This window comes from Prodigiosinella confusarubida, assembly GCF_002847015.1.
Taxonomy (GTDB): Bacteria; Pseudomonadota; Gammaproteobacteria; order Enterobacterales; family Enterobacteriaceae; genus Prodigiosinella; species Prodigiosinella aquatilis.
Genome location: NZ_CP025085.1, coordinates 1,900,411 through 2,131,096 on the forward strand (window position 1 = coordinate 1,900,411; position 230,686 = coordinate 2,131,096).

General features: G+C 48.4%; 196 protein-coding genes, 1 tRNA gene, 7 pseudogenes and 1 riboswitch (2 of these 205 running past the window's edge). Of the genes and pseudogenes, 124 read left to right on the forward strand and 80 right to left on the reverse strand.

What is annotated here, in order from left to right; translation table 11 throughout:
• The 8 genes from rseC to acpS form a co-directional block, all read left to right on the forward strand.
• Nucleotides 1-100: the end of a SoxR-reducing system protein RseC gene (gene rseC, locus CWC46_RS08860; protein ID WP_021016949.1), read on the forward strand. It extends 368 nt beyond the left edge of the window; only the last 100 of its 468 coding nucleotides appear in the window; its start codon lies off the left edge, out of view; it ends in the stop codon at nt 98-100.
• A 269-nt stretch (nt 101-369) separates the two neighbouring features.
• Complete coding sequence (lepA, locus tag CWC46_RS08865) at nt 370-2,169, forward strand: translation elongation factor 4 (protein ID WP_021016948.1); 1,800 nt, start codon at nt 370-372, stop codon at nt 2,167-2,169.
• A 16-nt stretch (nt 2,170-2,185) separates the two neighbouring features.
• Nucleotides 2,186-3,154, forward strand: coding sequence for a signal peptidase I (gene lepB / locus CWC46_RS08870; protein WP_021016947.1), 969 nt, complete (start codon nt 2,186-2,188; stop codon nt 3,152-3,154).
• Nucleotides 3,155-3,335: 181 nt separating this feature from the next.
• Nucleotides 3,336-4,016 (forward strand): ribonuclease III, encoded by a 681-nt coding sequence (rnc, locus tag CWC46_RS08875; protein WP_021016946.1) that lies wholly within the window; start codon nt 3,336-3,338, stop codon nt 4,014-4,016.
• Nucleotides 4,013-4,918: a GTPase Era gene (gene era / locus CWC46_RS08880; RefSeq protein ID WP_021016945.1), complete on the forward strand. Its 906-nt coding sequence runs from the start codon at nt 4,013-4,015 to the stop codon at nt 4,916-4,918. The genes rnc and era overlap by 4 nt, the downstream gene beginning before the upstream one ends.
• A gap of 11 nt (nt 4,919-4,929) precedes the next feature.
• Nucleotides 4,930-5,670 (forward strand): DNA repair protein RecO, encoded by a 741-nt coding sequence (gene recO, locus CWC46_RS08885; RefSeq protein WP_021016944.1) that lies wholly within the window; start codon nt 4,930-4,932, stop codon nt 5,668-5,670.
• Between the two features lie 78 nt (nt 5,671-5,748).
• Nucleotides 5,749-6,480: a pyridoxine 5'-phosphate synthase gene (pdxJ, locus tag CWC46_RS08890; protein WP_021016943.1), complete on the forward strand. Its 732-nt coding sequence runs from the start codon at nt 5,749-5,751 to the stop codon at nt 6,478-6,480.
• The gene (gene acpS, locus CWC46_RS08895; protein ID WP_021016942.1) at nt 6,480-6,860 is read left to right on the forward strand and encodes a holo-ACP synthase; all 381 of its coding nucleotides are present in this window, start codon (nt 6,480-6,482) and stop codon (nt 6,858-6,860) included. Before pdxJ ends, acpS begins: the two co-directional genes overlap by 1 nt.
• A 16-nt stretch (nt 6,861-6,876) precedes the next feature.
• Here acpS and CWC46_RS08900 read toward each other — a convergent pair whose 3' ends face one another.
• A complete protein-coding gene (locus tag CWC46_RS08900) occupies nt 6,877-7,137 on the reverse strand; it encodes a YfhL family 4Fe-4S dicluster ferredoxin (RefSeq protein ID WP_021016941.1) in 261 nt (86 codons plus the stop codon).
• A 354-nt stretch (nt 7,138-7,491) separates the two neighbouring features.
• Here CWC46_RS08900 and pdeH point away from each other — a divergent pair, with 354 nt between their 5' ends.
• Both pdeH and CWC46_RS08910 read left to right on the forward strand, forming a co-directional pair.
• Complete coding sequence (gene pdeH, locus CWC46_RS08905; RefSeq protein WP_071790890.1) at nt 7,492-8,283, forward strand: cyclic-guanylate-specific phosphodiesterase; 792 nt, start codon at nt 7,492-7,494, stop codon at nt 8,281-8,283.
• 773 nt (nt 8,284-9,056) lie between these two features.
• Complete coding sequence (locus tag CWC46_RS08910; RefSeq protein WP_021016939.1) at nt 9,057-10,574, forward strand: sensor domain-containing protein; 1,518 nt, start codon at nt 9,057-9,059, stop codon at nt 10,572-10,574.
• Between the two features lie 51 nt (nt 10,575-10,625).
• On the opposite strand, the gene CWC46_RS08915 is transcribed toward CWC46_RS08910, so the two are convergent.
• From CWC46_RS08915 to CWC46_RS08925, 3 genes are all read right to left on the reverse strand, one after another.
• Nucleotides 10,626-11,987, reverse strand: coding sequence for an HlyD family type I secretion periplasmic adaptor subunit (locus CWC46_RS08915; RefSeq protein WP_021016938.1), 1,362 nt, complete (start codon nt 11,985-11,987; stop codon nt 10,626-10,628).
• Entirely contained in the window at nt 11,974-14,160 is a 2,187-nt protein-coding gene (locus CWC46_RS08920) for a type I secretion system permease/ATPase (protein ID WP_021016937.1), read from the reverse strand. Before CWC46_RS08920 ends, CWC46_RS08915 begins: the two co-directional genes overlap by 14 nt.
• 62 nt (nt 14,161-14,222) lie before the next feature.
• Nucleotides 14,223-15,572 carry a TolC family outer membrane protein gene (locus CWC46_RS08925; RefSeq protein ID WP_021016936.1) on the reverse strand — a complete coding sequence of 450 codons (1,350 nt, stop codon included), beginning with the start codon at nt 15,570-15,572 and terminating at the stop codon, nt 14,223-14,225.
• 352 nt (nt 15,573-15,924) lie between these two features.
• Between CWC46_RS08925 and CWC46_RS08930 the strand changes: the two genes are divergently transcribed.
• Nucleotides 15,925-31,116, forward strand: a complete 15,192-nt coding sequence (locus CWC46_RS08930) for an Ig-like domain-containing protein (RefSeq protein WP_101377485.1) — start codon at nt 15,925-15,927, stop codon at nt 31,114-31,116.
• A 72-nt stretch (nt 31,117-31,188) separates the two neighbouring features.
• Complete coding sequence (locus CWC46_RS08935) at nt 31,189-31,530, forward strand: hypothetical protein (protein ID WP_021016934.1); 342 nt, start codon at nt 31,189-31,191, stop codon at nt 31,528-31,530.
• Between the two features lie 67 nt (nt 31,531-31,597).
• Here the strand turns inward: CWC46_RS08935 and lapD are convergent, their stop codons facing one another.
• Nucleotides 31,598-33,538: a cyclic di-GMP receptor LapD gene (gene lapD, locus CWC46_RS08940; RefSeq protein WP_021016933.1), complete on the reverse strand. Its 1,941-nt coding sequence runs from the start codon at nt 33,536-33,538 to the stop codon at nt 31,598-31,600.
• A 9-nt stretch (nt 33,539-33,547) separates the two neighbouring features.
• Nucleotides 33,548-34,201 carry a cysteine protease LapG gene (gene lapG / locus CWC46_RS08945; RefSeq protein ID WP_037381952.1) on the reverse strand — a complete coding sequence of 218 codons (654 nt, stop codon included), beginning with the start codon at nt 34,199-34,201 and terminating at the stop codon, nt 33,548-33,550.
• A 234-nt stretch (nt 34,202-34,435) separates the two neighbouring features.
• Here lapG and murQ point away from each other — a divergent pair, with 234 nt between their 5' ends.
• Entirely contained in the window at nt 34,436-35,329 is an 894-nt protein-coding gene (gene murQ / locus CWC46_RS08950) for an N-acetylmuramic acid 6-phosphate etherase (RefSeq protein ID WP_021016931.1), read from the forward strand.
• 104 nt (nt 35,330-35,433) lie between these two features.
• Nucleotides 35,434-35,940 (forward strand): tRNA adenosine(34) deaminase TadA, encoded by a 507-nt coding sequence (tadA, locus tag CWC46_RS08955; RefSeq protein WP_021016930.1) that lies wholly within the window; start codon nt 35,434-35,436, stop codon nt 35,938-35,940.
• An 18-nt stretch (nt 35,941-35,958) separates the two neighbouring features.
• On the opposite strand, the gene mltF is transcribed toward tadA, so the two are convergent.
• The gene (gene mltF / locus CWC46_RS08960) at nt 35,959-37,404 is read right to left on the reverse strand and encodes a membrane-bound lytic murein transglycosylase MltF (protein ID WP_037381949.1); all 1,446 of its coding nucleotides are present in this window, start codon (nt 37,402-37,404) and stop codon (nt 35,959-35,961) included.
• Between the two features lie 275 nt (nt 37,405-37,679).
• Between mltF and purL the strand changes: the two genes are divergently transcribed.
• The 5 genes from purL (at nt 37,680) to glnB (ending at nt 46,237) form a co-directional block, all read left to right on the forward strand.
• Complete coding sequence (purL, locus tag CWC46_RS08965) at nt 37,680-41,564, forward strand: phosphoribosylformylglycinamidine synthase (protein ID WP_021016928.1); 3,885 nt, start codon at nt 37,680-37,682, stop codon at nt 41,562-41,564.
• Between the two features lie 689 nt (nt 41,565-42,253).
• On the forward strand, nt 42,254-43,687 hold the full coding sequence (locus CWC46_RS08970) for a sensor histidine kinase (RefSeq protein WP_021016927.1): 1,434 nt from the start codon (nt 42,254-42,256) through the stop codon (nt 43,685-43,687).
• Nucleotides 43,688-43,776: 89 nt separating this feature from the next.
• Nucleotides 43,777-44,460, forward strand: coding sequence for a two-component system QseEF-associated lipoprotein QseG (gene qseG / locus CWC46_RS08975; RefSeq protein WP_051391531.1), 684 nt, complete (start codon nt 43,777-43,779; stop codon nt 44,458-44,460).
• Nucleotides 44,457-45,794, forward strand: a complete 1,338-nt coding sequence (glrR, locus tag CWC46_RS08980; protein ID WP_021016925.1) for a two-component system response regulator GlrR — start codon at nt 44,457-44,459, stop codon at nt 45,792-45,794. The genes qseG and glrR overlap by 4 nt, the downstream gene beginning before the upstream one ends.
• 104 nt (nt 45,795-45,898) lie before the next feature.
• On the forward strand, nt 45,899-46,237 hold the full coding sequence (gene glnB / locus CWC46_RS08985) for a nitrogen regulatory protein P-II (RefSeq protein WP_021016924.1): 339 nt from the start codon (nt 45,899-45,901) through the stop codon (nt 46,235-46,237).
• Nucleotides 46,238-46,314: 77 nt separating this feature from the next.
• Here glnB and pemA read toward each other — a convergent pair whose 3' ends face one another.
• The 3 genes from pemA to CWC46_RS09000 form a co-directional block, all read right to left on the reverse strand.
• On the reverse strand, nt 46,315-47,415 hold the full coding sequence (gene pemA / locus CWC46_RS08990) for a pectinesterase PemA (RefSeq protein ID WP_021016923.1): 1,101 nt from the start codon (nt 47,413-47,415) through the stop codon (nt 46,315-46,317).
• 79 nt (nt 47,416-47,494) lie between these two features.
• Nucleotides 47,495-49,171 carry a GDSL-type esterase/lipase family protein gene (locus tag CWC46_RS08995; RefSeq protein WP_051391530.1) on the reverse strand — a complete coding sequence of 559 codons (1,677 nt, stop codon included), beginning with the start codon at nt 49,169-49,171 and terminating at the stop codon, nt 47,495-47,497.
• Between the two features lie 73 nt (nt 49,172-49,244).
• Complete coding sequence (locus tag CWC46_RS09000) at nt 49,245-50,453, reverse strand: polysaccharide lyase (protein WP_021016921.1); 1,209 nt, start codon at nt 50,451-50,453, stop codon at nt 49,245-49,247.
• An 874-nt stretch (nt 50,454-51,327) separates the two neighbouring features.
• Between CWC46_RS09000 and glyA the strand changes: the two genes are divergently transcribed.
• The 4 genes from glyA (at nt 51,328) to CWC46_RS09020 (ending at nt 55,648) form a co-directional block, all read left to right on the forward strand.
• Nucleotides 51,328-52,581 (forward strand): serine hydroxymethyltransferase, encoded by a 1,254-nt coding sequence (glyA, locus tag CWC46_RS09005; RefSeq protein WP_021016920.1) that lies wholly within the window; start codon nt 51,328-51,330, stop codon nt 52,579-52,581.
• Between the two features lie 146 nt (nt 52,582-52,727).
• A complete protein-coding gene (locus tag CWC46_RS09010) occupies nt 52,728-53,876 on the forward strand; it encodes a 3-phenylpropionate MFS transporter (protein WP_021016919.1) in 1,149 nt (382 codons plus the stop codon).
• A gap of 42 nt (nt 53,877-53,918) precedes the next feature.
• Nucleotides 53,919-54,584: a DUF1007 family protein gene (locus CWC46_RS09015; protein ID WP_021016918.1), complete on the forward strand. Its 666-nt coding sequence runs from the start codon at nt 53,919-53,921 to the stop codon at nt 54,582-54,584.
• 2 nt (nt 54,585-54,586) lie between these two features.
• Nucleotides 54,587-55,648, forward strand: a complete 1,062-nt coding sequence (locus CWC46_RS09020) for a nickel/cobalt transporter (protein ID WP_416354398.1) — start codon at nt 54,587-54,589, stop codon at nt 55,646-55,648.
• A gap of 46 nt (nt 55,649-55,694) precedes the next feature.
• Here the strand turns inward: CWC46_RS09020 and CWC46_RS09025 are convergent, their stop codons facing one another.
• From CWC46_RS09025 to suhB, 4 genes are all read right to left on the reverse strand, one after another.
• Nucleotides 55,695-56,492 (reverse strand): ABC transporter ATP-binding protein, encoded by a 798-nt coding sequence (locus tag CWC46_RS09025; protein WP_021016916.1) that lies wholly within the window; start codon nt 56,490-56,492, stop codon nt 55,695-55,697.
• Nucleotides 56,489-57,568, reverse strand: a complete 1,080-nt coding sequence (locus CWC46_RS09030; RefSeq protein WP_021016915.1) for a FecCD family ABC transporter permease — start codon at nt 57,566-57,568, stop codon at nt 56,489-56,491. Before CWC46_RS09030 ends, CWC46_RS09025 begins: the two co-directional genes overlap by 4 nt.
• A 6-nt stretch (nt 57,569-57,574) precedes the next feature.
• Nucleotides 57,575-58,699 (reverse strand): ABC transporter substrate-binding protein, encoded by a 1,125-nt coding sequence (locus tag CWC46_RS09035; RefSeq protein ID WP_021016914.1) that lies wholly within the window; start codon nt 58,697-58,699, stop codon nt 57,575-57,577.
• Between the two features lie 149 nt (nt 58,700-58,848).
• A complete protein-coding gene (suhB, locus tag CWC46_RS09040; RefSeq protein ID WP_021016913.1) occupies nt 58,849-59,652 on the reverse strand; it encodes an inositol-1-monophosphatase in 804 nt (267 codons plus the stop codon).
• Between the two features lie 123 nt (nt 59,653-59,775).
• Here suhB and trmJ point away from each other — a divergent pair, with 123 nt between their 5' ends.
• The 11 genes from trmJ (at nt 59,776) to sseB (ending at nt 68,595) form a co-directional block, all read left to right on the forward strand.
• Nucleotides 59,776-60,504 (forward strand): tRNA (cytosine(32)/uridine(32)-2'-O)-methyltransferase TrmJ, encoded by a 729-nt coding sequence (gene trmJ, locus CWC46_RS09045; RefSeq protein ID WP_021016912.1) that lies wholly within the window; start codon nt 59,776-59,778, stop codon nt 60,502-60,504.
• A 115-nt stretch (nt 60,505-60,619) separates the two neighbouring features.
• Entirely contained in the window at nt 60,620-61,114 is a 495-nt protein-coding gene (gene iscR / locus CWC46_RS09050) for a Fe-S cluster assembly transcriptional regulator IscR (RefSeq protein WP_021016911.1), read from the forward strand.
• A 53-nt stretch (nt 61,115-61,167) separates the two neighbouring features.
• Nucleotides 61,168-62,382, forward strand: a complete 1,215-nt coding sequence (locus tag CWC46_RS09055) for an IscS subfamily cysteine desulfurase (protein WP_021016910.1) — start codon at nt 61,168-61,170, stop codon at nt 62,380-62,382.
• A 23-nt stretch (nt 62,383-62,405) separates the two neighbouring features.
• Nucleotides 62,406-62,792: a Fe-S cluster assembly scaffold IscU gene (iscU, locus tag CWC46_RS09060; protein WP_021016909.1), complete on the forward strand. Its 387-nt coding sequence runs from the start codon at nt 62,406-62,408 to the stop codon at nt 62,790-62,792.
• Nucleotides 62,793-62,825: 33 nt separating this feature from the next.
• Nucleotides 62,826-63,149 (forward strand): iron-sulfur cluster assembly protein IscA, encoded by a 324-nt coding sequence (gene iscA / locus CWC46_RS09065; protein ID WP_021016908.1) that lies wholly within the window; start codon nt 62,826-62,828, stop codon nt 63,147-63,149.
• A gap of 93 nt (nt 63,150-63,242) precedes the next feature.
• Nucleotides 63,243-63,761: a co-chaperone HscB gene (hscB, locus tag CWC46_RS09070; protein WP_021016907.1), complete on the forward strand. Its 519-nt coding sequence runs from the start codon at nt 63,243-63,245 to the stop codon at nt 63,759-63,761.
• Nucleotides 63,762-63,838: 77 nt separating this feature from the next.
• Entirely contained in the window at nt 63,839-65,689 is a 1,851-nt protein-coding gene (gene hscA, locus CWC46_RS09075; RefSeq protein ID WP_021016906.1) for a Fe-S protein assembly chaperone HscA, read from the forward strand.
• A 2-nt stretch (nt 65,690-65,691) separates the two neighbouring features.
• The gene (gene fdx / locus CWC46_RS09080; RefSeq protein ID WP_021016905.1) at nt 65,692-66,027 is read left to right on the forward strand and encodes an ISC system 2Fe-2S type ferredoxin; all 336 of its coding nucleotides are present in this window, start codon (nt 65,692-65,694) and stop codon (nt 66,025-66,027) included.
• 12 nt (nt 66,028-66,039) lie between these two features.
• Nucleotides 66,040-66,240, forward strand: a complete 201-nt coding sequence (iscX, locus tag CWC46_RS09085; protein ID WP_021016904.1) for a Fe-S cluster assembly protein IscX — start codon at nt 66,040-66,042, stop codon at nt 66,238-66,240.
• A gap of 96 nt (nt 66,241-66,336) precedes the next feature.
• Nucleotides 66,337-67,632 (forward strand): aminopeptidase PepB, encoded by a 1,296-nt coding sequence (pepB, locus tag CWC46_RS09090; RefSeq protein WP_021016903.1) that lies wholly within the window; start codon nt 66,337-66,339, stop codon nt 67,630-67,632.
• 168 nt (nt 67,633-67,800) lie between these two features.
• On the forward strand, nt 67,801-68,595 hold the full coding sequence (sseB, locus tag CWC46_RS09095) for an enhanced serine sensitivity protein SseB (protein WP_021016902.1): 795 nt from the start codon (nt 67,801-67,803) through the stop codon (nt 68,593-68,595).
• Nucleotides 68,596-68,683: 88 nt separating this feature from the next.
• Here sseB and sseA read toward each other — a convergent pair whose 3' ends face one another.
• Entirely contained in the window at nt 68,684-69,538 is an 855-nt protein-coding gene (gene sseA, locus CWC46_RS09100) for a 3-mercaptopyruvate sulfurtransferase (protein ID WP_021016901.1), read from the reverse strand.
• Nucleotides 69,539-69,864: 326 nt separating this feature from the next.
• On the opposite strand from sseA, the gene ndk reads away from it, so the two are divergent.
• The 10 genes from ndk to CWC46_RS09150 all read left to right on the forward strand — a co-directional run bounded on the left by ndk (nt 69,865) and on the right by CWC46_RS09150 (nt 79,907).
• Nucleotides 69,865-70,296, forward strand: coding sequence for a nucleoside-diphosphate kinase (gene ndk / locus CWC46_RS09105; RefSeq protein WP_021016900.1), 432 nt, complete (start codon nt 69,865-69,867; stop codon nt 70,294-70,296).
• Nucleotides 70,297-70,465: 169 nt separating this feature from the next.
• The gene (gene rlmN / locus CWC46_RS09110; RefSeq protein WP_021016899.1) at nt 70,466-71,638 is read left to right on the forward strand and encodes a dual-specificity RNA methyltransferase RlmN; all 1,173 of its coding nucleotides are present in this window, start codon (nt 70,466-70,468) and stop codon (nt 71,636-71,638) included.
• A 133-nt stretch (nt 71,639-71,771) separates the two neighbouring features.
• Nucleotides 71,772-72,533 (forward strand): type IV pilus biogenesis/stability protein PilW, encoded by a 762-nt coding sequence (gene pilW / locus CWC46_RS09115; protein ID WP_021016898.1) that lies wholly within the window; start codon nt 71,772-71,774, stop codon nt 72,531-72,533.
• Nucleotides 72,523-73,554 (forward strand): cytoskeleton protein RodZ, encoded by a 1,032-nt coding sequence (gene rodZ / locus CWC46_RS09120; RefSeq protein WP_021016897.1) that lies wholly within the window; start codon nt 72,523-72,525, stop codon nt 73,552-73,554. Before pilW ends, rodZ begins: the two co-directional genes overlap by 11 nt.
• 39 nt (nt 73,555-73,593) lie before the next feature.
• Entirely contained in the window at nt 73,594-74,715 is a 1,122-nt protein-coding gene (ispG, locus tag CWC46_RS09125; RefSeq protein WP_021016896.1) for a flavodoxin-dependent (E)-4-hydroxy-3-methylbut-2-enyl-diphosphate synthase, read from the forward strand.
• Nucleotides 74,716-74,852: 137 nt separating this feature from the next.
• Entirely contained in the window at nt 74,853-76,130 is a 1,278-nt protein-coding gene (hisS, locus tag CWC46_RS09130) for a histidine--tRNA ligase (protein WP_021016895.1), read from the forward strand.
• Between the two features lie 13 nt (nt 76,131-76,143).
• Nucleotides 76,144-76,764, forward strand: a complete 621-nt coding sequence (locus CWC46_RS09135) for a YfgM family protein (RefSeq protein ID WP_021016894.1) — start codon at nt 76,144-76,146, stop codon at nt 76,762-76,764.
• 10 nt (nt 76,765-76,774) lie between these two features.
• Complete coding sequence (gene bamB, locus CWC46_RS09140; RefSeq protein ID WP_021016893.1) at nt 76,775-77,956, forward strand: outer membrane protein assembly factor BamB; 1,182 nt, start codon at nt 76,775-76,777, stop codon at nt 77,954-77,956.
• A 147-nt stretch (nt 77,957-78,103) separates the two neighbouring features.
• On the forward strand, nt 78,104-79,594 hold the full coding sequence (der, locus tag CWC46_RS09145) for a ribosome biogenesis GTPase Der (protein WP_021016892.1): 1,491 nt from the start codon (nt 78,104-78,106) through the stop codon (nt 79,592-79,594).
• 88 nt (nt 79,595-79,682) lie between these two features.
• Nucleotides 79,683-79,907: a zinc ribbon domain-containing protein gene (locus CWC46_RS09150; RefSeq protein WP_021016891.1), complete on the forward strand. Its 225-nt coding sequence runs from the start codon at nt 79,683-79,685 to the stop codon at nt 79,905-79,907.
• A 7-nt stretch (nt 79,908-79,914) separates the two neighbouring features.
• Here CWC46_RS09150 and CWC46_RS09155 read toward each other — a convergent pair whose 3' ends face one another.
• The 3 genes from CWC46_RS09155 to xseA all read right to left on the reverse strand — a co-directional run bounded on the left by CWC46_RS09155 (nt 79,915) and on the right by xseA (nt 82,770).
• The gene (locus CWC46_RS09155; protein ID WP_021016890.1) at nt 79,915-80,259 is read right to left on the reverse strand and encodes a protealysin inhibitor emfourin; all 345 of its coding nucleotides are present in this window, start codon (nt 80,257-80,259) and stop codon (nt 79,915-79,917) included.
• The gene (locus CWC46_RS09160) at nt 80,234-81,289 is read right to left on the reverse strand and encodes a M4 family metallopeptidase (protein WP_021016889.1); all 1,056 of its coding nucleotides are present in this window, start codon (nt 81,287-81,289) and stop codon (nt 80,234-80,236) included. Before CWC46_RS09160 ends, CWC46_RS09155 begins: the two co-directional genes overlap by 26 nt.
• A 95-nt stretch (nt 81,290-81,384) precedes the next feature.
• Nucleotides 81,385-82,770, reverse strand: a complete 1,386-nt coding sequence (gene xseA, locus CWC46_RS09165) for an exodeoxyribonuclease VII large subunit (RefSeq protein WP_021016888.1) — start codon at nt 82,768-82,770, stop codon at nt 81,385-81,387.
• Nucleotides 82,771-82,942: 172 nt separating this feature from the next.
• Here xseA and guaB point away from each other — a divergent pair, with 172 nt between their 5' ends.
• The 9 genes and pseudogenes from guaB to CWC46_RS23230 form a co-directional block, all read left to right on the forward strand.
• A complete protein-coding gene (gene guaB, locus CWC46_RS09170) occupies nt 82,943-84,409 on the forward strand; it encodes an IMP dehydrogenase (protein WP_021016887.1) in 1,467 nt (488 codons plus the stop codon).
• 91 nt (nt 84,410-84,500) lie between these two features.
• Nucleotides 84,501-86,078, forward strand: a complete 1,578-nt coding sequence (guaA, locus tag CWC46_RS09175; protein ID WP_021016886.1) for a glutamine-hydrolyzing GMP synthase — start codon at nt 84,501-84,503, stop codon at nt 86,076-86,078.
• A gap of 307 nt (nt 86,079-86,385) precedes the next feature.
• Entirely contained in the window at nt 86,386-87,573 is a 1,188-nt protein-coding gene (locus tag CWC46_RS09180) for a tyrosine-type recombinase/integrase (RefSeq protein ID WP_021016885.1), read from the forward strand.
• Between the two features lie 344 nt (nt 87,574-87,917).
• Nucleotides 87,918-88,682, forward strand: a complete 765-nt coding sequence (locus CWC46_RS09185) for an SDR family NAD(P)-dependent oxidoreductase (protein ID WP_021016884.1) — start codon at nt 87,918-87,920, stop codon at nt 88,680-88,682.
• Nucleotides 88,679-89,680 (forward strand): AraC family transcriptional regulator, encoded by a 1,002-nt coding sequence (locus CWC46_RS09190; protein ID WP_084297654.1) that lies wholly within the window; start codon nt 88,679-88,681, stop codon nt 89,678-89,680. The genes CWC46_RS09185 and CWC46_RS09190 overlap by 4 nt, the downstream gene beginning before the upstream one ends.
• Nucleotides 89,681-89,710: 30 nt before the next feature.
• Complete coding sequence (locus CWC46_RS09195; RefSeq protein WP_021016882.1) at nt 89,711-90,379, forward strand: Rossmann-fold NAD(P)-binding domain-containing protein; 669 nt, start codon at nt 89,711-89,713, stop codon at nt 90,377-90,379.
• Between the two features lie 253 nt (nt 90,380-90,632).
• The gene (locus CWC46_RS09200; protein ID WP_021016881.1) at nt 90,633-91,487 is read left to right on the forward strand and encodes an aldehyde dehydrogenase family protein; all 855 of its coding nucleotides are present in this window, start codon (nt 90,633-90,635) and stop codon (nt 91,485-91,487) included.
• Nucleotides 91,488-91,515: 28 nt separating this feature from the next.
• A protein-coding gene (locus CWC46_RS09205; protein ID WP_101377486.1) for an IS3 family transposase occupies nt 91,516-93,041 on the forward strand; the annotation gives its coding sequence in 2 pieces (ribosomal slippage) (nt 91,516-91,960 and nt 91,960-93,041; 1,527 coding nt in all).
• Nucleotides 93,042-93,078: 37 nt separating this feature from the next.
• A pseudogene (locus CWC46_RS23230) lies at nt 93,079-93,306 on the forward strand (LysR family transcriptional regulator); the annotation flags it as partial.
• 627 nt (nt 93,307-93,933) lie between these two features.
• Here the strand turns inward: CWC46_RS23230 and CWC46_RS09210 are convergent.
• Together CWC46_RS09210 and CWC46_RS09215 are read right to left on the reverse strand one after the other, a co-directional pair.
• Nucleotides 93,934-94,680 (reverse strand): SDR family NAD(P)-dependent oxidoreductase, encoded by a 747-nt coding sequence (locus CWC46_RS09210; protein ID WP_021016878.1) that lies wholly within the window; start codon nt 94,678-94,680, stop codon nt 93,934-93,936.
• Between the two features lie 65 nt (nt 94,681-94,745).
• Nucleotides 94,746-95,165, reverse strand: a complete 420-nt coding sequence (locus tag CWC46_RS09215) for an Rrf2 family transcriptional regulator (RefSeq protein WP_021016877.1) — start codon at nt 95,163-95,165, stop codon at nt 94,746-94,748.
• 456 nt (nt 95,166-95,621) lie between these two features.
• Between CWC46_RS09215 and CWC46_RS09220 the strand changes: the two genes are divergently transcribed.
• Together CWC46_RS09220 and CWC46_RS09225 are read left to right on the forward strand one after the other, a co-directional pair.
• On the forward strand, nt 95,622-96,815 hold the full coding sequence (locus tag CWC46_RS09220) for an IS256 family transposase (RefSeq protein ID WP_021016876.1): 1,194 nt from the start codon (nt 95,622-95,624) through the stop codon (nt 96,813-96,815).
• A 36-nt stretch (nt 96,816-96,851) separates the two neighbouring features.
• A pseudogene (locus CWC46_RS09225) lies at nt 96,852-96,962 on the forward strand (GMP synthase (glutamine-hydrolyzing)); the annotation flags it as partial.
• Nucleotides 96,963-97,137: 175 nt separating this feature from the next.
• On the opposite strand, the gene CWC46_RS23620 reads toward CWC46_RS09225, so the two are convergent.
• Together CWC46_RS23620 and CWC46_RS23625 are read right to left on the reverse strand one after the other, a co-directional pair.
• On the reverse strand, nt 97,138-97,419 hold the full coding sequence (locus CWC46_RS23620; RefSeq protein WP_201797192.1) for a MerR family DNA-binding protein: 282 nt from the start codon (nt 97,417-97,419) through the stop codon (nt 97,138-97,140).
• Between the two features lie 30 nt (nt 97,420-97,449).
• Nucleotides 97,450-97,587, reverse strand: coding sequence for a MerR family DNA-binding transcriptional regulator (locus tag CWC46_RS23625; RefSeq protein ID WP_201797193.1), 138 nt, complete (start codon nt 97,585-97,587; stop codon nt 97,450-97,452).
• Nucleotides 97,588-97,720: 133 nt separating this feature from the next.
• Here CWC46_RS23625 and CWC46_RS09235 point away from each other — a divergent pair, with 133 nt between their 5' ends.
• Nucleotides 97,721-97,918, forward strand: a complete 198-nt coding sequence (locus CWC46_RS09235; protein WP_021016875.1) for a major facilitator transporter — start codon at nt 97,721-97,723, stop codon at nt 97,916-97,918.
• Nucleotides 97,912-98,196, forward strand: a complete 285-nt coding sequence (locus CWC46_RS09240; RefSeq protein ID WP_084297653.1) for an MFS transporter — start codon at nt 97,912-97,914, stop codon at nt 98,194-98,196. The genes CWC46_RS09235 and CWC46_RS09240 overlap by 7 nt, the downstream gene beginning before the upstream one ends.
• A gap of 137 nt (nt 98,197-98,333) precedes the next feature.
• Here the strand turns inward: CWC46_RS09240 and CWC46_RS09245 are convergent.
• Nucleotides 98,334-98,530, reverse strand: a pseudogene (locus CWC46_RS09245) (IS3 family transposase); the annotation flags it as partial.
• A gap of 124 nt (nt 98,531-98,654) precedes the next feature.
• On the opposite strand from CWC46_RS09245, the gene CWC46_RS09250 reads away from it, so the two are divergent.
• The 3 genes from CWC46_RS09250 to CWC46_RS09260 are packed head-to-tail and all read left to right on the forward strand — an operon-like array spanning nt 98,655 to nt 99,473.
• Complete coding sequence (locus CWC46_RS09250) at nt 98,655-99,050, forward strand: helix-turn-helix domain-containing protein (protein WP_037381941.1); 396 nt, start codon at nt 98,655-98,657, stop codon at nt 99,048-99,050.
• Nucleotides 99,001-99,303 (forward strand): JAB domain-containing protein, encoded by a 303-nt coding sequence (locus CWC46_RS09255; protein WP_021016873.1) that lies wholly within the window; start codon nt 99,001-99,003, stop codon nt 99,301-99,303. The genes CWC46_RS09250 and CWC46_RS09255 overlap by 50 nt, the downstream gene beginning before the upstream one ends.
• Complete coding sequence (locus CWC46_RS09260; RefSeq protein ID WP_021016872.1) at nt 99,303-99,473, forward strand: DUF3363 domain-containing protein; 171 nt, start codon at nt 99,303-99,305, stop codon at nt 99,471-99,473. Before CWC46_RS09255 ends, CWC46_RS09260 begins: the two co-directional genes overlap by 1 nt.
• Nucleotides 99,474-99,522: 49 nt before the next feature.
• Here CWC46_RS09260 and CWC46_RS09265 read toward each other — a convergent pair.
• Together CWC46_RS09265 and CWC46_RS09270 are read right to left on the reverse strand one after the other, a co-directional pair.
• Nucleotides 99,523-99,812: pseudogene (locus CWC46_RS09265) on the reverse strand (helix-turn-helix domain-containing protein).
• Between the two features lie 201 nt (nt 99,813-100,013).
• Nucleotides 100,014-101,012, reverse strand: coding sequence for a LysR substrate-binding domain-containing protein (locus tag CWC46_RS09270; protein ID WP_021016870.1), 999 nt, complete (start codon nt 101,010-101,012; stop codon nt 100,014-100,016).
• Between the two features lie 146 nt (nt 101,013-101,158).
• Between CWC46_RS09270 and CWC46_RS09275 the strand changes: the two genes are divergently transcribed.
• Genes CWC46_RS09275 through CWC46_RS09325 form a run of 11 tightly spaced genes read left to right on the forward strand, consistent with a single transcriptional unit; the run spans nt 101,159 to nt 111,748 of the window.
• Nucleotides 101,159-101,701 (forward strand): flavodoxin family protein, encoded by a 543-nt coding sequence (locus CWC46_RS09275; RefSeq protein WP_021016869.1) that lies wholly within the window; start codon nt 101,159-101,161, stop codon nt 101,699-101,701.
• Nucleotides 101,702-101,722: 21 nt separating this feature from the next.
• The gene (locus CWC46_RS09280) at nt 101,723-101,896 is read left to right on the forward strand and encodes an alpha-aminoadipate/glutamate carrier protein LysW (RefSeq protein ID WP_021016868.1); all 174 of its coding nucleotides are present in this window, start codon (nt 101,723-101,725) and stop codon (nt 101,894-101,896) included.
• Complete coding sequence (locus CWC46_RS09285) at nt 101,897-102,769, forward strand: ATP-grasp domain-containing protein (RefSeq protein ID WP_021016867.1); 873 nt, start codon at nt 101,897-101,899, stop codon at nt 102,767-102,769. It begins immediately after the preceding gene.
• Nucleotides 102,766-103,401: a hypothetical protein gene (locus CWC46_RS09290; protein WP_021016866.1), complete on the forward strand. Its 636-nt coding sequence runs from the start codon at nt 102,766-102,768 to the stop codon at nt 103,399-103,401. Before CWC46_RS09285 ends, CWC46_RS09290 begins: the two co-directional genes overlap by 4 nt.
• Nucleotides 103,398-104,711: a DegT/DnrJ/EryC1/StrS aminotransferase family protein gene (locus tag CWC46_RS09295; RefSeq protein WP_021016865.1), complete on the forward strand. Its 1,314-nt coding sequence runs from the start codon at nt 103,398-103,400 to the stop codon at nt 104,709-104,711. Before CWC46_RS09290 ends, CWC46_RS09295 begins: the two co-directional genes overlap by 4 nt.
• A complete protein-coding gene (gene argC, locus CWC46_RS09300) occupies nt 104,708-105,745 on the forward strand; it encodes an N-acetyl-gamma-glutamyl-phosphate reductase (RefSeq protein WP_021016864.1) in 1,038 nt (345 codons plus the stop codon). The genes CWC46_RS09295 and argC overlap by 4 nt, the downstream gene beginning before the upstream one ends.
• The gene (locus tag CWC46_RS09305) at nt 105,745-107,604 is read left to right on the forward strand and encodes a M20/M25/M40 family metallo-hydrolase (protein WP_021016863.1); all 1,860 of its coding nucleotides are present in this window, start codon (nt 105,745-105,747) and stop codon (nt 107,602-107,604) included. The genes argC and CWC46_RS09305 overlap by 1 nt, the downstream gene beginning before the upstream one ends.
• Complete coding sequence (locus CWC46_RS09310) at nt 107,588-108,376, forward strand: 1-deoxy-D-xylulose-5-phosphate synthase N-terminal domain-containing protein (protein WP_021016862.1); 789 nt, start codon at nt 107,588-107,590, stop codon at nt 108,374-108,376. Before CWC46_RS09305 ends, CWC46_RS09310 begins: the two co-directional genes overlap by 17 nt.
• Entirely contained in the window at nt 108,363-109,286 is a 924-nt protein-coding gene (locus tag CWC46_RS09315) for a transketolase family protein (RefSeq protein WP_021016861.1), read from the forward strand. Before CWC46_RS09310 ends, CWC46_RS09315 begins: the two co-directional genes overlap by 14 nt.
• On the forward strand, nt 109,283-110,509 hold the full coding sequence (locus CWC46_RS09320; RefSeq protein ID WP_021016860.1) for an MFS transporter: 1,227 nt from the start codon (nt 109,283-109,285) through the stop codon (nt 110,507-110,509). Before CWC46_RS09315 ends, CWC46_RS09320 begins: the two co-directional genes overlap by 4 nt.
• Before the next feature lie 3 nt (nt 110,510-110,512).
• Complete coding sequence (locus CWC46_RS09325; RefSeq protein ID WP_021016859.1) at nt 110,513-111,748, forward strand: ATP-grasp domain-containing protein; 1,236 nt, start codon at nt 110,513-110,515, stop codon at nt 111,746-111,748.
• Between the two features lie 82 nt (nt 111,749-111,830).
• On the opposite strand, the pseudogene CWC46_RS09330 reads toward CWC46_RS09325, so the two are convergent.
• Nucleotides 111,831-112,046: pseudogene (locus CWC46_RS09330) on the reverse strand (IS3 family transposase); the annotation flags it as partial.
• 188 nt (nt 112,047-112,234) lie between these two features.
• Between CWC46_RS09330 and tnpA the strand changes: the two are divergent.
• Both tnpA and tnpB read left to right on the forward strand, forming a co-directional pair.
• Nucleotides 112,235-112,363: an IS66 family insertion sequence element accessory protein TnpA gene (gene tnpA, locus CWC46_RS23475; protein WP_021016858.1), complete on the forward strand. Its 129-nt coding sequence runs from the start codon at nt 112,235-112,237 to the stop codon at nt 112,361-112,363.
• A gap of 179 nt (nt 112,364-112,542) precedes the next feature.
• Entirely contained in the window at nt 112,543-112,911 is a 369-nt protein-coding gene (tnpB, locus tag CWC46_RS09345) for an IS66 family insertion sequence element accessory protein TnpB (RefSeq protein ID WP_021016857.1), read from the forward strand.
• Here the strand turns inward: tnpB and CWC46_RS09350 are convergent.
• Entirely contained in the window at nt 112,908-113,207 is a 300-nt protein-coding gene (locus CWC46_RS09350) for a hypothetical protein (protein ID WP_021016856.1), read from the reverse strand. The genes tnpB and CWC46_RS09350 overlap by 4 nt on opposite strands.
• A gap of 156 nt (nt 113,208-113,363) precedes the next feature.
• On the opposite strand from CWC46_RS09350, the pseudogene CWC46_RS09355 reads away from it, so the two are divergent.
• A pseudogene (locus CWC46_RS09355) lies at nt 113,364-113,543 on the forward strand (transposase); the annotation flags it as partial.
• A gap of 306 nt (nt 113,544-113,849) precedes the next feature.
• Here the strand turns inward: CWC46_RS09355 and CWC46_RS09360 are convergent.
• Entirely contained in the window at nt 113,850-114,764 is a 915-nt protein-coding gene (locus CWC46_RS09360; protein ID WP_021016854.1) for a LysR family transcriptional regulator, read from the reverse strand.
• A 118-nt stretch (nt 114,765-114,882) separates the two neighbouring features.
• Between CWC46_RS09360 and CWC46_RS09365 the strand changes: the two genes are divergently transcribed.
• Nucleotides 114,883-115,845 (forward strand): NmrA family NAD(P)-binding protein, encoded by a 963-nt coding sequence (locus tag CWC46_RS09365; protein ID WP_021016853.1) that lies wholly within the window; start codon nt 114,883-114,885, stop codon nt 115,843-115,845.
• 149 nt (nt 115,846-115,994) lie between these two features.
• Here the strand turns inward: CWC46_RS09365 and CWC46_RS09370 are convergent, their stop codons facing one another.
• The 4 genes from CWC46_RS09370 to CWC46_RS09385 form a co-directional block, all read right to left on the reverse strand.
• Nucleotides 115,995-118,280 carry an ATP-binding cassette domain-containing protein gene (locus CWC46_RS09370; protein WP_021016852.1) on the reverse strand — a complete coding sequence of 762 codons (2,286 nt, stop codon included), beginning with the start codon at nt 118,278-118,280 and terminating at the stop codon, nt 115,995-115,997.
• A complete protein-coding gene (locus CWC46_RS09375; RefSeq protein WP_021016851.1) occupies nt 118,273-118,707 on the reverse strand; it encodes a MarR family winged helix-turn-helix transcriptional regulator in 435 nt (144 codons plus the stop codon). Before CWC46_RS09375 ends, CWC46_RS09370 begins: the two co-directional genes overlap by 8 nt.
• A 179-nt stretch (nt 118,708-118,886) precedes the next feature.
• Entirely contained in the window at nt 118,887-120,512 is a 1,626-nt protein-coding gene (locus CWC46_RS09380) for an ABC transporter substrate-binding protein (RefSeq protein ID WP_021016850.1), read from the reverse strand.
• A gap of 697 nt (nt 120,513-121,209) precedes the next feature.
• Nucleotides 121,210-121,827 carry a LysE family translocator gene (locus CWC46_RS09385; RefSeq protein WP_021016849.1) on the reverse strand — a complete coding sequence of 206 codons (618 nt, stop codon included), beginning with the start codon at nt 121,825-121,827 and terminating at the stop codon, nt 121,210-121,212.
• A 483-nt stretch (nt 121,828-122,310) separates the two neighbouring features.
• Between CWC46_RS09385 and CWC46_RS09390 the strand changes: the two genes are divergently transcribed.
• Nucleotides 122,311-123,204: a LysR substrate-binding domain-containing protein gene (locus CWC46_RS09390; protein ID WP_021016847.1), complete on the forward strand. Its 894-nt coding sequence runs from the start codon at nt 122,311-122,313 to the stop codon at nt 123,202-123,204.
• Nucleotides 123,205-123,293: 89 nt separating this feature from the next.
• Here the strand turns inward: CWC46_RS09390 and CWC46_RS09395 are convergent, their stop codons facing one another.
• From CWC46_RS09395 to CWC46_RS09415, 5 genes are all read right to left on the reverse strand, one after another.
• On the reverse strand, nt 123,294-124,307 hold the full coding sequence (locus CWC46_RS09395) for a LacI family DNA-binding transcriptional regulator (RefSeq protein WP_021016846.1): 1,014 nt from the start codon (nt 124,305-124,307) through the stop codon (nt 123,294-123,296).
• A gap of 27 nt (nt 124,308-124,334) precedes the next feature.
• Nucleotides 124,335-125,798, reverse strand: a complete 1,464-nt coding sequence (locus CWC46_RS09400; protein ID WP_021016845.1) for an inositol monophosphatase family protein — start codon at nt 125,796-125,798, stop codon at nt 124,335-124,337.
• Between the two features lie 63 nt (nt 125,799-125,861).
• Nucleotides 125,862-126,974 carry an ABC transporter substrate-binding protein gene (locus tag CWC46_RS09405; protein ID WP_021016844.1) on the reverse strand — a complete coding sequence of 371 codons (1,113 nt, stop codon included), beginning with the start codon at nt 126,972-126,974 and terminating at the stop codon, nt 125,862-125,864.
• An 86-nt stretch (nt 126,975-127,060) separates the two neighbouring features.
• Entirely contained in the window at nt 127,061-128,140 is a 1,080-nt protein-coding gene (locus CWC46_RS09410; RefSeq protein ID WP_021016843.1) for an ABC transporter ATP-binding protein, read from the reverse strand.
• A gap of 1 nt (nt 128,141) precedes the next feature.
• On the reverse strand, nt 128,142-129,908 hold the full coding sequence (locus tag CWC46_RS09415; RefSeq protein WP_084297652.1) for an ABC transporter permease: 1,767 nt from the start codon (nt 129,906-129,908) through the stop codon (nt 128,142-128,144).
• A 393-nt stretch (nt 129,909-130,301) separates the two neighbouring features.
• Between CWC46_RS09415 and CWC46_RS09420 the strand changes: the two genes are divergently transcribed.
• From CWC46_RS09420 to psiE, 4 genes are all read left to right on the forward strand, one after another.
• Nucleotides 130,302-130,748, forward strand: a complete 447-nt coding sequence (locus CWC46_RS09420) for a VOC family protein (RefSeq protein WP_021016841.1) — start codon at nt 130,302-130,304, stop codon at nt 130,746-130,748.
• A gap of 134 nt (nt 130,749-130,882) precedes the next feature.
• Nucleotides 130,883-130,985, forward strand: a riboswitch (TPP riboswitch).
• 36 nt (nt 130,986-131,021) lie between these two features.
• On the forward strand, nt 131,022-131,816 hold the full coding sequence (gene thiM / locus CWC46_RS09425) for a hydroxyethylthiazole kinase (RefSeq protein ID WP_021016840.1): 795 nt from the start codon (nt 131,022-131,024) through the stop codon (nt 131,814-131,816).
• Entirely contained in the window at nt 131,813-132,616 is an 804-nt protein-coding gene (gene thiD, locus CWC46_RS09430) for a bifunctional hydroxymethylpyrimidine kinase/phosphomethylpyrimidine kinase (RefSeq protein ID WP_021016839.1), read from the forward strand. Before thiM ends, thiD begins: the two co-directional genes overlap by 4 nt.
• A gap of 190 nt (nt 132,617-132,806) precedes the next feature.
• Nucleotides 132,807-133,214 carry a phosphate-starvation-inducible protein PsiE gene (psiE, locus tag CWC46_RS09435; RefSeq protein WP_021016838.1) on the forward strand — a complete coding sequence of 136 codons (408 nt, stop codon included), beginning with the start codon at nt 132,807-132,809 and terminating at the stop codon, nt 133,212-133,214.
• A gap of 288 nt (nt 133,215-133,502) precedes the next feature.
• Here psiE and trhP read toward each other — a convergent pair whose 3' ends face one another.
• The 9 genes from trhP to CWC46_RS09480 form a co-directional block, all read right to left on the reverse strand.
• Entirely contained in the window at nt 133,503-134,864 is a 1,362-nt protein-coding gene (gene trhP, locus CWC46_RS09440) for a prephenate-dependent tRNA uridine(34) hydroxylase TrhP (protein ID WP_021016837.1), read from the reverse strand.
• Nucleotides 134,865-135,028: 164 nt separating this feature from the next.
• Complete coding sequence (locus tag CWC46_RS09445; protein WP_021016836.1) at nt 135,029-135,970, reverse strand: glutathione S-transferase family protein; 942 nt, start codon at nt 135,968-135,970, stop codon at nt 135,029-135,031.
• A 135-nt stretch (nt 135,971-136,105) separates the two neighbouring features.
• Nucleotides 136,106-136,831, reverse strand: a complete 726-nt coding sequence (gene baeR, locus CWC46_RS09450) for an envelope stress response regulator BaeR (protein WP_021016835.1) — start codon at nt 136,829-136,831, stop codon at nt 136,106-136,108.
• Between the two features lie 7 nt (nt 136,832-136,838).
• Complete coding sequence (baeS, locus tag CWC46_RS09455) at nt 136,839-138,200, reverse strand: envelope stress sensor histidine kinase BaeS (protein WP_021016834.1); 1,362 nt, start codon at nt 138,198-138,200, stop codon at nt 136,839-136,841.
• A gap of 10 nt (nt 138,201-138,210) precedes the next feature.
• Nucleotides 138,211-139,611 carry an MFS transporter gene (gene mdtD / locus CWC46_RS09460; protein ID WP_021016833.1) on the reverse strand — a complete coding sequence of 467 codons (1,401 nt, stop codon included), beginning with the start codon at nt 139,609-139,611 and terminating at the stop codon, nt 138,211-138,213.
• Between the two features lie 46 nt (nt 139,612-139,657).
• The gene (gene mdtC / locus CWC46_RS09465; RefSeq protein ID WP_021016832.1) at nt 139,658-142,738 is read right to left on the reverse strand and encodes a multidrug efflux RND transporter permease subunit MdtC; all 3,081 of its coding nucleotides are present in this window, start codon (nt 142,736-142,738) and stop codon (nt 139,658-139,660) included.
• Nucleotides 142,735-145,854, reverse strand: a complete 3,120-nt coding sequence (locus CWC46_RS09470) for an MdtB/MuxB family multidrug efflux RND transporter permease subunit (protein WP_021016831.1) — start codon at nt 145,852-145,854, stop codon at nt 142,735-142,737. Before CWC46_RS09470 ends, mdtC begins: the two co-directional genes overlap by 4 nt.
• Nucleotides 145,854-147,116 (reverse strand): MdtA/MuxA family multidrug efflux RND transporter periplasmic adaptor subunit, encoded by a 1,263-nt coding sequence (locus CWC46_RS09475; RefSeq protein ID WP_037381935.1) that lies wholly within the window; start codon nt 147,114-147,116, stop codon nt 145,854-145,856. Before CWC46_RS09475 ends, CWC46_RS09470 begins: the two co-directional genes overlap by 1 nt.
• Before the next feature lie 203 nt (nt 147,117-147,319).
• Nucleotides 147,320-148,504 carry a NupC/NupG family nucleoside CNT transporter gene (locus tag CWC46_RS09480; protein ID WP_021016829.1) on the reverse strand — a complete coding sequence of 395 codons (1,185 nt, stop codon included), beginning with the start codon at nt 148,502-148,504 and terminating at the stop codon, nt 147,320-147,322.
• Between the two features lie 266 nt (nt 148,505-148,770).
• Between CWC46_RS09480 and CWC46_RS09485 the strand changes: the two genes are divergently transcribed.
• On the forward strand, nt 148,771-149,739 hold the full coding sequence (locus CWC46_RS09485; protein ID WP_021016828.1) for an aldo/keto reductase: 969 nt from the start codon (nt 148,771-148,773) through the stop codon (nt 149,737-149,739).
• 195 nt (nt 149,740-149,934) lie between these two features.
• On the opposite strand, the gene ompA is transcribed toward CWC46_RS09485, so the two are convergent.
• Entirely contained in the window at nt 149,935-150,996 is a 1,062-nt protein-coding gene (ompA, locus tag CWC46_RS09490; RefSeq protein ID WP_021016827.1) for a porin OmpA, read from the reverse strand.
• 385 nt (nt 150,997-151,381) lie between these two features.
• Nucleotides 151,382-151,876 carry an SOS-induced cell division inhibitor SulA gene (gene sulA / locus CWC46_RS09495; RefSeq protein ID WP_021016826.1) on the reverse strand — a complete coding sequence of 165 codons (495 nt, stop codon included), beginning with the start codon at nt 151,874-151,876 and terminating at the stop codon, nt 151,382-151,384.
• Between the two features lie 222 nt (nt 151,877-152,098).
• Between sulA and CWC46_RS09500 the strand changes: the two genes are divergently transcribed.
• A complete protein-coding gene (locus CWC46_RS09500) occupies nt 152,099-152,725 on the forward strand; it encodes a TfoX/Sxy family DNA transformation protein (protein WP_021016825.1) in 627 nt (208 codons plus the stop codon).
• Nucleotides 152,726-152,923: 198 nt separating this feature from the next.
• Here CWC46_RS09500 and yccS read toward each other — a convergent pair whose 3' ends face one another.
• A complete protein-coding gene (yccS, locus tag CWC46_RS09505; protein WP_037382229.1) occupies nt 152,924-155,077 on the reverse strand; it encodes a YccS family putative transporter in 2,154 nt (717 codons plus the stop codon).
• 23 nt (nt 155,078-155,100) lie between these two features.
• A complete protein-coding gene (locus tag CWC46_RS09510; protein WP_021016823.1) occupies nt 155,101-155,547 on the reverse strand; it encodes a YccF domain-containing protein in 447 nt (148 codons plus the stop codon).
• A gap of 167 nt (nt 155,548-155,714) precedes the next feature.
• On the opposite strand from CWC46_RS09510, the gene helD reads away from it, so the two are divergent.
• Nucleotides 155,715-157,772 (forward strand): DNA helicase IV, encoded by a 2,058-nt coding sequence (gene helD, locus CWC46_RS09515; protein ID WP_021016822.1) that lies wholly within the window; start codon nt 155,715-155,717, stop codon nt 157,770-157,772.
• A gap of 49 nt (nt 157,773-157,821) precedes the next feature.
• Here the strand turns inward: helD and CWC46_RS09520 are convergent, their stop codons facing one another.
• Complete coding sequence (locus tag CWC46_RS09520) at nt 157,822-158,280, reverse strand: methylglyoxal synthase (protein WP_021016821.1); 459 nt, start codon at nt 158,278-158,280, stop codon at nt 157,822-157,824.
• A gap of 354 nt (nt 158,281-158,634) precedes the next feature.
• Here CWC46_RS09520 and CWC46_RS09525 point away from each other — a divergent pair, with 354 nt between their 5' ends.
• Nucleotides 158,635-159,048, forward strand: a complete 414-nt coding sequence (locus CWC46_RS09525) for a CoA-binding protein (protein ID WP_021016820.1) — start codon at nt 158,635-158,637, stop codon at nt 159,046-159,048.
• Nucleotides 159,049-159,100: 52 nt separating this feature from the next.
• On the opposite strand, the gene hspQ is transcribed toward CWC46_RS09525, so the two are convergent.
• Nucleotides 159,101-159,409, reverse strand: a complete 309-nt coding sequence (gene hspQ, locus CWC46_RS09530) for a heat shock protein HspQ (protein WP_021016819.1) — start codon at nt 159,407-159,409, stop codon at nt 159,101-159,103.
• Nucleotides 159,410-159,598: 189 nt separating this feature from the next.
• On the opposite strand from hspQ, the gene yccX reads away from it, so the two are divergent.
• Nucleotides 159,599-159,877: an acylphosphatase gene (gene yccX, locus CWC46_RS09535; RefSeq protein ID WP_021016818.1), complete on the forward strand. Its 279-nt coding sequence runs from the start codon at nt 159,599-159,601 to the stop codon at nt 159,875-159,877.
• A gap of 2 nt (nt 159,878-159,879) precedes the next feature.
• Here the strand turns inward: yccX and tusE are convergent, their stop codons facing one another.
• Together tusE and yccA are read right to left on the reverse strand one after the other, a co-directional pair.
• Nucleotides 159,880-160,209 carry a sulfurtransferase TusE gene (tusE, locus tag CWC46_RS09540; protein ID WP_021016817.1) on the reverse strand — a complete coding sequence of 110 codons (330 nt, stop codon included), beginning with the start codon at nt 160,207-160,209 and terminating at the stop codon, nt 159,880-159,882.
• A gap of 122 nt (nt 160,210-160,331) precedes the next feature.
• The gene (gene yccA, locus CWC46_RS09545) at nt 160,332-160,991 is read right to left on the reverse strand and encodes an FtsH protease modulator YccA (RefSeq protein WP_021016816.1); all 660 of its coding nucleotides are present in this window, start codon (nt 160,989-160,991) and stop codon (nt 160,332-160,334) included.
• A gap of 224 nt (nt 160,992-161,215) precedes the next feature.
• On the opposite strand from yccA, the gene CWC46_RS09550 reads away from it, so the two are divergent.
• Nucleotides 161,216-161,303, forward strand: a tRNA-Ser gene (locus CWC46_RS09550).
• 711 nt (nt 161,304-162,014) lie between these two features.
• On the opposite strand, the gene CWC46_RS09555 is transcribed toward CWC46_RS09550, so the two are convergent.
• Nucleotides 162,015-162,911, reverse strand: a complete 897-nt coding sequence (locus CWC46_RS09555; RefSeq protein ID WP_021016815.1) for an alpha/beta fold hydrolase — start codon at nt 162,909-162,911, stop codon at nt 162,015-162,017.
• A complete protein-coding gene (locus tag CWC46_RS09560) occupies nt 162,908-164,836 on the reverse strand; it encodes a caspase family protein (protein ID WP_021016814.1) in 1,929 nt (642 codons plus the stop codon). The genes CWC46_RS09555 and CWC46_RS09560 overlap by 4 nt, the downstream gene beginning before the upstream one ends.
• A 127-nt stretch (nt 164,837-164,963) precedes the next feature.
• Here CWC46_RS09560 and CWC46_RS09565 point away from each other — a divergent pair, with 127 nt between their 5' ends.
• A complete protein-coding gene (locus CWC46_RS09565) occupies nt 164,964-165,491 on the forward strand; it encodes an isochorismatase family protein (protein WP_037381931.1) in 528 nt (175 codons plus the stop codon).
• Between the two features lies 1 nt (nt 165,492).
• Here CWC46_RS09565 and CWC46_RS09570 read toward each other — a convergent pair whose 3' ends face one another.
• The gene (locus CWC46_RS09570) at nt 165,493-165,870 is read right to left on the reverse strand and encodes a DUF4186 domain-containing protein (RefSeq protein WP_021016812.1); all 378 of its coding nucleotides are present in this window, start codon (nt 165,868-165,870) and stop codon (nt 165,493-165,495) included.
• A gap of 235 nt (nt 165,871-166,105) precedes the next feature.
• Here CWC46_RS09570 and CWC46_RS09575 point away from each other — a divergent pair, with 235 nt between their 5' ends.
• A complete protein-coding gene (locus tag CWC46_RS09575) occupies nt 166,106-166,534 on the forward strand; it encodes a universal stress protein (protein WP_021016811.1) in 429 nt (142 codons plus the stop codon).
• A 56-nt stretch (nt 166,535-166,590) separates the two neighbouring features.
• Here the strand turns inward: CWC46_RS09575 and CWC46_RS09580 are convergent, their stop codons facing one another.
• Nucleotides 166,591-166,857: a DksA/TraR family C4-type zinc finger protein gene (locus tag CWC46_RS09580; RefSeq protein ID WP_021016810.1), complete on the reverse strand. Its 267-nt coding sequence runs from the start codon at nt 166,855-166,857 to the stop codon at nt 166,591-166,593.
• 46 nt (nt 166,858-166,903) lie between these two features.
• Between CWC46_RS09580 and CWC46_RS23630 the strand changes: the two genes are divergently transcribed.
• A complete protein-coding gene (locus tag CWC46_RS23630) occupies nt 166,904-167,215 on the forward strand; it encodes a hypothetical protein (protein ID WP_037381927.1) in 312 nt (103 codons plus the stop codon).
• Nucleotides 167,216-167,606: 391 nt separating this feature from the next.
• Here the strand turns inward: CWC46_RS23630 and ppx are convergent, their stop codons facing one another.
• Together ppx and ppk1 are read right to left on the reverse strand one after the other, a co-directional pair.
• Nucleotides 167,607-169,136: an exopolyphosphatase gene (ppx, locus tag CWC46_RS09590; protein ID WP_021016808.1), complete on the reverse strand. Its 1,530-nt coding sequence runs from the start codon at nt 169,134-169,136 to the stop codon at nt 167,607-167,609.
• A gap of 9 nt (nt 169,137-169,145) precedes the next feature.
• Complete coding sequence (ppk1, locus tag CWC46_RS09595) at nt 169,146-171,209, reverse strand: polyphosphate kinase 1 (RefSeq protein ID WP_021016807.1); 2,064 nt, start codon at nt 171,207-171,209, stop codon at nt 169,146-169,148.
• Between the two features lie 475 nt (nt 171,210-171,684).
• On the opposite strand from ppk1, the gene CWC46_RS09600 reads away from it, so the two are divergent.
• Complete coding sequence (locus CWC46_RS09600; RefSeq protein WP_037381924.1) at nt 171,685-172,119, forward strand: helix-turn-helix domain-containing protein; 435 nt, start codon at nt 171,685-171,687, stop codon at nt 172,117-172,119.
• 406 nt (nt 172,120-172,525) lie between these two features.
• On the opposite strand, the gene CWC46_RS09610 is transcribed toward CWC46_RS09600, so the two are convergent.
• The 6 genes from CWC46_RS09610 to ppiB form a co-directional block, all read right to left on the reverse strand.
• The gene (locus CWC46_RS09610) at nt 172,526-173,896 is read right to left on the reverse strand and encodes an L-serine ammonia-lyase (RefSeq protein ID WP_021016804.1); all 1,371 of its coding nucleotides are present in this window, start codon (nt 173,894-173,896) and stop codon (nt 172,526-172,528) included.
• 82 nt (nt 173,897-173,978) lie between these two features.
• On the reverse strand, nt 173,979-175,262 hold the full coding sequence (locus tag CWC46_RS09615; RefSeq protein ID WP_101377487.1) for an HAAAP family serine/threonine permease: 1,284 nt from the start codon (nt 175,260-175,262) through the stop codon (nt 173,979-173,981).
• A 538-nt stretch (nt 175,263-175,800) separates the two neighbouring features.
• The gene (purK, locus tag CWC46_RS09620; RefSeq protein ID WP_021016802.1) at nt 175,801-176,871 is read right to left on the reverse strand and encodes a 5-(carboxyamino)imidazole ribonucleotide synthase; all 1,071 of its coding nucleotides are present in this window, start codon (nt 176,869-176,871) and stop codon (nt 175,801-175,803) included.
• Nucleotides 176,868-177,377 carry a 5-(carboxyamino)imidazole ribonucleotide mutase gene (gene purE, locus CWC46_RS09625; protein ID WP_021016801.1) on the reverse strand — a complete coding sequence of 170 codons (510 nt, stop codon included), beginning with the start codon at nt 177,375-177,377 and terminating at the stop codon, nt 176,868-176,870. The genes purK and purE overlap by 4 nt, the downstream gene beginning before the upstream one ends.
• A 186-nt stretch (nt 177,378-177,563) precedes the next feature.
• The gene (gene lpxH, locus CWC46_RS09630; RefSeq protein ID WP_021016800.1) at nt 177,564-178,286 is read right to left on the reverse strand and encodes a UDP-2,3-diacylglucosamine diphosphatase; all 723 of its coding nucleotides are present in this window, start codon (nt 178,284-178,286) and stop codon (nt 177,564-177,566) included.
• Between the two features lie 10 nt (nt 178,287-178,296).
• Entirely contained in the window at nt 178,297-178,791 is a 495-nt protein-coding gene (ppiB, locus tag CWC46_RS09635; RefSeq protein ID WP_021016799.1) for a peptidylprolyl isomerase B, read from the reverse strand.
• A gap of 340 nt (nt 178,792-179,131) precedes the next feature.
• Between ppiB and CWC46_RS09640 the strand changes: the two genes are divergently transcribed.
• Both CWC46_RS09640 and cysS read left to right on the forward strand, forming a co-directional pair.
• The gene (locus tag CWC46_RS09640) at nt 179,132-179,554 is read left to right on the forward strand and encodes a DoxX family protein (protein WP_021016798.1); all 423 of its coding nucleotides are present in this window, start codon (nt 179,132-179,134) and stop codon (nt 179,552-179,554) included.
• A gap of 277 nt (nt 179,555-179,831) precedes the next feature.
• Nucleotides 179,832-181,217, forward strand: a complete 1,386-nt coding sequence (gene cysS, locus CWC46_RS09645) for a cysteine--tRNA ligase (protein ID WP_021016797.1) — start codon at nt 179,832-179,834, stop codon at nt 181,215-181,217.
• A gap of 292 nt (nt 181,218-181,509) precedes the next feature.
• Here cysS and ybcJ read toward each other — a convergent pair whose 3' ends face one another.
• From ybcJ to hutI, 4 genes are all read right to left on the reverse strand, one after another.
• Complete coding sequence (gene ybcJ, locus CWC46_RS09650; protein WP_021016796.1) at nt 181,510-181,722, reverse strand: ribosome-associated protein YbcJ; 213 nt, start codon at nt 181,720-181,722, stop codon at nt 181,510-181,512.
• A gap of 23 nt (nt 181,723-181,745) precedes the next feature.
• Nucleotides 181,746-182,612, reverse strand: coding sequence for a bifunctional methylenetetrahydrofolate dehydrogenase/methenyltetrahydrofolate cyclohydrolase FolD (folD, locus tag CWC46_RS09655; RefSeq protein ID WP_021016795.1), 867 nt, complete (start codon nt 182,610-182,612; stop codon nt 181,746-181,748).
• Between the two features lie 280 nt (nt 182,613-182,892).
• Nucleotides 182,893-183,690: an N-formylglutamate deformylase gene (gene hutG, locus CWC46_RS09660; RefSeq protein WP_037382226.1), complete on the reverse strand. Its 798-nt coding sequence runs from the start codon at nt 183,688-183,690 to the stop codon at nt 182,893-182,895.
• Nucleotides 183,690-184,901 (reverse strand): imidazolonepropionase, encoded by a 1,212-nt coding sequence (hutI, locus tag CWC46_RS09665; RefSeq protein ID WP_021016793.1) that lies wholly within the window; start codon nt 184,899-184,901, stop codon nt 183,690-183,692. The genes hutG and hutI overlap by 1 nt, the downstream gene beginning before the upstream one ends.
• Nucleotides 184,902-185,107: 206 nt before the next feature.
• Here hutI and CWC46_RS09670 point away from each other — a divergent pair, with 206 nt between their 5' ends.
• The 7 genes from CWC46_RS09670 to CWC46_RS09700 all read left to right on the forward strand — a co-directional run bounded on the left by CWC46_RS09670 (nt 185,108) and on the right by CWC46_RS09700 (nt 191,812).
• On the forward strand, nt 185,108-186,469 hold the full coding sequence (locus CWC46_RS09670) for a formimidoylglutamate deiminase (RefSeq protein ID WP_021016792.1): 1,362 nt from the start codon (nt 185,108-185,110) through the stop codon (nt 186,467-186,469).
• On the forward strand, nt 186,469-187,011 hold the full coding sequence (locus CWC46_RS09675; RefSeq protein WP_021016791.1) for a HutD/Ves family protein: 543 nt from the start codon (nt 186,469-186,471) through the stop codon (nt 187,009-187,011). The genes CWC46_RS09670 and CWC46_RS09675 overlap by 1 nt, the downstream gene beginning before the upstream one ends.
• A gap of 186 nt (nt 187,012-187,197) precedes the next feature.
• Nucleotides 187,198-188,055 (forward strand): transporter substrate-binding domain-containing protein, encoded by an 858-nt coding sequence (locus tag CWC46_RS09680; protein ID WP_021016790.1) that lies wholly within the window; start codon nt 187,198-187,200, stop codon nt 188,053-188,055.
• Between the two features lie 15 nt (nt 188,056-188,070).
• Nucleotides 188,071-188,784, forward strand: a complete 714-nt coding sequence (locus CWC46_RS09685; protein ID WP_021016789.1) for an ABC transporter permease — start codon at nt 188,071-188,073, stop codon at nt 188,782-188,784.
• 9 nt (nt 188,785-188,793) lie between these two features.
• Nucleotides 188,794-189,525 (forward strand): ABC transporter permease, encoded by a 732-nt coding sequence (locus CWC46_RS09690; protein WP_021016788.1) that lies wholly within the window; start codon nt 188,794-188,796, stop codon nt 189,523-189,525.
• Nucleotides 189,518-190,300 (forward strand): ABC transporter ATP-binding protein, encoded by a 783-nt coding sequence (locus CWC46_RS09695; protein ID WP_021016787.1) that lies wholly within the window; start codon nt 189,518-189,520, stop codon nt 190,298-190,300. The genes CWC46_RS09690 and CWC46_RS09695 overlap by 8 nt, the downstream gene beginning before the upstream one ends.
• Nucleotides 190,301-190,309: 9 nt before the next feature.
• Nucleotides 190,310-191,812, forward strand: coding sequence for an HAL/PAL/TAL family ammonia-lyase (locus tag CWC46_RS09700; protein ID WP_021016786.1), 1,503 nt, complete (start codon nt 190,310-190,312; stop codon nt 191,810-191,812).
• A 62-nt stretch (nt 191,813-191,874) separates the two neighbouring features.
• On the opposite strand, the pseudogene CWC46_RS09705 reads toward CWC46_RS09700, so the two are convergent.
• Nucleotides 191,875-192,300: pseudogene (locus CWC46_RS09705) on the reverse strand (UTRA domain-containing protein); the annotation flags it as partial.
• A gap of 391 nt (nt 192,301-192,691) precedes the next feature.
• Here CWC46_RS09705 and CWC46_RS09710 point away from each other — a divergent pair.
• From CWC46_RS09710 to CWC46_RS09725, 4 genes are all read left to right on the forward strand, one after another.
• Nucleotides 192,692-193,654, forward strand: a complete 963-nt coding sequence (locus CWC46_RS09710; RefSeq protein WP_021016784.1) for an ABC transporter substrate-binding protein — start codon at nt 192,692-192,694, stop codon at nt 193,652-193,654.
• 104 nt (nt 193,655-193,758) lie between these two features.
• Nucleotides 193,759-194,535, forward strand: coding sequence for an ABC transporter permease (locus CWC46_RS09715; RefSeq protein ID WP_101377545.1), 777 nt, complete (start codon nt 193,759-193,761; stop codon nt 194,533-194,535).
• Nucleotides 194,532-195,317, forward strand: a complete 786-nt coding sequence (locus CWC46_RS09720; RefSeq protein ID WP_021016782.1) for an ABC transporter ATP-binding protein — start codon at nt 194,532-194,534, stop codon at nt 195,315-195,317. Before CWC46_RS09715 ends, CWC46_RS09720 begins: the two co-directional genes overlap by 4 nt.
• 256 nt (nt 195,318-195,573) lie before the next feature.
• Entirely contained in the window at nt 195,574-196,665 is a 1,092-nt protein-coding gene (locus tag CWC46_RS09725; protein ID WP_021016781.1) for an iron-containing alcohol dehydrogenase family protein, read from the forward strand.
• Nucleotides 196,666-196,737: 72 nt separating this feature from the next.
• Here CWC46_RS09725 and CWC46_RS09730 read toward each other — a convergent pair whose 3' ends face one another.
• Complete coding sequence (locus CWC46_RS09730) at nt 196,738-197,841, reverse strand: amidohydrolase (RefSeq protein ID WP_021016780.1); 1,104 nt, start codon at nt 197,839-197,841, stop codon at nt 196,738-196,740.
• On the opposite strand from CWC46_RS09730, the gene CWC46_RS09735 reads away from it, so the two are divergent.
• Nucleotides 197,834-198,046 carry a hypothetical protein gene (locus CWC46_RS09735; RefSeq protein ID WP_102030472.1) on the forward strand — a complete coding sequence of 71 codons (213 nt, stop codon included), beginning with the start codon at nt 197,834-197,836 and terminating at the stop codon, nt 198,044-198,046. The genes CWC46_RS09730 and CWC46_RS09735 overlap by 8 nt on opposite strands.
• Nucleotides 198,047-198,092: 46 nt before the next feature.
• Here CWC46_RS09735 and CWC46_RS09740 read toward each other — a convergent pair whose 3' ends face one another.
• Nucleotides 198,093-199,295 carry an MFS transporter gene (locus tag CWC46_RS09740; protein ID WP_021016779.1) on the reverse strand — a complete coding sequence of 401 codons (1,203 nt, stop codon included), beginning with the start codon at nt 199,293-199,295 and terminating at the stop codon, nt 198,093-198,095.
• An 869-nt stretch (nt 199,296-200,164) separates the two neighbouring features.
• On the opposite strand from CWC46_RS09740, the gene CWC46_RS09745 reads away from it, so the two are divergent.
• The gene (locus tag CWC46_RS09745; protein ID WP_021016778.1) at nt 200,165-200,437 is read left to right on the forward strand and encodes a hypothetical protein; all 273 of its coding nucleotides are present in this window, start codon (nt 200,165-200,167) and stop codon (nt 200,435-200,437) included.
• Nucleotides 200,438-200,487: 50 nt separating this feature from the next.
• On the opposite strand, the gene CWC46_RS09750 is transcribed toward CWC46_RS09745, so the two are convergent.
• The 6 genes from CWC46_RS09750 to CWC46_RS09775 all read right to left on the reverse strand — a co-directional run bounded on the left by CWC46_RS09750 (nt 200,488) and on the right by CWC46_RS09775 (nt 204,887).
• Nucleotides 200,488-200,793 (reverse strand): hypothetical protein, encoded by a 306-nt coding sequence (locus tag CWC46_RS09750; protein WP_021016777.1) that lies wholly within the window; start codon nt 200,791-200,793, stop codon nt 200,488-200,490.
• A gap of 19 nt (nt 200,794-200,812) precedes the next feature.
• On the reverse strand, nt 200,813-202,078 hold the full coding sequence (locus CWC46_RS09755; protein WP_021016776.1) for a PTS sugar transporter subunit IIC: 1,266 nt from the start codon (nt 202,076-202,078) through the stop codon (nt 200,813-200,815).
• Nucleotides 202,079-202,126: 48 nt separating this feature from the next.
• A complete protein-coding gene (locus CWC46_RS09760; protein WP_021016775.1) occupies nt 202,127-202,429 on the reverse strand; it encodes a PTS sugar transporter subunit IIB in 303 nt (100 codons plus the stop codon).
• Between the two features lie 182 nt (nt 202,430-202,611).
• Nucleotides 202,612-203,055 carry a PTS sugar transporter subunit IIA gene (locus tag CWC46_RS09765; protein ID WP_021016774.1) on the reverse strand — a complete coding sequence of 148 codons (444 nt, stop codon included), beginning with the start codon at nt 203,053-203,055 and terminating at the stop codon, nt 202,612-202,614.
• Nucleotides 203,056-203,301: 246 nt separating this feature from the next.
• Nucleotides 203,302-203,964 (reverse strand): phosphotransferase-like protein, encoded by a 663-nt coding sequence (locus CWC46_RS09770; RefSeq protein ID WP_021016773.1) that lies wholly within the window; start codon nt 203,962-203,964, stop codon nt 203,302-203,304.
• Nucleotides 203,965-203,981: 17 nt separating this feature from the next.
• Nucleotides 203,982-204,887 carry a deoxyribose-phosphate aldolase/phospho-2-dehydro-3-deoxyheptonate aldolase gene (locus tag CWC46_RS09775; protein WP_021016772.1) on the reverse strand — a complete coding sequence of 302 codons (906 nt, stop codon included), beginning with the start codon at nt 204,885-204,887 and terminating at the stop codon, nt 203,982-203,984.
• A gap of 233 nt (nt 204,888-205,120) precedes the next feature.
• Between CWC46_RS09775 and CWC46_RS09780 the strand changes: the two genes are divergently transcribed.
• Nucleotides 205,121-206,059 (forward strand): sugar-binding transcriptional regulator, encoded by a 939-nt coding sequence (locus CWC46_RS09780; RefSeq protein WP_084297650.1) that lies wholly within the window; start codon nt 205,121-205,123, stop codon nt 206,057-206,059.
• A gap of 230 nt (nt 206,060-206,289) precedes the next feature.
• Here CWC46_RS09780 and CWC46_RS09785 read toward each other — a convergent pair whose 3' ends face one another.
• On the reverse strand, nt 206,290-207,591 hold the full coding sequence (locus tag CWC46_RS09785; RefSeq protein ID WP_021016770.1) for a citrate synthase: 1,302 nt from the start codon (nt 207,589-207,591) through the stop codon (nt 206,290-206,292).
• A gap of 1,369 nt (nt 207,592-208,960) precedes the next feature.
• On the opposite strand from CWC46_RS09785, the gene CWC46_RS09790 reads away from it, so the two are divergent.
• The 18 genes from CWC46_RS09790 to CWC46_RS09875 all read left to right on the forward strand — a co-directional run.
• The gene (locus CWC46_RS09790) at nt 208,961-209,569 is read left to right on the forward strand and encodes a LuxR C-terminal-related transcriptional regulator (RefSeq protein ID WP_021016769.1); all 609 of its coding nucleotides are present in this window, start codon (nt 208,961-208,963) and stop codon (nt 209,567-209,569) included.
• A gap of 65 nt (nt 209,570-209,634) precedes the next feature.
• Nucleotides 209,635-210,330 carry an EAL domain-containing protein gene (locus CWC46_RS09795; RefSeq protein WP_021016768.1) on the forward strand — a complete coding sequence of 232 codons (696 nt, stop codon included), beginning with the start codon at nt 209,635-209,637 and terminating at the stop codon, nt 210,328-210,330.
• A gap of 434 nt (nt 210,331-210,764) precedes the next feature.
• Nucleotides 210,765-211,895, forward strand: a complete 1,131-nt coding sequence (locus CWC46_RS09800; protein WP_021016767.1) for a polysaccharide export protein — start codon at nt 210,765-210,767, stop codon at nt 211,893-211,895.
• A gap of 2 nt (nt 211,896-211,897) precedes the next feature.
• Nucleotides 211,898-212,332 carry an arsenate reductase/protein-tyrosine-phosphatase family protein gene (locus CWC46_RS09805; protein WP_021016766.1) on the forward strand — a complete coding sequence of 145 codons (435 nt, stop codon included), beginning with the start codon at nt 211,898-211,900 and terminating at the stop codon, nt 212,330-212,332.
• Between the two features lie 12 nt (nt 212,333-212,344).
• Nucleotides 212,345-214,495 (forward strand): polysaccharide biosynthesis tyrosine autokinase, encoded by a 2,151-nt coding sequence (locus CWC46_RS09810; protein WP_021016765.1) that lies wholly within the window; start codon nt 212,345-212,347, stop codon nt 214,493-214,495.
• A gap of 50 nt (nt 214,496-214,545) precedes the next feature.
• Nucleotides 214,546-215,865 carry an oligosaccharide flippase family protein gene (locus CWC46_RS09815; RefSeq protein ID WP_021016764.1) on the forward strand — a complete coding sequence of 440 codons (1,320 nt, stop codon included), beginning with the start codon at nt 214,546-214,548 and terminating at the stop codon, nt 215,863-215,865.
• A complete protein-coding gene (locus tag CWC46_RS09820; protein ID WP_021016763.1) occupies nt 215,852-216,757 on the forward strand; it encodes an alpha-1,2-fucosyltransferase in 906 nt (301 codons plus the stop codon). The genes CWC46_RS09815 and CWC46_RS09820 overlap by 14 nt, the downstream gene beginning before the upstream one ends.
• A 1-nt stretch (nt 216,758) precedes the next feature.
• Nucleotides 216,759-218,087, forward strand: a complete 1,329-nt coding sequence (locus tag CWC46_RS09825; RefSeq protein WP_021016762.1) for a hypothetical protein — start codon at nt 216,759-216,761, stop codon at nt 218,085-218,087.
• A 104-nt stretch (nt 218,088-218,191) separates the two neighbouring features.
• Nucleotides 218,192-219,244: a glycosyltransferase gene (locus CWC46_RS09830; protein ID WP_021016761.1), complete on the forward strand. Its 1,053-nt coding sequence runs from the start codon at nt 218,192-218,194 to the stop codon at nt 219,242-219,244.
• Nucleotides 219,245-219,247: 3 nt separating this feature from the next.
• Entirely contained in the window at nt 219,248-220,348 is a 1,101-nt protein-coding gene (locus CWC46_RS09835) for a glycosyltransferase family 4 protein (protein WP_021016760.1), read from the forward strand.
• Nucleotides 220,341-220,880, forward strand: coding sequence for a putative colanic acid biosynthesis acetyltransferase (locus CWC46_RS09840; RefSeq protein ID WP_021016759.1), 540 nt, complete (start codon nt 220,341-220,343; stop codon nt 220,878-220,880). Before CWC46_RS09835 ends, CWC46_RS09840 begins: the two co-directional genes overlap by 8 nt.
• Before the next feature lie 30 nt (nt 220,881-220,910).
• Nucleotides 220,911-222,029 (forward strand): GDP-mannose 4,6-dehydratase, encoded by a 1,119-nt coding sequence (gene gmd, locus CWC46_RS09845; RefSeq protein ID WP_021016758.1) that lies wholly within the window; start codon nt 220,911-220,913, stop codon nt 222,027-222,029.
• A gap of 7 nt (nt 222,030-222,036) precedes the next feature.
• The gene (fcl, locus tag CWC46_RS09850; protein WP_021016757.1) at nt 222,037-223,002 is read left to right on the forward strand and encodes a GDP-L-fucose synthase; all 966 of its coding nucleotides are present in this window, start codon (nt 222,037-222,039) and stop codon (nt 223,000-223,002) included.
• Nucleotides 223,003-223,145: 143 nt separating this feature from the next.
• Entirely contained in the window at nt 223,146-224,363 is a 1,218-nt protein-coding gene (locus tag CWC46_RS09855) for a glycosyltransferase WbuB (RefSeq protein WP_021016756.1), read from the forward strand.
• Between the two features lie 2 nt (nt 224,364-224,365).
• On the forward strand, nt 224,366-225,838 hold the full coding sequence (locus tag CWC46_RS09860; protein ID WP_021016755.1) for a mannose-1-phosphate guanylyltransferase/mannose-6-phosphate isomerase: 1,473 nt from the start codon (nt 224,366-224,368) through the stop codon (nt 225,836-225,838).
• Nucleotides 225,839-225,908: 70 nt separating this feature from the next.
• Nucleotides 225,909-227,282: a phosphomannomutase CpsG gene (cpsG, locus tag CWC46_RS09865; RefSeq protein WP_021016754.1), complete on the forward strand. Its 1,374-nt coding sequence runs from the start codon at nt 225,909-225,911 to the stop codon at nt 227,280-227,282.
• A gap of 84 nt (nt 227,283-227,366) precedes the next feature.
• A complete protein-coding gene (locus tag CWC46_RS09870; RefSeq protein ID WP_037381911.1) occupies nt 227,367-228,767 on the forward strand; it encodes an undecaprenyl-phosphate glucose phosphotransferase in 1,401 nt (466 codons plus the stop codon).
• 289 nt (nt 228,768-229,056) lie between these two features.
• Nucleotides 229,057-230,686, forward strand: partial view of a right-handed parallel beta-helix repeat-containing protein gene (locus CWC46_RS09875; RefSeq protein WP_021016752.1) — the 5' portion only. It continues 32 nt past the right edge of the window; the window shows 1,630 of its 1,662 coding nt (coding positions 1-1,630); its start codon is at nt 229,057-229,059; its stop codon lies beyond the right edge, outside the window.

Here is a 230,686-nt window from a genome sequence, read left to right on the forward strand (position 1 = left end):
GGCTGACAAAATAGGTGAAAACAGCGATTATCAGCCGGTGATCCTGCAAGTCTCCTTGCCGGAATCTTTATTGCGGGTTGAATCTTTTCCCACCCTTTGAATACAAGAGATGGAATGCTTGTATGCCATGCATCTTCGGTATTAATTTCAACAGCCGCTCAGTTTTTTACAGCTTCTTTCATCTTATAACTCGGGTATCTTCGATAAAGCAGTCATAATCGTGGGTAATACTCAGTCCATGACTAGGTTTTCTACCATCCGACATGTAGAATGCTGCGGTTCAGGTATAGGACAACGGCTATGGTTGTCACCTAATGCACGTGCCATCGGCAAGAATTTCAGGAATACCAAGGTAGAAAAACTTTTATAATGAAGCATATACGAAATTTCTCCATTATTGCTCACATCGACCACGGTAAGTCGACGCTATCTGACCGCATTATTCAAATTTGCGGTGGCTTGTCCGAACGAGAAATGGCGGCACAAGTACTGGATTCTATGGATCTGGAACGTGAACGTGGTATTACCATCAAAGCCCAGAGTGTGACGTTGGATTACAAAGCATCCGATGGTCAAATTTATCAGCTTAATTTCATCGATACGCCTGGACACGTTGATTTTTCTTATGAAGTTTCCCGCTCATTGGCAGCCTGTGAGGGCGCCTTGTTGGTGGTAGATGCCGGACAAGGGGTAGAGGCACAGACTCTGGCCAATTGTTACACGGCAATGGAAATGGATCTGGAAGTGGTTCCGGTCTTGAATAAAATCGATTTGCCTGCCGCCGATCCTGATCGTGTTAGTGAAGAAATTGAAGATATCGTGGGCATTGATGCTACCGATGCGATTCGTTGTTCTGCCAAAACCGGTGTGGGCGTACCTGAAGTGCTGGAACGTCTGGTGCGGGATATTCCCCCGCCAGAAGGTGATCCGGAAGCAGCGCTGCAAGCGCTGATTATCGACTCCTGGTTTGATAACTACCTGGGGGTAGTTTCACTTATACGCATCAAGAACGGTATGTTGCGTAAAGGTGACAAGGTCAAAGTGATGAGCACCGGTCAGGTTTATAACGCTGAACGGCTAGGGATCTTCACACCGAAGCGGGTTGACCGGGAAGTATTGAACTGCGGTGAAGTTGGCTGGCTGGTTTGTGCTATCAAAGATATTCTCGGCGCACCGGTCGGAGATACCCTGACTCTGGCCCGTAAACCGGCAGAAAAGGCACTGCCGGGTTTTAAAAAAGTAAAACCACAGGTTTATGCCGGACTTTTCCCAATCAGTTCCGATGATTATGAGGCTTTCCGTGATGCACTGGGCAAACTCAGTCTGAATGATGCGTCATTGTTCTATGAGCCGGAAAGTTCCACTGCACTGGGCTTTGGTTTCCGATGCGGTTTCCTCGGCCTTCTGCATATGGAAATCATTCAGGAACGTCTGGAGCGTGAATACGATCTGGAGTTAATTACTACGGCTCCGACCGTTGTTTATGAAGTCGAAACCACTGGCAATGAGGTTATCCACGTTGATAGCCCTTCCAAGTTACCGCCGGTGAACAATATCCAGGAATTACGCGAACCTATCGCCGAGTGTCACATGCTGCTGCCACAGGAATATCTGGGCAATGTGATCACATTGTGTATCGAGAAACGTGGTGTACAAACCAACATGGTGTACCACGGCACTCAGGTAGCTTTAACTTATGACATCCCTATGGCAGAAGTGGTGCTGGATTTCTTTGACCGTCTGAAATCAACCTCGCGTGGATATGCCTCTCTGGATTATAGCTTCAAGCGTTTCCAGGCCTCTGATATGGTGCGGGTGGATGTGCTGATTAACAATGAACGTGTGGATGCGCTGGCGTTGATTACCCATCGTGATAATTCTCAGTATCGGGGTCGCGAACTGGTGGAAAAAATGAAAGAACTCATTCCCCGCCAGCAATTTGATATTGCTATTCAGGCTGCAATCGGTAACCACATTATTGCGCGTTCTACGGTTAAACAGTTGCGTAAAAACGTGCTGGCCAAATGCTATGGTGGTGACGTAAGTCGTAAGAAAAAACTGCTACAGAAGCAGAAAGAAGGTAAAAAACGCATGAAGCAGGTCGGTAACGTTGAACTGCCGCAGGAAGCGTTTTTAGCCATTTTACATGTTGGTAAAGAAAGTAAATAAATTCTGAGGAGTTGGCATGGCCAATATGTTTGCCTTGATTTTGGCATTGGCGACACTGGTTACCGGTGTTATCTGGTGTTTTGAACGCTTTAGATGGGCGCCGGCGCGGCGTGCAAAAGTGGCGGCATTGAGCCATTCGTCCGATGGTACAATCGATCAGAAAACGTTATCAAACAACTTGAAACAGCCAGGTTGGATTGAAACTTGCGTGTCGGTCTTTCCTGTACTGGCATTGGTGTTTATTGTTCGTTCATTTATTTTAGAACCGTTTCAGATCCCGTCAGGTTCGATGATGCCGACGCTGTTAATCGGCGATTTCATTCTGGTCGAAAAATTCGCTTACGGAATTAAAGATCCCATTACGCAGACGACATTAATTGAAACGGGTCATCCTAAGCGTGGTGATATTGCGGTTTTTAAATATCCCAGAGATCCTCGACTGGATTATATCAAACGCGTGATTGGTTTACCGGGTGACCGGGTCAGTTACGATCCGATTGCCAAGCAGGTAACAGTACAGCCAGCCTGCTCTGGACAGCAACATTGTGACAAGGCGTTGGCAATTACATACAGCGATGTTCAGCCGAGCAATTTCGTTCAGACATTCAACAGTACCGGTCACGAAGTAAGTAGCGGTTTCTATCAGATTCCCGTCGGTGAAAGTAGTGACGGTATTCGTATGAATACCCGTGAAGAAACGTTGGGTAAGGTAACGCACCATATCCTGACGCTGCCAGGTGCTCAGGATCAACTCGGCCTTTATTATCAGCAGCCACATCAGCCTTTAGGAACCTGGGTTGTTCCTGCCGGACATTATTTCATGATGGGCGATAACCGTGATGACAGTGCTGATAGCCGTTATTGGGGATTTGTGCCTGAGAAAAATCTGGTTGGCAAAGCAACGGCTATCTGGATGAGTTTTGAAAAACAAGAAGGCGAATGGCCAACAGGTGTTCGTTTAAGCCGTATTGGCGGTATTCATTAATTCAACGAGATAAACACACAGCATATTTGTGTGTTCCGTTGTAGAATATTCCGAATAAATAAACGCAGGCTCCCGGTCGGGGGCCAATGCAAACGAAACAGTTTTGATTATATATTCTCAGTAAAGCAGGATTGTTCCGTATGCTGTTGTTTTAAAAGTATTATTGAGCTATTGGTAACACATGAACCCCATCCTCATAAATCGTTTACAAAAAAAACTAGGCTATACTTTCCAACAATATGACTTGTTATTGCAGGCGTTGACTCACCGTAGCGCCAGTAGCAAACATAATGAACGGCTGGAATTCCTTGGGGATTCTATCCTGAGTTTTGTTATTGCCAATGCGCTTTATCATCGTTTCCCTCGTATAGATGAAGGGGATATGAGTCGGATGCGGGCAACATTGGTACGTGGTAATACACTGGCGGAGATTGCCCGGGAATTTGAATTGGGCGAATGCCTGCGTTTAGGCCCTGGAGAATTAAAAAGCGGTGGTTTCCGGCGTGAATCCATTCTTGCCGATACGGTTGAGGCACTGATCGGTGGTATATTCCTGGACAGCAGTATTCAGATGGTAGAACAATTGATTCTTCAATGGTATCAGACCCGTTTGGATGAAATCAGTCCAGGTGATAAACAGAAAGATCCCAAGACCCGGCTACAAGAGTTTTTGCAGGGACGGCATTTGCCGCTACCGACCTATCTGGTCGTGCAGGTACGTGGTGAAGCACATGATCAGGAATTCACCATTCATTGTCAGGTGAGTGGGTTTAGCGAGCCGGTGGTTGGCACCGGTTCAAGCCGCCGAAAAGCTGAACAGGCTGCGGCAGAGCAAGCGTTGAAAAAGCTGGAGATTGAATGAGTGAAGAACAGACATACTGCGGCTTTGTCGCTATTGTTGGACGACCCAATGTAGGTAAATCAACCTTGCTGAATCAATTATTGGGTCAGAAGGTATCCATTACCTCGCGTAAGCCACAGACTACCCGCCACCGTATCATGGGCATTCACACCGAAGGCCCTTATCAGGCGATTTATGTCGATACTCCTGGGCTTCATATTGAAGAGAAGCGGGCCATCAACCGTTTAATGAATCGTGCTGCCAGCAGTTCAATCGGTGATGTTGAGTTGATCATTTTCGTAGTGGAAGGTACTCACTGGACAGACGATGATGAAATGGTCATTAATAAGCTGCGTGATCAAAAAAACCCGGTAGTGCTTGCCATTAATAAAGTGGATAACGTGACGGATAAAACCAAACTGTTACCTCATATTCAAATGCTGAGCCAGAAAATGGATTTCCTTGATGTAGTACCGATTTCTGCGGAAAAAGGGACTAATGTTCAAAATATTGCCAGCGTTGTTCGTAAACACCTGCCAGTTGCTGAACACCATTTCCCTGAGGACTATATTACTGACCGCTCTCAACGTTTTATGGCATCAGAGATTATTCGTGAAAAACTGATGCGTTTTCTCGGCGAGGAGTTGCCTTATTCAGTCACGGTAGAAATTGAGCGTTTTGTGACGAATGAGCGAGGCGGCTATGACATCAATGGCCTGATTCTGGTAGAGCGTGAAGGTCAGAAGAAGATGGTGATTGGCAGCAAAGGTACCAAGATAAAAACGATTGGTATTGAGGCTCGACAGGACATGGAACAGATGTTTGAAGCTAAAGTTCATCTGGAACTGTGGGTCAAAGTGAAGTCGGGCTGGGCGGATGATGAACGTGCGCTGCGCAGCTTGGGCTATACTGACGACCTATAAGGGCCTTGCCTATGGAGGGCTGGCAGCGCGCATTTGTCTTGCATGGGCGACCTTACAGTGAAACCAGTTTGTTGCTGGATCTGTTTGCTGAAAATGATGGTCGAGTCCGGGTGTTGGCCAAAGGCGCTCGCGCTCGACGTTCAAATCTGAAAGGCTGTCTTCAGCCTTTCACTCCTTTATTGGCCCGTTGGAGTGGGAAGGGGGAAGTGAAAACGCTGCAAAGCGCCGAACCCGTTTCGCTGGGATTACCCTTGACTGGCAGCATGTTGTACAGCGGGTTATATGTTAATGAATTACTATCCCGTGTTTTAGAGCATGAAACTAATTATTCATCGCTTTTCTTCGATTACCTTCACTGCCTGCAACAATTGGCCTCATTAGCAGGGTCTCCCGAACCTGCACTTCGTCGTTTTGAATTAGCGCTATTAGAAAGTCTGGGATATGGTGTCGATTTCCTGCATTGTGCAGGAAGTGGCGAGTTTGTGGCAGAATCAATGACCTATCGTTATCGCGAGGAAAAAGGGTTTATTGCCAGCCTGATCATCGATAACGCTAGCTTTACCGGCAGGGAATTACAGGCACTGGCTGCAAGGGAATTTCCTGATATAGCGACGTTGCGTGCGGCAAAGCGTTTTACTCGTATGGCGCTAAAACCCTATTTAGGTGCTAAGCCGCTAAAAAGTCGGGAGCTGTTCCGCCAGTTTATTCCCAAGCCTTCTACACCTCCTGTACATGGCGGTGAAGACGAGTAAAAGTGAACAGGTATTCTTGGTGTGCAACATAGGTGTAAACTCTGCTTTCTGTTATGTACTATTTTTTAAGGATAAATCATGGCTGAGTTGTTGTTGGGCGTAAATATCGATCATATTGCCACGTTACGTAATGCCCGGGGAACATCTTACCCCGATCCGGTTCAAGCCGCTTTTATGGCAGAGCAGGCTGGTGCTGATGGTATTACTGTTCACCTGCGGGAGGATCGTCGTCATATATTGGATCGTGATGTTCATATTTTGCGGCAGACTATCCAGACCCGGATGAATCTTGAAATGGCTGTTACAGAAGAAATGCTGACTATTGCTTGTGAGCTGAAACCTCATTTTTGTTGCCTGGTGCCGGAAAAACGTCAGGAAGTGACGACGGAAGGTGGTTTAGATGTAGCTGGGCAGCAGGAAAAAATGGTTGATGCGGTAGCCAGACTGAGCTCCGCTGGTATCTTGGTTTCTTTGTTTATCGATGCTGATCATATGCAGATCGATGCAGCCGTTGCCTGTGGTGCACCTTACATTGAAATTCACACTGGTGCCTATGCGGATGCCGAAGAGGACACAATACGTCAGCGTGAATTTGCAAGGATCCGCGAAGCGGCTACTTACGCTGCCAGTAAAGGATTAAAAGTGAATGCTGGCCATGGTCTGACTTACCATAATGTGCAGCCCATCGCCGCACTGCCCGAAATACATGAGCTGAATATTGGTCATTCAATTATTGGTCGTGCAGTGATGAATGGTTTGTCCGCTGCTGTGATGGAAATGAAGACCCTGATGCGGGAAGCCCGTCGTTAATGGCTATTCTGGGGTTGGGGACGGATATTGTTGAAATTTCGCGCATAGAGGCGGTAATTGCCCGTTCAGGTGACCGCCTTGCCCTGCGTATTCTTAGCGCGGAAGAGTTGAGTAATTATCAGACACATCATCATCCAGCCAGATTTCTGGCTAAACGCTTTGCTGTAAAAGAAGCAGCGGCGAAAGCATTCGGTACAGGAATTCGTAATGGGTTGGCATTCGCCCAGTTTGAGGTTTTTAATGATTCATTAGGGAAACCTGGGTTGCGCTTTCGTGATCGGGCCGCAGGCCTGGCGATACAAATGGGGATTAAGCAGGTTCACGTTTCATTGGCGGATGAGCGCCACTATGCATGCGCTACCGTAATTATTGAAGACTGACTGACGGATTGCCATTCTATATTTTATCTGCGTGATGTAACTGTACAAATTTTTCCCATAGTTGCTCGTTACTTTCCTGATTAGCCGGATCTTTAAGGATGGTATTATCGATGGGGCATACTGTTTGACAGGTCGGTGTTTCATAGTGGCCTATGCATTCCGTACAGCGTTCAGCTGCGATTTCATAAATATCTACCCCCATCGAAATAGCTTGATTAGGGCACTCTGGTTCACACATATCACAATTGATACATTTCTTGGTAATCAGTAAAGCCATATTTTTTCCCTTTCTTCGATCTGGGCGCAGATTATACTCTGCCTGAACCGGACTGCACACGTTGAACTTTGTTTACGGAATGAGTAGTGGTCGGTCAACGGAGGAAAGTAGTCATTATTTGCGCAACTAATATAGGCATTATTCTGAATTGTTACTATGATTCGATGTATAACACATGCTTGTGTATAGCCTTTTGATATGGTTAACTAATTGTTTTACATGCAATGTGTCCGTCATGTTATCAATGTAATGTAAATCACATTATGGTTGTATCCTGAATCAAGTTTTTCAGAATAGGGTCGATAACCTTATATATTTATATAGTCTCTTTTTATAGTTAAAAACGTATGTCTAATGGCGGAGTACATAGTGCGGCAAAAAAGTCATGTTGAGCAGGTAGGCTTATCTTTCTCTAATGTGGGGGAGGAAAATTTGGTCGATACTGATTGTTGGCGTTGCTGTGAAAGACAGTATACTTTTCAACCTATTTACCGAACTTCTGGAAGGTTGATGGGGATTGAATTACTTACCGCCGTTTTTTATCCGTCTACGCCACAACAGGTTATTTCTCCCGAAGCTTATTTTAAGACTCTTGATGTTGAAAAACGGTTGCAGGTTGTCATTGAACAGTTACAACTGTTAAATCAATGGAATCAGCGGTTTATACAGGATGATCTGTTGGCTTCTGTTAATATTGATGGCCTGACATTATTGGCTTTGCAGAAAAGTCGAAAGGCAAAAAAACTGATTACATCAATGCCATGGTTACGTCTTGAATTAGTTGAAAGTCTGGAAGGCCTTTCTAAAGATACATTGGTCAATTTGCCAGAAGCTAGAAGATTATGGCTTGATGATTTTGGTTGTGGTGTTGCCAATTTTTCATCTCTGGTGCTGACGAAATACGATTGCATCAAGATAGCCCGTGAACTGTTTGTCATACTGTTACAAACGGAAGAGGGCAGACAGCTTTTTCCTCTGCTTGTCACCTTGATAAGTCGTTACTGCAATTATGTCGTGATCGAAGGTGTAGAGACTAAAGATGAATGGACAGTAGTAAAACAATCCAATGCGACTGCAGCTCAGGGGTATTATCTTGCCCGCCCTCAATCGTTTGATCATTTCGATAGCCTGCAATTGGAGCTGTAGACATCCTTCTCAAACTTCCTGTATCCCTGTAATTTCTCTCTCTATTTTGCATCTGGTATGCTTTTATGCCTGTTTGTGCTTATGCTACAAGGTCAAAAGTACAAAACTTCATTCGGATAACAATCAGATGATAATCTAGTAAGTACGATAAATTAGCGTAATATCGATTTTTTTAGATTTAAATATTGTTTGTTTTATTTTTTCAGTATTTTATACCAAAAATAATGATATTTGCAAATTAAGATATATTTTGACATCTTATCAGCAAAATATTTCAATATTAAGCGATTAACTGTAATTAGTTGTTTATAATTGACTGATTATAAAAGACAAAAAAGAAAATCATTTGATTACAACGATCAAAAATCACTTAGTGATAGATTTTTTTGATTAAAACGGTACTGCTTATTGGTATAATTGATTTGCTTACGAAAATTTGGTGGTCAAAATACAACACAGACAAAGTACGTAAAGCATTGTTTAAAATAGTAGACAGACTTATAACCAAACTAACTACTCATATAGTAAATAAGCTAACCCTATTGATTTTATTATCTTATTCTCACACAACGATATATGGAGGCGTTATGCTGGTGTTTCTATGTTTCTGAACTATCCTGCAGACCGGATAGGTTTTTCTTTCATTCAATCTACTCTCCGGAAATGCACCAGCCCTGAAAACTCAAGCAAGGGGATGTTATTACCGAGATTTTTCGTTTTCAGTGATGTGATTTGTACGATCAGGACCACATGGGCCTGAGGAGAGTATTATTGTGTATGAAATTATAATAACTCTGTTAGTCGTTCTTTTAGGGGTTTCTTCCGCTAGGAACAGGAAATATCAGCAGAAAGTCAGTATAGAGCAAAAAAAACAAGACTTTCTCAATATGGTTTTTTTCGCTACGGAATATAGTCCTGCATCAATTATGATTGCAGATGAGAATTGTGAAATTATCTATGTGAATCGACAGTTTATTACCATGTCAGGATATGACGCCGAGGAAGTGCTTGGCAATAATCCGAGAATGCTGAGTTCCGGCATGACGAACGCCAGTGTTTATGAAGATCTCTGGGCTACTATGAGTCGGGGGAATATATGGAATGGCGAATTTATTAACCGTAAAAAGAATGGGCAGTTATATTGGGAAAAAGCCAGCATAGTTAAGATATATAATAAGGCTAGCAACTCTATTCAGTATGTTAGTGTGAAAATGGATATTACGGAAAGGAAAACACAAGAGCATCATGACAATTCTTATAATCGCGCGTTGGAACTATTATCCAGTGGTGCACCGCTGAAAGACATTCTCGATGCCATTGTATTTAGTATTGAAGAGAAAAATCCAGGCCGAATTGTTTGCTCTATTTTACTGGTTGATAAGGAAAAGAAATGTTTGACACTAGGTTCTGCACCTAGCCTACCGGGTTTTTATAAAAATGCTATTCATAATGTGAAGATAGCGGATGGTGCTGCATCATTTGGTACGGCAGCTTATGCTGGTAATCGAGTAATTGCAGATGATATCTCTACACATCCACATTGGTCTCTTTATAAAGGTCTGGCATTGTATGCGGGTTTGCGTTCATGTTGGTCAGAGCCTATTTTTGGGCAAAACAAGGAAATATTAGGTGTCCTTAGTATTTATCACCGTAAAGTATATTCTCCGACCGAAGATGAAATTACTTCTATCGAAAAATCAGCTCAATTGGTGTCGGTAGCGATCGAGCGATATCGGGCAATTGATATGCTGCGCCGTAGCGAAGAGCATTACCGTCAATTGGCTCATTATGATTCCCTGACATCTTTGGCAAATGGCCTGACATTTGCCGAGCAGATGGAACAGGCTATTCAATTGTCCAAGCAAACAGGCAGAAAGATAGCTTTGATGTTTCTTGATCTGGATAAATTTAAACAAATCAATGATACCTTCGGCCATGCTGTCGGTGATTTACTCTTAAAAGAAGCCGCTTCCCGTATGCGTGCGGCTGTCCGGGATACAGATACGGTATATCGTCGCAGTGGTGACGAATTCATTATTTTACTGGAAGGAATTAAGGAAATCGCCAATACACTTTATGTTGCTGATAAAATTCACAACGCGCTGAATGAAACTTTTGAGATTGGGGGGGAAAAGCTCGATATATCCTGCAGCATCGGCATTGCGCTTTATCCGGAACACGGTACCGATTCATTAACACTGGCAATTAATGCCGATGCGGCCATGTATCAAGCCAAAGCATTGGGCCGCAGCCAAACGCAGATTTATCACGATTTAAACACCCATCAATAAATAAGGGTGTTTTTATCTTTCATGTTGTAACGCTATTGATTATTTCAACTGTTATCTTTCTCGTAATGCCTCTGCTCTGGCTCGCAAAATAGGTTTTAAAAGGTAGCTGAGTATTGTTTTCTTCCCTGTCATTATATCTACTGTAGCAACCATGCCTGGAATAATTAACAAGGGTTTTTTTGCTGTGCCCAGATAATTTTTATCAGTTCGCAACCGAATGATATAAAAGCTGTTTCCATCTTTATCCGTCACGGTGTCCGGGCTTATCTGCTCCAGATGTCCTTTGAGTCCGCCGTAAATCGTATAGTCATAAGCCGTAAATTTAATGACTGCATTCTGGCCCGGGTGCAAAAAAGCGATATCCCGAGGACGGATTCGAGCTTCAATCAGCAGCTTGTCATCCAAAGGAACAATTTCGACCAGATCGCTGCCTGGTTGAATAACACCACCAATCGTATTAACTAATATCTGCTGCACAATACCTTTCACTGGTGAAACCACCAGTGTGCGATTAACCCGATCTTCAAGTGCCTTACCGGTAGCTGTAATCTTGTTGAGATTAGTCTGCGCTTCATTTAGTTGTGATAACGCATCACTTATATAGCGACCTTGAGCTTCCTCGATTTTATTGTTCACTTCTTTGAATGCGGCTTCTGCCCGCGGAATGGAAAGCGTTACAGAGTTAAGTTGACCGAGGGTTTCTACTTCTGAACGGCGCAAGCGTAACACTTCTACTTTTGAAATCGCGCCTTCGGCAATCAGGGGTTCCGACATCTTGATTTCCTGTTGCAGTAGCTTGAGGCTGTTGCGGAACTGTTCCTGCTTGGCGATAAAATCGCGCAGTTCTTGCTGGCGTTGAATCTGTTGCTCTTTCAGTCCGGATATCTCATTGTGGAACTGTTTACGTCGGCTGTTATAGAGATTTTGTTCACCTCTGGCAACTTCAGGAGCATCTTGGATAACATCCTTTGGCAGGTTAAGCTCTTTATTATTAATTTCCGCATTTAAACGTGCAATTCGGGCCACAAGAGTCAGTCTGTCGGCTTCGGTTTCACCTACGTTGGAAGCAAAACGGGTCGCGTCAAGTTGTAACAGCGGTTCTCCCTTGCTGACGATTTGCCCCTCATGAATAAACATCTTGCTAACAATACCACCTTCCAGGTTCTGTATTTTCTGCAATCGGGAAGAAGGGACCGCTTTACCTTCTCCTCGAGTGACTTCATCAATATTGGCCAACGCTGCCCAAAGAAAGAAAAAGATAAAGAAGGCCAGAATAGCCCATAGTGATAAGCGGATAATCCGAGGTGCGTCTTCTATCATGGCCCGACTAACTTCCGGCATGATTTGCTCTTCTTCTTCATTATGCGCAAAAAAATAGGCTAAAAGGCGTTTGGCGTTTTTAACGAGGTGCATTGATTTGCCCTTTTTTTAGTGCATCCATCACAATAGCCTTTGGACCGTCGGCAATGATGCGTCCTTTGTCGATGATCACCAGTCGATCAACCAAACCCAGCATTGATACGCGGTGAGTGACCAGTAACAACGTTTTATTCGATAGTACGGGGATTAATGCATGTTTGAGCCGATCTTCACTGCTGTTATCCATTGAGCTGGTGGGTTCATCCAGAACCAGGATAGGTGGATCCAACAATAGGGATCGGGCGATGGCTACGGCTTGACGTTGACCACCAGATAACTGCAGCCCTCTTTCACCCACTTGCAGGTTGTAACCGTCGGGATGAAGGCGGGCAAATTCATTTACGCCAGCAATTTCGGCGGCGCGCAGCATTGCTTCATCCTCAACATATCGGGCACCGGAGAGTAGATTATCACGCAGAGAACCGCTGAGCAGTTGGACATCCTGCGGAACATAGCCAATGTTGTGACGCAAATCGCTTACGTCGAGCTGGCGGATATCAACACCATCAATTAGTAAATTGCCGGATGTGGGCTGGTAAAGATTGACGATCAGCTTTTCCAGGGAGCTTTTACCAGAACCGCTGCGCCCGATAATACCGACCTTTTCACCCGGCGTGATGGAGAGATTAATCTCCTGAAGGGAATGGTTTTTTTGCTCAGGATAATGGAACGTTACATTGCGAAATTCAATGCCGCCAGAAATGCTTTCACGCTTGAGTGGGCGCTCTTTATCGCTGCGCTCCTGCGGTAATTGCATCATCTGTTCGGTCGTCGCCATGGTGAGTTTGGCTTGCTGATAACGGGTTACCAGCCCGGATAATTGTCCCAACGGCATGAGAGCCCGACTATTCAGCATATAGCTGGCAATCAGCGCCCCCATGCTGAGTTTTCCATTAATCAGGAGATAAACACCAAAAACGATCAGCACCACGCCGGAAAATTGCTGGAACCATTGTGTCAGGTTTACGGCCAATGAAGAGAGCGCTTTGGCCCGCATTTCCAGCCGGGTAAGGGTACCAATGGTTTGTTCCCAGTGGTATTGCTGTTCACTCTCTGCATTATTGACTTTAATGGCATCCAGTCCCCCCAGTGTTTCTATTAAGGTCGCTTGACGTTCGCTGGCGAGCTGCATTGTTTTTTCAATCGTTTCCGATAACGGTTTTTGTAGCGCCCAACTGAACAACAGTGCAACAGGGAAAGCCAGTAAAGGTACCCAGACCAGTGGGCCACCGATGATGCCAATCACGAGCAGCAATAATAAAGTGAACGGAAAATCAATCAGGGTGGTTAAGGTGAGAGAAGAAAGAAAGTCCCGCAGAAACTGAAATTCATGAATATTCTGCGCGAAATTTCCCACTCTGGCTGGCCGGGCTTTCATGGCCATGCCGGTAATACGCTCAAACAAGGTGGCTGAAATAATCAGATCGGTTTTTTTACCCGCCATGTCTAAACATAAGCCGCGCAGGGTACGTAAAATCAAATCAAATATGAAAGCACCCGTCACTCCTATCGCCAGCACCCATAAAGTTGATGTTGCCTGATTAGGCACCACCCGATCATAGACGTTCATGACAAACAGCGGGGTGGCTAGTGCAATAATATTGATTAAGAAACTGGCGATAACGGCATCCAGATACAGGAATCTGGAAAGCTTCAGGGTATCTTTAAACCAGGCATTGGTGCGTGGAATTAGCGAGTGTTGTTGTAATTCAAATCGATGACGCGGATGGGCAAACATCACCAGTCCCAGGTAATTCTGCTGTAATGTGTTGTGATCGATAGAAATCTCACCACCTTCTGTTTCACTGGGCATGATTTGTGCGCTGCCATCCTCGTTCCAACTGAGCAGTATTGCCGCTCTTCCTTCCCGCAGTAGCAGCATTGCGGGGAGCGACATCGCTGGAATACTGGACAGCGAACGTTTGAGTATTCGCGCCTGTAACCCTGCACGGGCCGCCGCTCTGGGGAGTAGCTTGATGGACATACGTTGTTCAACAAGAGGGAGGCCTGCCGTCAGGGTAGAACGACTGGCTGATTTGCCCTGTAATGAACACAATATTAATAGACTATCCAGCAGCGGATCATCATGACGGCTGCGTGGATCGTTGTGCAATGGTACAGTGGTGCTTTCCTCGTTACTGGTTGGTTGTTCGCTATGTGAATTCATATAACCGAACTTTTCCTTACTTAAGATGGTTTCCGGCCTGCATACGACAAGCAATTAACCGGTTAGTTTAAACTAGGCAGTTCGACTTGGGTTTTAACCTCACTCAGGCTTTGGCTGGCTGCAGGTGCAGGAATGGACAGGCTTGCTAATAAATTTCCCATACGGGCTTTTAAACGGTATTCGCTGAACATTTCAGTAAACCGAATTTCAACCATGCGCCGTTGTGCGGTAAAAAGCTCATTTTCACTGTCCAGTACGTCCAGCAGAGTGCGTTCCCCCAGACTGAACTGCTTTTGATAGGCATTACGTACCTGTTGACTACGTTCGGCGTATTCTTCCGCTATGGGCAACTGTTGTCGTGCGTTATTTACTGCGGACCAAGCCAGTCTAAGCTCTTCATTCAGTAAACGAAGGGTATTATTACGCACATCCTGAGCTTCTTTTACCTGATAAGCTTTTGATTCCATAGTGGCTTTAGTGCTTCCGCCTTCATACAGGTTGTATCGCATTCTCAGCATAGCCTGCCATTCGTTATCTGTCCCACGAGCACCATCAATGTTGTCACCCATCGAGCGAGATAATTCAACGTTAACTCGGGGGTAAAACCCGGCTTTGGACGCCTGATACTGTTTTTCTGTGGCAATAATATCTGCTTCTGCTGATTTCAGAATTGGACTATTAGTCAGCATGATTTTACGTGCTTTATCCAAAGAGTCAGGTAGTTGCGACGCACTCTGGGTTGGTATCTGTAGATTTTCCGGCTCTTTACCAATGGTACTGTAATAGGTTGTCTGGGAATCGGTCAGGTTGGTCTTTTCTGTCAAAGCATTATTACGTGCCTGTGCCAACCTGGCTTGAGCCTGTTCCAAATCCGCCAGCCTTCCAACACCTTGCTCTGTCCGCAACTTGATTTGATCGTAGATACGTTCATGGCTGAGCAGATTTGCCTCCGCCAGGCGGACATACTCCTGACGTTGCAAGACATCCAGATATGCCTGGATAGCGTCCAACGCCCGGTTTTCACTGGTATTCAATACTTTATAAGCTCGGGAATTGACGGTGGCCTTTTGCCGACCTACTTCACTGGACGTTGCAAAACCATCAAAAACCATCTGGCTTAGACTAATACTGGATTCACGTCGGTTGAGTTTATCTGAGTCAGTCCCTAGCGCCCGGGTAGAAGCACTGTCTGTATTCTCTTTACCTATCCCAGCGTTGGCAGAAATGTTGGGTAGATAACCACCTTCGGCTGAACGCATATCCTGCTCAGCAGATAGCCGACTATTAATGGCAGCACTGACTTCAGGATGTGTATGAAGTGTATCCTCAATGGCTTCTCGCAGCGTGTCGGCGAAAGACATGGATGAGGCCATTAGTAACGGTAGCAGAACAAACGAGTATTTATGTGGCATTAAAACTTTTTCCTCTACGTATACTTAGGTTAAAAATATCCTTACACTTTCAATGAATAGTTACAGAAAGTTATTCCTTAATTAAAAAATAAAACATATTAATATCAATGTGTTGAGAATTTATTGGAAATAATCGTTGCGAATATCGCGCGTTGGTTGTTTTAAAAAAGTAAATTTTAGTAAGAATGTTCCGAATTTTTTATTATATTAGGCAGAGAGTCAAGAGGTTGACGTTGAGAGAATAGCATTACACATATTGAATTAATTAGTTTTTCTTATCAATGTGATAATGTGACTTCTTGGTCAAATCGAATTGTTCAAAAAAAATAATTGGATATATCAAGGGGGTACTATGGCTAGTAGCGTTATCGGCACCATTAGATTTGTTATTGGCCAGGTATTCGTTGTCGCTTCAGATGGTACACAGCGCCAGCTAGTCGCAGGCGATCGTATTTACAATGGAGAAGAAGTCGTTACCGGAAATGCCGGTGCTGTTTCCATTTTGTTACCTGATGGCCATACGCTTGATTTGGGACGTGACAGCCGATGGGGAGATGGAACCGATATTACGTCACAACAGCCAGATCCCACTGCGGACGTCGCGGCGTTACAGGAAGCTATTGCTCAGGGCGCGGACCCTACACAGGTGTTGGAAGCCACAGCTGCTGGTGCCGGTAATGGGGATATCGGCGAGGCTGGTGATGGTGGCGGTGGACATTCAACAACTGACATCATGCTGAACCTGACAGGTAAAATTGTCGATCCTACGGCTGGTTTTGATACGACAGGTATTACTAATTCTGTAACGGATATTCCCAGTCTGACTGATCCTAATTTGCTGGCTGCACAAATTCAGGAAACATCAATTCCCAGTGATACAACATCTCCTTCTATTGTCATTACGTTTAATCGCGATGGTTCCCTCAATTTTCAATTTACTGAAGCACCGGTCGGTTTTGACCTGAGTGATATTACCGTTAATAACGGTATTGTCTCTGATTTATTGCAGGATCCCAATGACCCAACGCACTGGACGGCAGTATTGACGCCGAGTTCCAATTTTGAAGGGTTGGTGACGGTAAGCGTTGCAGATGGTAGTTATACCGACCAAGCGGGAAATGTGGGAAGTGGCGGACAGGTAACCACTCAGGTAGATACATTACCGCCGGAGGCCAGCATCAGTATTGATGCGGTGACGGCCGACAACACGATTAATGCCGCCGAAGCCGGACAGAACCAGACGGTGAGCGGCACGGTGGGTAACGATGTGCAGGTCGGCGACACCGTCACGGTGACCATCGGCTCGGCGACCTACCAGACCCAGGTCACTACCGCCGGCGACGGCAGCCGGGTATGGAGCGTCAGCGTGCCCGGTAGCGTACTGGCAACGAACGCCGCTATTCAGGCCACCGTCACGACGACCGATGCGGCCGGTAACCCGGCCAGCGCCACGGCCGATCACGCCTATCAGGTGGATACCACGGCGCCGGAGGCCAGCATCAGTATTGATGCGGTGACCGCCGACAACACGATTAATGCCGCCGAAGCCGGACAGAACCAGACCGTCAGCGGCACCGTCGGTAACGATGTGCAGGTGGGCGACACCGTCACGGTGACCATCGGCTCGGCGACCTACCAGACCCAGGTCACCAGTGCCGGTGACGGCAGCCGGGTATGGAGCGTCAGCGTGCCCGGCAGTGTGCTGGCAACGAACGCCGCCATTCAGGCCACGGTCACGACGACCGATGCCGCCGGTAACCCGGCCACTGCCACCGCCGATCACGCCTATCAGGTGGATACCACGGCACCGGACGCCAGCATTACCATCGATCCAGTGACGGCGGATAATGTTCTGAATCAGGCGGAAGCCGGACAGAACCAGACCGTCAGCGGCACGGTGGGTAACGATGTGCAGGTCGGCGACACCGTCACGGTGACCATCGGCTCGGCGACCTACCAGACCCAGGTCACTACCGCCGGCGACGGCAGCCGGGTATGGAGCGTCAGCGTGCCCGGTAGCGTACTGGCAACGAACGCCGCTGTTCAGGCCACCGTCACGACGACCGATGCGGCCGGTAACCCGGCCAGCGCCACGGCCGATCACGCCTATCAGGTGGATACCACGGCGCCGGAGGCCAGCATCAGTATTGATGCGGTGACCGCCGACAACACGATTAATGCCGCCGAAGCCGGACAGAACCAGACCGTCAGCGGCACCGTCGGTAACGATGTGCAGGTGGGCGACACCGTCACGGTGACCATCGGCTCGGCGACCTACCAGACCCAGGTGACCAGTGCCGGTGACGGCAGCCGGGTATGGAGCGTCAGCGTGCCGGGCAGTGTGCTGGCAACGAACGCCGCCATTCAGGCCACGGTCACCACCAGCGACGCGGCCGGTAACCCGGCCACTGCCACCGCCGATCACGCCTATCAGGTGGATACCACGGCACCGGACGCCAGCATTACCATCGATCCAGTGACGGCGGATAATGTTCTGAATCAGGCGGAAGCCGGACAGAACCAGACCGTCAGCGGCACCGTCGGTAACGATGTGCAGGTCGGCGACACCGTCACGGTGACCATTGGCTCGGCGACCTACCAGACCCAGGTCACTACCGCCGGCGATGGCAGCCGGGTGTGGAGTGTCAGCGTGCCCGGTAGCGTACTGGCGACGAACGCCACTGTTCAGGCCACTGTCACGACGACCGATGCCGCCGGTAACCCGGCCAGCGCCACGGCCGATCACGCCTATCAGGTGGATACCACGGCACCGGACGCCAGCATTACCATCGATCCAGTGACGGCGGATAATGTTCTGAATCAGGCGGAAGCCGGACAGAACCAGACCGTCAGCGGCACGGTGGGCAACGATGTGCAGGTGGGCGACACGGTCACGGTGACCATCGGCTCGGCGACCTACCAGACCCAGGTCACTACCGCCAGCGACGGCAGCCGGGTGTGGAGCGTCAGCGTACCCGGCAGTGTGCTGGCAACGAACGCCGCGATTCAGGCCACCGTCACGACTGCCGACGCGGCCGGTAATCCCGCCAGCGCGAGCGCCGATCACGCCTATCAGGTGGATACCACGGCGCCGGAGGCCAGCATCAGTATTGATGCGCTGACCACCGACAACACGATTAATGCCGCCGAAGCCGGACAGAACCAGACGGTGAGCGGCACGGTGGGTAACGATGTGCAGGTCGGCGACACCGTCACCATCACCATCGGCAGCCAGAGCTACCAGACCCAGGTGACCAGCGCCGGTGACGGCAGCCGGGTGTGGAGCGTCAGCGTGCCGGGCAGCGTGCTGGCCGGGCAGAGTGCCATTCAGGCCACCGTCACCACCAGCGATGCGGCCGGTAACCCGGCCACCGCCACCGCCGACCACAGTTATCAGGTCGATACCACGGCGCCGGAGGCCAGCATCAGTATTGATGCGGTGACGGCCGACAACACGATTAATGCCGCGGAAGCCGGACAGAACCAGACCGTCAGCGGCACCGTCGGTAACGATGTGCAGGTGGGCGACACCGTCACGGTGACCATCGGTAGCCAGACTTATCAGACCCAGGTGACCAGCGCCGGTGACGGCAGCCGGGTGTGGAGCGTCAGCGTGCCCGGTAGCGTACTGGCCGGGCAGAGTGCCATTCAGGCCACCGTCACCACCAGTGATGCGGCCGGTAACCCGGCCACCGCCACCGCCGACCACAGTTATCAGGTCGATACCACGGCGCCGGAGGCCAGCATCAGTATTGATGCGGTGACGGCCGACAACACGATTAATGCCACGGAAGCCGGGCAGGATCAGACCGTCAGCGGCACGGTGGGCAATGATGTGCAGGTCGGCGACACGGTTACAGTGACCATCGGTTCGGCGACCTACCAGACGCAGGTCACTACCGCCGGTGACGGCAGCCGGGTATGGAGCGTCAGTGTGCCGGGCAGTATCCTGGCGACGAACGCCGCCATTCAGGCCACGGTCACCACCAGCGACGCCGCCGGTAACCCCGCCAGCGCGAGCGCCGATCACGCCTATCAGGTGGATACCACGGCGCCGGAGGCCAGCATCAGTATTGATGCGGTGACGGCGGATAACACGATTAATGCCGCCGAAGCCGGACAGAACCAGACGGTGAGCGGCACGGTGGGTAACGATGTGCAGGTCGGCGACACCGTCACGGTGACCATTGGTTCGGCGACCTACCAGACCCAGGTGACCAGTGCCGGTGACGGCAGCCGGGTATGGAGCGTCAGCGTGCCGGGCAGCGTACTGGCAACGAACGCCGCTATTCAGGCCACCGTCACGACTGCCGACGCGGCCGGTAATCCCGCCACGGCGAGCGCCGATCATGCCTATCAGGTCGATACCACGGCGCCGGAGGCCAGCATCAGTATTGATGCGGTGACCGCGGATAACACGATTAATGCCGCGGAAGCCGGGCAGAACCAGACCGTGAGCGGCACGGTGGGCAATGATGTGCAGGTGGGCGACACCGTCACGGTGACCATTGGCAGCCAGAGTTACCAGACTCAGGTGATCAGTGCCGGTGACGGCGGCCGGGTATGGAGCGTCAGTGTGCCGGGCAGCGTACTGGCAACGAACGCCGCGATTCAGGCCACCGTCACCACCAGCGACGCCGCCGGTAACCCCGCCAGCGCGAGCGCCGATCATGCCTATCAGGTCGATACCACGGCGCCGGAGGCCAGCATCAGTATTGATGCGCTGACGGCGGATAACACGATTAATGCCGCGGAAGCCGGACAGAACCAGACCGTCAGCGGCACCGTCGGCAACGATGTGCAGGTGGGCGACACCGTCACGGTGACCATCGGCTCGGCGACCTACCAGACCCAGGTCACTACAGCCGGTGACGGCAGCCGGGTATGGAGTGTCAGCGTGCCGGGCAGTGTACTGGCGACGAACGCCGCCATTCAGGCCACGGTGACCACCAGCGATGCGGCGGGCAATCCCGCCACCGCCACGGCTGATCATGCCTATCAGGTAGATACCAGCGCACCGGAGGCCAGCATTACCATCGATACGCTGACGGCGGATAATGTTCTGAATCAGGCGGAAGCCGGACAGAACCAGACCGTCAGCGGCACGGTGGGTAACGATGTGCAGGTCGGCGACACCGTCACGGTGACCATCGGCTCGGCGACCTACCAGACCCAGGTCACTACCGCCGGCGACGGCAGCCGGGTATGGAGCGTCAGCGTGCCCGGTAGCGTACTGGCAACGAACGCCGCTGTTCAGGCCACGGTCACCACCAGCGACGCCGCCGGTAATCCCGCCACTGCCACGGCCGATCACGCCTATCAGGTCGATACCACGGCGCCGGAGGCCAGCATCAGTATTGATGCGGTGACCGCCGACAACACGATTAATGCCGCCGAAGCCGGACAGAACCAGACCGTCAGCGGCACCGTCGGTAACGATGTGCAGGTGGGCGACACCGTCACGGTGACCATCGGCTCGGCGACCTACCAGACCCAGGTGACCAGTGCCGGTGACGGCAGCCGGGTATGGAGCGTCAGCGTGCCGGGCAGTGTGCTGGCAACGAACGCCGCCATTCAGGCCACGGTCACCACCAGCGACGCGGCCGGTAACCCGGCCACTGCCACCGCCGATCACGCCTATCAGGTGGATACCACGGCACCGGACGCCAGCATTACCATCGATCCAGTGACGGCGGATAATGTTCTGAATCAGGCGGAAGCCGGACAGAACCAGACCGTCAGCGGCACCGTCGGTAACGATGTGCAGGTCGGCGACACCGTCACGGTGACCATTGGCTCGGCGACCTACCAGACCCAGGTCACTACCGCCGGCGATGGCAGCCGGGTGTGGAGTGTCAGCGTGCCCGGTAGCGTACTGGCGACGAACGCCACTGTTCAGGCCACTGTCACGACGACCGATGCCGCCGGTAACCCGGCCAGCGCCACGGCCGATCACGCCTATCAGGTGGATACCACGGCACCGGACGCCAGCATTACCATCGATCCAGTGACGGCGGATAATGTTCTGAATCAGGCGGAAGCCGGACAGAACCAGACCGTCAGCGGCACCGTCGGTAACGATGTGCAGGTGGGCGACACCGTCACGGTGACCATCGGCAGCCAGAGCTACCAGACCCAGGTCACTACCGCCGGCGACGGCAGCCGGGTATGGAGTGTCAGCGTGCCGGGTAGCGTACTGGCGACGAATGCGACCATTCAGGCCACCGTCACGACTGCCGACGCGGCCGGTAACAGTGTTACCGCGAGTGCCGATCACGCCTATCAGGTGGATACCACGGCGCCGGAGGCCAGCATCAGTATTGATGCGGTGACCGCGGATAACACGATTAATGCCGCGGAAGCCGGACAGAACCAGACCGTCAGCGGCACGGTGGGCAACGATGTGCAGGTCGGCGACACCGTGATCATCACCATTGGCAGCCAGAGTTACCAGACCCAGGTGACCAGTGCCGGTGACGGCAGCCGGGTATGGAGCGTCAGCGTGCCCGGCAGTGTGCTGGCAACGAACGCCGCCATTCAGGCCACGGTCACCACCAGCGACGCCGCCGGTAATCCCGCCAGCGCGAGCGCCGATCACGCCTATCAGGTCGATACCACGGCGCCGGAGGCCAGCATCAGTATTGATGCGGTGACCGCGGATAACACGATTAATGCCGCGGAAGCCGGACAGAACCAGACCGTCAGCGGCACGGTGGGCAATGATGTGCAGGTGGGCGACACCGTCACCGTCACTATCGGTAGCCAGACCTACCAGACCCAGGTCACCAGTGCCGGCGATGGCAGCCGGGTATGGAGTGTCAGCGTGCCCGGTAGCGTACTGGCGACGAACGCCGCCATTCAGGCGACGGTCACCACCAGCGACGCCGCCGGTAACCCGGCCAGCGCCACGGCCGATCACGCCTATCAGGTGGATACCACGGCGCCGGAGGCCAGCATCAGTATTGATGCGGTGACCGCGGATAACACGATTAATGCCGCGGAAGCCGGACAGAACCAGACGGTGAGCGGCACGGTGGGTAACGATGTGCAGGTGGGCGACACCGTGATCATCACCATCGGCAGCCAGAGCTACCAGACCCAGATCACTACCGCCAGTGACGGCAGCCGGGTGTGGAGCGTCAGCGTGCCGGGCAGTATCCTGGCGACGAACGCCGCCATTCAGGCCACGGTCACCACCAGCGACGCCGCCGGTAATCCCGCCACTGCCACGGCCGATCATGCCTATCAGGTCGATACCACGGCACCGGACGCCAGTATTACCATCGATCCAGTGACGGCGGATAATGTTCTGAATCAGGCGGAAGCCGGACAGAACCAGACCGTCAGCGGCACCGTCGGCAATGATGTGCAGGTGGGCGACACCGTCACGGTGACCATTGGCAGCCAGAGTTACCAGACCCAGGTGATCAGCGTCGGTGACGGCAGCCGGGTATGGAGCGTCAGCGTACCCGGCAGCGTACTGGCAACGAACGCCGCGATTCAGGCGACGGTCACCACCAGCGACGCCGCCGGTAACCCGGCCAGCGCGAGCGCCGACCACAGTTATCAGGTGGATACCACGGCGCCGGGGGCCAGCATTACCATCGATCCAGTGACGGCGGATAATGTTCTGAATCAGGCGGAAGCCGGACAGAACCAGACGGTGAGCGGCACGGTGGGTAACGATGTGCAGGTCGGCGACACCGTCACGGTGACCATTGGCAGCCAGAGCTACCAGACCCAGGTCACTACGGCCGGCGACGGCAGCCGGGTGTGGAGTGTCAGTGTACCCGGCAGCGTACTGGCGACGAACGCCGCGATTCAGGCCACTGTCACCACCAGCGATGCGGCCGGTAATCCCGCCAGCGCCACCGCCGACCACAGTTATCAGGTGGATACCACGGCGCCGGAGGCCAGCATCAGTATTGATGCGGTGACGGCGGATAACACGATTAATGCCGCGGAAGCCGGACAGAACCAGACGGTGAGCGGCACGGTGGGCAACGATGTGCAGGTCGGCGACACGGTCACGGTGACCATCGGTAGCCAGACTTATCAGACCCAGGTGACCAGCGCCGGTGACGGCAGCCGGGTGTGGAGCGTCAGCGTGCCGGGCAGCGTACTGGCAACGAATGCGACCATTCAGGCGACGGTCACCACCAGCGATGCGGCCGGTAATCCCGCCACCGCGAGCGCCGATCACGCCTATCAGGTGGATACCACGGCGCCGGAGGCCAGCATCAGTATTGATGCGGTGACCGCGGATAACACGATTAATGCCGCCGAAGCCGGACAGGATCAGACGGTGAGCGGCACGGTGGGTAACGATGTGCAGGTCGGCGACACGGTCACCATCACCATCGGCAGCCAGAGCTACCAGACCCAGGTCACTACCGCCGGCGACGGCAGCCGGGTATGGAGCGTCAGCGTGCCCGGCAGTGTGCTGGCAACGAACGCCGCGATTCAGGCCACCGTCACGACGACCGATGCCGCCGGTAACCCGGCCAGCGCCACGGCCGATCACGCCTATCAGGTCGATACCACGGCGCCGGAGGCCAGCATCAGTATTGATGCGGTGACCGCCGACAACACGATTAATGCCGCCGAAGCCGGACAGAACCAGACGGTGAGCGGCACGGTGGGTAACGATGTGCAGGTCGGCGACACCGTCACCATCACCATCGGCAGCCAGAGCTACCAGACCCAGGTCACTACCGCCAGCGACGGCAGCCGGGTATGGAGCGTCAGTGTGCCGGGCAGTGTACTGGCGACGAACGCGGCCATTCAGGCCACCGTCACGACTGCCGACGCGGCCGGTAATCCCGCCACGGCGAGCGCCGATCATGCCTATCAGGTGGATACCACGGCGCCGGAGGCCAGCATCAGTATTGATGCGGTGACGGCCGACAACACGATTAATGGCGCCGAAGCCGGACAGAACCAGACGGTGAGCGGCACGGTGGGTAACGATGTGCAGGTCGGCGACACCGTCACGGTGACCATCGGCTCGGCGACCTACCAGACCCAGGTCACCAGTGCCGGTGACGGCAGCCGGGTATGGAGCGTCAGCGTGCCCGGCAGTGTGCTGGCAACGAACGCCGCCATTCAGGCCACCGTCACGACGACCGACGCCGCCGGTAACAGTGTTACCGCGAGCGCCGATCACGCCTATCAGGTGGATACCACGGCGCCGGAGGCCAGCATCAGTATTGATGCGGTGACCGCGGATAACACGATTAATGCCGCGGAAGCCGGACAGAACCAGACCGTCAGCGGCACGGTGGGTAACGATGTGCAGGTGGGCGACACCGTGATCATCACCATCGGCAGCCAGAGCTACCAGACGCAGGTCACCAGTGCCGGCGATGGCAGCCGGGTATGGAGTGTCAGCGTGCCGGGCAGCGTGCTGGCCGGGCAGAGTGCCATTCAGGCGACGGTCACGACGACCGATGCGGCGGGCAATCCTGCCACCGCCACGGCCGATCATGCCTATCAGGTGGATACCACGGCGCCGGACGCCAGTATTACCATCGATACGCTGACGGCGGATAATGTTCTGAATCAGGCGGAAGCCGGACAGGATCAGACGGTGAGCGGCACGGTGGGTAACGATGTGCAGGTGGGCGACACCGTCACGGTGACCATTGGCAGCCAGAGTTACCAGACCCAGGTGATCAGTGCCGGCGATGGCAGCCGGGTATGGAGCGTCAGCGTGCCCGGCAGCGTGCTGGCGACGAACGCGGCCATTCAGGCGACGGTCACGACGACCGACGCGGCCGGTAACAGTGTTACCGCGAGCGCCGATCATGCCTATCAGGTCGATACCACGGCGCCGGAGGCCAGCATCAGTATTGATGCGGTGACCGCGGATAACACGATTAATGCCGCGGAAGCCGGACAGAACCAGACGGTGAGCGGCACGGTGGGTAACGATGTGCAGGTGGGCGACACCGTGATCATCACCATCGGCAGCCAGAGCTACCAGACCCAGATCACTACCGCCAGTGACGGCAGCCGGGTATGGAGCGTCAGCGTGCCGGGCAGTATCCTGGCGACGAACGCCGCCATTCAGGCCACGGTCACCACCAGCGACGCCGCCGGTAATCCCGCCACTGCCACGGCCGATCATGCCTATCAGGTCGATACCACGGCACCGGACGCCAGTATTACCATCGATCCAGTGACGGCGGATAATGTTCTGAATCAGGCCGAAGCCGGACAGAACCAGACCGTCAGCGGCACCGTCGGTAACGATGTGCAGGTGGGCGACACCGTCACGGTGACCATCGGCTCGGCGACCTACCAGACCCAGGTCACCAGTGCCGGTGACGGCAGCCGGGTATGGAGCGTCAGCGTGCCGGGCAGTGTGCTGGCAACGAACGCCGCCATTCAGGCCACGGTCACCACCAGCGACGCGGCCGGTAATCCCGCCAGCGCGAGCGCCGATCACGCCTATCAGGTCGATACCACGGCACCGGAGGCCAGCATCAGTATTGATGCGGTGACCGCCGACAACACGATTAATGCCGCCGAAGCCGGACAGAACCAGACGGTGAGCGGCACGGTGGGTAACGATGTGCAGGTGGGCGACACCGTCACGGTGACCATCGGCTCGGCGACCTACCAGACCCAGGTCACCAGTGCCGGTGACGGCAGCCGGGTATGGAGCGTCAGCGTGCCCGGTAGTGTGCTGGCAACGAACGCCGCCATTCAGGCCACGGTCACCACCAGCGACGCGGCCGGTAATCCCGCCAGCGCGAGCGCCGACCACAGTTATCAGGTCGATACCACGGCGCCGGAGGCCAGTATTACCATCGATGCGCTGACGGCGGATAATACGATTAATGCCGCGGAAGCCGGACAGAACCAGACCGTCAGCGGCACCGTCGGTAACGATGTGCAGGTGGGCGACACCGTCACGGTGACCATTGGCTCGGCGACCTACCAGACCCAGGTCACTACCGCCAGCGACGGCAGCCGGGTATGGAGCGTCAGCGTGCCGGGTAGCGTACTGGCAACGAACGCCGCTATTCAGGCCACCGTCACGACGACCGATGCGGCGGGTAACAGTGTTACCGCGAGCGCCGATCACGCCTATCAGGTGGATACCACGGCGCCGGACGCCAGCATCAGTATTGATGCGGTGACGGCGGATAACACGATTAATGCCGCCGAAGCCGGACAGAACCAGACCGTCAGCGGCACGGTGGGCAACGATGTGCAGGTGGGCGACACCGTCACGGTGACCATTGGCTCGGCGACCTACCAGACCCAGGTCACTACGGCCGGTGACGGCAGCCGGGTGTGGAGCGTCAGCGTGCCCGGCAGTGTGCTGGCAACGAACGCCGCGATTCAGGCCACCGTCACGACGACCGATGCCGCCGGTAACCCGGCCACTGCCACCGCCGATCACGCCTATCAGGTGGATACCACGGCACCGGACGCCAGCATCAGTATTGATGCGGTGACCGCCGACAACACGATTAATGCCGCGGAAGCCGGACAGAACCAGACCGTCAGCGGCACGGTGGGTAACGATGTGCAGGTGGGCGACACCGTCACGGTGACCATCGGCTCGGCGACCTACCAGACCCAGGTCACCAGTGCCGGCGATGGCAGCCGGGTATGGAGTGTCAGCGTGCCCGGTAGCGTACTGGCGACGAACGCCACTGTTCAGGCCACTGTCACGACGACCGATGCCGCCGGTAACCCGGCCAGCGCCACGGCCGATCACGCCTATCAGGTGGATACCACGGCACCGGACGCCAGCATTACCATCGATCCAGTGACGGCGGATAATGTTCTGAATCAGGCGGAAGCCGGACAGAACCAGACGGTGAGCGGCACCGTCGGCAACGATGTGCAGGTGGGCGACACCGTCACCGTCACTATCGGTTCGGCGACCTACCAGACCCAGGTCACTACGGCCGGCGACGGCAGCCGGGTATGGAGTGTCAGCGTGCCGGGCAGCGTACTGGCAACGAACACCGCGATTCAGGCGGCGGTCACGACTACGGACACCGCCGGTAATCCCGCCACCGCGACCGCCGATCACGCCTATCAGGTGGATACCAGCGCGCCGGAGGCAAGCATCACCATCGATCCAGTGACGGCGGACAATACGCTGAACGAGGCAGAAAGCGAGCAGACTCAAACCATCAGTGGTTCAGTAGGAAAAGATGTACAGGCGGGGGATACGGTTATTGTCACCGTTGGTGACCGGACTTACGCCACTATCGTGAATGCCGATGGTATCAGTTGGAGTGTTAGCATACTTGGCAGTGTGCTGGCAATGCATAGTCAGATTAGTGCCGCGGTAACCACACAGGATGAAGCGGGTAACACTATGACCGCCACTGCCGATCGATCTTATACGGTCGATACTGCTGAACCGGATGTCGCTATTACTGAATTTGCTGGTAATGACGGTTATATCAGTCAGGGTGAATTGGCTAATACCGCAGTGGGTGGTACCAGTAGTGAGAGCGTCGTCGATCTGGTGTTTACTGATGCAAATGGTAAATCAGTGACGGTAAATAATGTACAGGTCGTAGAAGGGCAATGGAGTCTTCATGCTGATCTCAGCACACTGGCTGAGGGGCAGGTTACCGTGGTGGCGACAGCCACCAGCCCGTCAGGTAATCACGCTAGTGATACGGACAGTGCCACCCTGGATATTACCGGACCAGTGGGACATGACCAGATAGTAACGGGTACGGAAGATACCCCGGTCTCCATCAGTTGGAGTGACCTTGGTACGTCCGGTGATACCAGCAGCATTGTGATTTCTTCTCTTCCTGATACCAGTACAGGAACGTTGTATTTTAACGATCATGGGCAATGGAAAGCGGTTTCTATCGGGCAGACCTTTACGTCGGCAGATTTTGAACTGCGATTTGTCCCTGCCGCCAATGTTTCTGGTGCTGATCTGACGGGCATGGCATATCAGCCAGTGGATGATGCGGGAAATCATGGGGATACGGCCACACTCTCCGTTAATATCACGCCGGTGGCCGATGCCCCGGATGTCTCTTTGACGATTACCAGTGGTGATACCGTTGCAGAAACGCCGACTTACATCAAGGTCAATGGCGGCAGCGAACAGCCCGGTGGTTTTGATGTACAGGATGGTGTGATTGTCAGAATCGGTGATGGGGTGCGTGTCTGGCTTTCTCCTGGTGATCCGGTGCCGGAAATCGTGGGCAATGGTGAAGTGGTTTACTACAACCAGGGGAATGTCAGCGGTAGTCGAGACTATACCGACATCTTTGTGGTGCATGAGGGCAGTGGATATGTGCAGGATGGCAATTATCGTACCTTAAATGCGGTGACAGGGAATACCGGGAGTGAGTCGTCAGGGGTCAAGTCAGACTATATTTTCATCCAAGGCACACAAGCTGACGGTTATAACGACACTGTCGGGACAAATAATAATGCTGATACATCGGTGAACACTTTTGATTCCGTCAATGTGACTTATCACGATGTAGCGCTGATCGGTGGCGCTAATAAACTTGACGGTATTATTTATGGTGACGGTACTATCAAGAGCGCCGATGCTTCCTCGACTTCTGAGGAAACGGTAACGGGTCAGGCCGGCTATCAGGAACATACCATCACGGTCTCTGCGGCGTTGACGGATACGGATGGCAGTGAAAGCTTGTCGGGAATCACATTGACAGGTATACCCGAAGGTACGGTGCTAATTGATCATATCAATAACGTCACGGTAACGATTGGCGCTGATGGCGCCTATCTGATCCCCAACTCATTGCACGTTGATTCGCTTGCCGGCCAGATAACACTACAGGTGCCGGTAGATGCGGGGCAATTTGATGTTGTTGCTCAGGCAACGGCGACTGAGCAGGCGAATTATGATTCCGCCACCGGCTATTCGTCTCAATCGGTAGAGCAATATGCTGTCACCGTAGGTACTTCCGGTAGTGATACCATAACTGGTACACACAGTAACGATATAGTTGTGGGTGATGTGTCCGGACTGCAAATCGTTGATGGTCAGAATTACAATATTGCGTTTCTGGTGGATTCCTCTGGCAGCATGTCGACAGAGAATGTGGCTAAAGCTATCACATCATTAACCGATGTATTTAACAGCCTGATTCATAGTGCCAGCGGTAGTTCTGCGGGGACCGTCAATGTCTTTTTGGCTGATTTTGATTCGCAGGTCGGGCAAACGGTATCAGTAAACCTGGCTGATCCTAATGCATTGTCCAGTCTTACGGCTGTGTTAGGTTCGATGATTTCAGGCGGCGGGACCAATTATGAGGATGTGTTTAAAACCGCAGCCAATTGGTTCCTGAGTGATACGGTGACCCATAATCAGGGCACCAATCTGACCTATTTTATTACCGATGGTGAGCCAACATTCTATCAGAATGGTGAAACGGATTCTGCCGTTGTCAGTAATAGCTGGTGGCAAACACAAACACTGAACATCGACAATATTGATTACCAGCAAGGGCAGTCCTATTCCATGAATATCATGGGGGCGGCCCGAGAAGTGATTGACACTAACGGCGATGTTTATTCGTACTCTCAGGGATGGGGTAACCAGGTCTATCGCTCGGTTATTGGTCATGTCAATGCCGAAGGAGATGGTACTTATGAAATATCTTATCTGGATGGCACCGGAAACAGCACGACGCATTCAACAATAACCAACTCTCAGGACGCATTTGCACTGTTGCAGAATGTCTCTACGGTAGAAGCGATCGGCATCGGGGATTCTCTGAATGCGGCTAGCTTGGTGAATTATGATTCGGATGGCGTAGTGCAGGATCACATTGATCCCACTCAGTTAAATGATGCGATTCTCGGTAGTAATCAGCCTGCAATGGCGGGCGATGATACGTTATCCGGTGGCAGCGGCAACGATATACTGTTTGGTGATTCGGTTACCTTTGATGGGATTGAAGGAAATGGGCTGACGGCGTTGCAGCATTATATTGCTGGTAAGCTCAATACCTCCACGGGAGCGTCATTGACGGTTCAGGAAATGCATAACTACATTTCCGGACATAGCGCAGAGTTCGATCTTTCGTCATCACATGATGGTAATGACATTCTGAATGGTGGTGTGGGAAACGATATCCTGTTTGGTCAGGGTGGTAATGATGTGCTTAATGGTGGTATGGGTAATGATATCCTTTACGGCGGTTCTGGGGATGATATCCTGATTGGCGGCTCCGGTAATAATATTCTGACCGGTGGTGCTGGCGCAGATACCTTTACCTGGCAATCTGGTGATACCGGCCATGATGTGATTAAAGATTTTAATCCTGGTGAGGGTGATCGGATTGATCTAAGTGATCTGGTAGGGGAACTGAAATCAGGAACTGATATTAGCCACTATATTCGTATTACAGAGAGTGCTGATTCTCCTACCATAGAGGTGAGCACGCAAGGGCAGTTTAATGGAGCAAGTGGTGGTACGCCGGATGTCTCTATCACGTTGGATCACTATCATGGCGTACTGCCTTCAGTAGAGAGTTTGATTAGCAAACCAGAACCCAGTGCGGCTTGATTGTGCATTGGATACAGAGAGCATCGTACAATATGTGCGGCGCTCTTCTCTGAAAATAAAAAAGGGTTGTCTATGTTCTATATTTTGCGAGACAGCAATAGCAATTTAATCAGGGTTGAAGAGTCACCGTTTCCTGAAATGAATGGCGAACTAGCGGAAGATTCTGTGGAAGCAATCGCATGGCTGAACAATCAGGAAGTCATTTTGTCCAGTCTACAGAAGTTGCGCAACAGCGATCTGGAAATGGTTCGTGTATTGGAAGATTTAATTCAGGTCTTGATCAATAAGGGTCAAGTGAATATCACGGATTTTCCTGTCGCAGCACAGCTAAAATTGATTAATCGAGCGCAGGCTCGTGAAGTGCTGGGTGGGTTGGATGCATTGATCCGTGAAGATGAAGATAAAATGTTTTGACGATATATGGCCCGTATATTGAGAACGGCTTGCCGGGGAAACCGACAGGCCGTTTTTTTATGTTGCTCTATTCTGCGGCAACCGGGCTACCCAAAAGGCGTCCCATCGCACCCTGAATACCCATTTCCTGCAATACCTGCAATTCGCCCTCTGTTTCGACACGCTCGGCAATGAGTGGGAGATCGATACTGTTGGTCGCACGATACAGCGCTTCAATAAACATTTTTTTGTCTTCTTCTTGATCAATATCGCGGATGTAACTTCCATCAATTTTCAGATAGGCAAGTCCCCATTGAGATAGGTTGCCGATCATCATAAATCGCCCGCCAAAGTGTTGCAGACCTAACTTGCACTTGTACTCGTTCAGCAGTTTTACCAACGACCCCAGATGGGCGGGGTCTGGTAGTTGATTTTCATCGAGTTCCAGAATCAGACGTTTGGCCAGTGCAGGTTTAGACTGTAACGGTTTTAGCAACTGTTCCATCAGTTGCAGGTCCAGTACGGTACTACCGGATAAACTCAAAGCCAGAGTACCTTCATGTTTTTCCAGGTAAGCAAGTGTATGCTTCACCATGATTTGATCCAGCCGGGTACTCCAGCCAAAACGTTGTATCCACGACAGAAATTTTCCGGCGTTAATCTTATTGCCCCGTTTATCAGTAATGCGAGCCAGCACTTTTTTGTGCATCACCTGTTCAGGGTGCAGGCAGTTAACGACGGGTTGCAGGAAAAGCTGAACCTGTTCCTGGTCAAGCAGCGGTTTCAGCAAACTAAACCAATAGTGTTGATCCTCGACCCATTGCGGGGACTCCTGATTGTTATCTTCCGATCTGATATCGACATTATGCTCAGCACGGGTGAGTAATTGATCTCCCTGGATAAACAAGGATTGAACGGTATCTCCGGTGTGGAATGGAACCAATACCACATGCGCAACCGGTGATACATCGGTTTCGTCGGCTAAAAACAGGGCTTCAATGCCTCGGGATAACGTGTTGGCCAGTATAGCAGCCTCTTTTTTTATCAGACCGGGACAAAACAAAGCGAATTCACCACCACGGATGCGGGCGGTCACGCTATCGGGGCCAATAGTGTGTGTTTTGCATTGATGGATAATATTCGCTACTGAAATCAGTAATTCATCGGTTCTGGCACCACCAAGACGCTGGTTCATCTTGCCCAGGTCCTGTAACCGAATCATGAGGAGATAACCGGGAGCCGTATCCTCAGCACTAAGTTTTGTTTTTAGTTGGGTATCGAATGCGCGGCGATTGGCCAGACCGGTCTGTGGATCCTGATAGGCTTCCTGTCGTAATTGTTCACTGCGCTGAGCTTCTTCCTCGAACAATGTTTTAAGCTTGGTGACCATTAAATTCATGGCCTCAACTACCCGACGTAGCTCCGGCGTTTTCGGCAGATCAGATAAGCTTAAAAATTCGTGACGACTGATGGCCATTGATTGTTCCACCATGTAGTCCAGGGGACGTAACTGACGGCGCAGAAAGAGGGCCCCGAGAGTCAGACCAATGGCCCCGCAGGCTAGCAACCAGATAAATGTGGCGACTGTACTTTGCCAGAGACGGGCGACAGCAAACATAGGATGACTGATGACTTTAACCCGGGCTGCCTGTTCCCAGCCACGCATGATGGTAGCTTCTCCGATACCCGGCTGCAAATTCACCAAATGAACAAACCAACTGGGAACATCCGGGATTTCAGGTGATGCGGTACGTTCCAGTATCACTTTATGGGTGGCTATATTCAGGACACGAATGCTGGAAAAATAGCCACTGTCAAAGATAGAACTGACCATGAGTTCTACCATGACAGGATCGTCAATATTGGGTGTGAGTGCTAACCCCAACGCTGTTGCCGAATCTTGTGCATGTGAGTTCAACTGATTGTTATATTGCTCACGGGAGCTTTCCAGGTTGGCAATGAAACCGCCACTGAACAGCACCAGCATAAACAAGCAGATGGCTATCAATAATTGTTTAAATAGCGACATAGCCTCGTCCTACTCTTCAATTGAAAATCCTTCAGCGCGCATCTTGATGAGTAAATCCTGCCAGCGCGAAAGGCGTTTACTGTCTCCGGCGCGTTTGTTACCGCTTGCGCCAGGCAGCCATAATCCATCACCATTGAATGAATAAACTGGAAATAAATCAGTGCGTTGTGTGGCTGGCTGAATCTTATTGATTAAGCTATCCAGCACCAATGGAATAGCATTCGGAGTAGGGTAGTAACTCAGCACCATATGCGCACGGTTTAAACGCAGCGCCTTAACATAAGTGATACGTAATTTTTCTCGATCAACACCCAGATGGCGCAGTGTTATATATTTGGCGATGGCATAGTCTTCACAGTCACCTTCGCCTTTACGCAATGCTTCAATCGGTGTAGCCCAGTAATCCACCTGGTGCCAGACATCAATATCTTCCTGATAAATAATTTTGTCATTGAAGAATCGGTTAACGGCGTCCAGCTTCTGGTTTTCGGTTGCATTTCGCTGGTTCAGCAACAGAGACTGCCACTCTTTTATTCGTTTGCGTGCATCAGGTGTGGCGGGGCCGTAAAGCTGGTCGGTGCGCTGTTCAATAGTAGCGAAATTCCAATTGGCATACAGAGAATCGGCCAGCAGCAGGAATACGCCAGTAAATAAATACAGCAATACTCTAAGGCATGATTGACAACGCCACTGGTATTTCAATCTGGCTTCTCTGCTTACCCAAAGGAATATCATCTAGCATTATTGCCTTGATGAATCTGACATTATAGACCGTCGCAGAATATCTTACTTTCAACATGCTAAAAAGAGCGTGTGTGGCAAAAGGGACGAAGGAGATAAAAAGGGATTACTATGTCGCCAACGACGATACCATCATGGTTAAAAAGTGGGAAGAATATGGAATTAGGGTCATTGGTTTCAGAAACTCGCAACCCGGCGACGATGAATTTAGATCTGTTGTCAACGTTGGATATGATGACGGTATTTAACCAGGAAGATCAAAAAGTACCCGAGGCGATCAGTCAGGTGCTGCCAGCGATTGCCCAGGTCGTTGAGGTTACTGCTGCCTGTCTGAAAGCTGGAGGACGGTTGATCTATCTTGGTGCGGGAACTAGCGGAAGACTGGGTGTGCTGGATGCATCAGAATGTCCACCTACCTTTGGCGTGCCTCATGGGTTGGTTATCGGTCTGATTGCTGGCGGACCCGGTGCCTTGCTGAAGGCGGTGGAGGGCGCGGAGGACGATCCAGCGCTGGGTGAAGCCGATCTGATTAACCTGTCCTTGAAACCGGTAGATATGGTCATCGGCCTTGCGGCCTCGGGTCGCACACCGTATGTGCTTGGTGCATTACGTTATGCGCATCAGCTGGGATGCCATACCGCCGCGATTTCCTGTAACCCCCAGTCCCCCATTGCTCGGGAAGCGGAGATCGCGATTTCACCACTGGTAGGTCCCGAGGCGTTGACAGGATCAACCCGGTTGAAGTCAGGTACGGCACAAAAGCTGATTTTGAATATGATTTCTACCGGTGTGATGGTGAAGCTGGGCAAGGTTTATCAGAATCTGATGGTGGATGTGAAGGCTACCAACATCAAGTTGATGGATCGCGCCTGCCGCATTGTCATGGAGACAACCGGCGTAAATAGGGCAGAGGCGCAGTCGGTGCTGGAACAGACCGACTACAATGTTAAACCGGCTATTGTGATGATTCTGGTCGGTTGTGACGCTGAAGAAGCACAATGGAGGTTGAGCCATCATAATGGTTATCTGCGCGCAGCGATCAGAGATTGATCGGTGTGAGAGCTGTCGCCGGTTACTGCTGAAATATTTCCCTCCGGGATGGCGTGTGTATAATGCTGCCCTCGGTACGGCTGTAAACGGTATCAAGAGGAATTATGAACCGCATAGTAGACGATGAATACTGGATGCGTCATGCCCTGACACTGGCACAGAAAGCCCAGAATGAAGGGGAAGTCCCGGTTGGTGCGGTTCTGGTGTGCAATGACCAGGTGATTGGTGAGGGTTGGAACAGACCGATAGGCAAGCATGATCCTACCGCCCATGCCGAAATGATGGCGTTGCGTCAGGGCGGACAGGTGTTACAGAATTACCGGCTGTTAAATACGACACTATATGTCACTTTGGAACCGTGCGTAATGTGTGCGGGTGCGATGATCCATAGTCGTATTGGGCGATTGGTTTATGGCGCGACAGATGAAAAAACCGGTGCCGCAGGATCGTTGGTGGATATTCTGCATCATCCAGGGATGAATCATCAGATACAGATCACCCGTGGTGTTCTGGCGGAGGAGTGCGCTGCTATGTTGAGCGCCTTTTTTCGTATGCGGCGGGAACAGCATAAAGCGCGCCGGGTTGCGGGAAAAGGAACACTTCCTGAGTAACGGCGATGAGAAACGTATCTACCGTGGAAGTTTTTCTGGCGGTACAACCGGATAAGCCTGCCCGGCCAGCTTCTGCTGCTGCAATTTGCTTTCTTTTTCTGACAGATACCCGACCAGGCTAACCATATAACGCCGAATATTCTCGACATAGTTATAGGCTTCGTGACCGCGGGCATACCCGTTGGCCGTCTGGGTATAGTAGCGTTTCTGGCTTAGCATCGGTAGCCGCATTTTTACATCAGCCCAACTGTCCGGATTCCCTTTCTGTTTTTCTGTCAATTTACGAGCATCCATCAGGTGGGCATACCCCATATTGTAGGCTGCCAGCGCAAACCAGATTTTTTCATCTTCGGGAATGGTATCTGGCATTCTTTGCATCATGTTCGACAAATATTGTGCACCACCGCGAATGCTTTCTTCTGGATCGAGTCGATCAGATACATTCAGACTCTCTGCGGTATTGCGCGTCAGCATCATTAAGCCACGAACGCCTGTGGGTGAGGTGGCCAGCGGATTCCAGTGTGATTCCTGATAGGAAATCGCCGCCAGGAGTTTCCAGTCGATATTCGTTGCGTATTTTTCAAACAGTGCACGCAAGGCCGGTAGCGTGTCATCAATGGCGGCGAGGAACGTCGTGGTATCCACATAATCGAATTCTCCCACATGACCCAGATATTTCTCTTGCAGACGAGCAAGGGTACCGTCTTCCTCTATCTGGCTGAAAAAATCGAGGAGTGCCGCTGACAGACTGTCGTCGTGAGTACGTCGCATATACCAGGTTACGGGTTCTTCATCACTGATATCGGCTGCTACTGCCAGTTGGGGATGAATCCGCTGCATTAAACCAATAGTGACCGAGTCTGCCAATGTGTAATCAAGCTTACCATCGGCCACTTGTTTGAGCAGGTCTTGTGTGGAGATATTCGAGGTGACTTCCCATTTCAATTGTGGGTATTTATGAGCCTTCAGATCGCGGAGGGTTGCCGCATGGGCGGAGCCGGACAGGACAACCAGCCGGCCATGAAGTTTATCCAGTGACGTCGGACGAGGCGTTCCCAGCCGATACACGAGCTGTTGAGACACAGAATAGTAGGTCGGTCCGGCTTTGAAACGCTTCAGGCGTTCATGATTGTAGATCAGACCAGCGGCCAGCAAATCGGCATTACCGTTATCAAGATCGTTGAACAGACCGTCAATGTTCTGGCGTGTTGAAACCACCAGCTGAACACCGAGGTAATCGGCGAACCGTTTTGCCAGTTCATAATCCAGTCCTGCGGGGGAACCGTGATTAAGGTAGTACGTCAAGGGGGAGTTGATAGTACTGACTCGCAACTCACCACGTGAAAGAATCTGCCTGAGCTGGACGTCCTGGCTGCTACGCCAGGGAATATTTGGCCATAGTGCCAACATCAACAGCAGAGCGATTACCCCGATGAAAAAATAATTTATCGTTAGACGCTTCAAATAGTTGTCTCTCGGTGACCTGATGGTCGGTCTGTCTGTAGCGGCAGTTTTTTATACGAAAAACCCGAGTCGGGGCATTTTGCGTAACAAATCGTCACTGTGCAACTTTTATTGACTTGGTTACAAATTGAGCTTGTCCGGTCGTGGATGTTGAACAATAGCGACGCAAACGGTTTCGTCGCGCGTCAGGATTCACTATAATAACGCGCGTTTCCCCCCTGTAGCGCCCATGACGCACTGCGGTCAGTGCATCGAAGATGAGAGAATTTTAGATTATGGAAATACTGCGTGGTTCACCTGCTTTATCGGCTTTTCGTATCAATAAACTGTTGGCGCGTTGCAATGAAAACTATCTGCCTGTCAGTGACATTTATGCTGAATATGTTCATTTCGCCGATGTGAGTGCCCCGTTAAGTAGCGATGAACAATCACGACTGACCCTCCTGCTGAAATATGGCCCTTCTCTCACGGAACATGAACCTACGGGGCATCTGATTCTGGTTACGCCTCGCCCAGGCACTATTTCTCCCTGGTCTTCCAAAGCAACAGATATCGCCCATAATTGTGGTTTGCAGAAAGTCCTGCGGCTGGAGCGCGGTCTGGCATTCTATATTCATGCCCCGACACTCAGCGAAGCACAGTGGCAGGAATTGGGTGCTCTGTTACACGACCGGATGATGGAAAGCGTGTTCGATGATTTGCAACAGGCGACACAACTGTTCACCCACCATCAACCTGCACCGCTAAAACGGGTGGAAATTCTGCTACAGGGGCGTCAGGCACTGGAGGCGGCTAATGTTCGTCTTGGCCTGGCATTGGCTGAAGATGAAATTGATTACCTGATGGATGCGTTTATCAAACTGGGACGTAATCCGACCGATATTGAGTTGTACATGTTTGCTCAGGCGAATTCAGAGCACTGTCGCCACAAGATTTTTAATGCCGATTGGGTTATTGATGGGGTTAAGCAGCCAAAATCGCTGTTTAAGATGATCAAAAATACCTATGAGCACACCCCGGATCACGTGCTATCAGCTTACAAAGATAATGCGGCGGTCATGGAAGGTTCAGCGGTCGGTCGCTTTTTCACCGATACGAAAAATGTGTATGACTACCATCAGGAAGAAGCCCATATCCTGATGAAGGTCGAAACGCATAACCACCCCACCGCTATTTCACCGTGGCCGGGTGCCGCTACCGGTTCTGGTGGCGAAATCCGTGATGAGGGTGCGACCGGACGCGGTGCCAAGCCGAAAGCTGGTCTGGTGGGCTTTTCGGTTTCCAACCTGCGTATCCCTGGATTCGTCCAACCGTGGGAACATGATTTTGGCAAGCCCGATCGTATTGTCAACGCGTTGAATATCATGGTAGAAGGCCCGCTGGGCGGAGCAGCGTTTAACAACGAATTTGGCCGTCCGGCATTGACTGGCTATTTCCGGACTTATGAAGAGTCTGTTGATAGCCATAACGGGGTCGAAGTCCGGGGTTATCACAAGCCAATTATGCTGGCGGGTGGTATTGGTAATATCCGTGCTGATCATGTGAAAAAAGGTGAAGTCAGTATTGGCGCCAAACTGATTGTTCTGGGTGGCCCGGCGATGAACATCGGGTTGGGTGGTGGTGCCGCTTCTTCCATGACTTCCGGCCAGTCTGATGCTGATCTCGACTTTGCTTCTGTACAACGGGATAACCCGGAAATGGAGCGTCGTTGTCAGGAAGTGATTGACCGCTGTTGGCAGTTGGGTGAAGAAAATCCGATTTTGTTTATTCATGATGTGGGCGCGGGTGGTCTTTCCAACGCGATGCCGGAACTGGTAAGTGATGGTGGTCGTGGCGGTCGTTTTGAATTGCGCGACATTCTCAACGATGAGCCGGGAATGAGTCCGTTGGAAGTGTGGTGTAACGAATCGCAGGAACGTTATGTCCTGGCGGTGGCACCGGAGCAACTGGCGCTGTTTGATGAAATCTGCCGTCGCGAGCGGGCACCTTACGCGGTTATTGGCGAGGCTACCGAAGAACAGCATCTGACCATGAATGACCGTCATTTCAACAATAGACCAATTGATTTACCGCTTGAAGTGCTGTTGGGTAAAGTGCCTAAAATGCAGCGTGACGTTGTGCATCAATCGGTGGAAGGCACACCGCTTGATCGCACGGGAATCTATCTGGCGGAAGCGGTGGAACGTGTGTTGCACCTGCCTGTGGTGGCGGAGAAAACGTTCCTGATCACCATCGGTGACCGCAGTGTGACCGGCATGGTTGCGCGGGATCAAATGGTGGGACCGTGGCAGGTACCGGTAGCGGATTGTGCTGTTACCACGGCCAGTCTGGATAGCTATTACGGTGAGGCCATGTCCATTGGTGAACGGGCCCCGGTGGCGCTGCGTAACTTCGCCGCCTCAGCCCGTCTGGCAGTGGGTGAAGCGTTGACCAACATTGCCGGTACGCAGATAGGTAACCTGAAGCGCGTCAAACTGTCAGCCAACTGGATGGCTGCGGCGGGACATCCGGGTGAAGATGCCGGCTTGTATGATGCAGTCAAGGCGATTGGCGAGGAGTTATGCCCGGCTCTGGGGTTGACTATCCCGGTGGGTAAAGATTCCATGTCGATGAAAACCCGTTGGCAGGAAGGGGGTGAAGAGCATGCGGTAACGTCCCCGATGTCGCTGGTGATTTCTGCCTTTGCTCGGGTTGAGGATGTTCGTAATACCGTTACGCCGCAACTGCGTTCCGGTCAGGACAACGCGCTGCTGCTGATTGATTTGGGGGCCGGAAATCATGCGTTGGCTGCCACGGCACTAGCCCAGGTTTATCGTCAGCTGGGGTGCAAGACAGCGGATGTGCGTAATGCTGATCAACTCGCCGGCTTCTTTAATGCCATGCAGAAGCTGGTAGCGGATGAAGCGTTGCTGGCGTATCACGACCGATCAGATGGCGGCTTGCTGGTAACACTGGCAGAAATGGCCTTTGCCGGTCACTGTGGTGTGACGGTTGACATCAGCTCGATGGGTGAGGACGCACTGGCTGTCCTGTTTAATGAAGAGCTGGGGGCTGTTATCCAGATTGAGTCGTCACGCCGTGCTGAGGTTGAGCGAGTGCTGGCTGACTTTGGGCTGGCGGATTGCACCCACTATCTGGGTACGGCAGAACCGGGCGATCACTTCGTTATCGCTCAGGGGAGTGAGATCGTTTACCACGAGAAGCGCACCACGATGCGTAACTGGTGGGCAGAGACTACGTGGCAGATGCAGCGTCTGCGCGACAACCCGCAGTGTGCTGACCAGGAGCACAATGCCAAGGCTGATGATAACGATCCCGGCCTGAATGTAGTACTGACCTTTGAACCGCAGGAAGATATTGCTGCCCCATTCATCAGCAACCAGTGCCGGCCTAAAGTGGCGGTATTGCGTGAGCAAGGGGTTAACTCTCATATAGAAATGGCCGCCGCATTTCATCGTGCCGGTTTTGAAGCCATCGATGTGCATATGAGTGATTTACTGGCTGGTCGGTGTGATCTGCAAGATTTCCAGGCTTTGGTGGCTTGCGGTGGTTTCTCTTACGGTGATGTGCTGGGTGCCGGTGAAGGGTGGGCGAAATCGATTCTGTTCAACAACCGGGTGCGTGATGAGTTCTCTGCGTTCTTCCTGCGTCCACAAACCTTGGCGTTGGGGGTCTGTAATGGTTGTCAGATGATGTCCAACCTACGTGAACTGATTCCGGGAGCTGAACATTGGCCTCGTTTTGTTCGCAATAAATCTGATCGTTTCGAAGCTCGCTTCAGCCTGGTTGAAGTTACTAATAGTCCGTCGCTATTTATGCAGGATATGGTGGGTTCCCGCATGCCGATTGCGGTTTCTCATGGTGAAGGACTGGTAGAAGTGCGTGACGATGCCCATTTGGACGCTCTGGAACAGAGCCGGCTTATTGCGCTGCGTTATGTCAATAATTACGGTCAGGTAACAGAAGATTATCCCGCTAATCCGAACGGATCACCCAATGGCATTACTGCGGTGACCAGCCTTAGTGGCCGAGCAACAGTGATGATGCCGCATCCAGAACGAGTATTTCGTACCGTGAGCAACTCCTGGCATCCGGAAGAGTGGGGGGAAGACAGCCCCTGGATGCGCATGTTCCGTAACGCTCGCAGACAATTGGGGTGATGCCGGAAATCTGCTTTACAGGTCGAAATCAAGAGGCTTCGGACTCTTGATTTCTGATCTGTCTCAAATTGGCGACATTGAGTACTTCGATTGTCTCAAAAAAGAGACTATTAACTTGTTGATTTATAATAATTAATTTAATAACGCTCAAGAGTGTCTCCTTCTGGAGACAGAACAACAGGTTATCGTCAGCAGATACTGATGATTGTCAGTGTTATTCCATGTTTGCTTGTGGCGTATTTTTATTTATTGTTATTATTCAATTAATTATGTTTAATCTTTGGCATTTGGCATGATTAATGCATTTAATTATTAGCTGCTCATTCAACTGGTTATGACTGCATTGCCAACTGGCATATTTTCGCTCATAACATCCAGAATGACGCCAAAAGAAAAGGTGCCTATCGTCCACCTCAGCGATAACTGTACGTGCAAGCGAACTTTATCAAACATCGGGCGACACGTTGAGTGAGGCACCACCTATTTCCAACCCGGTCAGGCAATTATGCTGGACCGGGTTTTCTTTTTTATCATCATGTGAATGCTGTTCTGTTACATGAACATCCCATTTCCGATGGTATTTCTCTGATAATCACATCGCTATTGCGAGCCGTTACGCACAGCGATGGCGAAAACATTGAACTTTTATCTGAGTCAGTTAGCATCTGAACGGATTGAAAGGTAACGAGATGATTTCCTTGAAACGATGGCGTTTATTCCCGCGTTCTCTGCGGCAACTGGTTATTATGGCTTTTCTGCTGGTGCTTTTGCCGCTGCTGGTATTGGCGTATCAGGCTTATAACAGTCTTGATACGCTCAGTGAGCAGGCGGCGGGAATGAACCGTACCATGCTGGCTGATATCCGCCGCAGTGAAGCGATGTCTAGAGTAGCTTTGGCAATGGAGCGTAGCTACCGTCAATATTGTGTTCTTGATGATCAAACCCTGGCTGATTTGTATCAAAACCAGCGTAAGCACTATGCCCAGATGCTTGATGTTCACGCGTCTATTCTGCCTGACCCCAGCTATTACCAGAATTTACGTCAGTATCTAACGCAACTTGCAGACATTCGTTGCCAAAACGGTGGCCTAGAGTCGACCGCATCAACTTTGCTGGAAACATTTTCCCACACCAATGCACAAATGGTTCAGGCCACCAGAGACGTCGTATTTTCCCGTGGTCAGCAGTTACAGCAGGCGATTGCGGAACGTGGCCGATTTTTTGGCTGGCAGTCGCTGTTGCTGTTCCTGGTCAGTCTGCTGCTGGTGATGTTGTTTACCCGTATGATCATTGGGCCAGTAAAAGGTGTTGAACGGATGATTAACCGGCTGGGCGAAGGGCGTTCACTTGGGAATACCAGTACCTTTAAAGGGCCGCGGGAAATTCGCTCATTGGCGCAGCGGATTATCTGGCTGAGTGAACGACTGTCATGGTTAGAAGCTCAACGACACGAATTTTTGCGCCATATTTCCCATGAGTTAAAAACCCCGCTGGCCAGTTTGCGTGAAGGGACAGAATTGCTGGCAGACGAAGTCGTGGGACCATTGACGGACGATCAAAAAGAAGTCGTGACCATTCTGGACAGCAGCAGTCGGCATTTGCTCGAGCTAATTGAACAACTGTTGGACTATAACCGTAAACTGGCTGATGCTCCGATGGAGTTTGAGTTAGTCGATGTAGACGACATCGTCGACATGGTTGTGTCCGCTCACAGTTTGCCAGCTCGGGCCAAAATGATGCAAACGCAGGTTGCATTGGATGTCACGCATTGCCGAGCTGAAACGACATTACTGATGCGGGTGATTGATAATCTCTATTCCAATGCGGTGCACTATGGGCAGGAATCCGGTAACATTTGGGTTTATAGCCGTCAGGTGGGACAACGTATCCAAATTGATATTGCCAATAGCGGTACGCCGATTCCCTGTGCAGAGCAAAACATGATTTTCGAACCTTTTTATCAGGGCGTCCATCAACGTAAAGGTGCGGTAAAAGGTAGTGGTCTGGGCTTAAGCATTGCTCAGGATTGTATCCGCCGTATGCATGGTGAACTGAATTTGGTCCCGGTTGACTACGCTGACGTCTGTTTCCGTATTGAGTTACCATTAACCGCTGAGAGTTAGCTATGAATGCACGGTCTGTTTATTTTGTGTCCCAACTGCGTCCTGCTGTTTTGTTGTCAGCATCGCCGGGCCATGTATTTAAGCGTCCGATGCTGCTTCTCCTTTTGTTGCTGGTGGGCTGCACCGATAACGTTATTCACCGCACTGACACTCATTATGTGATAGATACTCCCCCTAAAGAGCAGGTAGCAGATTATCATAATGTCTCGTGTGTTCACCTTTGGCGAGTTGACAGCCAGGATGCGATGAATAATGCCTTGTACTGGCTGCGTATGATGGACTGTGCTGGGCAATTAACGCCGGTTCAGGCCCGGGAAGCGTCACTATTGTTGACGGGACAAGACTGGGCAGTGACGTTCAAACAGGGCATTCTGCTGGATAGCGCCGACGCTTCTCTAGCGGAACAGCGTCAAATTCTCGAACATATTAATAGTAACCGACAGTACGTGCCGCCAGCAGTACTTCCTTTGCTGCAAGTCTGGAGTGATAAACAGAACCTGAGGATTTCGTTGGCGGATGAGCAGTTGCGTGCTCAGCGGATACAGGATGTCAGTGACAAACAGATCAGTGAATTACATGAACAGCAGGCTCAGTTGCAATATCAACTTGAAACAACGACCCGGAAACTGGAAAGCCTGACTGACATTGAACGCCAGCTTTCGTCACGTAAGCAGACATCTAGTACGCTCTCGGATGGCGATGAACATCAAGTGATTTCCCCTGTGCCGTCAGGAACAGAAAAGGCAGCTAAAAAAGGGGCCGGAGACGAATGACGACACGGAAAGCGGCTAATCTACTGCTGGTAGACGATGATCCCAGTTTATTGAAATTACTTGGCATGCGTCTGACCAGCGAAGGATTTAGTGTAATTACGGCTACCAGTGGGCAGGAAGCACTGAGGTTGTTGGTGCGTGAAAAAATCGATCTGGTTATCAGCGATTTATTGATGGATGAAATGGATGGGCTGGCATTGTTTGCAGAGATCCAGAAAAATCAGCCCAGTATGCCGGTAATCATCTTGACGGCACATGGTTCCATTCCTGATGCCGTTGCTGCAACGCAGCAGGGCGTCTTCAGCTTTTTGACCAAACCCGTTGACCGGGATGCATTATATAAGGCTATTGATGAAGCGCTGGCCTTGTCAGCACCAGTAGGTGATGACAGCTGGCGGAAAACGGTAGTAACGCGCAGTCCATTGATGTTGCGTTTGCTTGAACAAGCCAAAATGGTCGCCCAATCTGATGTCAGTGTGCTGATTAACGGACAGAGCGGGACCGGGAAAGAGGTATTGGCACGAGCCATTCATGCTGCCAGTCCCCGGGCTAAAAAAGCATTTGTTGCTATTAACTGCGGTGCGTTACCTGAGGCTTTACTGGAGTCGGAATTATTTGGTCATGCCAAAGGTGCATTTACCGGTGCGGTGAGTCAGCGCGAAGGGCTTTTCCGCGCGGCGGAAGGTGGTACGTTGTTTCTGGATGAAATTGGCGATATGCCGTTGTCATTACAGGTTAAACTGTTACGCGTTTTGCAGGAGCGTAAGGTTCGTCCGTTGGGCAGTAATCACGACCTGGATATCGATGTACGAATTATTTCGGCTACGCACCGTGATTTACCAAAAGCGATGGAAAAAGGGGAGTTTCGTGAGGATCTCTACTATCGTCTGAATGTGGTGAATATGAAAATCCCGACGCTGAATGAGCGTGCCGAAGATATCCCTTTACTGGCCAATCAGTTATTAAAGGAAACGGCAACCCGGCATAAACCGTTTGTACGCAGTTTTTCTACTGATGCGATGAAGCGCCTGATGACGGCTAGTTGGCCGGGTAATGTGCGGCAACTGGTAAACGTGATAGAACAGTGCGTTGCATTGACCAGCGCTCCGGTTATCAGTGAAGTGCTGGTGCAGCAGGCGCTTGAAGGTGAAAATACCGCACTGCCGACGTTTGTAGAGGCCCGCCATCAGTTTGAGCTGAATTACTTGCGTAAACTGCTGCAAATTGCCAAAGGAAATGTTACGCAGGCTGCCAGGATGGCTGGGCGTAACCGGACCGAGTTCTATAAGCTGCTGGCGCGTCATGAGCTGGACGCCAGTGATTTTAAAGAATAATGTTAATTGACTGTAAACTGTTTTAATCGCGGGTGTCGCAGTCTGTCTATTCACTACTGCCTGGCGCTAGCCGCTGTAAAGTTACTATTAAGTAAGGTTTCATCATGAAAAAAATTGACGCAATTATCAAACCATTCAAGCTGGACGATGTACGTGAGGCACTGGCTGAAGTAGGCATTACTGGCATGACGGTAACAGAAATCAAAGGGTTCGGTCGTCAGAAAGGCCATACCGAACTTTATCGTGGGGCTGAATACATGGTTGATTTTTTACCAAAAGTAAAAATAGAGATTGTGGTGGCCGACGATATTGTGGATACCTGCGTGGAAACCATTATGCAGACGGCACAAACCGGCAAGATTGGGGATGGTAAAATTTTTGTCTTTGATGTTGCACGTGTCGTGCGTATTCGCACCGGAGAAGAAGATGAGGAAGCGATCTGAACGCCTGTAGTTTCCCACGTTTGTAAAAGCCAGTCTTCGTGGCTGGCTTTCTGTTTTGAAATGATATGACACTGCGGTTACGGCAGCGTAGGCACCCAACCATCAAGCACTTTCAATTGTGTATATTCAGCCGCTTCCGCATTACTCAGTTGGCGACGCTGATCGCTCTTTTCTGCCCCGGCTCCATAGGATTTATATTCGAAGAAGCGTGAATCCTCCGGATAAAACCAAATGGTATTGCCATTTATGTCTTTACCGGACATTTTATCCCAGCCATAAATATGGTCATCCATGCTGGTGTTAATAAACACGGTTTGCCCGATCGCATTAGGATCAGCGTAGCGACCATCAGAAAACGTAGTCGTGGGGTGCCACGGGCGACCTAGGCCGTAGCTTTGGGTCGGAATGGCATCGCTTTCTTTTATAACCCGGCTATTTGTGAAAACCAGCCCGTATTTCTTGTTAATGTTGGTACTGGGGGCGGTCAGATAACCATAGACATTGCCGCTTTTGACATCCAGACGGTTGCGAGCAACCAGGTCGCAATTATCAAACAAGGCAGTCCCACTGCCAAAAATGAAATCCACCGTACCGCTGATTCGACAATCGGAGAAGAAGCTACGTACACCAGATACGTATAGCGTATCCTGATAGCTTATCAGGCTGACATCTTTGAAATAGGCCCGATCACTATTAGCCGTGACATACAGCGCTACGGCCTGAGTGCTGGTGATTTTCGTGCTATCGCTGTCACTTTTGGCCTGGTTGGCCGGGAAATCAAAATCGTTGCGAATAGTCAGTGATTGCGCGCTGAAATCGTTGGCATTGACTTTCACGGTGCTGCTGCCGGATGTCCCCGATTTAGTCCCATCTGATTTCAGGGTCCCTGCGGCGGTTGTGGCGGCGATAATGGTTCCGTCCCGACTTTGACCTTTTAGATGCAGGTTGGCGCGAGTGATCGTCAGGCGTTCGTGGTAAAGGCCATTTTTAATATAAATCACAAATGAGGTGTTATCTGCCGGGGCGCTGGCAATGGCATCCGCGATGGTCGTAAACGTTTTGCTGTCTCCCGGTGCAGTAGACACTACTGCATTATACGATTGAGCAGCCTCTACAGTGTGCCAGGGGGCTGCAATCAGGAGCGCTAGTGCTAACGTACCATAGGTTGTTTTCGGCATAAAAAATTCCTTATGAGTTAGTGTTTTCAGAATTCAACTGCTCTTCCCCCGCAGGAAACAACGGGCAGAAACCGCATCATTAATGAACGTTTTGAACAAGCTTTTCTGCCAGTGTGTGCAGTTCCGGCGTATGACGTATGGCATCAGCCACAATGGTGGATACCGCTATCGCGCCCTTCTGTTGGAAGTGGGTTGTGTCGGGTTTGCTTAGACTACCGCTTTGATCCTGATAATAGGGGTAGATAACCGGATCAACGGCCAGCCAGTATTGCTGCCACTGCGTACCATCATGCTGATTGGCTAACGCAATGGTTACTGTTTCTATATCTAATAGCGGGATTTGAGTATCTTTGGCGGTATCTTTGATCGTTTGGCTGTAATCCCCAACGAAGGCATATCCGTCAGCGGCGTTTTGACGAGTAAAATGGCTGTGAACGACTGGCGTACCACTTTTGCCTGCCGCATTTTTTACTCGTGTCGTCGGTGTCAGTAGAACTGGCGTCATGTGATGTTGCTGTGCATAGCGGATATAGCGCTTTAGTGACATCTGGAACGACATATCGGGTTTCCCTGCGGGGTATTGCAGTTTGCCGGCCGCGTTATTGGGATAAGTGCACAAGTTCTCGACATCAGCTATGCCACGAACTGCTTTGCTGCCGTTACAGTTCTGATCGTTATGTCCCATATTGATGAACATGTAATCGCCGCGCCGCATGAATGGTTCCATCTGCCGGAACCAGCCTTCATTATAAAAATCACGAGAGCTACGGCCTGAACGGGCACCATTGACAACCTTAACGTTGCTGGCGGGACGAAATTGTTGTTCAAATACCTGTCCCCATCCCATACGTGGAAAGCGCGCCTTCTCATAAGTGGCCGCAGTGGAGTCACCGACAATAAAGATTCGCACGCTGGCTTTTTTGAGTGCATCGAGCCGCTGGTGTGCGAAAGTGTAATCCAGAGGTTCATAGCTACCCTGCGCGTTGAGGCCAACAATCGGGCGGAAGGCAATATCGGTTAATACGGTATGTCCGGCTTGTCCGGTATTGTTGTGGTAGTTACGGGCATGATTAATCACTTGCAGAACTCGTTCTACTGCCTGGCGTTGATCTGCTGTGTATTTCAGCGGGTCAAACTGTTCTGGTGCGGTAATACCTGCCTGTTTTAGTGCGTTATCAAATCCGTTATGAAATGCTAAATAGGCACTTTCCCACGCGCTGGTTTTGAGCGCTGGCAAGATGGCATCATCAATAAGTTGCTGTGGCCCGATATACCCCGTAGCGGTAGCGACATCTGAAGCAATGCGATCAGTCAGTGGATTGATATTAATGATATTTTCCTGACCTTCAATGGGAATGGGCACCAATGCGCTCAGACAGATTGCTCGTGGTTTGTTACTCAGTAAACAATTTTCCCCTCCCGTTTCAATGGCAGACAGTCGTAATGGCGCCAACATATCGGAAACGTCTGCATGGTAACGCCCGTGGTTATTTGTCCTCACCTGGCGGATTTTTCCTTGCTGATCTTTGATAGTGACGGTAGCCGGATAAATCATGTCGCGATGTGCAACCATTCCACTGAGACGGGTATGCGGCTTTAGCGTTGTCGTAGGGAAAACGGCTTCGGAAGATAACGGGTTCTGCTGACTGGCTGATACTGGAATTGCTGTAGACGAGAGTATGTCTGCCTGAACGTAATGGCTACAGGCCAGGATAAGCAAAGGGAATATTTGTTCACCTGAAACGTGTTTCAACATGATTATTGTTTTTCTCTTATGTTGTTCAGGATAAAAACGGCCACTGATGAAAGTGGCCGTCTGTTGTACATGCTTATAATTTACCGTATCCGGCATTATTGTTGATGGTCGTCATCAAACTGGTGGTCATCGTTTTCGCCGTATAGCTGTAAGGGATTGTTGATGAATAGGCAGTGAATCCACAGCTGGACAGATCGACTGAGCTGCCGTTAAAGATAGAACCTTTATCTGAGAAAATGGTGCCATTAAAGTTTTTTACAATCTTGCATTTATCAGTGAGGTTACTGATATTAAATCCATTTTTTTCAGAAAGCAGACTGCCACTGGTACCGATACCGAAGCTATAGAGATAAGGGTAGACTGCGTGTTTTTTGTCCCCTAAATAGACGTTGTTGAATGCATGGATATTCCCGAAGCGAACGCGTGGGGTACGCTCAGTCACACGGTCAAACACGTTGTTAAAGAAGGTAACGTGCAGTTTTCCCTTATCCTGTGAGGAGTTGCTATCGCTGTGGCCAATCAGAATGGTTTTATCGTGTAATTCAAAGCGGCTATTGGATACGGTGATGTAGTCGGCCCCTTTTTTGATATCCAGTGAACCATCGTGCTGCACATAGGTTTCGCCGTTTTTCGTCGTATATTGATCATCTGTAAAGCTGCCATCAGTAATAGTGACATGGTCAACCCATACATGATCGGAGTTATCAATGTTCATGGCATCCCATTCAGCATTCCAGCCATCACCATCTTCATATTTCGGCGCGATATCGATCGGCGTTTGGATATAGATGTTACGTACGATAACGTTGCTGACGCCTTTGATAATTAACGAACCATTGGTGAATTTGCCTTTGCTGCCAATACCGATGATAGTGGTATTGGAGGGGATGCTGAGTTGGCTGCGGGATTTCTGATCTGATGAGCTGGTGTAGGCTGTGCCCCCACTGATATCAATTGGACTGGTAATCTGGATGATTTTGGCCGTACTGCCTTTTGCCAGTGCGGTTTTGAATTCAGAGATATTTTTGGCGGTATAGATATTGGATGAACTGGCTTTGGCACCTCCGGTGGTAGAACCACTCTGAGATGCCCAACCAGCGGAAGGCGCTGTAGTAAGGGCTTCGCTGGTAAGAACGCTGGCTGCGTTTGCGCTTGATACCATTACGGCGGCTGTGATCATGGTAGCCAGCAAATGTTTTGAAGTGGTAAGCACGCCACAGGAAAAAGAGGAACATCCTGTGGCTTTCATTTTAGAAACGGAAGTCATACTCGTGTTGTTCATGGTAATTTCCTTATATAGATGCACAATTAAAATCATCTTTTACATAAAATGAAATAATATTTTATTAATGGAAATAAATTTTTTTGTGATCGAACCCTGTTTTATTGTTTGGCTTATGTTCAGCGTTACTAAACTGTGACTGATACCGGTAACGAGAAGTAACAATGGATGTAATAACATTTTATTTTTTATGAACAATAAAAAAAGCCGCATAGCGGCTCAGACCGTTGACAAACCTACGTATAGCGTCAGAACGGTGATAATGAGAGAGAAGAGTAAAGCATCCGCGCCAGGGATGGCGCGGCTTGAGCTTACAGGGAGGGACTTGCAGCGTCTTTACGATCTTCTCATTATCGCCGCTATAGAGACGTTGTCATCAAACTCAAGCCGCATAGCGGCTTATCAAAGGGAAATTATGATGTGGGTATAGTTATTATTACTTGAAATGTACTTCATGTGGCTCAACGCATTCGTGATGGATAAGTGTAACGAGAACACCTATTTCATTAGCCGATGATAAAAGCACGCGGTGGGTGGTTATCTAGCCGGGTGATGTCTCGTTATTGTTACCTCTTTTAACGTATTTTAAATGCGCTTTAATAAACTCGTGCAGCGCGGTAAATGTTCACTGATAAGGTGACCTTATTTCATAAAAGGGGTGACAATATGAAAAAATCACAGGTTGAAAATGAGGAAAACTCGGTTTGAAAGTGAAGCGGGAAAACAGTCACAAGCCTTGTGCTGTCTGTAGCTAATCGTTTGCGTAAAAACCTCTGTCAAGACCTATCTTCACCAGTCTAAAACGGTTTACACTATAGACCAGTGCCCAAAAGGGTGATTTCGTATAGCAAGTTAGCTGAGTCAGGAGATGCGGATGTTAAAGCGTGAAATGAACATTGCCGATTATGATGCCGAATTGTGGCAAGCAATGCAGCAAGAAGTGGTGCGTCAGGAAGAGCATATTGAACTGATTGCTTCAGAAAACTATACCAGCCCCCGCGTCATGCAGGCTCAAGGGTCTCAGCTGACCAATAAATATGCGGAAGGTTATCCGGGGAAGCGTTATTACGGCGGTTGCGAGTATGTTGATGTAGTAGAACAGCTGGCGATTGATCGTGCAAAAGCGTTGTTCGGTGCAGATTATGCCAATGTTCAGCCGCACTCCGGTTCTCAAGCCAACTTCGCTGTTTATACCGCGTTACTACAACCGGGCGATACGATTCTGGGGATGAATCTGGCACATGGCGGTCATCTGACCCATGGTTCGCCGGTCAATCTGTCTGGTAAGTTGTATAACGTGATTCCTTATGGTATCGACGACAATGGCAAAATTGACTACGACGAAATGGCTGAGCTGGCGCGTACTCATCAGCCGAAAATGATCATCGGTGGTTTCTCTGCCTATTCTGGTATTGTTGACTGGGCGAAAATGCGTGAAATCGCTGACAGCATCGGTGCTTATCTGTTTGTTGATATGGCTCATGTGGCTGGTTTGGTGGCAGCTGGCGTTTACCCGAGCCCGGTTCCGCATGCACACATTGTTACCACTACAACGCACAAAACCCTGGCGGGTCCGCGTGGTGGCCTGATTTTGGCTTACGGTGGTAGTGAAGATCTGTATAAAAAGCTGAATTCTGCTGTATTCCCGGGCGGACAAGGTGGCCCGCTGATGCATGTTATCGCTGGTAAAGCGGTAGCACTGAAAGAAGCGATGGAGCCTGAGTTCAAGGTTTATCAGCAGCAGGTGGCCAAGAATGCCAAGGCGATGGTGGAAGTTGTGCTGTCCCGTGGTTATAACGTGGTCTCCGGTGGTACAGATAATCACCTGTTCCTACTGGACCTGGTGAGTAAAAATATCACCGGTAAAGAGGCTGACGCCGCACTAGGTCGCGCTAATATCACCGTGAACAAGAATAGCGTACCTAACGATCCGAAGAGCCCATTTGTGACATCCGGTGTTCGTATCGGTACGCCTGCCGCGACCCGTCGTGGTTTCAAAGAAGCCGAAGTTCGCGAACTGGCTGGCTGGATCTGTGATGTACTGGATAACATCAATGACGAAGCCGTTATTGAACGTACTAAACAGAAAGTTCTGGATATCTGCGCTCGTTTCCCAGTTTACGCATAATATTCTGATACCGGGGGTTTGCCCGGTCGCTATCTGAAAAACGCCAGCTGCGATGCTGGCGTTTTTCGTTCTCTCCTTCGCTTATGTATCACCATTGCACGATAGGGTGCACTCTGCCAGAGTAATCAGCCAAAATGGGAGGAGACATGATTCTGCAATCAACGCGTTGGCTGGCATTAAGTTATTTCACCTACTTTTTTTGTTATGGCATTTTCTTGCCATTCTGGGGAGGCTGGCTGAAAGGCGAAGGATGGTCGGCAGAAACCATTGGCATGCTGTTAGGGGCCGGACTGGTTGCCCGCTTCCTCGGTAGTCTCTTCATTACTCCCAGCGTAAAGGATCCATCACGGTTGGTTAGCGTGTTACGGCGACTCGCATTGCTGACGGGCCTATGTGTCACCGGGTTTTGGCTGGGTAATGCCTGGTTGTGGCTGATGTTGGTGATGGTTGGATTTAATCTGTTTTTTGCACCATTAGTACCATTAACGGATGCACTGGCCGCAACCTGGCAAAAACAGATGACGATGGATTATGGTCGGGTTCGTCTTTGGGGGTCGCTTGCATTTGTCATTGGTTCGGCCGTTACCGGTCAATTGGTCTCCGTATGGGGACATCAAGCCATATTGGTTGCGTTGTGCGCCGGATTGCTGGCAATGCTGTTGGGTATGATGCTACGCCCCAGCATTATGCCGATGGCATCCGTGAAATCGACAATCACGGACACGGTGACGCCCTGGAAAATACTGTTGACCGAACCGCCAGTCTGGCGGTTGCTGATTTGTGTAGCACTGCTGCAAGGGGCTCATGCCGCTTACTATGGATTTAGCGTTATTTACTGGCAAGACGCAGGATATTCAGCTTCGGTTATCGGTTATTTATGGGCATTGGGCGTTGTGGCGGAAATCGTTATTTTTGCTCTGAATAATCAGCTGTTCCGACGTTGGTCATCCCGTCAGCTTCTGTTGCTGTCTGCCATCTGCGGGGTTATTCGCTGGGGGTTGATGGGGGCTACTGTGGCGTTGCCATGGTTGATTGTGATACAAATTTTACATTGTGGTACGTTTACGGTTTGCCATTTGGCGGCAATGCGGTTTATATCTGCTCGTAACGGGGGAGATGTGCTGCGTTTGCAGGCAGTCTATTCAGCGTTGGCGATGGGCGGTGGTATTGCCATCATGACCATGGTTTCTGGTTTTTTGTTTGAACATCTGCACGGCAAAACCTTCTGGGTGATGGCGTTGCTGGCGATTCCACCACTCTTTCTGCGTCCTTCGGTTAGCCAACAAGAGGCATAACGTGGAGGGGAAAATTGATATTGGGCCGTTGTCAGGATAAAGATGTCCTATTGTAATGTGTTTAATTTTACATCTCGCGGGATGACATATGCGCTTATGGCCGTGTTGATGCTGTTGTCCCGGCAGGCTTTGGCACATCCGCACAGCTTTATTGATATGCAAACCACGGTAGAAGGCCAGGATGGGTACATCACAGGATTGCGCATGAACTGGACGATGGATGCCATTACTTCGGCTGATCTGTTGTACGATGCTGGAAATGCCACCAAGGATTCAGTCGTCTGGAAAAAGTTGGCAGCCCAAGTGATGGCGAATGTACTGGGGCAACACTATTTCACCGACGTGTATCGCAATGGTAAACGAGTGAAATATGTTGCGGTGCCGACGGAATACCGTCTTTCCCGCAAAGGCAATCAGGCGGTGCTGGAGTTTGTGTTACCGCTTGCCCATCCGCAGCCGCTAGCCGGTAAACCGTTGCAAATATCAACCTACGATCCTACTTATTTCGTTGATATGTCATATAAAGATGGAAAAGCTATTACTGTGTCGCCATTACTGGCATCACATTGTAAAACCACGTTGTGGACACCCAAACCCAATCTCTCGCTACAAGCCTATGCACTGTCACTGGATAAACGTAGTAAACCGGTGGCTGATGTTTCGCTCGGCAAACAGTTTGCCCAACAGGTAACGCTGCAATGTCAATGAACATGACCGGAACAATTCGTCCAATCTCCCGTTTTAGATGGCTTCTCAATTTATGGCCGCTGGTGCTGTTTTTGTTATTGTTAACGGTAGGATTACGCGAAGCTTTTGTTTATTGGCCCGAGGTCTTGATGAGAAGCGTTGTGTGGCAAAAATCACTGCATCAGCAGATGTCCCAACTGATGGAGCTGGTGAAGGCACAACCACACCGTGCGGGACTGAGCCTGATGGTATTCAGCTTGGTGTATGGTGTGCTGCATGCCGTAGGGCCAGGTCATGGCAAAGTTGTGATTGCAACCTATCTGGCAACGCATCCGTCTAAACTGAAAAACAGCCTGCAACTGACTTTTGCTGCCGCGATGCTGCAAGGCATGGTTGCAATTGTATTAGTGACGCTGGTGCTCACGGTGTTACAGCTTTCCAGTCATGCGTTACATATCAGTACATTCTGGATGGAAAAAGGCAGTTTTATTCTGGTGATCGGATTAGGGTGCGTGCTTTGCCTGCGTGCGGGCAAAGGTCTCATCGGCGTTTTGGTTTCCGCTTATCGTAATCGGCCGGTCTTTCGTATCCAACGCGTGACGTCAATCATGACGGAACGTACTCCCAAGAATATTCTCCGCCAGCCAGTATCCCCGGTGCATCATCATGATGCACATTGTGGTTGTGGACATCGTCATATGCCTACCCCCGAAGAGCTGGAACGTGATAGCGGCTTGCGTACCCGTTTACTGGTTATTCTGTCCATGGGATTACGTCCCTGTTCCGGGGCAATTATGGTGTTGCTGTTTGCCAAAGTGATCGGGGTGTTCGGCTGGGGGGTTGCCTCTGCGCTGACGATGGCGTTGGGCACAGCATTAACCGTCTCTGTGTTGGCGGTATTGGTATTTTATTGCCGACGGTGGGTTGAAAAGTTGAATCGTCATAACACACCAGTCATTTGGCAACATATTGTCTGGTATACGCTGTCTCTGGCTGGCGGTGTAGTATTGGTTGGCTCTGGGGTGTTGCTTTATCTTATTACCCAGCCAGCGTTGATGGGCGGGATCCGTCCATTTGCTGGTTAGTTCTCCCCGCCAACAAAATGTGAAACTGACGGGGTTAACACGGTTTTTAAATCGTGGGGGCTGAAACCAGACCGTCAATCATAACCTGTGGAATGCCTTGTGAGCAGCGTTCAATTCTTCCCCGCACACCATACACTGTGGCCAGACTCTCAGTATTAATGACCTCGTAAGGTTCCCCACTGGCCACCAGTTTACCGTTTTTCAGCATCAGAGCATGGTCGCCATGACGCAATGCGATATTAATGTCATGCACCACGACCACGGTAATGATGTTGCGTCTACGGGTTTCACGACGCACCAGATCCATCACGTGAAATTGATAGTTAAGGTCCAACGCGCTGAGTGGCTCATCCAATAATAGCAGCGACGGCTGGCGGACCAGTGATTGCGCCAGGCCCACCAGTTGTTTCTGCCCACCGGATAGCTGGTCGAGATAACTCAGTGCCAGATGTTCAATACCGAGCTGTTTAAGTAAGGTCATGACTTCATCGTGATTTGAGGGATGATGCAGACCACCGGAAGCTCGCTGTGCAACAATAACTGATTCCAGCACATGCAGGTGAACCCCCGCAGGCAGCGATTGTGGTAGATAGACGACCTTTTCCGCCCGTTGGGAAAAAGGCAATTGCATCAGGTCAACATCGTCCAGCCGTAGTTCACCGCTAGCCGGGTTAAGTCCCGCCATTGAGCGCAGTAATGTCGATTTACCACTGCCGTTTGGTCCCAGTAATACAGTGATTTTTCCTCGCGGTAGTAACGGAACTGACAGATCGGTGATAACCGGGCGTTTCGGATAACCTGCATGGAAATGTGAAATGGCTAACCCAGTGTGTGGCTGACTCATACATTCCCCCGGTGGCGCAGGATAATACTTAGAAAGAAGGGAACCCCTACCAGTGATGTGACGATGCCGACTGGGATGATGGCCCCGGGGAGCAGATTCTTGGACGCAATAGAAGCAAGGGAGAGCACTAACGCACCGATCAGTGCACTGGCTGGCAAATAAAAACGGTGATCTTCACCGAAAACCATGCGGGCGATATGGGGAGCAACCAACCCAATAAAGCCAATAGGGCCAACAAATGCGACTGACAGTGCTGACAGAAAACTGATACGCAACAGCGCGGAAAGGCGCAGACGTCGGACGTTAATACCAAAACTGATCGCCCGGTCTTCTCCCAGTCGTAATGCGGTCAGTTTCCATGAACTCATCATGGAAAGCGGCATGATAATGGCCAATGCCAGTAGCAAAATACCCAGTTTTTGCCAGGATGATCGGGCCAGACTGCCCATAGTCCAGAACACCAGGCCTTGCAGGGTATCTTCGTTGGCGACGAATTGCAGCATGGAAACCAGTGCATTAAAGGTAAACACCAGGGCGATACCGAATAATATTACGCCGGATGTGGCTACCTGTGTCCAGCGAGTAACACCGTCAAGCAGTAGGGCAGCCAACAAGGCAAACAGAAACGCATTCGCGGAGATAAACCATTGCGCCGGAATACCGGGAATACCAATACCTAGCACAATTGCCAGTGCCGCACCAAATGCTGCGGCAGAAGACACGCCGAGAGTAAATGGACTGGCCAGCGGGTTGTTCAGAATAGTTTGCATTTCCGCACCAGCCAATCCCAGCGCCAAACCAACGGTAACGGCCATTAGCGCATATGGCAGACGGATATCCCAGACAATCACCCGAGTGCTGGCATCAGCGTTAGCCGGATGAGTCAGCGTTTGCCACAGTACGTCAAGCGAGAGCCCTGATGGCCCCATTACAAAATCCAGCAATAGTGATCCGATAATCGCTGCCAGTATAATCGTCAGCAATATCAGTCGGTGACGGATAATGTGTCGATAGCTATTTATCACGCTGTTGCCAGTATGAATACCGCTGATATTGGGTTCGATAGTTACACTCATGACAAGTTACTCAGCCAGTTTCCATGTAAAGATAAAGTTGCTGTCAGGCAAGTGGGTAAAATGACGCACGATATAGTGGTAGGTATCATCTGGATTCAGTGAAGAAAATTGTTTGGGATAAACATCTTTTGCCAGATATTCCATACCGACAATATTGTATGGATTGTTATAAAACTGATGATAAATACCATAAACGTGTTTGGCCTGAACGGCCGGGATTTGACGAATACCGGTACGGTTTAACAGCATATCGGCCTGAGTTGTAATACTTGCTTGGGTCGCGCCATAACCAAATGGCAGTATTCTGCTGGTACCGTTACCGCGTTTGGAGCCAGTCATGATGTAAGTGTCGGGTTTTTCACTGATCACTTTTTCCAATGAAACGAAGCCGGCTGCACCCGGGAGTATATCGGAACCAATATTGTCGGCACCGATAGCTTCAAGCAATCCGCCCCAGCCATTATGTGCATGGGTAAAACAGCAGGCATCACTGTTACCGGCAATCGGTTCGATAAACACTTTTGGTTTAGGATGAATTGTTGCCGTTTCCCGTTGAATATCAGACAACTGTTGACGGTAGTAGTCGGTATAGGCTTTGGCGTTGGCTTCTTTGTTCAGCACTTTACCTAACAGGTCAATGCTGGGCGCCGTGTTTTGGGCTGGGTTAATTTCGTAGTCAACAAAAACAATTGGGATATGCAGTGAGTGGAGTTTGTTGAGTACGCCATTTTCCATCAGTGCCGGTTTGGCCCGCAGTTGAGCAATCATCAAATCTGGCCGCTTGGACAGAATACTTTCCAGCTCAACGTTACCTTTATCACTAAATCCCATATCCAGGATGGCACTGGATTGCGGCCATTTTCCTTTCAACAATTCCCAGGTGGCCGTGTCCTGTTTTTTGGGCAGGTTATTCCAGGCAACTACGCGGGTAAAGGGGTTATTCCTGTCCAGCAGAGCCAGCGCCATGATATCGCGGCCATCCTGAAGCACAATGCGTTTGGGTTCTTGTTTGATAGTGACTTTTTGTCCGGCAATGTCGGAAATAGTGAGGGGGTATTGTGTGGCGTAACTGGCAAAAGAAGTGGTGAATGCAGCGACCAACAAGACATGGCGCAATGATTTTTTTAACATGGCTATTTCCAACGTCCTACTCTCATAAATGGAATGATTATAATAATTATTATCATATAAAAACAGGCATTCATTCAATAGCGATGAGATGTAAGGAGAAATAACGGGGATGCATCATGCCAGCAGTGGCTGGCATGAGAGAGAGGAGATTAGCGCTTTAATGCGTCACTGAGACTATCACGAATGGTCGACAGTAGTGATTTAACCACTCGTGGATTGCCGGCGACAAGATTTCCGGAAGAGATATAGTTATGACCGCCAACAAAATCGGTCACGACACCGCCAGCTTCACGCACCAGCAGTTCACCGCCAGAGAAGTCCCAGGGTTTTAATCCAATTTCAAAGAAACCATCAACACGACCAGCCGCGACATAAGCCAGATCTAGCGCGGCAGAGCCGGTACGGCGGAAATCAGCACATTGACTGAACAGCGTTTCAAGAATACGAAAATAGCTGGCGCTATGCTGTTTGAGTTTAAATGGGAAACCGGTCGCCAGAATAGTGCCGTCCAGATCCCTGGCATTGCTGCTGCGTAAACGGTAGCCGTTCAATTGCGCACCCTGACCACGAGCAGCAGTAAAAAGTTCGTTGCGCATAGGATCATAAACCACAGCGACTTCAGTGCGGCCTTTAATGCGTACAGCGATGGAAACCGCAAAATGCGGCAGACGTTTGATGAAATTGGTGGTGCCATCCAGGGGATCGATAACCCATTGTACATCCTGATCCTCACCGGCCAGTTCCCCACACTCTTCACTAATGATGGTGTGCTGGGGATAAGATTTCTGGATGACGTCGATGATCAGTTTTTCTGCATCGCGATCAACGTTGGTGACAAAATCATTATTGCCTTTCTGACTGGCCTCTATGGCATCGGGTGTTTCGTAATTCTTAGCTATCAGGTTACCGCCTTTACGCGCAGCGCGCACGGCGATGTTAAGCATCGGATGCATGGTATCGTCCACAAGAATGTTAAAGAACAGGAAGCGGCGCGCAGTATAGCAGAGGAAAGGAAGAATATCTAAGTTTGTGTTAATCTAATCCGATTTTCCGTTTTGCACTACTATAGAGTCCGTATGCTACAAAATATTCGTGTTGTTTTGGTTGAAACCTCTCACACTGGCAATATGGGGTCGGCCGCCAGGGCAATGAAAACAATGGGGTTAAGTAACCTCTATCTTGTTAATCCGCTAGTGAAACCAGATTCACAGGCTATAGCACTTTCAGCGGGTGCCAGCGATGTGATTGGTAAGGCGACCCTTGTCGATACACTGGATCAGGCTATAGAAGGCTGTAGTCTGGTGGTGGGAACCAGTGCCCGTTCCCGAACATTGCCCTGGCCAATGCTGGAACCCCGTGAGTGTGGTGTTCGCAGCGTCGCTGAAGCGAAACATGCACCAGTTGCTATTGTCTTTGGTCGGGAGCGCGTTGGTTTAACCAATGACGAGCTGCAAAAATGCCATTACCATGTCGCTATCCCTGCAAACCCTGAATACAGCTCACTGAATCTGGCGATGGCAGTTCAGATTCTGGCGTATGAAATCCGCGTGGCTTATCTGGATAGTCTTCTGGTTGAAGAACCGGTTCATGAAGATAGCCCATATCCGCTAGCGGATGATCTGGAGCGTTTTTATCAGCATCTGGAACAGACGTTGCATCAAACCGGATTTATCCGGCAGGCGCACCAGGGACAGGTGATGAATAAATTACGCCGTCTGTTTACCCGAGCCAGGCCGGAAAGTCAGGAACTGAATATTCTGCGTGGGATCTTGAGTTCGATTAACAAAACGCGTCCTGAAGAGTAGTTGAGTGGTTTACCCGGACAAATAGTTGACTAAAACACTCGGGAATGTCAAACTCGCGTTATGTTTTGACCATACATGTTTCTATAATACATGTTCATCTACGGGTACCACAAACATGAGACTGACATCCAAAGGCCGTTATGCCGTTACCGCCATGCTCGATGTGACGCTGCACTCAAAAGACGGCCCGGTTCCACTAGCTGATATTTCTGAGCGTCAGGGAATTTCGCTTTCTTACCTGGAGCAGCTGTTTTCCCGTCTGCGTAAGCATGGTCTGGTGGCCAGTGTCCGTGGACCGGGTGGTGGTTATCTGTTGGGTAAAAGCGCCAGCGACATTGCGGTGGGGTCGGTGATTTCTGCCGTGGATGAATCGGTGGATGCCACTCGCTGTCAAGGACGTGAAGGTTGTCAGGGGGGAGATCGCTGTCTGACGCATACCTTGTGGCGTGACTTGAGTGATCGCATTACCGATTTCCTTAACAGCATTACGTTGGATGAACTGGTCAATAACCAAGATATTCTGGACGTTGCGGATCGTCAGGATGCAGATACGCGTCGTACCTCCAACGGACGCGTACAAGACACCATTAACGTTAATTTGCGCGCCTGAAATAAAACAAGATGCTTTGCACGTTTTGAAGTGATGTACGGAGTTTAAGAGCAATGAAGTTACCTATTTATCTGGACTACTCAGCGACAACGCCAGCCGATCCGCGTGTAGCTGAAAAAATGATGCAGTTTTTGACCCTGGACGGAACTTTTGGCAACCCGGCTTCCCGTTCCCACCGTTTCGGTTGGCAGGCAGAAGAGGCGGTCGATATTGCCCGTAACCAGATTGCCGAGCTGGTTGGCGCGGATCCGCGTGAAATCGTATTTACTTCCGGTGCGACAGAATCCGATAATCTGGCTATCAAAGGTGCTGCCAATTTCTACCAGAAAAAAGGCAAGCATATCATTACCAGCAAAACTGAACATAAAGCGGTGCTGGATACCTGCCGCCAGTTAGAGCGCGAAGGTTTTGAAGTGACTTATCTGGCTCCTCAACGTAACGGAATTATTGACCTGAACGTGCTTGAAGCGGCCATGCGTGATGACACCATTCTGGTTTCCATTATGCATGTTAATAACGAAATCGGCGTGGTACAGGATATTGCGACTATCGGTGAAATGTGCCGTAGCCGTGGTATCGTTTTCCATGTGGATGCTACTCAAAGTGTCGGCAAACTGCCTATCGATCTGAGTCAGTTGAAAGTTGATCTGATGTCTTTTTCCGGTCACAAAATTTATGGCCCGAAAGGGATCGGCGCACTGTATGTTCGTCGTAAACCGCGTATTCGCATTGAAGCGCAGATGCATGGTGGCGGCCACGAGCGCGGCATGCGTTCCGGCACGTTGCCAGTACATCAGATCGTTGGTATGGGTGAAGCTTACCGTATTGCCAAAGAAGAAATATCGACGGAATCTGCTCGTCTGCGAGCGCTACGCGATCGCCTATGGAATGGCATCAAAGATATGGAAGAAGTTTATCTGAATGGCTCCCTGGAGCAGGGAACACCGAATATCCTGAATGTCAGCTTTAACTATGTGGAAGGTGAGTCCTTGATTATGGCGCTCAAGGATCTGGCGGTTTCTTCCGGTTCCGCCTGTACCTCAGCCAGCCTGGAACCGTCTTATGTATTACGTGCGCTGGGGTTGAGTGATGAACTGGCGCATAGTTCGATCCGCTTCTCGCTGGGTCGTTTCACTACTGAAGAAGAAATCGACTACACCATTAAGCTGGTTCGTAAATCTATTGGTCGTCTGCGCGATCTTTCTCCATTGTGGGAAATGTTCAAGCAGGGTGTAGATATTAGCAGCATCGAATGGGCCGCACATTAATTCGCAGGAATCAGGACTAAATTATGGCTTACAGCGAAAAAGTAATCGATCACTACGAAAACCCGCGCAATGTCGGATCTTTTGACAACGCCGATCCGAACATCGGCAGTGGCATGGTCGGAGCACCAGCTTGTGGTGATGTGATGAAGTTGCAGATTAAAGTCAACAATGACGGTATCATTGAAGACGCCCGCTTTAAAACCTATGGTTGTGGCTCGGCTATTGCTTCCAGTTCGTTAGTAACCGAATGGGTCAAAGGCAAAAGTCTTAGTGAAGCAGAAGCGATTAAAAATACCCAGATCGCTGAAGAACTGGAATTACCACCAGTAAAAATTCACTGCTCTATCCTGGCTGAAGATGCTATTAAAGCGGCTATTGCAGACTATAAAAGCAAACATGACGCTAACTAATTGTAATATAAGTTAAAATTTAGAGGTTGTTGTATGTCGATTACCCTGAGCGACAGTGCTGCGCAGCGTGTTAATGCCTTTATGGTAAACCGGGGCAAGGGTCTGGGCCTGCGTCTGGGTGTGAGAACATCCGGCTGTTCTGGTATGGCGTATGTACTGGAATTTGTTGATGAACTGGACGCTGACGATGTGGTGTTCGAAGACAAAGGCGTTAAGGTCATTATCGATGGCAAAAGTCTGGTCTATCTTGATGGTACCGAACTGGATTTCGTCAAGGAAGGGCTGAACGAAGGCTTTAAATTCAATAATCCCAACGTTTCAAGCGAGTGCGGTTGCGGAGAAAGCTTTAACGTTTAACCGTCATGCGGGTTATTGGTCGATCTCTGGTGGCTTCTCTGCTCTGTGGAGTAGCCACCCAAGCGTTAGTATCTCCAACTCTCAGAGTACGCTATGGATTACTTTACTTTATTCGGGCTGCCGATTCGCTATAACGTGGATGGCAGCCTGCTTGTTTCCCGGTATCAGGAACTGCAGCGTCAGTTCCATCCTGACCGTTTTGCCGCCAGTCCCGAACGGGAACGCATGATGTCGTTACAACAGGCGGCAACGATCAATGATGCCTACCAGACGTTGAAACATCCGCTGAAACGTGCAGAGTATATGTTATCTTTGCACGGTTTCGATTTAATGAATGAACAGCATACGCTCCAGGATACCGAGTTTTTGATGGAACAACTGGAATTACGCGAAGAACTGGATGCTATCGAGCATCAATCAGATATAGACATCGCGTTGTCGGCGTTCTCCGATCGCCTGAATGGTATGATCCATCAACGTAGCGAACAGATGCAACGCGAACTGGATGACGAGTCCTGGGCCGTGGCAGCGGACACCGTACGTAAACTACGGTTCTTTGACAAGCTTCAGCAGACGGTTGAACAACTCGAAGAACATTTGCTGGAGCGATAAGTGTTAATCCCGGTGGGCAATCAATAGGCGACATAAGTTTATCGACCTTCCCACCAGCCAATTGATGGAAGCTCAATATGGCCTTATTACAAATCAGTGAGCCAGGACTCAGTACGGCGCCACATCAGCGTCGTTTGGCTGTTGGTATCGATTTAGGCACTACACATTCTCTGGTTGCGACAGTACGCAGCGGTGAGGCACAAACGTTACCTGATCCTGAAGGTAGGGAACTGCTGCCCTCGGTTGTGTATTACCATACACAAGGACATCAGGTCGGCTGGGATGCTCGTAATCAGGCGGGCAATGATCCGGTCAACACCATCAGTTCGGTCAAACGATTGATGGGGCGTTCACTGGCTGATATTCAGCAACGTTATCCTCATCTTCCTTATCGTTTTATCGCCAGTGATAACGGGTTGCCCGTGATTCAGACGGCGTCGGGCAACCGAAATCCTGTTCAGATATCGGCAGATATTTTATCCGCGCTGGCGCAGCGGGCGGAAGTCGCGCTGGATGGTACGCCAGATGGCGTGGTGATCACCGTGCCGGCTTATTTTGATGACGCGCAGCGTCAGGGCACCAAAGATGCGGCTCGTCTGGCAGGATTGCATGTGCTGCGTCTGCTTAATGAACCTACTGCTGCTGCCATTGCGTATGGTCTGGACTCAGGACAGGAAGGTGTTATCGCGGTTTATGACCTTGGCGGTGGCACGTTTGATATCTCTATTCTGCGCTTAAGCCGCGGTGTGTTCGAAGTCCTGGCGACTGGTGGTGATTCTGCACTGGGCGGTGATGATTTTGACCATTTGCTGGTGGAGTGGCTGCGGGAACAGGCTGGTATAACCAACCGTGACGATCACCATCTGCAGCAATCGCTGATCAATGCGGCGATTAACGCCAAAATTGCTCTTAGCGAGAAGGACGCTGTTCCGGTATCTATTGCTGGCTGGCAGGGTGAAATTACGCGCAAACAGTTTAATCTGCTGATTGCGCCGTGGGTTAAGCGCACGCTGTTGTCTTGCCGCCGTACGCTGAGAGACGCGGGGATCAGCCTCGATGAGGTGCAGGAAGTGGTGATGGTCGGGGGATCGACCCGTGTACCACTGGTACGTGAACAAGTGGGTGAGTTCTTTGGTCGAACACCGCTTACCTCTATCGATCCGGATAAAGTCGTGGCCATCGGCGCAGCTATTCAGGCTGATATCCTGGTGGGTAACAAGCCTGACAGCGAAATGCTGCTGCTGGATGTCATCCCATTATCCCTCGGTCTGGAAACGATGGGGGGGCTGGTGGAAAAAATTATTCCGCGTAACACCACGATCCCCGTTGCTCGTGCTCAGGAATTTACCACGTTTAAGGATGGTCAGAACGCCATGATGATTCACGTTCTGCAAGGTGAACGTGAGTTAGTGCAGGATTGCCGGTCGCTGGGGCGCTTTACGCTGCGGGGGATCCCATCATTGCCCGCGGGGGGCGCCCATATTCGTGTTACATTTCAGGTTGATGCCGACGGGTTGTTGAGTGTAACGGCGATGGAAAAATCAACGGGTGTGGAAGCCTCTATTCAAGTGAAACCATCTTATGGATTGAGTGATGATGAAATCGCCGACATGATTAAAGACTCCATGATGAACGCACAAGACGATATCAGTGCTCGTATGCTGGCAGAGCAAAAAGTAGAGGCAACACGTGTATTGGAAAGCCTGAACAGTGCGTTGGCATCAGATGCCGATTTGCTCACTGAAGACGAAAAAACAGCAATTGATGCCGCAACCCAGCACCTGCAACAGGTTGTAGAGGGAATAGATGCGGCAGCAATTGAGACCGCCATTAAAATAGTAGATCAACAAACCCAGGAATTTGCCGCCCGCAGGATGGATATTTCCATTCGTCGTGCGCTGGCCGGGCATTCCGTGGATGAGGTATAAGTATGCCTAAGATTGTTTTTCTGCCACATCAGGACTTATGTCCAGACGGGGCGGTTTTGGAAGCAGAATGTGGTGAAACCATTCTCGACGTTGCATTACGCAATGGTATTGAAATTGAACATGCCTGCGAAAAGTCCTGTGCCTGTACCACTTGTCACTGCATTGTCCGTGAAGGATTTGATTCGTTGCCGGAAAGTACCGAGGATGAAGACGATATGCTGGATAAAGCCTGGGGGCTGGAACCAGAAAGTCGTTTAGGTTGTCAGGCGCGGGTCACCGATGAAGATCTGGTGGTGGAAATTCCACGGTACACGATTAACCACGCACGCGAACATTAACAGGAGAAAAGTATGGGGCTGAAATGGGCGGATAGCCGCGCTATTGGTGAGGCGCTCTATGATTGTTATCCTGATGTTGATCCGAAAACGGTGCGTTTCACCGATATGCACCAATGGATTTGTGAATTAGATGATTTTGATGATCAGCCCGAGTCTTCTAGTGAAAAAATTCTGGAAGCAATTTTGCTGGTCTGGCTGGATGAAGCTGAATAACCCGTATGGCGGGCTGCTATCTGGCGGCCCGTTTTTTTCTTTTTCATTTTGGCAAAACTGGCCTGATAAAAGAAGAGCCTAATTGGGAGCATTATTATGACAACCGAAACTATGCTGATAACCCTTTCCCACCAACCTGCTGATGCGCGCTGGGGCGAAAAAGCCACGTTAACTGCCAACGAACAGAGCTTTACCATTCATCTGTCAGGTGATGCTCCACTGAATACTATTCAGCGCGCGGCACGAAAAATTGACGGGCAGGGTATTAAACACGTCAAGCTGGCAGGTGAAGGCTGGGATCTGGAAAGTAGCTGGGCGTTTTGGCAAGGTTACCGCGGGCCGAAAGGGAAATGTATTGTCGATTGGGCCCCGCTGGATGAAACCGCGCAACTGGAACTGGATCGTCGCCTGAAAATTATCGACTGGGTGCGCGATACTATTAACCTGCCGGCAGAGAATCTTGGACCGGAACAATTAGCGACGCGAGCCATCGATCTACTGTGCGCCGTGGACTGTGATTCGGTGTCCTACCGCATTACCAAAGGTGACGATTTGCGCGAGCAAAACTATGCCGGCCTGCACACGGTCGGCCGTGGTTCTGATCGTTCACCAGTATTGCTGGCGTTGGATTACAACCCAACGGGTAACCCGGATGCGCCAGTGTTGGCCTGTCTGGTAGGGAAAGGAATTACTTTTGATTCCGGTGGCTATAGTCTGAAGGGCAGCAGCTTCATGGATTCCATGAAGTCTGATATGGGTGGGGCGGCGTTGGCGACCGGCGCGCTGGCGCTGGCGGCTTCCCGTGGTTTGAAACAACGGGTGAAATTGTTCCTGTGCTGTGCGGATAACATGGTCAGCGGTAATGCTTTCAAACTGGGTGATATTATCAGCTATCGTAACGGTAAAACGGTGGAAGTAATGAATACCGATGCGGAAGGTCGTCTGGTACTGGCCGACGGTCTGATTGATGCCTCTGAACAGAATCCACAGTGGATTATCGACTGTGCGACGTTGACTGGTGCAGCAAAAACCGCATTGGGTAATGATTATCACGCGCTATTCAGTTTTGATGATGCGCTGGTAGACTCGCTGATGAGCAGTGCACGTGAAGAGAATGAACCGTTTTGGCGTCTGCCGCTGGCAGAGTTTCACCGTCAGCATTTGCCTTCCAGCTTTGCTGAGCTGAACAACGTGGCTGGGTCGGCACATACTGCTGGTGCCAGCACGGCTGCCGCTTTTCTCTCCTATTTTGTGAAAAACTATCAGCAAGGCTGGCTGCACATCGATTGCTCCGCCACTTATCGTAAAAGTGCCGTAGAACAGTGGTCAGCGGGAGCAACCGGTTTAGGGGTACGCACACTGGCCAACTTCTTGTTGAGTAAAGCGGATTAAATAAAATAGTGCCAGCTATGTGTGGCTGACCTTGATCTTGTTGGCAGAATGACGTCGGAGAACCGTAGTATCATCACAGGTTATCTGGCGTTATTTTTTATTGAGAAACAGCCTGGTTGCCAACCGATGTTCGACTCGGTGGATAAGGTTGTTATTGTGAGGATTGTTATGGATTTTTCACCGCAGAATAAACTGGAAGAAGTCTTAACGTTGGCAGCAACGGAGCCAGCGCATCGGCCTGAGTTTTTCAGTGAGCTTATGGACGCAACGGTTTATGTTCTGGGCAGTAGCGATGAGAATGAGGTATTCGGAGAAAAAGCATCGCAGTCGGACAGTAACATCCAACTTCAGCATTGGGAAAAACCTGATGGTAGCTCAGTGATTCCTTTTTTCTCTTCACTGGAAGCGTTGCAACTGGCTGTGAGTGAAGAACAGGCATTTTTGGCGTTGCCAACCCGTACCCTGTTTGAACTTACGCAGGGAGTGGCCCTATTCTTGAATCCTAAATTACCCTATGGGAAAGAGTTCCTGCCGCAGGAGATTGAGCATCTGCTTTCTGGTGAAGGCAACAGTCTGATTCAGCAGAGCGTGATTGAAGACGACGCTGAAATACTGATTGGTCAACCAGCTGAAATGCCAGTACAGATGATTGACTCGCTGACTCAACTGTTTACCAAATATCCGCAGGTGCATCGGGCGTTTCTGGTACAGATTCAGGAGCCAGATGAGGAACAGCCGCACCTGTTGATTGGTATTGATGCAGATAACGATGTCGAAGACATTATTCATGCGGCGGGTACGGTGGCCAGTGATACGTTACCGGATGATGGTTCGATCGATCTTTGCCTGGTACGGAACAATGAACCCGGTATCAGCCATTATATGACACAGCACACTACACCGTTTTATGAACGCAAATGGGGTAGTTTCCTGCGGGATTTCAAAAAGACGGTTCAGGCCTGAGACGTTGGGCCGACTGAGAATCGCTCGTTTTTGAGTATCTGTCGAACGACAAGGGATCCGTGCTCATGCAGAACACGGATCCTGGACGTTACGTCCGGGTGGTAACCGGCAGATCGTCTCTGGCACCCCATTCGCTCCAGGAACCATCGTAAAGTGATACCTGTCTGGCATTCAGTGCTGTAAGCGCGAGAACGACCACCGCGGCAGTAACACCAGAACCACAGCTGGCGATGACTGGACGCTGAATATCTACGCCATGCTGGTGGAAAATGGCTGTCAATTCTTCTGCCGGCTTTAATGCGCCGTCGGCAACCAGCTCTGTCCAGGGGACGTTAAGGCTACCGGGAATGTGGCCGCAGCGCAGCCCCGCTCGTGGTTCATTCGCTTCGCCGTTAAAGCGGGATGCCGACCGAGCGTCAACAATTTGTTCCGAATGATCGCGGCTGATAGCCAGCACCTCGTCACACTGGCGAATTTTTGTCGCATTAAGATGGGCATGGAACGTCGTTGCCGGACGGTTTATGTCCCCTGTCTCCAGCGGAAACTGACGTTGCTTCCACCCAGCCAGGCCACCGCTAAGAATAGACACCCGATTTACACCAAATGTACGCAACATCCACCAAGCGCGTGGTGCAGAGAAAAGATTGCCTTCATCATAGACAACAAAATGTTGTTGCTCGCTGAGTCCCAGTTTTCCCATCTCCAGAGAGAATACGTTAGTATCCGGCATCATATGTGGGAAAGGACTTTGATGATCAGAAAACGCTTCAATATCGAAAAAAACGGCGCCAGGCAGATGACCTGCGTTGTATTCATTATGCATATCGCCGGTCGTACTGCCTGCTGTCAGCATGCGGGCGTCAATCAGTGCTATATCAGGATCGTTCAGATGTGTGCTAAGCCAGGATGATGAAATAAAAATATCGGAACAGGATGTAGACATAAAACCTCCCACACTGGGGCTGATCTCGTTGCCCCTGAGTGACACAAGAGGTTAATTATCAGTGATTTTCCCGGGACCGGCAAGTCATGCTGTTATCGCTGGATCAACTCTTGTGTTCATCGTCCGAGATTGTTGTGTCAGTTATTCTCGTGCATTGCTGCGAAATACGGAAAATTTGAGAGGAAGAGGATAATGTTTTTTTAAAAAAATGTTATTACGCTGGTAGGCAAGCAGCGCTGGTGCCCCTATAATCGGCGCCACTTTCACTGGCCGGTATTATAACTTTCTCAACCGGCTGTTTCCGTTAGTTATTGAACGAGGTCACTATGACGGTAGAACGTACCTTTTCCATCATAAAGCCCAATGCTGTGGCAAAGAACGCTATCGGCGCGATTTATGCCCGTTTCGAAAGCGCTGGTTTTAAAATTATTGCAGCTAAAATGCTGCATCTGACCCGTGAGCAGGCAGAAGGTTTTTATGCCGAGCATAAAGGTAAACCCTTCTTCGATGGCTTGGTGGATTTCATGACCTCTGGCCCGATTATGGTGCAGGTACTGGAAGGTGAGAATGCTGTCCAGCGTAACCGCGACATTATGGGGGCGACCAATCCGGCTAACGCACTGGCAGGTACGCTGCGTGCAGACTATGCCGATAGTTTCACTGAAAATGCCGTTCACGGTTCCGATGCAGTTGCTTCTGCCGAGCGCGAAATTGCTTATTTCTTCAGTGCTGATGAAATCTGCCCGCGTTCTTGTTAATGGTGGCGGGTCTGCGTGACGCCTTAATAAAAAGTCGGCCACGGTAGCATCGTTGTTTTAAAGTTTGTACAATGTCACGCCCTGGATGAGCACGAGCTTACTGGGGCGTTTCTTCTGTATATCACACCTTTTCGCGCCATAACGTGTAATAACGAGGCCATGAGTCATTATGTCTGAACAAACTGCATCCCCAATTTCTGTTGTATCTGACGCTATTGTCAAAAAAGACGCTGAAAAAATTAACCTGCTGGATTTTAACCGCCAGCAGATGAGAACTTTCTTTGCCGAGTTGGGGGAAAAACCCTTTCGGGCCGACCAGGTCATGAAGTGGATGTATCATTACTGTTGTGACGATTTCACCCAGATGACCGACATCAATAAGGTCTTACGCGGCAAATTGCAGGAAATTGCAGAAATTCGTGCGCCGGAAGTGGTAGACGAACAGCGCTCTTCCGATGGCACTATCAAGTGGGCGATTCTGGTTGGTGGCCAGCGTGTGGAAACGGTGTATATTCCGGAAGAAGATCGCGCAACATTGTGTGTTTCGTCTCAGGTGGGCTGTGCGCTGGAGTGTAAATTTTGCTCTACCGGGCAGCAAGGGTTCAACCGTAACCTGCGAGTATCGGAAATTATCGGACAGGTATGGCGCGCGGCAAAAATAATCGGTACGGCCAAAGTGACCGGGCAACGTCCTATCACCAATGTGGTAATGATGGGGATGGGGGAGCCGTTGTTGAATTTGAACAATGTTGTACCTGCAATGGAAATCATGCTGGATGATTTCGGATTCGGGCTATCCAAACGTCGCGTCACGCTCTCGACATCGGGCGTGGTACCTGCACTGGATAAACTTGGCGACATGATTGATGTGGCACTGGCTATCTCCCTGCATGCGCCAAATGACGAAATTCGTAACGAAATTATGCCGATTAATAAAAAGTATAATATCGAAACGTTCCTGGGGGCAGTACACCGCTATCTGGAGAAGTCCAATGCCAACCAGGGGCGCGTTACGGTGGAGTATGTGTTGTTGGATCACATCAATGATGATACCGAGCACGCCCATCAGCTGGCGGCATGTCTGAAAGATACGCCATGCAAGATCAACCTGATTCCATGGAATCCGTTCCCTGGCGCACCTTATGGACGTAGTTCCAACAGTCGTGTTGACCGTTTTTCCAAAGTATTGATGGAGTATGGCTTCACCACGATCGTACGTAAAACCCGTGGTGATGACATTGATGCCGCCTGCGGACAGTTGGCTGGGGAGGTTGTCGACCGGACTAAACGTACTTTGAAGAAAGCAATGGCTGGGGAACCTATCACCGTCAAGACGGTCTGATTGCTGACAATCTTTATCAGGTATGAAGGTGATAAATACTTTTTTGCGGCTTATCATACTATGCTGTCACTTGTGACAGTTTCAGGTAACATACGACATACTGTTGGCCAGGATGGCACAAGGATAGTCAGGGATGAATCAGCAGTGTTGGCAGAAGTGTTGGCAGAGAAGCGCATGGTTGCTAGTCTCCATCCTCGTAGCAGGATGTAGTGATTTGTCACATAAGATGAATCCGCGGTTGGCACAAACGCGTTTACAATTGGGACTGGCGTATTTGGCACGTAATAACCTGGATGCCGCCCGCGATAATTTGGAAAAAGCGGTACTGGCTTCACCGGGTGATTATCGTACTCAACTGGGAATGGCGCTTTACGAGCAACGTATCGGCGAAAATGGTGCAGCTGAGCAGCGCTATCGCCAGTTGTTACGGCAGGTACCCGGTAATAGTGACGTGATGAATAATTACGGTGCGTTTCTTTGTGGTTTAGGGCAGTATGTAGCGGCTCAGCAACAGTTTCGTGCGGCTATACAACTCTCTGATTACAGTCAGGTTGCTGATGCTCTGGAAAATGCGGGGTACTGCTTTTTCAAAGCTGGGCAGGATGAAGACGCACGTCAATTGATTAGCCGGGCGCTGAAGTACGACCCCGACAAAGGGGGGCGGTTGCTGTTGGAAGCGGACCATCAGTTCGTGACAGGACATTATGAACAGGCGCAATTGCTCCTGGATATTTATCAGCCGATTCTTCCGGCCAGTGCTGAAAGTTTATGGCTACAGATTCGTTTCGCCGCGCTGGCGGGGCATACTGACGAAGTCAATCGTTATGGTTTGTTGCTGGCGCAAGGTTTTCCACAATCTAAACGGTACCAGCAGTTTTTAGCTAATGAATACTGAAGCCACTCAAGATAACACTGCATCAACGATAGCTACACCGGGCGAACGCCTGCGTCAGGCACGTGAGCGTTTGGAATTTACGCAACAAGTCGTTGCCGAACGCTTATGTCTGAAAGTGTCTACTATTCGTGAGATCGAAGAAGACAATACACCCGCCAGCCTCTCTCCTACTTTTCTGCGTGGCTATATCCGTTCCTATGCCAAATTAGTCCATCTGCCCGAAGATGAGCTGCTGCCGATGCTGGAAAAGCATGTGGTTCCCAGCCGAACCTCCAATGTGGCACTGATGCAGACTTTTTCGTTAGGCAAGAGCCGTAAAAAGCGAGACGGCTGGCTGATGATGCTCACTTGGTTAATTCTGCTGGTCGTTTTAGGATTGACCGTCGCTTGGTGGTGGCAGAACCATCAGGCACAGCAGCAGGAAATCAATTCTATGGTGGATCACACCAGCGCAGCGCAGACGAGTGGTGGGGAGCAGTCTGTTGCTCTCGGCCATAGTGAGCAGGCGCCGGTAGATCCTGATGAAAGTGCCGCTGCCGGAAGCGAAACCACTAATACAGCGGCACCTGCCGATAATACCGCCACTGATACAAAAAATCCTCCTGTCGCCGAGGTACAGCCATCGGTTCCGCCAGTAACGGTTCCGTCACAGTCGGCAACGGTTCCATCACAGTCGCCAGCGGTTGTTTCACCCAGTCAGGCACCGGTTCAGTCATTGCTGGGCCAGAGTGCTACTGCTGCTGCCAGCACTTCGCCTGGTAGTGTGACAACAGCGGCGAATACCATTGTTATGCATTTTACAGCGGACTGCTGGCTGGAAGTGGTGGATGCTTCTGGTAAGAAATTATTCAGTGGTGTTCAGCGAAGTGGCGGCTCACTTAACCTAAGTGGTCAAGCGCCTTATCGACTGAAAATTGGTGCACCTGCGGCAGTACAGATTGAATATCAAGGTAAACCAGTTGATTTGAGCCGGTTTGTAAGAAGCCATCAAGTTGCGCGCTTAACGCTTGCCGCACAGTAATACTCTGCAGTCAGCAGTAGTGATTTTGGAGAAGAAGTAATGCATAACGCAGCGCCCATTACCCGTCGAAAATCAACCCGGATTTACGTTGGTAAGGTGCCTGTAGGTGATGGGGCACCGATTGCTGTGCAATCGATGACCAATACCCGGACCACTGATGTCGATGCGACAGTTAAACAAATCGCTTCATTGGTGCGTGTCGGGGTTGATATCGTCCGTGTTTCCGTGCCAACGATGGATGCTGCCGAAGCATTCAAGTTGATTAAACAGCAAGTGGATATCCCTCTGGTGGCCGATATACATTTCGACTACCGTATTGCGTTGAAAGTTGCCGAATATGGTGTCGATTGCCTGCGTATTAACCCTGGCAATATCGGTAATGAAGCACGTATCCGTTCCGTAGTGGATTGTGCACGTGATAAAAATATTCCTATCCGTATTGGTGTTAATGCTGGCTCGTTGGAAAAAGATATACAGGAAAGGTATGGCGAGCCGACACCGGAAGCATTGGTGGAATCAGCCATGCGGCACGTGGATATTCTGGATCGCCTTAACTTTGATCAGTTCAAAGTTAGTGTGAAAGCCTCTGATGTTTTCCTGGCGGTGCAATCTTACCGTTTGCTGGCATCCCGCATTGATCAGCCACTGCATTTGGGTATCACGGAAGCAGGTGGTGCCCGTAGTGGTTCGGTCAAGTCGGCGATCGGGCTGGGTATGCTGTTGTCGGAAGGTATCGGCGATACACTTCGTATTTCACTGGCGGCAGATCCCGTAGAAGAGGTCAAGGTCGGTTTTGACATCCTGAAATCCCTGCGCATTCGCTCTCGCGGTATTAATTTTATTGCTTGCCCCACCTGTTCACGTCAGGAGTTTGACGTGATTGGTACGGTGAATGCGTTGGAACAGCGTCTGGAAGATATCATCACCCCTATGGATGTTTCCATTATCGGTTGTGTGGTAAACGGCCCGGGTGAAGCACTGCTTTCAACACTGGGTGTTACCGGCGGTAATAAGAAAAGCGGTTTTTATGAGGATGGCACTCGTCAGAAAGAGCGTTTTGATAATGACCAGATGATTGATCTGCTGGAAGCGAAAATCCGTGCCAAGGCCACAATGCTGGATGAAAAACAGCGTATTGCGATCAACATGGTTGATAAATAATCTTTGCGGCATGATTGGATGCAATTGTGCCTAAATCCTGAATTAATAGACCTGATGATGCCAGCACTACATTGAAGAAGTGGCGCTGTTCCTCCTATAATCGGACCTATTTTTTGAAAAACGCATAGAGAACTGACGTGGCGAAAAATATTCAAGCCATTCGCGGCATGAACGACTACCTGCCAGCCGAAACGGCATTGTGGCAGCGTATTGAGGACAGTCTGAAACAGGTACTCGGCAGTTACGGTTATGGTGAAATCCGTACACCTATTGTTGAGCAGACATCTCTGTTCAAACGAGCTATTGGTGAAGTGACTGATGTCGTGGAAAAAGAGATGTATACCTTTGAGGATCGTAATGGCGATAGCCTGACATTGCGTCCTGAAAATACCGCGGGTTGTGTCCGTGCCGGTATTGAGCACGGTATTCTGTACAATCAGGAACAGCGGCTGTGGTACGTTGGCCCAATGTTTCGCCATGAACGTCCACAGAAAGGCCGTTATCGTCAGTTTCACCAGCTTGGTTGCGAAGTCTTTGGGCTGAAAGGACCCGATATTGATGTCGAACTGATGCTGATGACCGCTCGCTGGTGGCGAGTGTTGGGGATTGCGGAACACGTAACACTGGAACTGAATTCCATTGGTTCATTGGACGCCCGTGCCCGTTATCGCGAAGCGTTGATCGCGTTTCTTGAACAGCATAAAGATCAACTGGATGAAGATTGTCTGCGGCGTATGTACACCAACCCGCTGCGAGTTCTTGATTCAAAAAATCCTCAGGTGCAGGTGTTATTGGATGACGCGCCGATACTTACCGCTTATCTGGATGATGAATCCCGCGCGCATTTCAATGAATTGTGTGAACTTTTAACGCAGTCGGGTATCCCATATAAGATTAATCCGCGTCTGGTTCGTGGTCTGGATTATTACAACCGTACCGTTTTTGAATGGGTAACCAACAGTTTGGGCTCCCAGGGAACGGTATGTGCCGGTGGTCGTTATGATGGCATGGTAGAGCAATTGGGGGGACCGGCCAATACACCAGCGGTTGGTTTTGCCATGGGACTTGAGCGTCTGATTCTACTGGTTCAGGCGATTAATCCTGAATTCGCCGCGTTACCCAGTGTTGATGTTTACCTGATTTCTTCCGGTGTAGGCACGCAGAGTGCGGCGATGCAACTGGCCGAAAGACTGCGTGATGATATGCCGCAGCTGAAAGTGATGACTAATTACAGCGGTGGTAATTTTAAAAAGCAATTTACCCGTGCGGATAAAAGTGGCGCACGTGTTGCGCTGGTGTTAGGTGAAAATGAAGTAGCTGCCGGTGAGGTTGTGGTAAAAAACCTGACCAGTGGTGAACAGGAAACACTGATGCAGGCCGACGTTGCCGCACGATTGGCAACGCTACTGGGTTGAGGAGAACGACACCGTGGAAGTCTATACCACAGAGAATGAACAGGTTGAGGTTGTTCGCCGTTTCTTTGCAGAAAACGGCAAGGCGCTTGTTGTCGGTATTGTGCTTGGTATTGGTGCACTGGCTGGCTGGCGTTTCTGGCAAAGCCATCAGGATGGTAATGCGATGGCGACATCAGCTGCTTACCAACATGTCAGCGACATGCTTACTGCTGGCAAATCTGATGCTGTTGCCGCGGTAGAGAAATTTTCTGCTGATAACAGTAATAATTACGGTGCACTGGCATCGCTTGAGCTAGCACACCACTTCGTGGAACAAAAAGATTTTGCTAAAGCTGATCAGCAGTTAAAACAGGCGCAGGGACAGACGAAAGATGATGATCTGAAAGCGTTGGTCAATCTGCGTTTGGCTCGTATTCAGTTGCAGGAAAATAAAGCGAATGAAGCGCTGAAAACACTTGATATGATCAAGCAGACCGGTTGGGAAGCGCTGGCTGCTGACGTTCGCGGTGATGCACTGGCTAGCAAAGGGGATAATAAAGGGGCGCGTGATGCTTACAACAAAGGCATGGCGGCAAATCCTCCCCAGGCATTGCAGTCTTTATTACGCTTGAAATTGAACAATCTGCCCAGCTAAGAGGAATTCCATGCAATTGCATAAAACACTTTTTGTAGGATTGATTTCTGTTGCCCTACTGAGCGGATGTTCCTTGTTCGATCACGAAGAAGATGTTGTCACTATGTCTCCGTTACCTCAGGTTGAGAATCAGTTCACACCAACCAAGGTTTGGAGCCGTTCTGTTGGTGATGGTACTGGCGAGTTTTACTCTAATCTGGGGCCAACCTGGCAGAATAATCAGGTTTATGCCGCTGACCGTCATGGTGTGGTAAAAGCGTTAGACTTAACTAATGGCGAAGAAAAGTGGCGTGTCGATCTGTCAGAAAAGACAGGTCTGTTTTCCCGTAACCGTTCAGCCCTGTTATCTGGTGGGGTTTCTGTATCCGGTAATCGCGTGTACATCGGCAGTGAAAGAGCGCTAGTCTTTGCCCTGAATGCAGATGATGGTGCCAAGGTATGGCAAACCAAAGCGGCAGGTGAAGTGCTTTCTCGTCCGGTCATCAGTGATGGTATGGTACTGATACATACCAGCAACGGTATGCTGCAAGCATTAAATGAATCTGATGGTTCCATTAAATGGACGGTTAGCCTTGATATGCCAACGCTGTCGTTGCGTGGTGAATCTGCGCCAACCACAGCATTTGGTGCCGCAATTGTTGGCGGTGATAATGGCCGTGTTAGCGCCGTGATGATGAATCAGGGGCAGTTAATCTGGCAACAGCGTATTTCTCAACCAAGTGGCGCGACAGAAATTGATCGCCTGAACGATGTGGATACGACACCAGTAGTTGTGGGCGATGTTGTGTATGCACTCGGCTATAATGGTAATATGACGGCATTGGATCTGCGCTCTGGTCAAATCGTGTGGAAACGTGATCTGGGGTCGGTAAACGATTTCATTGTTGATGGTGATCGTATCTATCTGGTAGATCAGAATGATCGGATTGTAGCGCTGAGTACCAGTGGCGGCGTTAATATCTGGCGCCAGAGTGATTTGCTGCACCGTAATCTGACGGCACCCGTTTTGTTCGATGGTTATCTGGTCGTGGGGGATGCGGAAGGTTATCTCCACTGGGTTAATACTGCCGATGGCCGTTTTGTTTCCCAACAGAAAGTGGATGGTTCTGGCTTTTTGAGCAAACCGGTGGTGGCCAGCGACAAATTACTGGTACAGTCTAAAGACGGTGAGGTTTACGCTTTCACCCGCTGATACACCAACAGTATGCCGGATCAGAATGTTCATCATCACATGATCCTTTTAACGGCTCCTGACACTATCAGGGGCCGTTTCGTCTTTTATCATCAGTGAGTGATACTTGCTGTAACAAATTGAAATATAAGCAATGAGGTTGTAACAATGATACCTGTCGTCGCGCTGGTCGGGCGCCCGAATGTGGGTAAATCCACGCTGTTTAACCGCTTGACGCGTACCCGTGATGCATTGGTGGCGGATTTCCCAGGGCTGACGCGTGACCGCAAGTATGGTCGTGCTGAGGTAGAAGGGAATGAATTTATTGTCATTGATACCGGAGGCATCGATGGTAGTGAGGAAGGGGTGGAAACACGTATGGCAGGCCAATCACTGCAAGCTATCGAAGAGGCCGATATCGTCCTGTTCATGGTGGATGCCCGTGATGGTTTAATGCCGGCAGATCGCGGCATCGCCCAGCATCTGCGCAGTCGTGAAAAGCCCACCTTCCTGGTTGCCAACAAAATTGACGGGATTGACGCGGATACTGGTATTGCCGATTTTTACTCGTTGGGATTAGGCGAAGTGTACCCTATCGCAGCATCTCATGGTCGAGGTGTCACTTCATTGCTGGAAAAGGCTCTACTGCCTTTTATTGGTGAGGCGCCTGAACCGAAAGAACTGACGGAAGAAGAGGCTAATGCGGCCTATTGGGCGGAGCAATTGGCTGAGCAGCAGTCCGATAGCGAAAATAGCGAACCGAAGGATGATTTCGATCCCGAATCGTTACCCATTAAACTGGCTATTGTCGGGCGGCCCAATGTTGGTAAGTCCACGCTCACCAATCGGATTTTGGGTGAAGATCGTGTGGTGGTTTACGATATGCCGGGAACCACCCGGGACAGTATCTATATTCCAATGGAACGTGACGGCCGTGAATATGTCCTGATCGATACTGCCGGAGTCCGTAAGCGTGGGAAAATAACCGAGACGGTAGAGAAGTTTTCGGTTATTAAAACCCTACAGGCGATTGAAGATGCGAATGTAGTCCTGTTGGTGATTGATGCCCGGGAAGGTATTTCTGATCAGGATCTCTCGCTGCTGGGCTTTATTCTCAATGCTGGCCGTTCGCTGGTGATTGTGGTCAATAAATGGGATGGGTTGTCACAGGAAGTAAAAGATCAGGTGAAAGAAACATTGGATATGCGCCTGGGCTTTATTGATTTTGCCCGTATCCATTTCATTTCTGCGTTGCATGGCAGTGGTGTCGGGAATTTGTTTGAGTCAGTCACTGAAGCTTACACATGCTCTACTCGTCGGGTAGGAACTTCCATGCTGACCCGTATCATGCAGATGGCGGCAGATGACCATCAGCCACCGTTGGTGCGTGGTCGCCGAGTAAAACTGAAATATGCACATGCCGGTGGCTATAATCCACCGATTGTCGTTATTCACGGCAATCAGGTAAAAGATCTGCCGGATTCCTATAAACGCTACCTGATGAATTATTACCGTCGTTCACTGGATGTTATGGGAACGCCAATCCGTATTCAGTTCAAAGAAGGTGAGAATCCCTTTGCGGATAAGCGCAACACATTGACTCCAAATCAGCTTCGTAAGCGCAAACGTTTGATACAGCACATCAAGAAAGGTAAGTAATCACATACGGGGCAGAGCATATCTGCCCCGTTGTTTTATGCCATTACCATAGACCAGATATCGTTTGACATTAACGTGGAGAGAAATAATGGAAGCCGTTTGTCCTCAGTGTCAACATGAAATGCAATGGCGAAACGACGAACATTTTTACTGTGCCATCTGTCAGCAGGGATATCTCCGCCAGATATTCTGTCCTGAGTGCCACCAGGCGTTACACGTGCTGAAAGCTTGCGGTGCAGTTGATTACTTCTGCCAACATGGTCACGGGCTGATCTCGAAAAAGCAGGTTGAATGCCATTACCAACCGGAATGAGCGGCGATTATCCCGAAGGGCCGTTACGCCAGAGCGCCTCCAACTCCACTGGTGCATCGCATTCTGGAATGAGTAGCACAATATCCTGATGTGAGGCATTGTGCTGATTGCTGTAGCTGATATGAATGCGGTAATAAAACTGATCGCCACGACCCGGTGGGCTCTGTCGATCAGGTTCTCGTACCGCAGAGAAGATGTTGCGCAGTATTGCACACGTTTTTTCCCGCGCCGGAGACGGGATATCGGCCAGCGCAAAACGTCGATGCCCCGCGAGTTTGGGTATCCAGGCAAAACCACCTTCACGTGCCAGTTCAATCACTGCATCATCAGTCAAAGCGGGCTGAATGTTCATTGGTTATTCCCGTTTCCACACCGACCTGATACCAGGCCTGAATGACAATATCGGCAACGACGGCATTAAAACGTTTTTCAGCATGTTCGGCAGTGAATTTGGCAAAAACGGAAAAATCGGCATTCTGGGGTAGTGATTTATCACATAGTGTGTCGTACCAGATCTGCCCGGCTTTTTCCCAGGAATAGCCCCCCAACCCCATTGCCGTCAGATAAAATGCCCGGTTGGGAATGCCGGAATTAAGATGGACTCCGCCATTATCTTCACGTGTATTGATATAGTCACGCATATGTGCTGGCTGTGGGTCGGTTCCCAGCAATAAATCATCATAAGCTGTGCCGGGTCTGGCCATAGAGCGTAGGCCTTTACCGTCAATATTCTCTGCCAGCAGACCTTCGCCGATGATCCAGTCCGCTTGTTGTGCCGTTTGTTTATGGTAGAACTGTTTTACCATGGAGCCAAATACGTCGGACATCGACTCATTGAGCGCCCCAGACTGACGGAAGTAGATGAAGTTTGCTTCACTTTCAGTGATGCCATGCGTCAGTTCATGGCCGACCACGTCAATCGCGGTAGTAAAACGGTTGAAAATCTTGCCGTCGCCATCACCAAAAACCATCTGCTGCCCATTCCAGAAGGCGTTCTGATAATCTTTGCCATAATGCACGGTCCCAGAAAGCGGTAACCCTTGGTTATCTAATGAATTACGGCCGAATATCTGCCAGAAAAAATCATAGGTGGCGCCCAGATAGTTGTACGCTTCATCGGCAGCGATATCACCATTACTGGCTTGGCCCTCGGTACGTACCTGGATTCCCGGCAGTTGCTGTTGATGTTCTGCATTATAGATTTTCCGATCAACCTGACCGCCAGTGTATATCTCATGCGGCACGGGTTTGGATAACATCTCTACCATCAGCGATTGGACATGCATTAATGTCTGTTGGGCACAACGACGCTCTTCATCAGAACCATTGTTGATAATACGATGCAGGATATAGGGGGGGATTATGCTACGTATTAGCCTCATGCCTCATCTCCTTATGATAGGTGAACATCATGTATGCTGATGCTCATCCCTACTCATAGATAACCAGTAATGAAGCGATAAGTATAGTGTAGAGATCAGATCTTCTGTTTATAACGTTTTTTCACGACAGTTGCGGATTCTGAGCGAATTTCGGTTATCTGGCTTGCTACCCATCCATCCTGAAGGCGAGTTTTCAGGGTATCGCCGATGGACGCCTGAATAGTTCTTTTCATTACCTGACCATCAGATGTCGATGTCACACTATAGCCGCGTGCCAGCGTTGCTAGCGGACTGACCGCTTCCAGGTGGGAACAGGTTTCACCAAAGCGCTGTTTATGCTGATTTAGCTGCCGTTCCACGGTCTGTTGCAATTGATAACGCAGTTGTTGCAAATGCTGCTGAGCACGGTGAATCCGCGGTTGCGGTTGTTGCTGCATCAGACGTTGCAACTGTCGCTCATGTTGACGCGCAGCATGACGAAGCCGGATTTGTATTACATCGTCTAATCGCTGACGCAGCCGGATCAGCTGATTTTGCTGCCTTGCCAGCCGTAGCTGTGGGTGCTGTTGCTGCAAGCGATGATAAAAGCGACTAAAGGTTTGTGCACGCTGAGCCAGATAGTAATCCATGCTCATTTCCAGCCGCTGACGCAAGGATTGGATCTGTCGTAGTAGTTCTGGATGATTACGGCTGACCAGTTCGGCGGCGGCTGAAGGCGTCGGCGCACGCAGGTCAGCGACGAAATCGGCAATGGTGACATCCGTTTCATGGCCTACGGCACTGACCACAGGAATAGCGCTGGCAAAAATGGCCCGTGCCACTCGTTCATCATTAAAACTCCATAAATCTTCCAGTGAACCGCCGCCGCGCCCAACAATCAGAACATCACATTCCTGACGCTGATTCGCCAGTTCAATGGCGCGGACAATTTGTAATGGCGCTTCATTACCCTGAACCGCTGTGGGGTAAATGACCACGGGCAAAGATGGGTCACGGCGTTGTAAAACTTGCAGGATATCGTGTAGTGCCGCACCGCTGGCAGAGGTGATAACGCCTACTTGTTTGGCGGGTTTAGGCAGGAGTTGCTTGTATTTCTGTTCAAACAAGCCTTCAGCGGACAGACGCTGTTTCAGTTGTTCAAACTGCTGTTGCAGCAGACCATCACCGGCGGGCTGCATACTTTCTGCCAGCAACTGGTAATCCCCGCGAGGCTCATACAGAGTAATGATCGCCCGGATAAGCACCTGTTGGCCATTCTGTGGGCGGAAGATTACCCGGCGATTGCTATTACGGAACATGGCGCAACGCACCTGTGCACGCTCGTCTTTCAGCGTAAAATACCAATGGCCGGATGCAGGTTGCGAGAAGTTGGATATTTCACCGGAAAGCCAGATCTGACCCATTTCGCCTTCCAGCAGTTGTTTAACCGTCTGATTAAGGCGACTTACGGTGAAAATTGCAGAAGAAGGAAGTTGAGACATTGTGAGCCAGATCAAATTTTAAAACAGTGACTTAATTGATCGATACTACCTGCCTGTAAAAGGTAATCAAGCATTTTAGTAAAAAAATGCTGGAGGCAACCGATTACGCTCTGTATAATGCCACGGCAATATTTTATCTAATCTTCCACCCACCCTTGGTGAGATATTGCCCATGCTACGTATCGCTAAAGAAGCACTAACGTTTGATGACGTTCTCCTTGTTCCCGCACATTCTACTGTCCTGCCTAATACGGCTGATTTAACCACTCGACTCACGAAAACGATCAGTCTGAACATTCCTATGCTGTCCGCAGCGATGGATACTGTCACCGAATCTGGTCTGGCGATTGCGCTGGCTCAGGAAGGCGGATTAGGTTTTGTTCACAAAAACATGTCTATTGAGCGTCAGGCAGAAGAAGTCAGCCGTGTAAAAAAACATGAAAGCGGTGTGGTTGTCGATCCACAAACCGTAACACCAACCACAACGTTGCATCAGGTAAAAGAACTGACCAAGCGTAATGGTTTCGCCGGTTACCCAGTGGTTACCGAAGGCAACGAGTTGGTAGGGATTATCACTGGTCGTGATGTTCGCTTTGTAACTGATCTTAACCGGCCGGTCAGCGATTTCATGACAACGAAAGAGCGTCTGGTGACGGTAAAAGAAGGTGAAGCACGCGAAGTCGTATTGCAAAAAATGCATGAACGACGCATTGAGAAGGCGCTGGTCGTGGATGATCAGTTCCATCTGGTTGGGATGATCACCGTTAAAGATTTCCAGAAAGCAGAGCGTAAACCGAATGCCTGTAAAGATGAGCATGGGCGTCTGCGTGTTGGTGCGGCAGTTGGTGCTGGTGCGGGTAATGAAGAGCGTATCGATGCACTGGTCGCAGCGGGTGTTGATGTATTGCTGATCGACTCGTCTCACGGTCACTCTGAAGGCGTGCTACAACGTATTCGTGAAACCCGTAACAAATATCCCGAGCTGCAAATTATCGGCGGCAACGTAGCGACTGGCGCAGGTGCGCTGGCGCTGGTTGAGGCGGGTGTCAGTGCGGTGAAAGTGGGTATCGGTCCTGGTTCTATCTGTACCACTCGTATCGTAACGGGTGTGGGTGTACCGCAGATTACCGCTATTTCAGATGCCGTGGAGGCACTGGAAGGTACGGGCGTTCCGGTTATCGCTGATGGCGGCATTCGTTTCTCCGGCGATATTGCCAAAGCCATCGCCGCGGGCGCAGCCTGTGTCATGGTGGGTTCCATGCTGGCGGGTACGGAAGAGTCTCCTGGAGAAATTGAGCTCTATCAAGGGCGTTCTTTCAAATCTTATCGCGGTATGGGGTCGCTGGGTGCGATGTCCAAAGGGTCTTCCGATCGCTATTTCCAGTCTGACAATGCCGCAGACAAATTGGTGCCGGAAGGTATCGAAGGTCGTGTCGCGTACAAAGGGCGTTTGAAAGAGATCGTTCATCAACAGATGGGCGGCCTGCGTTCCTGTATGGGATTGACCGGATGCGGAACCATTGATGAGCTGCGAACTAAAGCGGAATTTGTCCGTATTAGCGGTGCGGGTATTCAGGAAAGCCATGTCCACGATGTAACCATCACCAAGGAATCGCCGAATTACCGTATGGGTTCATAAGGTGGTTTGCAGGCGGATTTAACCCGTTAAACCCGGTAATCTTCACCGGGTTTAATCACTTTTAGCTTTTTGTATTTGGAATATATTTCCCATGACAGAAAACATTCATCAACACCGCATTCTTATTCTGGATTTCGGTTCTCAATATACGCAGCTGGTTGCACGGCGGGTTCGTGAACTGGGCGTTTACTGTGAGCTTTGGGCATGGGATGTCACTGAAGCGCAAATCCGCGAATTCAATCCAAATGGGATTATTCTTTCCGGTGGACCGGAAAGTACCACTGAGTTCAATAGCCCACGTGCCCCGGAATATGTCTTCCAGGCGGGCGTGCCTGTTCTGGGTGTGTGTTATGGCATGCAGACCATGGCGATGCAACTGGGTGGGACGGTAGAAGGTTCCAATGAGCGTGAATTTGGTTATGCGCAGGTTGAAGTCAAGGCGGACTGCACGCTGGTTCGGGATATTCAGGATTCTATCAGCGGTTTTGGTGTTCCAGTGTTGGATGTGTGGATGAGTCATGGCGATAAAGTGACGGCGATTCCTCAGGATTTCGTGACCATTGCCAGCACGGATACTTGCCCGTTTGCCATTATGGCGAATGAAGAGAAACGTTTTTACGGCGTTCAGTTCCATCCAGAAGTGACACACACCCGTCAAGGACAGCGCATATTAGAACGCTTTGTGCGTGATATCTGTCAGTGTGAAGCGTTGTGGACACCCGCCAAAATTATTGATGATGCTGTGGCCCGCCTTCGTGAGCAGGTAGGGAATGATAAAGTGATTCTCGGCCTGTCTGGTGGTGTGGATTCTTCCGTGACCGCCATGCTACTACATCGTGCCATTGGCGAGCGTCTCACCTGCGTGTTCGTGGATAACGGATTGCTGCGTCTGAATGAAGCTGAGCAGGTGCTGGACATGTTTGGCGATCACTTTGGTTTGAACATCGTGCATGTTCCGGCAGAAGAGCGCTTCCTGAGTGCGTTGGCGGGCGTGGATGAGCCGGAAGCGAAACGTAAAATTATCGGTCGTGTGTTTGTTGAAGTATTTGACGAAGAAGCCAGCAAGCAGTCTGATGTGAAATGGCTGGCGCAGGGCACTATTTACCCGGATGTTATTGAATCTGCTGCTTCTGCAACGGGCAAGGCGCATGTCATTAAATCTCACCATAATGTCGGCGGTTTGCCGAAAGAGATGAAGTTGGGTCTGGTTGAGCCGTTGAAAGAGCTGTTCAAGGATGAAGTCCGCAAGATTGGTCTGGAACTGGGTCTGCCGTATGACATGTTGTACCGCCATCCGTTCCCGGGGCCAGGTCTGGGCGTTCGTGTACTGGGCGAAGTGAAGAAAGCGTATTGCGACCTGTTGCGTCGTGCGGATGCGATCTTCATCGAAGAGCTGCATAAAGCCGACTTGTACAACAAAGTCAGCCAGGCATTCACTGTTTTCCTGCCAGTGCGTTCGGTGGGCGTGATGGGCGATGGGCGTAAATACGATTGGGTGGTTTCACTGCGTGCAGTAGAAACCATCGATTTCATGACCGCACGCTGGGCGCACCTACCGTATGATTTCCTCGGTCGTTGCTCCAACCGCATCATCAATGAAGTCGACGGCATCTCCCGCGTGGTTTATGACATCTCCGGAAAACCACCCGCGACGATTGAGTGGGAATAATGCTCCTTTAAGAAAGGTCTGGCATTAACAGGCACCAAATCATACTTAAGTCCGCGTAATTGCGGACTTTTTTTGTTTTTAGCTTAGTCATTTTTGGCAATGTCTGGCAACGCCAAGCACGGTTTGACCGTGGTATTTTGATGGGTATGATTCATCAGTAATACCATGGATTACGCCCGATACCATGCTGAGTGTTTTTGATGGGGCATGGTATTAAATTTTTATATCTATCTGTTTTATAATGATTAATCCATAATTATTTAGAGGTTTTTCAGCATGGTATCAAACAAGAATAATAGGTCGAAACATGCTGACTGATACCAAGCTACGCAATCTCAAGCCTAAAGATAAACTTTACAAAGTTAATGACCGTGATGGTCTTTATGTTGCTGTCACCAAAGCGGGGTCTATCTCCTTTCGCTACAACTACTCAATCAATGGCAGACAAGAAACCATCACCTTTGGCCGCTACGGAGTCGGAGGCATCACGTTAGCAGAAGCGCGTGAGCGTCTCAATGAAGCGAAGAGAATGGTTATTGATGGAAAGTCACCGGCCAAAGAGAAAGCCCGTGCGAAGGCGAGAACGAAAGATGCTGAAACCTTTGGTGCCTGGGCTATAAAATGGCTGCGTGGCTATCAGATGGCCGATTCTACCCGGGATATGCGTCGTTCAGTCTATGCCCGAGAACTTAAAGATAAATTTGGTAACTGGAAGCTTACAGAAATTACCCATGAGGATCTGCGTTCACTGACTGACTCGATAGTAGAGCGTGGAGCGCCCGCAACGGCTGTACACACGCGTGATATTGTACTCCAGGTGTATCGGTGGGCTATTGAGAGAGGGCAGAAAGTTGAGAACCCGGCAGACCTAGTGAGGCCTGCAAGTATCGCTCGATTTGAACCAAGAGACCGAACCTTAACACCGGCTGAGATTGGTTTGATGTACCGCTATATGGAAAAGGTAGGAACCACGCCTTCGATTCGTGCTGCGGTAAAGTTACTGTTGCTGACCATGGTACGTAAAAGCGAATTAACCAATGCGACCTGGAGCGAAATTAACTTTAGCGAAGCGTTGTGGACGATTTCTAAAGAGAGGATGAAACGGCGTAATCCTCACCTGGTATTTTTGTCACGCCAGGCGATGGACATTTTGATCGCCTTGAAGACATTTGCCGGTGGGTCTGATTACATTCTTCCTTCTCGTTATGACTCCGATGCCCCAATGAGCAGTGCGACGATGAACCGAGTCATGGATTTGACATACAAAGCCGCGCAAAAGGAAGGTCAGTCACTAAGTAAGTTTGGGCCGCATGACCTACGTAGAACAGCGAGTACATTGCTGCATGAAGCAGGGTATAACACTGACTGGATAGAAAAATGCCTGGCGCACGAACAGAAAGGGGTGAGGGCAGTTTACAACAAAGCCGAGTACCGAGAACAGCGCACGGCTATGTTGCAGGATTGGGCTGACATGATTGATGAGTGGGCCACTTAGTATCTTGCTATCAATTATACGAGTAAGTCTTAACTTGATCTGTCAGATGTGATGAGAAATTAATCATATCTGACAGCCATACAAGTACTATTTTTGACTCGTCTCATTTTAAGCTTATTGAGATAACAGATATTCAACGTAACTCATTTTTGGACAAATGTATTTTAGCTTTAGGAAATGTTTTGTTCTTATCGCATAAATAATACTAATCCCATATACACCATCAACACTTAGCTTTCTTCAATCTGTCACCTTTTGCAATTAAATTGGCGCCTTTTGCAAATCAATCATGTCTTTTCCGCACTATGATGATTTGGTCAACACAAATCACTGAGGAAAAAATTATGATGAATAAAACAGCATTAATTACTGGCGGAGCAACAGGTATTGGCAAGGCAACAGCAAAGAAGTTGATTAGCCAGGGCATTAACGTAATCATTTCTGGCCGTAATATCGACAAAGGTGCCGAGGCGGTTAAGGAAATTCAAAAGGTAGCAACACAGGGAGCTATCGTCGAGTTCATTCAAAATGATGTCACAGATGAACAAGCAGTTCAGTCGATGATTAACCAAATCGTTGAGAAATTTAGTCAATTAGATATGGCAATCAATAACTCGGGCATTTCAAACGAAACCGCTTCGTTGAACTTTTCCGATAGCGCTAACTTTCAGGCTATGCTCGACACCAATGTTTCAGGTTTGTACTACTGCATGAAACACGAGATTGTCCAAATGTTAAAACAAGGAAATGGCTCAATTGTCAACCTTGCCTCTATTGCAGGTTTAAACGGTATGCCATGGGCTGGCACTTACGCAGCCACAAAACATGCTGTGGTGGGACTCACTAAATCTGCGGCGCTTGATCATGCAGCTCAGGGGATCCGTATTAATGGCGTGGCACCAGGCGCAACCAAAACCGACATTATTGCCAAACAACTTGACGGCAGCGATGAAAACTATAATGAAGAAGTCATCAGCGCCATGCATCCGATGAACCGTTTAGGTAAACCAGAAGAGATTGCCAACGGTATCGCATGGCTGCTGTCCGACGAAGCTAGTTTTGTGACTGGTCACATTCTCAATATAGACGGTGGATTTCAGGCAAAATGATGACTCCTGATCGAATCAAATTACCCAGCGCTTTTTGGCTGGGTGTTGACCGGCTTAACATTAGCCGGTCTCTCTTAATCAAACAGGCAGAGTTGCCACTTTCAGTGGGACTGGAGCAAGCGAAAGTCACCACGGCACAATTTTTTGCGCTGTGGTCTGCCTTAGAGCAGTTGAAAGGCCCAGATGTGGGTATTGAGCTTGCCAGCACTCTGGATAGTAAGGTTTTGCCGCCTTCTTTTCTCGTAGCCTATCACGCTAAAAACTTTCTTGATGCTGTACAACGGGTCGTTAGATATAAATCTTTATGTGCTCCAGAGCAGCTCAGACTTGAAACTGGTGATAAATACACGAAAATTGTACCTCACTGGCCGTTTGCTGGTAACCATACCCCATCGGCCCTGACGGACGCGACGTTTGTTTCTATTATCGCTCTTGGACGCAACGGTACCGAAAATCCCATCCAGAACATCAAACTAGAACTGAGCAGAGCAAAATCCCAGGCTGTTGCCGATTATTTCCAGTGCCCTATCAAGTGGAATGCCAAACAGGATAGCTTGTATATCAGTAATCGCATGCTGAATTTGCCCTTTACCCAATTCAATACCGAACTGACCGCCATGCTAGATAGAGCTTTGGATGATGAATTGGATCAACAGCAAGCCAGTGCATCAATGTCAGATAAAGTACGTTGGTTGCTGCGAAAAAGCCTCACTGCCGGACGTCCTGAACTAAAGAGCATCGCGAGAGAATTGGCGATCAGCGAACGTACATTGCAACGACAACTCAGTAGTGAAGGGGGCAACTTCCAGACGATATTGTCCGATACCCGTCATGAGCTGGCGCTTGAATATCTGAGAGAAACCGAATATGACCTAAGCGAAATTGCCTATATGCTCGGCTATGAAGATCAAGCCTCTTTCTTTCGCGCATTTCAGGCATGGGAAAGTATCACCCCCTCGAAATGGCGGGAGGAACATCGATTGGGAAACAAAATTTAGAAATCATCATTATTGTTAGTGAGAGGTAGCATGAACATACTGATTTTTGGTGCCAACGGCATGGTAGGTCAAGGGGCTTTACGCGAAGCTTTATCCGAGGCGGATGTAGAGCAGATTTTTGTTATCGGAAGAAGACCACTCACGAGTACTGACAAGCGACTGACTCAAATAATATGTGAAGACTTCACCCTATTACCGCAATTGATTGAACAATTGCCGAGAATAGATGCCTGCTTTTTCTGTCTTGGTCAGTCTTCATCAGGAATGAATGAACAACAATATCATGCGGTTACTTACGATCTTACGTTGTCCGCCGCTTATACACTGGTGCAGAACAATACAAACATGACTTTTATTTATGTCTCTGGTGCCGGTACCGATAGTAGTGAACAAGGAAAAACCATGTGGGCACGAGTGAAAGGTTCAACAGAAAATGCGCTGCTCAGTTGTGGGTTTTCTGCCGTATACCTATTCCGGCCAGCAGTAATACAACCTTTAGACAATATTCGTTCGAAAACGGCTAGCTATCGTATTTTTTACCAAATAATGAAGCCGCTATTCCCATTATTAAAGCGACTGCTCCCAGCGTATATTCTAACAACACGAGATATAGGTCAGGCCATGCTTAACGCCGCGAGATATGGGTACTACACGCCCATCCTGGAAGTCAAAGACATCGCAATGCTGGCAAAACAATAACGCCTAATTCCGGCTCTTTGCGAAAAAGAGCCTTCTTCTTACCACCGTCCTCCATCCCCCAAGTTTGACCATTTTATCAAGAAACAATTGACGCCATCCGCAATAACTTTGGCGTCATCTGCAAGTCAAAATCAAATTGGCCGAGATACAATCAGTATCAGTTAAGTAAGAGAACGCGCCTTCTCAAAGATGTATAGAGGGCAACCTTAATGCTGGCAACCGACGTTAAAACTCACCAATTCAGGAGTGCTTTATGCAAATCATTACTAAACATTATATCAATGGCGACTTCGTGGAATCCCACGGTAATGATGTTGCCGATCTTATCAACCCATCGACTCAGGAAATCATTGGTCAAGTTGTACTCGGTAATGAAGAAGATACACAACGAGCGATCACTGCGGCAAAACAGGCTTTCAAAAGCTACGCAAAATCAACACCTGAACAACGAGCAGAGTACTTACAAAGACTTCATGATGCTATCGTGGACCGCTTAGATGATCACGTTGAGGCACTAGTGAAAGAGTATGGCTGTCCAATACGGATGGCGCAATATCTTGTTCAAGGTGCGGCGGGCGTAATCTTAAGTGCCAAAGAAGCCTTACAGAATATGACCTTTAAGGAAATGGTAGGTGACACAGAAGTGTCACTTCACCCTGTTGGTGTTGCTGGCCACATTACGCCATGGAATGCGAACATAATGTATTTTTGCAACAAAACAGCTTCTGCATTAGCGGCGGGGTGTCCTGTTGTGACAAAACCAAGTGAAATGAGTGCACTACAAACACAAGTGATTATGGAGTGTGTTCACGCAGCAAATTTACCCGCTGGTTTGATTAATATTGTCAACGGTCGTGGTGATGTGGTCGGTGCCGAGATAACCCGCAACCCTGATGTGGCAAAAATCTCTTTTACAGGCTCTACAGTGGTAGGAAAAACCATTGCTCGCGATGGTGCTGCAACACTTAAACGCGTCACTTTAGAACTGGGTGGTAAATCCCCACACATCATCCTGGAAGATGCCAACCTAGAACAGGCAATTCCGTTTATTCTGATGACCAGTTTCATGAATACCCCCTCTGGCAGGATAGTTGACACCCCAAACTGAAAATCTCTATGGGGCAACGGAGCCTGTTATGAAACGTTATTCACCAGAGCGTAAGGCCGCTGTATTGGCTAAATTACTTCCTCCTTACAACATGACCGTCACCGCACTTGCACAACAGGAAGGGATATCGGAAGCTACCCTTTATCATTGGCGGGTCCAAGCCAAATTGGAGGGAAAACCGGTGCCCGGAGCCAACAAAACCACAGACCTTTGGTCGACAGAAGCCCGTTTTGCCGTCATCGTTGAAACCGCCACACTCAGTGAAACCGAACTGAGCGAATACTGCCGTCGCAAAGGGCTTTATCCTGAACAAATAGCGCAGTGGAAACAGGATTTTCTCCAGACGCCACAAGTCGATACCCGGCAGTCGCAAAAACAGGCCCAAAAGAAAATCAAAGGGCTGGAGCGTGAATTGGCGCGCAAAGAAAAGGCCCTGGCGGAGGCGGCAGCCCTGCTGGTCCTGAGAAAAAAGCTGAATCAGTATTACGGCGAGGCGGACGAGGACGACTGACCCCCGCTCACGAACGCGTGCAACTGATCCGATGGATACGTGAAGCCATGAGCGCCGGCGCACGTCTGCTCCCCGCTTGTCGGGAAGCAGGGTTAAGCCTGAGCACCTGGCGGCGCTGGAATAACCAGGCTGAAGACCGTCGCCCCACGGCAGAGCGTCCGGTACCGGCCAATAAACTGACCGCCGAAGAAGAGCATCAGATAGTCACGGTATGTAATGAGCCGGAATATGCCAGCCTGCCGCCGGCGCAGATCGTGCCACGGCTGGCGGACAAGGGCCTCTATCTGGCCAGTGAATCGACGTTTTACCGGGTACTGCGGCGGCAGGGTCAAGTACATCACCGTGGCCGTAGCCGCGCACCGCTGAAGGTGAATAAACCGACCAGCTATCAGGCTGTCGGGCCATGCCAAGTGTGGACGTGGGACGTCACCTGGCTGGCCTCCAGGGTTCGCGGCCGCTATTTTTATCTGTATCTGATAGAAGATATTTTTAGCCGTAAAATCGTCGGTTACGAGGTTCACGAAGAGGAAAGCGGCGAGCGAGCGGCCGCGCTGCTGCACCGCACCGTGTTACGTGAACGGTGTTACCGCCATCCGTTAGTGTTACATGCCGACAATGGTGCGCCGATGAAATCCCAGACGCTGAAAGTGAAACTGGAAGAACTGAGCATCACGGGTTCGCACAGCCGACCACGAGTCAGCAACGATAATCCGTATGTGGAGTCGCTGTTCAGAACGCTAAAATATGTTCCGTCGTGGCCGTCATCAGGCTTCCTGGATCTGGCGGAAGCCCGGCGTTGGGTGGAGGGCTTTAGCCAGTGGTATAACAAGGAGCATCGGCATAGCGCGATCGGTTATGTCACACCAGAACAACGGCATCAGGGAGAAGATATAAGCCTGCTGGCAAAACGAAAAGCCTTGTATGACATGGCTAAAAAAGCCCGACCGGAACGGTGGTCAGCCTCATGCCGTCAGTGGCAGCGGGTAGATGTAGTAATGTTGAATCCAGACAAGCCAGAAACCGGGCTAAAATCTGCAGCGTAAAAACGAATAAGGGTGTCAACTTCGTTGACAGCTACCGGTGCAAGCTTATCATGAATGCGGATTGGCTGGGGTTGGGCTTATTCAGGCAGGGCAACCAGCTCTTAATGTATATATAGAAAATGGGAGGCTGGTGGAGGTCTTACCAAATCTATGTCCTGAGCCACTTATTGCATCCTTAGTCGTTACTCATCGGCGTAATCTATCAAAACGAGTTCGATGTTTTAAACAGTGGCTAGAAGAAATATTAGAACCGTATCTTGTTTAGGGAGTGTTACTTTCTCTTTATTGGTTCTAAAACCAGTGACGCTTTTCCAAATTCGTTTGTAAATGAGCAATTAAATTGTTAAGCCGTAGTCAAAACGGATTGAATCCAATCAGCGAAAACTCGAAATGACAGGTTTAAATGCTTGCTTTGAGGGTAAACGAGGGATAGCTGTATCACCGGCGTCTGGTATTGTTCAAGAACTGGTATATAAAATACTGCAAAACGTATTGAGCTACCGTCGTATCAACAGCAGCAACTGTCACAAATCCGAAGTTCGGCTTCGAGCGAAAAACGGTCATTTAGCATATTAAATTTTGATTAAGCTATCGCCGTAAAGCGGACATTAACGCCGAATTCATCGGTGGAGTAAACTATCGCGTTTTTTGCGATCCTTTGCAAAAAACGCGATAGTTTACGGAATCCGGTACAATTCCTTGTTATGTATTTAAAGTGATGGAAACCACAAAAGCGCTTGTGTGACGTTCTCAGTAGGTAAGAGCGAGGGGCTAACTCTTCAATTCGTCTATTACCGCTTAAATAAATCCATTTTGCTTCTAATGTAGCAATAATCATAGTGGGGAAGCCTATCTATAATATTTTGATAAACTATCCTCTATTTTATGCCTTTTAAATTTGGGCTAACCCACCATCAACAAAGAGTTCTGCTCCGTTTATATAGCTTGCATCATCAGATGCAAGGAATGCAGCAACAGACGCTATTTCACTTGGTTCTGCAAGTCTTCCTAGCGGTACTTGTGACGTAAATGACGAAATGAACTCATCTTTATGCGCTTCAGGGACAAGTCCAGCAAGCCCCGGGGTTTCTGTTGAGCCAGGGCTTAACACGTTGATGCGAATACCCTTTCCTTTAAGGTCGAGAATCCAACTACGAGCTAGGTTCCTGACTGCACTTTTGCTAGAGCTATAGACGCTAAATGCAGGTGTTCCTCCCGCTGAAGCCGTCGATCCTGTTAAAATAATGGATGCTGAAGAAGACATTAAAGGAAGTGCTTTTTGAACTGTAAAAATGACGCCTTTTACGTTTGTATCATAAGTACTGTAATAGCTTTCTTCTGTGATTTCACCAAGCGCTTGTAGTTCCCCACCACCAGCATTAGCGGCAACAATATCCAAATGGCCGAATTTTTCCTTAATCATTTGGTATAGATTATCCAGCTCATCAAGTTTGGAAATGTCAGCTTGAAAACCTGTTGCTTTTTCACCTAGTTCTTCAACAGCTTGATCGAGTTTTACTTTCCTGCGAGCCGTAATGATTACACTTGCTCCTTCTTGTATAAATTTCTTTGCTATTGCAAAACCAATTCCTGAGTTTCCCCCAGTTACAAGTGCTATTTTACCTTTAAGTTTTTTCATTTTTTCTCCAAAATCAATATTACTATAAGGATACTTTAATAGTATCCTTATGCGGCAAAAAAAAGCTATCCCCTTTGTGCTACTTTTTTCAACATATCTTGAATTGATTCAGACTTAAGCTTTTCTTCTAAAACGGTTTGCACGTCGTCAAGGACTTCATCCATTGCGGGCTGAATATGGGTGCTGATTTTGCACGACATATTTTTAGGGTAACTATGCACCATGAACGCTTTGGGCGCATCTACAGCCTTGTATACGTCAAGCAAAGTGATATTTTCTGCTTGGCGTGCCAAAACACTCCCACCATTTCTTCCAGATGAGGAGCTAATAAGACCTGAAGAAGAAAGCTTAGCAAGAATCCGTTTTATAAAAATTGGATTTGCGTTAACACTTCCCGCCAGCTCGCTAGAATTAACTTTACCGTACTTTGCTATCCCTACAAGGATATGAACGGCTATTGAAAATTGTGTGTTTGAGTTTGACATTCAAATAGGATACTTAAATAGTATCTATATAGCAACATGTGTTTTATGAAACTACATTGAAAGTAATTGGGGTCAGGGTAAATGAAGCGCCACATCAAACTTCTTTTTTGAAATATCGATGCCGAGTGTGGAAGTTATGGATTGATTCATGTTTTACTAACCTTGTGAATACAGGCTTTAAATACCTAAGATACCGTTCAGTAAGAAACAAGAAGGTGAGGGAATAATCTGACCCACGGGTTAAAACTACCCAAGAGTAAAACTGTATTCATAATTCAGTTGGCAAATCGGAATCGGTGACACTAACTGAGAAGGGACTGGCGAAATCAGCAAATAAACAAGACACCCACACTATAAATGCTATGACGGCGCATTGGGCACACTTACCATACGATTTGGTAGTGTTTAGAAATCTGTGTCACTTCAATCTATGATTTAGATAAACAGGAGTGACACATGACTCAAGAATTTGATTTCAATGAAGCATTAAAACAACTTCAATCTGGGAAAGCATTAGTTGGTAAAGATGGCGTTCTCACCCCATTAATCAAGCAGCTGACAGAAGCCGCTTTAAAAGCCGAACTAGAGCAGCATCTTGAAGATGATACCCAGCCCAATCGTAAAAATGGCTCAACGTCTAAAACGATTAAAACCTCAACCGGTGAGTTTGAATTAGAAACGCCCAGAGATAGGGCTGGAAGTTTCGAACCTCAGTTGGTGAAGAAAAATCAGACCAAATTATCTGAAGAAATAGACCTTAAAATTCTCTCCATGTTTTCAATGGGGTTCAGTTACCGAGATATCCGAAAGCATGTCGCTGATTTATATGGATTAGAAATCTCAGAAGCTTCAATTACGGCTGTCACTGACCAATTAGTGCCACAGCTTAAAGCCTGGCAATCTCGTCCATTAGATGCGGTCTATCCCATAGTGTGGTTAGATGCTATTCATTATAAAGTCAAAGACGAAGGCCGTTATGTCAGCAAGGCCGTTTACACCATTTTAGGGTTAAATGTTGAAGGTCAAAAACAATTACTCGGTTTGTATGTGTCTGAAACGGAAGGCGCCAATCATTGGTTATTTGTGTTAACGGACTTACAAAATCGAGGGGTGAAAGACATTTTAATTTCCTGTATTGATGGATTAACCGGTTTCCCTGATGCCATCGAAACTATCTTCCCCAAAACTCAGGTTCAGCTGTGTATTATTCACCAAATTCGCAATTCAATTAAGTATGTTGGCTCTAAGCACCATAAAGCGTTTATGGCGGATTTAAAGCCAGTTTACCGAGCGAATACGAAACTGGCAGCCGAAACCGCATTGGGTGAGTTAGAGCAAAAATGGGGCGCTCAATATCCGATTGTTATCGAGTCTTGGCGTAAAAAGTGGGATAAGCTGAGTATTTACTTCCAATACCCTGAAAACATTAGAAAAGTTATTTATACAACAAATGCAGTTGAAGCAGTTCATCGTCAATTTAGGAAATTAACCAAGTCGAAAGGCGCATTTCCAAATGAAAACAGTTTGTTGTATGCTGGCATATTGAATGCTCAAGAAAAATGGACAATGCCAGTTGCCAACTGGAACTTAGCATTGTCTCAATTTGCGATATACTTTGAAGGGCGGTTAGACGAGTATTTACAAGTTTAGACCGTATTTACCTGACACAGATTTTTGAACGCCCTCTACGATTTCTTAGGTAAGGTCTCTAACCGCATCATCAATTAAGTCAGCAGCATTTCTCGCGTTGTTTACGATATTTCAGGTAAGCCACCAGCCACGATTGAGTGGGAGTAGGGCTTGCCATCAAAATAGCTAATCATGCCTTGTAAAATAGATGAAAGGCCAGTTAGTAATTCTGATTGGCCTTTTTATTTAAATAATTCGCATAGAATCAAATATATCCATCAACTTAAGCTGTTCAGACGCTCGTTTTTTATATGAGTGATCCTTTACTTGTACTAATTCATACTTATTCTGTCATGCGTCTTGGACCGGTTCCCTTTGTACCTAACTCATCATATGGGTTGAGAAGTTTGCATCTTTCAAGAGAGAGGCAGCCACAGCCAATACAATCAGCCATCATACTTTTCGGCTCCGTTAATTGAGTGATCTTCCTATCAAGCTCTTTTTGCCAGCGTAATCCCAACGCTTCCCAATCCTCTATGGTCACTCGGTTTCGAGTGGGCAATTCTTCAAGCTCTAATAAGATATCGTCTAACGAAAACCCTGTCCGTTGAGCGACCTGAATCAAAGAGACAATGCGAATAACATGCTTAGGATATTACCGGTGGTTAGAAGCGTTTCGTTGACTTTTAATTAAGCCTTTCCTTTCATAAAAATGTAAGGCTGATATCGATACACCAGTTCTTTCACTCAAGATTCCCACCGAAATCCATTCAGGCATGATAATTTTTCGCATTTTCTACTTGACCTCAACTTAAGTTAAGGTTTCAGAATAGATGAAAAATTCAACTCATTCAATCTCACTTTTGAATCAAAGGGCTGGGAAGGTGCGGTTGAAAAACGACTCTATATGCCTAGGAAACGCTATCATGAAACTAAAATTATTCGATCTCAGCGCTCTGTGTTTGTTACTGAGCTCCACACTAACGGTTATGTCTAATGCCACAATTGCGCCTGCGTTACCGGGGTTGGCTGATGAGTTCTCGGGAACACCTTCTGCTGATTTTTTGGTCAAAATGCTGCTGCCACTCCCCGCGTTTTTTGTGGTTATTTTGCGCCAATTCTAGGCTGGACAGCCGATAAATTCGGTCGAAAAGAGCAAATCATCATTGCAACGGTCGTGTTTGCTATTACTGGGGCGGCGGGGGCACGGTTGCCATCTCTCGAAAGTATTCTTATTAGCCGCGCAATTTTAGGGATCTGTGTTGCAGGACTGATGACGGCGGTAACCGCCCTCATTACTGATTATTATTCGGGTGCAAAGCGCAGCCAATTTATGGGGTTGCAACAAGCCTTCTCTAATATCGGTGGAATGATTTCGCATCTGGCAATAGCCTGCATGTAAAAGCAATAAACACCTCCAAGCCCGCATAACTGCGGGCTTTTTGCGTTTTCAGCCTAGCACTGTCTGGCAAATTTTCGCATCGCCAAGCACGGTTTGACCGTGGTATTTTGATGGGTATGATTCATCGGTAATGCCATGGTTTTATATATCCGCTTCCTGATGCGCTCTTTTTTAATGAACTAAGGGACGATTCTGCCACCGCATTATCCCAGCAGTTGCCACGACGGCTCATAATCGGTGAAAGGTTATTGTCCCGACAGAACCGCTGCCAGTCATCGCTGCCGTATTGGCTGCCCTATTCGCTGTGAACAATCACGCTTTCCACCGGTTTACGGTCTTATATGTCAATACCGATTGAATTGTGACCTACCCTGCTTGGCCGCTTTTATGGTGATGCGATTTCTGCACTGCTTTCGCTCCATATCCTGAAACATTATGCGGGGATCAACACTATTGATATGCCGGCTGGCGTGACTTTCTCCACGGTCAGAAAAGAAGCCGTTCGAGACTATATTATGGCCAATTTGAATGCCGAATCGTCGCTTGATGAGATGGCGGCAGTGGTATCATTAAGCAAGTTTCATTTTTCGCGGGTATTTAAAAATATCTTCGGCATGGCACCCTATAAATATATATTTTTAGCCAGGATGCATCTGTTGGAACAGTTACTGGCTGAAACGGATGAGCCGCTGTACTTGCCAACTATCCGGTTTCGCTCTGACAGCTCCGGCCCTCATAGGCCTGCGCGCTGCGCCGTGCTGAGACGGTTTCAGGCAATTTCGCCCGAACAAGCGGAGCACGATTATGTCGCAACATGCTTTCTCTATACTGAACTCATCGCTGCTGGTGCGTGATGTCCAGGGACGTTATATGCCAGCGACGGATGGACAAATCTTGGATGCAGCGCGTCAGATTATCGATCAGAATATGTTGCGTGGTGCTGCACTCACGTCGCAGCACCTGGCGAAGGATTACTTGTGGGCCAAGCTGGCTGGCTTCGAGAGCGAGGTTTTCACGGTCTTGTTTCTCGATACTCAGCATCGATTGACTGAATATGCTGAGATGTTCCACGGTACGGTATCGGCGGTATTTACCGGCGCAGCGTGATGCTCTCTAGTGGACGTTACGCGATGATGCTGGATGACGGTCTAGGATTCAGTTTGGTACCATGGAAACCGGTAATTGAACCACGCTTGGGACAGCAGATGGCTGTAACCATGCGTGGCAACTGGGGAACCTGGGAATTCGGTCGGCAAAAAGGACCCACTATCAGTTAATACGTTAAACTAACAATGAATATAAAGCCGTTCGTTTTTGAATGACGTTCTACTGCGGCGTAATCAACAACGTAGAATTAGGATTGTTTTTTTATAGTGATGATATTGCATAATCAGTTTCGCCAGATCATCGTCTACAGCATAGAAATAGGCTTCCGGCACATCCAGTACCGCTGCGAATCGGCAGACCAGCTTGAAATCTGGACCATGGGTTTCCTTTTTATACTGACTGATACGCGAACCAGCCGATTCTTCATCAATCCCGCCCTGCTGTCCGAGCTCCGCCTGGGTTAAATCTGTATTGACCCTTGCCAGTCTCAAGTGCTTACCAATCACTATGTTACCCTGTTGATCAGACTATGATTGGTTATCACAGTATCTGCATTGTTCTTCTTGAAAATATCCTTTTAAAATGAAACTAATACTTTATTTTGGTTCTTTTTTTGCGCTTAAATTAAGTAATTTTTATAAAGATAAAGGATTGCTAATGAATGAAGGTATGAATATGTGAATGTTGTAAGTTCGATTCCTGTGACCGATTTAATGCTGGGGTGTATGAGGCTGTTGGCTATTGTGTTCAGTATTGCCAATAAGAAGCTCTTGCGACAAATACTCAATAAACGCTGAAACTGATGAAGGCATCGGCCTGACAGGCAAACGAACAAGGTGCATTGGGCGTGCAGGGGGCGTGTAACACGGAAGCACTCGGATAAGTTTCCCGGAAAGAATATCTGGCTCTAACATGACAGAGGAATTCAGTGCAATTCCCAGACCGGATAATGCCGCCTCACGTATAGCATCGCCTGAGTCAACTGTTAAACGAGGAACAATTTCCACTTCATAGCGCCCGTCCGGTCCGTCCATCAGCCAACAGTGGTTCGACCGCCACTGTGTGAAGCTAATACAGTTATGGCGTGATAATTCGTCCGGTGTGCTTGGTGTGCCGTATGTTTCCAGGTAACTGGGGGATGCCGCCAGAACCATGCGGTACGGCGGCATTGGCAGAGCTATAAGACCTTCATCCTGTATATTACCAATACGGATAGCTATCTGGAACCGTTCTTCAATCAGGTTGACCCGCCGATCGGTGAGAACCAAATCAATGTTCACTTCGGGATAACGTAAGAGAAAGGGCGTTAACATTGGTGTGAGGACGCGGTTACCAAATGCCACCGGTGCGCTGATGCGTAAATCGCCGGAGACTTCCTCGTTAAGATGGTGAATCAAGGTATCTGCTTCATGCACAGCAGAGAGTATTTGTAAACCATATGCGTAAAAGCGCAGTCCCGTCTCGGTAAGTCCTTGGCGCCGTGTGGTGCGGTGAATTAGTTGATAACCAAGTCTATTTTCCAGTTCACGGATATGCTTGCCCACCATCGCTGGAGTGATCCCCATCGCTTCCGCTGCAGCAGTAAAGCTACCTTTATCAGCGGCGAGAATGAATGCCTTTACACTTTTTAGATAGTCCACGCCAGTACCCAAGTTACATCTAAAAGTTAGATTATAAACTATCAGTAATAAATCAATAAATAAAACCACTATTTATTTCAGATCGAATCCTGTCGGATAATGTGCTCAACACATAAGTTTAGCTAATAATAACCCATAATGTGGTTATGTAATTCATGATGTTTTCTGTCGTTTCTATAATCTAAGTAAACATCATTGCTGATAGGACCAAGGTTATGAATAAATTTCTCATTTTTAATGGAAGCTCGCGTTATCCGAGTAATAGTGGAATTGTTGTGAAAGATGTGTTTTCCGAACGTGAGTTTGAGGAAATAAGATTAAAAGAATATAATATAGAACAGTATGAAGATTATCGAGAAACTGCAACTAAATATAAATTAGTAAACGATGATTATGATTTTTTGATCAATAAGTTTTTGGCTAGTGAAATTGTCATTTTTATTTCCCCTGTCTATTGGTATGGTATCTCAGGAACGATGAAAGTGTTTATTGACAGGTTTTCAGAATCTTTGAATAAAATCCCTGACTTTCGAAAAAAATGTAAGGGAAAGAAGATAATTACTATATTAATAGGAGGGGATAATCCAGAATTAAAATCTGATATTATCATCACTCAGTTCAGATATATTTGCGACTATTTAGGCATGACATTATGTCAATCATTCAAAGGTTCCGCTGAATTATGTGGCGACATTTTGAAAGATAAGAAATTTCTATTTTCAATAAAAGAATATCTTAATACTAACTTAACTATTTAATTTTTAAAATGTGAGGGTTTTATGAGAAAATATCAATGCATGACTTGTTCAGCTATGATTGATGTTGATGATGATATATTGGTTGGTGAGATAGTTGAATGTGGCGCGTGTGGTCAGGAACATGAGTTAATTAAGCAAGATAATGTTCTTAAACTTGATTTTGCTCCTGAAGTTGAAGAAGACTGGGGCGAATAAATGAGTAATAAAGGGACTGTATTTTTATTTGTCACAAAACTAAGGGAAGAAGAAAAGCGTATTGTTGAACTTCTACAACAATATAATGTAGATGTTGAGATTATTTCTGAACAGTCACAATGGGATATCACTGACCTTAAACGTTGCGATGTTGCTTTGGTGCGCTGTCTTTCGCAGAAAAGAGCGCTGATACGCGCTAAATACATTGAAGCTTTTGGCGTCAAAGTCATCAATACGCATCGCGCTATTGAAATATGTACAGATAAAACACTACAGTCAATATTACTATCGAAACATGAAATCCCGGTACCAGATTACCGGGTAGTTCATAATTATAGTGATCTGGCCGGTTTACTACCGCGGTTTGGCAACAGGTTCGTCATTAAGCCCATCAGTTCCTCTTGGGGCCGTGGTGTTACTCTTATTGATGGCCGCACTAGTCTTGACGTATGGTTATCGGCACGCCAGTCCATTGACGTAAGAAGTGAACATCTTCCCGTTCTGGTTCAGGAATATATAGAAAAGGACAACTTTGACATTCGTGTTGTTATTGTTGGCAGAAAACCCGTTGTGGCATTCAAAAGAGTATCGCAAAATAATTGGAAGACCAATACTCATCTTGGGGCGACTATTATTCCTTTTGAGATAAATGGTGACATAGCGAAACTAAGTAATGACATAGTAAATGTTATTGGTGAAGGTATTTATGGGCTGGATTTGATGCTAAACACGAAAACAGGGCAGTATGTTATCTGTGAAGTAAATCAAAATCCTGAGTTTGCTAATTCATGGAAGGTTCATCAGGTGGATATTGCTGATTTTATCTCTAATTATACAATCAAATTTATAGAGTATATAAGGTCGGGTTTATGATATCTAAAACATCTAGTGATTTGTCAGAACAACTCTTTCAGGTTTCATTTGTTTTAGCTCGGGTATTAACTTCAGGCATTATTATGAGCATAGAAAAAAATGAAAATGAGTTAAAAGGTCTGGAGAACATTCTAAAAAAAACATCCAGTAAGCAATATGCAGTAACATTTAATAGTATCAGTGGCGCTGTGATTGGTTCGCTCTGGGGTCAGGATATTGTTTATGGCGAAGCTACCAATCAGCAATCACTTGATGAACAGCAAGAAAAATTATTTAAGTGGCTAGGGATTGGCCACAGTAGTCTCTTGCCTGAACCTTATACTTTACATGCAATTAACTGGGGAAATATCTCCAACCTTCAGAAAATAACTCATGAAGAGGCGCATGTAACTCTACTCGATTTTACCAAACTAGGTTTTGGCCCGTGTGCTGTGCTATTAACAAATAATGAAACTATTTACAAAAAGTCAGAAAGATTAAAAATATTTGGTGCGTTTGATCTGAGAACGATGTGGACTCAGCGAGAAACAGAAAAAGAAATAAAACCAGGTTTACAGTTTAACTTTAGATTAAGTCCACTGGTTGGCGCATGCATTAAGATGGCACTTATTAAAATGGGATTAAATAAATGAAGACAGATTTCATAATGGTCCCGACGGCAATGCCTGATGAAAAAATGATCAATTACCAATTAGCTATTGATGGTGGAGAGCCCGTTATTCCTAAAGCAAATCGCAAAACCATTTTTCCGAACATTGCCAAAGAAGATTTGTTTCAAATGATGATTTCGGTGCAGAAACCGGAAGAAATGGTAGTGAGTGAGTTTGCCGAGAAATACCGCCAGCGCGTGGGCGCTCCCTACGCAATTCCGACAGCCAGCGGTACCTCCAGTCTACACTTGGCTTTAGTGGGTGCAGGTGTAAAAGCTGGTGATGAAGTCATTGTTCCTGCATTTACATTTATAGCTACGGCCCAGGCGATAGTTGCCGCAAAGGCCATCCCGGTATTCGCAGATATTGATCCTCAGACCTATTGCCTCGATCCTCGACAATTAGATAAAAAAGTTACCGCGAGAACCAAAGCAGTGATGCCTGTACATGTGCACGGCTTACCTGCGGATATTGATGCATTAGCTTCTTTTTGTCGTCAGCATCAGCTAGCACTTATCGAAGACGCTTCCCATGCTCATTCAGCAACACTTCATGGCCGTTATTGCGGTACCTTTGGTGATGCGGCCGGGCAGAGTCTGATGGCAGATAAAAACTTTCCTCTGGGGGGAGAAGCGGGTATCGCCTTTTTCAAGGAACGGGAAAGCTATGATCGCGCACTAGCTTTCCTGGAAGAATCCGGACTGGATTACCGCATGTCGTGGGTAGCTGCCGCCTTTGGTATTAGCCAGTTGGATCGTTTGGATTACTACGATGAAATCAGGCAACGCAATGCACAACGTTTGATAGATGAGCTGGCAACCACTCGTTTATTTACGGGCCCTATGATCCCAGCAGCAGCCAAACATAGCTTTAATATGTTCAGGATCAAAATCAATACTGCTTTGCCTGAGTTTAAAGATATCCCTGAATACAAATTGAAGTTAGCTTTGCAGCAAATTCTGAATGAGGAAGGGGTCTTTGCTCGGGAATGGCAAAACACATTGCTACCGTTTCACTTACCGTTCCAGAATAAAAAAGGTTTTGGAAAAGGCTATCCTTTCTTTTTGGGAGACAGCCAAGAATATAAGCATGAGCATTTTCCCAATGCTCTTCAAATGCTGAGAAGTACGTTAGTTTTGTGTCGTGAACTTCGCTCTCCGGTTGAGTATGAAAAACTGCACTCCTATATTATTACTTTTAAAAAGGTTGATAAAAATATCCAGCGTGTAGCGGAAATCGCAAGCCAGATAGACGATGTTCCGCCTTATGAAAAGGATGCGCGACTGGGATGAACAAGATAATTACAGCCGCCATTCTAGGAGGTTCGGGATTTGTCGGAAGTGAACTCTATCGGATACTCAGTATGCATCCGCAGATTGAGGTACGTTTTCTTTCTTCTGAATCTCAAAAAGGATTATTTGTTGAGCGACAACATAAGAGTTTTCGTTTTCACAACCATAATTCAGCGCTGAAATTTTCCTCACTAAGTCAGTTGGAAGAGCATTACGACATTATTTTCTCCTGTTTGCCTAATGGGAGGTTGCCTGAGATTGTGTCCCGGATCAGTAAACACTGTACTAGGCTATTTAACCTGAGCGGCGATTACCGGTTCCAGGAAGAGAATATCAATAAAGTCTTTTACCCTGCGACGTCAGGCAGCCTACCGGAAGGAATTGTCACACAGTATTTCATACCGGAATTTACTGAGGTGGAACATTCCGCCAATATTATTAACTTACCGGGTTGTATGGCAGTGGCGGCAATCTATGCACTTTATCCATTAGTTCGTAATGGTTTGGTGGCTGGGGATATTGTTATAGATGCCAAAACGGGATCCAGTGGTGCTGGGAAAAGTACCAGTGAAACTCATGCAGAAAGATCGAATAATTTCAGAATGCATAAAGCATTTAACCATCGTCATGCACCAGAAATCGCCAAATTGAAATACTTAGCACTGGATGAACTGGAGATAACTTTTGCTTCGTTTAGCTTAGATACTCCGCGAGGGATTTATATCAGTGCATACAGTACGTTAAAGAATGATTGTACTGAAAATGAAGTCAGAAAGGCTTATTTTTCCCATTATCAGGAAACATCATTTGTCCATTATTTAAAAAGTGGACAGATACCGATGTTGAAGACCGTGTGCGGTACAAATCATGTAGAGGTAGCCACCTTTGTTCACGCTAACAAATGTATAAGCCTCTGCTCTTTGGATAACCTTATTAAAGGTGCGGCAGGCCAAGCTGTTCAGGCCGCGAATATTTATCTGGGTCTTGAGGCCGTTTCTGGATTGGTACAGCTTAATGAAGCCGGGTGGCCATAATGAATAACCTTTATGTCATTAAAGCAGGCAGCAGTACGCTTTTTAGCAATAGTAACTTTTTCAGTGAAGTAATAAATATTAGCCGAGCAGGTGGAAAGGTGTTAGTGGTCTGTGGTGGAGCTGATGCTATCCAGCAGGAATATATGAAGCAACAGACTGAAATTGATTACCTACAGCTAGCGAAGGGTGGTGAAGTCAGATATTGTAGTGCCCGGCATATGCAGCTCATTGTCAAAGCCTATAATGAGTATGTTGCGGGTAAAATAAAAGAAGCGGCTAGCCAATTGGACTTTTCCTATTATTTTCAAATTTCCGGAGATCATGAGTTGGTGACCGGTGTAGTGGGAAAACCATTAAAGGTTATTGAGGCAGGGAAAAAACGCATTGTCCGAGATTCGCTATATGGTACTTATCATTCAGTTAAAAAGAAGGTTTTGCATGCCTTAATTGAAAGCTACGATGTTGTCTTTTTATCACCACCCATTTGGTCTAGCGGTTTGCAACAATATATCAATATTGATGCGGATATGTTGGCTGCACATCTGGCGGTGGAGATGAGTGCAAATCATCTGCGCTTTGTGACCAGCACTCGTGGAATTTTACGTGATGTGAATGACCAACACAGTACTATAAAAGATATTTATATTGATGATGATATTCCTGCCCATGGGCGTATGAAACAAAAAGTCAGGGCTTGCAAATTGGCTCTGCAACAGGGGGTTTGCGATATTTCTATCAATGGCCCTCATTCTTTATATGCTGACGCTACTTGGTTTTGGCGCGGAACCGGCGTCAATGAGCAAATGCATCTGCTGAATATGATGGTTAATATCTCCTCAATTTCCGGCGATGAATCGGTGCTGACTAGGTTTATTAAGAACAAAGTAGTTGACCCAGATATTAGCTCCTTGATTGATCCGGCTGGAAATTTGGTTCTAAGCAAAGGTGATGGCCCCCATACCTTGCTGTTGCTTGGGCATCTGGATACTGTTCCGGGGCTATGGCGTAGCGAAGCTAACCAAGACTATGTAAGTGGTCGTGGGAGTGTCGATGCTAAAGGATGTATGGCTAATTTTATTGCGGTAATCAAGGAGATTATCGTCCCGGCCCATGCACGCTTAATGGTAGTCGGTGCTACGGAAGAAGAAGTTTCCTCATCCAAAGGGGCTTATTATGTCCGCGATCATTATCCTGCGGATGCGGTAATTATTGGTGAGCCTAGTGGCATTATGCATGCCGTTATCGGCTATTACGGTTTGCTCAAAATTGCGATCACGGCGCGGAAAGATATTAAGCATACTGCCGCCCGAGATGGCAGAACGTCTATTGAGCGAGTCTATGATGTGGTGAATGATCTACGGATGATTATCAATGATTTTGATAACAATAATATTTCCAATATTATCACAATAACCCATAATCATTATGCTTCTTATGAAGAGTCACAACTTGTGATCAATTTTCGAGTATCTCCTGAAGCGAGTGATGGGTATCTGGAAAGAATGACGTCACTGACGGGTGATGACATCACTATTGAAGTATTAAGAAGCACTCCTGGCTATAAATCTTCACGTAGTAACCCACTCTACCGGTCGTTAAGCCAAGCATTTTCCCGTGTCTTACCTGACAATTTTTTGAAACCGGTGGTTAAGAAGGGCACTAGTGATATTAATACACTGGCAACCACTTGGCGGAATATCCCTTTTATTGCCTATGGACCGGGTGACTCGGTATTAGATCACACCGACCAGGAAATAAATTATACCGAAGATGTATTGGTTTCACGGAAGATTCTCAAAGAAACGATCAATAACTGGATGAGTTATTATCAAGGAGAAGAAAATGGTGTCGGTGAATGAATTAAATGCTCTGTCTGCACAAGCACGAGGCATTATCATTGATATTGCTGCCAGTGAGGTAGGTTGTCATCTTGGAGGCGCATTATCTGTTATTGATATCCTGATTTATACATTAAATAACTATCTTGCAGATCAAAATAACTGTGTTGTGCTTAGTAAAGGACATGCCGCTGCGGCTTTATACAGTGCTATGTATGTGCTTGGTTATAGTGATACTAATCCAGCTGATGAATATGGACAATGTCATTCGTTATATACCGGGCATCCGAATCACAAGATTCCTCATATTCGGTTCTCAACCGGCAGTCTAGGCCATGGTGTGGGGTATGCAGCGGGATGGGCTTTGGCACAGCGTCAGGCCGGTAGTAATGGTACTGCGATTGTTATCGGTGGGGATGGTGAATTGCAGGAAGGACTTTGTTGGGAAGTATTGCAAGTGCTTTCTGCGCAAAAAATAACTGATTTCATTTATATCATTGACAGGAATGGTGCGCAAAATGATGGCTATGTCAATGATATCTCCCCGATGGTGGATTTGAAGGAGCGTTTTGCTTCTTATCATATGGATGTTGTGGAAATAGACGGCCATGATTTTGAGCAATTAGCCAAGGCTCTCTCGAGTAGGAGAAATAGAGGGTTGGTAATTATCGCTAATACCGTAAAAGGTAAAGGTATTCCGCAAATAGAAGGGAATCCATCCTGTCATTACGTCAAAATTAAGCGTCACCAGGCTATTAAATGGAAAATGGAGTTAGACCATGCTTTCAGGTAGAGATGCATGTAAAGCCGAATTAGTTAAATGTGCCGAGGAAGATTCAACGATTATCTGCATCGAAGCTGATCTAGGTGGTCGGGATCATCCGTTTTTACGCCGTTTCCCCGAGCGTTTTTATAATCTCGGCATTGCAGAAATGGCTGCGCTTGACATATGCACTGGTTTTGCTGAGGCGGGTTTTAAACCCTTCTTTACGACTTTTGCGCCTTTTGTGGCTCTTCGCTGTGCAGAGTCACTAAAGCTTTCAATGGGTTATATGGGGAAGGCAATTACAGTCATTGGTTCTTACGGCGGTGTATGTGGAGGGTGGTTTGGTACAACACATCATTGCCTCGAGGATGTTGGTGTGGTCCGTCTTTTTCCCGGAATTAAAATTGCTTGTCCCTACGGTGAAGCAGAGACTCGCCAAGTATTACGTGAAGCCGCGCAGGCGACACAACCTTTCTATATTAGGTTGGGGAGAAATGATCGCTACCCTGACCTCATTCAATCCAGTGAGTTTGCCTCGCTGGCAATGGAACAGGGTTACGAGCGCCGATATCAGGTCACTCTGGTTTCTATTGGTGAAAAGGCAACTCAGCTATGCGTTGCGGCAAAACAACAGTTAGGGGAGGTTAACCATCTGCACCTTTGCTATGTCGATAATCTTTCACTGGCAAAAGTTATTGAACAGATGACCCAGCTTCCTGGTTTGTTTATTGTTGCCGAGGAGCACCGCCGTACCGGAAGTATTGCGGCGGAATTAGCACTGAGCTTGCCGCATAGAAGCATACATTCCTTTACCCCAAGTGATGACTGGCCAAAATTTGCTGGCTCACAAGATGACATACTGACATATCTGGGTTTCTCTCTGAATACATTTGTCTCCTTTATAAAAAACATTATTTATAAGAAGGAACACCTATGAGTGTGAACTGTACTATCTTAAAAGATGCCAAATTTCGATCGTTCTTTATTTCGGATATTATTTCTGGCTTTGGTGTTGGAATGGCTACAATTGGTGCCAATTGGTTTGTGCTCATGAAGACCGGCTCGAATAAATATGTTGGCATTTTACTTGCCGTCAATGTCATTGCGGGGTTTGTGGCCTCCCTGTTTTCTGGAGTGATTACCGACAAGTATAATCGTAAAGTGGTTATATTCCTGACGCATAGCATACGGGCATTTTTTCTTTTGCTCCTGTTTGTTGTGCTTGCGAACTTCGATTTTAGCATGTATTACTTATATGCTTTTGCAATTATTAATGGTGTGGGCTGGACTATTTATATGTCTGCGTCACGAAGTTTTCTCCAAGAGATTTTGGATGAGAAAAAATATATCACTGGGAATTCGTTATTGGAAATAAGTCTTCAGGTGGGTATGTTCTTGGCTGCAGCTGCCTCAGGGTTTATTTATAAGTATTTTGACTTTAACACAATTATATTAGTCAATGCATTAATGTTTATTCTCAGCGCAATTACAATTTACTTTATTAAGTATTCATCAGCCAAAGTTGAATCAACCACGGAAAATTATTTTCAGATGCTAAGCCGTGGTTGGGGTTTTTTATATGATAATAAAGCTATATTTATTTTAGGTGTGGTGTCTATTATTCCATTGATAGTTACGATGATTTACAATGTTGTATTACCTGATTATGTAAATAATACGTTAGGGAAAGATAGTGTGACATTTGGGCTTGCAGATATGTCTTACGGACTCGGTGGGCTACTGTCCGGGGTTATGATGTCATCCCTTGCTATTAAATTAGATACTAAAAGACTGATCGGTATCTTTTTTATAATAGCTTGTGCCAATTTATTTTTCCTCAGTCGAAATACGATTGTATTTAATTTATATTTATTCAGTTTATTATTGGGCTTATGTAACTCTTCGCTGCGTATATTGATGAATTCGGTACTGATGAAAACTGTGCCTGGTGACTATATGGGACGTTCAATGGCCGTTTGGATCGGTATTTCACTGATTTCTCAATGTATTTTCTCATTGTTTATTGGTTCTTATCTCGATAAGCATGGGGCAACTGTCGGTATTTTGATTATGTCATTAATAATGGGAGTGGGTTTTATCTTATTTGTACTTAATCAATTATTGATAGCTAAAAAAAATCATGAAAAATTACAGGAGTGAATTATGTCCGAGAAGAAAGTTGTTTTCTTTGTTGAACCTAGTTTTTTCGGGGTGAGCTTTGTCAAGGAAGCTCATAACTTGGGATGCTATGTTGTAGTATTGGTATCAGCTGATACAAATCCGTTACTTTATGGTTATGACGGAGAGTACGATGACTTGTTAGTGTGCGACATCCGGGATACGCAATCGATTTATAATGTTATTAGAACCAGTAAATATAATAAAATTGACGCGCTGCTTGCTGCCACCGATTATGCGGCAGCGACCACTGCTGGAGCGGCGGAGCGCTTGCATATACCTTGCATGAGCGTTGAAACTGCTATGATGGCACGTAACAAAGATTTGGCGCGCGTCCGTTATGGTGAACATCATGTACCGAGTGCAAAATTTAAGATTGTCAGTACATTTTCTGAGGCGTTAGATGCGGCGGAGACAATCGGTTATCCGGTGGTGCTAAAGCCAACCAATACCGCGAGTAGCCAGAATGTTTTCTTTATTAATGGGCAAGAACAGCTACATGATGCGTTCGCGGTGATAGAAAATTTTACCACGAGTTATATGGGTTTTAGCGTGCGCAAAGAATACTTGATTGAAGAGTATCTCGACGGCCCTGAATTTAGTGTGGAAATTTTTTTAGTAAAAGGTAATGTGGTATTCGCGGAAGTTACTGAAAAAGTGACATCTCCTTTGCCTTATTTTGTAGAGATGTTCCATATTTTTCCCACTTCTGTGTTGGAAGATAAAAAATCACACATGATTGGTATTACTCGCCAGGCTTTAGAATCGATAGGTTTTACTAGCGGTCCGGCCCATGTTGAAGTGAAATATACCAAAACAGGACCGAGAATTGTCGAAGTGAATGGCCGCCCAGGGGGGGATAACATTACCTCAGACCTTATCCCGGGGGCTTATCAGATTAATATCTTCCGTCAAGCGGTACGTAACGCGCTTGAGCAGCCAGTTACATTTACGGTGGATAATCCGGCAAGTTGTGCCGTGGGCTATATTTGTGCACCACGGGATGGCATTTTTGTGTCTATTGAGAATTTAGCTTTTGTTTTACAGGATCCTGTAGTTATACGATCGGTTATCAATGTGAAACCTGGTGACTGTGTAACTGTGCCCAAAAGCTCAGATGATCGGTTGGGGTACATTATTATTAAAATGGATACTCCCGCACAGGCTAAAGCGAAGATTATTGAATTAGTCAGCAGTTTAAACGTTATCTTACAAGACTGATCGAGCCCATAATTAAAAACCTGAAAACCTCAAAAAGCGTGTAGAAGTGGACTGCCCCCAAAACCGTGGACAGATCCTGTCCTCACGATGAGGCCCGTTCAAAGGCCTCGGGACTGACCCCGCCAAGGTGGCTGTGTCGCCGGGTACGGTTGTAAAACACTTCAATATAATCGAAGACATCCGCCCGGGCCATGTCCCGGGTTTTATATATCCGCTTCCTGATGCGCTCTTTTTTTAGTGAACTAAGGAACGATTCTGCCACCGCATTATCCCAGCAGTTGCCACGACGGCTCATTGTTGACACTGATGTCCAACAATAAATGGTATACCACTGCTGGGGAAGGAAAGGGGACATTCATTGCTAAAGATGACAGTGCCAGGGTTGCCACAGCATTATTACTGTAATCGCCCTTAAATCGGCATCTTTTTTTCAGTGATTAACTGCGCCACACTGCCGTTGTCTACCCTAAACACCGAGGCGCAATCATGAAATCTCAGCAACGTGCCGACTATTGGCGCGAACAGATCACCACCTGGCAAGCATCTGGTCTTTCTGGCCAGGTTTTCTGTCAGCAACAGCAGCTGACATATCACCAGTTTGTTTACTGGCGGTAAAAATACCGCACCGATCACCCGCCGCACGCATGTTCGGCTGGGTTTGCCAGCGTCATCGCCGACATCCCCCGCACCGAGGCTTCTGCTGAACTGACACTCTCATTACCAAATGGCCTGGTGATCACCGGTCTTAATAACAGCAATGTGAGCTTGTTGGGCGCTATTCTCAGGCAACTCTGATGCGTAACCGTGACTTACGCCCAGCGCTGGCGATGCCGCAGATTTATCTTTATCGCGCACCCATCGACTTTCGCAAGCAGGTCAACGGGCTGGCGGCGCTGATAGAACAGGAACTGGGGCATAATCCCTTTACCGGGGCGCTGTATGCTTTCACTAACCGCCAGCGCAATAAAATCAAATGTCTGATGTGGGAAGACAACGGTTTTGTCCTCTATTACAAGGCGCTGGCAGAGGAGAAATTCAAATGGCCCAGTCTGGCCGATGACCTGTTGCCCCTGACCGGAGAGCAGATTAACTGGCTGCTCGATGGTTATGATATCAGCGTGCTTCACGGGCATAAAAAACTGCATTATGATGGCGTTAATTAGTCGAAATAAGAAGCATCTTTACCCAATTTCTTATAGAATTCAGGATATTGATCAGAGGTGATTGGGTCCACAGCATAATCATGAACTTTGGCCTTGATCACGGCAGCACTCTCTGCTGAGGTTGTAGCTGGTGCCCGCTCTGATATATCCGCTTTTGTCGTCTGGGATGAATCGTCACCTCTACCAACCCAAACAACCATAATTAAGGCCAGTACACCAATGCCCCCCGAGATAAGAACGTTACGCAACGGAATTGCTTTCGCAGAACTCAAGCGATTATTGTCATCGTTATTCATCACATCATTCCCCAGATAATTATTTTTATTATTTGTCGGATTTTTTAAGTATGTTAAACCACAGCATCATGATTTTATTGTGACTAATCTTAAACCTAGTTTTAAGACGGCATCCTAGGCGAGTTCTTCCGTGACATAGTCAAAACAGGTGACACCATGACCAGAAGTAACAGACGTAATTTCAGTCCAGAGTTCAGACTCGAAGCCGCTCAGTTAGTCCTCGATCAGCATTACACCGTTACCGCTGCTGCTACAACAATGAATGTCGGTAAGTCCGCCATGGATAAATGGGGTTGCCAGCTTAAAGAAGGGCACGCTAGAAAGTCCTCAAAAGCGCTCTACCTGATTTGTCCTGACAATGAACATGGAAGGAATGTTTGCCAAGATCGATACCAATAATAGTAATATTTTGCATGATGGCTTTGCCTAAAAGTGGAACGCTCTGTCAACGTACCGCCACAAAATGGGAGTGACCATCTCATTAAACCCCTGATATTTGGAAATAGTGATTGACGAAAACATCACTCGGAAACTACTTAAAAAAACAAAACGTTAGTAAAACCATTTATGAGTTAATTAACTATATCCGGTTGCTTAATAATAAATTAATTTCTCTTGCGGTAAATATAATGCCAGGCTGAGTTAAGTCTTAAAAAATACCGTTGACTTAATTTGTTTTAGAAATATGTCTTGTGTAATATCAACTAGATTGGATAATTGTTGAGAGGAGTTTTCCTTAAGATAAGCAATTCCATAAGAAATAAAATCAGGAATATTTAGTGGGATGCTTATTAATTCTTTGTCCATGGGGCAAATAAAATGTGGCATTATGGCAATCCCAATCTTGCTTTTTATCATAACATATGTAATAGCGGCAGAGTCGCTGTAGTACACTATAGCGTTAGGTTGAAGATTTTGTATCTTACTTTGAATTCTGAGCATTTCCACAGGACATTTTATCGGGTTAAGTAAAATCAATGGTCTCTCCTTAATATCGGAAAGATCAATTGTTTTTTTTCTTGAAAGTTTGTCATTTATCGCCATGACGCAATATAGTCGGTTTTGATATAGTTCTTTGTATATCACTTCATTGCATGCTTCCATATTGTCTTTTACTGTGAAAATTATATCTGTTTTTCTGGTTAATAATTCATTCTTTCTTTCTATATAGTCAGATGTTTTAAGATGAATATGAACATTTTTTTCAATTTTTTGATATTCTTCTAGTATCATTGGTAATAAGTTATTTTCGAGTGGTGAATTATCATAACCGATTGATAAATTAGATGAGAATTCCTTGTCATAATTTGTTGCTTTAGCAATGGCAATATTTAGACGTATTAACACATCTTTAACGTCTGTATAAAAAGATACTGCGGCAGAGCTAAGTTCAACATTATGCTTGTCGCGAATGAATAATTTAATACCAAGTTCATCTTCAAGCTTTTTTATTTGATGAGTAACTGCGGGTTGAGTGATATGTAATAATTCACCTGTTTGAGAAAAACTACGCGTTTCATATAACTGGATAAAACATTTCAGTTGTTTGATATTCATATCATTTCTCTTTGTTATAAATAAAACTAATTAAGCATAAATGTTATTCATTTTCAAATCAATAGTTATGCTGATATTATATATTGATATTTATCAAGTTCATATAAGCGAGCGTACTATGAAATACATTATTACGGGTGTGGATGGGAAGTTAGGCGGCCGTGTAGCAGAAAATATGCTACACGAAGTTAACGCAAAAGATTTAATCCTGACTTGTCCAGATTTGCAACGGATGAATAAAAATACACTGCTAAAATGGCGAGAACGGGGCGTATCTGTACACGAAGCTAATTATGATGATCCTCAGGGTATGGAGAAAAGCTTCAAAAACGGTGACAGAATTTATATAGTGTCTGGTGTTTTAATCGGCGATAAACGCGTACAGCAACATAAAAATGTAATTGATTCTGCCATAAAGGCCGGTGTCAGCCATATTACTTATACTTCTTTTCTTGGTGCGACAAATCCTGCTTACGCACATGTATATGTGACGCCGGATCATACGGAGACAGAGAAATATTTAAGTCAATGTGGTGTAGCATACAATGCCATGCGTAACAATCTTTATATGGAGAACTATTTAACCACATCGGTTATGTTGGCACTGATGTCCAATAATAAATGGTATACCACTGCCGGGGAAGGAAAGGGTACATTCATTGCTAAAGATGACAGTGCCAGGGTTGCCACAGCATTATTACTTGGTAAGGGTAAGGATAACGAAGCTTATAATATAACTGGCGGTGAATCAATATCGCAACGTGACCTTTGCCAACTGATTAGTGAGCTTTCAGGAATAAACATTGAATACTGTCCTGTTGATAAAAAAGTTTTTTTTGACTATCTGGATTCTATGAATATTCCCCGTGATACCGATCAGGATTTTTCTAAATCACCGGTGCCTTGGTGTGGTAATGATATGGTGACCAATGAAGCAAGTATAGCTGAAGGCTTAATGGATGTGCATTCGAATGCGGTTGAATTACTGACCGGCAGAAAACCACTTACCGCTCGTGAGCTGGCGAAAAATTATAGTTATATTTGGGAGAATAACGTCACTCATTGGAAAGACATTCGATAATTTAGTGGCTGTTTCTTCATTCAATATAAAATTATGCATTTTCCCTTCATATAAAAACACTGATGCTGCTGAACCACCTCATATGAGGTGGTGACTGTATTTGTGCCAAGGGGGCGAATAAGTTGGTTATATTGTAGTGCCTTCAATATTTAGTCTTGATGAGTAGCAGTGCCATCTGACAAATACTCTGACAGAAACGCTCCAGTTACTGACGGGTTGTCTTTCACCATTCCTGAGGGACTTCCTTGATAGACGATCTTCCCCCCATGTTTTCCTGCACCAGGACCCATCTCAATCACATGGTCAGCCGCGGCAATTATATCGAGATTGTGTTCGACAACGATGAGGGTCATCCCTTGATCCGCCAGCGAACCGAATAACGGTATCAGGCGTTCCACGTCTGCCATGTGAAGACCGGATGTAGGTTCATCGAACAGATATATCTTTCCGGTTCGGCCAAGTTCTGCCGCCAGTTTCAGCCTCTGTCTTTCGCCACCCGACAACGTGGAAAGCCGCTGGCCGATCTGCACATATCCGAGCCCTACCTGTTCTATGCGCGCAAGTGCATCTGAGATTGTCGTTTCGTTCTCGAACAGATGTCGTACTTCTGGTGCGCACATGTTCATTACCTCGTCTATGGAGTGGCCCACAACTCGGGTCGAGCGCGCTTCCGCGCTATAGCCGGAACCGTCGCAGACTTCACAAACCGCCTCAATTGCATCGAGGAACGCGAGGTCGGTACGGACGACACCGCGTCCTTTGCAGATAGGGCAAGCTCCGGCCGAATTCGTGCTGAACAGTCCAACATGTTTACCACTCCGCCGCGCGAAATAGTGGCGAATGTCGTCGAGAATACCAAGATAACTGGCCGGTGTTGAACGAAAAGATCCGCGAAGCTCGGTCTGATCAATAACGACGACATCAGAACGAAGTCGGGGCAATATCCGGTTAACCAGCGTCGATTTTCCGGACCCCGCAACACCCGCGACCACCGTCATTACCCCAAGCGGGATTTCGACGGACATGTTATGTACATTGAACATCGATTGATTATGGATGCTGATCCACCCGGACGGGGTGCGAGGCTTTTCGTTGAAGTGCCGTAGCTTGCGAAAGCTTCGACCAGTCTCAGTATCCGCTAACTTCAGGTTCGCCACCGATCCTTGATAGACGACCTCTCCACCGCTTTGTCCTGCCCGGGGCCCCATATCGATTACATGATCGGCGATGGTGATGATATCGGGGTCGTGTTCGACCAGAAGAATGCTGTTCCCTTTGTCCCTCAAGCGGATAAGCAACTCACCGAGATGGCGAACATCGCGGGCGTGCAAACCAACACTCGGCTCATCGAATATATAGGCAATATCCGCAAGACTGCTGCCAAGATGACGGATCATTTTGATCCGTTGAGACTCGCCGCCGGACAGACTGGATGTTCCCCGATTCAAACTGAGATAGTCGAGCCCTATATCGATCATGCTTTCGAGTTTTTCTACCATGGATGATACGACTGGGAGCATCTCCTTCTCTTTTATTCCACGAACAAAATCGAGCAGTTCGCTTGCCTCCATCTCAGCACATTCTGCAATGTTGTGGTCAGCGATCCGGCAGGAAAGCACTTGAGGATTGAGACGGCCGCCTTCGCAAGCCGGACATGACCCGCTCGTCGTCACACGTGCCAGTGCTTCCAGTTCAAGGGAGGTAAGATCCGTCTCTTCGCGTTCCAGAAACGAGCGGCGCAGTCGAGGCAAAACACCTTCATAGACCGTGCTTTTCGGCCAGCCTGGCCTGGGGTTAGTTACGGGCGTACCTTCCTCGATGGTCAGACGTCGCCACTCTGCCTCGCTATACGTACCAAGAGGCTTTGCTGTATCGAAGAAGCCCGACAAAGTGTAGCGTTTCCAACGCCACGAAGACGGCTCGAATCCTGGGAAACGGATAGCTCCTTCGTCAAGTGAACGCTCCCGGTCGAACAGCGCTTCCTCGTCGATCATCCTGATCGTTCCTAACCCCTGACACTCCGAACACATACCATTGGGATTATTGAATGAGAAGAGGCTGGATTCTCCGATATGAGGCTTGCCAATGCGCGAGAAAAGCAGGCGCAGGAGAGCGTAAATCTCCGTCACGGTTCCGACGGTGGAGCGAGCGTTGCCACCTAGCCGACGCTGATCAACGACAATCGATGCCGGTAGATTTTCGAGACGGTCAGCTTCCGGGTGTCCCTGAGGCTTTAGCCGGTTGCGGACGAAGGTCGAATAAGTTTCGGCCAATTGGTGTTGCGACTCAGCGGCTATGGTATCGAACAGAAGCGACGACTTTCCACAGCCGGAAACCCCAGTGAAAACCACAATCTTATGCTTTGGGATTTCGAGTGTTACATTCTTCAGATTGTTCGTTCGCGCGCGGATAATTCGCATCGGCAAATCAGGCATTTTCAGATGCCTCTGCTTGTAATCCTTTAACGGCTTTGCAGCAGAGTTCGGCGAATATCGCTTGTTCTCCCGCCGTCATGACCAACGCCACCAGCCGCGCTGCATCGCATCGTTGGAGAGCCGCTCTTTCCATAAAGGCTTCGCCCTTGGCGCTAAGTCTGGTTTCCTGCGCACGGCGGTCGGTATCGTCAGACGATTGCTCGATTAATTCGAGATCTTTGAGCACACGCAGTGCCTTTGAAAGCTGGGTGCGGGAGACCCCCAAGCGCTCGCTAATGATCGATGGCCGCAAAGCACCGCCGACGCGCAGGACTTCCAGTACATCATATTGTGGCCATGTTATCGCCTCTGGCGTGAAACGGTTGCGACGGGCGACCAGTTCACATTGCAGAAGAGATAGTGAGTTTTCAAGATTTATAGTTTCCATTGGGAAACTATAAATCTTGTTAGATTGCCATTCAATCAGATTTTGTAGATTTATTGATAACCTTTTGGGTATCAATTGTTGACTGGACTAGATTTCTTCTCATCCGAACATTCGCGCCTTAGGGGTGTGCTGCGCCGGCGGGGAATGGATAAAAGGGCGGTTAAACACCGCCCTGACAATCAATGCTGTTTAATATAGATATTGCGGGTCAGATAAAATCCGAGAGGTGAAACGGTGAATCCGCCAATAAAGGGTTTCACCAATTGGTTCTGAACATAGTAATAAACTGGAATGGCGGGAACATCATTGCTCAGAATATCGCTGGCTGTTTGGTATTCCTGCTTGATTTTTCCGGCATCGGTCGTTTCACTGGCTGTCTGAATAGCGGCATCAAAATGACTATTGCTGTATTTAGTGGTGTTCTGCGTATCCCCGGTGCGGAAGGTATTAAAGAATGTAGAGGGTTCGTTGTAGTCGGCAAGCCAGGTATAACGGACCAGATCGAAATTCCCCTGGCGCATGGTATCAAGCATGGTTTTCCATTCCTGATTTTTCATAGTGACATCGGCCCCCAGATTCTTTTTCCACATGGATGTCGCCGCGATAGCAATGCGTTGATGATCCTGGGAGGTGTTATAAAGCAGATTCAGTTTCAAGGGATGCGCCGGAGTGAAACCGGCCTCAGCCAGTAATTTTTTCGCCTCTGCGTTACGTTTACTCTGAGACCAGGCGGCATATGCCGGTGGGGTGAACGTCATTCCACCAATTTTTAATGGCATCAGTGTGTCAGCCGGTTTTTGCCCTTGCCCCACCACTTTATCGGTGATAATGCTTTTATTCAGGGCGAGATTAAGCGCCTGCCGGACTCGAACATCGTTGAACGGGGCTTTAACCGTATTGAACTTGTAATAATAGATGCCGAGCAAATCGGTATTATGGACCTGCCCACCGAGTTCGGTTTTGAGCTGCCGGTACTGAATCGTTGGAATGGTATCGGTAATATCGATTTCGCCAGCCCGGTAGCGGTTAACCATGGCCGCCTGGTCTGCAATGGGCAGGTAAGTGACTTTGTTGATCACGGTTGCTTTATTATCCCAGTATTTAGGATTGCGCTGGGCCACAACTTTTTCGTTTACCACCCACTGAACGGGGGTATACGCACCGCTGGTGACGATATTGCCTGGCTGCGTCCATTTGTCGCCGAATTGCTCGACAACAGCTTTGTTGACCGGGAACAACGATATATGGCCCACGAACTGGAGAAAATAAGAAACGGGTTGGGAAAGCGTTACCTGGACGGTATGGTCATCCAGAGCTTTTACACCAAGCTGGCTGACGGGCATTTTGCCATCGGCAATGGCCTGCGCGTTTTCAATATGGGCATTCGAGGCAAAAGAAGCGTAGGGCGATGCGGTTTTGGGATCCACCAGGCGCTGCCAACTAAACACCACATCCTGGGCCGTGATGGGTTTCCCATTAGACCAGACGATGCCAGGGCGTAAATGAAATGTCCAGACCGTGTTATTCTGGTTTTCCCATTTTGCAGCAAGATCCGGGTGGATTTTGCCAGCCGCGTCAATACTGACCAGTCCGCTGAAACAATCCAGAATGATATTGAAGGATTCGTTACTTTCGGCGAGCTGTGGATCCAGCGTCGCAGGTTCGGCGCCGTTGCTGCGGACCAGTTCCTGTTTACTGGCTAGTGTGACCCCGCTGGGCACAATGGCTGCTTGTACCAGCGGAACTTGCAAGCCCATAAGCGCAAACGCTGAAAGTGTGATTATTTTCCTGTTGTTTATTTTCATAAGTATTTCCTCTTTATTATTTCCCATGCTGAATATTCAGCCGTGACGAGTTGTGTGTTTGCATTTATTTTTTGGTAAAACAGATATATTCCGTTCGGTTTCTATACTATGGAGGTGAAATGTAGATATGTGCTACAAATAATGAAAAGGTATTTATTTCGTTGTGTGTCACTTTAGATATAAGAAAAAACAATCAGTACTTTGATCTTTATTGAATATATAGGGAAAAATGGCCAGAGGAATACACTGTGAAGGTATTCAAAAAGAAGAAACAGCGAAGAACTACATTTTGTATCACTATTTCCTATATGTGTTTAATCAGTAGGTTTGCCATTCATTCATTGTAAGGTCGCGGTTTCCAATCTGAATCAGGCAAATGAAAAAATGGGTCAAAATGTGTGGCTTTCCCGCTGTTTGATGGCGCAATGATACCTATCTGCTGCCTGGATTTGAGCGTTTCATTACGATGCCGTTTATAAATATACCTTCTGGTTAATAACATGTGAATGACCGGAGGTGACAATTTAAAAAGGAGGGAATTTTGTCAGCTATTTCTATTGAAAAGAAATCCCGGCGGTTTCAACTTATGGCATACCTCAATCTGATATTAATCAGTTGAAATCAACACAGAGGGTCGGCCTGAAAGCTATCCTGTCTTGTAATATTGGGTGGCCTTGCGTTGAGGTGTGACATTCGGTCAGATGACAACCTTGGTGAACGCCAGGGATGCACCCAGCACGATCAGTACGATGCCGATGCTCTTGTCGACCACACTTTGCTGCTTGAGTAGCCGCCGACGCATGGTGGGCGCGGCAAAGAACAGCGCAACGATGCTGAACCAGACCCAGTGAGCTGCCGACATAAACAGGCCGTAGGCGAAGTTATGACTCAAAGGACTACCTGGCTGGACGACCTGGCTATAGGTGGCCACCACGAAAAGCATGGTTTTCGGGTTGAGCGCATTGGTGAGAAAGCCCATACGAAAGGCTGCAAACGGTGATGGAACACTGCCAGCGGCCTCCTCAAGTGTCAGTACGGTCTTGTTGGTTAGCGACTTATATCCCAGATAGATAAGGTACGACGTGCCCAGGACTTTCATGGTCATGAAAAGGAGGGGGGAGCCAGCTATCAGCACGGCAATACCAAACACGGTGTACATCACATGGACCTGTACACCGCAGGCAATACCCAGGGCTGAGAGCAGTCCGGTGCGCGAGCCGAAGGCATAGCTGTTGCGGGTAACCATCGCGAAATCTGGGCCGGGGCTGATGACGGCCAGAATGGTGATGGTGGCAACGGCGATCAATTCATTCATCAATCAAACTCCAGTGAACAAGGCAGGTCGACAGCCCGCCAGCGCTTTCAGCGCTTGTTGAAAGTGATAAAGAGAACGTCCCGATACCCCTGCCGGGTAGGGTCGTCCGCCAGCAAACATGGGTGTTACGCCATGTAGGGTTCCCTCATCGTTGGCGATGGCTGCCTCATTGGGAGTGGTCGGTGTGACGGGTGGGCTCTTGTGCTTCCTGGTTGTCGAGGGTGGTTTCGCTGTTCTGCGGGTAGAATCGCAAAATCCTCTTTGGCGATGATTTTGCACAGATTGATGGCATCATTATGAGCAGTTGGATACATAACTAACTGCTTTGATGGCGTCATCAACGATAATACATTCTCCATGGTGTTTCCTTATCTATTTGTTTTTATGCCATTTATATTATTGAAGGTGTACAATTATTGAATGCTTGCGTGATTCAAAAAAGCGATTTATCGTGAAGCAAATCTGATAAATTTCATCGTGTATATGAAACTTCCATCTCTTGCTTCATTTCGCTTCTTTGAAGCGGCAGCCCAAACCGGCAGTTTCGTCAAAGCTGCCGAGTCTTTGCATGTGACACACGGTGCTGTCAGCCGGCAGGTCCGACTGCTGGAAGAGGCCTTGGGGATAGAACTGTTCGAGCGACGCAACCGGGCGATCTTTCTGAACGCGGCTGGCCGTTCTCTGCATGCGGTCACTCAGTCGGTTTTCGAGCAACTCGACGGTGCGGTGTACCGACTACAGCAAACAGCACCGGATGAGGTGCTGACACTGTCTTGCGAGCCCACGATTGCCATGAAGTGGTTGATCCCTCGGTTACCCGCGTTTCACCTGGCTCATCCTGATATCAATCTTCATCTGGTTGCGGCGGGCGGCCCGATCGACTTCTCACGCAGTGGTGTTGACCTTGCATTACGGCGCGACGATTTTCATTGGGATCAGGAAATTCATGCCGTGAAGGTCTGCGACGAATGGGTGGGGCCGGTGAGTCGGGGCAGGCGAGGTCGCATGGACACTCTGGAGGACGTGCGCTTACTGCATTCTGGCTCGCGGCCGAAAGCCTGGTCGACGTGGCAACGCTTGGCGAAGGTTTCAACCAAAGGCAGTATTCGGATGGACTATGAGCACTTCTATCTGTGCATTCAGGCTGCCGTCTCAGGCTTGGGCATGGCGATGGCTTCCTTTCTGATGGTGCAGGACGAACTCGAGAATGGACAATTGCACGCGCCGTATGGGTTTGTACGAGACGGTTCGGCTTACTATCTGTTATCGCCAGGACCGCTTGAGCAGGATGAAAAACGCACACGTTTCCAAACCTGGCTGGTGCAAGAAGCGGCAGGTTGCCTTCCCGTGATCAAGGGCCACGATAGCGAAAAATAGTGTTGCGTTATGGTGGAAGTGGCCTGCGCTATCTCGATCGCTAAAGTACAGAGGGCAGGGCGACCGGGATACATAATAAGCATCGACAGTCAACACGAGCGCACGGTCTTGCGCCATACCGGCGGTGCCTGAAACAGGCGCTTGCCTGGCATGCCGGGAGACGGTGGGGAAAGTAATAACTCTATGATGGCGTTCGCCATATCGGTCAGAGGTTGGGCAAAGGTTGTCAGCTGATAGCCGACCCAGCCAGCCTGTTCGATGTTATCAAAACCGATAACACAGATGTCCTCGGGAATACGCAAGCCAAACTCGTGGCGCGCCACGTCGATAAAACCGCAGGCAACCAGATCAGTGACACAAAATACCCCATCCGGACGATGGCGACCCGCCAGCAGTTCCCGTGCCGCAGTCGCGCCGGTTTCATAACTGGCCGGCCCCGAACGGACTAACTGGCACGCTCCTCCGGCATGACTGGCGGCTTCGAGAAACTTGGTTTCCCGGATCACCATACTGGGTGATCGAACGGAAGAAGAAATCATCGTGATATGCTGACAACCGGCTCGTGAGAGCATGTGATAAGCATCGGTCATGGTCGAGGTGTAATCGATTTCGATGTTGTCGGCACCGGCGAATTGCCCCATGCGGTTAATCAGTATCACCTGCTGACCGCTTTGCAGGCAGGTTTCAACCAGTGAAGCCTGTGGCGTGCCTGACAGTACGATGGTGGCGGCGGCGCGGTAATTGAGCGTCTGGCGCAATGCGGTATTGGAGCTCTCTTCACCGCCGTCAGTGTTGATTACCATGACCGCACGCTGTGCCTGATGCAGACGGCGGGTGATCTGATCGAGCAGACTTGCCTGGTAGGGGGCGCTGAGATTGCCCCCGAGAATACATACTGGACGACAGGCCTCTTTGGACAAGCTGCGCGCCAGATGATTAACGTGGTAGTTAAGCGCTTCGGCGGCGGCCAGAACTTTACGGCGTGTTTCGGCTGACACGCTGCTGCCGGAGGTAAACGTACGCGAAACTGCCGAACGAGAAACCCCTGCCAGACGTGCCACTTCCGCCGCACTGGCCATACTTTTACCTGACAAAGCAGACATCTATTTACCTTACCTCTTCACTACTGGTTACTTAACGTCTGGTTGCCCAATGCCCAAACCCGCTGCCTTTAATACCTGTTCTATCTCAATAGCTCGCTGCGCCAGAGAAATGAGTATCGGTTTCGGCGTTTCGTGCCACTCATCCGGATGCAACTGGCGTTTATCCCGGATATGGGCGATAGCCGATGCTAACGTCGGATAGCGTTCCGGACATTCCAGATGCATAAATAAGGCGACGAGTGCGACAGAGCGACTGCGACCGCCACGGCAGTTGACCAGAATATTGCCCGGTTCCTGGTTACGGTAAGACGGCTTGTCGGGGATTTGCTGTAGCAGAGCGGAACGCATCAGGTGATAGCCGGCATGCAACATGGACGCTGCATTGCCGGAACCGTCGACGAGGCCGAGTTTATAGTAGCGAATGGGGCCTGAGCCGTGGTTGATCAAATGGGCAGACATATTCGGTTCTGGAGAGGAAACCCAGTCGATATCGAGGTTGACCGCGCAGTTGATGATGGTTCTGATGTTGTGCTGTTCCAGCAGCGCCAGATCGGTCGCTCCGGCGGAACCACCGATGTAAATGTCCATGCCCCAGCCGGGAAAGTCGGATTCTATCAAGCTGATAGCGGGTCTGGCGTAGCGCGGTGTTTTTGTTTCGTCATCGGCCGGCTCCTCGGCGCGAGGCGTCTCTGTCGTGGCGACAGGGATCCCTGTCGCGCGGGCCAACGCATTGGCCACACCGGGTGCGGCGGCTAAAACCGGCTGGCCGTTAAATATCTCAGCGGTGCTGATGGGGGAATATCCGGTACTGCCGCCAGCTTCCCGTACCAGCAATAAACCCGCCAGACAATCCCATGCGTTCATATGTAATTCGGCGTAACCATCAGTGCGGCCTTCTGCGACCCAGGCCAGCGCCAGTGCACCAGATGCCCCGCGACGTACATTTGCTCCCTGACTCAGTATTGCCGCCATGACATCCAGATAACGTCGCTGGGTGGACCGCGGAGACCAACCAAGTTCGAATGTGGCGTTGCGTACGTCATCTGTTTTGGCGGTATGCAACGCCTGACCGTTTTTCTGCGCGTAGTGGCCGCGACGCGCCATATACAGTTCCTGAGTCGCCGGGTTGTAAATCGCCCCCAGTTCAGTGACGCCTTGAGCAATGAAGGCGATAGCGACGCAAAAGTGCTCGATGCCGCGCGCGAAATTGGCGGTGCCGTCAATAGGATCAACCACCCACAGGCTGGATGCGTCATTGGCGCTGCTGCCGGTTTCCTCGCCCAGCAGAGCATCTTCAGGAAACTCCTCGGCAATGGCTTGTCGGATCTGTTGTTCTACCAGCGTATCGGCTTCGGTCAGGAAGTCCTGATGGCCTTTAAGCGAGAACTCCCCCGGTTGACGAGAACGAAAGTGCCGGAGTGCGGTATTGCCAGCGTCGAGAATAATACGTTTTAAAGCAGCTTCACGCCGCTCCAGGTTAATCAGAGTCAAAGGTTTGCTCCCAGTACGAAAACAATGGAGAGCGCAGCAGCGGGCGCTCTCCCGTTGATAGTTCTATTTCCGGTAATTCAGATTCCAAAGGTCTTGCCAATCCTGGCGGCTCTGCCAATCTATTTTCGCTGTTGAGGTTTTGTATACCATCAATTCATCGCGATATTTTTCGATGCCGGAGGCTTCATCTGCCGGCAGTTTTACCGTCTGGTTGGTAGACATCTTGCCGTCAACGCCTTGCGGTGCGATGCCCTTGGCGGTCATCAGGTAATGCATAAACAGTTTCGCGGCGTTCGGGCTGTGGCTACCGGTAGTAATGACGCCCAGACTGGGGTAATTCCAACCGATAAATGGTTTCATGCCGTGGCAGAGACCCAGTTTCATACCTTGTTTGTTTTCACGGAATTTCGCGGTAGAAACCAGACCGACGAAATCGTCTTTGCCATCTGGCGCACCAATGGCTTCTGCCGCATCGGTGTCGGAGTGGGTCAGCAGTGGACCGTTCGCCGCCAGTGCTTTCACAAATGCCGCCATCGCCGATTTCTCTTTCGTTTTTAGCGGCTTGTCAAACTCTTGTCGATACGCATCGCGTACCGTTTGATCGTAATTGGTGGCCATCTGACTGAACCAGTCGGTGTAGGCCGGCTTACCGGTTGGATCCTGCATCGCTACTTTGCCACGCCACTTTGGTTCGGTCAGTTGCCAGATGTTAGTGATCGGGCAACTGCTGTGATGCACCGTATTATAGGCAAAAACATTCGGTGCCAGTACCACCGTCAGCGGATCTTGATAGTGCGCTGGAATAACGGTTTTCATGTCACCTGGTACCCAACTTTTGACATAACCTTTGTCCAGAAGCTGCTCTATGCCAGCGGGAGCGTCTTCTATGATTGCGACATCAGATTTGACATTGTGCGCCAGCGCTTCGCGGCTGAGAATTTCGATAATTTGTGGTGCATTAGCCTTGATACCAACCGCCTTAACACCGTATTGCTGGCTAAATTCCTTCGCCTGTTGAACGATCTTGCCGGTTGAGGCGTAGACGGTGATTGGTGCTTCTTTTTTCGCCGCGGCGATCAATGATTGCAGATCGAAAGACTCCGCTGCATGAGCACTGGCGGTAGCAGTAGCGCACGTCGCGAGTATGACCAGGCTCGTTATCAATTTGTGGTTCATGACATTTCCTTTGGTTGCGAGTTTTTGTTGGTCTTGAATGGATAGTTTTTTTCGGTTTTCAATAGGTCGTTTTTGCTGGCCTGTTGTTAGCTTACAAAGTGTTCCTGACGTTGCCCCTGCTGGTTGAAAAAGTGTAGCGAGGCGGCAGGCAACTGACAGTGCACTTGCTGATTCGCCTGCCAACGTGGGCGCAGTTGTGTGGAGTGGAACAGGTGATCGCCGCCCCTTACCAGTTCAATCACCCAACTGCCGCCGGTTGGCATGATGTTGTCGATGATCATTGGCACGCTATCGGTCTGTGGCTGTTCGGATAGCATGATTTCTTCGGGACGAATGCCGCAGACATGCATTTCGTTCGGTAGGGAAAAACGCTGCTGAATGTGGCTCGCCAGCGTACTGGATGGCTGATTGAGCGAGATCATGTTCAGTTTGGGCGTGCCGATAAACTCGGCGACAAAGCGGTTCGCGGGTTTGGCGTAAATCTCGTCTGGCGTCCCGACCTGCTGTAAATGTCCGGCACTCATGACCGCGATGGTGGTGGCGAGAGTCATCGCTTCCCATTGATCGTGGCTGACAAAGACGATGGTCGTGGCAAAGGTTTCGTGTAAGCGTCGTAACTCGGCACGCATCTCCAGACGCAGGGTGGCATCGAGATTGGATAACGGTTCGTCGAGCAGCAGTACCCCGGGATTAACCGCCAACATGCGGGCCAGCGCGACACGCTGTTGCTGACCGCCTGAAAGCTGAGTCGGGTAGCGGCTGGCGTATTCGGCGATGCGCAGCTTTTCCATAACATCCTGGCAGCGGGCGATGCGTTTTGTGGTCGATACTTTCTGTAAGCGCAGTCCAAAATCAACGTTTTGTGCAACCGTCATATGCGGCCACAGGGCGTAACTCTGGAAGACCAGGCCGACGCGGCGCTGCTCCGGTGGAACAAACGTCCCCCGGGAAACAGAATCCATCACCTTATCGCCAATCGCAATTTCGCCGCCGCTGGCGGATTCAATGCCGGCAATCATGCGCAGAATGGTCGTTTTACCGCAGCCGGATGGACCAAGCAGACACATGAACTCGCCGTCTTTGACCGTCAGGCTGAGGTTGTCCACCGCCGGTTTCTGGCCACCGGGGTAGATTTTTATCAGGTTAGTTAAGGTAATTGCAGGCATATCAATTCTCCAGACCTTCAGCCAGACCGGTACCAGAAATCTTCTGGATCAATATTGTGCCGGTCCATGAAATCAGCGCGATCATCAACACCACAGCGTTGGCCGCTTGCTGGTAGTTGTAATCAATCAAACGCAGGGAATAAGTGGTGAGGACGTCAGTGGCGGGGATCGCCAGAATGATGAACAGGCTGACGCCCTTAATACCAGAAATAAACGGCAGCAGAATGCCGGTTGTCAGCGGCGCTGCCTGGATAGGGATCACAATCCGCCCGATACGGGTAAACCAACCGGCGCCGGCGACGCGAGCCGCTTCTTCCGGCTCTCTGCCCAGTTGTGTCATCGCCGCGATACCCGAGCGGCTGGCATATGGCATTTTCTCCGCGATGAGCGCAATGACCAGCAGCATGGGCGTACCGTACAGGGCGGGTATCGGCCCGTGAGCAACCGCAAACAGAGACAGGAAGGCCGCGGCAAACGCAATGCCGGGAACCAGATAGGGCAGGAAAGTAATCTGACGTAAAAATCCCCCGACCCAGCGGATGGAGCAGCGCATTACCGCATAGCCAACCAACAGGCCCAATACGCCGGCGGCAAGTGATGCGGAACCGACAATAATGACGGTATTCCATACCGCGTGCCAGAAATCAGGCGTGAGCAGAATTCCGTTATGCAGGGCGACCGTATCCAGGTTATGGCCAATCCAGAAATCAAAGGTGAAGTTATCGGCGGTAAAGCGTCCGGGTAATTTCATGATGGTGGAAAAAAACAGGGTGAGGAGCGGAATGGCAACACCCAACAGCACAAATGTGAGGGCTATGCCGAAAGCGGCGAAACCCCACCGGCCGAGATGGCGACGGCGATCCATTCCACTTTTGCCTCCCACCGTCACAAAACGTCTGGCTTCACGCAACATCCGCATATCCAGCAGCAAGGTGATCATGCCCATCAGCATAATGACCGCGGCGATCACTGCGGCAACACCATTCTGGCGCGATCCCAGTGCGCGGTACAAACCGGTGGACAGCGTCTCAAAATGTACCGGTAAACCGAGAATATAGGGAATGGCGAACTCGCCAATACAGTCGGCAAAGATCAGCAGCGCAGCTGACAACAGGGCCGGACGAACCAAGGGGGCAATAATACGCAACGCGATGACCTTGCGCGACGCGCCGAGGACTCGCGCGCAATCTTCTAACTGAACGTCCATTCGCTTTAGCGCGTTACCCACAATCAGGATAACCAGCGGCGAATAGTGGATCATCATAATCACTACAATCGGGAAATAGCCATAAGCCAGCCAGTTCGGCGTATGAATGCCGATCACTTCCAGCCAGCCAGGCTGACCGCCCACCGTGTGGTTTTTAAAGATCGTGGTCCAGGCCAGGGCAAAGGTCCAGGATGGCAACATGAATGGCACAATCAGCGCGGTGGCGAACCACTTCCGACCGGCCATATCGGTACGGTTGACCAGCCAGGCTAAGGTTACGCCGATGATCAGCGCACCTGATACGCCACTTATCGCCACCGAGAGGGTATTGATCAGCGGTGTCCAGAGTAGCAGGTCAGACATCCGCGACGCCAGGGTGCGCAGCAGATAGTAATAGGTAAAAGCGCCTTCGGTAGCATGTACGCGTACGCTATCACCGTTTTGTACCACGACAGCGTCGAACAAAATGGACAATACCGGCGCCAGAATAATCCAGGCGAACAGCAATATCAGCCCGACACCAATTAAATTAGCCGGCTCGTGGCGAGCGATTGCAAGCATGTGCCGTAACTTGCACCACCATGAAGGTTCTACATGGTTAACCGCTTCAGGTATCACTTGGCTTATCCCTTTTCTGGTTTCAGACAGAAAGGACTATATAGAGGCTTTATGACGATTCAGTGACTGTTTTGCACCTATGTGCATTATTTTTTGCATGCTGAAATAGACTCTATATCCCACGACGGCAACACCCGATCCTGAGCCAATCTCGGGTTGATCATGACAGGACGCAGTTAATAAAAAGTCACTTTTACTGAATAACTAAGCGTTATCTTATAGATCTGGATCATATTTTCCCGTTGGGAACGCGGCTATGTTGGTTATTCCGCCCAACCTGCTGTTATTTGTAGTGAGTGAGGGAAAATCATTGGATTGCGTCGTCAGGGGGGAAGCATGCTGGATCATTTGAGTATTCCGGTATCGGATCTGGGCCGTAGTCGGCGGTTTTATGGACAGGCGCTGCGGCCATTAGGGTATGAGCTGGTCAAGAATATGAAATTTGCCGTCAGCTTCGGTGTGCTGACGGGGTACGGTTGTTCATCTGATCCTGGTGGTGAATTCTGGATTTTCCACGGTGAGGTTCTCACTCGCCCACGAGTGCATTTCGCCTTCAGCGTTGCGTCCCAGGAACATGTAGATGCCTTTTTTGCCGCGGCGATAGCGGCGGGTGGCGTCGACAATGGCCAGCCCGGTCTGCGTACCCAGTATCATCCCAACTATTACGCCGCGTTTGTCCGTGATCCGGACGGGTACAACGTAGAAGCGGTATACCATCGGACCGACGATGGCCGACGGGTATGCCGTCCGTTTGATGATTTCCCGGCACAATGCCAGATTTAACGCTATAACATCTAGCACCACTGGCAATGATAAAAAATAATTATGATTGTTATTTTTTGATTTATAAGGATTTTGGTGTTATAGCCGGTGGTGTAGACAGCTATTGACCTTTATCTTTTCACTTTCAATAATACGTTGCTGACTCGGGGTGCCTTTGCATTAATTGCGGTGGCTGAGAATTTACCCGTATAACCTGATCTGGATAATGCCAGCGTAGGGAAGTCACGGTATCTCATCGGTTACCGCCTTCTTGATATGCTGGTTGGGAGATTTATGAACGCTCGACCTGTGCTGTTGCCTGCCGCTGTTGCCGCAGATTCCCTGACTCAATTCCGCCATCTGGCGCCGTTAGTCCACTGCCTGACCAATGATGTAGTACAAAGTTTTACAGCCAACGTCTTATTGGCGCTGGGCGCCTCGCCCGCGATGGTGGTCGATCCCGGCGAAGCGGCGCAATTCAGTGCGGTGGCCGATGCGTTGCTCATCAATGTAGGTACACTGGAGCGCGATCGCGCGGATGCTATGCTGGCCGCGGTGAACAGTGCCAATCAGGCTGGAACACCGTGGGTGTTCGATCCGGTGGCGGTTGGCAGGCTGACTTTTCGTACTGAATTTGCCCGTGAACTACTGCAACTCAAACCGGCCGCCATTCGGGGAAATGCTTCCGAAATCATGGCGTTATCCGGGCTAAACATTCAGGGGCGCGGTGTGGACAGCGCCAACGATTCGTTAACGGCATTGCCTGCCGCGCGTGAACTGGCGCGTCGCATTGCTACCGTTGTCGCGGTGACGGGCGAAGTGGATTACGTGACGGATGGTGATCGTGACTGGGCTATTCCCGGCGGGGATAAAATAATGACACGGGTTGTAGGAACCGGTTGTGCGCTATCTGCGGTGGTTGCGGCCTTTTGTGCGCTGGCCGGCGACCGTTTGCCGCATGTGGCGACGGCGTGTCATGTGATGGCACTGGCTGGAGGACGAGCATCAGTACAGGTACAAGGGCCGGGAAGTTTTATCCCGGCGTTTCTTGACCACTTATATCACCTGCGTGCGGAGGATCTGGTATGAGACGCATCAACGCACTGACCATCGCCGGTACGGATCCCAGCGGTGGTGCCGGTATTCAGGCCGATTTGAAAACGTTCTCCGCACTGGAAGCTTACGGCACCAGTGTGATCACCGCACTGGTGGCACAGAATACGTGCGGTGTGCAGTCGGTTTACCGGATTGAGCCTGATTTTGTCGCAGCTCAGCTGGATTCTGTATTGAGCGATGTACGTATTGATAGCGCCAAAATAGGTATGCTGGCTCAGACTGATATTGTCGAGGTGGTGGCCGAGCGTTTGCGGCGCTATGTCGTGCCGTATGTGGTGCTGGATACGGTAATGCTGGCGAAAAGCGGTGATCCATTACTGGCGGCTGACGCGGTCGACGCCATTCGGCAGATGTTATTACCACAGGTTTCACTGATCACTCCCAATTTACCGGAAGCGGCGGCCTTGCTGGCGTGTTCTCCCGCAGCCAATGAGCAGGAGATGCGTCAGCAAGGGGAAGCACTGTTAGCGCTGGGGTGTCAGGCGGTGCTGATGAAGGGGGGGCACCTGAGTGATGAGGAGAGTCCGGACTGGTTATTCTCGGTACAAAGCGAGCCGGTACGTTTCACCGCGCCCCGTATCCATACCCGTCATACTCACGGTACTGGCTGTACCTTGTCGGCAGCATTGGCGGCGCTACGTCCGCGTTATAACGACTGGCCTGCCACCGTCATGGCAGCCAAAGCCTATCTGCAAGGAGCGCTGGAGCAGGCGGATTCACTGGAGGTCGGGAAGGGAATTGGTCCGGTACACCATTTCCACCGCTGGTGGTAGCCTATGGTATGTAAGGCATAATAAAATCAGATAGATAATAAAAAAAGATCTAGACGGTGTTGATGGCCCCCCAATATTTTTGTGATCTGTGTCAAATTATCGTTACACTGATGTGCCAACAATTTAAGCTGCGGTAGGCAGACAATAATCGTCCATATTATTTGGCGCAGTTTGGGTAAGGAGTAGATGAATGGTGGGTTCAACACGCGTGGTGATGATTGCACGAGGATTGCAGGTGATACTCAGCGTGGGATTGTTGCTATTGGCTGTTATTCTGGTGGTGTTCCTCGGTAAGGAAACTCTCCATTTGGCGACAGCGTTAATGATCAGCAATGAGAAAGACTCTTCCTACATGCTGATTGACAGTTTGGTGGTCTATTTCCTGTATTTTGAATTTATTGCGTTGATCGTGAAGTATTTTCAGTCGGGATACCATTTCCCGCTACGTTATTTTCTTTATATCGGTATCACCGCTATTGTGCGCTTGATTATTGTCGATCATGACAATCCCTCCTATACCCTGGTTTATGCCGCGTCGATTCTGATATTGGTGGTAGCCCTTTATCTGGCTAACAGCCAACGTTTGAAGCGTGAGTAGTTGAAGAATGCGCTTTCGATTTCTATCGATGAAAATCCGGTAGGTCGGTGTGGTCGAATGCGGTTGTCATGGTCAGCGCTGAAACGTAGATGTGGCGATAAGTCGAAAAAGAAAAGCCAGCTCAAGGGAGATTGAGCTGGCCAAGGAGGTGGTTCCTAGTAGTATTTACTACGCTTATTTTTCGTTCTGTATTTTCTCAGCGCCGCAATAATAACCAGTCGTCAGGCCAATTGATGTGATCTGATTCTAATAAATGTTAAAAGTCATGCTGTTTACACTTAATGTTTGTTATTTCGCATGCGGGTTGCGGGTGGTTGTTCCCGGCAGATTGCGCAGCAACAGAGCATATTCCAGCGAGATATCTTCCGGTACAGGCAGATAAACGATATGACCATTACCGGGTGCGACATCAATAGCCTGACCTTTGGCATTCTGCATCGCTTCCACGGTAAATTGTATATTGCCGCCCGGCGTCATCATTTCCACACTGTCACCGCAGGTAAACTTATTTTTCACCGCCACTTCAGCCAGCCCGTTACGGCGTTCATTCGTGAATTCACCAACGAACTGCTGTTGGTCCGAGACCGAGTAACCATAATCGTAGTTCTGATAATCCTCATGGACATGGCGACGAAGGAAACCTTCGGTGTAACCGCGGTGCGCCAGCCCTTCCAAGGTTTGCAGAAGGGTGGGATCAAAGGGTTTTCCGGCAACAGCGTCATCAATGGCGCGGCGGTAGACTTGTGCGGTGCGAGCGCAGTAGTAGAAGGATTTGGTTCGCCCTTCGATTTTCAGGGAGTGAACCTGCATCTGGGTTAAGCGCTCCACATGCTGAATCGCACGTAAATCGCGGGAATTCATGATGTAAGTACCATGTTCGTCTTCAAAAGCACTCATGTATTCACCAGGGCGTTGGCTCTCTTCCAACATGAAGACTTTATCGGTTGGCGCACCAATGCCCAACGTCGGCTCCACATTGGTTACAGCGATCGGTTGGTGGATATGCACGATATTACCGGCATCGTCCTCTTTGCCTTCCTGTACTTTGTATTCCCAACGGCAGGCATTGGTACAGGTTCCCTGATTCGGATCGCGTTTGTTGATATAACCGGAAAGCAGGCAACGTCCGGAATAAGCCATGCAAAGCGCGCCATGGACGAAAATTTCCAGCTCCATGTCTGGAACCTGGGTACGTATTTCAGCAATTTCTTCCAGCGATAGTTCACGAGACAAAATCACGCGGCTAAGTCCCATCTGCTGCCAGAATTTCACCGTCGCCCAGTTTACCGCATTGGCCTGTACGGAAAGATGAATCGGCATGTGTGGGAAGTTTTCCCGTACCATCATGATAAGTCCCGGATCAGACATGATCAGCGCATCCGGGTTCATTTCAATTACTGGCTGCAAATCCCGCAGAAAGGTTTTGATCTTGGCGTTGTGAGGGGCGATGTTCACCACTACATAGAATTTTTTACCCAGCAGGTGGGCTTCATTGATCGCCTCGGCCAACGTCTGATGATTGAATTCGTTATTACGAACACGCAGGCTGTAACGGGGTTGACCGGCATAAATAGCATCTGCGCCGTAAGCAAAGGCGTAACGCATGTTTTTCAGCGTACCGGCCGGAGAAAGTAATTCCGGTTTAAACATGATGTCTCTCAAGTCTGATCACAAGTCAGGCTGCCCCCGGACGGGAGCAGTAAAGGCGGCGATTCTAACGCTTATGCGGTAAAAAATCAGCAGATGGCACACAGAAAGTCTGCTGACAAGCGGATAAATCCACGCCATGCAGGGGGGATCGTGGAAACGGCAGCTTAACGACCCACTCCGGCACGGTTGTGGGGGCGTTCAAGATCAATGTGTGGCCCCTGTGGCACTATCCCGGTGGGATTAAGCCACAGAATGCTGTAATACCCAATTTTGATATGCTCAAGATTGACGGTGTCGCTGACACCCGGCCACTGATACAGTTCGCGCAGATAGTTTGACAAATGCGGGTAGTCTTCAAGCCGGCGAATGTTACATTTGAACGCGCCATGGTAGGCGGTATCAAACCGTACCAACGTCACGAATAATCGCCAATCAGCTTCGGTCAGTGTATCGCCAGTAATATAGTGATGCGTCGCCAACTGGGTTTCCACCTTATCCAGCGTGTCAAACAGCGCCACCACGGCTTGATCGTAGTGGTGCTGTGTTTTGGCAAAGCCGGTTTTATAGACGCCGTTATTGATGTTGTCGTAAATCAGCGCATTCCAGGTATCAATGTCTTCTCGCAACGCCGGAGGATAAAAATCCAGTGTGTTGCCGGTCAATCCATCAAAGGCGCTGTTCAGGATACGAATAATGTCGGCTGATTCATTATTGACGATGCGTCCTTCCTGACGATCCCATAATACAGGCACGGAAACCTTGCCGGTGTAATGCGCATCACTGGCGGTATACAGTTGATGCAGATAATGGATGGGGGCTATCCGCTCTCCGACATCTTGTGGCGTATTGAATTCCCAGCCTTGCTCACCAATACGGGGTTCGGCGATGGAGAGGCTAATCACTGATTCCAGCGCTTTCAGCTTACGAAAAATCAGGGTGCGGGATGCCCACGGGCAAAGATAGGAAACAAACAATTGATAGCGTCCTGCTTGTGGGGTGATGTCAGTTTCCCGAAATGTCGTTGTCTGGCGATGGAACGCGCCATTTTTGATCTCTTCTGCCGCGATCTCACCATTAACCCACTGACCATTGACTAAACCTGACATGATTTTCCCCATTTCGATTGTTATTGCCGATGTGGCAATGCTAACCGCTGTGGAGAAAGATAAAATCGTAAATTTTTAAATGAATTGGGCAATTTATTTGACAGCATAAAGGGAAACTGGCGCATGTCGCTGATATTACGTTTCCTGGCCGATGGCGGCTTCCCAGCGATAACCGATGCCGTATACCGTGCGAATGAAAGAGGTTTCCTGATCGAGTTGTTCCAGCTTACGCCGTAGATTTTTGATGTGGCTGTCAATGGTCCGGTCAGTTACCACCCGGTAGTCATCATAAAGGTTATCCAGCAACTGTTCGCGGGAGAACACTTTACCCGGTTCGGCAGAGAGCGTCTCCAGCAGACGGAACTCCGCCGGGGTGAGATCCAGATGGCGTCCGAGATAACTGGCCTGATGGCGGCGCTTATCAATCAGTAAGTGAGGCTTCTCTCCTTCTGGAAGCGGTTCGTTTTGCCAGCGGCAACGGCGCAGCAGTGTTTTGACCCGCACGACCACTTCTCGTGGGCTGAACGGTTTGCAGATGTAGTCATCTGCGCCGATCTCCAGTCCCAGCAGGCGGTCTATCTCCTCCGTTCGGGCGGTGACCATAATAATCGGGATATTGGAAAATTGCCGAATGTCGCGGCAAATGCTCAAACCGTCACAGCCGGGCAGCATCAGATCAAGCAGTATCAGCGAGGCAGGATGCTGTTTTACCCAGGGTTGTACGTCATTACCATTGATGAGCCAGTGTGTTTGGTAACCCGCGGCCTGAAGGTAATCGACCAGCAATTGTCCCAGCTTGGGCTCGTCTTCAACGATCAAGACAGGCAGCGTTTCGGTACTTGAAAACTCGGTGGTTGTCATAGTGTTTCTACATGGCTGCGTGTAAAGGAAGCTTAATAGTCATTAGCAGGCCTCCCAGTGGCGAATGTTCAGCATACAGGTGTCCGCCATGGGCCTCAACGATATTGGAGCAGATAGCCAGACCAAGGCCTGAACCACCACTGGCACGGTTACGGGAACTGTCGGCTCGGTAAAATCGTTCAAAAATGAGTGATAGCTGTTCATCGGTGACGCCGGGGCTGCTGTCTTGCCAACGAATCAGCAACTGTTCCCGGGTGATTTCCGCGTCCACGTGGAGTTGGCCGTCATTATCGGTGTAGCGCAGACTATTTTCCAATAAGTTATTAAATAGCTGACTCAGCCGATGTGGGTCACCAAATATCCAGGCTTCAGCTGGGAAATGTGTCACCAGCGTTATCTGTTTATGCTGTAGCCGATCGGCAAAGGACGCGACTGATACCTGAAGTAATTTCACCATATCGATCGGTTTTTTACGGTAGGACAACGTCCCCAGATCGGAGAGTGACAATTGGTGTACATCATCCACCAGTTTGGTCAGTACTGCGACTTCCGCCTGCAATGAACGGAATGAATCAGCGCTGGGTTGACGGATGCCATCTTGCAACGCTTCCAGTTCACCTTGCAGGATGGCTAGCGGCGTTCGCAATTCATGGGACACATCGGCCATAAAGTCCCGGCGTGACTGCTCGTTTTTTTCCAGCGCGACGGCGAGATGGTTGAAGTCCTGCGCCAGCATGCCAAGTTCATCACGACTGGTGACCATGACACGGGCGCTGAAATTACCCGCAGCCAACCGATGAATACCATTGACCAGGCGTTTCACTGGGGCTAGTAAACCCCGAGACATCAACCAGGTGACGATGATTGCCAATAAGGTGGACAAGCCGACGATAAGCCAGCTGGTACGCTGTTGTTGATGATCAAAACTGATATCGGCGTTACGTGTCAGCCTCTCCAGCGGTGCTGCCACAATCCAGCCAATAGTTTGATTTTTAATGGTGAGTGGTTGCCATTGGCTGTCTTCAGGCGGTGTCATCGGTGAACCAATCAGTTTGTTTTTCTGCTGGTCAAACACCCATAATCGGGTATGCCAGCTTTGCAGGCTTTCCTCTCCGTTTTGCACCATGGGCCGTCTCATTCTGAACATTCCCCGGTCTCTGTTACGCAAGAAATCCCAATTGCCATATTGCTGATATTGGTCTTCCAGCGTTTCCCGCAGCTGTAATACTCGTTGTTCGTTTTCATTTTTAATGTAGTCGATAAACCCGTGCTCGAAGCTGAGGCGTATACCCAAGTGCATAGTGATCACCACCAGCATGCAGGTGGCGAAAATGGCCAGAAAGAGTTTTACGGTGATACCGAATTTCATGATGACCTCACTAACGGCGCGGCAGTGTAGCCTGCTTGATGTTGTCGCCCGGCGCCTGGCTGAAAATCAACGTCGGAAGAACCATGACGGCCATCATGCTCAGATAGGTATAAAGAAAAACAATATGGTTTTCCGGCGCTCCCGGTACCAGATGCTGATGGGCAAAGACGCCCAGCAACAGGCCAGCTATGCTGACGCCTATACTGGTGGATAGTTGCATTGACATTGAAAGCAAACTATTACCGCTGCTGGCGAGTTCATCCGGCAAGTCTTTCAGTGTCAGGGTATTCATGGTGGAGAAACGAATACCGTTGGTCATCCCCACGATAAACAGCACCAGAGGCATTAGCCAACGCCAGTTCATCAAGGCGACCAGGGCGAACAGAAAAGTGGCCAGTGCCAGTGACAGTGTAGATGAGATCAGTATGGTGCGATAACCAAAACGATTGACGATGTTCACCACCAGCCGTTTTATGCCCATATTACCGAGCACCATCGGAATCATCATCAATCCTGCATGGAACGGAGAGTATCCCAGCCCCAGTTGTAAAAACACTGGCGTCATGAAAGGCAACATACCACTACCGATACGGGCTACCCAACCGCCCAGTAGACCGATGGTAAAGCTGTTGGTCTGAAATAGTTGCAGTGTGAACAAGGCATGCTTATTGTTCCGCGCGTGCAGCCAATAACCAAATAGAGACAGACTGCCGGTGATCACCAGACCGATTAGTAGTAAGGATGACATATCCAGGCTTTTCTGTCCGTCCAGTGCCAGCGTCAGTGTGGCCATCCCAATGACAAGACAGAGAAAACCGTGTATGTCGAAACGTCGGGTCTGCATAGTGTAATTGGGCATCAGCATCAGCGTGGCAATAGCGCCGATAATGCCTATCGGTAGATTGATCAGAAAAATCCAGTGCCAACTGGCGTATTCCACCAGTATGCCGCCTAATGTCGGCCCCATCAGCGGACCGATTTGCCCCGGCAATGTCACGAACGTCATGGCTGCCATGTATTGATCGCGCGGCACTATTTTCATGACGGTTAGGCGTCCGATGGGAACCATCATGGCGCCGCCAATCCCTTGAACCATTCGTGACAGCAGCAACTCATTGAGGGTTTCCGAACGGGCGCATAACAACGAACCGCAGGTAAAAAGGATGATGGCTGAAAAGAAAATATTGCGTACGCCAATACGATCGGCCAGCCAACCACTGGCCGGTAAGACAATTGCGACAGTCAGTACATAGGCCACAATCACCGAGTGCATATGCAATGGGCTTTCATTCAGGCTGACGGCCATAGAAGGCAGCGCGGTGTTAACGATGGTGGTATCCAGCGTTTGCATAAAAAAACCGAAAGCCACAATCCATAGTTGCCAGCGGACGGACGCGGGCTGATTCATCATCTTTCGGGGTACTCCTTGAGATTATCCAGTTACAACATGTTTTCGATCACGAGGATACTGTGCTGATTACCGGTGCTTTCCGTCGACGCAGATGCAATCGGTCAAAAAACAGGTACACCACCGGTGTGGTATAAAGCGTTAGCAATTGGCTCATTACCAGACCGCCTGCGATAGTTATCCCCAGCGGCTGGCGTAATTCCGAACCATCGCCACTGCTGAGTACCAGCGGCAGCGCACCAAACAGGGCCGCCATTGTGGTCATCATGATGGGGCGAAAACGGAGCATACAAGCCTGAAAGATGGCATCTTTGGCGCTGAGATTACCCGATCGTTGCGCCACCAGGGCGAAGTCCACCATCATGATGGCATTTTTCTTCACAATACCAATCAGCAGCATGATGCCTATCAAGGCAATCAGGCTGAAGGGCTTGTTGAATGCTTCCAGGGCCAGCAGTGCCCCAACCCCGGCTGAAGGTAGGGTTGAGAGGATGGTCAGTGGATGTACATAATTTTCGTACAAAATCCCCAGCACAATATACACCGTGACAATTGCTGCGATGATCAACACAACCTGTGAATGTTGGGATTGCTGGAAGGCCAGCGCTGTGCCGGCAAACTGCCCGCGTATGCTGGAAGGGACGCCTAGCGATACCATCGTATGTTCAATGGCGGTAGTGGCTTCGGATAGCGTAGCGCCTTCCGGCAAGTTAAAGGCGATGGTTGCTGCGGCAGACAGTCCCTGATGATTGACCGCCAGCGGTGTATTGGCCGGTTGCCAGTGCGCGAAGTAGGACAATGGGATAGGTTTGCCTGCATCGTTGATGATGAACATTTTTTTCAGTGTGCTGACATCCTGTGTATAGGCAGGATCAACGGTCAGTACCACCTTGTACTGATTCATCGGCTGATAAATGGTTGATATCTGACGCTGGCCAAACGCATTGTTCAGTAGCGCGTTAGCACTGGAAACACTGATGCCCAGACGCGCCATGGTGTCCCGGTCATAAACCAGCGCCATTTCTGCGCCTTTATCCTGCTGATCAGAACTGACGTCCGCGAGTTGTGGCAGTTTACTGAATGCGGCGCGAATTTTAGGTTCCCAGGTTCGCAATGCGTTTAAGTTGTCGGAGAGCAGTGAATACTGATAGCTGGCATTGGCCTCACGGCCACCGATACGCACATCCTGTACAGCGGACAGGAACAGGCTCGCACCCGGTTCTTTGGCGAGTTTTACCCGCAATCTGGCAATGACCTGCTGGGCACTGGCATTACGCTGGGACAAGGGTTTCAGGCTGATAAACATATAACCACCGTTGGTTCGCGTTCCACCGGTAAAGCCGGTAACGTTATCCACGGCCGGATCAGACCTGATAATGGCCATGAAATCCTGTAATTTGGTTTTCATGGCCTGAAACGAAATGCTTTGATCGGCCTGCACGAATCCCATTATCCGGCCAGTATCCTGCTCGGGGAAAAAGGTTTTCGGAATACTGATATACAGCCAGACGCTGAGACTAATGGTCGCCAACAATATCAGCATGATCCAGCGAGTATGGCGCAGTACCCACATCAGCGATCGGCCATAGCCTTGTTGCAGCGCCAGTAGTAATCGGCTGAATCCTTGTTTGCGTGGCTGACTGTGGCGACGATGAGAATGCAACCAGTGTGCACACATCATTGGTGTCAGCGTCACAGAAACCAGTAACGAAATGAGGATAGCCACGGAAAGCGTGACGGCAAACTCCCGGAATAGCCGACCTGGCAATCCATCCATCAGTAAGAGGGGAATGAACACGGCAATCAGGGAGCAACTCATGGACACCACGGTGAAACCGACTTCACGTACCCCTTGCAGCGAGGCCTCCAGGGGCTTCATTCCCGCTTCAATATGGCGGGAAATATTTTCCAGCACCACAATCGCGTCATCCACCACAAACCCGGTGGCGATGGTCAACGCCATCAGCGAAAGGTTATTCAGACTGAAACCACACAGATACATGGCCGCAAACGTTCCTATCAACGATACCGGCACGGCGATCGCCGGGATCAGCGTCGCGCGACCAGAGCGCAGGAACAGGTAGACCACCAGAATCACCAGTAAAACCGCAATCACCAATGAACGCTCGACTTCCGACAGAGACGCACGGATGGTCGGGGAACGATCCTGCGCAATCTTGAGAGAAATTGCCGCCGGCAGGCTGGCCTGAAATTCCGGCAATGCTGCGCGGATGCTGTCGACGGTGGCAATGATATTGGCGGCAGGCGACCGGCGGATGATCACCAGAATAGCGGGTTTCCCGTTGGTCATCCCGGCATTCAGGGTGTTTTGGACCGAGTCCTTAACCGTGGCGACATCGCTGAGTCGAACGGGGGAACCGTTGTGATAATGAATAATCAATGGCCGGTATGCTGCCGCTGTTTTCAGCTCATCATTGGTTTTGATCTGCCAGTTCTGTACGGTATTATCAACATTCCCCAACGGTCGGCGTACATTCGCCTGACTAATGGCCAGCCTGACGTCATCCAGCGAGATGCCCTGGTTAAACAGCGCCAGTGGATTGAGCGCGACCCGCACGGCAGGCAGTGAGCTACCGCCGATAGTCACATCGCCAACCCCGTCCAACTGAGAAATACGCTGCGCCAACTGTGTCGAGGCAAAGTCATAGAGCTGACCCAGACCATAGGTTTCCGATGTTAACGTCAGGATCATGATTGGCGCGTCCGAGGGGTTAACCTTACGATACGTCGGACGGCTGGGAAGACTGCTGGGGAGCAGGCTCTGCGCCGCATTAATAGCGGCTTGCACATCGCGCGCCGCGCCATTGATATCGCGGTTCAGATTAAATTGCAAAATAATGCGCGTGTTACCCAGAGAGCTCATGGATGTCATTTCATTGAGACCAGAAATGGCGCCCAGTGCGTGTTCCAGTGGCGTCGCTACCGAAGAAGCCATGGTTTCTGGCGATGCTCCCGGCAGGGATGCAGAGACTGAAATCACCGGAAAATCAACCTGCGGCAAGGGAGAAACCGGCAGCAGCCGGAAGCCCATGATGCCGCAGAGTGTAATAGCCAATGCCAGCAGGGTTGTCGCTACGGGACGGTGGATGAACAGCGCAAAAAACTTCACTGTGCTTCCTCCTCCTGAAGCTGAGGCCGGCGGAAGCGGTGAGCCAAACGGTCAAACAGCAGATAGATTACCGGGGTGGTAAATAGTGTTAGCACTTGACTCATAAGCAGCCCACCCACCATGCAAATGCCGAGTGGATGCCGCAGCTCGGCACCGACACCGGTGCTCATCATTAATGGTAGCGCACTCAGTAGTGCCGCCATTGTCGTCATCAGAATAGGACGGAAACGTAGCAGACAGGCCTGATAAATGGCCTGATAAGGCGACATCCCTTGTTCACGTTCGGCCGCCAGTGCGAAGTCGATCATCATGATCGCGTTTTTCTTCACAATCCCAATGAGCAGAATAATACCGATGATGGCGATGATATCCAGATCGCTGCCAGACATCATCAGTGCCAACAGCGCACCGACACCGGCTGTTGGCAAGGTGGACAGAATGGTCACCGGGTGGATGAAACTTTCATACAACACACCAAGCACAATATACATCGCCACCACTGCCGCGACGATCAGCCACACAGTGCTGGTCAAGGCAGATTGAAATGCCAGTGTGCTGCCCTGAAAACGGGTGGTGATGGTGCTGGGCAAATGCATCTGCTGTTGTGTCTGCGTGATGGCTTTCACCGCATCACCCAAGGCATAGCCATTAGCTAAATTGAAGGAAATGGTAGTGGACGGAAATTGGTCGATGTGATTAATCGCCAACGGTCCCTGACGTTCTTCAATGCTGGCAAATGTATCCAGAGGAATGCTGTCGCCGTCAGTGCTGATAAACCGGATATCGTGCAAGGCATTCAGTCCGGTATTGGCGGTCTTGTTCTCCAAAACGACCCGGTACTGATTGGATTGCGTGTAGATAGTGGAAATCAGGCGTTGGCCGAATGCATCATACAAGGCGTTATCAATCTGTGACATGGTGATACCCAGACGGCTGGCACTGTCACGATTGACATTGACATAGGCGACAGCAGCATGGTCTTGCCAGTCGCTGCTCACATCTTTCAATTGCGGCAGCTTCTGTAGCTCACCCATTAAGGCCGGAACCCAGGTACTCAGTTCTTCCTGAGACATGGCTTGCAACGTGAACTGATATTGTGTCCGACTGATCTGGGTATCGATAGTCAGATCTTGCACTGGCTGTAGGTACAACTGTACGCCGGGAAGCTGTGCTGTTTGCTGTTGTAGTCGGGCGATAATGGCCGGAATACGGTCATGACGTTCACTGAGTGGTTTCAGGTTGATTTGCAGCCGTCCGCTGTTCAGCGTCGGGTTAGTACCGTCAACACCAACAAAGGAAGAAATGCTCTGTACAGCCGGATCCTTCATGATGATGGCGGTCACTTGTTGTTGCTTCTGAGCCATGTTGCTGAAGGAAATGGACTGAGCGGCTTGCACGGTGCCTTGAATAATGCCGTTGTCCTGTATCGGGAAGAAACCTTTGGGAATGATTAGATAGAGCCCGATGGTTAACCCCAGCGTACTCAGTGCCACACTTAGCATCAGCCAGGGATGATTGAGCACTTTGGTCAATGCGCGGCCATAAGCCGCGATAATACGGTTAAAAAAGCGCTCGCTGGCCTGAGTAAGCCAGTTCTGATGGTGCAATGACTGAGGGGTGAGCATTCGCGCGCACATCATGGGCGTCAATGTCAGCGAAACAATAGCGGAGATGAGGATCGATACGGCCAGCGTAACGGCAAACTCGCGGAACAGCCGCCCGATGATATCACCCATAAATAACAATGGAATGAGGACGGCAATCAGTGAGAAGGTGAGTGAAATAATGGTAAAACCAATCTCACCAGCACCTTTCAGGGCGGCATTAAGCGGGGTTTCTCCTTTTTCGATATAGCGTGAGATGTTTTCAATCACCACAATCGCATCGTCTACCACGAAACCAGTGGCAATGGTGAGCGCCATCAGTGTCAGATTATTGATGGAAAAACCCAGGAAATACATGACGGCAAACGTGCCAACCAATGACAAGGGAACCGCAATACTGGGGATCAGCGTAGCGACAGCGTTGCGCAAGAACAGATAAATCACCATCACTACCAACGCGATAGCCAGCAATAGCTCAAACTGCACATCGTCGACAGAAGCCCGAATATTGGTGGTGCGATCAGTCAATAGCGTGATATTCACTGACTTGGGCAGGCTGGCTTTCAACGCCGGCAATAAATTGCGGATGTGATCCGCTGCGGCGATGACGTTGGCGCCGGGCTGACGTTGAACATTGAGAATAATGGCCTGCTGCTGGTTTGCCCACGCCGCAAGATGGGTGTTTTCAGCGGCCCGTTCCACGGTGGCGACATCCTGTAAACGAACTGGCGCCCCATTTTTAAAGGACACGATCAGTTGTCGATAGTCCTCAATCGAGTGCATTTGATCGTTGGCGGAAAGTGTTACCGCCCGGGCGGGACCATCAAAACTCCCCTTGGGAGAATTAACGTTGGCTGCCGTGATGGCGGTACGTATTGACTCGCCGGTCAGCCCATAGGCTGTCAATGCGCCGGGATTCAGTTTTATCCGCACGGAGGGGCGCTGACCGCCTGCCAGCGAAACCAGACCGACGCCTTCAACCTGAGAGATTTTCTGGGCGAGACGGGTCTCAACCATATCCTGCACCTGCGTCATCGGCATGGCGCTGGATGTGACGGCTAATGTCATGATCGGCGGATCGGCCGGATTCACCTTGCTGTAGATGGGTGGATAGGGCAGATCAGACGGCAGTAGATTGCTGGCGGCGTTGATGGCAGCCTGGACATCTTGCTCGGCGACATCCAGCGAGAGTGCCAACTGGAACTGGAGTGTGATGACTGAGGCGCCGCCGGAGCTTTGGCTGGACATCTGTTTCAGCCCGGACATGGTGCCGAACTGGTGTTCCAGTGGCGCAGTGACCGATGAGGTCATTACGTCCGGGCTGGCGCCTGGATAGAGTGTGACAACCTGTATGGTGGGATAGTCCACTTCCGGCAAGGCGGATACCGGCAAGGCCCGGTAGCCAATAACTCCTGCCAGTAAAATAGAAATCATCAATAGCGTGGTAGCAACTGGCCGCAGAATAAATAACCGTGATGGGCCACCACCCTTTATTGGTGTGGTGTCTTGCATCAAGATTTCTCCGCGCTTTTAGCCGGATGTTTGTCGTCAGAAGCAGCGGTGGTGTTTTGTTTGACGTCAGAAGACGACAGCACTTCAACATGTGCGCCTTCTGTCAGGCGGTCGATACCATCGGTAACCACCCGAACACCCGCATTCAGGCCGGTTTTCACTACAGTTTGCTGACCATACTGTATGCCTGTGGTGATCAGATGTTTGCTGGCTTGGTTTTTATCATTCAACACCCATACAAAACTGCCTTCATTGCCCATCTGGATGGCTGCCGATGGCGCAATAACCACGTTTTGCAAGGTATCCACTTTCATCCGGATGTTGACAAACTGGTTGGGAAACAGCGCGTCATCGTTGTTCGCAAAACGCGCTTTCAACTTAATCGTGCCGGTAGTGCTATCAATCTGGTTATCCATGCTGAGCAAATACCCTTGCGATAGTTTCTGCTGATTAGTGCGATTCCAGGCTTCTACCAGTACCGGTCCGGACTTCTGTGCGGTCTGTATGGTGGGGATATCCCCTTCCGGCAGAGTAAATACCACATCAATTGGTTGCGTTTGCGTTAATACGACAATGCCATTGGTATCACTGCTGGTGACATAGTTTCCGACATCGATCTGTTTTAAACCAACCCGACCGCTGATAGGCGCGGTAGTACGGCTATAGTCCAACTGTAACTGGGAACTTGCGACCGATCCCAGATCGGATTTGACTGTTGCCTCATACTGCCTGACCTCCGCTTCCTGCGTATCGAGCTGTTGACGGGAGATAAGATTGGTTTTCACCAACTGCTGATAACGTGCCAAATCCCGCCGTGCATTGGCTGCAATAGACTGATCTTTGGCTAACTGCCCCTGCGCTTGAATCAGCTCTACCTGAAAAGGCCTGGGATCAACTTCAGCCAGCAGATCGCCGGCTTTTACTTGTTGCCCTTCCTTAAAATTCAGTGCTATTAGCTGCCCGCTAACCCGGCTGCGCACGGTCACGGTATTGGCGGCAGTAACTGTGCCCAATCCAGAAAGATAGTAGGGTACGGAATCTTTCTGGGAGAGCGCGACCTGAACCGGGGGTAGCGGCATTTGTCGGCGCCGTCCGCCACCACTCTTACCGCTGGATGATGAAGGCGTTGCGTTTATTCCATTTGTCGCGGCGGTCGGCGGCGCTGTTGTAGTTTGTGGTTGATGGAAATAACGCCAGATAAAAAAAGCAGCAGTAACGACAACAAGCAGAGTCAATAAGCGAAAGGCACGTTTGGCGTTCATATAAGAGTTGAGATCCCCATAAAACACGAACTGGCGTAACTACATAGAAGCATGCGCATAGGGTACTAGTTTAAACAGTTATCAGAGGATAAAAATGAAGGAAATATGGAAGATATGTCAGAGATTGTAGAGAAAGAAAATCTCTGATTATTCACATACAATCAGAGATTCTCCACAAAGGTCCCACTGAGATTAACGACGAGTCATAAAACCAGGCCGGCAATGGAAGCAGAAAGCAAACTGACCAGTGTCGAACCATAAACCAGCTTCAAACCAAAACGGGAAACGACATTTCCCTGCTCTTCATTCAGGCCTTTAATCGCCCCCGCCACAATACCAATAGAAGAAAAATTGGCAAAAGACACCAGAAAAACAGAGAGAATGCCCACGCTGCGTGGGGATAACTGGCTGGAAACCTTTTGCAGTTCCATCATGGCGACAAATTCATTGGAAACCAGTTTGGTTGCCATGATGCCGCCAACCTGTAACGCTTCTGCTTTGGGAATACCCATTATCCAGGCAAACGGATAGAAGAAATACCCCAGAATCTCTTGAAAACTCAGTCCAAAAATCGCGCTGAACAGGGCGTTTATTGCGGTAATCAAGGCAATAAAACCAATCAGCATCGCTGCAACAATGATCGCCACTTTGAAACCGGCCAGAATGTATTCCCCCAGCATTTCGAAGAAACTCTGCCCTTCATGCAGATTGCCGAGATGAAGCTCTGGTTCTTCACCGACGCGATAGGGATTGATCAATGACAGTACGATGAAGGTACTGAACATGTTCAACACCAGTGCGGTGACCACATACTTGGCATCGAGCATGGACATATAGGCACCAACAATCGACATGGAAACCGTCGACATCGCGGTGGCTGCCATGGTGTACATGCGTTTTTCCGACATCTTGCCCAGAATATCCTTATAGGCAATGAAGTTCTCTGACTGCCCCAGAATCAGGGAACTGACGGCGTTAAACGACTCCAGTTTTCCCATGCCATTAATCTTGGAAAGCACGGTACCAATCAGACGAATAATCAATGGTAATAGCTTGATATATTGAAGAATACCAATTAAGGCGGAGATAAAGACGATTGGGCAGAGCACTTTCAGAAAGAAGAAGGCCAGACCTTTATCACTCATATTGCCAAAGACAAAATTGGTGCCTTGGGCTGCATAACTGAGCAGTTTATCAAACAGCTCTGCAAAGCCTTTTACAAATCCCAACCCTACATTGGAGTAGAGGAAAAAATAGGCTAACAATATTTCAATTATCAGTAATTGAATAATAAATCTGATGCGAATGCTTTTGCGGTCGCGGCAAACCAGCAGTGATAAGCCAGCAATAACAATTAATGCTAAAACGAATTGCGCAATGTGAGACATTTTTGCTCCAAGTATGATGCAGACCGATTTCGGTTATCATTTTATGTAACGCATGCGCTAAAAATAAGATTAAACGCGCAGAATGCGAATTATATATTCGAAAAGAACCTAAACTGAAGCCCGGGTCTCATAGCATTTACGTCTTTGTAGATCACTCTCACGGAGAGTACGGTTCGATTGATATGCAAGAGGCAAATGACGCATGCTATGGATTCTTCCGTGTAGTGCGAGAAGTGGTGTGGTTTTTTAATAAAAGGAGATGATTTATGCCGGCGTCAGAATCATTACGTGAGCTTGGACAGTCAGGAATTCGGGTTCCGTTATTAACATTTGGTGGCAATGTTTTTGGGTGGACTATCGATCAATCCGTGTCGTTCAGCATACTTGATGCTTTGTTGGATCAAAAACTTAATTTTATTGACACTGCTGACGTTTATTCGATCTGGGCTCCGGGTAATAAAGGGGGAGAGTCAGAAACCATTATAGGTAACTGGCTCAAAAAGACCGGTAAACGAGATCAGGTGATTATTGCTACCAAAGTGGGCAAAGATATGGGCGAAGGTAAAAAGGGGTTATCAGCGCACTATATTCGCCAGGCGGTTGAGGATTCATTACATCGATTGCAGACAGATTATATCGATCTCTATCAGTCTCATGACGATGACAACGAAACGCCTCTTGAGGAAACACTGTCCACCTTTGATGCTCTGATTAAGGAAGGAAAGGTACGAGCTATCGGGGCTTCAAACTATGAAGCAAACAGATTACAGCAGGCACTTCGTGTCAGTAAGGAAAATCATCTGGCGCGTTATGAAACCCTGCAACCGGAATATAATCTTTACGATCGCCAACATTATGAAACCACGCTGGAGCCACTGGTAAAAGAGCATGGACTGGGTGTTATTGGCTATTATTCGTTGGCTAGTGGATTTTTGTCTGGCAAGTATCGTTCACCGGAAGATGTGGTAAAAAGTAAGCGTGGGCAGAGCGTTGTCGAGCATTATCTCAATGACCGGGGCATGGGGATTCTGTCCAAACTGGATGCTATCGCTGATGCTCATCAAACTACACCAACTCAGGTTGCGTTGGCCTGGTTGATTGCCCGACCAGGGATAACTGCTCCCATTGTCAGTGCGACATCGGTGCAGCAAGTACAAGAATTGGCCGATGCCACCAGACTAAAACTGATAGCAGAAGACATTGATGCTTTGAATAAAGCTAGCGCTTATTGTTGATTATCGACTCTGATGTGAAATTCTGCTTTTTGCCTTCTGACCTGAACGGTATTTCAAGTCATGGGAAGGTCGTCACTGTGTTGGATCTCAACCATAAAAAAACAGCCCCGGAACGAACCGGGACTGTTTTCTGTGACTCAATACGTCATACGCAAAGGTTTATCAATGTGCATGCGCTGAGTTGTGTTGTGCAACTTAAGCCTGAGGCTGAGTTACAACGTCTTTAATACCTTTAACTACGATTTCTACGCGACGATCCGGCGCCAGGCAGCTAATCAACGCGGCACGTCCTTTCACGTTATTACAGGTAGAACCGGTAACCGGGTCGGATTCACCAAGACCGCGGGCAGAAATCTTGTTAGACGGGATCCCTTTGGAAACCAGATAGTCAACAACACTCTGTGCACGTTTGGTAGACAAGGCCTGATTATACTTTTCAGAACCCAGACGGTCAGTGAAGCCCAGAACAGCAACAGAACCATCTTTAGGATCCATTGAACTCAGTTGAGAGTACAACTGATCAAGAGAACGCTGGCCTTCCGGTTTCAGCACTGCTTTGTCGAAGGTGAACAGAACATCGGATTTCAGTGTGAAATGTTTGGTGTTAACAACAGGTGCCGGAGCTGGCTCAACAGCGGGAGCTGGAGTCGGAGCTGCGGCAGTGTCCTGACCAAAGCGATAAGAAACACCGACACTTAACATACTGTTATCAGGACGTCCGCCAACAGTGGACGCGTCACCGATGTTGTTAATCCATTGATAATCCAAACGGGTTGCCCAGTTTTTGGTTATTGCGTACTCAACACCGATAGCTGCCAATGGGGAAACACCGGTATCATGACCGCTGTTGCCAGTTGCGTCATCGCTGCTATCAGCACGCCATACAAAACCCCCAAGACGAGTGTAGACGTCCAGATCACTCATTATTGGATAGCTCAACTTCGCTGCCAACTGAATACCTTGAGCTTTGAAATTGCCACGGTTTGCACCGACATATTTCATACGACCCAACCAGTCGTAACCCATTTCAAAACCTAAATAAGGGTTAGCCTGATAACCTGCAAAAATACCCGTGCCCAGTTGATCTTTCTGCGCATCGTTAGTCGTTTGATAACCGTTGCCATTCATACCAGCATCGTGATACTGGGACCAGCCCAGTTTACCACCTACATACCATGTATTATCGTTAGGTGCGGCTTGTGCTACTGTAGCAAAGCCGGCCAGTGCCACTGCAATAGCGATAGCTGTTTTTTTCATTTTACGCCTCATTATCATCCAAATCGGTTACTAGCGCTAAAGGCTAATAACCTTTGGTTAGAATCCCTCGTTGGAGCCATTGCCCTTATGTTTTCTATTCACAACCAATTAAGTGGTTTTTTATCCCATTAAGTGGCGTTATCAGAAAAGCAACTCCAGCGAAGTAAAGTCTACAACGTGATGTGAAAGTTACAAGTATGATGTGATGCAGCTCATAAAAATACCAGCTGTCTATACATACTTATTAACAAATAATAGCTGATTGTAGCTGTTTATATGGCGAAGTCATTATATTTAAAATCGACCAATCAGTTCTTAACATCAAGCATAGCGTGGGGATTCGCGTTGAGTAGTGTTTTTCCTGCTGAGAAAATTCTGAATTTGCTTAATGATATAATCTTGAGTGAATCTTTAGCGTAGAAAAGAGTCTATCAATAGTTTTATTCTCTGGACGCATGATAAATCCATAGGTGTTTCCACTCTGGGCAGCACGTTGCAATCGTATCTTTTCCTCATTACTTAATTCTTCTGACAACCAGCATAGTACGGCGCTGTAATTCCCAGTAAGCAGTGCTTTTTCCATGGCATCAACGGTGTTCACTGGGCTGAGGTGATGCAACTGGATTGTTTTATTCAGAGGTAACCCAGCTTGTTGTAACCAGTGACGACTGATTTTTTTCTGCGGAGAAAGCCATAGTAACCAGCGGGATTGCATTCCCAATTGCCGTAAGAGAGGAATCAGAAGATGTTCAAGCACTGGTTGATCCGGAGCGTAGACAATTTCACTGATAATACCGCCATTTGATGCGCTGGACGGTGCTTCATGTCCTGGCAATGAGGAATGACAGAAGTTGCGAGAATTAACGGATTGAGTGCGCATAATGTGTTCTACCCACAGCGTTACTGTATGGGTGTACAGTATCTTTTGTGCAAACAAAGATCAACCCGAATTTTTTGAAAGCGCCTCGCATAATTCATATGCAATTTCAGTCAACTCTATTTTGTATTTGAAGCTACCGCCCTCCATGTGTTTAATTAATGATTCCTGTTACATAGTCGTTAAATCAAACAGGGAAGATCTTTCACTACTAAGGGTAAAGTAATGAAACAACTATGCGAAAAAAGGATTTTACAGTCGAAATGTGTTTTTGCTCCTTTGGGACACATAAGCTCTCGTTCTCAGTTTGGTGGCTACAGTATTGCCGCTGATCAGATTATTTTTGCGTTGGTCTCGGGGGGAGAGCTTTATCTTAGAGCGACGAAACACCTTGAAGACTATTTTCTGGCACTCAATGTGCCCAATCTTATCTATACCAAACGAGGCATGCCTGTCCCGCTAAGTTATTATCTGGTAGACGATAGACTTTGGGGTAATCATGAGAAATTGCTTGGGTTGGCGCGGAGATCGCTACAGGGTGCCAGACAGGATAAAACAGCCAGGAGTCAGTGCTGTCGTTTAAAAGATTTGCCTAATCTCAATCATGATCTTGAACGGCTATTATGGAAAGCGGGTATCAAGAATATTGCGGATTTACAGGAACTTGGTGCTAAATTGAGTTACCTTAAACTCCGGACAGTGAGCCAACATCTCAGCGTCAATATCTTGCTGGCTCTGGCTGGGGCTATCTGTGGAATTCATTTAGCCGCGTTGCCTCACGGTATGCGTAATGAGTTGATAGAGTGGTTTGAACATAACACTCCAAGTATTAGCCAACCGCATAAACATTAAAGGTTTATCAAGATAATTCAGCAAGATAAATACTGCTTGCTCATCTTGGGCAAGCAGTATCCTGCATTCAATGGTTCGCAAATCATCAACATCAATAGCCCTGTTAATCGTTCACATAGCTGCATTTGCCGCACCGCGAGCTGTTCTCCCACCTTTGCTCATCAGATTATCTGGTCAATGTACAATTATGCCATCGACTCAGGCAGTGGGACGGTTATTGATGCTTGATTCAAACATCTGATTCTTCAATTGCGTTAATTCGGGTAACAAGCCAATAAGCAAGCCTATCTGTTGGAGAACCAAGGGCTCTTTGCTATCTGGGTCGGGTGACAGGGATTGAATACGAGCTCCCAACACATTGAGTTCCTGTGTAACGCGCGGCTGATCGCTTGCATTGTGATGGAGAGCATCATCGACATAACAAACCGCATCATCCAGAAGCTGCAATATCTCTGGCGCTGCTATTTTTTCTCGGTGTGCGCCCAGCGTAGAGATATAACTTAACAGCGTATGATTAAGGCACATCAGACGAAATACGCCTTCCATTGTTTCGCGGGTGGCGTGGGGTTCTGCTGACATATTGGATATGACTGAAGCCAGTTCCGCATCGCAGTTATGCGCATCACGGCGCGCAATACGGTAGATAAGACCATTATCTTTACCCTGATGGTATTGCACCATAATGGCATCCAGATAACGGCAGTTTGCATCCAGCGTTTTATTAATCACTGCTGGTAATCCCCGGAAACGCCAGTCAGGCCAGATAAAATTCACCGCCATCCAGGCGACCGCACATCCCAGTAATGTATCCACCACACGTGGTACAGCGACTTCAAATCCTTCACCCAAAAGATTAAAACAGAGCAACACCAGCAGAGTGATAAACATGGTGGCATGAGCATACTGCACATTACGAAAAGCGAAAAACAATACGCCGCTGATGACGATCAACACCAGCTGTCCTTCAATTGAGGGGACGAAGTAAAGGATCGGGAGCCCGAGCAGAATTCCGCTAAGCGTGCCAATAATGCGCAGTGCAAGACGGCGACGGGTCGCATTGTAATTGGGCTGACACACGAACAGGCTGGTCAGCAATATCCAGTAACCGTGCTGTAACCCGGTTGTCTGAATAAAGATATAACCGGCGCAAAGCAGTACAGACATGCGCACGGCATGGCGAAACAGGGCAGATTTTGGTGTCAGGTGGCGGCTGATGCGTAAGCGAACATCACTCCAGCCGGTGATTTTATCATCAGACAGACTGTTTTCCTGATGATTGTTCAGTTCAATAGTCTGTTCGGATTCGATGGTGGATAACTGGGCGTCAATAGCGCGCAGATTGTTAAGAAGATAACGCAGCGCCTTGATCTGACCTGCATCGACGCCTTGCTGAGCCACCTTGTCAAGGGTTGATCCAAGATGCACGAATGCTTTTTCAATGCGGGTGTCATGCTGGTACTTCTGATGCAACAAAATAGATTGAGCCAGTTGCTGACAGGCTCGGGCCTGCATGGAAAGCAGCCGTTGGAACCGGAACAATACATCACTGTAGCGCAGCGTTTCACGCAATTGTTCATATTGCACATGTGAAGAGCTGGCTCGTTCGTGAATGTCCTGCGCTACAAAATAGTAATGCAATGTGCGGCGAGTGCCTCGTTGACCACGATCTCCCCGTAGCCGGGTAAGTAGTGATGACTTTGCCTGATTTAACGTTGAAACCAACTGACTGTTGGCCAGAGCAACGTCGATCAGTGGTTGGTTAGTATCTTCACTATCAGGATCGAACAGATTGGCTTTTGCTTCCAGATAGTAAGCCAATTGTTGATAACAACGCGCCAGATTGTCCTGCAATGGTCGGATAGGGAAAATAAGATGACCAAGCAGTGTAAGCAAGTTGTACCACAGTGCGCCAACGAGCAGCATCAGTGGTTGTTGATACCAATTATCATAAAGGGAAATGCCCAGCATGGTGTAAATGGCAATGAGCAGCGCGCCAAAGGCGATGGTGGCATAACGCTGCCCCAAGGCACCTAGCAGAATAAAAGCGCAGGTAGAGAGAGAGAGTCCGATACCGAACAACCATGGATAAGGGAAGAGCAGTTCAATTGAGACGGAAGCGATCAGAAAGCAGCTTAACGTGATCAGCAAATTCACAAGACGACCAGAAAGACGGTCATCAAGATCTGTTAGTGCAGCGGCGACAACCCCCAATGTTACTGGAATAGTCGTGGTTGACTGCCCCAGCCACCAAGGTATGGCAGCCGCACCTGCCAGCGCCAGAAAAATACGAATATTGTATAACCAACTGCTATTGTAGATATGGCGGCGCATGCCGGGTGAAATGGTGAGCAGCACGATATTCTCCTGCCCCAGGGCTATTGGTAACGTCTACGGGCGTTGGCTTCTCTGGCAGCCTGAGCTTCTTCAACTGAAACTACGCGCCGTCCAATCGGCCAGAGTGCAATAGCTGCAATCTTGAAGTTGGCAATACCTACCGGAATACCAATGATAGTCAGGCATTGCACAATGCCGCTGATGATGTGCGACAGACATAACCACCAGCCAAAAAAGATAAACCAGAAGAGGTTCAGTAGTGTCCCGCCAGCAGTGAGAAGAGGATTTTTCCTTTCAGGATATAATTCATCGATATGGATAGCTTCATTGCCGTAAGGTAGCAGGGAGAGTTTAGTGATTTCCCAGCATGACCGGGTTAGCGGTAAGGTGAAAATAAGCACGATACTGATGCCGGTTGCCAGCAACCAGGCAAGGGTGGTGAAGAATCCACCCAGCACAAAATTCAGGATATTAAGCACAGCGCGCATAGTTTCTCCATGATTCCTGTTTAACCAAACTCTATGATGAAGAACGAATTATCACATTAACAGTCAGGATATCCTAACCTGTTTTTATGGCTATAGCGTGAAGTGATATACCGGTTAAACTACAGCCATGAACGATACAATGTCTCACAAGGTATAGCGCAGAGGTTATGGAACTTAAATCAACTTCTTTAGGTAAGCATCTGGCGCAGCATCCCTATAATCGGGTGAGATTGCTTAATGCGGGTGTGAAAGTCAGCGGTGATAAGCATGAATACCTTATTCCGTTTAATCAGTTATTGGCAATTCGATGCAAAAAGGGTGTGATCTGGGGGGAACTGGAATTTGAAGTGCCTGATCATCAGGTTGTGCGCCTTCATGGTACTGAATGGCAGGAAACCCAGCGGTTTTATCGCTACGTTTTGCAGGCCTGGCAGTGCTGGAGTGACGATATGAGTCAGGTCAGCGCCGGCGTGTTGCAACAACAGGTCGATGCTATTCAAACATTGGAAACGCGTGACCGGTGGTTGACTCGTAAGGCGCTGGCGCAGTTACAGAACACAATCCGCCAGGCATTTTCTTCTTTACCTATCCCGTTGGAGCGACTGAGTGAATTTGATTCGTGTCGGGAAAACTACCTGTACTGTCAACAATGGCTGGAGAAAGGGTCGCAACAACGAGAGAGAGCCAACCAGCGTTGGGTACAACGTATGCTGGAACAGCAGAAATCCTTTTTTGACACGGTTGAAACATCGCCGTTGAATATTATGCAGTGCCAGGCTGTTGTAAATGGCGAGGAGGCGGTACTGGTGCTGGCGGGAGCCGGTAGCGGAAAAACATCGGTATTGGTAGCCCGTGCAGCTTGGTTGATGCACCGTGGCGAGGCATTACCGGAACAGATATTGTTGCTCGCATTTGGTCGACAGGCGGCGCAAGAGATGAATGAACGTATTCAAACGCGTTTGCATACTGAGGATATTCAGGCCAAAACGTTTCATGGGTTGGCATTGCATATTATCCGACAGTGCAGCCGTAATGTACCGACGATCAGTGAATTGGAGACGAACGGTGTACGTCGCCGAGAGTTTTTGATTCAGCACTGGCAGCAACAATGTGCCGAGAAAAAAGCGCAGGCTAAAGGATGGCGTCAATGGCTGACAGAAGAACTGGATTGGGAAATACCGGAAGGTGATTTCTGGCACGATCGCGTGCTGGCTGAGAGGTTGGCGGGGCGTCTGGAACGTTGGCTGGGATTAATCCGTATGCATGGCGGCACACAAAGTGACATGGTTGCACAGGCCAATGAGGAAATCAGACCTTTGTTCCAGCAGCGAATACGTTTGATGGCGCCTTTACTTAAGGCCTGGAAAAAAGCGCTGAAAGAGCAAGGTGCGGTAGATTTTTCCGGATTAATTCATCAAGCGGTAAATTTTCTGGATAAAGGCCGTTTTATCAGTCCCTGGAAGCATATTCTGGTCGATGAATTTCAGGATATTTCGCCTCAGCGGGCTCAACTGTTGTCGGCATTCCGGCGCCAGAACAGCGAAACCTGCCTGTTTGCTGTAGGGGATGATTGGCAGGCTATTTACCGTTTCAGTGGCGCTGAACTGGCATTAACCACCGCATTTGAAACGCATTTTGGTATTGGAGCACAGTGTGCCCTGGATACAACTTACCGTTTCAATCGCCGGATTGGTGAAATGGCCAACCAGTTTATTCAGCAAAATCCCGGTCAGATTAAAAAATCGCTTAACAGCCTGAGAGACGGCAACAAGAAGGCTATGACGCTGTTACCTGATGGGCAGTTTGAGGCATTGTTGGACAAAATGAGCGGTTACGTGAAAAGTGACGAACGTATTCTTGTACTGGCTCGTTACCATCATTTACGTCCTGCTGTATTGTCAAAAGCAACAACGCGTTGGCCTAATCTGTCGATAGATTTTATGACCATGCATGCCAGCAAAGGACAACAGGCTGACTACGTTATCATCGTTGGGCTGCATGAAGGTAAAGACGGGTTTCCGGCGCCAGATCGTGAGTCGGTGCTGGAAGAAGTTCTGTTGCCCAAACTCGAAAGTTTTCCACATGCGGAAGAACGACGGTTACTGTATGTAGCACTGACACGTGCCAGGCATAAGGTATGGTTGCTATATGATCGCGATAATCCGTCGTTATTCGTCGAACAGCTCCATCAGTTGGGCGTACCTTTGCAACGAAAAGCTAGTTAACGGACAGATGGGCGGCAAACAACAGATGTCGCCCATTTGCTTCAGGCCGTTATTTCAAGCGTTCTTGCAAGTAGCGTTGGTAATCGGGAATAGCTATCGTTACTTGTTTCTTGAACAGATCTGAGTTGATTAAAAAATCCGCTGTAGAACGGTTGTTGGCTACCGGAATGTTCCACACTGTCGCCAAACGAAGCAATGCTTTGACGTCTGGATCGTGCGGAACCGCGTTGAGAGGATCCCAGAAGAAAATCATCATGTCGATTTTACCCTCAGAGATCAATGCACCTACTTGTTGATCTCCACCCATCGGCCCGCTCATCATGCTTTTTACCGGCAGGCCAGTATGCAGTTGAACCAAGTGACCAGTGGTGCCAGTAGCATACAGGTGGTGTTCAGCCAGTTGGGTTTTATTGGTGCTGACCCAATCCAGCAATGCTTGTTTACAGTGATCGTGCGCAACCAGCGCAATGTGCTTATGCGCTTCGATTGTGCGGGTAGTGAACTCCATGGTGACATCCTTAAAGCAGTATAGTTTGCACAGATTACGGAAACAGGGTTTCAGTTCAAAGAGGTAAACAAAAAAAATGAGAACATCTTTCCAAAAACAGTAATTTTTACCTGTAAAATCAGCAAGCTTATTGATTATCTTTTTTCTTTATTCATATCAGGAGACGCCATCGGGTATTTATAGGTCACCGGTCGAGATCTCAACATCTTAAATCTGAATCCATGAGTAATTTCAGGATGGTTTTTCAATCCAATGCATTATTGTTATCAACACTTGGTACCCGCTAATCCGCGCCCTGGATCCGGGGTTGTAAGATACACTTAATATCTGTTGACGCTATAGCACGGAGTAAACATGAAAGATCACGATATTGAATTGGTACTCAAAACAGTTAAAACCATCGCTCTGGTCGGCGCCAGTCATAAAACAACGCGTCCAAGTTATGGTGTTATGGCTTACTTGCTTGGTCAGGGGTATCAGGTTATTCCGGTAAATCCCACACTGTCTGGTCAAGAACTGCTGGGACAACCTGTTTACGCCAGTTTGGATGAGATACCCCAGCCCGTTGATATGGTGGATGTCTTTCGTCAGTCAGAGGCAGCCTATGAGATAGCCAAAGAAGCGATTGCTATCCGTGCTAACGTGTTATGGTTGCAGATCGGGGTAATCAATGAACAAGCGGCGATCTTGGCGCAAGATGCAGGGATGACGGTAATTATGGATCGTTGCCCTAAAATCGAAATTCCGCGTCTGGGGTTAGAAAAATAACTGACAGTATTTGATGGCTGACAGGACAGTGATCAATAAGACGGTCAGATTATCAATGCAATAAATGTGGCGCCTGGCGTTTTATGGTTTCGGCCAGCTCATCCAGAGAGGGATGTTCTTCCTGTTCGGGCCCCTCGCTAATCAACTGAGCCTCCGCCAGATAGGTGTGAATAGGCCGACCAAACTCATCTTCCATCACGACATGATACCAGGGTGCCGTGCGCAATATGTCATTGGCAGCAATTTCTTCCCACGCTGGTTTTTTCAGCGAGTATTCGGGATCGATATCGATCACTACGCCGGGATATCCCAGTAGCCTATGACGAATCTGCTGTCCGATGGTAAATTTACAGTTAATCATATAACCTCCTGAGGAACGTATTACCTACCTTAAGTGGGGGATGATACGTATTTTTCAAGTCATCAGGTGTTGGGTTCTTTTCTTTACCAGGACAGCTTTTGCCAATGAGCCATTCTATTTAATAGTATGACTCATGACGTTATAAATGCGTAAACAGTGCGTTATTTTCCGATGATGTGGGGGGGCAATATGTCAACAGTAGCCGTTATCGCTTATGTTTATGGCATGGTGCAGGGGGTTGGGTTTCGTTATCACACGCAGATGCAGGCTCAGCATCTAGGTATAGCGGGTTACGCCAGGAATTGTGATGATGGCAGTGTGGAAGTTGTCGCCTGCGGTGAGCGAAAAGCGGTGGAAGAATTCATCGAATGGCTTCAGCAGGGAGGGCCCCGCCACGCACGCGTTGATAAAGTGTTAACTGAACCGCATGGCAAAGTGGATTACTCGGGTTTTAAAATTCGTTATTAAGATCAGATACATTTGACTGGTTTCGGCAATCCGGCAATTTTTGTGGCTTGCTTGGCTGGACCTTTGGGAAACAGTCGATAGAGGTAACGGCTGTTGCCTTTTTCTTCACCATATTTTTGTGCCATTGCCTTAACCAGCATACGGATGGCGGGCGAGGTATTGAACTCCTCATAGAAGGTGCGAACAAAACGCACCACTTCCCAGTGTGCATCAGTAAGCGCAATACCCTCTTGTTCTGCCAGTATTGGCGCTAACGCTTCCTCCCAGTCACCACTGTTCTTCAGATAACCTTGAGCATCAGTTTCAATCACACGGTTTTCAAACGCTAGCATACGACCTCTGCATGACATTAAGACGCGGTTAGTCTAGCAAACTTTTATTCACCCCAACATGATTGATGGAGACAAACGAAAAGCCCCACCGAAGTGGGGCCGGATATCATTTGATAATTGAGTTAGTTGCTTCGTGACATTCCCAGCAGACTCAGCAGGCTGACAAAGATGTTATAAATGGACACATACAAGCTGACTGTGGCGCGGATATAGTTTGTTTCACCACCATGAATAATGTTACTTGTTTCCCAGAGGATAGCCCCTGCGGAGAACAGAATAAACATCGCGCTGATAGCCAGATGCAATGCCGGAATATGCAAGAACAGATTGGCGATAACAGCAACCAGCAGCACGACGAAACCGGTCATCATCATCCCTGACAGGAATGACATATCTTTCCGGGTTGTCAGTACATAGGCGGAGCAACAGAAGAACACCAGTGCGGTTCCTCCCAATGCCAGCATAATAATGTCGCTGGCACCTGCCGCAATCAGCGTACTGAGCAATGGGCCTAAGGTGTATCCCATGAAACCGGTCAAGACGAAGGTGGACAAAATTCCTGCTGGGCTGTTAGCTAGTCTGTAGGTTAAAAATATCAGTCCGTAAAAACCGACCAGCATTAATAGAAAACCCGGTGCGGGGAGGTTGAAAACGGTACTGAGTGTTGCGGTGATCGCAGAAAAACCCAGTGTCAGCGACAGAAGAAAATAGGTGTTACGCAACACCGTGTGAGTGCTGAGCAGTGAGCGTTCACGTTTTGAAGATACAATAATACGTTCCATAGTAGCGGCTCTCTTGCAGGGTGTTATTGTTCAATTCTGAAAGAGTAGATAGTTGCTCTGAGTTATCAAAGCCGTTTTACCCTTCTTTACGCTGCATTCCGCTATAAATATGACCACTGTGGTGATTTTACACTCGGTTAATGCTTGATAGGCTATTTTTAAGACAATTAAATCGGTTGTGACTTTACAATATCCGGCACTCTGTTTATAGTTCGCCTCGTTGCGGAGGAGTGGCCGAGTGGTTGAAGGCACCGGTCTTGAAAACCGGCGACGCGAAAGCGTTCTAGAGTTCGAATCTCTACTCCTCCGCCAAAAAAATTCAACGGGTTAGCTCAGGCTAGCCCGTTTTCGTTTTGGGTTTTTGAGTGGGTTTGGAGTACATGCCTGAAGTGATTCAGAACCTGTAGCAGCCAGTCACCGCGGATGCGTTTTTGGTTCCGGGGCGGATTTCTTCAATGCTATTGGTGATAACCACCACTTGGGATTTTGGCGATTGGCTTACATGAGATAATGCGGATTTTCTGGCAGACTGAGAAAGATAATATTGTTCGACCAGCGAAAATAAATCACTTCAATAAAATATAAAAAAGTATCCGATGTCTCCAATGACTGAATCAACGGTTTCTAAGGTCCTTTTCATAACCTGTTTCCCAGCGGGAATTTGAGAGAAAAGGTCTAAATCGGTCGAAAGGACGGCAAAAAGGATAGCGCTCAAGGACGTGTCTCCGTATTAGTCCACGATGGTGTCATCAGAATAATAATGCAATCGGTCTGTTTAATGCGTGGATGGAGCGAGTGTTGAAAATAGGTTCCTTCTACCGATCCATGCCGGTTCGGTTAAAATATGACGGACAGATTTTTCGTGAGTAGTATCTGGTTGTCTCTGGTTTTTTGTTCCCTTTGGGTTATTCCAGACAATTGACGTGTAAAAAGAGGCTAACGAATCCCCAGGCACTGAGATAACTCAGCAAATGGGGATTGTCTATCATTACTTGATCAGCACGGTTTTAGGATAAAGAGCTGTCAAAGCTCGTCATATATCGCTTTGGCAACCACGGGATCCATCAGATATTCCCGGATTCCGTGGCGATTATTACTGGTATTACGAACACTATTATAGTTGGTGACGATAGGTGATCCATGGTACCTGGCGGCTGGGATCTCATAAAGTGCCACTACATCGCGCTCATCTCGTGCATTGAACCAGTAGGGAACGCCCGCTGGTGCTTTGCGAGGAGGGCTGTCAGAGGGAAGACGTTGTAAGACTGCTTCAATTCCAAGTGGGGAGCCGACCGTAATGAGCTTGCGTATATTGCTTCTGTCATGGCGATCCATCAATACATTGTAGGCAACGATGGTGCCAAGTGAATGAGCCACGATAATACAGGGTTCGGTCTTGGGAATGGCATCATCCACGATGCTATTCACCGTTCTACGGGCACCGGCGTTGGTCAGGTAGCACCAGACATCACGGGTGATTAGTTCGATTGAGGCCGATGCAATGCTGGGGACATGATCGAGTAGTCGTAGTGCAGCCAATACCGACCGCCAGTTCTGAATCCCTTTATCAACCAGCTCTCCAGTGGTTTCTTCCGCAATTTGTTGGTGTGAGATGCCTTGTCGTGCGGCGATCTCAAATACTAGTTCACGAATGAATTGCTCCTCTTCGCTGCCAGGCAGTGGCGCATTGACGCCTTTATCTAACAATTCATGGAACCTTTTCTGGGTAATCTCTTCAGTGTCTTTGAACAATTGCTCACCATAATAAGGGAATAGGATATCGGACGATTGCGGAGACTTGGAGCCGATTTTTTTCAGGCCAATTAACATAGCCTCAGTCCAGTCTTTTTTGAGTTTGACCGGATCCTTATGGTGCTGACTTTGATCTTGTGAACGACCGTGTATGAAGACAATTTTCATGATAACTCTCCTCCGATGAACGCTTCGATAAGAGATGTTGAGTCCTTTATCAGGAATGTTGACCATTCTGCATTTAGCCGATGTTTCCCAGCGTCAAGAACTACGGATGGAAGTGATGAGTTGTCTGTGTCGGTATCAAACAAGGACCAGCCCAGGCTCATCATGGGGCAGAAAGGTGCATAGTGACTTGATGGAGCTGATGTCGCTCCAAATGCCCCGCCCAATAACCCACAATCGAAAGGGATAGGGGACGATGGGGTAAAGTTCATCTGGTATCGCTGGAAAGACCGTAAAATGGATTTTGCATTTGCGTCATGTCCCGCCAGTACATAAGCGTAGGACGCGTAGATACCCAGCGTGGGGTCAAGATGTTTGTCAGCACGGGACACGCGAGCCATATTCTGTGCGCTGCTTTTGCCGAGAAGTCGAAGTTTTCCGCTGCTGGCGAGCGCGGCTACGATAGCCTGTCTTTGTTCAATAAGAGGCTGGTACCCCCGCCGTAAGGATTCGTAGAGAGGATTTAGCCTGGATATTCTGAATGTCAGGGTATTAATCAGTCCATCAGTTACGCCGATAGTTCCTATATACCCAGACATGATAGGTAGTACTGCCATCGTTCCGGTACGAAACATGATGATAACGGAATAAGGGGCTCTGACAGTTGCTTCTTCCAGATTAATCACACTATGTAAGGCATGGTCAATGGTCTGAATTGAGAGGGAACGTCCACTACAATCCAGTACCTGAGTCACTTCTGCGCCAGTAATATAATAGCCGGTCATAAATTGGAGCGAATGTGATGCGCGGGATGTTTTCAGATTCCGTTGTACTTCTTCATTGATTCCCACCTCATCGAGTAGGTTATCAGGAATGACACGGTTTTTATTCAGAGAACTCGTCAGTTTCACGAATGCTTCGCTACGCCTGCGTGCAGGGGAAGGTTTGAGATTTTTCAGGCCAATGATTTTGCGATATTCACCTGTATTGGCGAGATTGGCCCTTTTTGTGGGGAACTCATTATCATGAAGCCGGTTCTGTTTCTCTGAATGAAGAAACATGTCGACATCTTCATCTTGCTTGAGAAAATCAGCATTAAATTGATCCGGGATACTGACTGATACTGGAGAGTCCGCCTGTTTTGGCATTGGATAACCCAGGAAAAGAGGTTGTCTGGACGAGGTATCAATTTGGGGAAATTGATCAAAACTTGGCATATGCTGATGCGCACGGGTCGGTACCAGCTCATAGAGATAATCTTCCAGCCGCCAGGTAGGTATGACGGGCGTGGAAAATCCTGGCCACTGCTCACATACATCTGGGGGGCTTTCAATTAGCGCCTCAAGCAGGACCTGGGTAAAAAATCCGTTACCTTTGTACTCTTTCGCGGTTTGGGAGGGCTCTGTTGCATAAAATACATCTACTTTTGGTCTCCTCACCCCTTTGAACGACGTTGATAAGATGGCCGTTTTGCCAGAGACTTGTCCAAGCGGACCAAATGGATCAACCGCATTACGGCATGCATCACTGATAATGACAATATGGGGAATGCGGAGCTTTTGCGCCTGTTTGATAGTCGCGGTGATGTCAATGGCTTCATCAGGATACTGACTGACTTCGGATAACAGAACCTGTTCACTATCACCATTTTTTACGATGCCATGCCCTGAGAAATAGAGGATCATCAGATCGAGCCCACCGTCGTTGATCATCTCCTGGACGGTATTCTGAATATTGCGCGATGTCACTGACCCTTCGTCGTCAGTGATTACCTTTATTATCGGTTCGACACCAAATAAAGTCTGTTGCCTCAGCCAGTCAGCAAATTCATGGGCTCCTGCAGCTGCACCTTTAAGCTCTTCAAGCGTAAGGACGCCTGTTCGATTGACACCCACAGCAACTAATCCGACGCGACGATCTCCGGGCATATTGCTCCCTTATCATTACCCATTCTTATGTTTTTAATTATGGCACAAGGAGAGGATTTAATTGTCAGACCTAACATACTGTAATTTGGGTATGAATGAGGAAATATTTCATTATTCAGGGGGGAAAATGCAGGTATTGCTTGTGATTGATATGCAAAATGCGGTGTTCTCCACGCCTCGTTATCATCAGACCATCATTGTCGGCCGAATAAATCAGCTTATTGATGCGGCTGAACAAACCATTTTTGTTCAGCATACGGAAGACGGTATGTTGCCTGGTAGCCATGAATGGAAACTCTTGCCTGAAATTCGCCAGCCGGAAAACGCAATTTATGTCACTAAAACTGCCTGTGATGCGTTTTATCGCACTACACTGAGTGATGAACTGGCTCAACGTGGTATCACTCATCTGACAGTGTGTGGCTGCGCTACAGATTACTGTGTGGATGCCACAATTAAAAATGCGGCCAGTCGTGGTTATGCAATGACGGTTGCTGGTGATGCGCATACTACTGCCGACCGACGGGTTGTTAGTGCAGAGCAATTAATTGCTCAACATAACGATGTCTGGCGCGATTTTATTATTCCTGGGAATACTCTGTTGGTAAAAGATACCTGGCAGATTCTGGCGGAGTGGGAGGCGGAAGCACAGTAAGTTATTTTCGGCCAATTGAGTCGTGTTGCAGGTCATTTTCAATCCATTGCAGAATGACAGAGACTATGTAGCGCTGTTCTTCGTCGCTTAAAGGATGATGTTGACTAATATTGTGCCATTTGCACAGGCATCCCCGACAGCAGGTTGCCGTGGCATGTTGGGCAATAAAAACCGGATGTCCGCGCATTGGAGTTTGTTTGCCGTCGTTGTCGGGTTCAGCCGGTGCCAAGCGTTTGGCAATGAAATCTGCCGCATGTTCGGCTATAACGCTTTTACCCTTAGCGTAGCAATAAGTCGTCTCTTTAGTACCAAGATGAAAACGCTGGCGAAATGTAGAACGAGACAGGCGAAGAAAAAGGTCGTCAGTATTTTTGGGCATAATGGAGTGGCTCGGTTAATGTCATCCGCATGGTTACAGGAATTTTATTCCTGGGCAAGCCTAAATCTCTTTTTGCCGCTTATCAAATCATATCATCATAACTATTTGTTTTTTATTTATTATTGATTTTATTCTGAATGTCGAGCCGCTTCACAAATGCATGACGAAGTGGTTTTGCCGCAGCAAAAGTGGGGATAATCTGTCTCTGTAAGTGTTAACAACGAAGGGGGCTGTTATGTATAAGACCATTTTAGTGCCCATAGATCTTGAAGAAGAAGAACTGACCCAAAAAGCGCTTTCCCATGCGGTTATGCTGGCGAAAATCGCTGGTGCGACACTGCACCTTTTCCACGCGCTTCCCGATGCTTCCGCTTTTATGTCCGCTTACTCCTTTGGTATCAAGGAGTTTGAGAATGAAGCGGTAGTCAAAGCTGATGAAAAGTTACATGCCATTATTAAGACAATAGATCTGCCACCTGAACGTCTGTCTCATAGCCTCAGTTTCGGTACGCCCAGAGATGAAGTGCTGGAATTGGCTGATGAGATAGAAGCAGATCTTATTGTGGTTGGTTCACGGCGTCCCAATGTAAAAACCTATCTATTGGGTTCCAATGCGGCGGCTATCGTCCGTCATGCAAAAACTACCGTGCTGGTGGTGCGCTAATGGGGTAAATAGATGTTCAAGACGCTGTTTCGTAAAGAGATAGCGTTTTGGGCGAACTATCTCAGTTGGCTGTCTTTGCTGCCGCGCCGGTTATAGCCGCTGTTCAAACGCTGCTTTTTATCAATCAGTGCCTGGCAGTCAATACAATATCGGACGCCAGGTAGTGCCTTACGGCGTGCTTCAGGGATCGGTTGACCACATTCGTCACAGTGCTGTGCACTTTCCCCGTGGTGAAGCTGATTGCGAGCATGAGCAATAGCATCATCAACGGTAGCATCAATTTGCTCCTGAACCGCATCATCATTAGACCAGCCGCTAGCCATGCTATTTACCTCTATCTTGAGATGATTAATTTATAGCAGGTGCGGAGTGGGTGATCCAACGGTGATGATTCAGAACAGTCCGTTTGATCCGGCCTGGTCGGTATCAATACGTTTCCGGACTGGGAAAAGTTGGACGGTATTCATTGCGGGAAGAGAAGAACTATCACGCAGCACAAAACCATGGGCCGATGCACAGGCAACACCGCAGTTGGCGTCAGCATTGAAAAACGATCGGTACTTATTCTCGTTTGGGGGGAGTCGCGTTGTCAGCAGTAATAAGAGATTGTTCAACGAACTCTTGCTGCTTGTCCTGATGGAGGAAAAATGCGCCAATGGCAGAATAGGTGACGCGGCCTAGAAGAATGATAAAACTTATCATGAGTACTGTACGAGCAACACTGCTACTCCTTCGTCGATGACGGATTGATATTCGTCGTCTATGGGTAATCGTGGACATTAACCTTTTATTCTCCAGATGAAAGCGAACATTCGCTGTTATTAATTTAGGCACAAGCTTGAGGTGTGGTCAATGTATGTTGAGTAAAAGCGAGGTAGTTATGGGGAAACAGCACCGATAGATCGCACTTTGTGAACAAAATCCCGATGAAATGAGAATCACGAGGCCCGGAGATGGGCCAAGTAACTGAAGATATCAGCACCTCTGCAACGTGAAAGACGAAGGAGATATGGACTTCCTGCTGGCTGGCGTCGGGTTACCTGGTTACTGCACCGTCAGCCAGGCAGTTTTGTCAGGCTGGTTCTTCTTCGATCTGTAGTCTCCAACCATTCACGCCTTGCCAGTATTCCTGTTCCCGTTCCAGATCAAGCTGTACCAGCGTGTTCTGTGTAAAAAATCCACTGGGGAAAAACAGTTTCCAGATATTGTCACTGACTATAAGGCGCAGTGTTTTCGGCGTGGTAGTGGCTTGTCGTTGATTGTTTAACAAGGTAGCTAAACGAAGCAGCTGTACCATCGGCAGGTACTGTTTCTTTTTGAAAAGGTTGAAGCGGGGCAACTCCTCCAGTTTGATGGCTTTGCGATGCAAACGTACCATCAGCGATAGCAACAGTTGTTGTTCCTGATTAAATCCTGGCAAGTTTGTATTTTGCAGAATATAGGCTGAATGGCGATGCATGCCGCTATGGTTAATACCCAGACCAACTTCGTGCAGCATGGCGGCCCATTTAAGAATTGCTTCCAACTGTGGGTTGGCCAGCGTTGCACTTTGTCTGGCCCACTGGGCATATAGCAGATCGGTAGTTTCCCGTACTCGTCGAGCCTGCTCACGGTCGATATTGTAATGGCTGGCAAGGCTTTGAGCAGTACGGATCCGGATATCCTGATGCCGGAAACGACCTTCCATTTCATACAGGACGCCTTCGCGCAGAGCACCGTCGGAAAGACGAAGTTCCTTAATAGCGAGCGCATCAAAAATCCCGCATAGAATAGCCAAGCCGGGCACCAGTACAGTCTGACGATCTTCCATAAGTCCGGGCAAACTGAGGGATTTGAAATTTTTAAACTGCAGGATCTGAGTGCGTAACATTTCCAGCCGATCCGGCGTGATCAATCCGTCTTTTTCTCCCATAGCGATCAGAATTTCATGCGTTGCCTTGATGGTGCCAGAGGCTCCCAGCGCGTAATCCCAACCGTAAATACGGTATTCCCAGGATAATGTTTCCAGCTTTTGCGCCGCGGACAAACGGGCACGTTTAAAATTGTTTTCGCTTATCTCGCCATTCGGAAAGAATTGCCTGGCAAAACTGACACAACCCATTCGCCGGCTTTCCACCAGTATTGGCTCGAAATCTTCACCGATCACCAGCTCTGTCGAACCGCCACCAATATCGAGTACCAGCTTACGACCTTTTTCCGGCTGGGTATGCTCCACGCCCATAAAAATCAGACGGGCCTCTTCATGACCAGAAATGATTTCAATGGGATAAGGGATTATTTTAGCCGCACGATGCAGAAATTCTTGTGAGTTGGCCGCCTGACGCAGGGCGTGAGTGCCGACAATTGACACATTGGGTGCTGGAAAGCCTTGTAACCGTTCGGCAAACAAGGCCAGCGTGCTGAGACCGCGCTCGATAGACTCTTCACTCAACATGTTATTACTGTCCAGTCCGCCGACCAGATGCACGCGCTGTTTTAAACGGCTTAGTACCTGTAGCGCTCCGTTGACAACGCGGGCCACTACCATATGGAAACTATTGGAGCCGAGATCGATGGCAGCGAATTCCTGAGGTTGCTCGGTATTACTATTCATTAACGGCATGGGTCAGGCTTACTCTCCGGATTGCTCAAGCGCTTTGATATAATCATAGATGGCACTTTGGGCGCGTACTTTGCGCCGGTTACCGCGGGTAACATATTGATTGCTCATTTCTTTATCGATCACGCGGGCTTTGACTGTATCGCTGAACAGCAGCTCTAGAATCTTCAGCACGCGTTCCTTGAGTGTCTGATCAAGGATTTCTACCGCGACTTCGATACGGTAATCAATATTACGTGTCATCCAGTCAGCAGAAGAGAGAAATACCTTCTTATCGCCGCCATTGTGGAAAACATAGACGCGATCATGCTCCAAATAGCGGTCCACAATACTGATAACGCGGATATTATCGCTGATTCCGGGGAGTTCTGGAATCAAAGAACACATTCCGCGTATCAATAAATTGATTTTGACACCCGCGCTGGAAGCTGCATATAGACGGTCTACCAGTCCTTTATCCACCAGATTGTTGATTTTCAGAGTGATGCCGGACTCAATACCTGATGCCGCATTGGCTATTTCATGATCGATTAATTGATATAGCCGGGCGCGAGAATTCTGAGGTGAAACCAATAGATGGTCAAAACTGACTGGGCGATAAGGGTTTTCGATGAAGTTAAATACCCGGCGAACCTCGTTGGTAATACGCTCGTCGGCGGTCAGCAACGAATAATCGGTATATAAGCGGGCCGTTTTTTCATTAAAATTACCGGTACCAATATGGGCATAGCGCACAATATTTTCCCCTTCCCGACGGGAAATCAGAAATAACTTGGCGTGAATTTTGAGCCCCGGTACGGAGAAAATGACGTGCACACCGGCTTCAGTCAGACGCTTAGCCCAGTGGATGTTGGCTTCTTCATCGAAACGTGCCTGCAATTCTACGACCACCGTGACCTTTTTGCCGTTGTGTGCGGCATGAATCATCGAATTAATAATACGGGAGTTCTTTGCCACCCGGTAAATATTGATTTTTATGGATAACACGTTGGGGTCGAATGACGCCTGACGCAGCATTTCCAGCACATGTTCAAAGGTGTGATAAGGGTAATAAAGCAGTATGTCTTGCTCACGAATGGCATCAAATCCGTTGCGGAACTTGCTGAACCAGACATGACGCAACCGTGGTAGTGGTTTGTTAACCAGATTGGCCCGGCCAACATTTGGAAACCCGATGAAATCCTTGAAGTTATGGTAACGTCCGCCCGGGATTACCGAATCATAAGAGGATATACCCAGCTTGCCCAGCAGGCATTCCACCATCGCGTCCGGCATGTCACGCTGATAGACAAAACGTACTGGTTTGGCTGTAAGTCGCTGTTTCAAACTGGAAGACATCAGTTCCAACAGGCTGGATTCCATCTCCGTGACCAAATCGTATTCGGCATCACGCGTCATTTTCATGGAGTAGGCGTTGAGCGTGTCGTAATCGAAAAAGCCCTTGAAGATATCATTCAGACAGTAACGCAGAATGTTATCAATCAGGATCATGGTTTTTCGGCGCCGGGGAGCTTCCGGCGGTAAATCGACAAAACGAGGGACTTTATCCGATGGGATCTCCAGCAACGCATAATTGGTATGCTCGCCACGAATGATTTCAACCGCCAGATAGGTGTAATCATCTTTCAGAAACTGTACCAGATTGGTTTCGGGCAAGATCAGAATCGGCGTAATGTGCGGGCGTAGATGTTGCCTGAAATAATCCCGTAGCCACTCTTGCTGAGTGGGCGACACCTGACGTTCATTCACCAGGAAAATTTGATTGCGGGCCATCTCCAGCAGGAGTTCATTGTAAAGATTGTCAAATAGCTGGTCGGTTTTTAGTACGCGAGCCTGAATTTTCCCTAACAGGTGGCGCATCCCACTGGCTGAGCCGGTTTCTTCGCTAATCAGAATCTGGCGTTTAAGATCGGCAAAGCGAACTTTATAAAATTCATCCAGATTGTTGGAGTAAATACCAAGAAAACGCATGCGCTCAATCAAAGGATTGGTTTTATCCGCAGCTTCCTGAAGTACACGTTCATTGAAAGATAACCAACTCAACTCTTTATCTAGGCAGAGTTTGTCCTGACTCATTATTACCCCGTTAAACTATTTTTACTGATATGGTTCTACTATCTATTTGTATTGTGGCGGATTTATGACGATAAGCACGAAAGTGTAAACAGACTTACCATTGTCATATTATGGGTGTAAAGGCAACATATGTTACCCGATTTTATCCTGGGATCAGGATAACTCACCCACAATGGCGAAAATAGAGATGACGGAGATAAACAACAAATTACTGAATCGGCGTCGGGCGTGAATTGTGATCACCTGACACATCGTATTGTGATAGAAAGCAGTTGGCGGAAAGTCGTGGCGTTCATTTTTTCATTCCTTGTGGTATTACATCATCAGACGTTTCGGATAGCCTCCATACATTTTTCTTATGAATACTTGATGTACATCCAATATCTGTCAGGTTGTTGGGTAATTGTCAGTACCCTTTGCGGCGTTGATGATAAAATGTGCGTGTTTTCAACCTTGGCGACAAATGGCGGGCAGCATGAGATTTAACACAATGAATGAAGGCGAAATTATTACCGAGCTTTGCCGGAGGATAAAAGATGCCCGCATCCAGCAACGTCTGTCTCAGGTCGATCTGGCTGAACGGGCCGGTCTGGGTATTGCCACGATCAAGCGCGCTGAAATGGGTGAATCCATTACGCTGAGTAGTTTGTTGTGTATTTTGCGTGGATTAAATCGTCTGCATCAGTTGGACGGTGTTTTGTTTGATGCCGAGGTGGAGTCATTCAATGCGCAACTGAGTGGTGGGAAACAACGCGCCCCACTGCGTATCCGCAAGAAAGCTCCGGTTTTTCCGGCCAAAATTATTAAAAGTGAACCGATTGTACCGCCTTCCAGTAACACAGTGGATTGGTATGTTTCTGCGGCTGAAAATAATATCATCTGGTCCAGACCGGATAGCGAAAAGAAGTAACGCCCCGTTTCCGGTAATAAAAAATAGCTAATGCTTTTAAACATTAGCCATTTTTTATACCAGCCTTAAACCACCTCCTCGGGAGGTGGTGATTGTTCTCGGCCGTTGGCAAACCTATGTACGGCGTCAGAATGGTGATAATGAGTAGAAGTGTAAAACACCCGCGCCAGATATAGCGAGCCTAGAGCTTATAGGGAAGCGCTTACCGCGTTTTTGCGATCTCTCCATTATCGCCGTGATATGCACTTTGTCGTCAAACTCATTTTTATGGTTGCTAAAATCGGGCCAACAGTAGAACGCACGGTCTTGTAAAGAGCAGATAATATCCTCTTTGCCAGTCTGAATTGCGCCATCCTTGGCGCGGGTACTTTCCATACTTTCCTGCGGTTACATAACTTCCCTGGTGTTATTCACACAACACGACTTTGATCGCCAGTCCACCGCGTGATGTCTCGCGGTATTTGGCGTTCATGTCTTTCCCGGTTTCGTACATGGTTTCAATCACTTTATCGAGAGAAACGCGTGGTTCGCTGGTACGACGCATTGCCATCCGGGCGGCATTGATCGCTTTTACTGCGGCAATCGCGTTACGCTCAATGCAAGGCACCTGTACCTGGCCGGCTACCGGATCACAGGTCAGCCCCAGATTGTGTTCCATACCGATTTCTGCGGCGACGCAGACCTGTTCCGGATTGGCTCCCAGCAGCTCAGCCAGACCTGCCGCTGCCATGGAGCAGGCCACACCAACTTCGCCCTGGCAACCGACTTCTGCACCGGAAATAGAGGCATTCATTTTATACAGTAGCCCGATGGCACCTGCCGCCAGGAAATAGCGCAGATACGCCTCGGGTGTGACGGGTTGAATAAAGTGATCGTAATAGGCCAGCACGGCGGGAACGATTCCACAGGCGCCGTTGGTCGGAGCGGTGACTACCCGGCCACCGGCGGCGTTCTCTTCCGCAACGGCCATGGCAAACATATTGACCCAGTCCATTCCGTCCATCGGATCGTTGGAGAACCGATCATTGATGAACAGTAAGCGATGCAGGGCGGAAGCCCGGCGGGGAACCCGCAGCGGGCCAGGCAGTACACCTTCGGTATTCATGCCGCGATGAATGCCGTTCTGCATGGTTTGCCAGACCTCGGCAAAATAGTGCTCGATGGTTTCACGTCCATGCAGGGCAATTTCATTTTTCATCACGATAGCGGAGAGTGACAGGCAGTTATCATGACAATGACGCAACAGTTTTTGTGCGGAGTAGAACGGGTAAGGGACGCTCTCCTCCGTAGTGACGACTTTACCAAAATTTTCCTGGTCGACCACAAAACCACCGCCAATGGAGTAATAGGTTTTGCTGTATAGCAGTTTCTGCTGGGCGTTAAAGGCACGGACAGTCATACCATTTTCATGTAATGGCAGATTTTCCGCCTGGAATCGCAGGGCGGTTTCCAATGGGAAGCTGACGTCGTACTGACCATTGAGTAATGGCAATCGCTGGGTTTGTTGTACTTGCTGAATAAACGCCGGAATAGCATCAATATCGACACTGTCGGGCAAGTTCCCCGCCAGCCCCATAATGATGGCGATATCGGTATGGTGGCCTTTGCCAGTTAGTGACAGCGAACCATAAACGTCAACTACAATACTGGAAACCGATGAAATAAGTGATTTACTGACCAGATCATCCGTGAACATGTTGCCAGCTTTCATCGGGCCAACGGTATGCGAACTGGAAGGGCCGATACCAATTTTGAAAATATCAAATACGCTGACCATGGGGTATTCCTTTGAGAAACGCCGGTCTGATTACCGGCGTTGTGGTACATCCATCAGTAACGGTGGAAAATGGTCTTTCCGGTTAGCCGAACAGGGTATAAACGATAGCGGTGATAGCAATCAGCCCCATGATGGTGACGAACACGTTGCTTATTTTGCCGCTGTATTTTTTCATGGCGGGTACTTTCTGAATGGCATACATCGGCATCAGGAACAGTAAGCAGGCAATAACCGGGCCACCCAGTGTTTCGATCATACCCATAATGCTGGGGTTCATTGTTGCCACCAACCAGGTTGTGGCCAGCATGAACAGTGTTGTTAACCGGTTCAGTTTTACTGAAGAGATGATTTTGTTTCTGCTGCGCAGTGATTTCACAACCATGCCGTTAAAGCCTTCACTGGCACCGAGGTAGTGACCGAGAAACGATTTAGAGATGGCAATGGTCGCGATAACCGGCGCCAGATAGCCCATTACCGGGTTGTTAAAATGGTTTGCCAGGTAGGACAAAATGGAGATGTTCTGTATTTTGGCTTCCATCAGTTCGGCCGGAGACAGTGTCAGTACGCAACTGAACACGAAGAACATGACTGTCAGTACCATCATGATGTGGCTGTAAGAGAGAATGCGTGAGCATTTCTTTTCAGCGCCTTCGCCGTACTCCTTGCGTTTGGCTACCGCAAAGGAAGAAATAATCGGTGAGTGGCTAAAGGAGAACACCATAACCGGAATAGCCAGCCACAGGGTTGCCAGTAAACCATTGCCCGTGGTGTTATTGGTTAAGGAAATATTTTCAAAAACAGAAGTATTCCAGTGCGGAACTAAATATACCGCCAGCCACATCAGAATAACAACAAATGGATAAACCAGCACGCTCATTGCTTTAACAATCATCGCTTCGCCAAAACGAACAATGAACATTAATGCCAGAATTAATACCAACGATAAAATAGCTCGCGGCGGTGAAGATAAATGCATCTGGTGCGTAATAAAACTGTCTACCGTATTGGTAATAGCGACACTATAAACCAGCAGTATCGGGTAGATAGCGAAAAAATAAAGCAGAGTGATTAATTTACCAGCGCCGACGCCGAAATGTTCTTCAACGACTTCCGTAATATCTTCACCTCCTTTTTTTCCGGATAAGACAAAACGGCATAAAGCGCGGTGAGAAAAATAGGTCATTGGGAAAGCAATAATAGCCATGATAATGAGTGGAATTAAGCCGCCAATACCCGCATTGATGGGCAGAAATAACACACCTGCACCAATGGCCGTACCATAGAGGCCAAGCATCCAGACAGTATCGCTCTTGCGCCAGCTGGAAGCCTGCTCAAGCACCTGGCTGCTTTCTTGAATCGTGCTCATGTTTGTTTCTCCTAGGTGAACACAGACTATAAAAAGTACAGTATCGGCCTATCGCCAATACAGGGATAAGTTATGAACAAAAGATAAAAATCATGTTGATTGAGTGAATCTGTTGTGTGGCGGCATTCTATATCGTGGCGGTCAGTAAATAATATTGTGGTGATCACATAAATGAATTAAAAATAATTATTTTAATTAAACCATATTAAAAATAAAACATCAACAATGATACTTTAAAATATTTATTTCTAACGTCTCTTTGTTGATGCGTTAATTAAGTGTTTTAGGTGAGAGGTAACTAACTAAATAAATAATCAATTCGTTTTAAGTAAGATTATGTTTTTAAGAAATCGCTTATTAAGCGGATAAATAATAGACCCAAATTTCATGATGTCACGTTAAAAAAACAATGTTAATCACATCTGGTGGTTTAACACACAACCGTAAGCTGCGTTTTCCGATACGGGCTGAACCTTTCGGTGGTACCGAGCGCCACAAAAGCGGGTACCGTTCGTACCCGCCTTTTTATGCTATGGGATTACGTTGACAACGATTGCTGAGCCCACTGTAATCCGGGTTGGTACTCTTCTGATAGTAAAGGTGCCAGTAACTGTAAGGTCTGACACAATTGGGCACTGTCAGGATGGTTGAGATTCAGGTGACCGACTTTACGCCCCGGACGGACCTCTTTCTCATACCAATGTAAATGTACCAACGGTAAGGCCAGCCAATCGGTATTCACTGCCGTGCCAATCAGATTGACCATCACGGAAGGTGCGGTGATTACCGGTAACGGAAGTGGCAGATCCAGAATGGCGCGCAGATGTAGCTCAAACTGACTGATAGAAGCCCCGTTTTGTGTCCAGTGTCCGCTATTGTGCACCCGTGGCGCCAGTTCGTTAATTAACAGCCGTTCTCCGACGATAAAGCACTCCATTGCCATCACGCCAACATAACCAAGCCGATTCATAATGGCTGAAAGCATCTGTTCCGCTTGTTGTTGCAGATGCGGCTGTGGTGTGGGTAATACGACGCTGGCACGCAGAATACCGTCCTGATGCAGGTTGTGGGTCAGAGGATAGAATACACATTGACCTTGTGTGTTACGGGCACCAATCAGTGACACTTCACCTGAAAAATGAATACCCTGTTCAACGATGCACTCTCCATAGCAGTCGGCCGGCAGAGCGGTTTCTTCACCGGGGTGCAGGCGCCATTGACCCCGGCCATCGTAGCCGCCCACACGGCGTTTGACGATGGCCAGTTCACCGAGATCTGAATAAATGGATGACCATTCATCACTACTGGCAAGTAATTGCCAGGGAGCGGTGGCGAGTTTCAGTTCGTCCAGCAACTTCTTCTGGGTATAACGGTCGGCCAACAAAGGGAAAATATCCCGATTGACGAAAGCAGTGTGTCGGGCTAATTCTCTGGTCAGTGCCGTTTCCGGCCAGCGCTCTATTTCCGCGGTAATGACACTGTGTTGAAACGGTACTGATTCTGGTTCGGCATCCAGGCCAACCGGATAAACGGCAATACCCAACGGCTCTCCAGCCTGACGTAACATGCGGCCCAACTGGCCATTGCCAAGAACGCAAACAGGCTTCATGCATCCTCCCGCGGATCGGGATGGTTGAGGACGTCATCGGTCTGGCTCTGACGCCAGCCGGCCAGCCGGGACGCCAGAGCACTGTCGTGCAGAGCCAGAATCTGGGCGGCCAGCAGTGCTGCATTAGCGGCGCCTGCTTTACCGATCGCCAGCGTTCCGACTGGAATACCTCGCGGCATCTGCACGATAGAGTAAAGACTATCCACGCCATTCAACGCAGCACTTTGTACCGGTACACCGAGTACGGGAAGTAGTGTTTTGGCTGCCAGCATACCCGGTAAATGAGCTGCACCACCCGCGCCAGCGATAATGACATCAATGCCGTTTCCCGCGGCCTGTTCTGCAAAACGGAACAGCTTATCGGGTGTACGGTGTGCAGAGACGATTTCAACGTGATAGGGAAGGTGCAGTGTAGTGAGGATTTCCGCAGCAAACTGCATGGTGGCCCAGTCACTCTTTGAACCCATAACGATGGCGATTTTGGCCGGGGCGGCGTTGGATGACATGCCTGTAATGCTCCTGTGATTGTGCATGGCGCCTATAGATTGCGCATGGTGATGTGCAGCATCGCCAGCCAGCCATATGGGCTCTGCCAGCGAGGGCGTAGAGCATACCATGAGCCCATAGCAAGGAAAACGGTTGCGTAACGATGAAAAAGGGAGTTTCAGTGAAAACGACGCTAAAACGTCAGCTTAGAAAGGAAAAGAAATCAGTTCGATATCCTGTGGGGTAACTTTGATCATTGAACCCTGATGATGCCAGGCACCGAGCACGGCCCGCTGCGCGGTGATGCCTTCCGCCCTGATGACGTGAATCTCCGGGCGATGAGTATGGCCATGAATCATGCCGTCAACCTGATAGTGCCGCAGGCGCGCTATTACCTGCTGTGGATTGACATCCATAATCTGCATAGACTTGGTTTGGTTGGCTCGTTGGCTGGCTGCCCGCATATTGGCGGCAATACGCAGACGTATACGCAGTGGTAGCAGCAGAAATAGGCGTTGTATTAATGGGTTGTGTACCCGGCGGCGAAAGCGTTGATAATCCTGATCGTCGGTACATAATGTATCGCCATGCAACACGAGAAAACGGCGACCATACAGTTCTATCATGTTCTCTTCCGGCAATAATGTGATACCGCTCTGAGCGGCGAAAGCCTTGCCCAGCAGGAAATCCCGGTTGCCATGAATGAAATAGCAGGGAACGCCTTGTTGGTGTAATGACTGCAAAGCCTGTGCAACAACCAGGTGTAGAGGTTGTGGGTCATCATCACCGATCCAGGCGTCAAATAGATCGCCAAGAATATAAAGTGCATCCGCCTGAGAAGCATCCTCACGTATAAAACGCAGAAAACCGGCAGTAATCGCCGGTTCATGAATACTTAAATGCAGATCACCAATAAATAGTGTTGCCATACTGCGGGGATTACTCGCTAATAGTCACGTGAGTAATCACAACGTCTTCTTTTGGCACATCCTGATGCATACCGCTGCGACCGGTTGCTACGGTTTTAATCTTTTCAACGACGTCCATACCGTCGACCACTTCGGCAAATACGCAGTAACCCCAGCCATCGGCCTGCTCTGAACGGAAGTTCAGGAAATCGTTATCCACGACGTTGATGAAAAACTGTGCGGTGGCGGAGTGCGGATCATTCGTCCGTGCCATCGCCAGTGTACCACTGGTGTTTTTCAAGCCGTTGTTGGCTTCGTTTTTGATGGGGTCTTTGGTCTTTTTTTGCTCCATGCCCGATGTAAAACCACCACCTTGAATCATGAACCCATTAATTACACGATGAAAAATGGTGTTGTCATAAAAACCGCTACGGCAGTAATTCAGGAAATTTTCTACGGTAATCGGTGCTTTATCAGCGAAGGTGTTGATGACGATATCGCCGTGGTTAGTATGAAACGTGATCATAGTAATAAATCCTACTTGGTCATAGGTAGATAGATATGGAAAGATGTTCTCATCATGGTGGTGAGCCATCAAGAGCGCTCTTATAACATAACTGAATGGTGGCGTCAGCAGCAGAGGGAGAGATAACGCCGGGAATAGGGTCAGAGTAATCCATTAATGAATATTGATTCAAATTATTTGCAGTAAAATTGTTAATTAACATAATTAAATTGAATAAGATTTTAGTTATACCATATTAAATTTTAACTAAGCACGACTATTTTTTTCATTTTTGAAACCGTAACCTATATGCTATTGAAATTGACTCCCGTTAACATTAACTGACTAGGATGAATGAACTATGATTGACCGGATTAATAGCCTATTAAACCGACCGGATTGCGGAAAACTGATTCTTCGTTTGTCATTCAGTATCCTGATGCTGTTTCATGGCACGCATAAATTGTTGGAGGGAATCAGCGGTATTCAGGGCATGTTGACTGCGCATGGTTTGCCAGCCTTTATCGGTTATGGCGTCTATCTGGGAGAGGTTGTTGCCCCTCTGTTCATGATTTTGGGAATACTGACCCGTTTATCTGCGCTGGGGTTCTGTTTCACGATGGTGGTGGCATTATTGCTGGCTGAACCAGAGTCTCTTTTCATGTTGGCAAAAACCGGTGCCTGGGGCGCTGAAAATGTGGCGGTTTATTTCTTCCCCGGTATTGTTATCGCATTACTTGGCAGCGGTAAATATTCTGTGATGTCGAATCCCCGCTGGCGTTAATTTTCTGTCTGGAACAGAAGGTATTTATATCAGGCCTGATCGTGTGATCAGGTTTTTTTTATCTCTGTGATGATCAGTTTTGCTGAAGATTAAGTATTTTACGCTCAATAGGAAATAGCGCGCCGGCAAGGTGTCGGTCTTGCACTTGTACGCTTGCAATAGAGCAGGGTTCAGGTTTCAATACACTGTTGGGTAATACACCCAGAAAGCGTTTATTTTTTTCTCACTGAGAACCAACAGTGATTTTCATATCCTGCGAATATCATGGAATACCCCGATGCTAAAGATTTTTAATACCCTGAGTCGCCAAAAAGAGGAATTCAAACCCATCCACGCTGGTAACGTCGGCATGTATGTGTGCGGGATAACGGTTTATGACCTGTGCCATATCGGTCATGGACGTACCTTTGTCGCGTTTGACGTTGTGGCTCGTTATCTGCGGTATCTGGGGTATTCGCTGAAGTATGTCCGAAATATCACGGATATTGATGACAAAATCATCAAGCGCGCCGCAGAAAATGGTGAATCTTATGAGCAGTTGACCAACCGAATGATCGCCGAAATGCATGCGGATTTTGACGCACTTAATATTCTGCGCCCTGATGAAGAACCCAGAGCCACACGCCATATTGCCGAAATTATTGCGCTGGTCGAGAAACTGATTGCTCGCCGACACGCTTATGTTGCGTTAAATGGCGATGTCATGTTTTCTGTGGATACCGCACCGGGCTATGGTGTTTTGTCCCGTCAGGATCTGGAACAGTTGAAAGCGGGAGCGCGGGTCGAAATCGCTGAAGTTAAACGTAATCCGATGGATTTTGTGTTGTGGAAGATGTCCAAGCCGGGTGAACCTTGCTGGTCTTCCCCGTGGGGAGACGGTCGTCCAGGTTGGCATATTGAGTGTTCCGCCATGAACTGCAAACAGTTGGGCGAGCATTTTGATATTCATGGCGGTGGCTCAGACCTGATGTTCCCACATCATGAAAACGAAATTGCCCAGTCCACCTGTGCACATGGTGGTGAGTATGTGAATTACTGGATGCATTCCGGCATGGTGATGGTTGATCGGGAAAAGATGTCCAAATCCCTGAATAATTTTTTCACTGTGCGTGATGTGCTGGCGTATTACGATGCGGAAACCATCCGTTATTTTCTGATGTCCGGTCACTACCGTAGCCAACTGAATTATAGCGAAGAAAATTTAAAGCAGGCCCGCGCCGCGCTGGATCGTTTGTACACCGCATTGCGTGGCACGAATGCTGATGCAGAAGCGAAAGGCGGCGATGTCTTTGAAGCCCGCTTTCGTGATGCGATGAATGATGACTTTAATACGCCGGAAGCGTATTCGGTGTTGTTTGACATGGCACGCGAGGTTAACCGACTGAAAGCGGAAGATCCGCAGGCCGTTGATGCGATGGCGGCTGAGTTGCGTAAACTGGCTAAAGTTCTTGGGCTGCTGGAACAGGATCCGGAACTTTTCCTGCAAAATGGCGCTGGGGCTGACACGAATGAAGTCAGTGAAATTGAAGCATTGATCAAGCAGCGTAATGATGCACGTCAGGCTAAAAAATGGGCACTGGCTGATGAAGCCCGTGATCGGCTTAACGACATGGGGATTGTGCTGGAAGATGGGGCACAGGGAACCATTTGGCGGCGTAAATAGCTGATGTTGCCGATATTAATGGTTCGTATCGTACTCGTTCATTGTCGCGCAATGAACGTTATCCTTGATATGTGAATTTATTCAGGATGTTTCGGAAATAACGGTATATACCCCAAATAATTCGAGTTGCGGGAAGGCGGCAAGAGAGTGAATCCCGATGAGCTTACTCAGATAAGTGATTTGGGTGAACGAACGCAGCCAACACACCTGAAACTTGAAGTATGACGGGTATAGAACGATAAAAGGGTTGTCATCCAGATCTGGAGCCCGGTTTATTGACCGGGCTCCTTTTTTACGCGTTGACTTCTACCGTCGCGTCATTGAAACAGACGGTTTGTCCGGCCACGATTTTGCAGCGTTTACGTGTTTCTGTGTGTCCATCGACACTGACTTCACCTGCCGCAATGGCCAGTTTTGCAGCAGCGCCGCTTTCACTCCAGCCCAGTAATTTCAGCAAATCGCACAGTTCGACATGCGGGTGATTTTCCAGATGAAAAATTTCCATACTTTCCTGCTTAAGGTTTTAGGTTAACGCGTTGTGTTATCGTGAAATTCTTCACAGGCCTGCAAGGTATTTTGAATCAAGGTCGCTACCGTCATCGGGCCAACACCTCCTGGTACGGGAGTAATGTAGGAAGCACGTGACTGCGCCTGTTCAAAATCGACGTCACCGACGACTTTCCCATTTTCCAGACGATTAATCCCAACATCAACGACGATCGCGCCGGGTTTAATCCAGTCACCGGGAATAAATCCGGGTTTACCCACCGCGACGACCAGCAAATCGGCGTGTTCGATATGGTGGCGTAAATCTTTGGTAAACCGATGGGTTACGGTAGTGGTACATCCTGCCAGCAGCAATTCCATACTCATGGGGCGGCCAACGATATTGGATGCACCGACGACGACGGCGTTTAGCCCGAAGGTATCAATATTATAACGCTCCAGCATGGTCACGATGCCGCGTGGGGTGCAAGGGCGCAGTAATGGTGCACGCTGACACAGGCGGCCCACGTTGTATGGATGAAAGCCATCCACATCTTTGTCGGGAGCGATGCGCTCAATCACTTTGGTATTGTCAATGCCTGCCGGCAGGGGTAACTGAACCAGAATACCGTCAATGGTTTTATCGGCGTTTAATTGGTCAATCAACCCCAGCAGTTCAGGCTCGGTGGTTGTGGCAGGTAAATCATAAGAGCGGGAAACGAAGCCCACTTCCTCACAAACCTTACGTTTGCTGGCGACATAAATCTGTGAGGCAGGATTCTCTCCCACCAGCACGACTGCCAAGCCCGGAGCGCGTTTTCCTTCAGCCAGTCGCTGTTTTACCTGCACAGCGACTTCGTCTTTGACCTGCTGCGCAATCGTTTTACCATCAATAATCGTTGCTACCATCAGAAAGAAAATCCATCATTTTTAAAACGGAGGAGAATGTCGGCTATTTTGTCAGAACCTGCACGTGCTGTCAGGCATTGTGTCAACATAATTGCTTTTGATGGTCGCTGCTGAACAATTTTTCCCTACCTGATTTTATTACCTAAGCGTTGCCTTAGTAGGATCGTGGTGAAAATGCGCGATGCTGCGAGAAAGACGCGATCGATCGCTTTATTGTGATTCTATCGTTCGGACTCAGTCATTCCGCGGGTTTGTCATCGCCGCGGAATTACTAACGTGATCAATGGTAAAGGCGTTCAGCTGTTGTCATGAATGTCGTGATTATTTTTTTCAGCATGGTCTGTAAGGCACTGGCTTTTTCTTCCTGCCAGTCGAACGGCAACGTCTCACGCATATAATTACATTGGGCCAGCTCCAGTTGTAGCGCATGTTGGTGCTGTGCCGGCAGTCCGTAAGCGCGAGTGATGTAGCCGCCTGTGAAACGCCCGTTAAGCACCCAACGCCACTGCTCCTGTGTTTCACAAACCGTAATCAACGCTTGCTCAATATTCGCGTCACAACTGGCGCTGTTATTGGTGCCCAGATTTAAATCCGGCAAGGTGCCGTCGAACAGTCGGGGGATGCATGAAGCGATAGAGTGGGCGTCAAACAGTAGTGCATAGCCATGCCGTTGTTTAATTTGGGCCAGCTCCTGCTGAATTTTCTGGTGGTAAGGGTGCCAGATGGTATCGAGATACGCCTTGCGTTGTGCTGGCCGGGGTTCTTTCCCCGGTTGAAAAGCTGGCGTGCCGTCAAACAGGACGTCTGGATATAAACCGGTGGTTGCGGTGGTATACAGCGGCTGATCATCTGCTGGTCGATTAAGATCGATAACAAACCGCGAATAGGTGGCAGCCAGCATGCTGGCACCAAGCGAGTGAGCAAAGGCATACAGTTGTGGAATATGCCAGTCGGTATCTGGCAAGGGACGTGCGGCGTCACTCAGCCCGTCGGCAACCTCGGGAGTGAGTGCGATCCCGGCGTGAGGAATACTGATCAGCAGCGGGCTATCGCCAGCAGTAAAAGAAAAAGGTTCCATCATCGTATTACTCCTCTGAAAACTGTCGTACAGGCGAGCTGCCCGCCCAACCAGTACACCAGTTCTGCCGGACGCGACAGTGGCCAGTGCACAAAATCCGCCACTTTACCGCTTTCAAGAGAGCCGTGGCTGTGTTGCAGTCCCAGCGCCTTTGCTGCATGCAAAGTGACGCCCGCCAGCGCTTCTTCCGGTGTCAGACGAAACAGAGTGCAGGCCATATTTAGCATCAGCCGCAGAGACAGCGCAGGTGAGGTGCCGGGATTGCAATCGCTGGCAATAGCCATAGGCACACCGTAGCGGCGAAACAAATCGACTGGCGGTGTTTGCGTTTCCCGTAACAGGTAATAGGCGCCCGGCAGCAGAACGGCGACTGTACCGGCTGCCGCCATCGCGGCGACATCGTCTGGTGTGGCATATTCAAGGTGATCGGCAGACAGCGCGGTGAATCGGGCCGCCAGTTGACTGCCATGTAATGATGAAAGCTGTTCTGCATGCAACTTGACTGGTAGTCCGTGTGCTTTCGCCGCCTCAAAAAGACGCGCCACCTGTGGTGGATTGAACGCCAGATGTTCACAGAACGCATCCACGGCGTCGGCCAGATTTTCACGGGCCACGGCGGGCAGTAGTTGATTACAGGCGATATCAATCCAGGTATCGGCCTGTCCCTTCAGTTCGGGGGGGATAGCGTGTGCCGCCAGACAGGTAGCGAGAATCTGTGCTGGTATTTCCTTGCCCAACGCCCGGATAACGCGCAGCATTTTCAGCTCGCTGTCGAGATCCAGGCCATAGCCGGATTTTATTTCTATCGTGGTCACGCCTTCTGCCAACAAGGGTTGCAAACGAGAGCGAGCCGAGCGTACCAGACTTTCACTATTGGCGGCACGAGTGGCGGTGACGGTAGCGAGAATGCCGCCGCCCTGGGCCGCGATATCCGCATAGCTGACGCCGTTCAGACGCTGTTCGAACTCACCGCTGCGATCACCACCAAAAACCAGATGAGTATGACAGTCAATCAAGCCAGGAGTGATGATGCCACCGCCAAAATCGGTAGCGTGTGTGGGAGAAAAGGATGACATATCGCGGCGTTCGCCCAGCCAGACGATACGCCCATCCGTTACGGCCAGCGCACCATCTTTGATGATGTGATACTGGCCATCACGCAGAGTAACCAGATCAGCCCCGAACCACAGGCTGTCGCAGTGCTGCGTCATAGCGTGCTCCATTAGTGTTATAGTCTTGTATAGACAAGTTATACGCCAGCGGTTTGTTTCGGCAAGCCACACAGCAATAGGAATTTCTTATTTTCGTTGCAGGTCACACGGTAGAGGTAGTTAAGCCATAAAAAAGCATTATGTTATTTACCGTGGGCTTTGGTGTATGTATATGTATATACAATGGCACTGACAGGATATGTGACATGCCCGCTTATTTTGCTTCCCGTGCGCTGTTGCCTGATGGTATGGCGCGTAATGTACGTTTTGATGTTGATGAACAGGGTTGGTTTTCGACCGTGACGCAGGATGCTTCTGCCGACGAAACCACCCGCCTGTCGGGGATTGTGGTACCTGCCATGACCAACCTGCATTCTCATGCTTTTCAGCGGGCGATGGCCGGAATGGCCGAAGTGGCGGGGGATCCACAGGACAGTTTCTGGACCTGGCGCGATCTGATGTATCGTATGGTGGCACGTTTGACGCCAGAGCAGGTCAGGGTGATTGCTACGCGGCTTTATATCGATATGCTCAAAGGCGGATATAGTCAGGTAGCTGAATTTCACTATCTGCACCACGACCCAAAAGGCAAAGCGTACCCGGGCGATGCCATGCTGTGCCATCTGCTGGCGGCGGCGGAACAGTCCGGTATCGGCCAGACCATGCTACCTGTGCTTTACAGCTATAGCGGTTTTGGTGCGCAGCCCCCATTGGCCGGGCAAAAACGGTTTATTCAGGATGTCGACCACTATCTACGTCAACAACAACATCTGGCTGCACAGGTACGCCACCATCCGCGGCTTAGTCATGGTCTCTGTTTTCACTCACTGCGTGCGGTTACCCAGAATCAGATGGAAGATGTTCTGGAAGCTACCGGTAGCGATTTGCCAATCCATATTCATATTGCCGAACAGCAAAAAGAAGTGGATGACTGTCTGGCCTGGAGTGGTGAACGTCCGGTGAGCTGGCTATTCAACCGTTTTGCTGTTGATGCGCGCTGGTGTCTGGTGCATGCGACACATCTTGATGATCATGAAATTAAACAACTGGCACATAGCCAGGCGGTGGCGGGATTATGTCCGACCACCGAAGCCAACCTTGGCGACGGCATTTTTCCTCTGGATCGTTATGTTGATCTTGGTGGGCGCTGGGGAATCGGTTCTGACAGCCATGTTTCTCTGAATGTGGTGGAAGAACTTCGTTGGCTGGAGTATGCCCAGCGTCTGCGGGACCGACGTCGAAACCGGGTAGTAACCGCTCAGCAACCGTGTGTCGGAACGGTGCTGTATCAGCAGGCATTGAGTGGGGGCGCGCAGGCGTGCCGTGTGCCTGTCGGTGCATTGGCGACGGGCTGGCGGGCGGATTGGCTGGTGCTGACTGAAGATGCGATGCTCAGCGCCATCAGTGATGAAGCACTGCTTAACCGCTGGTTATTTGCTGGCGGACAGCAGCAGATCCGTGACGTCTGGGTGGCGGGAAAACAGGTTATTGATCATGGACATCATGCGTTGGACGAGGAGTTTGACCGGTTGTTTATCGACGTAATGAAAGCGTGGCAGGCGGCGTAATGCACTTTTTCTCTTTGCTGGATTTACCGGTCAGCTCCTGGAAAAACGGCGGCGGAGAAACCCGTGAGATTTGCCGCATTCCGCCTGTGCCGGGGGATTTTTTCTGGCGGGCCAGTATCGCCACCATTGCCCGTGATGGTGACTTTTCCTGTTTCCCCGGCGTGGATCGTATTATTACCTTGTTATCTGGCGACGGTGTTGAGTTGAGCGGTAAGGATTTTCACCATCGGCTCAGTCTTCACTCCCCTTTTCATTTTGCTGGTGAGCAAACCCTGGTTGCCCATCTGTGTGGTGGCGTCAGTATGGATTTCAACATCATGACGCGGCGTGACAGCCATCGGGCCACGGTCGCGGTGGTGGCAAAAACGCAGATTCCTGCTGCGGTTACTGATGGTGTGGCGTACGTTCTGCGCGGTCGATGGCAGACAGCCAATCGGATGCTCTCCGTGGGTGAGGGTATGTGGTGGCAGTCTCAGGTACCGGCGATCATTCCCCAGAGTGATGATGCATTGTTGCTCTATGCGGCCATTATTGTGCGGTAATGGTGCGCTGTTTTTGTGCAAGGTAGCACCACTCATCTATTGATCCGTTCCCTCCGTCCTCCTGAAGACCGCATTTCATAACCTTTTGTCTATTATTGACCATTGTCTAAAAACTGGTCTGAATCTTGCAGTGTTATAGTATTGTATATACATGTATTTTCATTGACATCGCACCAGGAGTAGAGAATGAGTAAAAATAATATTTTTCAACGTATTATAAGTATTTCGGTGTTAAGTGCCGCAATTGCTTTTGCCTGTTCGGCACAAGCAAAAGAGTGGAAAACGGTCACGATCGCCACCGAAGGCAGTTATGAACCGTGGAATCTCACCCTTCCTGGCGGCAAGCTGGGAGGATTTGAACCAGAGTTAATGCACGTCCTGTGTCAGCGTATGTCGATAAAGTGCAAGCTGGTAGTGCAAAACTGGGATGGGATGATCGCTGGGTTACAGGCTGGAAAATTCGATGTGCTGATGGATGCAATTGTGATTACACCAGAGCGTCGGCAGGTTATCGATTTTTCCATTCCTTATGCCTCAACGCCGGCCAGTTTTATTGTTCTGAAAAACAAACTGCTGCCACCCGCAACCGGGGATAACGCGGTAATCAGGCTCACCAATGATCCTGCGCAGATTACCCCCGCGATAGCCGGATTACGCGAGGCGCTGAAAGGGAAGACAATAGGTATTGCGTCCGGTACGGTCTATACCCCTTTTATCGATCAGTACTTTAAAGATATCGCTACAATCCGTGAATATACAGCCTCGGCGGATGCCATTCTTGATTTGCAGGCCGGCCGCATTGATGCGGTATTTGATGATGTCACGTTTGCCAATTCCATCATGAACAAACCGGAAAATAAAGATCTCACACTGAGCGGACCACAACTCGCTGGGCCTATCTGGGGTGAGGGAGAGGCATTGGGCATTCGTAAAAGTGATCCAGAACTAAAAGCCAAATTTGATGCGGCAATTAAATCTGCCCTGGCGGATGGTACGGTGAAAGCGCTCAGTGAAAAATGGTTTAAGACCGATGTTACGCCCTGATCGTGAGGTGAAAGTATGTTGACCCTGTTAGGTTTTAGTGAGCAGGGGTGGGGCGGTTTGCTGGTCACTGCTGCCCTGACAACCCTTGGTCTTACGGTGGTGGCTTTGCTGACCGGCGCAGTGGTCGGTGCGGGCGTGGCGGCAGCTAAACTGTCTCATCGTCGGCTCTGGCGTATGGTAGGGGAAGCTTATTCGATCATTTTCCGTGGCATCCCGGAGTTATTGATCATCTATCTGTTTTACTTCGGCGGCTCGGGAATGATCACGCAGATTGGACATTGGTTCGGTGCAGAAGGTTTCATTGAAATGCCGCCCTTTCTGATTGGCGCACTGGCCATTGGGTTGATTTCAGCCTCTTATCAGGGAGAAGTCTACCGTGCGGCACGTCTTGCCATTCATCCCGGAGAACTGGAAGCCGCCCGTGCTATCGGTATGCCGGGATGGCGAATATTCCAACATATTCTGATGCCGCAGATTATTCGTTTTGCCTTGCCGGGATTGTCAAATGTTTGGCAAATGAGTCTGAAAGATTCAGCGCTGGTATCGGTTACCGGTATTGTGGAACTGATGCGTGCCAGCCAAATGGCGGCCGGATCAACCCGTCAATATATGGCGTTTTATCTGATTGGTGCTGTCTGTTATTTGATCCTGACGGTGATGTCCAATACCGCTTTTGCCCGGTTTGAAAAGCGTTTGGGACGAGCCCATCATCGCCGTATGCCAGTCTAGGAGCCAGGTATGATAGATTTCACGTTTCTGACGGAGACGTTTCTTCAGCTACTGGCGGCATTACCCGTGACGCTGGGATTATTTTTTTCTTCTCTGGCGATAGGCGCAATGCTGTCGGCCGTCATTGTGGCGATGCGTGTCAGCCGTTCTTTGCCGCTAAGCCTGTTTGCGCGTGGCTATATGTTGATTTTTCGCGGCACACCATTACTGATTCAACTTTTCCTCATCTATTACGGCCTCGGACAATTTGGGGCGATACGTGAAAGTTTGTTTTGGCCGGTCCTGCGCGATCCCTTTAGCTGTGCCGTGTTGTCGCTAGCGTTGTGTACGGCGGGCTATACGGCGGAGATCTTGCGTGGCGCGCTAATGGCGGTGCCAGCAGGCCATATCGAGGCGGGACTCGCCTGTGGTATGTCGCGCTGGTTATTACTCCGGCGCATTATTGGACCGGTGACGCTACGTTATGCGCTACCTGCCTGGTCAACGGAAGCCATTCTTCTGGTGAAATCGACCGCGCTGGCCAGCCTGGTAACGGTTTGGGAAGTGACCGGGGTCGCCCAGCAAATCATCCAGCGCACCTACCGCACGATGGAAGTTTTTGCCTGTGCGGCAGTTATTTATTTGCTACTTAACTTCATTATTGTGTGTGTGTTTGCGTGGCTGGAACGTACCTTGACTCCGGCACTTGCTGCACGTCATCCACCGGCGCTAAAGGCAACAGCGGAGAAAGAACATGACTAAATTACCCCCAATAACCCTATCAATGATTGATATCCGCAAATCTTTCGGTGATGTGGAGGTGCTTAACGGGCTCTCGTTGGATGCCCGGCAAGGGGATGTCATTTCTCTGCTCGGCGCCAGTGGCTCCGGTAAAAGCACCTTTCTGCGTTGCATCAATCTGCTGGAAATTCCTGATGCCGGTACGGTGGCAGTGAGTGGTGAAGTGATCACTCTACGTCGGGATAATAGGGGGCATCAGGTTGCCGCGGATCGTCGTCAGATTGAGCGTCTGCGTACCCGTCTGGGAATGGTATTCCAGAACTTCAATCTCTGGAGTCATATGACGGTGTTGCAAAATGTCATTGAAGGCCCGTTGTATGTGTTAAAAAAATCCCGAGCGGAATGTATTGAACAGGCGGAAGCCCTGCTGGCAAAAGTTGGATTATATGAACGGAAAGGCTTCTATCCGGCGCATCTTTCTGGTGGGCAGCAACAGCGGGTAGCGATTGCCAGAGCGTTGGCGATGGATCCTGATGTCATGCTGTTTGATGAACCTACCTCGGCGCTGGATCCTGAACTGGTGGGCGATGTACTGAAAGTGATGCGCAGTCTGGCGGAAGAAGGGCGCACTATGCTAGTCGTGACACATGAAATGTCTTTTGCCCGTAATGTATCCAACCGCGTGGTGTTTATGCATCAAGGGCGCATTGACTGTGAAGGGACTCCCACCGCCATGTTTGAAGGGGAAAGTTCGGCGCGTTTTCAGCAATTTATCGCCAGTCATCAGGCCGCGTAGGATACCAATATGAACAATGAAATAGTGTGGGGTGATGCGTCGTTCACCTGGCCGTCGCTGGTGCGGGTGGCGCGCTATGGTGACCGTCTTGTGTTAAGCCCATCGGCATGGTTGCGCATGAAAACATCGCGCCGCATTGTGGAGCAAATCGTTGCCAGCGGGACACGTGCCTATGGTGTGAATACTGGCCTGGGGGCGTTGTGTAATGTTGTCTTGCCGCCAACGGATTTGGCCACGTTGTCACGTAATACGTTGATGAGCCATGCCTGTGGCGTCGGGCCGATACTGACCACAGAGCAAACCCGTGCCATCATGTGTGCAGCGATAGCCAACTACAGCCAGGGGAAATCCGGTATTCAGCCGACGGTCGTGGAAGCACTGCTGGCACTACTGAATACCCATGTCACTCCATGTGTTCCTTCTCAGGGCTCGGTCGGTTATCTCACCCATATGGCGCACATTGCGCTGGCGCTGATTGGTATGGGCGACGTGGAGTATGGCGGTGAAGTCATACCCGCCAGCCAGGCCCTAGAACGGATTGGTCTGGAACCGGTCACGCTGGGGGCGAAAGATGGTCTGTGTCTGGTTAACGGCACGCCTTGCATGACGGGATTGAGTTGTTTGGCACTTGATGATGCCAGCCGATTGTTTGACTGGGCGGATGTCACCGCCGCGATGAGTTTTGAAGCGCTGCGTGGTCAATTTGTCGCATTTGATGCCGAAATCCTGGCGTTGAAGCGGAGTCCCGGTGTTCAGCTGGTGGGGCAACGTCTGCGGACATTACTGGCAGCAAGCCAGATTATTGCTGACAGTGAAGGGATTCGAACCCAGGATGCACTGAGTATTCGTTCCATTCCTCAGATACATGGTGCCTGCCGCGATCAGTTCTGTTTTGCCGCACAGCGTATTGAGATGGAGCTGAATTCAGCGACGGATAATCCGCTGGTGCTGGGGACACCGGAACACTGGCGCGTGGTTTCTCAGGCTAACCCCCATGGCGAAACGGTCGCCATGGCGGCGGATAGCCTGGCGCTGGCGCTGTGTGAACTGGGTGGTGTGGCCGAGCGGCGGCTTGATCGGTTAATTAATCCTCTGGTCAGTGGATTACCGCCTTTTCTGGTCAGTGAGCCGGGGGTGAATTCCGGAATGATGATCGCGCAATATGTGGCCGCGTCATTGTGTGGTGAAAACCGCCAGTTGGCTCAACCCGCAGTCATCGATAATTTTGTGACCTCCGGTTTACAGGAAGATCATCTCAGTATGGGAACCTCGGCGGCACTGAAGCTATTAAAGCTGGCCGAAAATGTCTGGCATATTCTGGCTATTGAATATCTGTTGGCGGCGCAGGCGTTGGACTTTCTAGGGTCGGAAAATACGGGGCAGGGAACCCGGCAGGCAGTGGCGCTGTTGCGTGGAAGTGTTGCTGTCTGGAAAGAAGATCGCTGGTTGGCCCCAGAGATTGCCCGTGCGGTTCGGGTATTAAAGGAAAATACGCTTACTGTAAGCGAGTAATACTTCAAACGAGCACAACAATATGCCTGTTTAGTCGGGCATCTTGTCTCTACCCGCAAAGGCTAAACGTGGCCATAAAGCTGGTAGCGGGATCCGAGATAAAGCAAGCGTGCTGGCGTGACGACCCGTGAACCGTGCCAGGTGCGACGGCGGATTAGCAGGCAGGACTCGTGGTTGTTCAGCGCCAACAGGTTGCGTAGGCGCGTTTCTGTCTCCACCGCTTCCACAATGTGCTCACCGGCAGTCAGCGGTACGATCTGGCTTAAATAGCGGTGTGGCGTTTGTCCACTGAAATCCTGTAACAGATAATCTGGTGCCACTGACGGATTGACATAGCGGATTTCCAGTTGTACCGGCACGTCATTTTCATAATGCACAATTTGTGAATGAAATAGCGGCTGACTGATAGTGATGTCCAATTGACTGGCCTGATCGCCGTCGGCTACCAGTGTTTCCAGCAGCAAAACTTTACTGCTATGGCGATTGCCTGTTTGACCCGTTGATAGATAGGGACTGGCATATCGTTTATGGCGGCGGCAAGTTGTGAGGCAGTTTGTGGATCGGTCACGGCATCATCTCCGACATGGCAAGCATATGGCACCAGTGTACTCAATGCCGTGTGGGCATATATATGTATATACAACCACTGCCGATGAGAAGTATCGGTGAACGAAACGGGTTAAATTACCATATAAAACCGTTGATTACTTATGGTGCGCGACGCACCGTTTTTGCGCAGTGTGGGCCCCGATAACTGGCTGTGTCGAGTATGCCGAGAGCGATTGCGCCAGCTAAAGAAAGCTGGCACAACCATTGCTTGTATAGACAAGACTATACACTTGAGTTTTCGAGCCACTCTTTATCGACAGGAGCAGGAAAATGAGTACACCACTACACCGCGCCAGTTGGAAAATATCCCTGATGATAGCCTGCCTTTCGGTTGCATTTGTTACCCGTGCCGCAGAGATACCGGTCGCCATTGGCATCTCTGGCTGGACGGGCTTCGCGCCGCTGACGCTGGCTGATAAAGCCGGGATCTTTAAAAAACATGGTCTGGATGTGGATATGAAAATGATTCCGCAGAGAGATCGCCATCTGGCGGTGGCGTCAGGCGCTATTCAGTGTGCGGCGACTACGGTGGAAACCTATGTTTCCTGGGCGGCCAGCGGTGTGGTACTCAAACAAATCGTTCAACTGGATAAATCTTATGGTGCGGATGGTCTGGCGGTACGCAATGACATCAAGCGTATTCAGGATCTGAAAGGCAAAACCATTGGTGTGGACGCGCCGGGCACCTCGCCATATTTTGCGCTGGCCTGGATGCTGGATAAAAATGGCATGAGTATGAAAGATGTGAAGATGGCCACACTGTCACCGCAGGCGTCGGCGCAAGCATTCATCGCGGGCCAGAATGATGCAGCGATGAGCTACGAACCGTACCTTTCCACTATTCGTCAGCATCCTCAGGCGGGCAAAATTCTGGCCACCACGCTGGATTATCCGATGGTGATGGACACGCTGGGTTGTACACCGGCGTTTTTGCAGCAGAATCCACAGGCCGGGAAAGCGCTGGTGGAAAGCTATTTCGATGCGCTGGCGATGATCAAATCACAGCCGGAGAAATCCTATGAAATCATGGGCGCGGCAGTGAAATCGACCGGCAAGGCATTTGCTCAGTCCGCCAGTTATCTGCGTTGGCAGGATCGTGAACAGAACCGCCGCTTTTTCAACGGCGAAATTCAACAGTTCAGCAATGAAGCCGCCAAACTACTGCTGGAAGCGAAAGTTATTCGCAAAAAACCAGATATTTCCACCCTGTATGACGCCAGTTATGTGAAATGACCATGGAGGAGTCTGATGTGAATAGTTTCACCAGCGCGGTCAATGCTGCGCCCCAAACGCCAACTGCTCTGCCGGACGCCGCGTCGCGCGTACATAATCCGCTGATGGTGCCGCTGAGGCCGGTTTCTTCCCGTCTACGCTGGACGCTGGGGGTCGCTTTCTTTGTGCTGTTTGTCGCTATCTGGTCACTGGTGACATTCGGTGGCGCCGTATCACCCACATTTCTGGCCGATCCGCTGACCATGCTGCATGAAGGCGTACTGCTGTTTACGGAGTACAACTTCTCGCTGGATATCGGCATGACGGTAATGCGCGTCCTGGCTGGATTTCTATTGGCGGCCATTATTGGTGTCCCGCTGGGGATTCTGATGGGCGCTTATAAGCTGGTGGAAGCGTTTTTTGAGCCGTTTGTCTCGTTCTGCCGGTATCTGCCAGCATCAGCCTTTATCCCTTTGCTGATCCTATGGGCGGGGATCGGCGAAATGCAGAAAATACTGGTGATTTTCATCGGTTCCTTTTTCCAGATTGTCCTGATGGTGGCCGTTACTGTCGGCACTGCACGTCGTGATCTGGTGGAAGCGGCCTATACACTGGGGTGTTCCAGTCGCAGTATTGTGCGACGAGTATTGATTCCCGGCGCTGCGCCGGATATCGCCGAACTGTTGCGGTTAGTGCTGGGATGGGCCTGGACCTATGTCATTGTAGCGGAGCTGATTGGCTCTTCCAGCGGTATCGGCCATATGATTGTCGATAGTCAGGCACTGCTTAATACCGGACAAATCATCTTCGGCATTATTGTGATCGGCTGTATCGGCTTGCTGTCTGATTTTCTGTTTAAAGCCGCTAACCGCCGGTTATTTGCCTGGAGTGCGTTGCGATGAAATACAGTAAATTATCCGTACGCCAGGTTGAGCGGGTTTTCACCGGGCCGAAAGGCGAAACTATCCAGGCACTGAAACCGATTGAATATCAGGTGAATGAGAATGACTTTATCACTATTCTCGGTCCTTCCGGTTGCGGTAAATCGACGCTGCTGCGGATCATCGCCGGGTTGGATGAACCGACCCGTGGTGAAGTGTGGCTGGATGGCCGCCTGGTCGATGGGCCGGGTGCTGATCGCGGCATGGTGTTCCAGAGTTACACGCTATTTCCGTGGCTGACGGTGCAGGAAAATATCTGCTTTGGTTTACAGGAGCGCGGTGTCAGTAAGGCACAACAAAAAGAGCGCAGTCATTATTATATTCATCAGGTGGGGTTACGTGGTTTTGAACATCACTACCCACGCCAACTGTCCGGTGGGATGCAGCAGCGTACTGCCATTGCCCGCGCATTGGCTAACGATCCAAAAGTGTTGCTGATGGACGAACCGTTTGGCGCGCTGGATAACCAGACCCGGGTGATGATGCAGGAGCTCTTGTTGTCAGTTTGGGAGTCATCCCGCAAGACGGTGCTGTTTGTCACTCATGACATTGATGAAGCCATTTTCATGGCGAACAAAGTCGCGATTTTTAGCGCCCGGCCGGGACAGATTAAACATGAAGTGGCAGTGGATTTCCCCTGGCCTCGTGACTATACCCTGAAAACGTCGCCGGCGTTCATGGCGTTGAAAGCGCAGGTTACCGAAGAGATTCGCAGTGAAACCCGACAAGCTCTGACGCACTGATGGATACCGCCGCTAGCGCCGAGCAGTTTGCATCACGCTGGTTGGCATGCGGGATATGATGCCGCAAAGCCTGTACGGTGGAGTATCAGTTGAATTTGCCGATGTTAAAATAAGCAGTGAACCGAGGTTGCGTCGATACTGTTACCGTATCCAGTGATACTTGCTGTACCCGTAGGGTGTGAATATGGCATAAAGTTTGTCTGATTAAGGTTTTGTTTCGAAACGTGCATTTATAAGGCAGATCACAGGAAGGATTATGACACAACAGGTTTTTTTCCCTGCTACCGTACTGCGTGGGGCCGGTGTAAGCCAGCAACTGGGAACATTGTGTGCCCGATTGGGTACACGGGTGTTAGTGGTCGGAGGTCGAAAGGCATTGGCCGCCACGGAAGCGCTGATTCGCGGGCAGTTGCAGCAGGCAGATGTAGAGCTGGCAGCGGAGGAGTGGTCTGGCGGGCATTGCAGTATCAGCCAGATTGAGCGGTTGTGTGAGCGGGTGCGTGCAACCGGCAGTGATGTGTTGTTGGCCGTGGGCGGTGGCAAAGCGCTGGATACTGGCAAGGCGGTGGCATTCCAGTGCGCCATCCCGGTGGTGACCTTGCCGACTATCGCGGCCACCTGTGCCGCTGTTACACCGTTGTCGGTGCGTTACCACGATGACGGCCATTTCCACGATCTGTACCATTTGTCTGTTGCCCCGGCCGCCGTGGTGATCGACAGTGGCTTGCTGGCACGGGCGCCATTACGCTGGTTGGCCGCCGGACTGGGCGATACGCTGGCTAAATGGTACGAATTCAGGGCGATTGATACCGGTCGTAACGACAGCGGGTTTGCAGCGTCTTCCCGGGCCAACAGCGAAATCTGTTTTCAACTGATTAACCGCTATGGTGCTGAAGCCTGTCAGGCGGTGAATGCCGGAAAAAGCAGTGATGCGTTGGATCAGGTGCTGGATGCCATCTTTCTGTTTGCCGGATTAACGTCGTTGATGGCCAGTGGCGCTCACGCGGCGGCATCTCATGCGTTGTATGAAGGGTTTACGGCGTGTGACAAGACCCGCGAGTTTGGCCATGGTTTGCTGGTGGGATTCGGTAATCTGTGTTTGCTGGCACTGGAACAACGCAGCGATGACGAGTTGCTGGAGGCTATCCGGCTGGCGCGTGTCTGTGCGGTGCCGTTAGCGCTGGCTGACATCTGTCCAGACCTGACGGAGGATGAATTGAAGACCATTGTCCGGGCATCGGTAGTGGCACCGGATATGGCCAATCTGCCATTTAGTGTCACTGAGGATATGATTCATCAGGCAATTCATCGCGTTGAAGCGTTGGCTGAACGCGCAATCGCGGGCTGAAGTTGATCATAACAACCGGTGTTATCGAAAGGGCAACTGCCGGATGATATACACCGGCAGATGAGAGGCGGGCTAGCCTAGTGTCTTTTCTATACAGCGCTTGAAAATTCGCACGCCCACCGCCAGTGACTTCAGATCGAAGTGCATGTCAGGGTGATGTAAGCCGGGTTCAAGGTTGGTTCCCAACCCCCAGAATCCGGCTTTTACATTTGGACGCAGACGTGGATAGAAGAAGAAATCTTCCCCTCCAACCGTACTTTTGGGCGGGGTTAATCCAGCGCTCCCCAGCACATCGACAATCGCTTCACTAATCAGTGCCGTGGCGTCCTGATGAATTTCCGCCGCCGGGATGAATTTCATCAGTTTGACATCGGCAATAGCGCCAAAGGCTGCGGCACTGTGTTCGATAGCACAGGTCACTTTCTCTTTCAGCATATCCATCGTGTCATTGTGTGCGGCACGTAGATCCCAGCAGACAATGGCTTTATCCGGAATGGAATTGGTGACGCCCGCGTCGCATAGAAAACGAGTGGCTTTGGCGCTCCAGGTGAGATGCGGCGGCAATGGGACAGCTTTTACCGCCATGACGGCATAGGCGGCAGCTTCCAGTGCATTAATACCCAGATGGGGGCGTGCACCGTGGGCAGGTTTACCGTGAAAAGTCACTTCCAGTGTACTGCTGGCAGAGTAATGCATGGCCGGAATGGCCTCGCCCAATACACACTCTTCAACCGGACGCAGGTGAAAGCCGAGAAGTATCTCCACATCATCAATAGCACCGCCTTCCACCATGGCGATAGCGCCAGTGGCCAGTTCTTCTGCGGGTTGAAACAGGATCTTCAGTCGGCCTTTTTTCACGCTGCCTTCGCGTATGACCTCCTGTGCTACGGTCAGCACCACCGATGCGTGCGCATCATGACCACAGGTATGACGGGCGCAGTGCTCACCATTGATAATATGGCCGAGTGCATCCATATCGGCACGCAGCGCCAGCACTGGACCGGGAATAGCGCTGTCCAGTTCGGCGACGATACCGGTGGTGCCGTTAACGCCACGGGTGACGTTATAGCCCACCGCTTCTAACTGGTTGGCGATATAATCGGCGGTCTGAAACTCCTGAAAACCCAGCTCCGGAATCGTATGAAGGTAGCGGTAATGTTCTAAAACAATGGACATGTATTGGTTCTCGGTTATCGATCAGCAGAAGCTGAATAAAGCAACTCTCGGGCCAACCATCAACGTTATGGTGATCGTACAAGCCATGGTACTCAGCAGATTACCGGTTAAACAGCGCTTATCCATCAAGATCAGTCAGGCGAGGTTGCAGTGTATCAGCGGCTCCATCCATCATTGCATCGAAAGAATGTTGTCAGATCAATAACCGGCTGCGTCGGTTGTGGCATTAGCTGTGCTACGGGGTGTAGACATTATTCCAGCGTTTGACGCTGTGTCAGCATCGGGAAACCTTTCATCCACAACGTCACCACCAACAGGGTGCCGACGCCGCCCAGCACGATGGCAGGCACGACGCCCAGCCAGGCCGCAGTGACGCCGGATTCAAACTCTCCAAGCTGGTTGGACGTGCCGATGAAAATGGAGTTGGCTGCGCTGACTCTGCCTCGCATTTCATCCGGCGTTTCCAGTTGAACCAATGTTGAACGGATCACCACGCTAATCATGTCGGAAGCGCCCAGCACCAACAGCGCGGATAAGGACAGCCACAATTGATTGGACAAACCGAACAGGATAGTTGCCAGCCCAAACAGGGTCACAGCCATAAACATGATTTTACCGACATTCTGACGCAGAGGACGTCGGGTCAGATAAATGGACATCAGCACGGCGCCGAGCGCGGGTGCACAACGCAACAGGCCAAGACCCCAGGGGCCGGTATGTAGAATGTCTTTGGCGACGATAGGCAGCAGAGCGGTTGCGCCACCCAGCAATACCGCAAACATATCCAACGATATGGACCCCAGTATTACTGGATTGCGGCGGATGAAATGTATACCGCTGAATAGGGTTTTCAGATTGACCGGGGATTTGGCCAGTGCCTGATGGGTGTAACGCAACCGGAACAGAAACAGGGATGAAAGTAGAAAACATGCCATGCTGGCGGTGTAAAGGATGGTGGAGCCCAATAGATAGATCAGGCCGCCAAGGGCTGGCCCGACAATGACGGTCGCCTCACGGGCGGACGCCATCAGCGCCAGCGCACGGGACAGCAGACCAGGCTCAATCAGGTTAGGCAGCAACGCCTGCGTTGCCGGCATCTCAAAAGCCCGTGTCGCACCCAGTATGGCTGAACAGGCATAAATCATTGTCGCATTGATGGTCTGTGTGAAACATCCCACTGCCAGCACCAGCACAGTGGCAGCCATCACCAGCCGGGCAAACAGAATAATCCGCCGCCGGTTGTACTGGTCCACCGCGTGGCCGGCAAACAGGGTCAGAGCCAACTGCGGCAAGAATTGGGCCAGCCCCACCAGCCCGAGATTTAATGCGCTGTTAGTGAGAGCATACATTTGCCAACCAATCCCCACGACTAACATCTGAAAGGCCAGAGAAGACGCAATCTGACCAGCCCAGAAACACAGAAATGTCGGGGATTTGAACAGTGAGGTTTCCACGGGTGGTGATCCTGAAAGAGTAATAGTAGGGCCGATGAAGCTACCAGTTTACATGAGTGACACTTTCATTAGCCAGGTTGGTTTACAGCAGATAATGATCGCATTCTGATCGGGTTTTCTGAGTTTTAATCTGATGGACCGGTATATTCAGTAGTGGCAAAGTAGTGAACATATCACACACACCTATTTTTTTTCACATTACTGACGGGGTGTTTGTCCTCAGTGATTCGGTTATCGCCTGCCTCTTGAAATTCATTGGGTATATACCCGTCATACTTCAAGTTGCAGGTGTGTTGGCTGCGTTTGTTCACCCGAATCACTTATCTGAGTAAGTTCATCGGGATTCACTCACTTGCCGCCTTCCTGCAACTCGAATTATTTTGGGTATAGATAGATTTATATTTTTTCACTATTATTATTAATAACGGATCATAGTGACTTGTCAGTGTGAAATTTATGGTTATTAACCACCGTAATCATGGTTGAATTATAGGGCTATATATCTTTAAAATAATCTGAAGTAATAATGGTTTTAATTCACTCATTTTTTTGCTGATTTTGTGTGATATATCAACAGTAGACTTGATGAATGACAACTCAACAACTAGGCTTTATTTAGCTTTAAATATCTTTGACAGGATATAAGGCTATTCAAATGAATTATATCCGTTATTTTTGCACCTTGCAGGTATGTTGGCGTGATTGCCCGGCCTTGCATAGGCCGCTATGATCAGCATTCAAATCGGCTCAAGGCAGATTTGCCGCTTACCGCCGAGCCTTACTCAGGTAAGTGCTCGGGGTTTATCTACTTGCTATCTTCCTGCATCTTGAAATCTAGTGGATATATACAGTAGAGCAAGGTAAATATTATGTCAGATCAAATGGTTGGTGAGTGGACTGGTTTTCATAAACTTGATGCGGTTGATATGGCTTTATTCGATTCAGTTGTCGTACATTTATTGGGCGTAAAATATACGCCACTGCTTGTTGCCACCCAAGTTGTTTCAGGGAGAAATTATTGTTTTCTCTCTGAGGCTGTTGGGCTTTATCCTAAAGCAAAAACCGATGTTGTAATAATCTATATTTATAAGCCCCTGGACGGGGATGCACATATCACCCACATTGATAAAGTCTTACCATAGAAAAGCGTAGAGAGGCTGACCACGGTCGGCCTCTCTACTATCTGCGGGAATCAGTATCCATAACGAATGGCATCTTTACTTTTCTGCATTAGCATATCAATCCTGGTTGAGTAATCTTCCAATCCTTTTGCATCACCTGCTTCTGAACATTGACGGCGTTTCGCGTTATAGGCTTTCATTAACTGCGCCTGTGCAAAACCGGGTTTCCCATAACAGGCTATACTCTGTTCCCAGCATGCGATCGCCTCATCCATCTCTTGTTGTTCATGAAAATGCTTTCCCAGTTCATTGAGGGCATTAGCGCGATCCAGTGGCGCAAGATCTTGCGCCATAATGGCCTCTATTGGTGTAACCATACATCCTCCAGATTTATGATTAATGGAATAGGTTAAGAATATGGCCGAATATCAGGCCGACGCTGATGACATCGGAGTCACTGAACGTCACATTGGATAGCCCGAACTTGCCAAGCAGTGGCAGAAGCAGGGCGGGCAATAGCGTAATGAACAGCCCGTGGAAGATACCGCCGATAATCGCCCCCCGGCGCCCACCCACTGCATTGGCAAATATTCCCGCGGTGCCGCCCGCAAAGAAGTTGGTCAACATGCCCGGTAAAATCATAGCCAGGCCGATAACCGGGAAGAAGAACATACCGATAATTGATCCAATAGTGGTGGAGATAAAACCGATGATTACGGCGTTAGGGGCATAGGGGAATAATACCGGGCAATCGAGTGCCGGAATCGCGTTAGGCACGATTCGAAGGGCGATGCCGCGAAACGCGGGTACTATTTCAGCCAGCAATAACCTGACACCCGACAGCAGGACATAAACACCGACCACAAACTGCACGGATTGCAGGAAAGAATAGACCAGATAATTGACGTTATTAGCGAAAGGCGCAATCACGACCGGACCTGCGGCGATGGCCGGGATGATATAGATCGGGATCATCACCACCATCATCGAAAGATAGGTATCCTGCAAGAAGGAAAATGCCTGGGGAAGTTCAAAATCTTCCGTACTCTTTTCAGCATTCCCGGTCAGTTTGGCGACCCCGGCCTGAATGATGTAGCCGATAGTACAGAAATGACCAAGCGCAAAATCATCCGACCCGGTTATTTTCCGCACGATAGGTTGCGCCAGTACGGGCATACCGACGGCCATTGTGCCAGCAATTACACCGCCGATGATAATAAGCTCTGTGCCGCGTAATCCCCCCATGTAGCCAATCACGGAGCAGACGGTTGCCATCCAAAGCGAAGCCTGACCGGTCAGAAATATATATTTAAATCTTGTGAATCTGGCGATTAATATATTTACTATGAAAGCCAAAACCATAATCAATGCGGTTTCACGCCCGAGAGTTTGTTGTGCAATACCGGCAATCGACCCGACATCGGTAACAACGCCGCGCATGTTGAATCCCTTCTGGAATATTTCACCCAGAAAATTAAGCGCATTAACAATGATATTGGCACCAGCAAGTATAATTAAAAAACCCAGCAGGGTTTTCAGTGTCCCTGTTATGACTTGCCCCGGGCTTTTTTTAAGGGCAATAAGCCCAATCATGGCAATGAGCGATATTAATATTGACGCTTGGCCAAGCACATCATTTACAATAAAATGGAGGAAAGACATAATAAGTCCCCTGTATGGATTCACAATAATCGGAGTGTTAATTAAAAATTATTTAGCCAAATATCCCATGGCTTGAAGCACGGGGATTAGCTTTGTTTTTATTTCATTTTTATCCACCAAACGTTTCAGATATATAATTGTCGCGTTGATGGTGTAATGCTGAAACTGAGATTTGAAGTTCTCACCGGTCATAATAATATCCGCGCGCGTTGAGGTAGCGCTGGAAATATCACAGTGAGCGAGAGTGGCTTCGATCCCCAAATCTTTCAGCGCCGCCTCAATACTCATTTCGCAGGCAAAGCTGCTACCCAGACCGGCGCCGCATACTGCCAGGATTGATAACTTTTCCATAAATATTCCTTAGGTGTTCGTTAGTCGATTTTGCGCTGCTGCCTACATAACCCTACATCTTTCAAGGTACAGATGCGCTGTCTTTATTACTCGGCCTTTCCATCGCCATCAGCCCTTTGGGCCGCGGCGAGCAGCGTTCAGATCGGCTCCAGGCAGATATGTCACTTATCTGGATTATTAACTTAGAATTGCTGAACTACTTCCAGTATCGTGTCTTTATCTTTCGCTATTTTTAATTTCTTTACGGTTTCCTCATCGCAGAATATTTTTGCCAGACTGGCAATCATATCAATATGTGAGTGGCTATCTACGGCGGCCAGACCAAATATAATATAAACTGGATCATTATCTTCACTGCCAAACTCGACACCTTCAGAGATAATAACCAGAGAAAGTGCGGTTCTTATTACCCCGTCTTCTGGTCTGGCATGTGGCATAGCAATACCTTCGCCGAGAACATAATAAGGGCCGATTTCGTCATGCATCGTATAAATAGCCTGAAGATAGCGTTCTTCAATCGCTGCTTGAGCGATTAATGGTTGCATGGCTAAGGCCACTGCGCTTCGCCAGTCTTCTGTTTTATTAATGATGCTAATGTTACTTTCATTAATCCAGTCAGTTAACATAATATCCCTTCTTGATGAATTGGAATTTATTGCAGTATGATGTTTCCTGAAAGTAAAAACTGTGATCTATCTTTTCCTATCTGTTATTTTCAAAAAAATAAAAATAGTCAGTAAAGAATGAAAAATAATGTCTTATAGAAATAGTGGTTATTTATTCTTTTATCATGACGAAATCCTTATCAGGAAAGATAATATTATTTAATAATGTTAATTTTCACCGTGCCATTATTAATGGGATTTAAATTTTCATACATTCGTCATCCTGAAATCTATTGGCATCGGTTCTGAAAGCGACTTGACTACCCAGTCATTAATGCTATCCATGTCTATCGGTTGATCTTGATCCACCGAATAGACCGGGCCAAAACGCATCGGCGTCGCTTTTTCGGCAAGCGCGATCAATTCTGGTATGTATTCAGCACCAGGATGCCCGGGCAAACGTTGATTGAGCCGTGCCGCATAGCGTTGTTCCGCCAGATTGCCAGAAATATGACACCAGATTTCCACCATGTTGGTGACACCCGCCTGCACCAGGTATGTTTTCAGTACGTCTTTCGGTTGAAAACCAAACCAGGCATCGATGATAAAAGTGCTGCCATTGGGTGCTCCGGCCACAATAGACCAGATGACTTGATAGCTCGCCTGACCCAGTAGGCGATTAAACCGGCGATCCACACCTTCAATGCGCTGAAGAAAAGGGTTTTTAATGCCATCCAGCGAGAGCTGAAGCCAGCCTGTCCGTTCAGAAAGTGCCACGGCAAGACGACTTTTCCCCGATGCGGGAATACCGTTGACCAGGATAACCCGCTTACCCGCGGCACGGTTAGTCGACTCAGGTTGTGATACCTGCGTATCAGAATGGTAGTGAGCCCTGGATTCAACATCAGACACTGCACTTTTCTCCGTCATTTTTCACCTGTCCGGCCTTATTTAGCGGCGTGGTAATATTGTTGAATAACTGCCTGAATCTCGTTCAGACGCGGAATGGCCAGCGTTTCCAGTCTTTCCCTGGTAGATGTTCTGTCCAGCGAAATACAGTCTTTCCACAGTGAGCGACCGGCAATCACACCGGAAGCCCCTTTGCTCATGGCATCGGCGACCTGTGTAAGGAACGTTGCGTGATCAACGCCTGCTGACAGTACCGCCCAAGGCACATCGCCGGCGAGTTTGGTGATCTCTTCGCACGCGTGTCGTGATCCCGGGTAGGGTAGTTTGAGCACCTTGGCACCACAATCAAGACAAATTTTGGTTCCTTCATAGATCAACGATGGCACTTTTTCTTTATAGGCTTCGTCGGTTTCGCTTTCGAGTTTATAGGTCAGGAACTCAACGACCAGCAATAAATCTTCGCGGGCAAAATCTTCAATGCAGTGGTGCAGGATTGCTATATTATGCTGATTGGCTGCTGGGTGATCGGCGCGTAGATAAACCATAATTTTACCTCCGGTTGCGCCTAGCTCACGTACTCGACGGGCAGTTATTTTCGGCACCAGTCTGGAGAGGCGATAGCCTTCCTGGGATACATCCCATCCTGACGCATCCAGACCAATCAGCAGCGCGGTATCTCGGGCGATAATACCGTCGTCGACCAATTGTGGTACGGCGCATACGGCATCGACCAGAACACAGGACGCTTTGCTGGCCAGATACCTGGTGATGTCCGCTTTAATTATCCCCAACTCACGTTCAGAGATCCTGGCCTGTTGCTGAGGATCGCTCGACAACAGGCTGCGCATGGCACCGCGCTGATCACAGGCGATGACCATCATCGCACCATCGTTACCGCAGATTTGCTGATAACTGCGTAATTCTGAAGTGGACATTTTTGACATATGTTTCTCCTTTGCGTGAAATTTATTGCATGTAAAAAATCTCTCTGACTGACGTGTAGTGATCTCCATTTTCTCTGGTTCCAGCAGGATTAAAACCGCTCAATGCGCCGGTATATAAGGGTTTTTTCGCCCTAAGTGCATTGCATTCTCTTGGGCGCTGCGCAATAATTACCCTATCAACGAAATGAGTGTAATACATTGCTGAAAGGAATTTCAAGCTGAAAGAGCCAATTTTGCAAGAAGTTGCAGCTACGCGCGCTATGATGCATATGGTGGCGAAGCTGCATTACGAGTCAGACATGTCTCAAAAGGAGATTGCCCAGAAATTGGACGTCTCTACCGCAACGATTTCTCGGTTGCTTAACAAAGCGCGTGCGGCGGGCATTGTTCGCATTGAAGTCATTGAGTTGTCTTCACCGGAAAATATGACCGCCGATCTGATTCAACGATTGGGGCTGAAGCAGGCATTTGTGGTGGATGCTCCGCCTAACAATGTGCTGGGTTCACTGAGCACTCCCCTGGCTTCGATTCTGCAGCAGGCCGGACTGGGTGCTGGCTCGGTGCTGGGAATTGGCTGGGGTCGGGCAATCAGAGAAGTGACACTGGCCGGACTACCAAGATTACCGGGAGTGCTGACCGTTGCACTGAACGGCGGTATGCAACAGGCGGCACCACATTTCCAGATAACCGAATTTGTCCGGCGCGCCGCTGAGCAGATGGAAGGCACGCCGTATTTTCTGCACGCGCCTTATATTTCTTCTGCTGAACTTCGTGATGCTTTTCTCAGTGATGCCAGTGTGCAGGAAATTATTTCACTGTGGGATCGTCTTGATGTCGCCATTGTTGGTGTGGGGTTAACCCATGCGCCGAAGCCGAGTGAATCCACGACTGCGACACCTGGCGAGCAGGCGTTGAGTCAGGCCGCTGGCGATGTGTTGCGCCACTATGTGACCGAGTCTGGTGAGATTCTGCATTGGGAAGGCGAGGAGAGAATGATTGCGGCATCGCCTGAACAGTTACGCCGTACACCGCTGACTATCGGTGTGGCGGCGACACCAGAAAAAGCCGCCGGGATTATCGGTGCGGTGCGTTCGGGGATGATTAACTCGCTGGTAACGGATGTCAATACCGCCCAGGCGATCCTGGAGAGACTGCCGGTGAATGGACTGTAGAACGCACGTCCCGGTAGTAAAACACGTCAGCCGGTACTACTCCTGGGCGGGTTTATGGTGGCACAGTGACGGTGAGCGATTCGTCTATTCCTACTTTTGCTCCATTTATTTTTTATTCCGGGAAAGCGTTTGTCGCTTTAGTGTCCACCGAACATATCCTGTGATAATAACGCAAAGTGGTTGTTACCCGGCGTAAACGGAGTAACAGCCACTTTCCGTGCTGGACGTATTCAAGCGTGTGAAACGCTGTCTGTACTACGACGGGACATATAGTCACGCGGCCCTTCTCCCACATACAACTGACGTGGACGATAAATATTCAGTGGCTCGCTGTGCATCTCGTTCCAGTGCGTCACCCAACCTAACGTCCGTCCGACAGCAGTGACCACGGTAAACATGGTTGAAGGTAATCCCATTGCCTTTAGAATAACCGCCGTATAGAAATCGACACTGGGGTACAGGCCATTGTCAATGAAGAATGGGTTGCTCATCGCCACATTTTCCAGCGCCATTGCTACCTGTAGCAAGCTGTCCTCCATACCCAGTTCTTTCAGAACCCGATGACAGGTATCCCTCAGGATAGCTGCGCGGGGATCGAAGTGTTGATATAACGAGTTACCAAAACCCAGGCGGCGGAACACGTCAGGATGCAACATGGCCCGGTTCAAAAACTCAGGGATCTGATCCTCGGTTTGGATCTCTTCCAGCATCTGCATGCAAGCCTCACTCGCACCACCGTGTGATGATCCCCACATCGACGCCAGACCTGCCGCAATACAGGCGAAAGGGTTAGCCCCTGAGGAGCCGGCAGCTCGTACCGTCATGGTGGAAGGGCACTGACCATGATCGGCATGCAAGATTAGAATCTGATCCATTGCATGCTCCAGTACGGGATGGATCTCGTATGGTTCAGCCTGCACTGCGAACAACATATGCAGAAAGTTGCCAGCGTAAGACAAGTTGTTGCGCGGGTAGTTAGCCGGTTGTTCGATGGCATATTTGTAGCTCATGGCTGCCAGTGTCGGCATTTTTGACAGCAGCCTGACTTCCGCCAGTTTTCGGTGATCCGGATCATCCACGTCCAGCACATCATGATAGAACGCCGCCAGCGCGCCCACCAACGCGCACATTAATGCCATGGGATGAGAATCGCGACGAAAGCCGCTACACATCCGTGCCATCTGTTCGTTCACCAGCGTATGGCGCGTGATGGTTTGTCTGAAATCCTGATACTCCGCTTCAGTGGGCGGTTCGCCATACAAAAGGATGTAACTCATTTCCAGAAAGTCACATTGACTCGCCAGTTGAGCCACCGGGAATCCCCGATGTAGCAGAATACTGTTATCGGTGTCGATATAACTGATGGCGGACTTACAACCTGCGGTATTGTTAAACCCTGGATCGAAGCTACATAACCCTTGTTTTTCCAGAGGCCGGATATCTACTCCAGCGCGTCCCAGCGTCCCGGAAAGCAAATCCAGTGAAATATCATCATGTTCGTCCAGCGAAAGTGTTACTTGTTGTTGCGTCATAAATATGATCTTCCTGACTGCAAGATGAGAAAATGGCGATGAGACGCGTCGCTCTGTCCGACAGGTCTGCGTCGATGCCGCCTGGCGGTGTTTCTCCAGGCAGGCTTTCCACAATAGCGACCTACTAGCGGTGATTCTTTGATGTAAATGAAGAAAAAGGAGGTAAACGCGATATGCACCCATCTCTACTTCACACTGAGATGAATACTCCCACTCCGATGATAAGTTAATGTCTGAACCATCAAATCTAACAGATCCTCGCCGGGGGCAGAGGCGCTAATACGAATCCCTGACTATTCCAGTATGGAGAGGAACGGCGCCAACGGCCAGAAATAGTAACGGGATCTTGCCGACGTTGTCGGCTGAACTGAATCAAGAATAGAATCTGTTCATCACCTGCCATGTTTTCTAAACTTATATCATATTAACTTATGCTGTTTTTCTTCGCTTAGTCCATGTGGGATATTTACGCGCATTGTATGTAATAATATATCGTTACATATTCTTGGTCCTTTTTTAATATAAGTCGTGGAGTTTTGTTCATCACTTTTTATGATGAAACATTGATGTGTTATTTATTAAGATTAATAAGTCATTCTACTTAATGTTACACATTTCTCTGGAATATTTTGGCTGCACGATCCTAAAACTACATGTCATGACACCTGATAGTGGATGAGCTGTTCGCTGAAAGATTTATTTTGGCTAAGCTAATACATTAAATAGTGGAATTAATTTCTAATGTTATTACATGGCGTCATATCAGTTTTGAGCGGCTACGACATCATGCAATAAGTATTTTGACATGAGGAGTACGGCTCAACGTGTAAAAGAGCATTTTTTGCGTAGATGTTAGTAGTTGTCGGGTCAAATTTGTTGCAAGTAAAAATTATAAAGATTATCAACTATAATTTTTTTTTACTTAATCTGGCATTAATTGCTAAATAATTAAATTAAACAGAATTATATTCTACATATGTAGGCGTATTTTTTCTATACGACACGGAATAAGAAATATCTTACATATGTATGAAAAGGTTAATTAGTTATTAAAAAAATCGTAAAGGACAGGGCTTCCCGTAAATTCTAATAAGATAATTCTTGGCAAAAAAAATATAAAACCGATCAATAAATGGTTATTTATAGCTTAGATCTATTGATCTGGTATTTACGATCGGCAAAAACGATTGGAATCATTTTCTCAAGGTAATATTCTTTCCCTGAGAATTATTAGAGTTATTAGTTTCCCGGGGTTGTTTAAAGTTATAAGAAAAGTAACTATTCTTTAAAAGATTTATTCTGTTACTTTGAAAGTGATGTTCTTTATCCTGATTTTAATAGGTCAATAATAGATGTGAAGAGGTGCTCGATGCCAAGAGTAGTAATATGGAGTGAATGCCACTACACAGAACAGGGATTAAAACTGTTGCTATTAAGACGGATGGCATTTATTAGAGAGGTTGCCTCTATTCAATTCAATCCAAAGATTGAGTTGAATACTAAAGACTATCTCATCATTAATTTAACAGGTAGTAACTTCACTAGATGCCTGGATTTTCTTAAGGAAAATGAAGAGGCTATAGATTGGGGAAGAGTCATAATTTTGTCATCTGAAATAGATGCCTTTATCATTGAGCTGGTTTTGATCAAGAAATTTAAATTCATATGTGTGTCTAAAAATATCTCTGAGATAGAAGAATTGTGCGAACAGTTCATTCTTAATAAGAGTGTTGAAACAGCTGAGTATAAATTAAATGTTACAAATATGGAAAGGAAGGTCTTGATTATGCTGATGTCAGGGCTCTCAACTATTCAGATTTCTTATATGTTAAAGCTCAGCTTTAAAACAGTCAGTCATCATAAGTGTAACTTCCTTAAAAAGATCGGTGTAGAGAAAACATCAGCTCTTAATTTTTGGTATCATCACCGAATATGTAATAAAAAAAAACAATGCAAAAAAGTCATTGAATATGCTTGATAGGGTATTCAATCCAAGCTTATACAATTTAACTATACGCTGGATTTCTAAGAGAGGGTTGGATATTGAAGCTTGATAGCCGAATAGACTTCTATTACACCTATGAACCCATAGTTGATTCTTATGGAAGAATATTTTGCTTTGAAATGTTAACCAGATTAAAGATGACAAATTCTGGCAGGAATCAGTGTATTTTCTCTGAACTGTCTCCTGAACTAAAAATAAAGATTTTTATTAATCAGGTTAGCATCATCATCGGCAATGCAAGGTTATATATTGAAAATAACATACTGGTGTCGATTAATATTGATCACGATATTGCAAAATTCATTCATGATGATGATGAAGTGTGTGAAATTTTAAAAAATGCACATTACATTAGACTGGAAATAAACGAATTTTTCCCTGAATTCAGACATGATTCAGATGGTTTTTTATTGTCGCACTTGTCCTCATTATGCCCGCTCTGGTTGGATGATTTTGGTGCTGGCCTGACGAATTTGAACACTGTTATGACCAAAAATTTCGAATATATAAAAATAGATAAGAATTATTTTTGGAAGCATAGAGGAACTGATTCATTTCTCAGAACGCTTAGTCATATTCGTCCTTATACGCAGGGTATTATCATTGAAGGTATTGAAAAAGACGCTGACATGGCCTGTTTTGAAGGGATAAGCAATTTGGCGATGCAAGGTTACAAATGGCCTTCCTTTTCTCAGGCCAGGTTTATTCGGTGGGCGTTAAAAAAAATACATTAATGTTTATTGTAAACGTTTTATAAATTGGTTTTTAGACCAAAAAACCAAGGGCGGTAGCATGGAATAAATATATTATAAATATTGAAATATATACGGGTATTGCTTGTCTTTGAATAAATATGTGATGGCGTAGTCATAAATGGCTTCTGTTTTATCAGGGGTGATTTATTAAATTAGCATTTAAAATGCATATTTATATTTGCTATGAAAATAAGTTGGGTTCATTGGTGACCAAAAAACCAAGGGCGGTAGCGTTGAAAAATATGATAATTGTAGATTGTCGTTTCTTTAAGATATTTATATCTCATAATGACTTAACGGATGAGAGCTTTTTCTGATCTTTGATTTTTAGGCTTGTTAATGTGATGACGTTTAAATAGTCCTTTAAATAGTCATTTTTAATTGAATGCACAAAAAATAGTGATAGTAATTAAATGACGAAAATAAAGTTGCTAGCATTTGTTTTATCAGCCTCGTTGCTTAGTGGGTGTACCGTTATTCCTGGATCCTACTTGCCGGTAAGTAATAAGACAGAGATAAAACAAGCAGATAATGACTATGATATTAATCAGTTAGTTACGCTTTATCCGATGACTCCAAGCCTGATTGAGAAAATGCGGTTAAGGCCTGCGGTGGCTCGTCAGAACCCCATTTTAAATAATGAACTGAAAAACTATCAATACCATATTGGTCCCGGTGATGTTCTAAATATCACAGTCTGGGAACATCCTGAACTGACGACCCCTGCTGGACAGTTCAGAAGCTCTAGTGAATCAGGAAGTTGGGTACATAGTGATGGAACTATCTTTTATCCTTATATCGGAAAAGTAATGGTAGAGGGTAAGACGGTCAGTGACGTCCGCCAGGAGATTACCCGCCGACTGGCGCAATATATTAAAAGCCCTCAGGTCGATGTCAATGTTGCTGCGTTTCGCTCGCAAAAAGTCTACATCACCGGCGAAGTAGTGAAGTCTGGCCCACAGGCGATCTCCAATATTCCGCTGACTGTCCTTGATGCGGTAAACCGTGCGGGCGGTATGACCGAATTTGCCGACTGGCGAAACGTCATACTTACCCATCATGGTCGGGATCTGCATATCTCACTGCAAGCTCTGATGCAAAATGGTGATTTGATGCAGAACCATTTACTGGACCCCGGCGATATTCTCTACATTCCCCGTAATGACGACCTGAAGGTTTTCGTGATGGGTGAAGTCAATAAACAGTCAACATTAAAAATGGATCGTTCGGGCATGACACTGACCGAAGCGTTGAGTAGCAGCCAGGGACTGAATCAGGCGGTCGCCAATGCAACAGGAATTTTCGTGATCCGTCCGTTACGTAAGGCTCATGGAAGTAAAATTGCCAATATTTATCAGCTAAACGCGACTGATGCCAGTGCGCTGGTCATGGGGACTGAATTTCAGCTACATCCCTACGACATTGTGTATGTCACTGCGGCCCCGGTTGCTCGCTGGAATCGTGTTATCAGCCAACTGGTGCCTACGATTGCCGGGATATATGACATCACTCAATCTGGTAAAGACATTCAAAGCTGGAACTAACTATGTTTAGTTCAATATTGGTGGTTTGCATGGGTAATATCTGTCGTTCTCCATTAGGTAAGGCGCTGCTGGAAGAGCAATTGCCTGACATTAATATCGACTCGGCAGGTCTTGGCGCGTTGGTTGATTGTCCGGCAGATCCCAAGGCGCAAGAGATTGCGCTCAGGCATGGGTTAAACCTGGAGCATCACCGGGCCAAAATCCTCACTGTCGAAATGTGCTATCGGTTTGATCTGATCTTGGTTATGGAAAAATGTCACATTGAAATGGTTGAAGATATTGCCGCCGAAGTCCGTGGGAAAACATTCCTTTTCGGGCATTGGGGGGGGAGGCAGGACATTAGTGATCCCTACCGCAAGGATATTCTCTATTTCGAGTCAACATACCAGTTGCTTAACTTATATTCAAAAAAATGGGCTAAGGCACTAAAGGGCTAATCAAGGAATATAATGCTAGATAATAAATCACCCACTCAGCAGTTAAATAGGGATTTTAACGAATTAAGTTTGGGGCAACTGTTTGGAATATTGATAGATAATAAATGGCTGATCACATTGATTGTGACGTCATGTATTATCCTGGCCTTCCTTTATTTGTTAATAGCAACGCCAGTCTACCGGGCAGATGCTATGGTGCAGGTAGAGCAGACTGAAGGGAGTTCAATAATATCCAGCCTTTCAACGGTATTGCCTTCTACACCACCTGCTTCAGAAACAGAAATAGAGCTTATCAAGTCCCGGTTGGTGATAGGGAAAACGGTCAACGACCTGGAACTGACAACGGAGGTCAGCCCAGATTATTTCCCGGTATTTGGCCGTCTGTACCATCAGATGACCAGCAAGAGCGCTTGTCCATGTATTTCCTTGTCCGGCCTGAAGGTGTCGGATGCACTGATGGAACAACCGCTGGAGTTAACGGTAACCGGGCAAAATTCATTTAGCCTGACCTATGACGGGGACGTTATTGCGACGGGAAGGGTCAATCAGCCAGTGGTAACAGGCGCGGTCAGCCTGCGTGTAACGCGACTCGATGCCCCCATTGGCACAGTATTTCAGGTCAAGAAAAGAGAAATGCTAAATGTCATTAATGAGATTTTGAGTCACCTGTCTGTTACTGAAAAAGATAAAAACACCGGTATTATTGCCCTCAGCCTGCTGGGTAATGATCGGGTGATGATCCGCAAAATTCTGAATAGCATCACTCAAAACTATCTACAGCAAAATATTGAGAGTAAATCTGCTGAGGCGGCCAGAAGCCTGGAGTTTATACAACATAAAATTCCTGAGATTAAAAGCGCTCTGATATTGGCTGAAGACCGGTTAAGCCGCTACCGTCAGCAAAACGATTCGGTTGACTTGTCTCTGGAAGCGAAATCCATGCTTGACGGTTCATTGCAGCTTGATAATGAGTTGAACCAGCTTGCGCTGAAAGAAGCCGATATATCCAGGTTGTATACCAAAGAACATCCGGTTTATAAGGCGTTGTTGGATCAAAAAAGGGTTATTGAGCAAGAAAAGCAAAAAATTAACAACCAGATTAGTCAGCTACCTAAAACGCAACAGGAGATCCTGGGTCTTACGCGTGATATGGATGTCACTCAGGATATCTATGTACTATTGCTTAATAAGCAACAGGAACTCAGCATCACTAAGGCGAGTAATTTAGGCAACGTCAGGATTGTCGATCCGGCAATAACGCAACTCAAACCAGCTGAACCTAAAAAAGCCGCCATTCTTTTACTGTCAGTGTTTGTCGGGATTATCGTCTCAATAGGATATCTGATGATGCGGACGGTTATGAACCAAGGGGTCAAGAATCCGCTGCAACTTGAGAACAACGGCATTAATGTCATCGCCACCATTCCGTTTTCTGAGGATCACTGGCATCGCAGTCGTATAAAAAATAGCGCTTATCCACTGGTCGATACACTTGGTGATGCAGTGGCCCTTGAAGCTGTCAAAGGTTTACGTACCAGTCTGCACTTTATCGCACTGGAAAAGGGCAACAATATCCTGATGATTACCAGCTCAGCGCCAAAGCTGGGGAAAACCTTTATCAGCGCCAATCTTTCGGTGGTTATGGCGCAGGCCAATAAAAAAGTGTTGCTGATTGATTGCGATATGCGGCGAGGAAAGCTACATGAGATCTTTGGTATCAATAAAAATCTGGGATTATCTTCGGTCTTGTCGGGGCAGGTATCTGCTCAAAGCGTAGTATTTCAAACCAGTGTGCCGAATATGGATATCATCCCTCGGGGTAAAGTACCGGATAACCCTTCTGAATTGTTGATGTCACCAAAACTCGATGAGTTATTCCGCTGGGCCAGTAAAGAATATGACATTGTCATCATTGACAGCACGCCATTATTGGCGGTAACAGATGCTATCATCGTTGGTCGATATGCTGGAATTTCATTGCTGGTTGTTGGGTTCGAAAATACCTCGATGCGTGAAATTAAAACGGTGATTCAGCGTTTCGAACGTAGTGGTGTGAACATTGATGGTACGGTACTTAACTCATTTATGAAAAGAGCCTTCAATTATTACGCCTACGGTGGTGATTATATTTACTCTTATGAAAAAAAATCTGAAAACCGGTGATGTATTCTGTTTAAGCCGATTCATGTACGGTATTCATAAATGAAGTTATCATGACAATATTGAACGTTGGAGTCTGGATTGAAAATAAATCCAGGTTATTAAAAGTTGCGTCTAATTTATCCTTAAGACTGTTATCAGCTTTCATTGGTGTATCAGCCCAATTTGTCATGGGTTATATGGTATCTCCAGCACAATACGGGCAATACCTGATTGTGGTGACAGTCTGTAACCTTATGCTTATTTTTTCAAAATGGGGACTGGATACGCTAATTATCAAAGAAATTTCGAAAGAATTCATCAGCCATAAGGTCAGTTTGCTACAACATAAAACCTCAGTGATCTATTTTAGTCTGCTGATTGTTTTCTGTTCTTCCGTACTGTTTATGCTTGTTCTCTATTTGGTGAAAGATAGCGGATTGTTCAGTTTTTATTGGTTATCTGGTATCAATGAAAAAATATTTTTATTGATCTCGTGTTTTTTGGGACTCTCAGCAATGGGGTTGTCGCTGCTGAGAGGGCAAAGTAAACCGGTAACCGCCGATCTGATAGAGAATATCATCAGACCTGTTTTTTTTATTGCTGTAGCTTTTTCTTTTTATTGCTGGTCAGGAATTAATGCACAAAATCTGGCGGTGATTTATATGCTGTCGTTTATGGTGATTTTCTTATGCTGTATTACACTCTCGACCCCTTTACTTCATCCGGTGAATATCTCTTTCGCGTACATAGGTTCTCAAAAAGGGCATTGGTTAAACCAGGCGCTGTTTATCAATATTACCGCTATCATCAGTTTTGCCTATTTCCAACTGGATACCTTGCTGGTTGCCAAATTTCTCGGTAATGAGAGTGCCGGTGTTTACGGCATGGTGTGTAATTTTACCCGCTTTGTCACCATGCTGGCGACGATACTTTCTCTGCAATTTCAGCCTATCTTTGTCAGGCTCAGTGAAAGGGCGAACCATGGTGAATTATTTAGTGTTCTTAAGAAATGTCTGTTGGTTTCATACCTGTTTTCATTGGCCGCTTTTATAGCATTGGTCATTGCTGGACGCTTTGTTCTTCATCTGATCAATCCTGCTTATGTTATTGGCTATCCAGCGTTGGTCATGGTGTCTTTTGCTCATACTTTCAATGCGCTGGCCATTGTTCTTATTGCTTTTGGTAATGTGGTTAACCTTCACAAAAAAGTCATGGTGTATTACGTCCTTGGCGCGCTGGTGACTACCGGTCTTGATCTGATTCTTATCCAAAAAATGAATCTGATTGGAGCTGGATTGTCATTAGCCTTGGGATTGCTGTTTTTTAATGTCTTTATCTCTATAGCGATATTTAAAAAAATGAAGAGCGAACGACATAATGAAATCAAATAAAATAATCTGTTATCCAAAGGTATCTCGATATGAGTTCGGTAATTATGGAATAGGAGGTCCAGGTCTGGGAAATATGTTATTTCCCTGGAGCAGAGCGTGCGTTTTTGCTAGAGATAATCACGGTATTCTGCTTAGTCCAGCCTGGGCTCAAATCAAGCCGGCGCGTTTATTGCGTGGTGATATGGATCGGCGGAATTACTCAGGTTATTTTAAGCACAATAATGAGTATTGGTCCGGATTGAAAAAGATAATGGCAATTTTCACCACCCGAATCATTGATGAAAGCCAACGGCATAAAGCAGTATTACAAAATAGTGTTATCGTTAAATTTGAAGGGATGGCGACTCTTTTCGAGGAGATCAAATCTGAGTCTACTTTTATTCGTCAGGAACTACTCGATATCACTCGTGAAGAGCATAAAAAAGCCCTATGTGAGGATTTTTCGCGTACGCTCTGCGTTCATATACGACTGGGTGATTTCCAGGCGCCAACGCCACAAGCGCTAAGCAATGGTCAGACTAATACTCGTATTCCTCTATCCTGGTACATAAAGTGTGTGGAAAAAATCAGAGCGCAATACCCAGTGCCGCTGAAAGTTTGTGTATTTTCTGATGGAAGCAATGAAGAGCTCGGTGAAATGCTTTCAATGAAAGATACTCACCGGGCTGATTATGGCAGTGCCGTGGCAGACTTATTAGCGTTGAGCTGTGGCAAGATACTTGTCGCCTCAGGTTCCACATTTAGCATGTGGGCCAGCTATCTGGGGCGTATGGATGTCATTTGGTATAAAGGGCAGTTAAAGCAAAAACTTTACCATGATGGTGAAGCATTGGAGGTTGAATGGGACGGCGAGGACAATAGCCTGGATAATATGTTCAAGAATAGGCATTAACATGTTTATTGTTAATGCTATTTTAGCGATACTTACCATTTTATTGGTGTTGTTATCTGTAGTTAACTCTGCTCGCAACGGATTTTACGACATTATTCCAGGGTTGATAGCGGGAGTGTTGGTTTTTATTTCCATGCCGTTGGTTATGGTGTTTGCTTTCGGTGAAATACCGCCCAGCTTTCTGTCAATTGATACATTAACGTTGCACGAAGATAATGGTATTTATTTCTTCATATTCCTTTTTGTTTCGTTGATATTGTTGGTTAACGTGTTGACGAAAAAGGTTAACTTTACGTTGAAACCCATTATTGACAAAAGTATCAATGATAAGTGCACAGATATTTTTGCGTTTTTAGTCATTGGATTGTATTTTTTTATTACTGTTATTATTGTTTTATCAACGAATAAAATATCGGGGGGGCACTGGAATGAAGCCTCACAAGATATGTATGAAAATAGCCTTGTGTCCGTTGTGTTAGGTAACTTCTCCAACGTCTATCGTGTTATTTACCCGATGATATTAGCTTTGTTAAGAGTGGATTGTAAAATCAGCAAAAAAACTTATTCTATCCTGCTACTTCTGTATCTGGTCATTGAATTGGTTTTTGTGAATAATCGAATAGTGGTGCTGTTTGCTGTAATGTCCTTAGCCTATGTTAATAAAAAAAGATTGGTCAGATTCTCCTTGGCTTGTATGATTATTTCTCCTTTTGTCGCATTTATTAATTATGCATACCCGATTGCACGGGGACTGATGTGGATCAATGGGTTTTCAATTCAGGGAATAAGTGATGCATTTAGCCTGGCGATTGCTTACCGAATGAATGAACGATCCAATGGTGAAGGTTCTTTTTTTGCAGAGATATTCAATAACCTGTTTGAAGCATTTAATATGAATGTGTTCAAATATGTCTATAACACGTTTGGATATATCCATGATTTCTATTATGGAAAGACAGTTTTGCTCAGAAGTTTTTCTTTCTTTATTCCGTCTTCGATTTGGCCCGGGAAGCCGGCGGGTATTGGTGTTAATTTGGGGAACATGATTACAGGTGAAAATATACTGACCCTCAACTCAACACCATTGGGGGAGTTTTATGGTAATTTCGGTTGGTATTCACTTATCTTCGCGCCAGCCTTATTTTTTATCATTTGGTTGATATCAAGGCCGTTGTTGGGAGTTAAGTCCATGAGCTTTTGTTTATTCATGATCAGTTTTGCGGCTCTGCGGTTTGATTTTTCTTTTATCATGATTTCTATCTTTACTCTTTATGTTACTACACTCATGACCCTTGCGATTTATTTGTTCAGATATCCTTCGTTGCGTTGAAGATAAACATGTTTACTCTGACATATCGTGTGTCAGTATTTTAACTTCGGGGTGTTATTGAAAAATGCACGGTGGTTGTCAATAATATTGCACCAGAGGAACTGATGAAATTATTCTTTTTTCAGCCGTACATGACTACTTATCGTGAACCATTTTTTGAAGATATTCATTGTAAAACCAATGGTGAATTTGAAGTTATTTGCAGTGTAACTCCACAGGATTTTCACCGTTCTGATAAAGTCCATTTTAAGATGACGTCGTTGGCGATAAAAAAAATAAACAGGCTGTTTTTTTTTCGTAACATACCCTGGAAGAAGATCCGTCAAACACCATCTTGTGTGATTCATTTTGCTGATTTTAAATATATTAGTCTCTATCAAAGTGTCTTATTAAAATGTATATCATTCACCAGAGTCTATTTACACGGTCAGGGTGGATATAAATCACATGGTACGATAGCGAAATTGTTTTATTTTTTCTCTGTTTTATTAACTGATGGTTATATTTGTTATAACGAGTTCTGTGCAATAGAGCTTAAAAAGAAATTGCCCTATTTTTTGCATAGAAAAGTATTCCATATCGATAATTGCCTGTATCTCAACCCTGTCGAGAAAATCAATGCCGATGCAGGAAAAAGTATTGCTTTCATCGGGCGCATCAGACCCCGCTGTGGCCTGGAGGAATTACTCGATGCATTGGAACTGGCCAGGCAGAAGGACACCAGCCTAACCATCGAAATTGTTGGTAGCGGTGATCCCGATTTCATTGTCGGTCTGTCACGGCGCTACAGCTTCGCCCATTTTCATGGTGCCGTTTATGACGAGGAGCATATTAAACACCTTCTCTCATCTTGCCTGGCGGGCGCGTATGGCGGCGATGCCGGATTATCAGTCGTTCACTATATGGCCCTGGGCTTGCCGGTCATTGTTCATAATGATTTGCGCCAGCACATGGGCCCTGAGCCGGCTTATGTCAGAGATGCTAAAAATGGTTTGCTGTTTGAAAAAGGCAATATCGACAGTCTTAGCAAAAAACTACTACAACTCGCTGATGATCGTGAATTGAGAAACCGTCTGGCGGGCGCTGCGCTTGATACGTTCCACACATTGCAGTCTCCCTCTATGGCTGACAAGTTATTGAACATTATTAAGGAATAGACCGTGTTATTTTTAGTGGATATGCCACCACCAGTACATGGGATGTCAAATATTAATTTGGCGATGTACAACCGTGTATTAAATGAAAATATTGCTGTTGTTGTTATTGATACTACGCCACACTGGTGCAATCTGAAGACGCATACACGGCGCTGGAAACTGGTTAGAATATTCCACGCATTATGGGTAATGATAAGAATCTTAAAGTATTGTGTATTCAGTCCAGACAAGAAAGTCTATCGGCCGATTAACGGAGATCGTGGGCAGGTTTTCGATTATCTGTATCTTGGATTATTGAGTTGGTTCAAATGTTCTATTATTATTCATCATCACTCTTTTAACTATATTCATGCGCAAAAAAAACTGTTCAATAAATTGGTGAAAGTGCTACAAGGAAATGTCCGACATATTGTTCTTAGCGATAATATGGGCGCGTCGCTTTCAAGCCTTTATGGTATACCTATAAAAAATTTTATCACGATTTCCAATGCCTCTTTTTTTAATGATGCGGAATGCTGTACACAACAGCAGCGACATGACTCAACGCTTACTCTGGGGCATTTATCGAATCTGTGTCTTGATAAAGGGATTGGAATTATATCCAAGACGATTGAATCATTAAATAAAACCACCATTCCTTTTACGTTTATTCTGGCTGGGCCGTTCGCAGATGAAGTATCCAAAAGAATTGTTACTGAGTTGTGTGAAAATAATCATAATGTAAAATATATTGGTCCTGTGTATGGCGAACTCAAGAAAGCGTTTTTTAGTAATATTGATATCTTTTTATTTCCTTCCGTTTATAAAAATGAAGCAGAACCATTGGTGTTATATGAAGCTGCGCAGCAAGGCGCATTGCTGATTGGCAGCGAAACTGGCTGTATGAAAGAGATGATTTCTTCTCTGGATGGAATCAGCGTAGGACTGCCGCTAGAGAGAGAATGTCCTGAATTATTCATTGATGCGGTGGTGTCATATATCACAGCGACGCCAATGAGCGACGTACAACGCGCGAAAAATCATCGTAAGAATCAGTTCCAAATTCTGGTGGCAAAGAATCGGTTGAAATTGCAGCAACTAATGAAGGATTTTACCGATGTATGAACTCGACAAATTTAGCCTTCCTCCAGGTTTTAGAGGACGTTCATCATTAATTGTCATTATCTGGTGGGCGGTTCAGGCAACACTTTTTTCCTGGTCACCGCAATTTTGTTATCGCTGGAGAGTTTTTCTGCTCAGAATATTTGGTGCCAAAATTGGTAAAAATGTTCTGATAAGGCAGTCGGCAAAAATAACTTATCCTTGGAAACTTACCATCGGAGATTATTCATGGATTGGTGATGATGTGGTGTTATATACCTTGGGCAAAATTCGTATCGGCCATCATTCCATAATATCTCAACGTTGTTATTTGTGTACAGGCAGCCATGATTACCTCTCATCCGGTTTCGATATTATAGAGAAACCTATTTATATTGGAGATTCTTGCTGGTTAGCCACTGATGTCTTTGTTTCACCTGGTGTGAGTATCGAGAATGAATGTGTAGTTGGGGCACGCAGTTCAGTATTTAATAATTTGCAAAATAACGCTATTTATCGGGGGACTCCAGCAGTAAAAATTCGGGATAAAGTCTGACATTACTTATTTTTTATTAATGGGGTTAATATGACCAAAGTTGCACTTATTACAGGTATTACTGGGCAGGATGGGTCTTATCTGGCAGAACTTCTGCTTGAGAAAGGCTATGAGGTTCATGGTATTAAACGACGTGCTTCATTATTCAATACAGAACGTGTTGATCATATCTACCAGGATCCTCACGAAACTAACCCGAAATTCTCTCTTCACTATGGGGATCTCTCTGATACTTCGAATCTAACCCGGCTTCTGGCTGAAATCCGCCCTGATGAAGTTTATAACCTGGGCGCAATGAGCCATGTGGCGGTGTCCTTCGAGTCACCCGAGTACACTGCGGATGTTGATGGTATTGGTACCTTGCGTTTGCTTGATGCCATCCGTTTTTTAGGCATGGAAAAGAAAACACGCTTCTACCAGGCTTCAACCTCAGAATTGTATGGTCTGGTTCAGGAGATCCCGCAAAAAGAGACGACGCCTTTTTATCCACGTTCGCCCTATGCAGTGGCAAAACTTTACGCTTACTGGATAACCGTCAACTACCGCGAAGCTTATGGCATGTATGCCTGTAACGGCATTTTGTTTAACCATGAGTCTCCGCGCCGTGGAGAGACCTTTGTTACCCGGAAAATCACTCGGGCATTGTCCAACATCTCGCAAGGCCTGGAAACGTGTCTATATCTTGGCAACATGGATTCATTGCGTGACTGGGGTCATGCAAAAGATTACGTCAAAATGCAGTGGTTGATGCTTCAGCAAGACAAACCACAGGACTTTGTTATTGCCACCGGGAGTCAGTATTCAGTGCGGCAATTTGTTGAACTGGCCGCCAGAGAACTGGGAATTACGTTGCGTTTTGAAGGGCAGGGCGTTGATGAAAAAGGCATTGTCGCGGCAGTAAGCGGCGATGACAACGTTAATGTGCAGGTGGGTGATGTGATTGTTGCGGTCGATCCCCGCTATTTTCGACCGGCTGAGGTGGAAACGCTACTCGGGGACCCTACTTTGGCAAAAGAAAAACTGGGCTGGGTACCCGAAACAACCCTACAGGAATTGGTAGCTGAAATGGTGCAGAGTGATCTCGAATCAGCGAAAAAATTCAGACTACTTAAATCACACGGTTATGGCATATCAATTTCCATGGAGTGAGTCGCTGATGAACAAACAACGCGTCTATGTGGCAGGTCATAAGGGTATGGTAGGTTCCGCTATTGTACGCCTGTTGGCAAAAAGAGATGATATTGAACTGGTATTGCGCGACAGAGCCGAGTTAGATCTGATTGACGCCAAAGCAGTGGATCGTTTTTTTTCCCAGGAGAAGATTGATCAGGTTTATCTGGCGGCAGCTAAAGTCGGTGGTATTGTCGCGAATAACACCTATCCAGCTGATTTTATTTATCAAAATATGATGATTGAAAGCAATATCATTCATGCCGCACATTGCCATGATGTCAACCGACTGCTGTTCCTGGGATCATCCTGCATATACCCTAAAATGGCGGTGCAGCCAATACAGGAAAGCCAGCTGCTGACCGGTGCTCTGGAAGAAACCAATGCACCTTATGCAACGGCGAAAATTGCTGGGATCAAGTTGTGCGAATCTTATAATCGCCAGTATCACCGAGATTATCGTTCGGTTATGCCCACCAACCTTTATGGGCCAGGCGATAACTTTCATCCAACTCAATCCCATGTTATTCCCGCGCTGATACGCCGTTTCCACGACGCAACACTGAACAATACGCCCGAAATCTGGGTATGGGGCAGTGGTAATCCAATGCGTGAATTTTTGCATGTAGACGATATGACCGCCGCCAGCGTGTATGTTATGGAGCTGGATGTTGTGATCTATCAGGCTAACACCCAGCCGATGCTGTCTCATATTAATGTGGGAACCGGGGTTGATTGCACCATCAGAGAATTGGCGGAAACCATAGCCCGTGTAGTGGGATATAGTGGCAATATCCTGTTTGATGCGACGAAACCGGATGGCACACCGCGTAAACTGTTGGATGTCACTCGGCTTAAAAACCTTGGTTGGCACGCTACGATTTCACTGGAGGACGGGTTAAAACAGACTTATCAATGGTTCCTTAATAATCAATCGGCTTTTCGAACATGAGCAGCTCTTCCCAGCGTTTTATTCCTGTCTGAATTCACATCACATCACATCACATCACATCATGGCGTGATGTGTTGCTTTCTGATTGTTTTGTCAATTACGCAATAGACGGTGATGTTATTCCGTGGGGGGAAGCTTGGCCGATGAAAATAGTGATTTACGGAATTAATTACAAGCCTGAATTAACCGGAATAGGGCGATACACGAGTGAAATGGCGGAGTGGATGGCAGCACAAGGTCATGACGTTCACGTTATCACCACGCCGCCTTATTACCCTGAATGGCAGGTTCACCGAGGTTACAGTGCGTGGCGTTATCGAAAGGAGGTAAACGGTAACCTCACTGTGTACCGTACCCCTGTTTATATACCCACCAAGCCCAGCACGTTGAATCGTCTGATTCATTTGAGTAGTTTTGCATTGAGTTCACTGTTTCCCTTACTGGCGCAAGGAAAGTGGAAGCCAGACAGGATCATTGCTATTGCGCCTACTCTGATTGCCGTACCAGGTATGTTGATGTTATCCCGATTAACGCGGGCGAAAACCGTGTTGCATATTCAGGATTTTGAAGTGGATGCCATGTTGGGTCTGGGCATGGCCAGTGAGGGCCGTTTTGCCCGGTTGGCCAGAGCGTTTGAAAAAAAATGTTTGTGCTCAGTTGATTACGTTTCTCTTATTTCACATTCAATGGTCAGTCAGGCCATTAAAAAAGGCGTGTGTGCCGCTAACACACTGTTTTTCCCTAACTGGACGGAAATAGAACGTTTCCTCAACGTCGATGAGATGAGTGTCGATATCTTACGCCACCAGTTGGGGTTAGCCACCGATAAAAAGATTGTGCTTTATTCCGGAAATATTGGCGAAAAACAGGGACTAGAAACGGTTATTTCCGTTGCAGAGCAGTTGCAGGATCAAGACATTATTTTTCTCATCATCGGGGAAGGTGCCGGTAAAGCCAGACTTGAAAAAAGCGTGACTGAAAAGCAGCTAACACGAGTTGTGTTTAAACCATTACAGCCTTATGAGCAACTGCCCGCATTACTAAAAATGGCCGATTGTCATCTGGTTATTCAACGTAAAGGCGCGGCAGATGCCGTTTTACCGTCCAAACTGACCAATATTCTTGCTGTCGGAGGAAATGCCGTGATAACCGCGGAGAAAGATACCGAATTAGGGCGTTTATGTCTCATGCATAAGGGTATAGCGACCTGCGTGGAACCGGAATCTTTTGAATGTTTGCTTTCCGGGATCACTTACGCTTTAACCCTGCCTAAATACAATGCGATTGCTCAGGAATATGCCCGGCGGTCACTTGATAAAGAAAACATTTTGAGCCAGTTCATTGCCGACATCAGGGGTTGATAATGAAACGTTCTCCGTTGTATCCCGTTATTATGGCCGGCGGTAATGGTAGTCGACTGTGGCCTCTTTCCCGCACTTTGTATCCCAAACAATTTTTGTGCCTCGACGGTCTGAGCTCCATGTTGCAAACCACTATTAAGCGTCTTGATGGTATTGCTTGTGAAGACCCGATTGTTATCTGCAATGAAGCACACCGCTTTGTTGTTGCAGAACAATTGGAGCAGATGGGTAAGCTGACCAAAAATATCATTCTCGAACCCGAAGGACGAAATACGGCACCAGCCATTGCGCTGGCGTCATTATTTGTGACTAAAAAATCATCATCGTTAAATAGCGTCATTGACAATGGTGGCGGGGATGATGACCCGTTGCTATTAATCCTCTCTGCCGATCATGTTATTCGTGACGAGGAAATATTCCGGCAAACGGTACTTAGTGCTATTCCCCTGGCAGCAGCCGGTAATCTGGTGACTTTTGGTATTGTGCCTGATGCGCCCGAAATCGGTTATGGTTACATTAAGCGCGGTAACCCATACTCTCCACCGACTGCAACGGACATTGCTTACCATGTCGCTCAATTTGTCGAAAAACCCGATGCTGACACCGCCCGGCAGTATCTCGAAAGTGGAGAGTATTACTGGAATAGCGGGATGTTCATGTTTCGCGCCAGCCGCTATCTGGAGGAGATTGAGCGCTGCCGTCCCGATATTCTGGCCGCATGTCAGGCCGCCGTGGGTCTGGCCATCCCTGATCTGGATTTTTTGCGAGTGGATAGAGCGGCTTTCATGGACTGCCCGGACGAATCTATCGATTACGCTGTCATGGAGCAAACCGATGATGCAGTCGTTGTGCCGATAAATGCGGGATGGAGTGATGTAGGTTCTTGGTCATCATTGTGGGAAATAAGTGATAAGGATGGTCACGGCAATGTTCATCATGGCGATGTGCTGAACTACCATTCAGTCGATAACTATGTCCATGCAGAGTCTGGGTTGGTGACGACTGTAGGGGTAGAAAACCTGATTATTGTTCAGACCAAAGACGCGTTGTTGGTGGCCAGCCGTGAACGAGTACAGGACGTTAAGAAAATAGTCGAGTTACTTAAGTTACAAGGGCGCTCTGAACATTATATCCATCGGGAGGTTTATCGTCCCTGGGGGAGGTATGACTCCATTGATACTGGGGAACGCTATCAGGTTAAACGCATTACAGTAAAACCCGGAGAAGGATTGTCTTTGCACATGCATTATCACCGGGCAGAACACTGGATTGTTGTTGGAGGAACGGCAAAAGTCACCAAAGGTACGACTACGCAATTAATCAGTGAAAATGAGTCTATTTATATTCCTCTGGGCGAACAACATTGCCTAGAGAATCCTGGCATGGTCCCTCTTGAATTAATTGAAGTGCGTACCGGTTCTTATATTTCTGAAGATGATATTGTCCGATTAAAAGATCGCTATGGTCGTATCTAAATAATAAAGACAGTTTCGTTTTCTATAACCGAATAGATGAGCTTACTTTAATATATCTAAGGACTATGGCATGACTTTGCCTCTAACATGTTTTAAAGCCTACGATATTCGTGGGCGCTTAGGCAGTGAATTAAATGAAGATATTTCCTATCGTATTGGTCGCGCTTATGGTGAGTTTTTTAAACCTAAAAATGTGGTGGTTGGCGGAGATGTCAGATTAACCAGTGAGGCCTTGAAAAGAGCGCTAACGGAGGGATTAAGGGATGCGGGAACTGATGTTATCGATATAGGGTTGAGTGGGACAGAAGAGATCTATTTTGCCACTTTCTATTTAGGGATTGATGGTGGTATCGAAGTAACTGCCAGCCATAACCCAATCGATTATAATGGTATGAAACTGGTGCGCGCTGGAGCCAGACCGGTGAGCGGCGATACCGGTTTGCGGGATATACAGCGTCTGGCTGAGATTAATCAATTTCCCCCGGTCATTGAACAGCAACGGGGTAGTTATCAGACACTTTCGTTGCTTAGCGAATATGTCGATCATCTGATGGGTTATATCAACCCTGAAAATTTTACTCCAATGAAATTGATATTCAATATTGGAAACGGTGCCGCTGGACACGTCATTGATGCTGTGGAAAAACGTTTTCAGCAACAGGCTATTCCTCTGACATTTGTCAAAGTGCATAACACGCCCGATGGCCATTTTCCCAATGGCATCCCAAATCCTTTATTACCAGAGTGTCGGGCAGAGACCGTACAGGCGGTATTACAGCATAAGGCAGATTGTGGCATCGCTTTCGATGGCGACTTTGATCGCTGTTTCTTTTTCGATAATCAGGGGGAATTCATCGAAGGTTATTATATTGTCGGGTTGCTAGCTGCGGCTTTTTTAGATAAGCAGCCGGGCAGTGTAATTATTCACGATCCCCGACTGAGCTGGAATACCATTGATGTCGTAAAAAAAGCGGGAGGGAAACCGGTAATGTCGAAGACTGGCCATGCTTTTATTAAAGAAAGGATGCGTAAAGAAGATGCCGTCTATGGCGGTGAAATGAGTGCACATCACTATTTCCGTGATTTCGCCTATTGCGACAGCGGAATGATCCCCTGGTTGCTGGTTGCAGAACTGATGTGTACCAAACAGACTACGTTGAGTGAACTGGTCCGTGACAGAATACGTGCTTACCCCTCATCCGGTGAGATTAACAGTGTACTGTCGTCGCCGGATACGGCTATCGCCAGAGTCTATGATCACTTCTCATCTCAAGCATTATCGGTAGATAAAACCGACGGTATGACTCTGGAGTTTATCGATTGGCGATTTAACTTACGCAGTTCAAATACTGAGCCGGTTGTCAGACTAAATGTTGAATCGAGAAATAATCCCGATCTGATGAAGCAAAAAACACAAGATATATTATCTCTGTTGCGATTGTAAAAATCGGTTCTGTTATTTCGATATTTCCATTTAGTAAAAAGCTCAGTATCACAGTGAGATATTTTGCTACATGATGGGTGTATTATGACAAATTTTAAAAATGCTCAAATCAGAGCAAGCACATCAGTTATTCTAATGGTGCAGCGTTTTGCTGATGCGACAATTATTCTTCTTTCAGTCTATTTTTTTTATTTAGTTAGGAATGATATTTTTTTTTACGAAAAGATGGTGTTGGTTCTTATCTCTCTGGCCGTTTTTATGATGATTGGCGAAATAGAGAACGTATATCACTCCTGGCGAGGAGTGAAGTTTACGACGGAAATAATCATTTTGCTACAGAGCTGGTCACTAAGCATTATTGTTACCTATTTTATCACTATGCTATTCGGTATTGATTCCGATTTTGTTCGTATTAGTTTATTTTTGCAGTGGTATTTCTGGGTTTCTGTGGGTTTATTCCTCAGTCGTTTGAGTATCAGGGTGATGACTCGATTAATTCTGCAAATGAGGAAATTTTCTCGCAATGTCGCAATTGCAGGCGCGCTACCCGTGGGGATCAATCTGGCCAGGAGCTTTAATGATGCCCGGTGGATGGGATTTAACGTCATCGGTATTTATGACGATAATGCCCAGAAGCAACAGATGGATTTTCCTTATGCTGGTGACTTTCAGACACTGATCCAGGAAGCCAGAAACGGTAATATCGACAGAGTTTATATTGCCATGCCGATGTCTGAAGAGATGAAGATAAAAAGTCTGGTTTGGGAGTTACTCAATACCACTTGCTCGGTCATGCTTATTCCCGACATCGCTTCATTAAGCATTCTGCAAATCGGTAGCGAAGAGGTGAACGGCGTATCAATTGTGTCGCTTGTCGACACGCCAATGAACGGTATTAACCAGGTACTCAAAAGGTTGGAAGATATTATTCTGTCCTCAAGCATTCTTTTGATTATTTTTCCACTGATGCTGGTGATTGCAGCAGTAATTAAAGTAACCTCGCCTGGTCCGGTAATTTTCCGTCAGACCCGTTATGGTATGGATGGTAAGCCGATTGAGGTGTGGAAATTTCGCTCGATGCGTGTCACGGAAAATGGGGGCAACATTATTCAGGCAGTCAAAGGCGATAAACGTGTTACCCCGGTGGGGCATTTCCTGAGACGCACTTCACTGGATGAGTTGCCGCAGTTCATCAATGTACTTAAAGGCGATATGTCTATCGTCGGACCACGTCCACATGCAACTGCCCACAATGAACAGTATCGCATTCTTATTCGTGGGTATATGTTGCGTCACAAAGTGAAACCGGGAATTACCGGGCTGGCGCAGATTAATGGCTGGCGAGGGGAAACCGATACTTTGGATAAGATGTCTGCCAGGGTGGAGTATGATCTTGAATATATCCGTAACTGGAGTCTTTGGTTGGATATAAAGATATTTTTCATAACGTTCTATAAAGGTTTCATCAGTGATAAGTCTTATTAACATTTTATACTCGTCATACTCCAGGTTGCATGTGTGTTAGCTGTACTCCATTACTCGACTTACCCTTGGGCCTTGCCCCTTTAGGGCCGCTGCAAGCAGCGTTCAAATCTGCTCCCGACAGATTTGTCACCCGAATCACTTACCTGAGTAAGCTCATCGGGATTCTCTCGCTTGTCACCTTCCTGCAACTCGAATTATTTAGCGTATAGGTTGCCATTATCACACGCGATGTTCTGTAGTACGTGTTCTGTATTATCTCTGATGTTGGGTTATATAGTGGGAGTTTGTTATGGCAGCAAGAAACAGACCTTTATTGAAGTCGATTAACCGTTCCAGAAGGATATTAGGCATTAAAGCATTATGGTGTTTGCTGCCGTTGTCATTTCTGACCACAGGTAAAGCCTGGTCGTCAATGAAATCACCGGCAACGTTACCCATCCCGCCGGAAAGTTCCTCTTCAACGGCACCTCGGTATACCGATACCATCAGTATTCTGGATTTCAATGCTGAAACGTCGGCTGCCGATAATTATGCCGCTATTCAGGCAGCTCTGGATTCGGGCAAACACGTTTATATCCCTGACGGGGAATATAGCGTGTCCAAAACACTGCTAATCAGACATTCGGGGCAAAAAGTATTTGGATCAGGCTCTATCGTGATGTCAAAAGGGGAGGTTGAAAATGTCTTCATAGCGGAAGGCATAAATAATATCACCTTTGATGGCGTTACCGTTATTGCCGGCGGTGGTATCGGATCTATTTATCACACCTGCTGTATTAAATTGGTGCAATGCAATTACCCGACGGTGAACGGCTGTATTTTATCCGGGCATATTGGTGGTGCAGTGCAGTTAGTTAATTCCCATTATGCGGTAATTAACAGTAACCAAATTGGTGCGGCCGGGGATGCCGGGCAGGAGGATGCATTCTCTATTGATATCGCCGTCTATTTTAGCGGTGATGGTCATCATATTCGTGGTAATCGGTGTTTGGGACAGGGTGGCTATGGCATAGTGGTACAGACGTTGAATGATTCTCCGGCGGATTTTGATCGTATTGATAACACGCTTATCAGCGAAAATATGATTGGCAAACATAGCTGTTACGGGATACTGATGTACCGCGGCAAGCAACGTTCCCAAGTAGTGGGTAGTGTAGTCAGCACCAATATTATTGATGGTATCACCGGGTCGAGAAAGAATCCGGCCAAAGGGGATAATAGCTTTGGTGCCGGGATTTATCTGCAAGGCGCAGAGGGGATATCGGTTACTGCAAACAATATACGAAATTGCAACCAACAAACCACCAGTGAATTATTGGCGCCAGCCGGAATTGGAATATCTAACTCCAAACGTGTGACGGTGGTGGGTAATATCATTGAAGACTGCCACTATCATGGTATTAATGTGAATGACTCGAATCATGATGGCTCGGTTATCGGCGGGATCAGCATTAGCGGTAATATGTTGCGTAATATCCAAAAAACCGGTGTTCGTATTGTCACTGCGTCAAATATCTTGATAAGCAATAATACGCTGGATACGTGTGAGCATGGTATTTATGTCTCCTCGCAGAAAAGCAAAACGCCCTGCGAAGATGTGGTCATCGCGTCGAATATCGTTAAAAATACGCGGGTAAATGGCCTCTATGCCATGTTTTCCCTGGGCTGCATTATTTCACTTAACAGGGTCGATAATTGTGGCGGCTCAGGCATTGTACTGTTCAGTTCCGGCAATACCAAAATTGCGGAAAACATACTGAGCTTCGCCGCTGTTAGGGGCGTTGATATTGATGCCACCTGTTTCGGCTTGAATGTGGTCAGCGGCAATATGGTGACGGATAGCCATACGGCTTTTCATTTTGCGGGCAAAACACAGAGTGTCAATAACCTGAGTAGCAACAGCAAACTCGAATATAGCG

Coding starts and splice junctions, on each gene's coding strand:
- CWC46_RS09510 (WP_021016823.1), bottom strand. CDS start 155,547: ATGCGCGCTGTGCTTAATATCCTGAATTTTGTGCTGGGTGGATTCTTC.
- CWC46_RS09600 (WP_037381924.1), top strand. CDS start 171,685: ATGAGATTTAACACAATGAATGAAGGCGAAATTATTACCGAGCTTTGC.
- CWC46_RS09565 (WP_037381931.1), top strand. CDS start 164,964: ATGCAGGTATTGCTTGTGATTGATATGCAAAATGCGGTGTTCTCCACG.
- rlmN (WP_021016899.1), top strand. CDS start 70,466: ATGTCTGAACAAACTGCATCCCCAATTTCTGTTGTATCTGACGCTATT.
- tnpB (WP_021016857.1), top strand. CDS start 112,543: ATGCGTAACCGTGACTTACGCCCAGCGCTGGCGATGCCGCAGATTTAT.
- CWC46_RS09520 (WP_021016821.1), bottom strand. CDS start 158,280: ATGGAGTTCACTACCCGCACAATCGAAGCGCATAAGCACATTGCGCTG.
- CWC46_RS09760 (WP_021016775.1), bottom strand. CDS start 202,429: ATGGAAAAGTTATCAATCCTGGCAGTATGCGGCGCCGGTCTGGGTAGC.
- pdxJ (WP_021016943.1), top strand. CDS start 5,749: ATGGCTGAGTTGTTGTTGGGCGTAAATATCGATCATATTGCCACGTTA.
- pepB (WP_021016903.1), top strand. CDS start 66,337: ATGACAACCGAAACTATGCTGATAACCCTTTCCCACCAACCTGCTGAT.
- lpxH (WP_021016800.1), bottom strand. CDS start 178,286: ATGGCAACACTATTTATTGGTGATCTGCATTTAAGTATTCATGAACCG.
- glnB (WP_021016924.1), top strand. CDS start 45,899: ATGAAAAAAATTGACGCAATTATCAAACCATTCAAGCTGGACGATGTA.
- trmJ (WP_021016912.1), top strand. CDS start 59,776: ATGCTACAAAATATTCGTGTTGTTTTGGTTGAAACCTCTCACACTGGC.
- CWC46_RS09575 (WP_021016811.1), top strand. CDS start 166,106: ATGTATAAGACCATTTTAGTGCCCATAGATCTTGAAGAAGAAGAACTG.
- trhP (WP_021016837.1), bottom strand. CDS start 134,864: ATGTTTAAACCGGAATTACTTTCTCCGGCCGGTACGCTGAAAAACATG.
- CWC46_RS09235 (WP_021016875.1), top strand. CDS start 97,721: ATGAAACTAAAATTATTCGATCTCAGCGCTCTGTGTTTGTTACTGAGC.
- CWC46_RS09445 (WP_021016836.1), bottom strand. CDS start 135,970: ATGTCAGGTTTAGTCAATGGTCAGTGGGTTAATGGTGAGATCGCGGCA.
- sseB (WP_021016902.1), top strand. CDS start 67,801: ATGGATTTTTCACCGCAGAATAAACTGGAAGAAGTCTTAACGTTGGCA.
- rnc (WP_021016946.1), top strand. CDS start 3,336: ATGAACCCCATCCTCATAAATCGTTTACAAAAAAAACTAGGCTATACT.
- bamB (WP_021016893.1), top strand. CDS start 76,775: ATGCAATTGCATAAAACACTTTTTGTAGGATTGATTTCTGTTGCCCTA.
- CWC46_RS08925 (WP_021016936.1), bottom strand. CDS start 15,572: ATGCCACATAAATACTCGTTTGTTCTGCTACCGTTACTAATGGCCTCA.
- yccX (WP_021016818.1), top strand. CDS start 159,599: ATGTCAACAGTAGCCGTTATCGCTTATGTTTATGGCATGGTGCAGGGG.
- CWC46_RS09215 (WP_021016877.1), bottom strand. CDS start 95,165: ATGTCAAACTCAAACACACAATTTTCAATAGCCGTTCATATCCTTGTA.
- tnpA (WP_021016858.1), top strand. CDS start 112,235: ATGAAATCTCAGCAACGTGCCGACTATTGGCGCGAACAGATCACCACC.
- tusE (WP_021016817.1), bottom strand. CDS start 160,209: ATGCTAGCGTTTGAAAACCGTGTGATTGAAACTGATGCTCAAGGTTAT.
- CWC46_RS09800 (WP_021016767.1), top strand. CDS start 210,765: ATGACGAAAATAAAGTTGCTAGCATTTGTTTTATCAGCCTCGTTGCTT.
- guaB (WP_021016887.1), top strand. CDS start 82,943: ATGCTACGTATCGCTAAAGAAGCACTAACGTTTGATGACGTTCTCCTT.
- CWC46_RS09680 (WP_021016790.1), top strand. CDS start 187,198: ATGAGTAAAAATAATATTTTTCAACGTATTATAAGTATTTCGGTGTTA.
- purE (WP_021016801.1), bottom strand. CDS start 177,377: ATGTCATCCAACGCCGCCCCGGCCAAAATCGCCATCGTTATGGGTTCA.
- sseA (WP_021016901.1), bottom strand. CDS start 69,538: ATGTCTACATCCTGTTCCGATATTTTTATTTCATCATCCTGGCTTAGC.
- CWC46_RS09360 (WP_021016854.1), bottom strand. CDS start 114,764: ATGAATATCAAACAACTGAAATGTTTTATCCAGTTATATGAAACGCGT.
- pilW (WP_021016898.1), top strand. CDS start 71,772: ATGAATCAGCAGTGTTGGCAGAAGTGTTGGCAGAGAAGCGCATGGTTG.
- CWC46_RS09055 (WP_021016910.1), top strand. CDS start 61,168: ATGAAGTTACCTATTTATCTGGACTACTCAGCGACAACGCCAGCCGAT.
- yccA (WP_021016816.1), bottom strand. CDS start 160,991: ATGGAACGTATTATTGTATCTTCAAAACGTGAACGCTCACTGCTCAGC.
- CWC46_RS09470 (WP_021016831.1), bottom strand. CDS start 145,854: ATGCAAGACACCACACCAATAAAGGGTGGTGGCCCATCACGGTTATTT.
- CWC46_RS08915 (WP_021016938.1), bottom strand. CDS start 11,987: ATGCACCTCGTTAAAAACGCCAAACGCCTTTTAGCCTATTTTTTTGCG.
- CWC46_RS09405 (WP_021016844.1), bottom strand. CDS start 126,974: ATGAACCACAAATTGATAACGAGCCTGGTCATACTCGCGACGTGCGCT.
- CWC46_RS09765 (WP_021016774.1), bottom strand. CDS start 203,055: ATGTTAACTGACTGGATTAATGAAAGTAACATTAGCATCATTAATAAA.
- CWC46_RS09015 (WP_021016918.1), top strand. CDS start 53,919: ATGTCCTATTGTAATGTGTTTAATTTTACATCTCGCGGGATGACATAT.
- CWC46_RS09570 (WP_021016812.1), bottom strand. CDS start 165,870: ATGCCCAAAAATACTGACGACCTTTTTCTTCGCCTGTCTCGTTCTACA.
- CWC46_RS09195 (WP_021016882.1), top strand. CDS start 89,711: ATGAACATACTGATTTTTGGTGCCAACGGCATGGTAGGTCAAGGGGCT.
- CWC46_RS09025 (WP_021016916.1), bottom strand. CDS start 56,492: ATGAGTCAGCCACACACTGGGTTAGCCATTTCACATTTCCATGCAGGT.
- iscA (WP_021016908.1), top strand. CDS start 62,826: ATGTCGATTACCCTGAGCGACAGTGCTGCGCAGCGTGTTAATGCCTTT.
- CWC46_RS09200 (WP_021016881.1), top strand. CDS start 90,633: ATGCAAATCATTACTAAACATTATATCAATGGCGACTTCGTGGAATCC.
- CWC46_RS09485 (WP_021016828.1), top strand. CDS start 148,771: ATGCCGGCGTCAGAATCATTACGTGAGCTTGGACAGTCAGGAATTCGG.
- thiD (WP_021016839.1), top strand. CDS start 131,813: ATGAGACGCATCAACGCACTGACCATCGCCGGTACGGATCCCAGCGGT.
- CWC46_RS09395 (WP_021016846.1), bottom strand. CDS start 124,307: ATGTCTGCTTTGTCAGGTAAAAGTATGGCCAGTGCGGCGGAAGTGGCA.
- gmd (WP_021016758.1), top strand. CDS start 220,911: ATGACCAAAGTTGCACTTATTACAGGTATTACTGGGCAGGATGGGTCT.
- CWC46_RS09700 (WP_021016786.1), top strand. CDS start 190,310: ATGAACAATGAAATAGTGTGGGGTGATGCGTCGTTCACCTGGCCGTCG.
- era (WP_021016945.1), top strand. CDS start 4,013: ATGAGTGAAGAACAGACATACTGCGGCTTTGTCGCTATTGTTGGACGA.
- lepA (WP_021016948.1), top strand. CDS start 370: ATGAAGCATATACGAAATTTCTCCATTATTGCTCACATCGACCACGGT.
- baeS (WP_021016834.1), bottom strand. CDS start 138,200: ATGAAATTCGGTATCACCGTAAAACTCTTTCTGGCCATTTTCGCCACC.
- folD (WP_021016795.1), bottom strand. CDS start 182,612: ATGGTAGCAACGATTATTGATGGTAAAACGATTGCGCAGCAGGTCAAA.
- CWC46_RS09560 (WP_021016814.1), bottom strand. CDS start 164,836: ATGCCCGGAGATCGTCGCGTCGGATTAGTTGCTGTGGGTGTCAATCGA.
- baeR (WP_021016835.1), bottom strand. CDS start 136,831: ATGACAACCACCGAGTTTTCAAGTACCGAAACGCTGCCTGTCTTGATC.
- purK (WP_021016802.1), bottom strand. CDS start 176,871: ATGAAGCCTGTTTGCGTTCTTGGCAATGGCCAGTTGGGCCGCATGTTA.
- CWC46_RS09775 (WP_021016772.1), bottom strand. CDS start 204,887: ATGTCAAAAATGTCCACTTCAGAATTACGCAGTTATCAGCAAATCTGC.
- CWC46_RS09615 (WP_101377487.1), bottom strand. CDS start 175,262: ATGAGCACGATTCAAGAAAGCAGCCAGGTGCTTGAGCAGGCTTCCAGC.
- CWC46_RS09730 (WP_021016780.1), bottom strand. CDS start 197,841: ATGTCCATTGTTTTAGAACATTACCGCTACCTTCATACGATTCCGGAG.
- CWC46_RS09825 (WP_021016762.1), top strand. CDS start 216,759: ATGTTTATTGTTAATGCTATTTTAGCGATACTTACCATTTTATTGGTG.
- CWC46_RS09275 (WP_021016869.1), top strand. CDS start 101,159: ATGAATAAATTTCTCATTTTTAATGGAAGCTCGCGTTATCCGAGTAAT.
- CWC46_RS09365 (WP_021016853.1), top strand. CDS start 114,883: ATGAAATACATTATTACGGGTGTGGATGGGAAGTTAGGCGGCCGTGTA.
- cpsG (WP_021016754.1), top strand. CDS start 225,909: ATGACTTTGCCTCTAACATGTTTTAAAGCCTACGATATTCGTGGGCGC.
- CWC46_RS09710 (WP_021016784.1), top strand. CDS start 192,692: ATGAGTACACCACTACACCGCGCCAGTTGGAAAATATCCCTGATGATA.
- ompA (WP_021016827.1), bottom strand. CDS start 150,996: ATGAAAAAAACAGCTATCGCTATTGCAGTGGCACTGGCCGGCTTTGCT.
- CWC46_RS09670 (WP_021016792.1), top strand. CDS start 185,108: ATGCCCGCTTATTTTGCTTCCCGTGCGCTGTTGCCTGATGGTATGGCG.
- CWC46_RS09805 (WP_021016766.1), top strand. CDS start 211,898: ATGTTTAGTTCAATATTGGTGGTTTGCATGGGTAATATCTGTCGTTCT.
- iscU (WP_021016909.1), top strand. CDS start 62,406: ATGGCTTACAGCGAAAAAGTAATCGATCACTACGAAAACCCGCGCAAT.
- CWC46_RS09750 (WP_021016777.1), bottom strand. CDS start 200,793: ATGGTTACACCAATAGAGGCCATTATGGCGCAAGATCTTGCGCCACTG.
- glrR (WP_021016925.1), top strand. CDS start 44,457: ATGACGACACGGAAAGCGGCTAATCTACTGCTGGTAGACGATGATCCC.
- CWC46_RS09350 (WP_021016856.1), bottom strand. CDS start 113,207: ATGAATAACGATGACAATAATCGCTTGAGTTCTGCGAAAGCAATTCCG.
- purL (WP_021016928.1), top strand. CDS start 37,680: ATGGAAATACTGCGTGGTTCACCTGCTTTATCGGCTTTTCGTATCAAT.
- CWC46_RS09325 (WP_021016859.1), top strand. CDS start 110,513: ATGTCCGAGAAGAAAGTTGTTTTCTTTGTTGAACCTAGTTTTTTCGGG.
- fcl (WP_021016757.1), top strand. CDS start 222,037: ATGAACAAACAACGCGTCTATGTGGCAGGTCATAAGGGTATGGTAGGT.
- fdx (WP_021016905.1), top strand. CDS start 65,692: ATGCCTAAGATTGTTTTTCTGCCACATCAGGACTTATGTCCAGACGGG.
- CWC46_RS23625 (WP_201797193.1), bottom strand. CDS start 97,587: ATGCGAAAAATTATCATGCCTGAATGGATTTCGGTGGGAATCTTGAGT.
- thiM (WP_021016840.1), top strand. CDS start 131,022: ATGAACGCTCGACCTGTGCTGTTGCCTGCCGCTGTTGCCGCAGATTCC.
- CWC46_RS09255 (WP_021016873.1), top strand. CDS start 99,001: ATGTCGCAACATGCTTTCTCTATACTGAACTCATCGCTGCTGGTGCGT.
- qseG (WP_051391531.1), top strand. CDS start 43,777: ATGCTGCTTCTCCTTTTGTTGCTGGTGGGCTGCACCGATAACGTTATT.
- CWC46_RS09280 (WP_021016868.1), top strand. CDS start 101,723: ATGAGAAAATATCAATGCATGACTTGTTCAGCTATGATTGATGTTGAT.
- guaA (WP_021016886.1), top strand. CDS start 84,501: ATGACAGAAAACATTCATCAACACCGCATTCTTATTCTGGATTTCGGT.
- hscA (WP_021016906.1), top strand. CDS start 63,839: ATGGCCTTATTACAAATCAGTGAGCCAGGACTCAGTACGGCGCCACAT.
- CWC46_RS09035 (WP_021016914.1), bottom strand. CDS start 58,699: ATGTTAAAAAAATCATTGCGCCATGTCTTGTTGGTCGCTGCATTCACC.
- CWC46_RS09420 (WP_021016841.1), top strand. CDS start 130,302: ATGCTGGATCATTTGAGTATTCCGGTATCGGATCTGGGCCGTAGTCGG.
- CWC46_RS09610 (WP_021016804.1), bottom strand. CDS start 173,896: ATGGTCAGCGTATTTGATATTTTCAAAATTGGTATCGGCCCTTCCAGT.
- CWC46_RS09790 (WP_021016769.1), top strand. CDS start 208,961: ATGCCAAGAGTAGTAATATGGAGTGAATGCCACTACACAGAACAGGGA.
- CWC46_RS09010 (WP_021016919.1), top strand. CDS start 52,728: ATGATTCTGCAATCAACGCGTTGGCTGGCATTAAGTTATTTCACCTAC.
- lapD (WP_021016933.1), bottom strand. CDS start 33,538: ATGTCGCTATTTAAACAATTATTGATAGCCATCTGCTTGTTTATGCTG.
- CWC46_RS09305 (WP_021016863.1), top strand. CDS start 105,745: ATGAATAACCTTTATGTCATTAAAGCAGGCAGCAGTACGCTTTTTAGC.
- CWC46_RS09160 (WP_021016889.1), bottom strand. CDS start 81,289: ATGAGGCTAATACGTAGCATAATCCCCCCCTATATCCTGCATCGTATT.
- CWC46_RS09860 (WP_021016755.1), top strand. CDS start 224,366: ATGAAACGTTCTCCGTTGTATCCCGTTATTATGGCCGGCGGTAATGGT.
- hscB (WP_021016907.1), top strand. CDS start 63,243: ATGGATTACTTTACTTTATTCGGGCTGCCGATTCGCTATAACGTGGAT.
- CWC46_RS09735 (WP_102030472.1), top strand. CDS start 197,834: ATGGACATGTATTGGTTCTCGGTTATCGATCAGCAGAAGCTGAATAAA.
- CWC46_RS08935 (WP_021016934.1), top strand. CDS start 31,189: ATGTTCTATATTTTGCGAGACAGCAATAGCAATTTAATCAGGGTTGAA.
- ybcJ (WP_021016796.1), bottom strand. CDS start 181,722: ATGGAAATTTTTCATCTGGAAAATCACCCGCATGTCGAACTGTGCGAT.
- pemA (WP_021016923.1), bottom strand. CDS start 47,415: ATGCCGAAAACAACCTATGGTACGTTAGCACTAGCGCTCCTGATTGCA.
- CWC46_RS09640 (WP_021016798.1), top strand. CDS start 179,132: ATGATTGACCGGATTAATAGCCTATTAAACCGACCGGATTGCGGAAAA.
- helD (WP_021016822.1), top strand. CDS start 155,715: ATGGAACTTAAATCAACTTCTTTAGGTAAGCATCTGGCGCAGCATCCC.
- CWC46_RS09155 (WP_021016890.1), bottom strand. CDS start 80,259: ATGAACATTCAGCCCGCTTTGACTGATGATGCAGTGATTGAACTGGCA.
- murQ (WP_021016931.1), top strand. CDS start 34,436: ATGGAATTAGGGTCATTGGTTTCAGAAACTCGCAACCCGGCGACGATG.
- CWC46_RS09410 (WP_021016843.1), bottom strand. CDS start 128,140: ATGCCTGCAATTACCTTAACTAACCTGATAAAAATCTACCCCGGTGGC.
- CWC46_RS09810 (WP_021016765.1), top strand. CDS start 212,345: ATGCTAGATAATAAATCACCCACTCAGCAGTTAAATAGGGATTTTAAC.
- CWC46_RS09020 (WP_416354398.1), top strand. CDS start 54,587: ATGACCGGAACAATTCGTCCAATCTCCCGTTTTAGATGGCTTCTCAAT.
- CWC46_RS08995 (WP_051391530.1), bottom strand. CDS start 49,171: ATGTTGAAACACGTTTCAGGTGAACAAATATTCCCTTTGCTTATCCTG.
- ppiB (WP_021016799.1), bottom strand. CDS start 178,791: ATGATCACGTTTCATACTAACCACGGCGATATCGTCATCAACACCTTC.
- ispG (WP_021016896.1), top strand. CDS start 73,594: ATGCATAACGCAGCGCCCATTACCCGTCGAAAATCAACCCGGATTTAC.
- CWC46_RS09870 (WP_037381911.1), top strand. CDS start 227,367: ATGACAAATTTTAAAAATGCTCAAATCAGAGCAAGCACATCAGTTATT.
- CWC46_RS09150 (WP_021016891.1), top strand. CDS start 79,683: ATGGAAGCCGTTTGTCCTCAGTGTCAACATGAAATGCAATGGCGAAAC.
- CWC46_RS09770 (WP_021016773.1), bottom strand. CDS start 203,964: ATGACGGAGAAAAGTGCAGTGTCTGATGTTGAATCCAGGGCTCACTAC.
- CWC46_RS09480 (WP_021016829.1), bottom strand. CDS start 148,504: ATGTCTCACATTGCGCAATTCGTTTTAGCATTAATTGTTATTGCTGGC.
- CWC46_RS09295 (WP_021016865.1), top strand. CDS start 103,398: ATGAAGACAGATTTCATAATGGTCCCGACGGCAATGCCTGATGAAAAA.
- mdtD (WP_021016833.1), bottom strand. CDS start 139,611: ATGATGAATCAGCCCGCGTCCGTCCGCTGGCAACTATGGATTGTGGCT.
- CWC46_RS08920 (WP_021016937.1), bottom strand. CDS start 14,160: ATGAATTCACATAGCGAACAACCAACCAGTAACGAGGAAAGCACCACT.
- iscX (WP_021016904.1), top strand. CDS start 66,040: ATGGGGCTGAAATGGGCGGATAGCCGCGCTATTGGTGAGGCGCTCTAT.
- CWC46_RS09755 (WP_021016776.1), bottom strand. CDS start 202,078: ATGTCTTTCCTCCATTTTATTGTAAATGATGTGCTTGGCCAAGCGTCA.
- ppx (WP_021016808.1), bottom strand. CDS start 169,136: ATGCCGTTAATGAATAGTAATACCGAGCAACCTCAGGAATTCGCTGCC.
- CWC46_RS09695 (WP_021016787.1), top strand. CDS start 189,518: ATGACTAAATTACCCCCAATAACCCTATCAATGATTGATATCCGCAAA.
- rodZ (WP_021016897.1), top strand. CDS start 72,523: ATGAATACTGAAGCCACTCAAGATAACACTGCATCAACGATAGCTACA.
- CWC46_RS09690 (WP_021016788.1), top strand. CDS start 188,794: ATGATAGATTTCACGTTTCTGACGGAGACGTTTCTTCAGCTACTGGCG.
- acpS (WP_021016942.1), top strand. CDS start 6,480: ATGGCTATTCTGGGGTTGGGGACGGATATTGTTGAAATTTCGCGCATA.
- CWC46_RS09725 (WP_021016781.1), top strand. CDS start 195,574: ATGACACAACAGGTTTTTTTCCCTGCTACCGTACTGCGTGGGGCCGGT.
- xseA (WP_021016888.1), bottom strand. CDS start 82,770: ATGTCTCAACTTCCTTCTTCTGCAATTTTCACCGTAAGTCGCCTTAAT.
- CWC46_RS09830 (WP_021016761.1), top strand. CDS start 218,192: ATGAAATTATTCTTTTTTCAGCCGTACATGACTACTTATCGTGAACCA.
- CWC46_RS09290 (WP_021016866.1), top strand. CDS start 102,766: ATGATATCTAAAACATCTAGTGATTTGTCAGAACAACTCTTTCAGGTT.
- CWC46_RS09370 (WP_021016852.1), bottom strand. CDS start 118,280: ATGCCTGATTTGCCGATGCGAATTATCCGCGCGCGAACGAACAATCTG.
- glyA (WP_021016920.1), top strand. CDS start 51,328: ATGTTAAAGCGTGAAATGAACATTGCCGATTATGATGCCGAATTGTGG.
- CWC46_RS09380 (WP_021016850.1), bottom strand. CDS start 120,512: ATGAAAATAAACAACAGGAAAATAATCACACTTTCAGCGTTTGCGCTT.
- CWC46_RS09715 (WP_101377545.1), top strand. CDS start 193,759: ATGGTGCCGCTGAGGCCGGTTTCTTCCCGTCTACGCTGGACGCTGGGG.
- CWC46_RS09260 (WP_021016872.1), top strand. CDS start 99,303: ATGCTCTCTAGTGGACGTTACGCGATGATGCTGGATGACGGTCTAGGA.
- CWC46_RS09675 (WP_021016791.1), top strand. CDS start 186,469: ATGCACTTTTTCTCTTTGCTGGATTTACCGGTCAGCTCCTGGAAAAAC.
- CWC46_RS09840 (WP_021016759.1), top strand. CDS start 220,341: ATGTATGAACTCGACAAATTTAGCCTTCCTCCAGGTTTTAGAGGACGT.
- CWC46_RS09720 (WP_021016782.1), top strand. CDS start 194,532: ATGAAATACAGTAAATTATCCGTACGCCAGGTTGAGCGGGTTTTCACC.
- suhB (WP_021016913.1), bottom strand. CDS start 59,652: ATGCATCCGATGCTTAACATCGCCGTGCGCGCTGCGCGTAAAGGCGGT.
- CWC46_RS09180 (WP_021016885.1), top strand. CDS start 86,386: ATGCTGACTGATACCAAGCTACGCAATCTCAAGCCTAAAGATAAACTT.
- CWC46_RS09500 (WP_021016825.1), top strand. CDS start 152,099: ATGAAACAACTATGCGAAAAAAGGATTTTACAGTCGAAATGTGTTTTT.
- CWC46_RS09210 (WP_021016878.1), bottom strand. CDS start 94,680: ATGAAAAAACTTAAAGGTAAAATAGCACTTGTAACTGGGGGAAACTCA.
- pdeH (WP_071790890.1), top strand. CDS start 7,492: ATGGCGGAGTACATAGTGCGGCAAAAAAGTCATGTTGAGCAGGTAGGC.
- CWC46_RS09190 (WP_084297654.1), top strand. CDS start 88,679: ATGATGACTCCTGATCGAATCAAATTACCCAGCGCTTTTTGGCTGGGT.
- lepB (WP_021016947.1), top strand. CDS start 2,186: ATGGCCAATATGTTTGCCTTGATTTTGGCATTGGCGACACTGGTTACC.
- CWC46_RS09475 (WP_037381935.1), bottom strand. CDS start 147,116: ATGAACGCCAAACGTGCCTTTCGCTTATTGACTCTGCTTGTTGTCGTT.
- sulA (WP_021016826.1), bottom strand. CDS start 151,876: ATGCGCACTCAATCCGTTAATTCTCGCAACTTCTGTCATTCCTCATTG.
- CWC46_RS09815 (WP_021016764.1), top strand. CDS start 214,546: ATGACAATATTGAACGTTGGAGTCTGGATTGAAAATAAATCCAGGTTA.
- CWC46_RS09785 (WP_021016770.1), bottom strand. CDS start 207,591: ATGACGCAACAACAAGTAACACTTTCGCTGGACGAACATGATGATATT.
- CWC46_RS09385 (WP_021016849.1), bottom strand. CDS start 121,827: ATGAATGAATTGATCGCCGTTGCCACCATCACCATTCTGGCCGTCATC.
- CWC46_RS09580 (WP_021016810.1), bottom strand. CDS start 166,857: ATGGCTAGCGGCTGGTCTAATGATGATGCGGTTCAGGAGCAAATTGAT.
- CWC46_RS08900 (WP_021016941.1), bottom strand. CDS start 7,137: ATGGCTTTACTGATTACCAAGAAATGTATCAATTGTGATATGTGTGAA.
- CWC46_RS09820 (WP_021016763.1), top strand. CDS start 215,852: ATGAAATCAAATAAAATAATCTGTTATCCAAAGGTATCTCGATATGAG.
- CWC46_RS09685 (WP_021016789.1), top strand. CDS start 188,071: ATGTTGACCCTGTTAGGTTTTAGTGAGCAGGGGTGGGGCGGTTTGCTG.
- CWC46_RS09320 (WP_021016860.1), top strand. CDS start 109,283: ATGAGTGTGAACTGTACTATCTTAAAAGATGCCAAATTTCGATCGTTC.
- CWC46_RS09250 (WP_037381941.1), top strand. CDS start 98,655: ATGCCGGCTGGCGTGACTTTCTCCACGGTCAGAAAAGAAGCCGTTCGA.
- CWC46_RS08970 (WP_021016927.1), top strand. CDS start 42,254: ATGATTTCCTTGAAACGATGGCGTTTATTCCCGCGTTCTCTGCGGCAA.
- CWC46_RS09555 (WP_021016815.1), bottom strand. CDS start 162,911: ATGAAAATTGTCTTCATACACGGTCGTTCACAAGATCAAAGTCAGCAC.
- CWC46_RS09185 (WP_021016884.1), top strand. CDS start 87,918: ATGATGAATAAAACAGCATTAATTACTGGCGGAGCAACAGGTATTGGC.
- hspQ (WP_021016819.1), bottom strand. CDS start 159,409: ATGATTAACTGTAAATTTACCATCGGACAGCAGATTCGTCATAGGCTA.
- ndk (WP_021016900.1), top strand. CDS start 69,865: ATGACGGTAGAACGTACCTTTTCCATCATAAAGCCCAATGCTGTGGCA.
- CWC46_RS09390 (WP_021016847.1), top strand. CDS start 122,311: ATGAAACTTCCATCTCTTGCTTCATTTCGCTTCTTTGAAGCGGCAGCC.
- CWC46_RS09310 (WP_021016862.1), top strand. CDS start 107,588: ATGGTGTCGGTGAATGAATTAAATGCTCTGTCTGCACAAGCACGAGGC.
- CWC46_RS09285 (WP_021016867.1), top strand. CDS start 101,897: ATGAGTAATAAAGGGACTGTATTTTTATTTGTCACAAAACTAAGGGAA.
- hutI (WP_021016793.1), bottom strand. CDS start 184,901: ATGACGCAGCACTGCGACAGCCTGTGGTTCGGGGCTGATCTGGTTACT.
- CWC46_RS09000 (WP_021016921.1), bottom strand. CDS start 50,453: ATGAACAACACGAGTATGACTTCCGTTTCTAAAATGAAAGCCACAGGA.
- hutG (WP_037382226.1), bottom strand. CDS start 183,690: ATGGAACCTTTTTCTTTTACTGCTGGCGATAGCCCGCTGCTGATCAGT.
- psiE (WP_021016838.1), top strand. CDS start 132,807: ATGGTGGGTTCAACACGCGTGGTGATGATTGCACGAGGATTGCAGGTG.
- CWC46_RS09415 (WP_084297652.1), bottom strand. CDS start 129,908: ATGCTTGCAATCGCTCGCCACGAGCCGGCTAATTTAATTGGTGTCGGG.
- tadA (WP_021016930.1), top strand. CDS start 35,434: ATGAACCGCATAGTAGACGATGAATACTGGATGCGTCATGCCCTGACA.
- CWC46_RS09745 (WP_021016778.1), top strand. CDS start 200,165: ATGTCAGATCAAATGGTTGGTGAGTGGACTGGTTTTCATAAACTTGAT.
- CWC46_RS09375 (WP_021016851.1), bottom strand. CDS start 118,707: ATGGAAACTATAAATCTTGAAAACTCACTATCTCTTCTGCAATGTGAA.
- CWC46_RS09030 (WP_021016915.1), bottom strand. CDS start 57,568: ATGAGTGTAACTATCGAACCCAATATCAGCGGTATTCATACTGGCAAC.
- argC (WP_021016864.1), top strand. CDS start 104,708: ATGAACAAGATAATTACAGCCGCCATTCTAGGAGGTTCGGGATTTGTC.
- der (WP_021016892.1), top strand. CDS start 78,104: ATGATACCTGTCGTCGCGCTGGTCGGGCGCCCGAATGTGGGTAAATCC.
- CWC46_RS09220 (WP_021016876.1), top strand. CDS start 95,622: ATGACTCAAGAATTTGATTTCAATGAAGCATTAAAACAACTTCAATCT.
- iscR (WP_021016911.1), top strand. CDS start 60,620: ATGAGACTGACATCCAAAGGCCGTTATGCCGTTACCGCCATGCTCGAT.
- ppk1 (WP_021016807.1), bottom strand. CDS start 171,209: ATGAGTCAGGACAAACTCTGCCTAGATAAAGAGTTGAGTTGGTTATCT.
- CWC46_RS09315 (WP_021016861.1), top strand. CDS start 108,363: ATGCTTTCAGGTAGAGATGCATGTAAAGCCGAATTAGTTAAATGTGCC.
- CWC46_RS09525 (WP_021016820.1), top strand. CDS start 158,635: ATGAAAGATCACGATATTGAATTGGTACTCAAAACAGTTAAAACCATC.
- cysS (WP_021016797.1), top strand. CDS start 179,832: ATGCTAAAGATTTTTAATACCCTGAGTCGCCAAAAAGAGGAATTCAAA.
- CWC46_RS08930 (WP_101377485.1), top strand. CDS start 15,925: ATGGCTAGTAGCGTTATCGGCACCATTAGATTTGTTATTGGCCAGGTA.
- CWC46_RS09855 (WP_021016756.1), top strand. CDS start 223,146: ATGAAAATAGTGATTTACGGAATTAATTACAAGCCTGAATTAACCGGA.
- recO (WP_021016944.1), top strand. CDS start 4,930: ATGGAGGGCTGGCAGCGCGCATTTGTCTTGCATGGGCGACCTTACAGT.